We start from the raw sequence: 230,686 nt of genomic DNA on the forward strand, positions 1-230,686 counted from the left end.
TGCATATCCGCTCGATCGTCCACCGTCCAGGCCACAATGTCAACTCCCTGACTCCGGCTTTCTTGAATTAGTGCGGGGTTTTCCAGCAACACGCGATACAGACTGCTAATCAAATTATCCCGATGCGCCACAGCGTGAGCAAATTGAGTTTTGTACGCTTCTAGATTAGCAACAATGTGTCCGATCGCCAAATCGCCAGATAGCCGCCGCACTTGTTCCAGAAATCCATCGTTAAAGGAAGTAATAACGCATTTATGTTGGATCTCTGCGCTCTTCAAAGTATTGACAAAATCCGTGACATCTGCGTCAGACCACTCGCAGTGAGGTTTGACATCAAAGTAAAGAAATTTGTCAACCTTTTTGAGTATGGTTAATGCGGCTTTTAAAGTAGGAATTTTTTCTTGTGAAAATTCATCGCTAAACCATTTTCCCGCATTAAATGTCTGTAATTGAGACAGGGTTGTTTCCCTAACTTTGCCAGAAACTCCCGTGATTCTCTCCAGTGTTGCGTCGTGAAAAATCACTGGTACGTTGTCGGCGGATAGCTGGATGTCAAATTCGATCGAATGAGATCCACGGGCGATCGCCAGTTCAAAAGCTGCTAAAGTATTCTCGGGGGCAATCGCCGAAAATCCCCGATGTGCGATAATTTCTACATTCACTGTCTTGCACCCTCTAAAAAATCTGCCACAGTTTGATTAAAAGTTTCTGGTTGAGTCAAAAAAGACCAGTGATTCCCGGGTACTTTTGCAACAGTAAGATTTTTCAAGTATCTCTTGTATGGCTGCATTTGCCAATCCATGCGATTTACGCCTTTTTCCGGCTGTAAAAACAAAGTCGGGATCTCAATATTTTCAGTTAAACCGGCAACTTTCATCACTTCTGCAAATATCTGATTTCTCGCTGGAATCGCAAATTTACTGCCCCAAGTTCCGTCTGATTTTTGTTCTATTTGCTGTTGGAATACCATTTGCTGCACGTCACTCCAATCTGCGTATTCTCCCGATTGTTTTGCTGCTGCTTCTGCTTGGGCTAAAGTCGCAAACGGGCCCATACATTTGAGACAGTCTAATTTTCGGTAAACAATTGGCAGGGTGAGTTTCATCGCGGCGGGCAGTTTGGTGATGAAGATGGGGTCTACTAAAATCATACTGCAAAAGCGATCGGGATTTTGCCTTGCCCAAATCGCTGCTAGTTTGCCCGTCCAAGAATGTCCTAAAATGTGGGCGTCTGACCAGTTGAGATGTGCCATCAAAGCTTCTAAATCTGCGATCGCACTTTCAAAAGTATAGCCTGTTTTCGGTTTGCTACTTTCTCCGTGACCGCGCATATCTGGCGCTACAATATGATAGCGGTTCGACAAATAATCGCCCAAGCTACTCCAGACACACGCACTATCTGCTAAACCGTGCAGCAGCAGCAAACGCGGAACTTTTTTTTTACCTGGTTCTGGCTTCCATTCTAGGTATGAAAGTTCGATTTTTGGCAGGTGCAAAGTGTTACGACTTGGCATGATTAGGGGGTTTTATAGTTGGAGAAATTTGATTTAACTTTTTTATGAACAGGCAAGATGCCTGTTCCACAAAGAGTGAATTTTATGGTACGGTTTTCCTCAATAGGCTTTCCTGCCTGTTTCACAAACAATAAATATTCTTGTGGGGTGGGGTGGGCTTCTAGCCCGCCCTTATGACCTAACCTTGGCCCTTCAAGCTAAATAAAAGAAACTGAGTTTTCTGCGCTTCATCAAAATTGTCGTCACTGACCAAAACTACACTCTGGCTGCCGTCTGGCAAGCGCGGACCGAGGGTCATTCCCTCTAAATTATATAGCGGGATTCCGAGTTGGCTTAAGTCGAGCAGCAACTTTTTCTTAACAGGTTCGACCGCCAATCGCCCTTTGAAACTCTGGATTCTCGAAGTATCTGTAGCCGCCCCAACTGCTACTTGATAAATCCTAGCGCTGTATCCCGACAGCCCAAAAGAACGTTCTAAACTCAGAATCTGACCGCCACCGACAGTTACTAATTCTGTTAAACCGTTCAAAATAGTCATGGGAACTTGGTCTAGTGTGTAAAGATTTTCTGAGACTAATTGCGGCGTTTTATCGACGATGACATAATGTAAAAGACGGAGTTTGCTTGCCTGTTCGGGGTCTAAATCTTGCATTAACGGCGCTTCCGTAGCTGCGAACAAACGAAATGGATCTAGACCGCCGGGACTAAAGGTTTCTGGGTCGATGGTTAAAGATTCAAAACCTAAATTGTCCACCACTCCTTGCTGCTGTTTTTCATCGCTGGCATCGGGAATATAGCGCTTTGGTATCGGCAATTTTCCCCGCATTTGCCCTGTTTTGAGGTCGAATTCTCCGAGAAAAGGAGGGATGCCAACATGAGTAACGCCTTCGCTGGCGACAAATACTGAGTTGCGGGGAGAAAGGGCGATGCCTTCGGGATTGATGGAACCCCAAGAGAAGGTTTCACCCTCTGCTTTTTTGAGGGAGGTAACGCCTTCAACGGCAACTTTTTTCAGGCGAATATTTGCTGGATCGCTTGATGTGAGGTCGAGTCTGAGACTGTAAAATCTCGCTTCTCCGTTTTCGCTGGGGTCGTCGGAAAGAGCGTAAAAGCGATAAGCTTTGGAATTGACTGCGCTAATACCTTTGGGGTCGTAGGTAATTCCTGACAAACCGCCGACTGGTGCTCCTTCAAAATTCATTTTTGGCAATTGGTACTCGCCCAAAAATTCTAGGGACATTTCTGGAAAAGAGCGGTCTCTAGCAACTGCGGGAGGGGGGGCGCAAGCTGTGCAAACAGTTAAAAGTATTAGGGCTAGACTGAATAAGCGTAAAATGCAATCGCCCAGCGTCTTTAAATCGCCATAATTGCTCAGTGCGGTAATTTTTATTTTGTTGCTCTTGTTGAACAGTTTGCTTTTGTGCCATCTTTGTGACATAATTTATACCGTTTTGTAGATATGCAAAACTTGATGTTTCCAGAAGAGATGCCGAATCGCGGCAACCAAATTTTGAGAATGAGAAGTTCTGTGCCAATTGGGTGCTTGCTTTTCTTGTGGCTGTGTGCTGGTTCTATTGCTAGCGCCCAAACTAATCCACCAGGCCTCGATCAATTTTCCCCTAATCCTCTCGAAATTACCACACCCGATCCCCTAACTCCCGCCAGTGAATCTTTGAGCAGCACTCAGCGGGACGAACTGACAGCGGCTTTGGAGCAGTTAAACTTAGAAGCAGCGACTAAACTGCAAGCTGGAGACGGCGCGGGTGCTTTTGAAATTTGGTTCCGAGAATTGCGGCTGCGGAGGTATCTGGGGCCGGCGGCGGAAATTGCTGCTTTGAGTCGGGTGGGAAGTGTTGCTTGGAGTAACGGTAAAAACCTCGAACTACAGCTTATTACCAAACGGTTGCAAGCAATTCAAAAAGAAGTCAAATCCCAAGTACCACTTAATACTGAGTTGCTCCCGGCCTTCGCTGCGGCTTTTCAGCAGGTGCGCGCTAAAGGCGCGACTGTAGAAGTTTACCAAGAAATTCTCGAAAATGCGCGCCAAAACCAAGATATATTGGCTCAAGGTCAGATTTTGAAGGCGATCGGGCTAATTCACATCAATTGGTTGAGTTACGATAAAGCGGCTCCGGTGTATGAGGAATTGGCAACTTTAATTCAGGAAAACCGCGCTTTATTTGCTGCTAATTCTGCTGTGAATTCTGCTGTAGTTGCGGGAAACGGTGCGCCGCCGCAACCTGTAACTCCTCCAACTGAGGTAGATGCTCTGAGACAGTTGGCTTACGTTTACCAGCAGTCGAAACAACCCCTAAAGGCGATCGCAGCCCGGGAAAAACTAGCATCGGTGTATTTGAACCTGCAAAACCCGAGTGCTATACCACCGATTAAAATGGCGATCGCCAGCGATTATCAAACCATAGGTCAAATCAATTTAGCAGCTCAATACTATCAGGAAGCATACAATTTAGCCGTCCCCATTCAACAGTATGCCCAAGCTAGCGAAGCTTTGGATAAATTAGCATTGCTTTATCGAGCGCAAAAGCAGTGGGAGCAGACTTTGCGGATTTATCAAATGCAGTTGCTGTTAGAAGAGCGGGCTTACAATTTCTACGGAGTGATGAACACTTATGACAATATCGGTCAAGTTTATCAGGAGATGAAGGCTTACGATAAAGCTTTGGAATCCTATCAAAAAGGGTTGGACGTGGCTAAAAGATTGGGACACAGACAAGAGTATTTTGCTAAGAAAATTCAAAAAGTTAACAAGCAATTGCAAAGGACTTCGTAGTGGTAAACAGACAATAATGCCAATTTGCGAGGCGAGTAATTTAAATGTAGTAAGGTGCGCTAGGCGCACCCTACAAAACTACTTTTGAGTGGTAAGTTTCTCGCGATAGAGAATAATATACTACATCAGTTTCGTAAAAATGAGCATTTTTTTCATATTTCATGCCAACTTTCTGTATCACCCGCTGGGAGGCGATATTTTCTGGGCGGGCGATCGCAACTATTCTATCAAGCTGTAATATTTCAAATCCATAGTTGAGACTAGCAAAAGATGCTTCTGTCGCCAATCCTTGATTCCAATAAACTTTGTCGAGTGCATAGCCTAGCTCAACTTCCGATGTCCTGTCCAGAAAACCAAGTCCGCAGCGACCAATCATTTTACGGTCTATTTTATGTACTACAGCCCACATTCCGAAGTTGTTTTCTTCCCAACGTTTGAGCATGGTATAAATGGCGATTTCTGTTGCTTCTCTAGTTTTAACTCCTGTGATGTATTTCATTATTTCCGGATCGCTGTAGATGCGGTACAGATCATCTAAGTCGTCGGGCGTAAATTGTCTCAGGTACAATCGGGGTGTCTCTATTTCTTGCATGATGAATAGAATTTATACCACTAGATTATGATACCAGTTTTGATAAGTATTGCTACAAAAATAGTGGTTGGATTTCCTTCCTCTACTCAACTACTTTTGAATGGTAGATTTTTCGCGATATTGAATAATATACTCGATCGGAATGGTCGAGGTTATGTTGGTATCTCATCCCCACTTTTTCCATTATCCGCCGCGAGGATCTGTTTTCGGTATCTGCAACAGATCCAATTTTTTCTAGTTTCAATACTTCAAATCCATACTTGAGGCTAGCCGCTGCAACTTCCGATGCTAAACCTTTGCCCCAATACGCTTTGGCTAACACGTAACCAACTTCTACTTCAGGTGTTTCGCCTAAGAAGCGAAGCCCCCCGTCGCCGATCAATTGGTTATTTTCTTTATTGACAACAGCCCACAAACCGAAAGCGTGTTTTTCTCAATGTGCGATTATCTTAAATAAATCTGCTGCTGTTTCTTCTCTATTTCTGACGCCTTCGCTCAGATACTTCATCACTTCTGAATCGCTGTAGATGCGGTACAGCTCATCTAAGTCGTCTGGCGTAAATTGTCTCAGATACAATCGGGCTGTCTCTATCTCTTGCATGATAAATATAACTTCTATCAGTAGATTATAATACCAGTTTTGTCTGCCTACAAACATTTTGGTTGGGTTTCGTTCCTCAGCCCAACCTGCTGTTACAATAAAACACTCTTTGTGAAACAGGCAAGATGCCTGTTACTGATATTAGTGCCAAATATTCATTCTATTTGTTACAATTATTAACTAGATATATTGTACAGTTTTTGCCATCAATGACTATTTCCTCACCAGTAGCAGACACCAAAAACCAACCCCGTCGCGAAACAGACTGGCGGTTATTCATGAGGTTGGCATCTTACGCAACCCGCAGCAAACGCTTGTTGATTATTTCGATCGCACTATTAGTACCGCTAGCAGTCTCAGGAGCAATTCAACCCATTCTCATCGGACAGGCAATTTCGGTAATTCGCTCGGAACCTACCTACGAATTCTTGCGGGGATTGTCGCTATCTGCTGCATTGAATATTTTGGCTATTTTGCTGATGCTAACTATAACACTTAGATTAGCACTGCAATCACTTCAAGGCTATTTAGTCACGAAAGTAGGGCAAATAATTACTACAGATATTAGAAATGATTTGTTCGCCCACGTCACATCGCTAGCAGTGAGATTTTTCGATCGCACTCCTGTCGGTAAATTGATGACTCGCCTCACCAGCGATGTAGAAGCTTTGGGAGAGGTTTTCTCTTCAGGGGCGATCGGGATTGTCAGCGATTTATTTTCAATTTTAGTAATTGCCATTTTCATGTTTACCATGCAGTGGCAACTAGCTTTAATGTTGGTGCTGATGATGATACCAATTACCGCAGTTATAATTTATTTCCAGTACCAATATCGCATAGCAAATTACAATACGCGAGAAGAACTGTCCGATCTCAACGCACAACTGCAAGAAAACCTGACTGGTATTGGCGTAGTGCAGCTATTCCGCCGCGAAAGATTCAACTCAGAATTGTTTCGCGTCACAAATAAACGCTACATTAAAGCAGTTGACAAAACTATATTTTACGACTCAGCCGTATCTGCTACATTGGAATGGATTGCGTTAGTGGCGATTGGAGCCGTTTTGTGGATGGGTGGTCAAAGGGTTTTAGCCGGTAATCTTAACTTCGGTACTCTGTCTGCATTCATTTTATTTGCTCAGCGTCTCTTCGATCCGCTGCGGCAATTTGCAGAGAAATTCACTGCAATTCAAGCAGGATTTACCGCCGTCGAACGGATTAGCGATATTCTCAACGAACCGATCGAAATTAAAGATCCAACCAGCGGGAAGAAGGAAGAAGGAAGAGGGAAGAAGGAAGAAGGAAGAGGGAAGAGGGAAGAAGGAAGAAGGGCAGGTTATTCACCGTTGTTGATAACTGGACATCCAGAGGCAACTGCTTACAACTTGTCTCAGTTCGATCGAGAATTGGCAGATAATCATCAAAATGGAGCAAGTTCAGAATATCGTTTATTGCCTAACAATCCCAAATCCCCCCCCGCCAGCCCCACGTTGCTAAGGGGGGGAGAAAATGCCAAATCGCAGAATTCTGAATCGGGAGAAATCCAATTTGACAACGTTTGGTTTGCTTACAAAAAAGACGAATATGTCCTGCAAAACCTCAATTTCACCATCAAATCCGGCGAAAAAGTAGCATTAGTCGGCCCCACCGGTGCGGGCAAAAGTTCGATTATTCGTCTCCTGTGCCGCCTTTACGAACCTAGCCGAGGACGGATTCTGGTTAATCATGTCGATATTCGGGATTTGCCTCAAGCAGAGTTACGCAGGCATATAGGCGTGATTATCCAAGATGGCTTTCTATTTGCTGGTGACGTGAAGAGCAATATCAGCCTGGGAGAAAGTTACTCGATTGAGGAAATTCAAGCAGCAGCAGAAAAGACAAATGTTGCCCGTTTAATCGAACAGTTGCCTCAAGGCTATGATACGCAATTGCGGGAACGGGGGACGAATCTTTCGGGGGGACAAAAGCAATTATTAGCGTTTGCTCGCGCCGCTATTCGCAATCCCAGTATATTAGTTCTAGACGAGGCAACTGCTAGTTTGGATGTGGGGACGGAAGCTTTAATTCAAGAAGCTCTAGAGCGTTTGATGGCGGACAGAACGGCGATAATTATTGCCCACAGGCTCTCGACTATCCGAAATGTCGATCGCATTTTAGTGCTCAAACGCGGCCAATTAGTAGAGTCTGGCAGCCACGAAGAGTTGTTGCAGCAAGAAGGGTTGTATGCCAGTTTGTACAAGTTGCAAATGCTGGGAAGTTAATATCTGAAGGAAGAAAGAAAAGGGAAGAAGGAAGAAGGAAAATTCTCGGAATCCCCAGATACCCGGCTTCTGGAAGAAGTCGGGTATTTAAAAGAATCAACAATCAAAAATTGGCTCACTTGCCCGAAATCATTTTCCCCAGGGTTTCCGGCAAGTGAATTATATGTTGGAAAAGCTGATTTGGGCCGATGCCAAACAATAACTGCATCGTCAGCACAATTGCTGCTAAACCAATCGCTGTCCCGATGCTGGCTTTCAACACTTTAAAAGCCCAATTAAACACTAGCCAAGATACAAGTAACGAAGCAATTAAGATAATTAGTTCTATTGGCATATAACATTTTTAACTCTATTTTAACTCTACATAAATTACGTATCAATACCCTAGAAACCGGGTTTTTTATCTGTGTTAAAGGTGTCAAATACAGTATTTCGGTAAAAACCCGGTTTCTACGTCAAGGACTACTCTACTTATTACTTTAAGCAATACTGCCGCGCTTCCGTGTTTCCTTATAAGAAATTCCGACATTTTTTAAGCCGGCTTTAATCATTTGCTGCTCTAACAAAGCAAAAAAGCGACTTCGATCGCCCCCCGTGACTACCGCTTGATTATGAGCTTCTGCTAGCGTCACCGGATACCCGCCACCTTTGTGTACTTGAGCCAGCATCATTCCTAATGCTAAATCTAGCTGTGCTGTATCTTGGGCTACCCATTCCGGCACTTCTATTCTAGCAATTTCTGTGCCAACGTGAACGTAACAGAAATAGACGGAATTAACACCGTACAAATCTAAAATTCGAGCTTGGGATTTCCACAAAGGGCTTCTTTGTCCCGGTGACAGGATTGTTGCCCACAATATGGCATCCCGCAAAGGTTCAAATTCTTGACAAGGTGCTTTTTCGGCGAAAGAAATTGTCGCGGCAAATCCGACGTTCGGGCAATTTGTCATGCAGTCTGGTACTTCGTGAGTGCAAGCTTCAAACCGCAAAAAAGATAAGCTTTCGCTGCTGCGAGAAGCGCTTAAGTATCCTAACAGCGGAATTCCTGCTAAACGCAACTTGTCCCAAGCTTCTAAAATTGGCAGCAAAATTTGATCGCGCGCTTCGCTGGGTAACTGTTCCAAAAACCAATAAATCAGGGAACCGTCTACCATTGCTAAAGCTGGTGCAGGCAATTTATTGTCGTTAACTTTTGCCCAATTGCAGCCCATTTCTGCTAAGGCAATTGCTTCGGAAACTGCTCGCCGATATCCCATCCATTCTTCGGTTCTAATTCCCCACTGTCGCGAACCGTACAAGTCTTCGGGTTTGTAGAAAACCTCGGGTACGCTGTCTAAAACTGGGTGGCGGCTTTGTCCGTAGTGCAGCATGACTGTGCCGACGTTTAGCAGGTAGCAGTAGGCTATTTCGTGATGGTTGGGGGAAATTTGCGAGCCGTCTGTGGCAAAGACTGTGTGAGCGGCGGGGGGTGCGGTGATGTACCTGCGATCGTCTAAGGGCTCGATCGGCGTGGCAGCATTGAATAAAGTGCGATCGCGCCAATTCTCTTGCAATTCCACCAATTTTTCCTGTTCCGCTGCAGCCTTTACCAGCAAATTCTGAGCTACTTCCAAACGCTGGCGAGCGGCCTGAGCTTCCACATTCAAATGTTGGCTCATTCCCTGCATTGCCTTGGCTGCTTTAGTTAAATCGAGCATGGGTTTTAAGTCTCAATATTAGAAAGCTTTCAAGCTGAGAAATTATCAAAAGGCTTTTCAATTTTTTGGTTTCGCAGCTTGGTTTTTTGTCAGACACGCGGTTTGATAAACTAAAACACTTCGTGCGCTACCGCAGAAATAGTAAAATAACCTGCTTTTTGAGGTCAAGATTACCTGCAATAGTCTCTAAAAAAACCTTTTTTTGTCGATAGCCTTGCTTTTTTTAGGGATTTCTTTTATATTTATCTTATAATCGGATGGTGAAAAAAATATTATTTTTTTTACCATCCGATTATATTAAAATACCATGTCTACGCCGCAAAAGTCAACAAAAAAGATGTAAAACTTTGTTTTTTTTGACTCTGAAAAGTGAAAAAACATCACAAGTCTAAACAAATCTAATATCAACCTTCGAGCGGCAGCCAATCGGCAAAATCTCCGGCAAACTGCGACAGAGAAAGCAATTGAACTGGTGGATTTTGAGCCACAGATTCCCGTTCTGGCAAAGTATTGTAACCCCAATCAGCCAAAAATAACCTCACCTGAGATAAATCCGGCTGCTGCTTCACCGACAGCAAAGTTTTTAACCGATCTTCCACAAACCAAATAGCCGAATCTTTGCCAGACGCGGCCATAAATTCCCGCAAAATTTGGTGTTTAGGCTTGTTGTATTCCTTACCAAAAATTAACTCGGACGGCATTGGTACGCCTGCTAACTGCAAAAGTTCCCGCACAAAACGGCCTTCCTTTGTAGTGACGATCGCCACTTTCACCGAACTCTTCTGCAAAGAGTGCAGGCGATCGGCAACCCCTGGATAAAAGCGGTGCAAAGACAGCCACCCAGCTAAATCCTCAGCAATCCAATTATCGCGCAATCCGTCTAACATAGCACCGACCGACTGCGCTTTTAAATTATTTTCGGTCAACAAATACGGTACTATATTGGGCCACTCTAGCAAAATTTGCTCTGGGGAAATTCCTGTCAGTAGTGCGCGGATCAGCAGCGGCATTTCCCAACCGGTTTCGATGGCGGGCCGCACTCGGTAAAAACTCAAAGCTAAATCTGGATCTGGCACTGTTTCGACTGGTTTCCAGATTTGACAGTAGGTACGCCAAGCGGTTTGGAAATATTCAATTAGTCCGTCACAAATCACACCGTCAAAATCAAGAGCTAGAATTGTCGGAAAATTATTAGCCATCAGTGAATCGATTTTAGATTTTAGATTTTGGATTTTGAATTTTGGATTGAAGAAAGCGACCTCACCGAGCAATCCTGGGACTGGTTATTGGATACTATTTTTTGGTTGTGCCAGGATAAAGACGGGGGCTTGTATCCTGGCTGCTTTCGGTCACTGGATTGAAGAATTGAAGAATTGACTATGCAAACACTCAGCCATGATTGGTGAACAGTCGTTATTAAAAAGACTGAACTAGCGGTTGAGCGGCAATCGATTCTAGTCCTTGGGACTGCAACAATTGCGTCCACTCGGTCGTCAGCCGCGAATCATCGGGTGCGAGGCGCCGCATTTCGGCTAGAGTAGCAATAGTCTCGTACCAAATCCCATTTTTAGCATAAGCAATCACCTTAGCCATAGGGTCGGGATTTGCCAAATCGCTCTTGAGAGTTGCCTGCGGTTCAATTCGCTGCATCCATCCTTTAACAATATAATCTCCAGAACGCTCCAGAGGATCGCAAGCTAGTGCAAACGACCACACATATCGCTTACCAACCTCAATATTTTTTGTCTGGTCTTTCTCAGAAAGGCTAACTCCAACAATTCCGGCTTTATCATTTTTTAAAGTAGTTTCGTAAACTACTTCGGATTCATCTTCGTTTAGCAAAATAAACTCTACTTGAGCCGCCGGTTGAGAAACATATACAAAAAATGTTGGCGACTCGGTTAGGGTTAAGCCAATATTGCTTTCAGGTATTAAGGGAGTAATGGATAAACCATCCCGTAACTTACAGCCTCGATGCGTCCCCCCTTGCCGGTTGTCGGGGGCTGTTACATCGGGAGGTTTGAAATTAACATTCTGACTCAGCAGAATGGGTGCAGGCACAGCCTGCATCGGTGTAAGCAAACTCGGGAGAGTAACGGCGATCGCCAATACAGTCATCGCCAGTGCAGTAAAATGTATAAAACGTTTCATTTTTCCACCAACTTGTATAAATATTTATAGACCGCATCTCTAATGTTAACCCGGAGTTTTAGCCCCGGGCGCGATCGAGTAAATCGGTCAATTTTCACATCGCCATGGGAAGAGCGACCAAACTTCAAGAAATATCGAGATTTAAAGAGGCGCAACCAGTGGTTGAGCTGCAACTGATTCCAGTCCTTGGGACTGCAACAATTGCGTCCACTTGGCTGTCAGCCTCGCATCCCCTGGTGTCTGGCGCCGCATTTGGGCTAAAGTAGCGAGAGTTTCGTACCAAATCCCATTTTTAGCGTAAACGTTGAGCCTAGTCATCGGGTCGGGATTTGCCAAATCACTCTTGAGAGTTGCCTCGGGTTCAATTCGCTGCACGAACCCTTTAACAACTGAATCGGCAGAACGGTCTTCGGGGTCGCAAACCATCGAAAACGACCACACGTATCGCTTGCCAACTTCCAGGGATTTGTTGTTGCCTGCGGTAGCAGGAATACTAACTCCAACAATCCCGGATTTGTCAACTTTAAAAGTTTTTTCGTAGACCACTTTCTCCTCGTTGTCGCTGAGTAAAGTAAACTCTATTTCCGCCGAAGTTTGAGGAACATAGACAAAAATTGTGGGAGAATCTGTTAGAGTTAAACCGATATTAGTTGGAGGCACTAAAGGAGTAATAGATAAACCCGCTGGACAAAGCTTGCTGCCGCGATGTGTCCCTCCTTGTCGGTTGGCGGGGGCTGTTACGTTGGGAGGCTTGAAATTAACATTTTGACTCAGCAGAAGTGGCTGGGATTGTGCGCGCATCGGTGCAAGTGAACTGGGCACAGTAGCTGCGAGCGCAGATACAGCGACCGCAAGTGTAGCCCGATGTAGAAAACGTTTCATTTTGTTGTACCTTTCACTATAATTGCAAACACAGGCATTCGCTGAGGGCGACAAATATTTTTGAGCTGCTAGTCGAGGGCGCAGATACACAATTTAAACCTTGACATATCATCAATAACATTAATTAATTCGATCGGCAACTGGATTGCGTCCGAAAAATCAGGTTGCTTAGGTTGCGAGTATCAATGGATAGAGTTGCTCGCGGCGAAGTGTAAAAATTTGTTACAAAGCGGTCGGAGTTTCCGGGTCTTCTAAGATGGAGGAAATCTCCAGCAGGTGGCAAAGGTGAAACAACTGCGGTTCCAGAAACAAGTCAAATTTATATGCTGGGATAATGAGTAAAATATCTAAAAAAATTCGATCGGCAGCGGCTCAATTGAGTCAAATGTATAAACCATCACTAGCATTGGCTAAGTCTGTATTAATTGCCAGCGCGGCAGTAACATTATCCTTGATAGGGGCCAAACAGCTAGGACTACTCGAACCCATAGAATTAAGCGCTTACGACCAAATGGTGAGGTGGCGTCCCGACGAAAAGCCAGACTCGCGCTTGCTAGTTGTGGGGATTACCGAAGCAGACATTCAGAAACTGAAACAGTGGCCGATATCCGATCGCAAAATAGCTGAAATCTTACAAAAACTAGAAAAAATGCAGCCGGCAGTCATCGGTTTAGATGTACTGCGAGACGTACCTTTAGGAGATGGGCGCGAGGAATTAACTAAAATTTTACAAAAAAGCGATCGCATTATCGGGGTATGTTTAGTCACCGACGGAAGCCCGGACAATCCCGGTTCTCCGCCTGCGCCGGGACTGCCACAAAACCGGGTGGGATTTGCAGATTTCGGAGTCGATCCGGGTGGCATACTCCGCAGGGCTTTATTATTTATGAAACCGCCGACAATGGAGGGCAACTCCTCGGCCCAAAAACATCTTTGTAATGACGACTCTCAAGTTTTATATTCCTTCAACCTCCAGCTAGCACTCCACTACCTGCAAGGGCAAAAAATCTCTCCTAAACTTGCACCAGATCAATCTTTATGGCTGGGAAAAACCCAATTAAAACAACTAGCAAGCAATGACGGAGGATACACAAATGCCGATGTCAGGGGATATCAAATATTAATTAACTATCGTTCCAAGCGGCAAGTCGCCAACCAAGTCAGAATTACGGATGTTTTAGAAGGGAAAGTTGACCCGAATTTAGTTAAAGATAAAATAGTGCTCATCGGTTACACCACAGAAACCGTTAAAGATTTCTTTTATACTCCTTACAGTGGGCGAAAGCAAAGCAACCAATTCATGCCTGGTATCGTGGCACACGCACAAGTAGTCAGCCAAATTTTGAGTGCAGTTTTAGACAACAGACCGATGTTATGGTTTTGGGCGGAATGGGCAGAAATCTTGTGGATTTCGGCATGGTCAATTGTGGGAGGAACCGTGGCCTCGCGGATGGCTCACCCAGTGCAGTTGGCGCTGACATTCGCAGCCATGCTGTGCGGGTGCTGCGCGATCAGCTTTGGGATTTTTCTGTTGGGAGGGTGGGTGCCTGTGGCAGCGCCAGCCTTAGCATTAATCTTAACTGGCGGTAGCATTGTATCAGCAGAGAGATTTAATAAAGCCGGATATGGGAAAGCAATTAGCGATCGAGTAAAACAAGTATTCAAAATCGAAATAGACCAAGCCAAAAAGGAACAGCAAGTCGCAGAGATCACAGAATCTGATTTCTTTAAAGAATTGCAGCAAAAGAAAGATAAACTGAGAATTAGCAAACAAGAAACCTCTCAAAAAGTACCTTCCGAACCCCAAGAAATAACTGCAACTACCCCAGAGCTTCCCAAGGCCGAAAGTCAGACAGACGACTACTTAGCTCAGTTGCAGGAAAAAGCCAAACAGCAGAAGCAGCGCGCCCCCGTGACTGAATCGGAAAGCAGCTCACCAACGGGTGCGATCGAGGCGGGCGGCGGTGCTAGTTCAGCCGAAACTAAACCTGATGACGAGTTCAGCGATTTGCAAACCAAAGCCAAACAGATGCGGCAGCGCAGGGGCGCCCAAAAGAGGATAAAAGATGAAAAAATTGATAGTTTAACAGATAAGGAGGATTTGGGGGGCAAGGAAGAATGACAGACAACTCGACTGCATCATCGAGAATTGCATCATAATGGGTTCTCGCCGTTTCTTACCCTAATACGCAGATCATGTCCAAAATCATCTCTGTCCACTCTTACCGGGGCGGAACTGGCAAATCGAACACGACAGCAAACCTGGCATCTATTATCGCTCGCGACGGAAATCGGGTCGCCATTGTGGACACAGACATTCAATCACCGGGGATTCACGTGCTGTTCGGTTTCAGCGAGAGCAACATGGATCACTGCCTGAACGATTACCTGTGGGGCCGGTGTCCGATCGCGGATACGGCCTACAATGTGAGTTCGCTGCTGCCCAAATTAGCCAGTAACGGCAACCTCTACCTGATTCCTTCGAGCATTAAAGCAGGGGAGATAGCGCGAGTTTTGCGGGAAGGCTACGATGTGGGACTGCTTACCGACGGCTTTCAAGAACTGATCGAGGTTTTGAACTTAGACTACCTATTTATAGACACGCACCCGGGGCTCAACGAAGAAACCCTCCTCAGCATCACCATTTCCGACATCCTCCTGCTGATTCTGCGTCCGGATCAGCAAGATTTTCAGGGAACGGCTGTCACAGTAGATGTGGCCCGCAAATTAGAAGTTCCCAAGATTTTGATGACGATCAATAAAGCCCCAGAATCCCTGGATTTCGAGGATTTGAAGCAGCAAGTAGAGAGTATTTACAACATCCCAGTGGCAGGGGTACTGCCCCACAGCGACCAGATGATGCTGCTCGCCAGCAAGGGAGTGTTTGTGCTGCACTTCCCTAACGACCCTCTAACTAAGGTTGTGGAAAGGATTGCGAAACAGATTGTGGGATAATTTGTGCAGCGAATGCCGATCGCCCGCCCAGAAGTTTCACTTTCGCTCTGAATTCTTGCGGAGCGATGTCCTCCTGCGTATCCGGCTGCTAGCGGCGGAGGAACTTTTAAAGCCGACAATATTTGGTTAAAGAGTCAGGAGAATGGCGACAAAATGAGATACAAATAGATTATGAGAATTTGTTAAAAAACTTTAGGAGGAGAACTCATGGATTTTGACTTCCGCATACTAATAGTATTGATGCCCGTATTGTTGGCGGGCGGCTGGGCTGCCTACAACATCGGCAGTATAGCTCTCAAACAAGTGCAGAAATTTTTGAACAAGCAAGCTTAAACTCAGCCTCTTTTCAGGTAATTCCTCAGCCGACTGTTTTTTGAGATACAAAAACAGCCGGCTGATTTGTGCATTGGCTCTGCTTAAGTAATGGCTGATTTTTGGTGGGCAATTTACGACTGCAGAGAGATGGGGCGAAAAGAAAAGAGAAGTTAGATTTAAAAATTAAGCAGAAACCGGGTGCGCTCAAGCCAAATACTTTGTTCCAGCAAACGATCCTGGGTAAAAAAACCTAGCTGTGAAAGCAGGGCGATCGCGTAACTCCAGATTGTGATGTTTTGAACTCTAGTCATAACTCCTGAGTAGAGTCCCATAAAAATATTTGGTAAGCACGTTATCGCAGAAAATATGAGACAATCACAAAAGTATTTGCCCTGACAATCGCCCTAAAAACTGCGAAGTTTAACGGGTAGGGAAGATAGGTCAAATTGTCAATGTTAAATTCCTATATCTTTAGATAGATTATGCTTTTTCCCCGATCGAGCGGCATACTACTCCACCCCACATCCTTTCCCAGTCGATTTGGCATTGGGGACATGGGAATAGAAGCATATCGCTTTATTGACTTTTTAGTTGAGAGCGACCAGCAATACTGGCAGCTATTGCCGCTGGGCCCCACAGGATACGGCAATTCTCCTTATTCGTGCTATTCAGCAATGGCGGGAAATCCCCTGCTAATTAACCCAGAACTGCTGCGGGACGATCAATTGCTCGCAGATGAAGACTTCGCTAATTTGCCAGAATTTCCGCTGGATTATGTAGACTTCGAGCGAGCGATCGCCCTGAAAGTGCCTTTGCTTAAAAAAGCTTGCGAAAACTTCAAAACCAAAGCATCCCCGATCCAGCAAAAAGAATTCTCAGGTTTTTGCGAAAGCAAAGAGAATTGGCTGGAAGATTACGCCTTATTTATGGCACTAAAAGATCACTTTGGCGGTGTTAGCTGGAACAATTGGGAACCAGAAATTGCCCGTCGAGAACCAAAGTCCCTAGAGAAGTGGCGCCAGCAGCTAAATGCTGAGATTTATTACTACAAATACGTCCAGTTTGAGTTTTTTCGCCAATGGACGGAGTTGAAACGCTATGCTAATATGCGGGACATTAAAATTATTGGGGATATTCCGATTTATGTAGCTCACGACAGCGCGGATGTATGGTCTCATCCAGAAATATTTTGCTTGGATGAAGCCACCGGAGAACCAGCTTTAATGGCGGGAGTTCCCCCGGATTACTTCAGCAGTACAGGTCAATTGTGGGGCAACCCCGTCTACAATTGGGAGAAGTTGCAAGCAAATAATTTTGAGTGGTGGGTGGAGCGTTTTGAAGCGATTTTCTCTTATGTAGACGTGACTCGGATCGACCACTTTCGAGGATTTGAGGCTTACTGGGCGGTGAAGCGGGGACAAGAAACTGCTATGTACGGAGAGTGGATTAAAGCGCCGGGAACAGCTTTGTTGGATGTAATTAATGAGAAGTTTGGCAACTTGCCGATTATCGCTGAGGATTTAGGGGTAATTACTCCTGAAGTGGAAGCTTTGCGCGATCGGTTCGAGTTTCCGGGAATGAAGATTTTGCAGTTTGCTTTCGGCGCTGGACCCGACGATCCTTTTTGGCCTTTTAATTACGATCCCAACTGCGTAGTCTACACCGGCACTCACGACAACGACACTACTGTCGGATGGTTCAATCAACTCCAAGACTACCAAAGAGATGAGGTCTATCGTTATTTGGGCTGCATCGATCCCCAGGGAATTCACTGGTCTTTAATCCGCATGGGTTGGATGTCGGTAGCTAATATCGCAATTGTGCCGTATCAAGACTTGTTGGGTTTGGATACAGACGCGCGGATGAATTTTCCTGGGAAAGCAGAGGGAAATTGGGGCTGGCGGTATCGGCCTGAAGCTTTGAATTGGGAAGTGCGCGATCGGCTCAAAACCATGACTTACATCTCCGGGCGCGCTCCTAATAAACAGTGATAGTGGAGAAGGGGTACTTGGTAAGGGGTAAGGGGTAATAGCTAAGAAGTCCATCAAGACGGACATTCTAATTAAAAGCTGTGGACTGCCAGCTATTACCTATTCCCCATTACCCATTAACAATTACCAATTAACACTTACCCTTCATTGTTGGGCGGTGCTGAAGGCTTGAGTTCGTTTGCTTTAAAAACAACTTCTTTGGCGACTCCAGGATCTCCGAGTGGTTCGGCTTGTCCGTTATTAAGAGCAACCATTACCCCGCCGGCGTTACCTGCTACCACTACCAATTGCTTTTGAGCCCCCCAGGTGCGAACAGTCCCTGAAGGCAAAGTTCCTTCAAACTCTGTTTTACCATCGACTTCAACCTGCATCCACGATTCGTCTTTAAAAGTGACGCTTACCATCACTGGTTTATTGCCAGATTTATTTAAATTTTGACCGGTTCTTACTGCTTCGACAGCCTCGTAACTATCCGGTTTCTGATTTTGTGAGGATCTCGATGCCTCAGCAGCTAAACGGGCTTGTTCTTGCTGCCCAAGCGCTAGTTCTTCGGCTCCCGCACCGTTTTTTGCGGTAACAGAACCGCTGATCAACTGAGATAAAACATTGACCGAACAGATAATTAGAAATGTGTAAAAGAGGTAGAGGTGCATCGGCCGCAACTGAGGCCCATCTTGCCAGGATAGCTTCTTTCTCGATCGGGGGGGCGGTTCGATCGGAAAAAATTCGGCAAACTGAGTTCCGTCCAAACCCATTGCTTCAGCGTAGCGCCTGATCAAACCCTGAGTGTAGACGGGTTCGGGAAGTTGGTCTAGTTGACCGTCCTCAATTGCTTGTAGCAGATTCCGCCGAATCATTGTTACCACGGCTACTTTGTCCAAACAAATCGAGTGCTGTTCGCGGTACTGACGGAGTTGAGTTCCAATTTCCGCTAGCTTCTTCTTCTGAGCTGTTTCTGGCTCTTGGGAGTGCAGTTTCTGCTTAGTGGTTTTGAAGAATAAAAACAATAAATTCTTTGTCATATGCTGTGCTCCTGGGAATTTACTGGCACGCTTATTGATGTTAGGTTGACTAGATTCCATAAATAAATAATTTCCGCATCTTCTAGGGGTCGGCAGCAGCCTGGTGGCAATATTGGCGAACCGGGCCGCTGCAATTGAATCGGGCCAATGGCTGTGCGGTGCAGGCGCACCACGGGATATCCCAACAGCTCGGCTGTTCGCCGAATCTGTCGGTTTCTGCCTTCTGAGAGAATGACTTCTAACAGAGTTTCGTCAAGCGCGCGATCGATAACTTTAACTTTCGCGGGCAAAGTTTCTCTGCCGGACAAGATGATGCCCTGACGCCACGTTTGTAGTATGCGTTCCGGGGGATCGCCCCGTACCCAAACCTGATAAGTTTTGGCGATCGAGTGACGCGGATGGGTCAAACAAAATGTCAGCTTACCATCATTGGTAAGCAAGAGGGCGCCGGTGGAATCTGCATCTAAGCGTCCTACGGGGTGGATGCCTTGACCGGAGCGCAGTTGGGGTGGCAGCAAGTCGAGAACTTTCGATCGGGCCCTTGGATCGCTGCACGTAGAAACTACGCCTGCCGGTTTGTTGAGCAACAGATAGACTTTTGCGGGTCGATCCGTTGGTTTCACCGGGACTCCATCGACTTGGATGAGATCGCGATCGGGATTCGCTTTTTCTCCTAAGCGAACAATATTGCCATTAACTCGGACTCGTCCAGCTACAATCATCTGTTCTGCAAGACGGCGAGAGGCAATGCCCCACTGGGCGAGGATTTTTTGCAGCCTTTCATCAGACATGACGGGAGTGTGGAAATCCCCAACGAGCCAACGGTGGGGAGGAAACACGACACGGTTAATTGATTAACCGTACTAGCAATGCTCAATTCCTGTTTGGGAATAAATTATAATGCTGACCAATTATTACAGGACGCCCGGCAAGAGTGCAGATTGTCCTTGTGCCCGGTGCAGATTGTCCTGATGGCATTACCCTGAATGCTGTGCAAAAACTACGAGGAAAAGACTCGCGGCAGGCACAGGTTTGCACCGTTGGTTTGCGGCTGGTTTGAAAGGTTTGGGTCTGACCCGACCATAAACCAACACTACCATAAATCCCGTACTCCTGGTTAAATTTATACGCTCGATCGCGAATTTTTCAGCGGGATCGCACAACTCGTGAATTACGCCAATATCCCAAGGGGGGAAAGGTGAGAATTTTTCTGCTTCTGGCGTTGCTGATCCCAGATTTCTGCTTGGTTTTGGAGTTAATCGGACTTGTGTTCATGAACCCGGTTTCTAAGGAAAATCAGAGGTTGACAGCGGTCTATCTGTGCAGAAACCGGGTTTTTGAGGCCGGATGTGCAAGTTCTAGTTAAATTTCTGTGCTTGAATATTAAGGTTTATATTCTGAAATTGTTTATGACTCTCGATCGAAACTCTCTTCAATTTGACAATAGAGATGGGGCTGGTGGCTCTGGTGGGACTGTTAATCTCGGCGAGGAGCCGGGGAGACCTTCGCCGAGTCAAGGCAGCCGGATCGCGAGCGCCGTGCTGTCTCCGGCGGTGCAGTTGTGGCTGCGATCGCAAGTTCAGCAGGTGGACGAGTTGAAGGTGAAAATTGAGGGGAGCGATCGACAAATCTTCAGCGGTGCGATCCCCAAAGTAACGGCTGCAGCTCGCGGTGCTGTGTATAAAGGACTACACCTAACTGAAGTTGCCATAGAGGGCTGTGGCATTCGCATCAACCTCGGTCAAGCTCTCAAAGGCCAACCGCTGCGCCTCCTAGAATCCGTTCCCGTGACAGGCGTTTTGAGGCTTCGTCAAGCGGATTTGAATGCGTCCCTGAAAGCCCCTTTGCTTGCTGATGCTTTGAGCGAATTTTTGCTGCCCCTGCTGCCACTGACAGATAGGGAACAGTCGCTGAAGTTGCAAAATTCGCAGATTGCTATTGAGGCGGGTTTGTTGACGCTTTCGGCGGCAATTTTGCGCGCTGGCGGTAGGCAAATTTCTTTTGTACTGCGGACTGGTTTGCGGATAGCCAGCGGTCGCGAATTAATGTTTGAAGCACCAGAAATCGAAATGGATGGAGAATTAAAGAGCAGTGATTTCAATGGTTTTAAAATTGATTTTGGGCCGGAAGTTGAGATAGAAGAGTTGATTTTGAGTCCGGGGGAGATTGTTTGTCGGGGAGGAATTAGAGTTTTGCCTTAGTTAATTAACAGTTAACAGTTAACAGTTGACTTTAACCTGGTTCTTCGGTAGAGCCTGGGAATACATACCCCACGCCCAATGCCCAATTCCCCATGCCCAATTCCCCATGCCCAATTCCCAATTACCGATTAATTAAAAAAGAGTCGATCGCCGGCAACAGTAAAGTGACAAAATAGTAGACTAACGGTGCGGTAAAAACATAACTGTCGGTGCGATCGAGAATGCCACCGTGACCGGGGATCAACTGTCCCGAATCCTTAACACCGGCGTCTCGCTTCATCATCGACTCAGTTAAATCTCCCAACAGACTAGCAACGCCAATCAACAGACCAAAAGCAGGCCCAGTATACGGCCACCCCGGCCAGTTTAAATACCAAGACCCAGCGACTGCCACGGCGATGCTGCCGCAAACTCCAAATACGGCACCTTCAACGGTCTTTTTGGGGCTAATGTGGGACAGGCTAGTGCGGCCGAAGAATTTGCCGACAAAATAAGCCCCAATGTCAGCGGCCCAGATGCAGAGGAAAGCCAGCAGCAGCGAAGTCAATCCTAAAGATATGCTGCTGGAATTTGTCCAAGACGGTGGCGAGTAAATGTTAATCGGCAAATTGCTTGCTACTGCTTGCCCCAGTTCAGTTGTAGCAAGATTGGCTGGGTCGAGTCCGACTCGCAGCCGTATCCAATAGCTGGGCAAATAACCGCCGTAGAACAATCCTAAAATTGAGGAGGCAATATCGGCGATCGTCGATAATTTAGGTTGGAATAACAGGTAGAAACAGATTAAGGTTCCCGCTAAGGGGAACATGGCATCTACGAGTTCCGGTGCTAGGGCGGCAGTAATTAAGAGGCCTTGACTGACGGCTAAGGTAGTTTTGGCAGCGGGTGCAATGCCTTTAGCCCTGGCTAATTGAAAATATTCCAATTGACCTAGGTAGACGATGACTCCAAAGCCGACGGTGAAGTACCATCCCCCCATAATAATCATTCCCAAAGCAAGGGCGATCGCAACTATTCCACTCAGGATACGAGACCAAGGCATAAAATGAATTTCTCTTGCAGACGGCGGGGGGTGATTCGATTTTGGATGTTAAATATTGGATGTTGGATGTTGGATTTTTCTAGAGCCCGAGTTGATCCCTTGCACAGCTAACCCCCATCCCCCATCGGTCATCCAAAATCTCAAGTCAGGCGGTCAATCCAGCTATGGTCGCCCTTATTCTAAGTATGAAGGTTAAGTGAACTTAAAAAAGATTAAGAATTACATAATTAATCCGTGTGTCCGTGTCAAAATTCGTGTCGTGCCTTCTTCTTGCTTCTAATCGAGCTTTTCGCCGCTGAGAATAAATATGGGATTGACGGCGGCAAAGGTTTGACTGAGGCCGCGAGTCTCCAAGCGGTTAACGGCGGACTGGACTACTTCGATGTTGCGGACTTGTAACTCGGCAAACCCTTCGGAAAGGGCGTAAAGATTCTCTAAATTCGATGCTGTGGCGACAACTCTACCGTGGGGTGGCAAGTACCGCCAGACTTCTTGGAGAATGGCTTTAATGGGGCGACCTCCTTCGATGCAGACTCGGTGGGGGGGTTGGGGCAGGTTTGCAAGGCATTCCGGCGCACTGCCTTCTATGACTTCTACGTTGTTGAGCTCGAATCGATCGCAATTTCTGCGAATCAAGCTTGCTACTTCTTCGTCCCTTTCGACGGCAATAATCCGACCTTTGGGACACAGCAAACCTGTTTCTACGGCGATCGTACCAGTACCTGCACCGATGTCCCACACCACTGAATCTGCTTGCAGCCGTAGGTGGGAGATTAACAGCAGTCGGACTTCTCGCTTACTCATGGGAATTCCCGGTAAACGTTCAAATAAGTCATCCGGGATGCCTGGAGTGACGTAGGGCCAAAGCATAGTTATATTTTTGATTTTTGATTTTTGATTGAAGCAAGACGGCAGTTGGAACTCGCGGAAGAAGTAGAAATTCTCCCCATTTCCCCCAAGTCTTAATATTTACTGTCGCACAACCTTGAGAGTTTGGAGGCCGGGATCGCTGCAACCTGTGATTTTTCCGCCGGCGGCCAGGATTTGTTGCAGGTAGTCAACGGCTGCTGGGGTAATGATTTCACCGGGCATCAGGACTGGTATTCCTGGGGGATAGGGACAGATGAGTTCGGCGCTGAGTCGATCGACTGCTTTGTCTGCGGGTACTGTTTCCGCTGGGAAAAAGAAAGCCTCACGGGGGGAAAGGGGGAATAATTCCTCGTAATCAGTTTTGAGTTTTGAATGGGGCGACAGAGGGGGATGGGGAAATGGGGGGATGGGGAGAATCTCGTATTGTTTCTTCCTTCTTCCTTCTTCCTTCTTCCTTCTTCCTTCTAAAAGAGTACAAGCTTTAACTAAATTGTCAATATCTGATTCTGTATTTCCCAAGCTGATAATAAATGTTAGATGTTGCGGCATTGGTAATTCTGCCGTGACGCCGAGTTGAGAGTGCAGAATATCATCGGCGGTAAATCCTGTGATTCCTAAACCTGATACTTTTACGGTTAGCCGGGTTCGATCTAATGCTGCAAAACCCGGTGTATTTAACGGTTCTAAAACTGATAAGCCGGGAATTTGACTGATGCGCGATCGCGCTTTTTCTGCTATCTGTAAAGTTTGCGCCATTAATTCTTTGCCGTGGAGTGCGATTTGTTGGCGGGCGGCGTCTAGGGATGCTAATAATAAGTAGCTGGGACTGGTAGATTGTACTAGCTGCAATGCTCTATTTAATTTTTGGATATCTATGCGATCGCCCTTGATGTGCAGCATCGATGCTTGTGTCATTGCACCGAGGGTTTTGTGGATTGATTGTACTGTTAAATCGGCACCGGCTGATAGTGCTGGTTCTGGCAAGTTTGGATGAAAGTTAAAGTGCGCGCCGTGGGCTTCGTCTACTAATAACGGTATGTTGTATTGATGGGTAATTTGGGCGATCGCCCGCAAATCCCCGCAGACGCCGTGATAGGTTGGGTAAACTATCATTACTGCTTTGGCGTCGGGATGTTGTTCTAATGCGGAGGCTGTGGCTTCTGGGGTGATGCTGTTGGCAATATCCCAATCCGGATTGTACTCGGGACTGACAAAAATTGGAATTGCACCGGATAAAATCAAACCTGAAATCGCCGATGAGTGGATATTTCGAGGCAAGATAATTTTATCGCCGGGGCCGCAAGTTGCTAAGATGGCGGCGATAATTCCGCAAGTCGAACCGTTAGCCAAAAACCGAGTTGATTGGGCTCCAAATGCTGCGGCGGCTAAGTCTTGAGCTTCGGCAATTGCACCTTCTGGATTAAAGAGATTATCTAATTCCGGCAATTCCGGCAAATCCGATCGAAATACTGTCGCACCGAATAAGTCAATTAGGGGTTGAGAGATTCCTTGTCCGCGTTTATGTCCGGGGGCATAAAATGGGGCGTGTGGCTGATTTGTGCGATCGCGCAAAGCATCTAATAGGGGAGTTTTTGTTTGAGAGTTTGCTGGTGACACGATTAATCTTGATTGCTGTATTTGATATCTAAGTAGAGCGGTAGGAAAAAACCATAATATCTTGTAGGGACTGGTTGAGCCAGTACCTATATTCTCAGGCAGTTTCTTGCTGTACTCACGCGCCCTCCCCATATAATGTTTATTTGTAACCACTTACTTTTATGCCAAAGGCATAATTTTAGGCCCACTTAATAGTTAATAATAGGTATTTAGATAGATGTCTTAGTCACAATTTTAGTTTATTATTATAAATAAAACAATACCACAACTCAGTTATTTTTTTTATAAAAACTAGCTAGGAGTGGCGACCAAATGTTTTTGAAATATCTCTATTAGCGAGCAAAACACTAACATGATTTTTCCCAACCCTAGTCCGTTTCCAGGGCCGCAGATTCCCAGTACCGAACCGGGGCTGCCGACTATACCCGCATCGCCACCGGTGCCTGGCCCGGTACCCGAACCGATTCCCGGGATAGTACCCGAACCGGTACCTGCGCCAATTCCGCAGCCAATTCCCGAACCGGTGCCGGAAACTGTACCCTCTCCGATTCCTCAGACAGTGCCGGAGCCTATTCCTCAGACAATCCCTGAACCTGTTTAAATTATGTTTTAGTCGATCGCGAAATTTAAGATGGTTTGTGAGGTCGATCCCAAAAACCGGTTTCTCCCAAGTCCCCAATCATTTTGTTGAATATCAGACTTGAAAAAACTCGGTTTTTGCCTAAATTATCGATTAATTGAAGTTGAGCGCAGTCTCTTTACAAAGGTCAACAGAAGGCAAGTCAGTGGATTTGCCGTCCGAGTATTCGGCCCTGACATCAAAAACACAGCCCGCATCCGAGCCGCCGTAGTCAGCTTGATTCCACTCAAAATCTGCCTTTTCCCGATCGGCAATGGGGACCTCTAGCTCGTTTTCTCCCCAAGTATCCTTATCGGGAGGAGACATATAGAACCCATTTGAGATCTTTCTAACTTACAGCTAGTCGTATGAGCATCAAGCGGACAAAACAAAGCTGGAGCTTGGCATTTGCCCGTTCAAGTGTCCGGTCAAAGTTTTTGACTAAGCTTTTGCATCGCTCTACCCAAGCATTAGATCTCTCAATCACCCACCTAGCCTTAACTGGCACAAATCCTGATTTGCTTTTGGCTTCCTTTTCTGCTTTCGACGGTTTAGGTGAGAGTTGAAATTGGATCTTGGTCATGATTTCAGGGTAAATCAATTCCAATGCTTGGGTCAGCTTGTCAGGATGATAACCATTATCTAGCAAGATGGTAATTTTTGGAAGTTCCAGCGGTTTAGATTTGAAGTAATCAATATTTTGGGAGAGCATCTCAATCAATCCCTGGTCATCAGATACATTGGCAGGAGTGCAGTGAGTGAAGAAAGGAAAGCCTAATATATCTACCGCTAGATGTCTTTTAATCCCATTTGTCGCTTTGTAAAAACAAAAACCTTTAGATTCAAAACTAGCATTACAAGTGTTCTTCACTGCTTGCGAATCGATCATGATCAAGGTCGTCCACTGTGGTTTTTTTTGACTTGTTCGCGCATTCTTCCGTGTAACTCCGTCATGATATTTTTCCAGATGCCATCTTCACACCACTGCTTATAATGCCAGAATACTGTAGAATAGGGTGGCAGGTTTCTAGGTAAATCCCCCCAATTGCAACCATTTTTGAGTTGATAAAATATCCCGTTCAGAATTTGTCGCTTTGTCCACACTGGTGGTCTGGTTTTCTTTTTTTGTGGTAACAACGGCTCGATAATTTCCCACTCTCGATCTGTCACATCGCTTGAATACCCCATTTTAGCCCTGACTTAGTTTCATTCCATTACTTCTGGCTATCATACTCGATCACCCTAAAGATCTCAAATGGGTTCTATAGACGGCTGTCATCGTCTTGCCACTGTTGTTAACCACCGAAATTTTGACAATCTGAGCGAAAACGCTAGCTGCTGTCAGCGCTAACAGGGGCAGCGACAGCCCCACAGCGATCGTTACTTTGGTTAACCACTTGTTAATCATTTAGCCATCTACCTCAAGTTCGATATTTATTCAAGCTTAGCTTTAGAAGTTAGAAGGGACAAGTCAGATACAGCATATTCCAGGTCGATCCAGTAGGGACACCGAACCGTGCCCAATGCGTGTCCACTTAAGCTGTCATCCGCCCACCCAGTCCTCCCGCCCACCCGGTAGTCCGCGAGGGAATAAATTCCCTGTCTAATAGCGAAAGTGCTGTTGCATAGGACGAATGAGTTTAAAAATTTTTCTTTTCAGTCCTCATAGCGAGGACTTTCGGTTTAAGGCAGGGGTTTAAACCCTGCTTTCCCTGCGGGTTTGACGTTAAGTTGACACGCTTTGGGCGAAAGCCTTTGTCCCTACAGGGATTAATCTGTATATTGCTGATACTTATGATATTTTGAAACAGTGATATGTTTCTAAATAGCTATGCTTACTGCCGGAATTGTCGGACTGCCTAATGTTGGCAAATCTACTTTGTTTAATGCTCTGGTTGCTAATGCCAAGGCGACTGCTGCTAATTTTCCTTTCTGTACGATCGAGCCAAATACGGGTATCGTGGCAGTGCCAGACGAACGGTTGAAGGTGCTGAGCAATATTTCCAATTCGGTGCAAACTGTGCCGACGCGGATGGAGTTTGTGGATATTGCGGGTTTGGTGAAGGGGGCGAGTCAGGGTGAAGGACTGGGAAATCAATTTTTGTCTCACATCCGGGCCGTAGATGCGATCGTCCACGTTGTCCGCTGTTTTGAGAATGATGATATCATTCACGTTGCGGGTTCTGTCGATCCGATCCGAGATATTGACATTATCAATCTCGAATTAATTCTAGCAGATTTAGCTCAAATTGAACGCAGGCTCGATCGCACTCGCAAGCTCGCCCGCAACAACAAGGAAGCTCAGGCCGAAGTGGATGTGCTCGAAAAATTAGTCGTGGTTTTGAATGCGGGGAAACCAGCGCGGCAGTACAGTTTCACAGATGAAGAAGCTGAATTAGTTAAAGGTTTGGAATTACTGACCAACAAACCAATTATCTATGCTGCTAACGTATCTGATGACGATTTAGCCACAGGAAATAGCTATGTGGAACAAGTGCGGGAAGTAGCAGCTAAAGAAAATGCTAAGGTTGTCATAGTTTCGGCGCAAGTTGAGTCAGAATTGGTGGAGTTATCCGAGGAAGAACGAACGGATTTCCTAGAATCTCTGGGGGTAAAAGAAGGGGGCTTGAAATCTCTGATTCGAGCTACTTACGAATTATTGGGCTTGCGGACTTATTTTACTAGCGGGCCAAAGGAAACTCGCGCTTGGACAATTATCGCGGGAATGTTAGCACCGCAAGCTGCGGGGGTTATTCACTCGGATTTTGAACGGGGTTTCATCCGGGCCGAAACAGTAGCCTATGAAGATTTGGTTGCTACGGGCGCGATGAATGCGGCTAAGGAAAAAGGCTTAGTTCGCAGTGAAGGAAAAGAGTATGTTGTACAAGAGGGGGATGTGCTGTTGTTCCGATTTAATGTTTAGCTTTTTTAAGGAGATTGGCACATGGATATCATTTCGCTGGTAATTGCTTGGCTGGTTACTTCTGTGAGCTTTTTTATCATTTCCAAGTTGCCCATCGGGGTAGATATTGACACTTTTGGAAAAGCGATGATTTCGGCGGCGGTTTTTGGATTGCTGAATGCTTTGGTGCGGCCGCTTTTTGTGGTTTTGGGTTTTCCATTTGTGTTGGTAACTTTTGGCTTGTTTATGATTGTGATCAATGCTGCTATCTTTGGATTGGCGGCTTGGCTAGTGGATGGATTCCGCTTGCGGTGGGGAATTTGGAGTGCTTTGCTGGGGGCTATCGCCCTCGGTTTTATTAACTCTCTTCTCTATCAGGTGTTGAGTACGCTGCCTAGTGTAAGGTAGAGAAAGGTAACGCGCTGGGCGGAAGGAAGGGGCGGGTTTATTCATCCTGTTAGGTATCGCAAATATTTCAGGTGAAACCCGCCCCTACGGCAAATATTTTAGGTTTAATTCCCCCATATCAGGTATTTGTTTTTTGGTATTGGTTGAGTTATTAGCCTTCGCAGTAGTCGATAAATTGCTCTGGAACTAGGCGCAATTCCCCCGATCGAAAGCGCTCGATCGGCATCCAAAGTGCGGTAAATACCGACTCTCCGTCTGCAAAGGCTAGACTCTCCAATTGATAAAATTTGGGATCGACAAATTCGCACTGATAGAGTTGTATTAGTTCGTGTCCGGCTTGGTCATTAAAAATAAAAAAATTTTCCCAACAAGCCAAATATTTGATATTTGTTAACTCGGCTTGAATTTCTTCTTGAAACTCTCTTTGCAAAGCGTCGATGCTGTGTTCTCCGAATTCTATGCCACCGCCCAGAGCTCGGTAAAATGTGTCTTGTTTGACCGGATCTTCGCATTCTGACACGAAGATGCGATCGCCCGATCGAATTAGTCCTAAAACAATTACGCGAATTGTACCTTTTTGCATAAATTAGTTATCAGTCATCAGTCATGACGCATCAACACCAAAACAAAAGAAACCGGGTTCCGACTTCGCGCAACCAGGAGGTTTTTTGCCGTTGATGCGGGCTGTAACGAAGTATGATGCAAAAAACCCGGTTCATTACTACCCGTGCGTAAGTTCTATATTACTCAGCAATCATCACTCATTATCGGTGTATCCGTGTCATCCGTGTGGGGCCAACGTTTAATTATCATCGGTGGCAAAACCCTCTCTCCTGCTTCTATTTTCAATGGGCCAGTCTGTATTTTCCCCGCCAATAATGAGTTTTTCAATGGTTACGAATTCTTTGCTTAGTTGCTGGAAAACATTAATCAAAACATCGAGGCCAATTGCATCGCTAGTGCCCAAATCAAACCAGCAGCGAGCCCAAGAACCTTGATACTCCATTTCTCCCATATTGTGCATCAAAGCCATCATGCTTTGGTCTGCTAGATTAACATCGTAATTCATATCACTGATGTCTAATCCTTCATCTTGAACTTGCAAATTTTCCGCATTAAATCCTCCGAGTTTTCCCAAGAAAAACCAAGAGTCAAACACTTCTTCAACATACTGTTTTTCACCGTTTGAAGGCACGTTGCTGAACTTCAGCCAAATCCAGAGGTCAAAGGGGTTAAACTCGCGAAACTCTACTTGCATCAATTTTATCAAAGAAAGGGAATGGAATTGCAGGAATGGGATTGCGGGAGAGAGGAAAAGTGGGAGATAGGGAGAGGGAGAATTTTTCTCCTAACTCCTGACTTCTGACTTCCCCTCTGACTGTTTTTAAAGTGGTGGTAAGGCTGCCGGCCCCCAGACTCCATCTGCATCTCTAATTTTATCGCGCAGGGGGTCGCAGGCGCGAGATTTGCTGTCGAGACGGTTACGGGTTCTGCACTGCTGAAAGAAGATTTCGGCTACTAAACTGCGGGGCAGTTGGTCTGGTTTTGCTAAGGCGGCGTCGAAGTTTTTTCTGGCTTCCTCAAGTAAGGTTTTGTTGCCGTCTTTCCCCTGGGATTGGGAAAACAAGATTTGTCCTTTTAGATAGAGAACTTCGGGATTGTTGGGCGTTTCTGCTAAGGATTTGTTGGCAAATTCTAAAGCGCGATCGTACTTTTTCAAGTCTCGATAGCCGACGGCCACGCCACGATAAGCTAAGTAGCGGGGAGAGGCTTTTTGTTCGAGTCTTTGAATTGCTTCGTTGGGGTTGGAAAAGGGTAGGTTTTTGGCTAGCATTAAGTCCATGTAGCCTTTGATCAGGTTGAGTTCGGGGTCATTGGGAGCTATTTTGTCGGCGGCCTCTAGGTATTGAAATACTACTCGCAATTTACTCACAGCTTGGGGCGCGCCTTTTGCTGTTCCTTCTTTGGCTATAATGTTCGCCCCTTCTAGAAAGTGGCCTGCTGCTGTGTAAATGTTGCCGCGCAATGGATTAGTTTTCGTCAAATTTTCGCCGAGTTCGCGGGTTTTTTGGGCGTAGGAATTCATCGAGTTGAAGTCTTTTTCGATGTATGATAGCGAGGCTGCCATCGCATAGACTAGCGGTTCGTTTGGTTCGGCTGATAGGGCTTGTTGAACTTGAGTTTTTGCTTGTTTGTAGTTTCCTTGCTGAAACATTGTTTTGAAAGCGGTTTCGGTATTGGGTCCGATCGCCTGCGGGTTGCTGGTGCGAAAGGGATCGCCCGCTAATGCCGAGTTAATGCAGATGCTGAGGGCGATCGCGAGTGCAGGAGCGATCGCCCGCACTGTCTGTTTAGAACTTAACATTTGCTTGCCAAGCGATGCTAAAGGGGTTTTCGTCATTGTCAATTCTCTGAGTGGAATATACTGTAAACTAGAAACAAGAGAGTTAAATTCTCAAACTCTCGGGCCGCGACCCAAAAAAGAGTGAAATTTGCTTGATTTTTTGTGGTTGTTGAGGTATATTTTAATAATGGAAGTGTGACTTGGATAATATTTTAAACAACAAATTTCCATTATATTAAAATATACCAGGAAAAAACAGAAAAATCAAACACCAATCCTGAAAAAAAAGGAAATTTTTGTAAAGATTTATGTAAAATAATTGTGTGCGATCGGCCAAAGCTAGAAACAAATCGCTGAGGCTGGATAATTAATCCGTGTATCCTTGTCAAAATTCCTGTAGTGCCTTCCTTCTCCCCAATTACCAATTGCGTTAATGCTTTATCTAAAAAACTTAGTATATCATCCTACCGCCTGTCCGAATCCTATTCTGAAAAATATTAACTTAGAACTGCCCTCGCAGCAAATGGGGCTGATTGTGGGCCGCAGCGGTTCAGGCAAAAGTACGCTATTAGAAATATTAGCAGGCTTAGCAGAAAAAACTAGCGGCGACATCCGCTGGCGCGAACAGGAATTAACACCGGAACACTTGCAACAGTTAGGAGGTTTAGTGTTCCAGTTTCCAGAAAGGCATTTTTGCGGAGGCACAATTTTAGAAGAATTGCGGTTGGGACATCCTGAATTGGGACAAGAACAAATTAACTCAGCAATGGCAGAAGTGGGACTCGGACATTTGCCGCTGCGCGCTTCCCCCCACGCTTTGAGCGGCGGACAACAGCGCAGGGTTGCCCTGGCGGTGCAGTTAATTCGGCAGCCGCATTTGCTACTTTTGGACGAACCGACGGCGGGTTTGGATTGGTCGATGCGACGGCAGTTGGTAAGCTTGTTGAGTAAGTTGAAAAGTCACTGGACTTTGTTGATTGTTACTCACGATGCTAGCGATTTGTTGAGTGTAGCCGATAAATTTTGGACTTTAGACCACGGGGATTTGCTGGAGGTCGATCGGGCTAAATTAGAAGCTAAGGAAACGAGTTGCGTTTGATTATTCTGGCGTTTCCAATGGTTTGCCGGCGAATAGAATTCGCGTCTATACAAACGAAGTCCGCCTACGCGGAGAGCAAGAAAAAAGTGAGAATCGAACTAGATGATAAATGAGATTAAAATGTCTGCGTTGCCCCAGATGAACGAGTTGTGGCAAAAAACGCTGAATTGGCAGCCGGATGAGTCCCAGCAACAACTATTTCAGCGACTTTATGAGTTAATTGTCGAGGGAAATCGCTCCTTGAATTTAACTCGAATTACTGAGCCGATGGAGTTTTGGGAAAAACATTTGTGGGATTCTCTGCGGGGAATTGCAAGACTGCTGCTAGCTAATCACAATTCGGCGGAAAATCCAGAATTGGCCGCCGAGTCGGTGCAGAAAGTTATTGATATTGGGACAGGAGGGGGTTTTCCGGGTCTGCCGATCGCGATCGCCCTGCCGCAACTATCAGTTACTTTGCTCGATTCTACTCGCAAGAAAATTGATTTCTTGGAAACAGTTTTGCCGTCTTTAGGCATAGAAAATGCGGCGACTTTGTTGGGCAGAGCCGATGAAATTGCCCGAGCGCCACAGCACAAACAAGCTTACGATTTAGCAGTTCTCCGCGCAGTGGGAGCCGCTCCTCTCTGCGCTAAATGCGCGCTGCCTCTGCTGAAAAATGGCGGTTTGGCTGTACTTTACCGTGGAAATTGGACGGTGGAGGAAGAAACGGAGTTGCAAAGGGCGATCGAGCATTTGGGCGGTAAAATTGAGTCAGTCGAAGCATTCACAACGCCGACGAGTCAGGGGGCGCGGCACTGCGTTTACTTGCGGAAAGTTGTACAGCAGTTCGATCGTCCCGTGCGCTAGCTATAGCCGTTTTCCCATACTAACTATGCTTGCCAATAAGATTGCACTTGTCACAGGTAGCTCGAAAGGAATTGGTGCTGGCATCGCCCTTGAATTAGCCAAATCTGGTGCCGATGTTTGTGTCAACTATTGCGATTCTCCAACCTCTGCACTCGAAGTAGTCAACCAGATTCACTCTGTCGGGCGTCGCGCTATCGCGATTCAAGCAGATGTCTCACAGCGTGACCAAGTGGAAAGGATGGTGGATACGTGCGAACAAGAACTGGGTCACATCGATATTCTAGTGACAAATGCGATCGCTAGCGTCCGAAACACTTTGCTAGAAACTAAATTTGAGGATTTACAGCGGACACTAGAAATAGGGGTGTACGGTGTGTTTCACATCTGTCAAATAGTCGCCCGCCGTATGGTGGAAAGAAAGGCACTCGGCTCGATTATTCATATCTCATCCCCACACGCTCATTTTCCGTATAAGGGTGCGATTGACTACAACACCACCAAAGCAGCCTGTCATCACCTCGTTCTTTCTATGGCGAATGAACTGATGTGGCACAAAATTCGGGTCAACATCCTAGAGCCTGGGTGGACTGACACTCCGGGCGAGCGACGCTGGTACAGCAACGAATTGCTTGAGTCGTTCAGCAACCAAATGCCTCTGGGCCGGATGGGATTCCCGGAAGACTTAGGCAAAGCAGCAGTTTTCCTGGCATCTGATGCGGCTGGCTACATCGCGGGCAGCGTGTTAAAGGTAGATGGTGGATTGTACATTGAGGGCAGCCCGAGTTTGACAGCAGAACCTCAAGATAAGTAGGTAGGCGGCATTAAACGAACCATCTAACAGTATGTAAACAGGGCTAAGTCAGCCACGCTTAAAGCTAGAGATATTTTACAATCGTTTACTCCATTGCGTTTTACAGCGCCTACCTACTTAAAACCGAGTTTGTTGTTGGGCTGTTTGCGATCGATCGCAACAACAAACTTTGTGGAACTAGGCGCTCGCCTTTTCGTAGCGCTTGTTAATTGCCGCCCAATTAACAACATTCCACCAAGCTTTTAAGTAGTCTGCGCGCAAATTTTGGTATTTGAGATAATAAGCGTGTTCCCAAACATCGTTACCCATTATTGGATAGTTGCCATCCATCAAAGGTGTGTCTTGATTTGCCGTAGTTGTAATCTCAAGTTTGCCAGCTTTATTGCGGACTAGCCAAACCCAACCGCTGCCAAAACGCTTGGTGCCGGCATCGTTAAATTTTGCTTTAAAATCGTCAACACTGCCGAAAGTTTGCTTAATTGCTGTTGCAATTGCCCCTGTGGGTTCGCCGCCGCCGTTGGGACCCATGATTTCCCAAAACATAGTGTGATTTAGGTGTCCGCCGCCATTGTTACGCACGGTTGTGCGAATATCTTCCGGCACTTTGCTCAAATCTCGCAGCATATTTTCAGCACTCATATTTTTGAGCTGCGGGTATTTGCTGACAGCATCGTTGAGGTTTTTAACGTAAGCGGCGTGGTGTTTGTCGTGGTGAAATTGCATTGTCCGCGCATCGATGTGCGGTTCTAAAGCATTGTATTCGTAAGGCAAAGGTGGCAGTGTAAAAGGCCCGGGGGTTTGGGCTATTTTTTGGCTTTCTGCAATGGGACTTGCTTGTGATACATTATTTCCTGACGCTTGGCAAGCACCTGCGGTAATAGCTCCGACGGTGGCAGTCACTAAATACAAGAAATCTCGGCGTTTAAGAGTCATAAAAAGTACCTAAGTGAATTATTAACTGTTTTATCTCAGATTAAATCAAAATGAGAGCGAGTGGAGAAAAAAAGTTGTATCGCCCGAATGGATGAGACGGATGGGCGATGGTTGTGAGAGTTTCTCAAGTATAGGCTAATTGTGTGCGCGTAACTAACTCACGTGCTCCGGTTCACTAATCCGGTTTCTGTCTCGAAACCGGGTTTTTTTTTGATTATTCTTGGGACAAGCGCTGGATGGCTTCGCCTCCAAAAAGCCGATCGGCTGCTTGAAGAATACCGGGAATTTTAGCAGCGTGGGGACTGTGGGCTAGACAGCGGCGCAAGTCTAATTCATCGAGGCGATCGGCTTTTTGGCCGGGGAACCAGTGGCCCGCATTACCTAAAAGGTTGTAGCGCATCTTGCAATAGTCGATCGTATCGTAAGCCTGCGCCAAATTCCACAGCCACAAAATCACATAAATATTAATACCTCCGGGAGTATTTTCTATAGTTGGTAAACCGACGTGCCAAGTTTTAAACCAATCTTCTCCTAATTTATTAATTGCTGCATCTTCCAACCTGGCTAATATCGGTGGCAAAATTTCATCAGCTTTATCTAACAATTCTACAGCTTTCAGATGCTCGTTAAAATCTTCAGGTTTGGCTGCGCCTAAACTTAAAGTGTGTACTTGCGGATGCGACAAACAAAACAAATCATTAAACACCATCGGACTCAGCGGATAGCACAAGTCTACCAATTTTTGCGATGGGCTGTAAAGTTGACCGCCTTTGTCGGAAGGACTGATAATAAAAACGCCCATATCGTGACGTTTAGCAGCTTCAATTGCCGGCCAATTACTTTGATTAATGTAGTACCAGTGCAAGTTAAGATAATCAAATTGATTAGTTTCAATTGTTTTGACAATCACATCCGTCGGGCCGTGGGTTGAGAAACCAATAAACCGAACTTTGCCTTCTGCTTGCAACTTTTTCGCCACATCCATGCAGCCGCCTGGACGCATAGACTCCTCTAGCAATTCCCACGTATTAATGCCGTGTAGTGACAGTAAATCGACGTATTCTAGTTGCAAATAAGCTAAGGATTTCTCAAATTCTTCGCGAAACTCTTGGGAGTTCGGTTTGGGACTAACTTTCGTTTGCACTATCAACTTTTCGCGGGGAAAATTCGGCAAAATTCGCCCCAGTTGCATCTCAGAAGTGCCGTAACCGCGAGCAGTTTCTATGTGATTGATGCCGCATTCAACCGAGTAGCGAATCGTCGCTTCTAGATTTTGTTGATTGTCTGGGGGAATTTCATTGGCTGGCACGTCTTGCCATTTGTACTGATATCTCATGCCACCGCAGGAAAAGACGGGCATGGATAATTCTGTGCGACCGAATCTGCGATATTGCATCATCATAATTAAAGGCAAAGCTATAGCATAAGGAAGAAGGAAGTTCGGCAACGGATTCTGTAACGGATGTAACGGATGTCAGGAAAAAGGAAGAAGGAAGAAGGAAGAAGGAAGAAGGAAGATGTAACAATCGCAAGGGTTTCACTGATTAAGAAATTCTTAATAGTCTTGGCGGTTGCTATAGGTAAGAAACCTTGTTTTGGGTATTTTTGCGGGTTGTAACTCCCATATTGCCGCATTCTTTGGAACAGGCAAGATGCCTGTTTTACAAATAGTTTTTGCAGCATTCTCCTGAACAGGCAAGATGCCTGTTCCACAAAGAGTTTTTGAGCACCAGTGGCCAGTTTGGACTATTTAGAAATCTCCCGTACTACTGGTTTTCCATCTTTGATTTCCCCGACTAAAACCAAATCTGTACAGTCTACAAACAAACCATTTTCTAACACACCTGGAATGTTGTTCAAGCTTTTTTCCATTTCGCCGGGGTTGGCAATGTCATCAAATTTGACATCAATTACCATATTACCTTGATCGGTAATTACTGGCCCTGCTTTTTTCACACCCATGCGGAGTTCGGGTTGGCCGCCCAATTTTTCAATGGCGCGCATCACTGGTGTTAATGCCATCGGTATAACTTCGATGGGTACGCGAAAAGTCGAACCCAATTTATCTACGATTTTGGAACTGTCAACTACTACAATAAACTGAGTTGCGAGGTAATCGACTACTTTTTCGCGGGTGTGGGCTGCGCCACCACCTTTAATTAAGTTGAGGTGGGGATCTACTTCATCAGCGCCGTCAATAGCCACATCAATTCTGTCAATTTCATCTAGTGTTGTCAGCGGTACTCCGTACTGTTTGGCTAACACTTCTGATTGAAAAGATGTCGGCACTCCCTTGATATCTTTGAGTTCACCTGATTTTATGCGATCGCCCAATGCTTGAATAGTATAAGCTGTAGTTGACCCGGTGCCGAGTCCGACAATCATACCAGATTGTACGCGATCGGCAGCAGCAAAGCCGACTTGCTGTTTCATCAATTTTACGGGATCTTGTTCTGTGGTCATTTTCGGTACTCCTCAATAGTTTTAAAATTATACCATTTAATGAAAATCGGATTTCTTGATACTTATACTTGGGATTACAACATTGAAACTCCTTACCGCGAACCTTTGGGCGGCACTCAGTCGGCTATTTGTTACTTAGCCGAGGCGTTGGCTGCACAGGGAAACGAGGTATTTTTGCTCAACAATACTTCCGAGCCGGGGATGTCGCGCGGCGTTGATTGCAGGCGGCGGGTGGGGGACAAATCTAATTTAGAATTGCTGCGAGCGCTCGATTTTTTAGTTATAGTCAATATACTCGGCAAAGCGCTGGAAGTTAAGCCGCTTTTGGGGGAACAAACTCAATTAATTTTGTGGATTCATAACGAACCGGGCTTTGTATTCCTCGAAAATTTTAAAAATGAGCGAGAAATCAATGCTTGCGATGCCTTTGTATTTGTCAGCGACTGGCAGCGCGAGCAATTTCATCGGCGCTTTGGGATTGACTCCAATCGCAGTTGTGTTTTAAGAAATGCGATCGCACCTTGTTTTGCTAACATTTTCGCCGATAATATTTCTATCCTCTCTCATAAATCTCGACCGCCCATTCTAGCTTACACCAGCACTCCATTTCGCGGACTCGATATTTTGTTAAAAGTCTTTCCCGAAATTCGTCTAGCTGTCCCGGGAACCCGATTAAAAGTATTTTCAAGCATGAAAGTACACCAAATAGACGACAATGATAACAAGCTTTTTTTCGGTCAACTTTACCGCGAGTGTCAGGAAACAGAAGGCGTCGAGTACATCGGTTCCGTACCGCAACCCGAACTCGTCCGGCAACTGCGTTCAGTCGCGGTTTTAGCTTACCCGAATACCTATTTAGAAACCTCATCTATTGCCGTGATGGAGGCAATGGCCAGCGGTTGCCGGATTGTGACGAGTGAATTGGCAGCTTTGCCGGAAACAACTGCTGGATTTGCCCGTCTAGTTTCAATGTCAGGGGTGGAAAATTTTGCATCGATAACTAATTGGAAGCGGGCGGGTAAGCCAGATTGGGAGGGATATACAAGGCGGTTTTTAGAGGCGATAGTCGGAGTTTTAAATGAGGGCACGGGTGCGGGCGAGGCAACTGCTGAAAATCATCTGAGGCAGCAGGTAGAATATATAAATCGAGGGTGTACTTGGTCTGTGCGGGCCCGAGAGTGGGTAGAATGGTTGAATATTATTAGTGTAAAAACTGTAAGAGTGGCAGAGCAAATGATAACGGAGTCGTTGGTGGATTCAGAAGCAGCTCAAGCATATTTTGTAAAGGGAAATCGGCTGAAAGATGCAGGTGATCTCGGTGGCGCTATCGAGAATTATCAGAAAGCTTTAGAGTTGAATCCAGGAGATGCGGAAGTTCATAAAAAGTTGGCGGAAGTTTATGTTTTGCAAGGAGAATTTGAAAAGGCGATCGCCTCTTGCAATCTCGCGATTAAATTCAAACCGGATTTTGCTGCAGCTTACTTGACAATGGGCAATGCCCAGCACGCTCAAGGCCAACTGGAAATGGCAATTCAAGCTTACTTGCAAGCTTTAGAAATTCAGCCAAAATTTGCCGAAGCTAGCGCGAATCTCGGCAGTATGTATTACAAATTAGGGCAATTGGAACAGGCGGCAAATTATTATCAAAAAGCTCTCGCCATTAATCCTCAATTAAGCTCAGTTAATTTGATGCTGGGCAGCGTTTTGCAGCAGCAAGAAAAGTTAGATGCAGCCATTGCTTGCTATCAAAAAGTGCTGCAACAGCAACCGGGAGATGCCAGCGCTGCTGAGAAACTATCGAGTTTGCTCGCACAAAAACAGCGGGAAACTACCGACAGCAACTTTATCGAATTAGAAACAGAATCAGGCGAAGCGCAACCAGTATCTGTGAACAAAGATGAAGGCTACGGCTTGCAGCCTTCTAGCATCAATTTGCCGCCAGCGCCCACCACTGAAACTTTAAATACACCCTTTACAAACCCCGCCGAACTTTCCGAACAAGTTACGTCGCTCAATGTTCCAGATAGCGGACAAGTTGCCAATTTTAAAGAAGTAGAACCCTACAAAAAACTCGCCGAAAACTTTTTAGTTCAAGGTAAAATTAAAGACGCGATCGCAGCGTGTCAGCAAGCGATAAAAATTCGACCGGATTTCATCCACGCTTACGTCACTTTAGGCAATGCTTTGCAAGCAGAAGGCAAAAATGAAGCTGCGATTCGATCGTATTCTCAAGCCCTAGAATTGCGGCCAAACTTTGCGGAAGTGCGCGCCAATATCGGCAGTATGTATTTCAAAATGGGGCGTTTGGAAGAAGCGATCGCCCATTACCAGCAAGCGATTGCCCTCAATCCAGATTTAGCGGGCGCTCACTGGAATTTAGGGAAAGTATATCAGAAACACGGCAACATCCAAGCAGCGATCGCCTGTTTTAAAAGAACATCCGAACTCAACCCGCAGCTAGTCGGTGCAGACTTCCACTTTAACTTAGGTAATCGACTTTTCAGCCAAGGAAAGCGCGACGAAGCCATCGAATGCTACGAAAAAGCGATCGCCATTAAACCGGATTGGGCTGAAGCTTACGGTAACATCGGTAGCGTGCGATCGCAACAAGGCAATCTCGACGCCGCCATCGCTTACTATCAGAAAGCTGTAGCTTTAAAGCCGCAATTAGAAGTTTTGCACTTCAATATAGCCAATTCTTTTTTACAGCAAAACAAGTACGACGAAGCAATTACTAATTACCGAAATACTCTGAAAATCAAGCCGGATTGGCCGGAAGTTCACGCTAACCTCGGCAGTTGTTTTTCCATGCTGGGGCGGCTGGAAGAAGCTTTAGCCAGCTATCAGCAAGCCCTGGCATTAAAACCGGATTGGGCAGAGGTTTACTGCCGCATGGGACACATTCAGAAACAAGATAAGCCGTTGGAGGCGATCGCCAATTTTGAAAAAGCGATTCAATGCAACCCCAAATATAGCGAAGCCTACCAACAATTGTGCGACTTGCTAAGCCATTCCACCAACCTCGCCGGAGCCCGCAGCGTAGCCGACAAATATTGTGAAAACTGTGGCGAAAATGCCCTAGTCATGTCAGCTACAGCCTATGTCTTTTCGTACCTGCAATCAGGTGTCAGCAAACAGGCAATTCAGAAACTCGAAGAAATCGAAAGCCTCTGCTACGAAAAGATCGAAACTTTTAGCGTAATCGAACTAAAACTGCTCTACGAAATCTTCTTGTTTGCAGTTTCTCACCTGCGAGACAACCGCGAAAAAAATGCCAGTTTCTACAGACTCATTGCCAAAGAATACTACCAAAAAGCCGTTCCGCAGCGCCAGCAAGTTAACAGAAACAACCTAGCCAATTACCAAACAAAAGAACAGCGTCCTTTAAAAATCGGCTTTCTTTCCAAACACTTCCGCCGCCACTCGGTAGGCTGGTGTAGCGAAGCTTTAATTCGCGAATTAAGCCACATCACCCCTCACGTCCACCTTTACGTCACCGGGAAACTCAACCGAGATGAAGTTACGCAGCGGTTTGAAGATATGGCGGGCAAGTTTTACTGGCCTAAAAAATATCCAAACGGCTTTGCTGATGGCGGTGAAATCTTCGCCGAAGTAGCGCAAGACAACTTGGATGTTTTGATAGACTTAGACTCGATGACAGTCCCAACAAATGTCGAAGTGCTGTATCAATATCCTGCGGGGATTTGCGTATCTTGGCTGGGATTCGACGCCCCCTACATTTCAGATAATCACTACTTTCTCTGCGACGAACACACTCATCCCCCTGGTGTGGAAAAAAATTACTTAGAACAGTTAGTAAGATTGCCTGTTTGTTCGGTAGCAATTGGCGCACTGCAAAGCATTCCTGTGAATCGAGAGGCGATTAGAAATGCTCTCGGAATTGGTTTAGAGCAAATGACTTATCTGTGCGTTGCCCCCGGGAGAAAAACCAATCCCGAAATGGTACGAGCTCAAGTTACAATTCTTAAGGAAGTACCAGAGAGTGTGTTAATCCGCAAAGGTCAAGGCGACCCCGATGTTATTCACAGCACTTACCGCCAAGAATGCGAAATTCAGGGAGTAGATTTTGGTCGGATTAAGTTTATAGGGCAAACCAGAAGTGAAGAAGAACACCGGGCTATTTATTATGTAGCCGACGTGCTTTTAGATTCCTATCCTTACAACGGCGGGACTCACAATTTAGAGGCTTTGTGGGCGAATTTGCCAGTGGTAACTCGTTCCGGCGACCAATATCTTTCGCGCATGGGTTACGCTTTTCTCAAAAGTGCAAATCTTGATGTTGGTGCGGCGTGGACTTGGGAGGAATATACGCAGTGGGGAGTTAAGTTTGGCCGCGATGCTGGTTTCAGAAATGCGGTGAAAGAGCATTTAGTAAAATCTAAACAGCCAGAACATCTCGCACCTTTGTGGAATCCTAAAAAGTTGGCTGAGGATATGTATGAGGTGTTTCAAAAACTGTTAGCTAAATAGGTGGGGAATTGGGCATTGGGCATTGGGAATTGGGAATTGGGAATTGGGCATTGGCATAGCAATCCCTCATCATTTTTGAACTCCTTTCTTACTCTCTTCTCTTCCTCTGTGCCCTCTGCGCCCTCTGCGGTGCAATAAAAAAAGAGATATCAGGTAGAGAAAAGCGATTTCTGGATATTTTTACCCAACGCCCAGTAAAGTTTTGTAACAATATCCATGAAAATGCGTCAAAATTCCGCGCCCAGTCTGATAGATAAATAGCTGATTCATAGTACGGCGATCGCACTAACTTTATGCCAGTTAGGGCGATCGCTTTTTTTGTGGTGCCCGTTTGAAAAAAGAATGCAACTGTAGACAAGCTCCAAACGACCAGCTTCATCAGTCATTCCCAATTCTAAAATCTAAAATCTAAAATTTAAAATAACATGACTACTGACTAATCACTAATCGCCACTCGATCGCGCCCGCCAGACTTAGCTCCATAAAGCGCCTTATCAGCAGCTTCAATCAGCATTTTCGGCGAGTTTTGACCTTCAGAAATCGTCGCCACCCCCATGCTGAGAGTCACGCAATCGCTGACAACAGACTTAATGTGGGGAATTGCTAAGGCTTTGACGCGGCTGCGGATTCCCTCAGCCACAGCCTGTGCAGCCACGATATCCGTATTTGGCAAAATTACCGCAAATTCCTCGCCGCCGTACCTAGCAGCCAAATAGAGGCGTTCTGGGGGTGCGTTTGTGCAAGCATCTCCGATCGCCCGCGCCACTTGCTGCAAACAAGCATCCCCGGCTTGATGGCCGTAATTGTCGTTGTAAAGTTTAAAACAGTCAATGTCGCACATAATCAAAGATAGCGGTTCCAAAGAGCTCGACTGCTCCCATTCTCGGTTGATCACCTCGTCAAAACGGCGGCGGTTAGCTAGTTGAGTCAGACTGTCCAAATTCGCCAACCCGTCAAGTCGCTGGTTGGCAGCAGCTAGCTGCTGGTAAAGTAAAGATTGTTCGATCGCGATCGCCACTTGAGTACCCAACTGACTCAGCAAATCCACGTCAAACTGCTGCCACTGGCGGGGTGCCGAACAGTGGTGGGCAATCAGCAAACCCCACAACTTCGGCACTTGACAAGAACCGTTACCTTCCCTAGGTTCTATTCCCTGCTGGACAATCGGCACCACCAAATTTGCCTTCACCTGACAAGCCTCCAAAAAATTAAGGTGACACTCGCTCAAATTAGAAGTATGAACATCCTCTATGGCGCGAATGCGGCCCTTTAAATACTGTCCGATGTAAGTAGTGGCAAAACAGCAATCGTCAATTCCCATCCCTTTGAGTGGAATCCATCCTTCTGCAACCGACTCCACCACCACATCTCCGTTCCAGTCGGGTCGAAAGCGGAAAATCAGCACGCGATCGGTTGCCAAAAACTCCCGCACTTCCGCTACTGTAGTGTTAAGAATATCTTGGAGATCGAGAGAAGAACGGATGCGTGATTGAATCTGTGCGATCAGGCGTTCCCTTTCTATTTGTTGCCGCAGCGCGACTTGGGCTTGCTTACTTTTAGTAATGTCCCGACCTTCCGGCAGCAGCAATACTATTTTGCCCGTTTCATCCGCGACCGGTTTTAGAGAAAAATCAACAGTTGCCGTCCGATTTATACCTTGAACTTCCACTTCATAGCGGACAAATTCACCTTTTGCCGATCGAGAAATCGCCTCTTGCAACTGTTGCTGAACTTCCTCCGAATCTCCCCACCAAGGCAATAGCCAAAACGGTTTATTAGCCACATCCCGTAGCTTAATTCCCGCAAAATCGAGAGAAGTTTGGTTAGCTTCCAGCAGAGTGCCGTCCGGTTTCAACAAACTCACAAATTGGAAAGAAGAATCAAAAATTGCCCGAAAGCGCCTTTGAGAATCTCCCAACATAGCCGTCACCTTTTCGCGAGAGGTAATATCGCGGAAGCGCCACACCCTGCCAATAATATTTTGTCCCACTCGAATCGGCTGCGTGTAGCGCTCAAAAGTGCGCCCGTCTTTAAATTCTAGAATATCGCAACCTTCCGACTCCGCATCGCTATAAAATTCTTTAACTCTCTGCAAAAAAGCTTTCGGATCTTTAACTTGCTTAGTGAGAAATGCCAGTCGCACCGTTCTATCCATTGAGTTTCTAACTTCTTCATAAATTCCCCACATTTGAACTAACTTTTCGTTATAACTAATCATTTCTCCGGCGGTAGTAACGGCGAGAATGCCGTCGGCCGTTGCTTCTAAGGTAGCGTGCAGCAGAGAGCGCGATCGCTCTAATTCTGCTGCGGTCAATTTGCGTTCCGTGAGGTCTCGGACTGCTTTCACCTGTACTAAACGACCTTCCCACAATACGAATTTGCTGCGAACGTCAGCAGGAAAAGCAGTTCCATCTCGCTTGAGAAAAATAGTTTCACAGACTGTATTGCTGGCTGCAGAAATCATTTGTGGCGCCTGTTTGTATGATTTCGGCGACAGTAGTTCCAGCAAGCTCATTCCCGCCATTTCCGCAGGTTCGTAACCGAAAAGTTCGGCAAAATTATTGCTGACACTCAAAATTGTGTCGCGGTCAGCCACGGCAACTGCTTCAAAATAAGCTTCGCATTCGAGCAACCGCGCTGCTGAGTGGCTGCTGCCATTTTCCCCCGAGGAGGAGCTGTTGTTAATTAACTGTTGCAGTTGCGTATTTGCCGAGTACAAAGCGGTCATGGCTTGCCTGTACATAGCAGTACGTTTCTCGACTTTTTCTGCGAGGCGATCGCGATATTCTCGAAGTTCTTTTTCGACTCTAATTAAATCAGTAATATCTACTGCAAAGACGATTACACCCGCGACTTTACCTGTTTCATCCCGGTAAGGTATTTTATCTGTCCGCACCCAGCATTTTTGACCGGAGGCTGTGGGTAGCAATTCGACTTGGCCCTGTTTGGGAACACCAGAATGGATTACTTCCAAATCTTCTAAATAATATTGCTCTGCTTCGTCTGGATAGATTTCATAAAAAGATTTACCTTCTAATTGAGCTGCGGGCACACCTCTCGATGCAGCGGCGGCTTGATTAATTCGCAGCAGACGACTTTCGGTATCTTTGAGCCAAATCATCGCCGGCACGGAATCAAAAATAATTTGCTGTTCTTGTTGCTGCAGGCGTAGTTCTGCTTCTGCTTGTTTTCTTTTAATTATTTCTTGTTGCAGTTTTTGGTTAGCTTTTTTGAGTTCAGCGGTGCGTCTTTCTACTCTTTCCTCTAGTTGATCGTAGTATTTTGTCAGCAAATTTTGCTGCTGTTCGTGCCGCAGTGCTTCTAACTTTAACTTTTCGCTAGCTGACAAACTTGAGGATACAAAATCTGCTAATATTTGGGTAAATTCGTGTTCTTCTTCCGTCCAATCACCGTCGGAACCCTGGCGTTCGGCGCTGACTATTCCCGCCATTTGACCTGCTAGCACAATCGGTACGTTTAACAGGGAAGTCGTGCCCTGATCGAGCAAATAAAGACCGACAAGTTCTCGCGTTCTGGGGTCATTTTCTGCTGCCACAGTAGCGATCACACTTGCCGATTTTAAAGCTTGAAAATATGCCGGACAGTCGGATGCTGTGATGATTATTTGTACGGAATGGAGTTTAGTATTTTGTTCGTAAAGGTCGATGCAGTGAAGCTGCGTTTTGTCTTCGCCATACAGCCAAATACTAGCTCGCTCGCAGTTGACAATACTGACAGCGGTTTCTGTTACTTCGCGGATGAAGTCTTCTATATTGTTGCGTTCTTTAAGTTGACTTTTGGCTAATTTTGCGATCGCTAAAGTTGGACTGCGCCAATTTGCTCTCTGGTTGGGCGACGTGGGTGACTGCGAAGCAGCCTTAATTTCTTCGCAAACTAACAGTACAGCCGGCCGTTGAAAATTGGCAATTGAGCGACCATTGGTATTTTCCTCTATTTTCCAATCTACCGCCGGCATTGGGCGCGCGGTTGCTTTTACCCTAATAATCCTGCCGTCTTTGCAAGTCAAGCAGCCTTCCCAACAGGCAATTTTTGGAGTTGGTGTACCGTTTTCCGGCTGGGCCAATCCGGCAAATTCTGCCTGCATTTTGCCTTGCTCTTGGCAGTAAAATATGTTAAAAATTGAATGACAAATTAATTCCTGGGATTTGTACGCAAGGCGAGACGCGCCGAATTGATTGAGCGAAAAAACTCTTCCCAAAGCGTCTAGGACGAAGTAAATGCCCGGAAAATTCTCGTAGAGAGTCCCATACCAATCTTGTTCGACTTGTTGGCTGCACGAAAGTTTTGCTGCCGCGAACTCGCCGTCGGTGTCGATCAACTGAGAATAGTTGGTTTCTGGGTTGCTTGAATGACTTTTTTTAGCAAACACTTTTAGCTTAACTCGACTGTAATTAATTTTACTTTCTGGAATTTAACTTTTTTGTGAAACTAAATTAAACCTGTTGTTTGAAAAAAGTTACAAGTTGTAATAAAAATACCACTTGTCTAGCCTGCTGGTTTTTGTTTCCCAATGCAACCACTGTGTTTGTTTCTAGTTGGTACACGGTCTGCCGACGATATTTCCCGCTAGTTGCAAGGCCAGCAGGTTTAGCTGCAATTACCCAGGCTGTACTTTTAGCATCCTAGACAATAAAAAAAACCGACAATCAATAGTTTTAAGTATATATGATAACACTCAAATACCTAGTATTGGGACTGACCTACTTCGGATTCGGTTTGGGATATTTGCCGGGGCGGCGGATGAACCGGGCGGCGGTTGCAATTATCGGGTCAGCTTTGGCGGTGGCTTTGGGGATACTCGACCTGAAAACTGCTTGGGAGGCGATCGACCCCAATACGATGTTTTGTGTTGGGAATGACGATCGTGAATACAGTTAATTTGACAGCTTAATAAATATTTGCAATAATTAAGTTAAGTAAATCTTATAATGCCCAATCGCTCACGGGCTTTAGTCCTAGAGTTTATACTTAATCTTGTCCAGCAAACGCTAAGGAGGTAAGGAAGAGTGAGTACCCAACCCGCTGCGAAACCCAGACTTAATTCTGCGTTCAAACAACTGATGTCTCTACACTGGGCTATGTCAGCTTGCTATTTAGTGGTGTTTATTACTGGTACTTCTATGGCTCGATTGCCAGGAGAATTGTTTATTCGAGGCCCCCTTTACGATTTTCACAAATCCGTAGGAGTGCTGACAATGGCTTTACTGACTTGGCGGATTTTAACTCTGCTGCGGGTATGGTGGAAAAAATATACGAAACGCCTGCCAAAGTTTACAAAGGAATGGTACAAAAATTTTGCTCTGCACGCAACTTTGTACGTTTTTATGTGGCTAGTTCCGGTTGCTGGTTTCTTGCTTTCTAACTCTTACAAAAGTAACAATGTGAAATTTTTCGGAATTGTTTTGCCGGATATGTTTCCGCAGAATTCCGCAATGGTTGATCTGGGAAGGAGTTTGCATTTTTGGCTGGCGTACACATTTTTAGCGTTCGCGATTTTGCATATTATAGATCAGAAGAAAGTTGTGAGGGCTAATTGGCGCCGGTTGACAAATTTTGTTCGCACTAAGTTCGCAAAGTCTCAAAAGGTTGGATAAATTTGCGATGAGGTACTATATCTCAATTGGTATTGATAAATTTACTGCAAAACTCGCTATTTTACAGGGTGATATTCTGAAACTTCTCCCATCGTCTGACTTCTGGGGCAACTTTATGGGTTGTTCTAATAAATCGACAGGCTGACTAATCGCCAAACCCAAATCGCTCTTTAATTCCAACTTCGCCTCTTCACCGTGACACTCGTAACACCGCAAAATCCACACATTAGAATCGTCTTCCGATTGTTTGAAAGCCATCAGCACTAAATTTTCGGCGGACAAATCCAAAAACTTGCCAACTGCGGGCAGAGTCTTGTGGCCATTTTCCTCTAACTTGGGTAACACCTTTACTAGCAGTGGTAAATTCAACTCGTACCCCTGTCGAACAGTACCTGCATCCTGCCAATTTCCGCTGTGGGGATAGACGGCACAAGTAAATTCGGAAACTCCTACATCTGCTTGTTCATCCGGCCAAGTCGAACCCCGAAGCAAAGTTAGCCGAATTTGATTTGGTTGAAGGTCGCAACCGTATTTGCAATCATTGAGCAAACTGACTCCAAAACCGTCATTGCTGATATCAGTCCAGCGCAAAATCGGCACTTCCCATTTTGCTTTTTCGGCGGGTGTTTGTGGCTTAGTTGTGCGAGCGATCGCACCACCGGGAATTTCGCAAGTTGCAAAATCTGCTTCTACATTTAACCCAAAAGCTGCTTTTACTAAAACGTGCTTTTCTTGCCAATCTGCCACTGTCTTGATTTTCAGCAGCGGCGAACCTATTTCTACTATATAATCTTGGCAAAACTCCGATTTGCCAATTTGTCGGACTACGCGCAAACTCTGCCGTATTTCTCCCTGTGCTATCCAGGAAATATCTTTGAGTGTCGGGGCGGGTAGTTGATGTTTTTCATAGTTTGGGTCTATGTTCCAAGCATCCCAATATTGACCACTGTCTTGAAATGCTTGCAGTTGATTCCCGCCTGCTGCATTCAAGACTTCTCGGTTATTTACTTTATCCCAAATGCTGGATAAATCCCCGGTTTTTCCGTCTACTGTTGCCCGAATAAATTCATTTTCTAATACCATTTCTGGGGCTACAAAAGGCGTTTCTTGACTAACTGTGTTTTTTTGTGCTATACCGTCTGTAAGTTTTGATAACTCTGTCTTTTTTTCAGTTTCTGGACTCGCGGACGCATTATCCACAGTTTGAGCGTCTTCGCGACACAGCCAAAACACCTGGTAGCCAACGGCGGGGAGATTATTTGCCCAAAATAACAGTGTAGATTGCGATTCGAGTCGATCGCCCCTGACAATCTGCGAAGCCAATCGCCGTCGGGAAAAATCGTAAATTTGCCAAGCTGAGTCAGCGGAATCGGGAAGCGGTACGGCGACAACCTCAGAGCGCGGCCAATTGAGGGTATTGAAAATCAAAATCGGTTGAGCGTCGGGCTGCGGGGGATTCGGCAGAGAAATTTGAGCCGAGATTGCATCCAAAGATTTTACCAGGATTTCGCGACAAGTGCGATCGACCTCGGCAAAGGCTATATTAGCATCCGCGTAAACTTGGGCGATCGCAGAACCGGGCAAAATATCGTGAAACTGGTTAAACAAAATTTGTTTCCAAGCTGATTCTAATTCTGATTTCGGATAAACCGCACCAGTACAAATCGTTGCCAGCGAAGACAGCAACTCCGCTTGGTAGAGCAATTCTTCGCAGCGGCGGTTTTGGCGTTTTTGGTCGGCGCGAGTCGTGTAGCAACCCCGGTGGAATTCTAAATAAAGTTCGTCTTTCCAAACGGGGAGAGTGCGAGGAATAGTTTTGAGTTGTGAGATGGGAGGATTTGCATCCGAAATCGCCGACAAGTTTGAAAATTCTAGCGCCCCCAAATTCCCGACAGTTTCGGCAACGAGCAAATTCTCCTGATTGTCCGATTCTGGAACATCACTTTCGGGCCTAGTTGCCGAAATTGCCGACAAGTTTGAAAATTCTAGCGCCCCCAAATTCCCGACGCTTTCGGCAACTTGTAAATTCTCCTGATTTTCCGATTCTGAAACATCACTTCCATCGGAACTTTCCGCAACTTCAGGTAAAAACTGACTCTCAATCCAAGACAAATAATCAACCGCTTTCGCAAACTCCAACCTTGGGAAAAAAGGCGACATTTTCCAGCGTTTCGCCACCTCCAACATATCACGAGTCGGGCCACCGCCGTGGTCGCCAACCCCAGGCAACCAAAGAGCATCTTGCAAACCAGTCTTAACTTGCCAGTCAAAAGCATGACTTGCCATTTTCACAGATTCTATGGCTTCACCAATTGGAGCAGACATCATGCTAAATATTTTAGTACCGTCCAACCCTTCCCACCAAAACACACCGTGGGGAAATTCCGTTGTATCATTCCAACGCAACTTTTGCGTCACAAAATAATCAACTCCACCTTGCCGCAAAATCTGAGGTAATTGCCACCCAAAACCGAAAGTATCCGGTAGCCAAGCTACCCGCATCAATTGCCCAAATTTTTCTTTTGCGTAACGCTGTCCGTAAAAAACTTGTCGCACCATTGATTCAGCGGAAATCAAGTTTAAATCCGGTTCTACCCACATCCCGCCGACAACTTCCCAGCAACCCGCCGCCACCTGTTTTTTAATCGCAGCAAATAAGTCCGGCCGATGTTCTTCCATCCAAGCATAAAGCGCCGGAGTTGAATGGCAGAAAATTAAATCGGGAAATTCTGATTGCAGTTTCAATACCGACTCAAAAGTTCGTTCTGCCGCTTCCCAAGTTTCCGGGACAGGCCACAGCCAAGCTAAGTCTAAATGAGCGTGACCCACCAAATAGATTTTACCTGTATATATAGATGTCAGCTCGCCGCTTTCTCCTATATATATAGATGTAGTGTTGCCGTTTTCTCCAACCTCAAAAACCTCCTCTCTTCTTCTTTCCTCTGTGTCCCGAGCTTCCTGTGCGGTTTCATCCTTGAAACCAGGTTGAAAAGTCCGCAGATATTCCAGTAAATGTTGCCGCAAAACAGACAGCGAGCGATCGAACTTTTCGCGATCGCACACCGCCGACCAATCAATCAAACCCATCGCCAAATCAATCTCAGATTTCAGCGTTTCCCCCTTGACAAACATGGGGCGATTTGCTATTGTTTCGGTGGAGAGGTATTGGGAATTTAAATTTTCTAAATTTTGAGTTAGCGAATTTTGCAAAATATCTAATTCGGCAGCCACAAAACCCGGATCAAAACAAGAAGAGTCAGCAGCTTCGTACAAACAAATCGATCGCACTAAAGCACCGTTATCGTGACCCGGACTTACCAACCGCAAAATAACTAAAAATTCATCTCCGGGATTTGCCGACGAACTCAACAAAACTCGATCGGCAAAATCAAATAAATCTCCCTGTCCGACTAACTCGCCGTTCACAAAAATTTGAGCATCTTCTGCCCACCAAGTCAAGCCCAGTAGCAACCGCAAACCAACGACAGGATAGCCGTGCAAATTGTCAGGAATTACAAATTGCTGGCCCAAATACAAAACTTGCTTCCCAGACGGCCAAGCAATATGTCCTTTGCTGTTAAGTTCAGCAACAGGGCTGTTACAAATATTTACCGAAGAGACAGCCGAGTCAGAATCGCAGTACCTCCAACCAGACTGAACCTCCACTTGACTGAGGCGGCGCAACTTTTCGACAGTGGCAGAAATATTGTTGCTAGCAGGTGACACAGAAGCGCTCATATTTCGCTAAAATAGGAATTGTGTATTAATCAAAGATCGGATTGAACCGCGAAGACGCAAAGGACGCGAAGAAATAAAGGTTTCAGAGGGTTTGAAGCTGCGATTAAGATCTCGCTTTGATTTTACAGCAATATTTCGCAATGCCGACGCGAATCAAAAATCTGAATTCAATAATAAAACTTATGTCTAACGGTTACTACGGCCCCTACCAAAGCCGACTATTAAATTTTATATCCAAACAGTCCCGCCAAGTCGCTGACAATTGCGATCGAACTTGGCGTCACATTAAAGAAGCAACTCTCACCGCCACCCAAATTCTGCTTTATCCAGCTTATTTGCTGGTGCAAAGTTCCCGCCTGCTAGGCCGACAGTTGCGGGAATCCAGCCAAAAAGTAGATTTACCTGAACTACAAGAATTTGTTGGGGACGAAAATCCCGATGGGCAACAAAATTGGTATCAGGGGGAAATTTCCGAGGAAAGTTCGATCGCCGAAATTTTGCACCTCGCCGAAAATTTACTAAACTCGTCGCAAACCGCGAAAACTTTAGCCACCTTCCCGCTGTTAATTAATCAGGGAAATACTGCTAACAATTTACATCCGGCAATCAATTTTAGCGGACAAATTACAAAGCATCAAACCACTTCCGTCTTAGAACTCCCGCTTGCTAAAACTGGATTAAAACCGCAACCGAAAGTTGAGGGAATTGCCAGTTTTATCCCAGCCCGCACTTTAGTATTAGTGGGAAGAGAAAATCAGATTTTAGATATTTTGACACCCCAACAGCAGGAACTGCTGGAAGGTCGCATAACTTGGGAAGTAGCAAACTGCGGGCCCGAACGGCGGGAAATTACCCAAAAAGAATTAAAATTTAATCTCGGTTTGGAGTCGGCTGCCAAAAAAGCGCAGTTGCCACCGGTGCGTCGTTTTTGGGAATTGATGGCATGGCTTCAGACGAGTCCGGTTGCTCTGAAAAGAAATCAGTTTGGAGAATCAATCCTCGCAGTTAAAAAATCGATCGACCGCAATTCAATCTTAGTTCAAAAAGCCCGCGCCCAGATCGAAGCAAAAACCGCACAGCAGTCAATTGCGGCATCGAATTTGATCGACCACAATACCCCAAAATTAGAAACTAATTTTAACAGCAAGTTCGATCGACCCCCTACTCCTCTCTCCTTTGTTACATTACTCGATCGCGCCGCCGTCAACCTGGAAGAATTTACCCTACCGCCATCGGTAAAAACAATCGCCGCACCCCCAGAAAACTCAGGAGTAAAAATTGACACATCCGGCACCGAAACCAATTTAGATTTTTCCGCCCGCGACATCCTCGAAAAATATGCTCGAAACATCGAACAAGTCATTTGGTCGTCAGTAGACCACCTTTTGGGCAAAGAAACGGCTGCCAGTAATAATACGGAGAAATCAGTCGCAATTCAGTATTATTTGAAACAGCGACAAGAACAAGAAAACCCACAAAATAGCCCAGAGGTCGATCGACCGTGGCTGAACTGGCAAGACTTATTCGGGGAAGCAGCACCGCAGCATTTAATCGACGAAAGTTCCGAACCCCAGGCAGCAGCTCAAAGCAGCGCCAAAGTCAAGGAGAAAATAGCAGAATTAGGAGAATTGGCAGAAGGTCGATCGACCGCAGTCTCAATATCCCCTTACCCGGAAGCACTTCACAGCCTGCTGGGGCAGCTAAAACAAAGCTTGCTGACAAAAAGCTCAAAAAGTCAACCCCAAACAGCATCTGATTTATCTGATTTAGCAGTTACTCAAAAAAATAGCTCTGCACTCGCAGCAGAATCAACCCCAGGGCGCGCGCCGGAAACCCAAGTGCCAAAAAACACAAACCCGAACACCGCACAAAACAACCAATCCCCAGCAGCAATCACCGCGCAAACTAGCAGATACACCGCCGCAACCCCCCCCACAGCCGAACCCAAAAATCCCAGCGCAGGCGTCTTACCGGAGGGCGAATACTTAGAAACAAAAGCAGAATCGATGGGATACATTAAGCACCCGCTAGAACAAGTGCTCGAATGGCTCGATCGAGTTATGCTGCGGCTAGAAAACATCGCCGAGCAACTCTGGAATTGGGCAAAAATCAACTTGCCAAAAATCCTCAAAAGCAAAGATAAAATTGACTAATCTTTAGCTTATGATAAAAAAGTTGCTGCAACAGCAGCAAATCAGCTCAGTATTATGCCATCTTTGGAGACTCCCACAGTGCTAACCCTCAAAATCGTAGTTAATGTAGTTGTTTTATTTTTTGTTTCCCTGTTCATATTTGGATTTTTGTCCAATGACCCAGCCCGGAACCCCAACCGCAGAGACATGGAATAAACAAGTTATCCCGCCCGGTGGCTGGGGAGTACGCCACCGCAGCCCCCCAGCCAGCCTGCAAACTCGCAAAAATTAGTCAAAAAAAACTTGACCTCGCACCAGCAGCGAGGTTATCTTGTGGCGGAAGCAAGTTCTGAAAGCAGCCATATTCCGGCGCGCCAAAGCCACTGCAAATTTTAGATGTCAGATTAATGTCTAAACAGTTGCCTTTTAGATGCAAAAATTTTCAATAATTTGCACCCTATAAAATCTAAAATCTAAAATCTAAAATCGGATGACTTACCTGTTGTAACTATGCCCTATCCGGTACCGCCGCCAGAACCCCCTGGCATCATCTACATCGCAAAGCCAAAAAAAGTCGCCCTCACTGTCGCGGCCGGCGATGGAGACACCCGCAGCAACCCCGCAGAAATACCGGAACCAAGCCCAGATATTGTTGAGCCAGAACCCACACCAGCCCCAGCAGAACCAGCAGCCACACTCCTCGGCACTACCCCAGCCACCGACCAGCCTCCAGAAATCGCCGACCCCCTAGCTGCCGTGGAAAGCGGCGAGGCAGTGGTGGGATTTCAGCGTCGGCCTCCTGTGGGAGAACCCGAAACTGCGGAAACTCCGAAAGATTCCTCGTTTACTGCTTACCAATTGGGTTCGGTAGAAAATGCCGTTGCCATTCGCAATCGAAAACGAACCGCAGAGGCGCAGAAACAACAGGAGAGGAATGTTGTCGGAAAGCCGGAAAGTTGGTATCAGGCCCAAGGTCGGCAGTTAGAAGATAACTCTCCCGTACCTGCGGAGATTCCCGTTCCCGAACCCGCGCCGGAACCAGCACCCAGCGGGCAACAGCAGTTCGACATTCCCACACCAGGAACTGCCCCCGCACCCAGAACACCCGCTGCGCCGACACCGAAGCCTAAACCAGCCACCCCGCCGGGAGTCCGCACCGCCCCTTCTCAGCGTACGGTTCCTTTTCCGGTGACTCCGGCCGATACTATTGAAGTTAAGGCGGACAGCCAAGAATTCGACGACAAGCAGCAAATTGTCACGGCGGTTGGTAATGTCGTTGTGCGGTTCCGGCAAACTGTGATTGATGCCGATCGAGCGATCGTCAACTTAGTAACCCGCCAAGTGGTAGCATCCGGCAATGTCGCCTATACCCGCGGCCAACAAGTAGTGCGCGGCCAGCGGATGGAGTTCAATCTCGGCCTCAACGCCGGCGCAGTCGAACAAGCAAGCGGCGAAATATTCCTGCCCGCCGCAGGTAGCGAATTGACCCCCACACTGCCGACAGATATCAGTGCCGGGACGATTCTTGAACAGCCGCTGAGCGATCGAATTACCAGCCAGCAGCCCCTGCGCGGAGTCAAATCCCCCGGCGCTGCTACAGTGACTATCGGCGGCGGCGGACAGCTAGCAGCCCCCCAAGTGACCGGTGCCGTCAACCGCGTCCGCTTTGAAGCAGAACGCATCGAACTGCTGCCAGACGGCGCGAGGGTAGCAACCAACATTCGGCTTACTAACGACCCGTTTTCCCCGCCGGAATTTGAATACAGGGCCCGGAGGGCGACGATTAGAAGGATTTCGCCCACGGCAGAGGAATTAGTCACCACTAAACCTCGCTTGGTGTTCGACAACCGGGTGAAAATACCCGTGTATCCCCGCCGGCAAGTGTTTGACAGCCGGCAGCAGAGCGGCCCGTGTTTGACTTTTGGTTACGACGCGGGCGATCGCGGCGGTTTGTTCGCCGAGTGCGGTTTTGAGGTGTTGCAAAACGGGCCGGTGCGGCTAACTCTGACGCCCCAAATTTACCTGCAGCGGATTGTGGCAAAGCACGGCGGTAATCCGTTTTTTCCCGATAGCTACGGGCTCAGAGCGAGGTTGGGCGCTAGTCTGGGCCCGCGCACCAGGCTCGACGGCTCGGCAATATTTCTGAGTTTTGAAAATTTCCCGAATTTGCCCGAAGAAAGCTTTCGGGGCAATTTGCGCCTGCGGCAGTTGATCGGAACTCACACTCTGGCAGCAGAATACAGTTATCGCGATCGGCTGTTTAACGGTTCTCTGGGCTATCAAACTGTGCAGAGCAGTCTCGGGGCAGTCCTCACTTCCCCAGTTATCCAACTCGGAGGCACTGGCATCAATCTCAGCTACCAAGCTGGGTATCAATTTATCAATGCTGACACCGATCGAGCAGACTTGCTCGAACCAGTGCGGGAAAACAACCGCGTCGATCTGGGTCGTTCCCAAGTTAGCTTCGCCTTGAGCCGCGGCTTCAACCTGTGGGAGGGCGAACCGCTGCCCCGCACTCCCACCCAAGGTTTGAGGTATACGCGGACGCCGGTGGTTCCTTTCTTGCAACTGGCCTTGGGGCTGCGGGGAGTTGGCACTTATTACAGCAGCGGCGATCGACAAAATTCGCTCGCTGGCAGCGTCGGCATTCAAGGGCAGTTCGGTCATTTCTCCCGCCCTTTCCTCGATTACACTGGGTTTAACGTGACTTATACCCAGGTGGGGCGCGACGGTATCTCGCCGTTTTTATTCGATCGCTTAGTAGATTTGAGAGTCCTGTCTTTTGGACTTGTCCAGCAAGTTTACGGAGGCTTTCGAGTTGGATTTCAAAGTGCTATTAATTTAGAAAGCGGGGAAACAATCAGTACGAATTACACTTTAGAATACAGTCGCCGCAGCTACGCAATCATTTTGCGTTTTAATCCTGAGCGTCAAGTTGGCAGCCTGACTTTTAGAATTAGCGACTTCAACTGGAATGGGACTCCCCAACCTTTTTCGGGGGACGCGCGAACTGTAGAAGGAGGCGTGCGTTTATCCGATTAATTCAATTGGAAATTGAAAATTGGGAATTGGAAATTGGGAATTCCAAATTGGATAATGGATAATGGATAATGGGTAATCGGTAGTTGGTAATTGGTAATTCTTCCTTCTATCCCTTACATCCATTAAATCCCGTACACTGCTTCGTTGCCGAACTTCTTCCCTCTTCCCTCTTCCCTCTTCCCTCTTCCTTCTTCCTTCTTCCTTCAACATCCCAATTCCCAAGTTCCCATGACAGAAGTGACGGCAATATCTGCACAAGCAGCGGCTCTGCTGGTTCACTACGGTTTTGACCTAGGTGGCAAAAAAGCCGAGAAATTGGCGGGTGAATGGCTGACCAAGTATCCCGGCTATTGGCTGCGTTTAGCAGTGGTTGAAGCGCTTTATCAAGGGCGCTACAAGGCTGTTTCTGTGGGACAGCTATTGAGTATGTGGCATCGGATAGGTCAACCTCTCTATCATTTCAATCGCGAGTTTGAACGCTTGGTCTGCAATAATTTTCCTCAAAACTTAAACTGGGAAAGTGCTGCTCAACTACCACCGGAAGATATAGTTTTATCGAACCCGGAATCGGAAGTAACTGTCGCAGAGTTAGATTTGCGTGGGCCGTCAGAGGCGCAACTTGATGTGGCGCTTCATGCAGAAGTCCCAAACACAGAGGCAGAGGAAACAGGAAAATTACCTGCAGGCGACGATCGCACAAAAGAAAATACAGAATTTGTAGTATATGAAGATGTGGCTGTTACCGCCCTCGCCGATCGAGCCGAAGCTGAGCACAAATTAGCGGACAAACCTGTTGCCAAATCATTTCCAGTTGTCAAACACACTGATTTTCATACCAAGTTAAAAGCGATTGCCCGAGAAGGCAGAAGAAAGAAGGGAGAAAGCAGAAATAGGGTGTAATACCCTTTTCGATTGTCGATTAAAGAATTAGGAATGACTGATGAAGATCGTGATTTGGATCTGCCTACAGTTGCCTTTTTTTTGTGAATTGGTGTAATGGTTGGGAATTACATAGTTGTTTGTGAGAGTTAAGTTTTCGGACTTCCTCCCATCCGAATTTCCGAACAAAAAGAAGCTTGTTCAGTACCGTTAGCTTGCTTAACAACGCTAGTCCGCAACCGCAGGTTCGGCATGAGATACCACAGCCTTTCTTCGGCATGGAGGGTGTCTGATTCTGTAATCAATGTCAGCACGTCGTCGCCCATCACGTAGCGGCTGTTACCCTTGTCTTGCAACACTTTGCCTTCGCTGGGATTGTCGGGATTTGGTACGATCGCTAATATTGTAGAACCGATTTGTTTAGCTTGGTCGCGATCGGGAATACCGTCCCAACTAATCCGAACGCTGGTTAGCCCAGTTGAAGCCGGGTTAATCGAGTGTTGTTGGCAAAGTTTGACGACATCTGCATCGCTAGCTGTCAGTATTTCTATTTTGAGGTCGGATTTACCTGCCTGCAATTCCCCAGAATTGAGATTGTGTACGGTACGCTGAGAAAACCATTTACCTGCACTTAACTCGAAAAACTCGATAACATCCATGAAATTTGTCTCTAAAGTCAATACTGCTTTATTTGCGATCGTGACTTGCGCGCTATGGAGTCAGAAACCCGGTTTCTTCCTACGTACCTAGCGGTCAAACCCATGATTTTGTCTAGAAACCCGGTTTAAGAGTGCAAGTCCTTTTCTATATTTTAGAGGAAGGGGGCGCACCTGCAAAGCTTTCTGAGAGCTTTGGGTGAAACAGATTGTAGATGCCGTTGAGGTACCAAACCCAACCAGGGGGACATCGGCCTCGCGGATGCGACCGACTTGAGAGAAAATTAGAGCATCCGCCATCATATTTTGTTATAAAAAGTCTTTTTTGCACTTTAAATAGGATTGCGATACCTGAAATTTTTTAGCTTTGAGAGTGTTGATCGATCGACCATCATCACCCAAATACCAGCTATGTTAAGAAAAACGACGATATATGTGAGCTTTTGTCGATTGCTCGGTAAATGGGGCGTTGCTGAGTTGAATTATATTGGCGGCGATTTATTGTGCTCGCAGTGCTTGAAAATTCTCAAAGCAGACTTCGACTAAAAAACAAGCAATTCATCCAACCATCACCAAACCGAGGACAGCAAGCCCGTAGCACATAGCATTCAAATATGTCATGCTAAGTCAAGAGAAAAGATTCTCGATCGGCTTTTCGGTAGGGTGCAGCTAGCGATCGCATACATTTAAAAAACACATCCGTAAATTTATGACCGAGTTTACACAAGGGCTGGATAAAATGCAGCCCGCAGAACAGACGCACTACCTGGGAATCCTGCCAAGCCAGCTAGCAGCGACTTCAGACTACGAAAAATTATACAGCTTACTAACAGATTACAATTTTATTAAAGCCAAGCTGTCAGCATCGGGAGTACAGGCGCTAATAGAAGATTACGATTTAGCAACAAGTCCCAATATTATTACCTCAGACCAAAAAGCCGACCAACTCAAATTAATCCAAGAAGCAATTCGGCTCTCTGCCCACATTCTAGCCACAGATAAAAGCCAACTAGCCACCCAACTCATGGCCCGCTTGATGCGCTTTGAAAGTCCAGAAATTCAAGCACTGCTAGCACAGGCCAAACACCAAACAACCCCCTGGCTGCGACCGCTAACGCCCAGCTTTACTCCTCCCGGCGGGAGATTATTGCGTACCCTCACCGGACATACAGACTGGGTACAAGCTGTAGCAATCACCCCCGACGGCAAGCGGGCAATTTCTGCGTCCTCCGACCACACTCTCAAAATTTGGCACTTAGAAACCGGAGAAGAACTTTCCACCCTCAAAGGTCATCTTACCTACGTCAATGCTGTAGCTGTCACCCCCGACGGCACTAAAGTAATTTCCGGTTCTTGGGACAATACGATTAAAATTTGGGATTTAGAGACTGGACAAGAAATATTTACTTTTGCCGGCGATACTTTTGCCGTAGAAGCAGTAGCAGTAAGTCCCGACGGCAAGCGAGTAATTTCAGGTTCTTGGGATGGCAGTATTAAAGTTTGGGATTTGACAAGCAGGGACGTAATTTTTAACTTCAAAGGTCACAGCAGTTTTGTCCAGTCCGTAGCAGTAACTCCTGATAGCAAACGGTTGATTTCCGGGTCGGGAGATAATAGCATGAAAGTCTGGAACCTAGAAACCGGAAAAGAACTTTTTACTCTCACGGGTCATGAAGACTGGGTAAAAAGTGTAGCAGTTACTCCCGACGGCGAACTCATAATTTCCGGCAGTTACGACGGAACTGTTCAAGTCTGGAGTTTGTCAGAAAGAAAGCAACTTTTCACTTTAGGAAAACACGGCAGTTTCGTTCAAGCTGTGGCAGTCAGTCCCGACGGCAAACGGGTAATTTCGGCTTCCGGCGACAAAACGCTGAAAGTTTGGAATCTGGAAACAAAAGAAGAACTTTTCACTTTTACCAATCACATCGCCCCAGTGAATGCTGTGGCTGTTACCCCCGACGGCCAGCGGATAGTTTCTGGTTCCTCTGACAAAACTCTCAAAGTTTGGCACTTAGAAGTAGGCAAAGAAAATTTATCATTTGCAGGTCACGATGACTGGGTAAATGCTGTAGCAGTGACGGCGGACGGTACCAAAGCGATTTCCGGTGCTGGAGACAACCGCATTAAAGTCTGGAATCTCAAAAACGGACAGGAAATTTTTACTATTCCCGGTCATAAAGATTGGGTAAAAGCGATCGCAATAACACCGGATAGCAAGCGAGTAGTTTCGGGTTCCGGCGACAAAACTGTGAAAGTTTGGGATCTAGAAACCGGAAAAGAAATCTTTACTTTCACTGGTCATACAGACTGGGTAAATTCTGTGGCAGTGACTGCGGACGGAACGATGGCGATTTCCGGTTCGGGAGACAAAACGATTAAAGTTTGGAATCTAGAAACAGGAGAGGAACTTTTTACTTTTTCAGGTCATGAGGACGGGATAAAAGCTGTGGCAGTTACTCCCGACAGCAAGCGGATTATTTCGGCTTCCGGCGACAAAACTCTGAAAATTTGGAGTTTGGGAAAAGAAAAGAATATTTTGGCATATTTATGGAATTTAGCCGTCAAAAATCTACTTTTCACTCTCAAAGGTCATGAGAGTTTTGTGAATGCTGTGGCAGTTACGGCGGATGGCAAATGGGCGATTTCGGGGGGGCGGGAACAAAATTTGAAAGTTTGGGATTTGTCGAGTAGAAAAGAAGTTTTTACTTTGGCAGGTCATGCTGATGCGGTAACATCTGTGGCGACTATGGGAACAAAGGCAATTTCTGTTTCGGACGATAATACTCTCAAAGTTTGGGATTTGTTAAGTCGAGAAGTAATTGCTAGTTTCAGGGGAGATAGTGCTTTGAAAGCTTGCGCTATTGCACCTGATGGGGTGACAATCGTAGCGGCGGAAGCTTCGGGACAGGTGCATTTTTTGAGGTTAGAAGAGGGGAAATAGTCATTAGTGATCAGTCATTGTGGCGATCGCATTTTTGCTTTCTCAAAAGCCCGATCGCCCGTTAGCGAAGGCCTCGAAGAGGATCGCTCTTTTCCCCCATCTAGTTTACAATTGTTGCGGGTCAATTCCCATGGCTCGCAGCCTTTCTGCCAGTAAAGCAGCCCGCTGTTCGGCGTGTTCGGCCCGCAGTCGTTCTTGTTCTGCCCGCTGTTCGGCTTGTTCCAAGCTGCGAGAAACCTCCTCATAACTTGTAAACGGTTCGCCGTCAGGGCGATAGATTTGCAACTCTTCACCCGACAAATCAAAGCGAATTCCGAGTCGGGGACTGACCCAATTTTCGATCGCATCAATTACGTCCAAACGCCCCTGTGAACGCATCCAACCGCTGAAATCGTTGCGTTCCGCGTCGTACAGGTAATATTCCTCTACCCCGTGGCGATCGTAAAATACCTGTTTTTTATTCATTTCTGTTAGCCTGTTACCGGGAGAAAGAATTTCAAACACTACTTGCGGCGCGATATTTTCTTCTTCCCACTGCTTGTAAGAACCCCTATCTCCTTTCGGTCTGCCGAAGACTACCATCACATCCGGGCCGACGCGAATCTTGTTATCTCCTTCGACGGGATACCACAGCAAATCGCCCGCGACAAATACATTCGGGTCATCGGCAAAAAGCCACGCTAAATTTTGTTGGATGATGAGTATCCAGCGAAATTGTTTGGTATGGTCAGACATTGGTTGGCCGTCGCTGTCGGGGTAAATTACATCAGGTTTTTGAGGAGACTTGAGTTGAGTTACCATAACTGTTGTCCGGGGTTAGGGACTGTTTAATTTAATTTTAGCTTGGGGGAAGAATGAGAAGTGCGATCAACCTTTCTCAATACAATAACCTATTCCTCTTTCTCTTTTGTCTCTCTCTCTTCTCTTCCTCTGCGCCCTCTGCGGTTCATTGAAAAAAAATCTCACTCAGCATCGAAAATAGGGCGGACACCACCCGCCCGAGAAAACTACTTCCTCAGCAACTTCACCCCGCGAATCGAATAATCCAAAAGCTCAATTGGGTGCATTAAAGTAACTTCCTTTCCCTGCAACTCCAAATGCTTCTTAATTTGCAAAGAACAACCCGGATTAGAAGAAGCAATCAACTCCGCCCCAGTATTCAGCAAATTCTCCACCTTTTGCACTCCTAATTCATCAGCAATCTCCGGCTGAAGCATATTGTAAACCCCCGCACTCCCGCAGCACAAAGCCGCATCCACAGGTTCTTTTAACTTCACCCCCGGAATTTGTTGCAGCAACTGACGCGGCTGCAAACTAATCTTTTGCCCGTGCAACAAATGACAAGCATCCTGATAAACAATTGTCAAATCTCCTTCAATTAGAGGATTAAGTTTTGCCGTAATTCCCGCACTTGCCAAAAACTCTTGCACGTCCTTAACATTAGCAGCAAATTTCTCAGCTTTCTCCCGATAATCAGGGTCATCTCCTAAAATATGACCGTATTCTTTCAAAGTGTGGCCGCACCCAGCAGCGTTGATAATCACACAATCAACGCCAGTATTTTCAAAGCTATCAATCATTTGTCTCGCCAAAGCTTTCGCCTGTTCCGCTTGGCCTTGGTGTTCCGGCAAAGCAGCACAGCATCCCTGACTTTTAGGAACCACCACCTCGCAGCCGTTAGCCGTCAGAACTCGCACCGTAGCTTCATTAACTGGCGAAAATAACAGCCGCTGCACACAGCCTAAAATCACGCCGACTCGATAGCGTTTCTCCCCTTGTGCCGGAATTACCTCGGGCAAATTATCCCGGAAAGAATCGACAGTAACTTTCGGCAAAATTGATTCCATCGCCGCCAAGCGGGGAAATACTTTTTTCAGCAAACCTGTTTTGCGGACAAGTTTTGGCAGTCCTAATTTTTGATAAATAAACAGCGGTAGCAGCAAAGGCCGCAATCTGTGAGGATAAGGGAAGAGATTAAAAATCAGAGTGCGAATTACATTGTCGGAAAAAGTCCGTGGCTGATTTCTGGCAACTTGGTGGCGAGTTGCGGAAATTAATTTGTCGTATTGAACTCCAGAAGGGCAAGTTGTAACGCAGGCCAAACAGCCCAAACAAGTATCGAAATGCTGTGAAGTTGCTTCGTTTAAAGGTGCCTCGCCTTCGTTAATTGCATCCATTAAATAAATGCGGCCTCTGGGGGAATCCATTTCTTTGCCGAGTACGCGATAACTCGGACAAGTTGACAAGCAAAATCCGCAGTGTACGCAAGTATCGATTAATTTCGGGTCGGGCGGATTGTTGGGGTCGAAACCTGGGACTTCGAGGGTTTGTAAGTGGGGGTTTTGTGCTAAAAAATTGCTTTCTTTGGCTGGTTTTAAATCGTCGCTGGGAACTGGAGATTTTTCTGAAGTTTGCATATATGGCAGAAGGAAGAGGGAAGAAGGAAGAAGGAAGAAGGAAGAAGGAAGAAGAAAAAAGGATTTAGTTATCTAGGAGAGAAGTCAGAAGCAATCGACCGCTTATATTTCAGCAATTAAGAAAAGAACTTCCTAACAGTCAGGCGCAGTTGCTATGCTTAGCAAGCCTAAATCCATCAAGCAAACAAAAACTTCTCTTCTTTTCTCTTTCTTCGCGGTCTTTGCGCCTTCGCGCTTCATTAAAAAACAAATCTGGTTCACAAATGAAATAGACCGGGATTAAAGAAAGACCGAACTCCTGACTACAAACTTTAAACTAAATACCGCTTATAAAACGATGGGGGCTCAAAAGATTTTCCGGGTCAAACTGCTGTTTAATCCGGCGCATTAAATCGATCGCACTTCCAGTATAGCCCCAAACATCTAACTGTTGCTTGATGTCGGTCGGCGCTGCTAAAACAGTCAGAAAACCGCCTTTCGCTTCGCACCCCCTGCGTACCTGCAACAGCGTTTGGGCCGTCGCATTATCAAACCGCAAAACCCCCAAACCGCTGCCTGCATGAATCCAAGCGTCCTGTACCGGCAGCTCGTTAATTGCCGTTACAGCTTCCGAGGGTCTGATTCCTATTTTGCAAATAATTGCCGACTTTGTGCCAGAATCCCACATTGTTTCTGGCAATCTTTGCCATAACTGATGCTCATCATTTTCGCAACAGCTAGTGCCTTGCAAACCCAACTTTTCGCCAACTTCCAGCAAGCGGGCTGATTGTTGTTTAACACTTTCTGCTATACTTTGAAATCTGACGATTAATCCCGTGCCCTTTCCTAAGCCTAATTGTGCTACTAAATCAGGTGACACCAAATCAACGGCTGTCGGAGTCAAAGCAGAGGATAATAAGATTTGAGCCGTTTGGGACAAAGCATTAATTTCCCCTGTCAGCACTACGGTTCCCGATGATTCAGGCAGGGGATAAACTCGGAAAGTTACTTGAGAAATGACGCCCAAGGTACCGTAAGCACCAGTAAACAGTTTCATCAAGTCGTAGCCGGCGACATTTTTAACAACTCGACCTCCGGCTACCGCAATTTTACCGTCCGATCGCACAAAGCTCATTCCCAACAGCAAATCGCGAACCCCGCGATACCGATGCCGTAAGGAACCCGCATCAGCAGTAGCGACAATGCCGCCCAAGGTTGCCTGTTGCGGATATGCTGGGTCGATCGGCAAAAATTGACCTGCTGCTGCTAAAATTTGCTGCAAATCAGCAAACTTCATCCCCGCTTCTGCAGTCACGGTTAAATCGCCCACAGCGTGCTGTACAAGTCGATTGAGGCGCGAAGTGCTGACAGCCACAAGCCCCGCTGCATTAGGAGATACCCCTAAATCCCCCTTCAAAAGACCCACTTTCAGTGAATTCTCCCTAGGGGAGTCAAATTTAACTAAACCGCCCCAATCAAGTTTGCTGCCACTGCCACAAGGCAAGACTGCACAGCGAGTTTGGTGTGCCCAAGCAATGACAGCCGCCAGTTCTTCCTGAGTATTCGGGTAAACGGTACAATCTATTTTCGTGTCGGGGGCAACTGCTTTTTCTACCCGTTCTTGCCAACATGGCTCTGTATCTTGCCAGCGACAGATGCCAGCGGTCCCGACAATACTTTCTAATTCTTGTGTGCTAACGTAATTTTCGGTAGAAAAAGATTTCATGAAGGTTATCAGACGCCCGGTAAAAAAAATTATCAAAACACTGCCTAAAACCATTAAATATTAATACGGGGCCGATATTCAAAACATGAAAAAACAAATGTCTCAAAACCGACTTTCTGTGGGAATTACCGGTCTCAACGAAGTGATTTGTGGCGGTCTGATACCTCAACGCTCTTATCTGGTACGCGGCGGCCCGGGTACTGGCAAGACTACACTCGGCTTTCACTTTTTGGCCGCAGGTGTGGCTTTGGGAGAAAAACCACTGTTCATTACTTTAGGAGAACCGGAAGCGCAACTGCGCGCCAATGCTCAATGGCTAGGTTTTGACATCGAAGCGATGCCGTTCCTCGATTTGAGCCCCTCCTCAGAATTTTTTACTGAAGTTCAGACTTATGACATTTTCTCCCCCTCCGAGGTAGAACGAGAACCGACTACCCAAAAGATTATCGAACAGGTACGGGCGGTCAAACCCGATCGGGTGTTTTTGGACGCCATAACTCAATTTCGCTACTTAGCTGCGGATGAGTTCCAATTCCGCAAGCAAGTTCTATCTTTTCTGCGCTTTTTAGTCGAAGGGGGGGCGACGGTAGTCTTCACCTCCGAAGGCACTTCAAGTGCTCCCGACGACGATTTGCAATTCATCAGCGACGGAGTAATTTATTTAGAACTGCGCCCTGAAGGACGCACCCTGTCTGTCACCAAGCTGCGAGGCTCTAACTTCCGCAGCGGCCGCCATTCGCTCCGCCTGAGTCAGACTGGTATGGAGGTATTTCCGCGATTGCTGCCGGACAATTATCAGCAGGAGTTTGTCGCCGAACCCATTTCTTCGGGCATTCCAGAAATGGACGAACTGCTGCACGGTGGATTGGAACGGGGTACTGTGTCGGTGATTAACGGGCCTAGCGGCGTTGGTAAAACGACGGTGGGCATTCAGTTTATGAAGGAAGCTGCAGGAAGGGGGGAGCGATCGGTAGTTTACATTTTTGAGGAGTCAACTTCTACTCTGCTGCGCCGCTGCGAATCAGTTAACATCCCCGTTGGGGCGATGATTGGGCAAGGAAGTCTTTCGGTGATACCCGTGGAACCTTTGCTGTACTCGCCGGATCAGTTTGCCTGTATGGTACGCCAGGAGGTGGAGCAGGAAAAGACGCGGATTGTGATGATTGACAGTATTTCTGGCTATCAGCTTTCGATGCAGGGGCAAGATTTGGTGCACAATTTGCACGCTTTGTGTAAGTATCTGAAGAATATGGGAGTCACCGTTATCTTAATTAATGAGGTAGAAGCCATTAGCGGAGATTTTCGGCTGACCGAGATCGGGATTAGCTATTTGGCGGATAATCTTCTGTTTATACGCTATCTGGAACGTCACTTGCACGATCGAACAGAAATCCGCAAGGCGATCGGAGTAATTAAAAAACGAGTCAGCAATTTCGAGAGAAGTCTGCGAGAACTCGATATTACTCGCTACGGCATCAAAGTGAGCAAACCGATACGGGGGCTGCGCGGCATTTTGAGTGCGGCGCCGGTGTGGAGTGAGGAGGGAGCGGATGAAGATTGAATCGGTGTTTGTCGTGTTGTTTTTGGGCAATTGCAGCTAATTTTGCAGTCGTGAATCTACTAATTAGTAGGGGCGCACCTCACCACTAGCTTTAGTGCGCGCACCGCGCACCTCACCACTCGTCTAAGTTCTGGAAAACTTAAATATATTGGTAAATTTGTGTATTTTTCGACTTTTAGAGCAGTTTTCGCTTCTATCAAATACAGTATGGCCACAGGGCGCGGGGCCGTGTCCCGTGTCAGATAATCTGTACTTCACTCAACTGAAAACCAATGTAATCCCTCGCCGAAAAGTAAGCTAATACCAGAGCAAAAAAGAATCCAACTTTAGACCACCTCCCAACCCATATATAATCAGTCACTCCCCATTCTAAAATCTAAAATCTAAAATCTAAAATGGTTATAACCCCTATTCACAGGAAGCTGATAAATGACTGGCACTTCAATAATTTTAGCCGTAGACCGCAATCAGCGCAACTTGGAACTATTAGCACAATTTCTCAATAAAGAAGGATACCAGATGATCGCGGCTTATAACTTTGAAGATGTTGCACAAGCTATCAGTCAGCCTGCTAGGATCGGGATGGCTTTAGTAGATATTTCTGGTTTCGATCGCCGGATTTGGGAGTGCTGCGAACACCTGCGAAATCACCAAATCCCTTTTCTGATACTCTCGCCCAAACAAAGCGCGGCTATTCAGCACGAAAGCCTCTGCCACGGTGCTCGGAATATGTTGGTAAAACCTTTGATCGTTAGAGATTTGCTGGGAATTGTTCACAGCTTGCTAGGAGAACCTGCGTGAGTCAAATTTTATTGCTTGTCGAACAGAAAGAAAATCGTCGCTTGTTATTAGAATGGCTAGCAGTTTACTATGAGGTATTGCTGCCAAACTCAACCGAAAATAGTGAGGATTTTTTACCATTTAATCAATCTTTTGACCTGGCGATAATTGACGGTCTTGCCCTGAAACGCCACTGGCAATGGGTGGCCGCCCAAAAAGAGGCCGAACACCCGGTATGCTTGCCTTTTCTTTTGATTACCTCCCGATCGGATGTAGGGATGGCAACGCAATTTATTTGGCAAAGCATTGACGATTTGATTATCGCTCCGATCGAGAAGATCGAATTGCAAGCGCGGGTGGAGATTTTGCTGCGATCGCGCCAGTTGTCTTTAACTCTCAAATTGTCTCACGACCAACTCGATCGCACTCTGCAAACAGCCCAGGAACTCAACGAGATGAAAACATCTTTGCTGTACATGATTGCCCACGACGTTCGCAATCCTTTGAATTTCATCATCGGCACTACACAACTTCTTAGCAAGTACAAGTTGACATTAACAGATGAGAAACAACAAGAACTTCTAGACAAAACTCAAGCCGCCGCAAAAGGCATAGATTTGTTATTAGATGATGTGCTGCTGCTGGGGCGTGTTGAGTCAGGCAAAACCGGGTTTTCCTTGCTACCGATAGACTTAGCAAAGTTTTGTAATGAGTTGGTAGGGGAATTTCAGAACAGCCTGAAGTTGAAACCTGAAAATGACCGGGTGACGCTGATTTTTGTAAATCACAATCCATCCGCGATGGCGTGTTTGGAGGTAAGCTTGATGCGGCGCATTCTGGGAAATTTGCTGTCAAATGCTATTAAGTATTCTCCCCCAAATACCGAAGTAATCTTTGAATTAAAACTTACTGAAACCGACGCAATTTTTTCTGTACAGGATGCAGGAATTGGCATACCTGCCGCCGACCAAGAACGGCTGTTTAATTCATTTTACCGGGCTAAAAATGTCGGTCGAATTCCCGGTACTGGACTGGGGCTGAGCATTGTTAAAAAATGCGTGGACTTGCACGGTGGCGAAATTACTTTGATCAGTGAAGAAGGCGTCGGCAGTACATTTACCGTAACGCTGCCGATCGCAAAACCTGCAAAAAAGCAAATCTCGCCTGCAAGGTCTTAAACTAGATGCAGGCATTATCTTGGGATATTCATCGATGAATTTGACGCCCGGGTGAGGCTATACGTGGTAGTGTGACCATGAGATTTCTCCTCAAAAAACTGAAGAAAACTCTCGCTCTTTTACAACGCCAGAATGTGAAGAACCCTTAACAGCCGCTCGTCAACTGCTGAAATTGAGCATCGCCGTTCCAGAAGCGATTGACGAGCGGGAGAATTGGCGATCTTTTCTCAAAGCTCGATCGGCCTCGTAAAAAATGTTGAACGCACCAAAAAATAATTAGATATAATACAAAACTTATCCCGATTTGCCAGACTTTATATTTCTGAAAAAAAGCGACCCAACAACCGTCACATCTTAGAGGATATGATGAGCATTTTAACACTTTGAGAAGGGTTTATAGACTCTTTTATGAATTATTTTGGGACTGTTTTTAATGATCGAGTAGTTATTACAGATGTGGTGCCGGCGTCTTATACTCTCCCCGAAGTGACAAAAAATGGCTCATGAGAGCAAACGCGACATCCCTTTGTCGGCACACTACATATAGTGTGCCGACGTAATTCCTAACTTTGATCTAAAAGAGGGCAAAATTTAACTTCAGTACAACGGGACGGAAATTGATTTTGCAGAAGAATTGGTGCAGTTATGCGTAGCCAAAAACGACATCGTACTGGGGTTGGACTCGCCTTTTATGCGAAAATTTACAGACTCTGCATTTGTCTGAGCTAAGTTAGCCTTTTGTGCCGTACAATCAATCAACTGTTGAAGACCGATCGCCTGAGCTTTCAGGCGCAGAGCCCAACTGTTCAACTATTAATGGTTGAAACCTGATATCTCCAGGTTCAATAGCCACTCTTCTCCACCAAGCGGGCAACAAGAGCAGCCAAAACTTACCCAAAGACACAGAACGCTGCTCGCGAACAACAACCAAGGGCAGGAGAGCCGCCAGTCGTAAGACGGCTGAGAGGGCAAACACTCCTGGCAAGCCACCGAGATTGGTCAAAGTGGCGATAAAGCCACCAAGGGTGATTCCCATTGCCCCAGTGACACCAGGAACCGCCGCCGCGATCGCAAAGTAAAGGGACTGATTGCGTAGTGGTGTCACCGACATCATCAGATTACCACTGCACAGGTCGATCGCCGCCCACGTTGCACCGCCGATGATGTGCAACAGCGGGAACCAGACCCATATAAAAATTGGAGCCGTTCCAGCTTCTAGCCAGAGCACAGGGGTCAGAGCCACCAAGATTCCCACTACTATCATGATCGGGCGGTTCCCAACCCGGTCAGCCAGTTTGCCCCAAAAAACCAGCATCAGTAAGTTAGCACCCGCTCCTAAGCTGTTGTAGAGCGTTACCACACTGACATCTATACTTAGGTTATCCAGCAGATAGAGGTTAAAGAAGGGAGCGCTGACGTTAACGGCAAAGCTCCATAGGCCAGAGTAAAGCAAAAACTTTAAAAAATTGGCTTCCTTGAGAAAGCTAAAAATTGCCCCTATGGATGATTTTTCGCCTATATCTGAATGCGTGACGTGTACAAGCTTTGGGTTCACATCGGTCATAAAGAACTGACAACCTAGACTGATGATGCCAAGCACAATTCCTAAAACCAAGATGGCACTGTAACCTTGGAGCCTTCCACCGGGCCAGCTCGATACCACTAGAGCCAGCAACGGCACACCAATGAGATTCGTCAAGCTGACAGCACTATTGCGAAAGCCAAAATACCGCCCGCGCAACCGCTGAGGTACTAAAACCGCCAACCAGCTCAAGAAGGAAGCACGACCTAAAGATTCTAAGACTTGAGTTACCCAGATGATTGCCAATGTCAACTGCACTACCTGATGTCCAGCGAGCTGAAATGAGCCTCCCAACCACATTGCTGGCACGAGAATCAGCCACAGCACTCGCGACAGTCCGAAAATCCAGAGGGAATACCAGTGGCGGCTCTGCAGTCGGTCTCCTATATAAGCTCCGAACGGTTGGAGCAGATTTACCAGTTGAGGAATGGAGGCGAGCATACCAATTTCGACTGGGCCAGCCCCCAAATCCAGCAAGAAATTACTGAGCAACGCGCCGCCGATGATGCTGTAAAAAAGCGTAGCGAAGACACTCTCCAAAGTTAGTGCTCTGAGGCTTGACCGAGTTTCCGGTTTGGAAAGTTTTAGAGGCGGAGTGGTCAGAAGTACCGTCTCTGGTAAGGCTATATCCTCTTGGATTTCCTGAAGAGGGAGAGGATTCGTTCTATAATCTTCTTCTTGTGTTTCGAGCATACTGAATAGCCAATAGATGAGCTGCTACGCAGGTTAATTGTATAATATAAGATTAAGTATTTTAAGGAACCCAGCCAGAGATGCCAGCTAAAAATTACCTCTCTAAAAAGCCAAAAGAAAGATTACTTAAATAAATTAGGGAAAATAAGAATGCCCAAATTAGAGAAAAATTATTAATTGCATTATTAATAGTTAATCAATAAATAGCTAAGTTTTTATAAATTTTATATGCGACAGTAGGTTACTGGATTTTTCATGGTGAACCCGATAAAATAGAGAGTTTTTCAGATGGAAGAAGTCAAGGGAAATTTCGGAAACCCACCTCTTGGTATGAATAAAGGTTGCTAAAAATGGGAACAAACTCAAAGTTCTAAAGGAGCAAGAGCGTTCAATAATTCTTCTAGGATAAATCGCAGCACAGATTGAGTTGCTAATATTAAACCCAAGCGGGATTGGGCGAGTTTGGGCTGTTCTATTTTAACTTTACCCCAAATTCGGCACTGGCTGTAAAAAATCTGAAATGCTTCGCTCAAACTATTGGCTAATTTGAAATAATTGACAGGTTTTTCGCGGTTCTTTACCTCAAAAGTAGGATATAAATTGTCTAGCACTGTTAACAGTTGCGATATTAAACTGCGTTCTGCTGGATGCACTAACCGCAATCGATCGCCCTCGTCAATCCAAGGGATAGGATTTGGACTCGCTAGGGACCAAATTTGCGGCGCTGTAGTCACATCGGGCTGGGCGATCGAAATTATGCGATCGCGGTGGGCCATTCGCAGCAGGGAACAGCAGCGCGCGTGGCTGTACTGAATGGGAAACAGTCGATCGGCTGACACAACAGGAGATAATATTCGAGATTCTGGAAGTGGGAGGTTCGTTTGAGCTAAACGCTGCAACCAGACGGCTAAACCTGCATCAGTCAACTCCATCTCGATAATTCCCGCCGGCGCTACTTTAACGGCGAAATCAGGGTAGCACAGCGGTTCGAGTGTTTCGGCCAACTGTGCCGCGATTGTCTGCGGTGTCTGCTGCCAAGTTTTAGTCAATTTCAGAGCGATCGCAGACACGTACAGCACCCGCGCGCTATCTTTACTCCGATTTAACGGAATTTCTCCGAGTGTTCCCTGCTGGGCGATCGCGCTTTGGAACTTGGAAAGCAAGAAACACTTCAGTGTAACTTCCGGGTACTGCGAGATATTTGCTGTATCCATATCGGCTGATCCTACGGTAACAGCGACGATCAACTGTTACCACTTGCACTGTTCTTGTACGTTAAACTGCTGATGTCCGAGATAGTCGCTCGGCTCCCCGGGGCGGGGCTACATCGAATTAATGTGCTTTCTAGCGATTTGTTTGCTAGCTATACAATAATTTACGACAAATTTTTTGCTGAACTCTACCATTTTGATGTATTTTTTGCTACATTGAATTTTTCGGTAAAACACAGAAAAGTCAGCATAGTTAAGAAGCGTGCAAGCTTGATCGGGGGTTGGTTGTCTCACTTTGTATCGCACTGCTGGCAGAAGCTGTTTTTCTCACTATTAAATATATCCCAGAGCCTCACTTATGCAATCAACTTCCACACCTCTAGAGACTATCGATCGACCTTTTATCACTTGGCAGCGAATTATCGACTGGGCGCAGGAACACTACCGCTGCCGGACTTTTAGCAAAGATGAGCGGATTCCCGCAAGACCCGGACTGCTCTATTTAGTGCAGAAAGGTTCTGTGCGGCTCGTAGGCAACGCTCAAGTTAGCGCAGCAGCGGCGAAGTCAAAATCCGCTGATAAAACTACAGAAGAAGCTTTTTTGGGCTTCGTCGGCGCCGGTCAGCCATTTGAACTGGTTGCTCAGTCTCCGTTTACTCTCCAAGCTTACGCTCATGCCGATCAAACTCACGTAGTGTGGATGTACTGGCACGACTTGGATAATTGGCCTCACTTTCGTAGGGAAATTTTGGATGCGTTTCGCTACCAGCACCAGCGGAAACTTCTCTGGCTTAGCACTTTGGGACAGCGCCGGACGATCGACCGACTGTTGGGATTTCTCACTTTGTTGATCGAGGAGTTCGGCGAACCTTACGTAGGTGACGGCGAACCGGATGTGGTTCGGGGCTACCGGCTGCCTTGGGCCTTGACTCACGCTCAAATTGGCAGCGCGATCGGCTCAACGCGGGTGACGGTGACGCGCCTGATGGGTAAGTTGCGATCGAAAGGTTTGATTAATACTGAGGATGATAATTTAATCTGTTTGCCGGCTAAGTCTAACCCCCAAAAGACAAAAAACCAACAGCAGGACGTAGAAGATTCCTTGGAAGATTCCCTGGAAGATTCCCTGGAAGATTCCCTGGAAGATGAAGATTCCCTGGAAGATGAAGATTCTCTCGAAGAATCTGCATAAAATCCTGCGGGAAATTGCTAACAAACAGCGCGTCACTATTAGTTTTGGGCAGTCGCGCTCGATCGCTCGACAGTGTACGATGAATTGTGTAAACTTTTCCCGTTCTCGAAAGGTGCGACTGACAATGACCGATGACAAGCAAAAATCTTCAATCCCGAACAATCAGCAACGGGTGGTATTCTGCGACTTTGACGGCACGATAACCGTTGAAGAAACTTTTGTGGCAATGCTCAAGCATTTCGCACCGGAATTGTCGTCTCAACTAATGCCTGAAATATACGCTAGAAGGCTGAGTTTGCGCTCGGGAGTGCGGCAGTTATTAGAGTCTATTCCTTCGGAATGTTACGGGGAAATTGTGGAATTTTCTAGGGGAAGGCTGATGCGGCCGGGATTGTTGGAATTGCTGGATTTTTTGGACGAGAAAAAGGTAGATTTTGCGATCGTTTCCGGCGGTCTTCGGATTATGGTAGAGACGGTAATGGGCGATTTGGTAAACCGGGCGAGCGTTATTTACGCTGTGGATGTGGACGCTAGCGGCCCTCGGTTGCAAGTCAATTCTGAGTTGGAAGGAGATGAGGAATTGGTGTCTAAGGTGCGGGTGATGGCGCAGCACCCCGCCGAGGAACAGGTGGCGATTGGAGATTCGCTGACGGATTTTAATATGGCTTTGCACGCTTCGTCGGTGTTTGCGCGCGATCGGCTTGCCGAGTATCTAGACGAACAGCAAAAGCCTTATACTAAATGGGATAATTTTTTTGATATCTTGGAAAGTTTGTCCCAGAAATGGAATTGAAACTCTAGTAGGAATTGCGACCAAAAAATCGCACTATGCGGTATGGGTATTTAGTAAAATGCTGATGGCTCACCCTACGTTGAGAGCTATATGTATTGGTAAACTTTGCAGGGATTACCCTACCTTTAGATAGACCAGCGCAATTCCTATTAATGTAAAAAGTAGATAAAAAACTGAGGAATTATAAAGAATGAGTGGCGATTTGAGATCGGATTTAATTGCAGCAGCAAAACATTTTTACGATCGCGGTTGGATGGTTGGGACTGCTGGCAATCTTTCAGCCCGCTTGCCAGATGGCAGTTTTTGGATTACTGCTAGCGGCCGCGCCAAAGGGCAGTTAACTGAACAAGATTTTATCAGAATGAACTCAGACGGCGCAATTGTCGAGCAACCTGTTGCCGACAGCCGCCCTTCGGCCGAAACCAGCATTCATTTAGCCGTTTACAATTGTTTTCCAAACGCTAAAGCTTGCTATCACGTTCACTCTATCGAGGCAAATTTAGTTTCTCGGCTAACAGTAGGGGATGCCGTGCCTTTACCCGCGATCGAAATGCTGAAAGGTTTGGGGGTGTGGGAGGAAAAGCCCCAGGTGGCGATACCCCTATTTGCAAATTATTTGGAAGTGCCTAAAATAGCCAAGGAAATTCGCGAATTCTTTGCCGTTTCAGCGGCGTCTGTACCCGCTTTATTAATTCGCGATCACGGCATCACAGTCTGGGCAGACTCGCCAGCGGCCGCCTACAATTACGTAGAAATTGTAGAATACATTTTTCGCTATACGATCGCAGCTCGCCAATTAAATTTAGATTTGAGATGGGAGAGCTGAGATTGAGCGGTGCATGAATTCGGAGGCTTGGGAATTTGAGATTAGGAAACGAGCAAACATCTAGAATAGGCAACAATAATGGCTAAATATACCAGAATTTTATCCATAGATGGAGGGGGAATTAGAGGGATTATTCCGGCGCAAGTTGTAGTTAGCATTGAGTCAATGCTGCAACAAAAAAGTGGCAACCCGGAGGCGAGAATAGCTGACTATTTTGATTTAATCGCGGGTACAAGTGCGGGAGGAATTTTAACTTGCATCTATTTGTATCCTGACGCCAAAAATCCCACCAGACCTCGGTGGTCGGCCGAAGATGCTGTTAATTTTTCGATTGAGAGCGGCCGCGACGTTTTTAAGAGTTCATTGTGGCAAAAACTCAGATCTATAGACGGTTGGATAGATGAGAAATATCCCGGCGAGCGCTTAGAACAATTCTTATTGGAAAACTTTGGAGATTGCCAACTCAGCCAACTGCTGAAACCTTGTTTAATCTCCAGTTACGACATCGAAAGGAGAAAAGCTCACTTTTTTGATCAAATAGATGCTAAACAATATCCAGCCGAAGACTATTTGATTAGAGATATCGCCAGAGCCACATCTGCAGCTCCCACTTTCTTTGAACCTACCAAAATCCGCTCTTTGACCAACGAACCCTACGCTTTAATTGACGGGGGAGTTTTCGCAAACAATCCCGCACTTTGTGCCTATGCAGAAGTTAGAAATAAATTCAGAATTCCCGACGATCGCCATGATAAAGGCCCGACAGCAAAAGATATGGTAATTTTATCGCTGGGGACAGGAGAAGCTCAGAAAAAATTTCCCTACGAAGAAGCGAAAAATTGGGGTCAAGTTGAGTGGGTTCAGCCTTTGATTAATATCATGATGACGGGAGTTGCTGAAACTGTAAATTATCAACTAATCCAAATTTATGATGCGGTTGAAAGACCCAATCAATATTTGAGAATTACTCCAGATTTGAGCCACGAAGAAGAGCCGCTGCCGATTGATGATGCCTCGGAAGAGAAGATATCCGCACTGGTGAAAATTGGCAAGGCTCAAGCCGAAAAGTATAAGGAAAAGTTGGATAAGTTTATCGACTTATTACTTGCGGAGTAGTCCTAGGGTTTTAGATTTTAGATTTTAGATTGGGAAATGAGTGAGGATTACCACAGAATCAATCACTGCCAATCTAAAGTCTAAAAAGGTAGAGTACACCAACCGCAGGGCAAGCCGACTGAAAATATATGTTGACAAATCGTGCAATAATTGCTGTAGGATTGCCGAAAATCTCTATGTGGCAGTGCTTCGCCCTGTTTGCAATTAATTGCGAGCCCTCAGTCATTGGTTAAAAAATACCAAGAAAAGCGCGATCGACATTTAGATGAAACCTTCAATAACAGGTGGTTTCAAAGGTTTTTTGTGACGTTGTTCCTGGGCGACAAAGTGCTGCTACGCATACTAATCGGCAAAATTGACCGCCGCAAAATCATGGAACATTTAGTAACAGTAGGCCTGGATTCTTTCCGATCCCTGCAGCTAATAGCCTTGTTTGGCGGCATGATTTTTACATTTCAATCAGCCAGAGAATTGGTGCGCTTTGGGGCGGTTGGGGTGATGGGAGGTGCTTTTGCGGTGGCATTTTGCGACGACGCTGGGCGGAGGCAAAGGAGTAGGCAAAGCTGCCACGGCGGCGGTGGTAACTTCTTGGGTGTTGATTTATGTGGCGGGTTTATGTTTATCGCTGTTGATGTTTCACGAGTTGGGAATTTCTAGAAGTTGATAATCTTGGCGATTATAGCCGGAGTCAGGAGTCAAGATGCTTAAATATTAAGGGTTTGAACAATCATCAACGCCCTACGCCGCCAAGGCGACTGCTATAAAATCAACATGAAGATTTTTTAAACCGCAGATGAAGGCAAATAAACGCTGATGCAATTTGATCAGCGTTTATTTGCCTTCATTCGCTGAGCTCTGCGGTTTAAGACTCTCAACTTTAGATGGTAGATTGGAGAAAGGAGGGCGATACACTCGAATTGCCTGAATAGGCACTTTCCCATCTGTTTCGGGGACGATTTCGAGGATGTGTTTGGAGTTGCTCAAATTCTGAGCCAATGTTGTAGAATACTCGCGGCTTGCATCTGCAATTTGTGGAGGAACGTATGAATCAACAAACATTGGTCGCACCTGCCAGGAAATCTCAAAGCCTTTAGGCGTCGGTTTTTTAGAGTATTCATAAGAATTTTTCAGCCACCAGTTTCTCGGTTCAATCACGACGCGGCCAGAGTTTGAGACAAACATTTCGTCGTTTGTACCGCTGCCGTCGTAACCTGTTTTAGAACCTACAACGTCAAATTTAAACTTGCTGGCGTCGCTGTTAATCTCAGTAATTACGGCTTTCCAATCTTCGACGATTAGCGGTTTTTGGCTGGATACTTGGAGAATAGCGGGCCAAGGAACGCCAAGGCTAGCGCTAGGTCTGGTGATGCTGTAAAGTTCAGGAAATTCTGAGGGTTTTTTGCCGTCGATCGCAATTCTAGCAGACACTGCCTTGCCGTTGAAGGTTTTATCGGCGATCGCATCTATTCTATTTCCTTCAAATTCTAAAACCAACTTGCCATCTTGCCACTTAACATCCCTGCCAACTGTATAGGTTTTCACTAAATCCTGCGGCGGTTGAAAAGAATTTGGCTTGTATCGCAGGTGCGGTTTTATAAGAGCAGCTAGGAGAAAATTTCCCCAATCATTGAGGTGAATTTCATCGTTCAATAGCTGTTTGGGCTGCAAGCGATGATCTTTCAAATACCGCATCCAAGGTTCACGAATTTCGGCGATTTCGCAGCCGTATTTATCGGCTAACTCCGGCAGCCATTTAGTAGAATGAGTGTTGTGCCATTCGTATCGGCTGACTGAATTTGGATCGTCGCTGTTGCCTGTCGGCATCCAGTCGATGTGGTCTGAATGCAAGAGTATTTCGCTAGCAGTGCGGCTGCGGACATTGGCAATTATGGCTTCGTAATCTTCACCGCCTCCGTAGACGTGAAAAATTAGCAAGTCTGGATAAAAAGGATACAAATCGTGTTCGCTGGGACGAATTAAAATCGGGGCGGCAAATCCTCCGATTGCCCGATTTTCCACAATCAAATCTGCATTGGGAAATCGCTGTCTCAAATCCTTCACTACATCTTTCCACCAATCTTGTTCTGTGATGGATTGACCGTAGAATAGGATACGCACTTGGCGGCGGTCTGTTGGAGTGCTAGCTGCAAGTAGCCCCATCGTCCTTTGAATCCTCGCTCCAAAAGTAGCATTATTTTCAATAGGAGCGGGTGGGGGGAATGGCGTATCAGCCGCTATTTTTTTGATGAGCGGAACTAACAGAAAGCTCAGACACAAAAAAAGCAGCCACAAGTAGCGATAAATCTTGAATTTTCTGCTATTTCCTTGGTGTTTTGCCATTGTTTTATTTTTCCCTGTCCGTTTCACTTCGCTCAAGGCGACTGTGGGATGAATGCTACGCCTCTAATCAGTAGCTGTAGCGTGCTTATGGGCGCACCTCACGAGTAGCTGTAGTGTAGGCTGTATGGAAATATATTACCAAATTGAGCGCGACAAAAAGTGATATAATGCCAGCTAATTAATTGCAGAAGATCGATCGCACGTCAAATGGATTACAAAACAGCCCGCAGTTTTCTGATCGACCAAGGAACCGCCCTGGAAACCAAGAAAAATCCCGACGCCTTCCTGATGCGTCTCAAACAAGGTCAGCCCCCCGTGCCCGGACAGGTGACATCGATTTTATTAGCTTTAAAAATATTGTTTGAAGGGCTGCAAGAATCTCCAATGCTCGATCGACAATTGATCTCGGCACTGCATTTACTGTCCGTAGAAGGTTTGCAGCAATTTGAAGCTGGACTCGGCAGAGGAGTTTCTTGGCCACCGCTGCTGAAGGAAGACTTAAATCGAATTGCGATCGCAGTCAAGAATATCTTTTCCGGCGTCTGGCAATAATTAGCTCGGCAACCACCGCTCCCGATACCCACCGCCAGCATACTCAACTATTTATCCATTTTTTGTAAAATTTTCTGTTAATTTTGCTACCTTTACCCTCGAAGTGTGGCATCTTAATATAACAATCGGTTCTAACAAGCAATTGGAGAAACTACTCATGAACGCAGAAGAAAAAGCTAGACAACTAATTGCACGAGAAAGGCAGCATAGCGAACACTTGCAAGACTCTATGCTCAACCGTTCTTCCCACGAGCTAGAAACACCTAGCGAAGGAATTGCTGAAGAAAAAGCCAGAGAATTAATGGCTCAAGAAAGGCAGCACAACGAACACCTGCACGACTCTATGTTAAGCCGTTCCTCCCAAGAGGTAGAGGCATCGAACGCACCCGACGACACTCACAAATAAATTTTGTTAACACAAGACTTACGCACACACACCAAGAAACCGGGTTTTTATACCATTTTTCATACCCTAACAAAGGGCTGTAAAAATGTTCTTGTGTAAACAGCCAGGTTTCTGCGTCCCGGAAGAGTTCAGTAGAGCAAAACTCAACTCAAATCGAGGAGAATTTTAGGTGCAATCAAAACAGCCCCTGCTCGGTTTGCAGGCGCTATCACAAATCTCCATGCGCCATATATAGCAATAGAAAATGCCAAGTTCTACTGCTCGCCCAAGCTTTCGAGGGATGCCAAAAGAGCTGGCAGTCCGGCCAAGGTAGCAGACACCAAAGCCTCATCTTTGTAAACTCGCGATCGGAGAATACTGGTACTTTTAGAGGCAGAGGTGAAAGAGTCTCGGCGTTGGGAATTTCCGGTTTCAACCCGCTCTAAATTTTTTGTTTCTCGGGTCACGCAAAACATAGCAGTATCCTCGCAGTATCGTCAATTAATCCCTAATATGCGCCCGTAAAATTTTTAAGGCTTTGCTGGATATTTTTATTATTACTCAGATAGGTAACAGAGATGAAATCATGAAATAATTATTCAGGATAGGCAGGGATAAACTTAAACCGTATAACAACTTTTATTAATTTCTTACACGGCGCTTTTGTTTAAGCCGATCGCCCACAGCGACTCAGCCACCAGGCAGCAAAATCACCGATTTTACAAGAGGAACGCGGATCAATGATGCTAACTCTTAGTCCACCAACAGTTATAAGTCAAATCAAGCCGACTGTCGAAATCTTGCGCGACGGAGACTACCGCTACCGAGACTCCTTTGCGATAGATCGACCTTTCAGAGAAGTCCAATTTCGCAAACAAGACAGATACATCACCGGCAGCGATTCAGACAAACGCACTGGCAAAAGTTACTGCTTCCGGGGCATCCCCCAGCACAACAACATTATTAACATCACGGTAGCGATCGAAATTTCCCCAAAAACAGCCCAGAAAACCGAGTGGAAATTAGCACCGGGAAACCCCATTAATTTCGACAAGCTTTATCCGCTGCAAGCTGGATCGGGATTAGAATTGTACAAATGTTTGACAGCATTTTTACCCAAATTGAAGGATTAGTTACTCGTTACTTCTTAGGGGTTATTTTTTAATCGCTTTGGCTTGTTAATAACCAATAACAGTCGTTAACAGTTAACCGTCAACCATCAACAGCCAACATTTAACTCCCTAAGAACCAGCATTTTCCAATTCTTCCCGCAGCATTTCCCGGTAGACTTTCGGCAAACGAGAACTCATAGAATTGTTCTCAATTCCATATCCCAAACTCGTCCAAGTTCCTGAAAGCATCCGCAATACCTCAGTTAATCTTTCCTGCCGCAACATCTCAGGAATATCAGCTTTCCAAAACTTGCGATCGCTCAACCAAGCATAAACCACAGCATCCTGATCTTCTGGTTCAAAACTGTAATCTTCCCAGAATAAAAAATTAGCACGACGCGCCTGATAGCGCTTAGCCTTCTCCTTCCAAGTCGTAGTCAGAAATTGATACCTGCCCGCAGCGGTAGTACACTTGCCTCGATTCGGGCCATTAACAATCTTCACGCACCAGTCAGGATGGCGGCTCAAATCTAATATATATTTGCCACCGTAAACAACGTGATAAGGGCGAGAAACATTCGACTCGCTAGCAGAAATAGTACGCATCAGCGCCCGAATGTAAGGATCGCCCGTTTTCATAGCCAGCGGCGGAAATTTTCCCACCCCGCTTACCGACTCCGACAACTGCTGATTTCCCCGCAAACTGTCAACCAAAAAAACACCGCCGCCAATCACAGCGCCGATTAAAAGTATAAATCCCAGGATTTGAATCTCTGATCGCCTCAGCAAACCTCTTTTTCGACGGCCCAATTTCTCAGATTCCAGCAAAGTCATTTCCATTTCCGAAATTTCGGCTAATTTGCGAGCCACCCGCATCCGGCGCACCCGAAAATCGTATTGATATAGGGGGGCCGCTAACAGCGTTAAACTCGATAAAACCCCCGCCAATTTGAGCAGCCAGAAATCTAATTCACCCGCTATGGCAACATTTGTTAGAGTAGATATTCCTGCTAGTAACTGAGCCGGAGCGATCGATCGCGCGGGCCAATAAAAAATCGCAAGTTGCACCAACAGCGACAGATTAAAGGCAAAAAAAATCACTACAACAGCATTCAAGCCTTCTCGCAAGTGCGATCGAATACCTGTGTGCCTGCGCTTGAACTTGCGCGCAACGCGCCAGCGCCCCGGCAGCATAATTAGTAAGGGATTTAAGATTTTGACGGCGAACAAGTGAAACACAAAAAACAAAGGCAACTGAATCAGCCAAGCCGCCAGCAGTAGAGTCAGAAAGCCGATATCGTCGCTGACAAAAGGAATGCCCCTGCGAAGGACAAAACTAAAACTCTGAGCGAGAGCAAATGCCCTTAACCACGAAATCGGATAGGGGAACCAAGCTGGCCACTTGAGAGTTTTCATGCTGGGAGAACGAAATTTTAAGGGCGAATCGTAAAACTATTAAGATTTTGCCAGATTTGGCGATCGGAAAATTCTTGTAGGGTGCGTCAGCCCAAATCTTTGACCCAAATCACATCTTGCACCATTCTCGATAAGCCTTTTTTGGGCGGGCAGGATGCCCACCCCACAAGAAAATGCACTTTTTGTGGAACAGGCATCTTGCCTGTTCTTGACAATGGTGCAACATCTCAGATCCAAATCAAAGTGTTTTTGGTCTAACGCACCGAACCCAAGCGAGGCTAATTCAATCAAATCACACTGGCAAACAACTCCTCAAAACTCTTTTGCGGAGCCTCTGACTTCGCCACAATTTCCACAACCTTGTTGCGAGAAGTCGGCTGAAACAGCGCCTCCACGCACACTTGGGCTACCTTGGTGCGGGGAATGCTGCTCTCAAACATTTTGTCGGCACCAGTCATGACGATCGCATCTGAATTATCCTCATTTTTGAGACCGCCCGGACGGACGATCGTATAAGTTAAGCCGCTTTTTTGCAAATATTCCTCGGCTTGCTTCTTCCAAACCAGAATCAGCCAGAACAAATTCAGCGGGTGAAAAAACTGAGAGACGCACAGAGAAGTCACAAGCACAAAATGCTCAATGCCCTTAGCCTTAGCTGCATCCACCAAATTTTTAGTACCTTCCAAATCCACCTTGTAAGGCGCTGTCGGGTCAAAACCAGGGGCCGCCCCTGTCGCGCACAGCAATACCGTACTATCGCCGATGGCATCGCCCAGGGAAGTTGCATTTAATACATCCCCAGTCACTAACTCAGCCTCCGGTGGTAAAATTTGTCTAGCTGTGTCTAGATTTCGGACTAAGGCGCGCACGGGAATACCTCGCTTGACCAATTCTGCGACGATGCGGCGGCCAGTCTGACCTGTGGCTCCTGCTACAAATGCTTTCATAAGTCGAGTTATGCTGAATTAGGGTAAGTTTTGTTACTATCAATTTCTCAATTGTAGGGAGGAAACTCCCTTAACACATCCCCAACCCGATCGATTGGCGTGTATAACAGGAGAGCATACAATGAGGCAGGATTCCGCTGAATATCAAACTGTTGAAGCTTCTGACGAAAATTACTACCCAGATGCGAGTTTCCGAGAGCCCGAAAGTGGAAGCGCGGATGCAGGAGAGGAAGTTGAGCCGATTTGGTTTCACACGCATTTTGAAGACAGCATGGAGATGTACGCCGATGCGGAGACGGTGGCCAACCATTTGAACAACCACAAGACTTGGTTTTGCCAGTGCGCTTCGCCGATGAAGGCCCAGCCGCTCGGAGAAAACGGCTATGATTTATTAATCGGGCGTTTTGGGGCTTTCGGCTACCGTGTTGAAGCGAGAATTGGTTTAGAGTTGCTGCCGCCTGACGCTGAAGGCTGCTATTTGATTAAGACTATTCCGGTTCCGGATTATACCTCGCCTGGGTATGAAGTGGATTTTCGATCGGCAATGAAGCTAGTGGAGATACCCTCTCAGGAGTTTGCCGCCGATTGGCCGAGCTCGGAACGTGCTAAGCTGCCGCCTGCGATTACCATTACTACCTGGAAGCTGGATTTGGCTGTGGGGGTTTGCTTTCCCAAGTTTATTCGATCGATGTCTCAACCTTTAATAGAAAAAACCGGCGATGCGCTTTTGGAAAAAATCATCAAACAAGTTAACCGGCGCTTGACTTATAAAACTCAGGTTGTTTTTCACGAAAGTTTGGGCATTCCTTTTCCGAAAAATCCTAAGAAACATTAACCATACTTACGCTCTAACCTGTACTGCATTTAAATTGTATGTTAAGTGCGGGCTTTCCAGCCCACCCCACAAGAGTAAAGATTTATTTTACTCTGCAATTTAAATGCGGATTAGCTTAACTCACATTTGTAGGGTGTGCACTGCACACCTTACTCATAAGTGCGATCGTAATAACTCATACCATTGTAGATTTTAGACTTCGGCGTGAGCGCTCAGTCGCACAATTTTAGATTAAATTATTGGGAATAACTGATTGTGTATGGGTTGGGAACACGACCCTACAGTTGCTTTTTTGAAACTGATATCACTGTCTCCGGGTGCTTATGGCGCGCCTTATGCCTATGTTTTTGAATCCAACACTTGCTTGAGGAGTTAATCCAAATAACCAAGTTATTGCTAATAAAATTTAAGGGTAAGCTCATGATTGCATTTGACATATAGCAATCCTTGCAGGAGTCGTAAATTTTTTACCCCACCCCAACCCTCCCCGAACCCGCTCGCTGGGAAGTAAGAAATTCACAAATGATGCGAGGATTGCTATATGCTGATTTCTTATCGCCGGAATTAGTTTTGATTATGGGTCAATTTAGCACAGGGTTGGACACAAGAGTTTCAAGTTAGATGCCATCAAGTTCGACAGCATTGTTATTAAAAAATTCTGCTTCTGTCATAAGAATTTCCCTCCTTATTACCTGATGATTAAGCAATGTAGCCAACGCAGATCAAAGGTGGCTCCGATCGCCCACGGAAACCAGCAAGTGTCTCAGATCACAAGGCCGATCGATCGCCCTCACTGCCAAAAAACCTAAAATTATGTCAAATTAAGTAAAGGGTGATCGAAGAAGTCTTGCCATATCCGTAGAAAGTTATGACAACAAAACTAAGAGCTACAGAAAAAAAAATGGAGATAGACTCGCAGCAATGGAGGGCCGACCAAGAACTAATTCTCAATCAAGTAGACAATGCGATTGCTCTGTTCGACTCGTCTGACTGCTTAGTTTTGTTTAACAACAAATTGGCCCGAATCTGGGAACTGTCCCCAGAATGGCTGGCAACAAAGCCGAAGTGCCACTTGCTGTTTGCGGAAATTGTCGATCGGGGTTACTTGTCTGTTCAACAGTGGCAAGAGTTTCAGCAAGCCCTCGAAAAATCTCAGCGTGAAAGTTTATCATTTTATTTCGAGCAATCCAATGCGGTTTGTTTGGAGGTGTGCGCCACGATTACCAACAGCGGCGGACGGCTGTTTACTTTTAGAGATGTGACGGTATACCAAAACTCCCAAGCTAGCTTGAACGCAGAAGTCAGGCGGCTGAGCTTTCTTTTAGGTTTAACCGAACGCCTGCAAAAATCTGACAGTTTGCAAGAAATAGGTCAGTTTGCCCTCACCTATCTAGTAGAGGCAATGAATGCTGCTTTCGGAGATGTCAAGGTGATTAGCGGCAAGGGAAACGATCGCCAAGCGACGGGGATTTGCAACCAAATTTCTACTCAATTTCTGGCTAGTTACGGGGAACCCGTAGTTGCAGGAATGCAAGAATTGCTCGACAAAGGCATTCCCTACGGCATCGGTTTGCTGTGGGAAGTGGTCAAAACTGGTAAACCTTTGCTTGTCGAGGATTATGCCCAGCATCCCAATGCCGTGCCGGAATTTCGGCATGTGGCAATCGGACAACTGGGCATCTTTCCGATCGCAGCTACCAACGGCACGATCATCGGAGTGCTGACGCTGGAGTCCCGCAACATCAAAAAACTGCAAGCCGCCGTCCACCAAGAAGTGCTGGAGGCTGCTTGCCGGACTCTGGGGGCAGCGATTGAGCGGGCTCAGACACAAGAGAACCTGCGCCAAGTTAATGAAGAATTAGAGTATTCTTCTCAGTTGAAATCTGAGTTTTTAGCCTCAATGTCTCACGAATTGCGGACGCCTCTCAACAGCATTCTCGGCTTTTCTGACTTGCTGCTGCGCCAAACAGCCGGACTGTTGAGCGATCGACAAATCAACTATGTAGAACTGATCGAAAAAAGCGGCCAGCACTTGTTGCAGCTAATCAACGATATTCTCGACCTGTCTAAAATTGAAGCGGGGAAAGTAGAACTCAATTTACAGCCGGTTCGCGTTCACGAACTCGCGACAGACTGTCTCAAAATGATGCAGCCACGGGCAGACAAAAAGCGAATCGGTTTGTCTTTAGAACTCGACTACCGCATTACTAAAGTTTTGCTCGACGAACGGCGAGTGCGACAAATTGTAATTAATTTACTTTCCAATGCCATCAAATTTACCCCTGAACAGGGACAAGTTAAACTCACCGGGCGTCTCGTCTACGGCAGTGAAATAAACAGCGACTACCGGCCGGATTGTTCTCCTGTAAATGCCAGCACTCCTTATTTTTGTTTTGAAGTGAAAGACTCCGGCATCGGCATTCCTCAAGACCGCTGGCACTTGCTATTTCGACCTTTTCAACAGGTGGATTCTTCCCTGACTAGGCGGCACGAAGGTACAGGTTTGGGTTTGGCTTTGACTAAGCGTCTGGCAGAATTACATGGGGGGACTGTTTCTTTTCAATCGGTTTGCGATCGGGGAAGTCTTTTCCGCGTTTGGCTGCCTTTGACGGAGATGCGTCAACAGTTGGGAAACTTTGCTTCTTGTGCTTTGGACTCGAAATTAATCCCTGCTTGTGCGATTGCTTTACCAATTGGCAGCAAGCGGATTTTGGTTGTCGAAGACCAGCCTTTTAACCAAATGTTAATTTCTGAAGTGATGGAATTGGAGGGGTACGGGGTAGAGATACTCGCGGATGGGAAGGCGATGGTCGATCGTATTCTCGCCACCTCTGCTGCCCCGGAGTTGCTGCCGGATTTGATTTTGATGGACATTCAGTTGCCGGATGTTGACGGCTTTGAGTTGATGCGCCGAGTTAAAGCCAATCCTGTCTGGGAGTCGGTACCGATGATTGCGGTGACGGCGATGGCGATGCCCGGTGACCGCGATCGATGTTTGGAAGCTGGCGCTTCTGCTTATTTGAGCAAGCCGCTGGATTTGAATTTGACGATCGCTACTGTCCGTTCTTATCTGGGCTAACAATAATTATTTGTAATTCCAGCGCAGCCATTTATTATAATTGATAACAAGAAAGGTTAAACTCAATAGTAGATAAATATCTATAGGACTGGCGCACACTTGCCTCAGAAACCCGGTTCATACGAAAAATATCGAGTTTAGTAACGAGAAAGACACGAATTAACCAGTTTTCGAGCTTCCACACGCGCCAGTCCCGAGCTAAATTCAATAAATTCAATATATATATTCGATGTCAAACAAGTCGCCCTGCATCATGTTGGTTGATGACGAGCCAGCTAATCTGACTTTACTGGAAGAGTTATTGCACGTGAAAGGATACGCCACAGTATCGGCACAATCTGGCCATGAAGCCCTCTCTCTGGCCCGCGCATCTCGACCGGATTTAATTTTACTAGATATTATGATGCCGGAGATGAACGGTTTTGATGTCTGCGAGATCCTGCGGAAGGATACGGCATTGCAAACTGTACCCGTGATTTTTTTGACCGCCCTCGACGACGATTCCTCTCGCCTCAGAGGGTTAGAAATGATGGCAGACGATTATTTGACAAAGCCTTTTAACAGCCGTTTGTTGCTGGCGAAAGTTGAAAATATTTTGCAGTTGAGTCAAATGCGATCGCAAGCTGTATCTTCCCAATTAAACCAGCAAGTCAAAGAGCAAAGCAAGCGTCAAATCGCCGCAGCTTGGGAGGCAAACGAATATCTTTCAGAAAAATTTCAGCTATTTGTGCCGGAGCAACTTCTCGAACGAATTGCACCGCAAGGAATAGAATCTATTCAGTTGGGCAATGTCACAGAAGAAGAGCTGACTATTTTATTTTGCGACATTCGCGGCTTTACTACGATCGCCGAATCTCAACAAGCTTGCGAGACTTTTGAATGGTTGAACGCTTTTTTTACTCAAATGAACGATTGCATAACGTCTCATGGGGGGTTTATTGACAAATACCTAGGCGATGCAATTATGGCGGTATTTGACAAGCCGAATTCTCACGCTATGGATGCGATCGAAGCCGCAGTAGCAATGCAAGAAACTTTGCAAGATTTTAATGCCAGCCGCCATAAATACAATTTAGAATATCCCGTCAATATTGGTACGGGAATTAACACAGGTATCGGCATGATCGGTACTTTGGGTTCCGATCGCCGCATGGACTCTACAGTCATCGGCGATGTCGTAAATACAGCTTCTCGGTTAGAAAATTTAACTAAAATATACGGTTGCCAAATTATTGTTAGCGAAAATGCGATCGTTCATGCAAGAGAATTTCTAAATGGCATAAGTCTGAGTTCACACTCAAAAGAAAGTCTATTATTAAAGTGCGACTTGGAAGTGGAAACACAGGAGAGTATTATTTCTACTTCTGGGGCGACTGCGGCAGGCAGCTATTCGCCAAGCAACAATTATTACTATCGCTGGATCGATCGAGTAACCCCGCGCGGCAAGCAGCAAGCTATAGAAATCTACGAAATCTGGGCCGCCTCCTGTCCCGACTCAGAAGCAAAGCAGCTTACCCAGGGTTTATTTGACAAAGGAATTCAAGGATGGCAATCCGAAAAAATTGTCGCCGCCTTGGGATATTTTCAGCAACTAATCGAACAAAATCCTGCGGATACCGTTGTCCGTTTTTATATAAATCGCTGCCAGGAAAAACTAGGTTTTATACCGGGAAATAGCACTTCCTAAAGATTTAACTTTTAGGGCGAGCTACAAGCCCACCCTACAATAGTTTAGACTTATTGCAAAAGTCCCCAGCTATCCTGCGTTGCGTCTGTGGTTTCCCTATTAATGAAAGATTTATCCAATAAGTCTACTCTAATTGGAGTTAGCATCAAACAGTCGTCAAAACTTGCTCTCTCAACTTCCCGATCAACTCATTCACACCTCCAGTATTCAAACGGTAACTCAGAGGATGACCGATTAAATAAGCTGAACTTTCAAATAAAACATCAATTTCCACCAAACCATTTTCTCGCAAAGTTTTGCCAGTAGAAACCAAATCCACAATTGCCTCCGACATACCCGTAATCGGTCCCAACTCCACAGAACCGTAAAGCGGCACAATTTCCACCGGCAAATTCAAATTGTGAAAATATTCCCTTGCACAGTGTACGAACTTAGAAGCAACTCTACCGTGAGGAGGCAAATCCACAGTTCGTCGATAAGAACTAGATTCCTTCACCGCCACCGACAGCCGACATTTGCCAAATTTTAAATCAATTAAATTGGCAACTTTCGGCTTTTTTTCCCGCAAAACATCATAGCCAGCAATCCCCAAATCCGCTTGACCGTATTCCACATAAACCGGCACGTCGTGCGTCCTTACTAGCAAAGCTTTGGCAGTACCGGTCGGGTCATATATTTGAAGTTGTCGGTTAGAGGAATCGAGAAAAGCACTGAAGTCTAATCCAACCGATTTAAAGAGGCGAATGCTATCTCCTAACAATCCGCCTTTGGGAAGTGCAACAGTAATCATGTCAATTTTTAGAGGGTAAATTGCTCAATTTTGGAAGGGGCGATCTCGGCACAAGCATAAACAGCTTTTACCAAACTCAGAATAACACATAGAGTTCCTAGCGGAAAATAAATTTTGGGTATTGCTCGATCCTTTGTTTGAGGATATATTATATTTAGTAACTTTTTAGAGAGTCACATTTTTAAATGGCGGTCAGTATGGAAAAAAATCAAGAGTTTGAGAGTCAAGAATTTGACGGAGAATGTCACAGTGTAGACCCGGATTTCCTGAAAATTACAGTAGATGAAATCCTCTCAGGCGGCGGTCTAGAGGCCGAGGAAATGGATTATACAGTAGCCGTACCTACCGCTAACCACGCCAGCATCCCCAGGGTAACAGGCTTCTCATCTTATGTGAAATCAAGCGTGTTCGATCGCGCCCCCCGATCGCAGTTTGCAGAAAAACGCGGAACGCTGGGAGGCTGTTAATCTAAAATCCTTGCAGAGGCTGGTGCAGAAAACGGGCCGATCGCGCGTTAGCGAAGCCCTCGAAGAGGCTCGTCATTCAGTCTCCCGCCTTGGTGTATTCAACTCTAAAACTTAAAATTTAACTGGCGATTGCAAATAGCTGAAAGCTCAACTATGACCGAATTGACACTTGTTATTGGTAATAAAAATTATTCGTCTTGGTCGCTGCGGGCTTGGCTGGCGATGAAACAAGCTGGACTGGAATTTGCCGAGGTGAGAATCCCTTTAGACTGGCCTACAACGCATGAAGAAATTCGGCGCTATTCTCCCTCGGGAAAAGTGCCAGTTTTAATCGACGGCGATCTGAAAGTGTGGGAATCATTAGCAATTTGCGAATACGTCGCCGATCGCTTTGCAAATGATTTGTGGCCGGCGGATGTAGCGGAACGGGCGATCGCCCGTTCCATCTGCGCTGAAATGCACGCGGGGTTCCAAAATTTGCGCGACAATATGCCGATGGACTGCCGCAACCGCTATCCGGGAGAAGGGATGACTGCCGGTGTAGAAGCAGAGATCGATCGCATCTTTGCCATTTGGCGCGAATGCCGCCAAAAATTCGGAACAGGCGGCAATATGCTATTCGGAAAATTCACAGTTGTTGACGCTATGTTTGCCCCCGTTGTTATGCGTTTTGTCACCTACGGAGTCAAATTAGATTCATCAGCCAAAGCTTATGCGGAGGCTATTTTAGCCTTGCCTGCAATCCAGGAATGGGTAGCAGCAGCTTGCAGCGAAACGGAAAGTATTCCGCACATTAAAATCTAGGGACAATTAGTTTACTTAACCTAAAATCTCAAATCTCAAATTTGAAATCAGGATGCGGATTCTTTTAGTTGATGATGAAGTTGAGTTAACTGACCCTTTGAGTCGAGTCTTAACCCGCGAAGGTTATACAGTTGATGTGGCATTTGACGGAGCAAGTGGCAGCAATTTAGCCATGCAGGGCAATTACGATTTACTAATTTTGGATTGGATGCTGCCGAGACAAACCGGACTGGCAATTTGCCAAAAGTTGCGATCGCAAGGACGGAGTACGCCAGTCCTCTTTCTCACCGCCAAAGATACCGTAGACGATCGCGTACAAGGACTCGACGCTGGTGCAGACGACTATTTAGTCAAACCTTTTGAACTGCGAGAACTGCTAGCCAGAGTCCGCGCATTACTGCGGCGGCCTCCTACTATTGATGCCGAGGTTGCTGTCGGGCGGCTACAAGTTGCAGATTTACAGCTAGACTACGACAATCAATTAGCTTATCGGAGCGATCGCACAATTGACTTATCAGAAAAAGAATGCCAGTTATTAGAATACTTAATGCGCCATACCGGTCAATTGCTAACACACGAACAAATCCACCAGTATTTGTGGAGTGAAGCGGAAAAACCCAGCAGCAATGTATTAGCCGCTCAAATTCGCCTGCTGCGCCGCAAAATAGAAGCCCCGGGCGAATCGGTGCTAATTCACACAGTCTACGGCAGAGGCTACCGCTTTGGAGAAGCCAGCTAATAATATAAATTGTACCCAATTCCTTTTTTTTACCCACTCGCGAAGCCGAAGCTCCTTCTGCCTTCTGCCTTCTGCTATATTATTTGTTATCGGCAAAGTATGCACCCTAAACCAGCCTTTACGTATCTTGACAAACCAAAGTAATTACTGTCACCTCCGGGGGACAAAATAGCCTTCCCGGCGAATAAGTTCCCAAACCGCGATTCACGTACAGCAAATTACTCCCCACCTGATGCAAACCGCTAGCCCATTCCCAGTGAGTAACTACTCGATCGTAAGCCGACAGCAAAGGAATGAACTTTCGGATTCGTTTAGGAATCAAATAGCCAATTTTTCTGACCCAAGCGTACAAAGGCCCGATACCGGGAATAACGATTTGACCGCCGTGAGTGTGCCCAGATAACTGCAAATCAATCCGCCAATTTTGCAGTTTTTCAGCAGTATCGGGATTGTGAGACAAGACAATCCGAGGAATCGCGGGATTTATTGATGCCATTACAGGTTTAGGCGCAAAATCGCCAGACCAAAAATCTGCCAACCCAACTAAAGCCAATTCTGAGCCCAAAGGATAGATTGCTTCGTTGTACAAAACCCGAATCCCGACGCTATTTAAAGCATTAGTAACCTCTGTTTTTGCCCTCGGCCAATAGTGGTCGTGATTGCCCAAAACCGCGTAAATTCCCGTCCGACTTTGCAAATTTTTCAATCGCTGCACTAAGGTGTAAATAGGTGCGGGGTCGTAGGTAATAAAGTCACCAGTTAAAAAAATCAGGTCGGGTTCGGCTTCATTTGCTGCCGCAATCGCCTCTTCTAGCAACCATTCCGACAGCCGCACCCCGTCATAGTGAAAGTCAGTAAGCTGTACAATTTTAGTACCTGATAGATTTGCTGGAAGATTAGCGATTGGTATTGTTAAATACTCTATTCGCAGTTTCCCAGTTAATAACCTGTGCATAAATCTAAAGTTTATTGATAACAGAGCGCCACCTTTAGCTTAGCAAATAAACAAGTAAGACTGCAAAACTAGATACAGCACTTTGCTTAACAGTTAGGTACAATAGTAGAGGTGGTAAGAAAGAAAAAAATGAAACCCTACTCCCTAGATATGCGTCAAAAGATTGTTGACACTTACGAGGCAGGTAACACCTCTATTCGGCAAGTAGCAGAAAGATTTCAAGTCAGTAAAAGTACCGTACAAGCCCTACTAAAGCGAAAAAAAGAGACAGGAAGATTACTCCCTAGTCAGGCAAAGGGCGGTAAACCGAGTTTACTGTTTGGTCACGAACAACAGATTGAAGAGATGGTAGCCCAGTATCCAGATTACACACTAGCGGAATACTGTGAGTATTGGCACGAAAAAACAGGAGTATGGTTGAGCGAGAGTGCGATGTGCCGATTCCTAAAAAAGCAGCAACTCACTTTGAAAAAAAAACACTACGCAGCAGTCAAGCCCATAAAGAAATTAATCAAAATCAGCGAATAGAATATTGGAAAAAAATCCGAGATGTCGCACCAAAAGATCTGATATTTTTGGACGAAATGGGCGTATTGCTAGGGATAATGAGATCCAGAGCTAGAAGTAAAAAGGGAGAAAGAAGCTACGATATCAAGCCATTTTATAGAGGAAGTAGGGTGACAGTAATTGGTGCAATAACCAACAAGAAGGTCATCGCCATGAAAACAATGAAACAATCAATGAATGGAGAAGAGTTCAAGAAATTTGTGCAAGAACAATTGGTTCCCAAATTATGGAAAGGAGCGGTATTAGTTATGGATAATTTGAAGGCACACAAGGTAGAAGGTGTGGAAAAAATGATCGAAGCAGTGGGAGCAAGAGTAGTGTATTTGTCACCGTACTCACCTGAGTTTAACCCCATCGAACATTTATGGTGGGAATTAAAGGCATGGCTCAGGAGATTTGTACCTCGAAGTGTACAGATTGTGGAAAAACTATTGGAATTGGGTGTGAAATTATGTTCAAGTAAGCAAATCGAAAATTATTTTGCTCACTGCTGTTACTGTACCTCTTAGTCACGCAAAGTGCTGTATTCTTCGCTTTTCCTTCTGTCATCTGACTAATGACTACTAATTGCTGACTAATGACTACAGTCGGGGACGCAAAAACCGGGATTACTCAAGAAAATTGAAACAGAAATTCTCAATCTTCATTTAGGCTTTATTTCAAAATTGTTTGGGTCTTACGCGCCCAACTACTACAGCATTTTTCTAAAATTATGACTTGCGTAACAAGCTGTTTAAAACGCGCTCGCTCTTCTTCAGAGTGGCATTCCCCGCCCCCCATTTATATTCTTTTGCCAATTTTCAAAGCTGAGACTTGTGCCGCATCCCCATAGAATCCGGCTACCACGGGGGGATTGCCCCTACCAAACACTATCTCATGACTAATGATTTATTACTAAGTAGGTGGAAATAAACATGGCGTGGGGGAGGCAGAGTTTTGCATTAATAATAAACTGGCCGCTAGTAGAGATCATTGCCTTACCGCCCCTACGATATTTTATTTTTTGTGGGATCTGCCTAATTTTTAACTAATGACTTCTGACGAAAGCCGCTTCTTCTCAATATATTGCTGGTGGTAATCCTCTGCCATATAAAATTCACCAGCAGGTTTGATTTCGGTGGCAATATCTTTGTCGTATTTACCGGAGATTTGCAATTTTTGTTTGGAGAGGCGAGCGGCTTTTTCTTGTTCGGAATTATGATAAAAAATCACAGACCTGTACTGTTCGCCTCGGTCGGGGCCTTGGCGATTGATTTGGGTAGGATCGTGACAGTTCCAGAATACATCTAGCAGTGCTTCGTAACTGACCTGCGATCGATCGTACTCTACCAGCACTGATTCAGCGTGACCGGTGACTCTGGCGCAAACATCCAGGTAGCACGGGTTCGGCCAGTGACCTCCTGTATAGCCCGCAGCAGTCGAGACGACACCCGCAACGGCGCGAAACTTGTGTTCAACTCCCCAAAAACAACCGGCGGCAAATGTGGCTTTTTCCATCGTGTTACTCATCGTATTGCGCTCAAACTCGGCACTAAATTATGCTTGACATATTCCCATTAGTGTGCATTCCCAAACTAATCGCGGCTGTACGTAGTTTAGCAAATATTGTCGTGCTTTTTCCAAGGGTTCTAAGGGCGATCGACTAATTCCCCCTGCCAAAAATTGCTGCCAGTAACAGTGTTGTAAATAATCGATTAACCACAACTGAGATTCAGTATCTAAAGTTTTATCAATTTCCTTGGCCAATTCCAAAGCAGACCGCAGGTTTTGAGGCAACTGCTTCACTTTTTGCAGCAAATCCTCGGGTATTGATTGCAGTTGCTGCCAAATAGAAATTGCCTCCCCAGGACTTCCCTGAGCCATCCCCATTACCTCGGGATGATCTAAAATCTCCGCGAATCCCGCTTGCTGCAAAACTTGTGCCATTGCTTCGGGATTCAGCCGAGAAAACTGAATTTTTTGACAGCGGGAAATTAAAGTCGGCAGCAAAGCTTCCACAGTCGGAGCAATTAAAACGAGCGCTGCTTTTCCCGGTTCTTCCAATGTCTTCAACAAGCCGTTAGCGGCTCCCTCACCCATTGTTTCTGCTTGTTCCAAAACTACGACTGAACGCGCCGCTTCTAACGGCGGTCGGCTGAGAAAATCACCGATTTCTCGAACTTGTTCTAAACGAATTTGTGGTGGTGCTTTCCGTTTTAAACCGGCTTCCTCTGCTTCCTTTGGTGTAAGCCGTTTGCCTTGGTTCATGTAAGTTGGTTCTACCCAAAGTAAGTCTGGATGATTGCGCTGCTGCACGCGATTTTGCACGGAGGCTATTAATCGGGTTTCGGCAAGATTGGCTGAGAATAAAAGCTCGATGAAACACTGAGCAGCTAAACTTTTGCCGATGCCGTTAGAGCCGACAAATAAATAACCAGGAGCAATTCGGTTTCGCTCGACTGCTTGTGTTAGCAATTCTACTGCTCGCTCTTGTCCGATTAATGATGTGAAATAATTCATATTTGCGGAAGAAGGAAGAAGGAAGAAGGAAGAGGGAAGAAGGAAAGAGGAATAAGGAAGGAGGAAGAAAATCTCGGGTTTCAGCAAGTCAGAACATCATAACCGTCGGCGCGGCTACTATAATACCAAAAGGTTATTATGGTTTAAGGGACTGCTAAATAATTATTTTGAGTTAAGAATGTTAAATTGTAAGTTCTTGGAGCCGGACAGGGCATTGCCGTGTCTCTACACATTATCTAGCGCTATTTTTCAGAAGAGGTATTATTTAAATATCCCCAAGCTTCTAACCTGCTAGTTACAATAGCTTGAATTTCCTGAGCGACTTCATATTCAGGGCGATCGGCATTTATCCGGACAATTCGAGATTTATTTTCCTGGGCTAACTCCGCAAAACCTTGCTGTACAAGGCGGTGAAACTTCAAATCTGCTTGCTCGATCCGATCGCACTCTCCCCGAGATCTTACCCTCGCCAAACCCGCCTCCACATTAATATCCAGCCACAAAGTCAGATCGCTTTCCAAGCCGCCGGTGGCAATTGCATTCAACTGCTTAATTAAATTTAAGTTAAGACCGCGGCCGTAGCCCTGATAAGCAATCGTAGAGTCAGTAAAGCGATCGCATAAAACAATCGTTCCCTTCGATAACTCGGGTTTGAGAAAAGTTTCGACGTGTTGAGCGCGATCGGCAGCGTACATGAGTAATTCTGCTCGGTCGGATACAGATTCGCCCCCATCTTGTTTCAGCAGCAAATGTCGCAGTCCCCTTCCTAGCTCAGTACCCCCCGGTTCGCGAGTAGCCACCAAGCGGACTGTCAGAAAGCAACTTGCTTGCAGGAACTGTATCAAGCGCTGCATTTGCGTAGTTTTACCGGCACCTTCAACCCCCTCAAACACGATAAGTTTGCCCTTCATTGCCCTAACTTTCCACCTGAATAAAATAAATCCATATTGTTCTGTTCATCTGTTCGAGGTTCGGTATGATAATAAAGTCTAAATGCCTCACGGCTGGAGTTTTTTATGGCTCGCTATACTGGTTTTTTTATCGTTGCCGTTCCCATCGACCGTCTCCGTCAGTCCCTGATTGAAATTTTAGAGTCATGCAATCTTGATATTATCTACAATACAGGAGATTCCGTCATGGCTCGCGAGCTCCCAGGTCAAGTTTCGATTGCCAAACTTGTCACCGCAGAAGTCCTAATTGAGAAAAACATGACCAGCGACTCAGAGGTTCGCATGAACTTCGTGATTAAAAACGAAGAGCTGCCCCTGCAAACCAACAACCACTGCCGTCAAATGTTCGAGCTAGTGAGTCGTTCAATTATGAACAACAATAACTGGCGACTTTTGGAAAGTATGGCACTGTAGCCCTCAGTCAGTCAATTTGAGGTGTGAGATTTTCGATTGACTCTACAGATTAATCAGAGGGTTCTAACTAAGGTGGAAACTTCTTGGCTCTCGACTCCTGGTGTGAGGGGTTTGTCTCCCTCTTGGGAGGAGGTCATTAGTCATTAGTTTCTAGCTAATGACCGATGACCTCCGAGTTTTATCTGCAATCCCTAAATTTAAGCTCGAAATCCGCGTCGCAGCAGCAAAGAATTTGTAACAACGCTAACAGAACTAAACGCCATAAATGCTCCCGCCGCCGCAGGACTGAGTAGAATTCCGGTGGCAGGCAGCAAGATACCCGCTGCAACCGGAATTCCCAGAGTATTGTAACCAAATGCCCAAAATAAGTTTTGGCGAATCTTATTAAAAGTAGCGCGCCCCAGCTCGATCGACTCAACAACATCCATCAAAGCATTTCGCATCAGCACAATTTGAGCAGTCTCAACTGCTACATCAGTGCCGCAGTGCAAACCGATACCGACATCAGCTTGAGCCAAAGCCGGCGCGTCATTGATACCATCCCCCACCACAGCCACTTTACAGCCTTGGGCTTGCAAAGTCGCGATCGCCCGAGCCTTCCCATCCGGCCGCACTTCGGCCAAAACATCAGCCGCCGTCAAATCTAGCTGCTGCGCCGTCGCCGCCGCCGCAGACGCCGTATCCCCCGTCAGCATCATCACCCGCAATCCCATGCCCCGCAAACGTTCCACCGCCGCCTTAGCATCCAGCCTCAGAGTATCTTTTAGCCCAATTACCCCCAGCAAAACGCCCCCAGAAGCCACGTAAACCGCCGTTTTGCCTTGCAAAGACCCCGACAATTCCGTCGCCACAGCGACCCCCTGCTTCTTCATCCACTCAGCATTCCCCGCGAACACCCGTCTGCCCTCCACCAAAGCAGAAACCCCGAATCCCGGTTCCGTGGAGAAATCCTCAGCAGCTAACAGCGGCAAACCTTGTTGTTGAGCTTCCAGCAAAATCGCTGCGGCGATGGGATGACAAGCGCCCCTTTCCACCGCCGCCGCAATTTGCAGCAGTTTTGAGTCAACCGCAGTGCCAGAAACTCCATCAATTGTGGAACAAACCTCTTGTTTGCCTCCAGAAACCCCATCAATTGTGGAACAGGCATCTTGCCTGTTGCCAGAAACCCCATCAATTGTGGAACAGGCATCTTGCCTGTTGCCAACATTAATATCTGAGTTCAAATCCAACTCCGAATTCTGGAAAATCGGCAAATAATCTGTGAGTGTGAGATTTCCGGTTGTCAGAGTGCCCGTCTTGTCAAAAACCACCGTATCTAATTGATGCACCCGTTCTAAAACATCACCACCGCGAATTAAAAGCCCGCGCTCCGCCCCGATGCCAGAACCGACTAAAATTGCTGTTGGGGTAGCCAGTCCCAAAGCGCAAGGACAAGCAATGACTAAAACTGCGATCGCCAATTTCAAACTTAATAGCAAAGGCGATTGATAATGAATAATTGGCAATTGATTTCCCATATTCATTGCCCCGTGTCCCATATCCATTGCCCCTTGTCCTAAAAGCACAGAAGGCCAAATATGAGTCCCGGCAAAATACCAAAATAGGAAAGTTAAAAGCGATATCGCCATTACCCCATACACAAAATATCCCGCGACAGTATCAGCTAAATTTTGAATCGGCGCTTTGCGAGTTTGGGCGGCCTGTACCAAAGCCACCATTTGAGCTACAGTTGTTTCCTTACCGGTGCGAGTTGCCCGCATCACAACTGCCCCGGATTTATTGATAGTTCCGGCCGCAACTGTATCTCCTGGTTGCTTCAAAACCGGCATTGATTCGCCAGTCAGCATCGACTCATCTATCGTTGTTTTGCCTTCGCAGACTTCACCGTCTACTGGTATTTTTTCCCCAGGCAAAACTTGCAGCCATTCTCCCACTCGGACGCGATCGGCAGGAATTTCAATGTATTGTGGATCGTAGACCGCAGATGTCGAGCTTAAAGCCAATTCTTCCGATCGCAAATCTAAACTCGGGAGTTTAAAATCAACTAAGCGGGCTTTCGCCGGCTGCAATGCGATTAAAGCTTGCAAAGCTGATGCAGCGCGCCGTCTGGCTTGCTGTTCGAGAGTTTTGCCCAACAAAATAAAGCCCAGCAGCATCACCGGTTCGTCAAAAAAGCACTCCCATCCCATCCGTGGAAACAGCAGCGCCGCGTTGCTAGCGGTGTAAGCTGTGACAGCGCCTAAAGCTACCAAAGTATTCATGTTGGGTGCATTTCGCCACAAACTGCGGCACCCGTCAACGATAATCGGGCGGCCCGGTAGCAGCAAAGCTAGGGTGGCGAGTCCCCAGTGAAACCAAATATTGCTGAGAATAGGGGCTTTTGTGCCGAGTACGTGACCTAAACCGGATAAAATAATTAGGATTAGGGCGATCGTCAATTGCTTGATTTGCTGTCGAATTTCTTGCCGCCGCCGTTCAATTGTTGCCGCTTCTGCTTCCCGCTGATTTTCACCTAAACGAGACTGAGAGGGAAATCCATTATCAGTCAACTTTTTCGCTAAAGCTTCTGCATCGACAGTCCCCGGTTGACACTCAACCGTCGCCACTTCTACGGCTAAGTTAACGCAAGCTGAAATTACGCCTGAATATTGCATGAGTTGGCGTTCCACAGCTTTCGCGCAGCCGGCACATTTCATCCCGCCGACATCGAAAGTAACAAGTTCTGGCGGTGATTCGTTAACTGGTAGGATTTCTGGTTGAATTTCGGGGATTGTTTTGGGTAGAAATTGCATGGTTTTTTTTGGTATTGATTAGAATATTCCGCCACTTCTGAAAGGGTTTAATACACTGTTTAGACAAATGTCTATATTTTGATCATAGATAAATATTGTGGCATCTTCCAAAAGTGTTAGTTTTTTTTAATTCTTATTAGTTGCAGGCGGTTAAATCCGCAGCCCGGGAGGGGTTTTAACTACTGTCGGACTGCGAGTTTAATGCTAAGACCCACTTGGGACACGGCATTGCCGTTTCCCTACTTGATATAATGAGCCAATTGCCTAGTTAGTATCCAGCTTTTATTTGACGAATTTAGCTATGACAGAAACACCAAAATTTTATATTGTCAAACGTCCTGTAGGTAATTGCGAGATTGTGCCGTTGGCGGAGCCCTCGCAGAGGATCGCGCAACTTGAAGAACAAAACCCCAGTATTATTGAAAAGTGGGGCCCTTACGATTCTGCCGAAGATGCCATTGCCCGCCGCATCGGATTAATTCGCGCCGGCAAATGCCAGCCGCAATGACGAATTACTATTACTTTCCTCCGCATCGCGAAAGCTAACGTGATATCAAATCTGTTAGCAGCGGAATTATTCATATCTCTCTTCTCGACCTCTGCGTGAATCACCCTCAATTCCTTGTCATCTGCAGTGAAGAAATTCTCTTTTTTTAACCGCAGATACAGGCAGATAAACACAGATTAACGCAGATTAATTATATCAATGCCGGTTGCACCGTCCGTGATGGTGGACTGTTAACTGGATTTTACGCCCGACGATGCTACCGGCATTGATATGACTCGCAATGACGAATTGCCAAAAATAGCGAAGCATTCGAGTTGAAAATCTGGGCTTTTAGCCGTAAATCTTCCCCCGAATGCTTTTTTTTTAACTGAAACCCTACACAGGTTTTCTACTTAGATTTAGAAGGTGCTGCACTCGGTTTTGCTTGCGCCGCATTCGGTTTAGGTGGCGCTGCATTCGGTTTCGACTGCGCCTTATCATTCCCGGTTTTACCAGTAACTTGCTGTGTCAAAACTTCCATAGCTTTGGCGTACTGCGGATCGGCCGTTGTAGCGATTTTATCGCGATCGCGCCTCAATTCCTGTTTTTGAGCGTCGGTGAGTTCTACCTTGAAATCTGGTTCAATTCCGGCCTTGTTGATATCAGTGCCCTTGGGAGTAAAATACTTGGCAATTGTCACTGCCAAACCGGCACCATTTCCCACGCCGCGTACTGACTGAACTAAACCTTTACCAAACGTCTTTGTTCCCACCAAAACCGCGCGCTTGTTGTCTTGCAAAGCACCGGATAGAATCTCGCTAGCACTTGCTGAACCGCCATCTACCAGTACAACTAACGGTTTGTCTGTGAGATCTGCCTTATTTGCAGTTTGTTTATCGGCCTCACCGACTCGATCGACCGTCGAGACGATCGTACCTTCTTTGAGCCACATCCGAGCAATTTCAATACTTCCGTACAGCAACCCGCCGGGATTGGAACGCAAGTCTAAAATATAGCCCGTTACCTTTTTCTGTTCCAAATCCTTAATTGCCGTTCGCATTTCCGATGCAGCATTCGCACTGAACTGATTTAAGCGAATATAGCCGACTTCTCCGATCGGACTTTTCTGCACCGACTTCCGCACGGGATGAATTTCAATTTTAGCGCGCTTCAGCTTAAATTCTAATTCCTTCTTTTCCCGCAAAATCGTCAGCGTCACCTCAGTATTGGCCTGACCGCGAATCAAACTTACCGCTTGATTCGTATCCATGCCTTCTGTGCTCTTGCCGTCAATCTTAGTAATGATATCTTTTGCTAGAATCCCAGCAGTAAAAGCAGGGGTATCTTCGATCGGCGAAATCACCACCAACTTCTTAGTTTCCTCATCTTGAGTCAACTGAATCCCAACTCCTGTCAGTTCCCCAGAAGTTTCAACCTGCATATTCTGGAACTCTTTAGGGTCCATAAACCGCGTATAAGGATCGTCCAGCTTCTTCAGCATTTCCCGAATTGCTTTGTAAGCTTCCTCGTCGCTGGTATAAGTCCGATTCAAATAATCATTCCGCACCGCTTTCCAGTCAACCTGGTTAAAAGTGCCATCTACATAACTTTTGTCAATAATCTGCCAAACTTCATCAACTAACTCTTTAGGGCTTCCCCTAAAAGAAGCCAGAGATTTAGAACTGCAACCAGTGTTCGCAAGAGTTACGGCAGTGAGTACCACCGCTGCTGCACTTAGAACAAGCCCTCGTTTTGTTATAACCATTTGTGTGACGCGCGGGAGGAAAAGAGTTCAGAATAATTACGCTCAATCTAACACAGGCAAGGCCGGCTCGCGTTTGGCGTACATATATTATTCCACTTTGCCGAGTTCTATTCAGGGCGGGCTAGAAGCAACTGCCCACAAGAAACTTGATGTTTTTTTGTGGAACAGGCATCTTGCCTGTTCCTGACGGGCTAGGCGCAACGGCCCACAAGAAACTTGATGTTTTGTGGAACAGGCATCTTGCCTGTTCTTCAGGGGCTAAGGATCAACCCAGCGATCGTCCGATTTAATCAAGTCAATCAATTCTGCCACGCCTCGGTCTTCGGGGACTTTCTTAATTTCTTCCCGGCCCCGGTACAGCGAAATATAACCCGGTTGCTTCCCGACGTAGCCGTAATCAGCATCAGCCATTTCTCCCGGCCCATTGACAATACAGCCCATTACTGCTATATCCAAACCCGTGAGATGCTTCGTCGCCTCTCTCACTTGGTGTAACACTTCCTCTAAATTAAACAAAGTGCGACCGCAGGAAGGACAAGCGACATACTCAACCATCGTTTTCCGCAGTCCCAAGGCTTGCAGAATGCTGTAGCAGACGGGAATCTCCTTTTCTGGGGCCTCTGTCAGCGAGACGCGGATGGTGTCGCCGATGCCGTCAGTCAGCAGCGGTGCGAGGCCTGCGGTGGATTTGATGCGGCCGTATTCGCCGTCTCCTGCTTCCGTGACGCCCAAATGCAGCGGGTAATCCATGCCGAGTTCGTCCATCCGGTGCACCATCAAGCGGTAAGCAGCAACCATCACGGGTGCGCGCGAGGCTTTCAGGGAAAGTACAATATTTCGGAAGTCGAGGGATTCGCAAATTTTGATGAATTCCAGGGCCGATTCTACCATGCCTTCGGGCGTGTCGCCGTAGGTAAAAAGCATCCGTTCGGCGAGGGAACCGTGATTGACGCCGATTCGCAAAGCCTTGCCTTGGTCGCGCAGGGAAATCACCAGAGGTTCCAGGGTTTCGCGGATTTTTTCGCCAATTTCGGCGAATTCGCTGTCGGTGTATTCGCTTCTGTCGGCTTTCGGCTTCTCGAACACGTAAAGTCCGGGATTGATTCTCACTTTGTCTACGTGTTTGGCGACTTCCAGGGCAATTTTCATGCCGTTGTGGTGGACATCGGCGACGAGGGGTACGGGTTGGTAGGTGGCGTGCAGTTTTTGCTTGATTTCGGCTAATGCTTTGGCGTGGGCCATGCTGGGCACGGTGACGCGGACGATTTCGCACCCAATCTCGTGCAAGCGCCGAATTCCGGCGACTGAACCGTCGATGTCGAGGGTGTCTTCGTTAATCATCGACTGAACTACGACGGGGTTGCCGCCCCCGATCGTCACGCTACCGACTTTGACCGGTCGGGTTTTGCGGCGTTTGATGGTGGTGTCGAAAATCGGTTGGCTAGATGCGCTTTTAGTTGGATTTGGTAGAGTTTGCATAAGTGATTGCTAGTGTTCTGTTACCAAGCTCTATAAAATTCTGTTTCCTATTTTTCAGGTTGCCATAGAAAGGGTCTGTTTGGACAAAGAGGTTTTGGGATTTAGGAATTGGTATAAAAATGCTCGCCTACCTCCCACTCACATGATGTCGGTTGGGTTCGTCGTGTTACGCAGGCATCACCGGGAACGCGAAGATAGGTTAATGAAGATTTTGGCTGCAATTTCTCGTTAGAATATAAGTTAGAATATGACAAAATTATATAAATACTTTGGAGTTTTCAGCAGTTATGCCAGATGAAACGATTAGGATTGTGAGCAGCGATATTCCGGGCGAGTCGCCTCAAATTGAGCCGGATGTTCCCCTCAAATCTGAGCGGGGAGTAGACTACACTAAGTTGCGCGATTTACTGGCAACTCGAAAATGGCAAGAGGCGAATCGGGAAACGACAATAAAAATGCGGGAAGCAGCGGGGGGTGAATATCTCGATCGATTGCCCTGTGAAGACTTACGAACTATTGACCAACTTTGGGTAAAATACAGTAACGGACTTTTCGGCTTTTCGGTGCAGAAACGCATCTATGAAAGTCGGTGGAGGCATCACTTGGATAAGGAGCGAGAACTTTTCGAGGAGTTCGGCTGTATAATTGGTTGGGTTTGGTGGCATCCTAGTTGGGTCGTCACCTCAGAGATCGAGGATGGAACACCTCCGGAACACATCCTGGGGGGACACCTCCCAACATACTACATAGAGGAGTACAGTTTCAAAGATATAAGGCAGCGCCTCGAGACTTGTAGAGTTTAACATCTAAGCGTTTCAGGTTTTCATAAAGATTTATTACAAAGGCAAAAACCATGAAACCACGCCAGTTCTACGTTTCCGATACCTGGCACTGCTGACCGGACTCGGCTAAAATGCTACCAGCAACTTGTGGGTTGTAACAATTAGCGAAGATAAATTTTTCTGCCACCGCCAAAATTTCTGGGTCTTCCGCCTCCCACTCTCCCCAAGGCAAACTCATCTGTCCCGGTGAAGCCTTTTTCGACTTTCCCTTAACTTTCAACCCCACTAACAAACGACTTCCCCAATGATTTTTTGACTCAGGTTTCGGTTTTGGGCGATACTTCTTGCAAAATTTGCGGTAGGCTGCGGCACATTCATCTAAAGTTTTACCCAAAGCCAAAAACGCCGGATGCCATTGAGTAATCCCATCCTCACTAAGCCTGTCGTGAATGCCATAATTGCTGAAATCATAAAAAAATCCTTGCTGCATTCCGGCCGCTTTCGGATTAGCATGAATGTAGCGCAAAGTATTTAAAGCTCTACGCTTGTCAGTATTAGCAAAACCTGTACTGTGATAGCGTTTTTCCCAGAAATGTCCTGTACGGTTGAGCATCCGGTTAAAACACATAGCAGTGTACCAATTTAACCAGTGCATAATTTTAGGTAAATCTTCCGGTAGTGTTGGTTCTAGGAGATAATGAACGTGATTGCTCATAATGCAGAGAGCATAGAGTTTAAAACTGTACTTGTTTTGAGCTTTCTTGATAGCATAGAGGAAAACTTGGCGGCATTCGGAGCGAGTTAAGCGAAACTCGCGGTTATTGCAGCGATTAGTAACGTGGTAGGAGTATTGGGGCTGGAGTTGACGAGGTTGGCGAGGCATTGTCTGAACAGACTACTTTATGCAAATATGTTGAAGTTTAACTTAGAAACACAATTTGTAGTTTGCATTAACAATCAAGATTATCAAGCATCCTTGGAAGTGCGAAAAATCTACCAAATAATACCGGATAATCACGCTGGGGAACATCAATTTATCCGAGTTATTGATGAATCCGGCGAAGATTATTTGTATCCAGTCGCATATTTCGTGCCCATCGCATTGCCGAAAGCCGTAGAAGCCGTATTTGCCTAGGATAAATTAACAATGATATCTGTAGAAAAATGCCCAATTTGCGGCAGTGAAATAGTTAGAAAAGAAGTGGATAAACTTTTACGAGGTGGCAACCATACTGCTATATTAAAAGTATCCGCTGAAGTTTGCCTAAGCTGTGGAGAACGGTTGTACTCTGTGGAAACAGTTAGGAAATTTGCCAAAATTAGACAGCAGCTACAGCGAGAAGAGACTATAGAATTTCAAGCGATGGGGCAATCTTTTCGAGTTGGATAAGTTAGACGGGGATAATTTGTTTAAAAAGATCGATCGCGCTTTCCAATCATCCATCAAAAATCAAGGTGCGTTAGCGAAGCCCTCGAAGAGGATCGCACTTCACTCCAGAAATCTCTCTCGCGGATGATGCGATCGCCCCTCCTCCCCAGCAAAACTAAAAACTGTACTGGCAAATCCCTTCACAGACCCAGGCTCAGCAGTTAAATAATCTGAGGTTTTCCATTGGACGATCGCACAAACTCACCCTCCACCGCTGTTAACAACCGCCGACCTCTAATTATCGCAGGAATTCTCCTCGGTATCGGTCAATCCGGCTTTTTTGACGGCATTGTCCTGCACCAACTCCTCCAGTGGCACCATATGTTTAGCAGCGTTAAAACCGATGCTACTGTTGCCGGTTTAGAATTAAATACCCTCGGAGATGGATTGTTTCACGCTGCGGATTGGTTGGTAACAGTGGCGGGAATCTTCTGTTTGTGGGGTGCTGTGAAGCGCAAAGATGTTCCTTTGTCAACTCAAACTTTTTTCGGTTCCATATTAATTGGTGCTGGATTGTTTGACTTTGTTGAAGGCATTATTGACCATCAAATTTTGGGAATCCACCACGTCAAACCCGGTATCAACGAGTTAGCTTGGGATTTAGGATTTCTCGCTCTTGGAGTTAGTTTAGCGCTGTTAGGTTGGATTCTGGTACAGAGGGAAGTTCCTGCAGATACTAAAGTTTAAATGAATGCAGAGATTGGGAATTTTACCAAATCCGCGTTACAAATCCCCCACTCTCTTTTTAACTCATCAGTTCATCCCGCAACAGACTCCAACCACGCGATCAAATCCTCCTTACTCCTAAAATCCAACAAAGCTTCTGGCAAATCATCTAACTGTTCCGCAGATAATCCCTGGATGCGAGTTTGAACTTCCAGTGTAACATCACCCACCCGCCGCACGATCGGACGCATAATTAATCCTATTTCCCCGTCAATTTTACCCCTTTCGATTCCCTGTTCGATTCCTTGGCGGCGGCGTTGAGTACCTGCCTTTCAATAATCACGGTTTTGTTGCCGATAATCTTGGCTTTGACATCCAGGTAAGTGTCTTTCAATCCTGTAACGCTTCCTGCTGAATAAGGGTCAAGGATTTCTCTTTCTTAGAGGGTTGGTTCTCCGTTATACAGCATTGCACTTAGGAAGCTGATTAAAATTTCTGGATGTTCGGGAGATCAGAATATTTTTTTGAATGCAAAGTCTGTTTTGGGACTGATGAAACGCATATTGTAGAAGGAAGAAGGAAAATGCAATATGTGAGGGAGTTTTAGGTTGGTAGTTGCGCTTTACCACGCTTAGCGCAACTACGAAGTTTTTCAATTATCAGCCTGTGGCTTCAGTAGTAGTTGCAGGTGACATAACTAGCTTTCCAGCTATATCCATTGTTGCTAGCTTCAGCACTTCATTAAAAGCTAAACCCCGAATTTTGAGTTCCCACCGAATGCCTTTTGCTTTCATTCGCTTGGCTTTCCGCATATCGACATCAGCAGCTTTTTGATTCAAGAGCAAATATTTCATTGCTGCTGTAGCTTCTACTTTTGTGGGAAATGCAATATAGGTGATAAATCCGCCGTCCCAGTGATTGGCATTGCGGACACTGCTGATAGTCGCCACTCTCGGACTAAAGCGGTTCCAGTAAAAGTCGCTGTAGCCGATCGACTGTGTATTGACTTGGAGTTTGTTTGCCATCTGACTTAACTCCTATAACCTTGTGTGCGGGGTTTGCAGCACCAATTTGCTGCTGTTACTATTATAGCAAATTAATTGGTAATGGGGAATGGAAAGTGCGATTATGATGTTCGGTTATACCCATTTAAAAAAGTTTTGCTACAGTTCTTAATCTTATGCCAATTATTAAAAGTCGCCTCGCACCGCGCCGGACACGGCAATGCCGTTTCCCTACATAATTGGTATTATGTCGCTCGGGATATACGGTGGCATGGCAGAATATGCTATTGCTTCACTCCGCTGCCGGTGCCTTCGCGATAATTAATGGCTGATGACTGCTGACTGTTGGCTTTGGGCTGAAGCCTAAAACCTCAATTCATATTCAGCAGTGACGCGATTGTCTCCTTGAAAATTACTCGAACTTCTGAGTAAAATTTTATCGCTCAATCGATAACGCACAGTAAATTCTGTCGGTTGATTGGCTGACAAAACTCGAATGATTGATGCAGAAATATTGCGCGTGATGTCAAACCCAACTTCTAAACCTAAACCGAGAGAACCCGCACCAGAACTGGAACTAGCAGTTTGTGCTTCGTTGCCTCTAATCCGAGTGGGAAATAAGCGAAATTCGCTCAATCCTGTGGCGTTAGTAATCGCAGATTGAAGGTTGTTCAATAAACCCGCACCCGCTAAATTTGCGATCGCCAGCGTACTGTCTCCCTGTCCCAAAGTCTGCACGAAACTGCCGCCCAACAGCGCTACAATCTCTGTTTCCGATCGACTCGGAGAACTCCTCAACTCCAGACTTTCCGCCAATTGAGAAGCTCTTCCCTGCACTAACGCTTGAATTCGGACACTCCGCACATTGCCGAAACTTGTCGGTTCGTCTGCTATTTCAGAGGCTACAGATGTGCCGGGAGTGCGGAACCGCGTTACTTCCTGCACCGAAGTTGCTAATCTCACATCCAGCGTCGGATCGAGTCCTTGTCCTGGTACAAAGGTAGCTGTCTGCGCGTATCCTCGATCGAGTCTAAACTCTGTCGTAAACAAATTCACCGACCCGGAAGTCAACCGAATCGTACCCACAGGGCGAAGGTCATCTAAAGTTCCATTCACCGTCAAGCCCCCAGTGGCCTGAAAACTCAATATCGGCGCACTCGTTACCCGGATTCCCCGGCCCAAATTCAGCCGCAAATCGTTCAGTCCAACTTCAAAGGGAGGGGAAGTCGGAGTCGCACGAGAAGGAGAAACCTCAGTCGTCGGGGAAGCAGAAACCTCAGTCGCAGGGGAAGGGGAAGATGTCGAAGGAGAATCAGAAGCAGAAGAGGAAGAAGCTAACTCAGTTGTGCCGCCGCCGGGACTCCGGAGAAATACTTCGCCGTTGTACAGTTCAATATTACCTGTCAACTGCGGGCGCCTAGCCGTGCCCCTTGCTTGCACTTGACCGACTACGCCGCCGCGGTACAATCCTCTGAGGTTCAGTGCTAACTTGTCGAGATTCACAGCCAAAGGATTAGCCGCATCGACATCGCCCTCAGCAAAAGGCACAGACAGCGGAATCACGCCCTGGGCCACGACTTGTCCCTGACTCAACTGTCCCCGAATTCCTTCTACCCGAATACGATCGCCCTCAAAGCGCATCGTCCCAGTCAGCCCTGTCAGCGGTTCTGGGAAGGCGTTCGCCCGGACGGTTGCATTTTCAAAATTCGCAATTCCTTGCGCTACAGGATCTTGCAGCGTTCCTCCCACGCGAATTTGCACCTGGCCCTGACCGCTGACCCACGCAACTTGCGGAGTCAATACATTAATAATTGCTAAACCTTCATTTTGCAAATTCGCCCTCAAATCGATTTGATCGCTGTCGGCCTTCACCGCTGCAAACGGCAACTCAAAAGGCAAACTTCCCTGCACTTCAATCGGTTCGGTTTGAGTTACCAAAGCGCTGCCGCCAAAATTCAGGCGGGCATTGCTGTAACTGAAACTGCCGTCGGCTTGTTTAATCGGTTCTCCGTTTAGCGTACCGTCAACCAAACTCAATTCTCCGGTGGCTTGCGGGTTTTCCAAACTGCCGGCCAAATTCGCCCGCAAATTCAAATTTCCTGTGACATCCACAAAAGGCAATTCCACCAGTTCTGCTAACTCTTCCACCGGCACATTTTCTACCCGCAACTGCCCGGATTGAGCTTTTTGCCCGAGTTGTCCCGAAAAGCCGATCGCACTTTTGCCCGATCGAATTTCCAGAGGCAAAACAGTTAAAATCCCCTCCTGAAAACTGCCTTCAAGGCTGAACTTTTCGGCGACATATTCTCCCCACTGCCAGTTATCGCCTTTCACGTTAAATTGAGCTTGCACACCTGTTTGCAAAGAACCGGCGACAGCAATTTCCGCGCCAAAAGTGCCTTGCAATTGGGATAAGGGAGGCAATTTTTCTGATGCTTCCACGGCCTGCTGCTGCTGCAAAATTGTTTCAATTTCTGCCAAACGGCGCAACTGTTCAATTAGCGGGGCTTCTGGTTCTCCTACTGCTACAGTTTGCACGTCGGCGGCGCTAGCGTAAACCGGAGGTTTTAAGCCTCTAGCCAAGTCGCCTAAATTGAAATATTGCAAAGCGGCTAAAACCTGCTGTAAATTGCCTTGCTGGACGTTAACTTTGCCGGCAAATTGCGGGTTTGCGCCTGTTTGAACATTGCCAGAAATTAAGTATTGACCGCTGCCTTGGCGGAAAAGTCCGTTTGTGAGAGTGGCGCTGCCGTTAGCGTAGCTGAATTCGGCTTGGAAACTGTCACCTTTAATGTAGCCGATCGCCGGTTGGGCGATCGCAATTTGTCCGCTTGCTTGCAAAGTCGCCGGATTTAACGGCATTTTCCAACCGGGCACATTCACTTGTCCCGAAACCGTACCGGTTATCGGCCCCAAACCAGCCTCTTTCCCCGGTGCGAGATTCAAAGCAGCGAGGGGAAAATCGCTTAAATTAACTCGCAAAGTTTCTCCCTCAGTTTGGCCGCTAGCCACAGATTCCCCGCGTTGAATTAAGAAAGATGTCGGCAGAAAAGATGGATTTAAAGCTACTTGAATTTTGTCTTGGCGGCCGGCCAAACGCAAATCTACACTTTTGCCAGCATCGGCATTCACACTCCCCGCCAGTACCGGGTCAAAAGCGACTTGATTTACTGCTAAATCCCGCACTTCCACGTCGCCAACTAAGCTGAGTTCGGCGAGGGTTCCGGTGAGGCTGCCGATAAAATCTACATTGCCGCGCAGGGGCGGGTTTTGCTGTGAGGAATTTTTGTCCGCAATTGTAGACAAAAATCCTAGTTGTTCTGCTGGTAAGGCTTCCAGGTTAAAGTTGGCGACTTTGACATCCAAATCTAAGTTGGAAATTGAGGGCCCTCCTTGACCTTCGAGTTCGACGTTAACAAAGCCGTTTGCTGTCAAACCGGGAGTTGTGGCGTTCTCAATTTCCACCCGTTTGCCGTCCCAATTAAATACTGCCTCAAAAGGTTGTTTCAAAAACGGCACTTCCGAGATGCGGAAACTGCCGCCGGCGCGAACATTTTGTAGGGCCGGTGCCCCCGTGCCCGCCCCAATCGACCCGGATAAATTGATATTGCCGTTAAACAGTCCTCCAAGCTGGGGGAGATTTTGGGTACTGGAGACTACACCTCCGGTTTGCAAGCTTTGTCGCTGCGACTCAAAGGCTTGCTGGAAGCGACTTAGAGCAATTTGCTCGCCCTCGATTGACGCGCGCCAATTCCCGGATTCTGCGCGCCCTTTAGCATTGACTATTCCTCCGCCGTTGGCGAGTCGAATTTGTCCGTCGCCGTTGGCGGTGATGCCGTTGGCGGTTAAATTATCTACTGTTCCCAAAATGCGGACTTGGCCGTCGAGGGTTCCGTTAATTTCTGGCGGTAAATCCGCTGTCAGCAAACCTGTTTGTTTGAGGGTTTGTTCTAAATTACTGACGGCAATTCCGTCCGTTTCCAGCAATGCTTGCAAGTTGCCGTTTTCTAATTTGGCCGTAGTATCGATCGCCCCGAGTCGATCGACCACAATCACTCCTTCTCCGCTACCACTAATTCCCTTGGCTGTCAAGTTATCCAAACTTCCCGCTGCTTGGAATTCGCCGTTAACTCGGCCGTCAAATCCTTTAGGCAAAGTCGCCGTCATGGTCAACAGTTGGGTATTGCGGATTGTTTGTTCTAAGCGACTGAGAATAACTCGATCGGCATCGGCGAAAGCTTGCCAGCGTCTGCCTTCTAATTTACTTCTAAAAGCAAGAGTACCGTCCCCTATATTGAGTTTGCCGCTGCTGCTGACGCCTATGTCGGCGGCGGTTGAATTATCCAGACTGCCCCTGGCTTGAATTTGATTGGATATTTGTCCGTCAAGCGATTGGAGATTTTGGATTTTGGATTTTAAATTGTTGATATTGGCGACTGTTTGGGGATTGTCAGCAGCGAAAGCTAAGCCAACATCTAACAGCGGGAATCCTAAATCTCTTAAGCGGCTGATGGAAGTGCGATCTGTTTCTGCCGTTCCCTGCCAGTTTCCCGCTGCCAATTCTCCTTTTAAATTAACATTGCTGCCGGCAAGATTGAGTCTGCCGCTGCCACTGGCATTGATGCTGCTAGCCGTCAAATTGTCAAGACTTCCCGATGCTGTAAATTGACTCGATAGCAGTCCGTCAAGCGATTGGAGATTTTGGATTTTGGATTTTAGATTGTTGATATTGGCGACTGTTTGGGGATTGTCAGCAGCGAAAGCTAAGCCAACATCTAACAGCGGCAATCCTAAATCTCCTAAGCGCCTGATGGAAGTGCGATCGGTTTCTGCCGTTCCCTGCCACTTTCCCGCTACCAATTCTCCTTGTAAATTAACATTGCTGTCGGCAAGATTGAGTCTGCCGCTGCCGCTGGCATTGATGCTGCTAGCCGTCAAATTGTCAAGACTTCCCGATGCTGTAAATTGACTCGATAGGAGTCCGTCAATCGATTTGAGATTTTGGATTTTGGATTTGAGATTGTTGAGATTGGCTGATTGCTGATTTTCGGGATTGAATGCTGAAGCCGCATCTAAAATCGGCAGTGTCAAATCTACCAAGCGGCTGATGGAAGTGCGATCTGTTTCTGCTGTTGCTTGCCAGTTTCCCGCTACCAATTCTCCTTGTAAATTGACATTGCTGTCGGCAAAATAGAGCCTACCGTTGCTACTCAAATTGATTCCGCCAGCAGTCAAATCGTCAACATTTCCCGCAGCTTGAAATTTACCTGCTAGCTGTCCGTTTAAGGTTTTAAGATTTTGGATTTTAGCTTCTAGATTCTCCCGATTGGCTGGCGTTTCCCGTGCTAAGAACGGCAAGCCAATATCAATCAATTGATTGACAGCCACTTTTTCAGTGTTGCCAAAAACTTGCCAGTTGCCCGATTCTAGTTCGCCATTAACATCAACAATACTGTCAGCAATATTCAGCGTTCCTTGGCCCGCCGCAGCGATCGCATTTAAACTCAAATCGTCCAGAGTTCCTGCTGCTTCGACGGTTCCGCTGACCAAACCTGCTAGTTCAGGAGGGAAATTCAGCGCCGGTACGACTTGCTGCAAACGGTTAAGGGCCACGCGATCGCCCTCGATGATAGCTTGCCACTGACGGTCTTTTAGCGCAGCATCTACGTTAACAGAAGCGTCGCCAATTTTCACAACTGTATTTTGCAAATCTGCCGAATTCCTTGCGGCTCGAATGGAGCCCGCTGCGGGGAAAGTTCCTTGCGGTGCTTGCCATTGAACTCTAGCTTGAATGTTGTCTAACGGGCCGAAAATTTGAGCTTTTGCGGAGACATTGCCAATTGTAACAGTAGCAGGAATTGGGAGAGCGTAAAGTTGGGCAATCGCGTCTCCGGGTACATTTTCAGCTTGCAAGTCAAACACCAAACCCGATGGCGAATTCTTATTTTTTAAAGCAATATCAACTTCACCTTTGCCGCCAATTTTACCCCCCGCCGTCGGCACTACCAACATATCGCTCAAAGTCAAAGCTAAAGAGGAAAAAGGGGGAATAGAAGATTTAGAATTGGGAGTAGGGGTTTGAGCCATTCTCCCGCGTTCCAATTTGAAATTAGTGCTAATATTGTTTAATTGCAGTTGATCGACCGTAGTGGGTTTTGTCGAGGCGATCGCACCTGTGATCACCGGCAGATCAACGGTTCCAGTCAGCTTGACATCCGCCTTCACCTCCCCCGCCACAGCAACCGGCAATACTACTTTCTGCCCTAACTCTGTCTCCACCGCACGGACAACACTTGCAAAAGCCACTGGTTGCACGCTAGTTGTCAGATTGAAGCTAGCGTTCTCCAAATTAAAATTAGTTCCAGTTGCAACTGTTCCTGCTATTCTAAGCGGAATTAGACCGTAATTAGCCGCCAGACTATCGACAATCACATTAGTTCCCTGAAACCGCAACTGACCGCTGCTATTTTGTATGATTTGTTTCAGGGGAGCAATACTCGCTTGCACTCCTCCAAAACTAGCCGTTCCAGTAATTCCCGACACTTTATTCTCTCGCACTTGCACGGTCAAATTGCCATTAGCCAGACCTTTTTGTAAAGAAATGCCGGAAAGTCTTAGCAAGCGAGCCAGGTCGGGCAAAGGCAAATTTTGACCTTGCAACTGCAGGTTAGTTTGCGCTGCAGGCAACATAGAATCAGCTTTAAGTATAAAATTATCGCTATTCGTAAACTGACCGTTTACTTCGTAGAGAACGCGCTGATTTTGGTCGCGAAATAGAACACTACCATTTTTCAAATTTACAGAAATCGGAGCCGAAGTTTTCTGTCCTACTGTGGGACTCGGTACCAAAACGGCGACGGAATTTTCAGCTCGAAATGCTTCAACTTCAGTTTTAAATAAACCCGGAGATTTCTGCTCCGCAGTTGGAAGATTAACCCAGCGGCCTTTAGCATCCTGTTCGATATAAGCGCTGGCTTTAACTAAAGTAATATCTAATTTGAGATTGCGGGTGAACAGCAGTTGCAAAACCGAAAACTTTACTTTAACTGCTTCTGTAGAAACGTAATCCGGATCGGTAGGAGTTGCAGGTAAAGTCGATGGGCCAAACCGCAAACTTGTCAGAGAAAATCCCTCCAAACGTCCGAGTTGCACAGGCCGCTTCAGCAACTGACTGACTTCAGTTTCCACCAAAGGAGCTAACTTTTCCCGCACCCACTGGTATCCTAGCGCCGCCCCAACCAAGGCGAGAATGCCCAATCCCGTACCGCTAAGCAGCACCAGACGCCACCAGCGGCGGTGGGGGCGGGGTGCGAGTTGATTTGTGTCCTTGTCCGAGTTAGTCATGGGTGTTTCTCAAAGCTTGTGAGAATTCAGGAATTGAGGAAATGAGCAGGTTTTAGACTGGTATAATTTCTATCATTCGCCAGGGTGCCTTCTGCCTTTGGTAGACTCAGAAGTGAGGGCCGAAGTGCCGATCGCGCGTTAGCGAAGCCCTCGCAGAGGATTGAATTTCAAGATTCACGCCCCCCACTGCGGGGCAGAGTCCAATAACCTTTACCAAACTTAATAAAAACACGCACCACGACCTAACACCAAGTATTCTAACTCCCCAAAATCCTCTCGATCCCCGCGCATGCAAGATCGGGAGTCAATTCTAAAATCTAAAATCTAAAATCTAAAATTAAAAATCGACTGCTCGGTGGCCCGATCGCTCCTAAGATAAAAAAACGGTGGTTAAGAAGGTCTTTAAAACTTATGCGAGTGTTCGTCTTACTCTTCAATGCCCGCACCGAGAATGAGGGAATTCATACCATTCAACTCGGCGATCGCAATAAAGTTCTGATGTTTGAGTCAGAAGACGACGCCACCCGCTTTGGCGTGATGTTGGAAGCTCAGGATTTTCCCGAACCCGCTGTCGAGGCGATCGACGATGAGGAAATTAAGGAGTTCTGCGATAGTGTTGATTATGATTGGGAACTGGTGCCGGCCGGGGCACTGGCGATCCCGCCAGAAGACAATGTAACACAGACTCAGTGGCAGCCCGAGCTAGAGCCGGAGTCGGAGCCGGATTCTGACGTTTCCCAAAACGAACTGGATTCTATTCGCCGCCGACTCGAAGGACTTTTGTAATAAGAAGGAAGTTCGGCAACGGATTCGCTTTCTTCGGATGTAACGGATGGATCTTGAGGTTCGAGGGAAAAAGGAAGAAAGAAGAGGGAAGAAGCATAAATTTGATATCTTCCAGCGTGCTCAATCAAGGGCTCCATTTGTAGATACAGGGTTGCAGGCTCAACCTGTTACTCTGTATGTCTCCGGACTTCGCTTGAAGGCCGACAACTGACAATTAACAACTGACAAAAAATGAAGAATTTGGAAGAACGGGGGCATCTGCTGACGGAACAGGTGAATGCCAACAGCGAGAATTTAGACCAACTTAGTTCGATCGAATTAGTGGACTTGTTCAACCGGGAAGACGCCCAAACCTTAAGCGCGATCGCCCGCGCCCGCGAAGAGTTAGCCCGAGCGATCGACATTGCAGCCGAGTCTCTGCGTCAAGGAGGTCGCCTGTTTTACGTCGGTGCGGGTACTTCCGGGCGCTTGGGGGTGCTGGATGCGGCCGAGTGTCCCCCCACCTTCTGCACGCCGCCAGAACTCGTACAGGGCATAATTGCCGGGGGTGCGGGGGCTTTGGTGCGGAGTTCGGAGGATTTGGAGGATCGGGCTGAGGATGGGGCTGAGGCGATCGCCCACCGTCACATTACCAACTTAGATGTGGTTGTCGGGATTACGGCTGGAGGTACGACGCCGTTTGTCGCGGGCGCTTTGCAGGCGGCACGCCAGCGGGGGGCGAAAACTGTGTTTATGGCCTGCGTACCCGTCGAACAAGTGAATTTTGAGGCTGATGTTGATATTCGGTTGTTGGTTGGCCCGGAGGTAGTGGCGGGTTCGACGCGCTTGAAAGCCGGTACAGTAACCAAAATGGCTTTAAATATCATTTCGACTGGGGTAATGGTGAAGCTGGGGAAGGTTTACGGCAATCGGATGGTTGACGTGGCGGTTACTAATAAGAAATTGCGCGATCGGGCTGTGCGGATGTTGCAGGATTTGACTGATTTGAACCGGGATGAGGCGGGTTTTTTGCTCGAAAAAAGTGGCAAGTCGGTTAAATTAGCTTTGATGATGCACTGGACTAATTTGGAGAAGGAAGAGTGCGATCGAATTTTGGGAGAATTTCAAGGAAATTTGCGATCGGCTGTGGCATCAATTAGTCCTTAGTCAGTCATTAGTCATTAGACCTCTCCACAAAAAATCTCAAACCCTGGCACTGTCTGGGCCACAACTTAATTTCTGGAGAGGTCTATTAGTCATTAGTCATTTATTATGAGTCATTTGAAATATAGATTCAAAAAATTGTGAAATCTCTTCAGTAGATCTGATGTGATAAACACTTTTGGTATTTTGAGCGCGATCGACATACTCGCGATATCTGGGAGCCAAATACTTGTGACACAACCAAAGAACACGGTAACTATGAATTGAACTCTTCAAGATAGGACTCTTTTCCGGCAAGCCTTCTGGCGGTATAAACTTACCTGTAGTCAGCCGTTTAGTCACCCATCAAAAATGCACGTATAGGGGCAGAGCGACAAAAACCCGACTATCCGCCTCGTTGAGTCGAAGCCAGACGGTTTCCATACAACCAAACCCGTCAATAATCCATCGGTCAGTAGCCAAAATTTTCTCATGGGTATGCTTATATTCTTCATAGGGAACCTCAGCGCCCCCAGATTGATATTTAATCTTATCCAAGACGTGAAGTGGCAAACCAGTGATGTCTGATAATCTCTTGCTGAGAGTTGATTTACCCCCTCCAGCGTTGCCCAACATGGCTACTTTTTTCATACTTACTCTTCTTAGTAATGATGCAAATTGTAGCAATACTATGAAGAATTGATATAACAGCCCATATCTCAAAACATCCAGGCTGATTCTCCTATCAAAATTAAACCTAAAGCGGTCTTGTTTTTAGATTCCCGGCTTCTTGGAGAAGTCGGGAATCTCGATCGGCTGTTTTTTAAGCGTTAACAAAAACAGAAGATGTAAGTTGACTTTGACTTACACCCTGCACGATTCCCAAATAATTACTGCCAGCCTTAATCGCTGTAGAAGCGACGCTTGCACCTCCATCCAACTGCAAACTCACAGATTCAAAAGTCAAGTTGGCAAATCCGATACCGTCAGTCAAACCAATTTTATCCCCAGCCCCAAAATCGACGATTACATCTGCACTTATTAAAGTAGTCGCCGCAGACAAACCTCCTGCTAAGATAAACGTATCATCTCCAGCACCGCCCGTCAGAAGATCTTGCCCGCGATCGCCCGCCAACAACTCGTCGCCGTTACCGCCAATCAAGACATCATCTTCTTTGCCGCCGCGAATAGTATTGTTACCGTCAGATCCGATTAGTTGATCGTTATCGTTGTTGCCGCTGATAAAATCATTGCCAACACCGCCCTCAATTGAATCCGACTCTTTGCCGCCCGATAAGCTGTCATTGCCGCCTGCGCCATTAATTGTATCGGCACCTTGCATTCCATTAATGCTATCAACACCTTCTCCCCCGGTAATATTGTCTTTGCCGGAAAGGGCAAAAATTGGCAATCCCGCAGCATTTGTCGGTATTTGACTATCGGCACTATCTGATAGGAAATAATTGCCGTCGCTGGCTGTATTTTTGGCTGCTGTCGTCGGGCTGCCGTCCCCTATAGCATTGGGTATGGGCGAAGTAATCGATACCGATGTGTTGGGAGTGGGTGTGGGAGTTGGTGTGGGTGTCGGTGTCGGTGCGGGATTAACACTACCGTCAAGAGAAGTCGCAAAAACTTGCGTCCAATAGTGATTCCAATTTTCTGTGCCCGTATCGTCGGCTAAGAAATAGTAACCAATCCCAATCTCTTTGAGATTCGGGTTAAGAATGTTAGCGCGGTGCCCGCTGCTGTTCATCCATGATGATACAACTTGTTCGGGTGTAGAAGAGCCCGCAGCGATGTTTTCTGCTGCCGCTGAGAATTGATAGCCCGTTGCACTAATCCGACTTCCTAATGACGAACCATCTTTTCCGGTATGCGAAAAGAAGTCTTGCAGGGCCATGTTTTGGCTGTGATTTTCCGCCGCAGTTAGTAACTGAGTATTGAAGGTTAGCGGGGACAAACTCAATTTGCTGCGTTCGATGTTGGTAAGTTCTAAAACTCTATTAATAAAGTTTTGATTGGTTGGGCTTGGTGCGATTTGAGAGCTCGATCGCTCTCCTGTTAAAATGTCCAACGACTGAGAACCGGAATTTTGTAGTTGTTCAAGCATGGGGATGATCAACAGTTTTAAGACTTGGTTTTGCTGGTAGATTGCTTACCGTCTTAACGATAGTTTCCCCGATCGCTAGCTGGCTGGGCACAATTCAATAATTGTGTTAATCTCTGCCACTGCTCCATTTATTCTAATTATAGCTGTTGTCAAAGTGTGGATGTCAAGATCCCGGCTCTGGTTGGGAAAGGGAAGAGTACGCTCGAATTTAAGGAGAGTTTCAATGGAATTTGCGATCGCCCGTCGTATCAATACAATTTTAGATTTTAGATTTTAGATTTTTCCTGATTAGTAAGGTTTGCGCTACGCAACCAGCCCGCTGGCTGGCTGGCTAGAAACCCGGTTTCTACAAGTTTTGCAGACAGGAACAAGAAATATAGGAAGAAACCGGGTTTCTGAATTATGTGTGCGATCGCGAACAGAGTTGTTACTAGAATCCGCACAAAAAATTCTAAATGAATTCAAAATTTACAACCGCGCAGGGTTGTTCGCGATCGCCAAAGCAATCTCAAGATTTCAAACTATTTTCTTGTCCGGCTTTAGCCTCCTGAGCAACTTGTTCAACCTCATCTTTGGCGAGAATTTCCAAAGCCGCCTCTGCTTCTTTACCGCCCAACCGCCCGAGAGCTTGGGCGACTCTGTAACGGATTTGCCAATCTGCATTGGAAGCGTAGGGAAGCAGCAGCGGCAGCGCCCGTTTATCTCCCAATTCACCTAAGGCGCTGATCGCAATGGTTTGGATCAATTCGTTTTCAGAAGTCAGGGCATTTTCTAACATGGGAAAGGCTTTCGGATCTCCCATTTCTCCCAAAGCAGCAACGATGCTCATTTGCACCAGCCATTCAGAGGTGCTGCTATAAACTTTCTGCAAATCTTCTAAAGCATCTGTTAATTTCAATGCGCCCAAAGCATCGGCTGCTGCTGCTTGCACATCCGGTTCGGGGTCGTTGTTCAGGCTGTGGAGCAGTACCTCTAAAGCGTTCGGCAGATTCTGCGTGCCGAGGGTTGATATCTGGCTGACTGCTGCGTAGCGAACGCGGACATTTTTGTCGCCGATCGCCATTTGAATCAGTTTATAGGCAATCGCCGGTTCTAGTTGCCGCAGTTGGTTGACTGCTCGCAGTCTTTCGCCAAAATCCTCGGAATTCAGCAATTGTTCGACAGACTCAGGGGTAATGCTCATTCGATTTTAAATTTGATAATTGGTAATTGGGATGAAGGAAGAAGGAAGAGGCAAGAGGGAAGAAGGAAGAGGGAAGAAGAAGCAAGAACGAAAAAAATTCTCTGCGTCTCTTCGTGACTTCCGTGTCGTGAATCTAGATAATAATTGCCAAAAGTCAGCGAGATGGAAAGAGCGATCGACTCATTTTCTCAAACAGTCTTGGAACTGCAACAGTTAATTAAGATTCGGCAGCCATCGATCGGATAATATCTCCCCTAGTGAGGATGCCGATTACTTTGCCCGCAGAATCGACCACTGGCAATCGGTGGATGCTGCGATCGTGCATCAGTTTGGCAGCTTCTTGGACAGATTTGTCGGGCCCGATGGTAATTGGTTCTTTACTCATCGCTTCTCCTACTGTTTGTCCTAAAGCCTTGTGCAGATCTCGCTCGTAACGAGATGGATTTTCCAAATAAATCACGCTGTCGAGCACCATGATGTAAGCGGGCGGAGTTACGCCGGTTTCCCGCCACATCAAGTCGGTTTCGGAGATGACTCCTACCAACAAGTCATTCTCATCTACGACGGGAAGACCGCTAATGCGTCGATTGGCTAAAATTTTAATCGCTTCGTTCAAGGGCATTTCGGGTCGCGCCAAGATGGGCTCGCGGCTCATCACATCGGCTACTGTTTTTGGCATGATTAGCGGTTGATTGAGTTGTTGCTCTAAATCGATCATATCGGGAAAGCGCGGCACAGACTGAAGAAAGGCAGATCTGCGGAAGGGATTCGTTAGAAGGTAGAAAGAAGGAAAAATTTTGAAGGGCAGAATTTTGCTTTGTTTGTCGATCACACTGTAAAACTTTGCCGTTTGCCTCCCTCCGGCGAGCGATCTGCCTGACAAAATTGTTAAGATATCTTAAATAGTCGATATAGCAACCGCGCCCGACGATTAAGAGGTTCTTAATTGCTCAAACCCTTGCTTTTATTGCTTCTCCGTTCTTCCTTCTGCTATAAATCCTTACTAATGCCAGAATCTCCAGCCCGAGAACCAGACTCCCAAGCAGAAGCGCGCTGTGTATTGGTTTGCCAGTATCAATCTTGCCTAAAAAATGGTTCAGCAGCAGTGCTAGCTGCTTTTGAAGCCCAACAAGTTGCAGGGGTGAAAGTGGAGGCCTGTAGTTGTCAGGGACAATGCACTACTGGCCCGACTGTACGAGTTACCCCGGACGAAATTTGGTATTGTCGAGTTAAACCGAGTGATGTACCGTTAATTGTGGAAGAGCACCTCAAAGAGGGAAAACCTCTAGAGGCGCTGTTCAATCCGAGAATTCATGCGCGTTATTATTATTAATATTGACTTGATTCGGTGAAACTTCCAAGCTCGGGCGCATCTAATTTTAATAGTTATTGTTAAGGAACTGGCACTTTGAAAATCCAAGGAATTGCGCTTAGTTTGTTAGTGCTTGTGCTGGGGCGTCCGTCGGCGGTTACTGCTCAAACCCAGGCGGTTGCTGGGGATATTTGTCCTGCGGATTTGGGTGCCCAAGTAGATGCGATCGCCAATCGTCCCGAATTTAGCCGATCGCGCTGGGGCATTTTGATTCAACCTCTATCTTCTACTACTACTCTCTACAGCCGCGACAGCCAAAAATATTTTATTCCGGCATCAAATGTCAAGCTGCTAACCACAGCCGCTGCTTTGCAGAAACTCGGTGCAGATTTTCGGATTAAGACTTCGGTTTACAGCGACGAAAATGGGAGTTTGTACGTTGCCGGCAGGGGAGATCCGAGCATTGCTGAGCCTCAGTTGAAATCTTTGGCGCAGCAGTTGAAACAGCGAGGAATCAGTCAAGTAAACGAGTTGATTGGCGATGACAGCTATTTTCAAGGCAGTGCAGTTAATCCGAATTGGGAATGGGAAGACGCGCAAGCAGGCTATGGAGCGCCGATTAACAGTTTAATTTTCAATCAAAACGCGATCGACCTTCTATTGTCCCCCCAGGCTCTTGGGCAACCTCTGAAAGTTACTTTTGCCGAACCAAAACTGGCAAATCAGTGGCAACTCCAGAACAATTCAGTAACTGTCGCCCAAAACGAACCCGAGTTTATTGAAGTTGGCAGGGAGTTCGATCGACCTATAATTCGAGTGAGCGGACAGTTGAAAGTTGGTGGCGAACCTGAATCAGCTTATGTGGCAGTTGTCAACCCCGCTAATAATTTTTTGCAGCAGTTTCAGCAAGTTCTGGCGGCTGAGGGAATTCCTGTTAAACAGGCTTTAGTTGCCTCGGCTTCTCGCAATTTAAATCAAGAATTAGCGACCGTTGAATCGCCGCCGCTGGCTGAATTGGTGAGAGAAACTAATCGCGAAAGCAACAATCTTTATGCAGAAGTTATATTGAGATTGCTGGGAAAAGTTACAGACAAGATGCCCCAGCAGCAAGAAGATACAGGTGAAATGGGTTTGAAAGAGTTAAAAACCGCTTTAACTAAATTAGGAGTAAATCCAAACAGCTACATATTAGCCGACGGTTCGGGACTTTCCCGCCACAATTTAATTAGCCCTGAAGCCTTGGTGCAAACTTTGAGATTGATGGCTAATTCACCTGCTGCATCTATTTACCGCCAGTCACTGCCGATCGCTGGCGAGAACGGCACTTTGAAAAATCGCTTCAATAATACACCAAACCGCGTAATTTTGCAAGCAAAAACAGGAACTTTGAGCGGGGTTTCGGCGCTGTCGGGATATATCGAAGTTCCGAATTACGAGCCGCTGGTGTTTAGCATTATCGTCAATCAATCTGACCTATCTGCTGCAAAAATGCGATCGGCAACTGACGAAATTGTGCTATTATTGAATCGCCTGCGCCGCTGTTAAAACAACAGATTTAAGGTGAGAAAGTTAAGCTCAGTAGTTACACCTAAAAAACCGGGTACCCAAAAACCCTACAAGTTTTAAGTTTCATTAGATTGCACCGACGGGGATCAAAAAGCAGCTACAATAAAAGTAGAAAAATTAACACCATTGGGACGTTTTAGCCTGCTACCAGTCGGCGGGTTCTGTACTTCCCGAAAATAAGTCTAGCTTTCCAACTATGAATTCTTTCGATTCCGAACAGCAACACATCTTTGTCGAAACCAATAACATCCGCCTGCACTGCGTTTCTCAAGGAGAAGGCGAGCTTGTTCTTCTCTTGCATGGGTTTCCAGAGTTTTGGTACTCTTGGCGTCATCAAATTCCTGCTTTAGCGCGTCATTTCAAGGTGGTAGTGCCGGATTTGCGGGGCTACAACGATTCCGACAAGCCGGAAAGTGGCTATGATTTAGATACGCTGAGCGCGGATATTCGCGGTTTGATTGCGAGCCTCGGTTATACAAAAGCTCACGTTGTAGGTCATGATTGGGGAGGGGTGATTGCGTGGCACTTAGCTCAAAAATTCCCCGAACAACTCAACCGCTTGGCAATTTTAAACGCTCCGCACCCGCAGCGATTCGTGCAGGAAATGGCGAGCAATTTAGATCAAATCCGCCGCAGTTGGTACGTTTTGGCGTTTCAGGTGCCCGGCATTCCCGAATGGTTGATCCGGCAAAACTTGAAAGATTTTGTACACAATGTTTTCCAAGGACAAGCTGTTCGCAAAGGAGCTTTTAGCGCTGAGGAAACTAAGATTTATCAGACTGCTTTAGAAAAGCCGGGAGTATTAGCCGCCGCTATCAATTATTACCGCCAGATGTTTCACCCGCAGAGGCTTTGGAATTTGGGGCAGAAATTAGAACCTGTGACAGTACCTACTTTGGTGCTTTGGGGAGAAGAAGATGCGTTTTTGAGCCACAAACTTGTAGAAGGTTTAGACAGATTAATTACGGCTCCGTTTAAGTTAAAATTAGTTCCTAACTGCGGCCACTGGATTCAGCAGGAAGCGCCACAAACGGTGAATCGAGAATTGCTCAGTTTTCTGAGAAATTCTTCTCCTTCTTTGGCTGTGGCCTAGAAAGTTTTAAACATTGCAAATTAAAACCCGGTTTTACAGCTAAACCGGGTTTTCATCTGTCTAGGGATAGGTTTTTTTTAGGGGGCGTCGTGCCTACAGTTTCTGGATTAACAGAGAATTAAAGCTAGCTGACGCACGCTACTTATTTATCAGTCCCAGAGCAAATTTTCTTGGATCAGCAGTGCAATCATCGCAGTTCTGGAACAAACACCGAGTTTGATAAAAATCCGCCTCACGTAAGTAGCAACCGTCCAGTGACTGATATTTAAATTTTTGGCAATACATTTGTTTGGCAGGCCTTGGGCTACTAATTGCGCGATCGCTCTTTCGCGTGGACTCAGGCTAATTTCCGGTTTGTAACTTATGCTTTGCATACTTTTGTAATTAGGTAACGAGTTAAAATCTAATCAATTAAGGGTACAATTCCGAGTTTTTCTCGAACTTCAGATAAAGGAGTTTCCCAATCAGATGTAACGTCCCAATTAATTAGCCGAGTGGCTAATTTTCCGTGTTTTAAGCCTTTGATAATTTGTCCTATCGCGCATTTTCCGCTGATCAGTCCAACTAACACTAAAATCGCACAAGAAGGACGAAATACTTGAGCGCGAGTAAACGCTTGAAGTATAAATTCATCTTCTGTTGAAGCCGAAAGACCTGTCAGCACGTGCCAAACGTCGTGGTTTCGCTGAATCCAGTCTCCCGATGCGATCGGCTCAAAGCCTTGTTCGTCTAGAAATCGCGCCACTTCGTACCCTAATGTTCCTGCTGGCAGTTGGCGCAATTTTGCCAAGTCTATTTCAAAATGTCGATCGCTCTCAATTTGAGGGTTAATTGTTTGAGCAATCTTTAATATAACTTCTAATTGACCGTCAGCCATGATTTATTCTTCCTCGAACAATGATTGAACTCTCTGGCAAACTTAATTTGTGTTTTTTAAGTTCATTTCTGCGATGAATCAAGACGACTTTTTTTACGGACTCAGCTTAGAAATCGTACTTTCTGTCACAGCAATGGGGTTTCAGGAGCTTTTACATTTCTTTACAAGCATTCTTAGAGTTGAAATCTGCTACCTGTAAAAATCGCCCTAGTTTTTCTAATCGCAACTTGACCCACCGGGAAGTACCCGTAAAATCCACAGTATTTAGCGGTGATTGGAACCCCTTTACTTACGTATATAAATTTATTCTGCTGCTAATTATTGGAACCTGCAATGAGTCAGAAGTGGAAGCTTGCAGGCATCGTGATGCAGGTGCATACAAGTGAAGAGAGTTGAAGGGAGCTGAAGCAAGGTGAAGTTATGCAGAGTTGATTTTTCGGAATTACGCAGTAGTCCCAATCCCCTGTGGTTGCCGAATTTGTAGTGGCAATCAGGCGGGATTGCCCGTATGTCGTTAGAATGTCGCTCAAATGAGTGACACTCATTTGAGCGACTGGTCAAGTATTTTCACCAACAGCTATAAATAAAGTAGAGATTCATACAAGGTGTTGCTGTGAAAAAACTTTACATTTTGTTGTCCACAGGAGTTATGTCATTAATTTGGTGCGCTGCTGCTAGCGCTACGAATTATGTTAATCCTAACGGTAAAACTACTTTAAACCTGTCAGAAAAAGGGAACAATCCCAGAGGTTTTTACTTGACCAAAGTAGGCAATCGGCAATTTTTGGGCAACATTCAAATTACCCGTTCCGAAGGAGCAGCAGGCTCTTACTATTACAATGGGACTTTCAAAGACAGTGCGATCGGCCCTGGCAGAAAAATTATTTGTTCTGGGGATATTACCATTGTTAGGCGTCAAGTTGGAAGGAGCAGCCAATTGGGAGCCGAAGTTACTTGGAAGGTGAAAGGAGGAGAAAATTGTCCTTCTATTGGCCAGACATTTAAAGTAAATTTAGTCGAATCTTTACCGCGTCCTAATGCAAGTGGCGACTATACTTCTAGCAATTCTAATACTTGGTTGACTGAAACTGCTGGTTCTGGAACTTGGCCTGCTTGGCGAGTCACGTCGCGAGATGGACAACTCAACTGCCGCAAAACGCCAAACGGAGCAATTCAACAAGTTTACCGCGCGGATAGAGATACAATTGCTGCTGAACTCAGGGGAGTAAATGCGATTACGATGGCTAACGGTCAACCCTGGTTGCAGACAAGACAAGGCTGTTATGTGCGCGCTAATTCTCAATACGTTCAGCCAGTTTCTATGCCTGAATAAGTGATCGTAAGTAGCGAGCATCTCAATGAAAGCAGCCAAGCTAGAAATTGGAGTTGGGAGCCAGGAGCAAAGAGGCAGAAGGAAGAAGGAAGAAGGAAGAAGGAAGAAGGAAGAAGGAAGGAGCCAGAAGAAGTGTTTTTACAACTATCAGAGGCCCCCAGTAAGTAATTCCCAAACCTCAAATCTCAAATCTCAAATCTCAAATGGTATAACCTGCATATTTTTGAGGATAAAAGCACAAAAGTAGGTTGGGTTTGTGTATACTAAACCCAACCTACTTTTGCTAATCACTAATGACAAATCACTAATGATAAATAACTAGAAAAGTTATACTTCTTCCAACTCTTCTACATCCTGAACGTCATCAACATCCTCATCCTCATCATCAACATCAAGATCAACAGGAGCGACAGAATTAGCAGAAACCACAGCCCCCGTATCAAGTTGTTCCCGGACTAACTTCTCGATCTCATTTTTAAATTCGGTATTTTCCTCCATGTGTCGAATCACGTTGTCGCGTCCTTGAGCAATGTTATCGCCCTTGTAGCTATACCAAGAACCTTTCTTAGTAATTACTCCCATTTCGTCGGCCAAGTCAGTCAGACAGCCTAAAGTAGAAATGCCTTTGCCAAATACAATGTCAAATTCGGCAATGCGGAAAGGCGGAGCAACTTTGTTTTTAGCAACTTTAACTTTCGTGCGGTTGCCGTATTCTTCTGTACCTTTTTTCAAGCTTTGAATGCGGCGAATATCGAGTCGCACGCTGGCGTAGAACTTGAGTGCGTTACCGCCGGTTGTGGTTTCGGGGTTGCCGTAAGTTACGCCGATTTTCTGCCGCAATTGGTTGAGGAAAATGACGGTACAGCCGGATTTGCCGATGTTGCCGGTGATTTTCCGCAAAGCTTGGCTCATCAAGCGCGCTTGCAAACCCATGTGGGAGTCGCCCATGTCGCCTTCGATTTCGGCGCGGGGGACGAGGGCGGCTACGGAGTCAATTACTACGATATCGACGGCGACGGAACGCACGAGTTGATCGACAATTTCTAGGGCCATTTCGCCGGTATCCGGCTGGGAAACTAAGAGATTTTCAATATCGACGCCTAAAGCTGAGGCGTAGGTTGGATCGAGGGCGTGTTCGGCATCGACGAAGGCTGCGATACCGCCGGATTTTTGGACTTCGGCGATCGCGTGGAGGGCTAGAGTGGTTTTACCGGAACTTTCCGGGCCGTAAATTTCAATAACTCGACCTTTTGGCAAACCGCCGCCCAAAGCAATGTCCAGTGTCAGGGCTCCGGTGGGAATGGTTTCTACCCTCATGCGAGTGGAGTCTCCCAATCGGACGATCGCCCCTTTGCCAAAGCTGCGCTCGATTTGGGAGAGTACGGAAGTTAGAGCTTTTTGCTTTTCTGAGTTTTCAGTGGAAGTTTTTATAGACGTTTCTTTTTTTGCCATTTGCGGTAAGCGGGTAGGCCCCTTGCGGAGCTTGTTGATTAACTGTACAACACGTATGTTAGCAGTTATTTTTAGGGTCTGGAGGTTCTGCGGGGATTTGGTTTAAGATTCTTGATTTTGGGGGTGCTTCAGCCTGAGCCAGCTTTTTGAAGGCTCTGATATATAAAGTATTCCGCATCCGGCAGAGGGTAGAATTATTGTCTGTTGAGGGATGTAGTAGGTATCGATCGCTCTGGGAGTGAGGTTTAAGATGCCCTACAGTTCCAAATTCCGTGAAGCGTAGCTATCCCGGATGGAATCGCCACAATTAGGACAAGCATGGGATCTACAACACATCAAGACACATCTGTTAATACCCCAAATTCCCGCTGGCTGATGAGCTTATTGGCGATCGGCATTTTACTTGGTATCGGATTTCGGTTTTTTGAGATCGATCGCAAACTGTACTGGCACGACGAAGCTTACACATCAATCCGCGCCGCTGGTTTCACCCGCCAAGAAATTGACGACGAACTATTCCAAAACCGGATTGTTCCCGCACAAGAATTGCCAAAATATCAGCGGATTAAACCGGGAAGTACAGAAGCAGATACAATTCGTTCTTTAGCACTAGAAGACCCGCAGCATCCGCCTTTATACTTTCTCATGGCCCGTTGGTGGATGCAGCAATTTGGCAGTTCTCTAGCAGCATCTCGCAGTTTGCCAGCACTATTGAGTTTGCTGTCGTTGCCTTTGATGTACGCTTTAGCTCAGGAACTTTTCGCCTCGAATTTGACGGCGTTATTAGCAACAGCACTTTTGGCTTTATCACCCTTTGATATATTGTTTGCTCAGACAGCAAGGCAGTACAGTTTGCTAACAGCCACAGTTATTGGCAGCAGTTGGCTGCTGCTGAGAGCAGTGCGGTTGCGGGGTTGGCAAAATTGGGCGTGTTATTCGCTGGCGATCGCCTTTGGTTTCTACACTCACCCTTTCTTCTGTTTAACACTCATTGGACACGGAGTTTTTATAATTTCTTACTGGTTGTTTGTCAAAAAAACAAAATTGCCAGGTCACGTAACTAATTCGCAATTTTTCTTAGCGGTAACAGCGGCCTTAATATTGTATATTCCCTGGATTTACGTGCTGGCGACAAACCTGGAACGAGCATCAGCTACGACAGATTGGACGCGAGTATCTCCGGGTTGGCTGTATCTTGTCAAATTGTGGACACTCAGCTTTACAGCCTTATTTTTTGACTTCGACTTCGGGTTTGATAATATTTGGACTTATCTGCTGAGATTGCCATTTGGGCTGTTAATTGCGGCAGCCCTTTACACAATCTGCCGCAGGGTTAGCACTTCTACTTGGCTGTTTATTGTAACATCAACTTTTGTACCTTTTTTAATACTGGCATTACCGGATATAATCCTAGGTGGCAAACGTTCCGCTGTCAGCCGCTATCTGATTTCCTGCTTTCCGGGAGTGCAGCTAGCAGTTGCTTACTTGCTCGCGAGTAACGTGAAAACTCAGCAGCGGTTGTGGCAAGTCATTTTAGCGTTGGTATTTACAGCAAGTGTAGCCTCCTGTACAGTTAGCGCTTTTTCTGATACTTGGTGGAGCAAAGACTTGAGCTATTTTAATGCTGAAGTTGCGAAAATTATTAACAAAGAGGTGATAGCTAATCGATCCATTAAAGATACAATTGTAATTAGCGATCGCGGCAACGATTTTACGAACATGGGAGATTTGCTTTCTCTGAGTTATTTGCTCGACAAAGACGTGAGGCTGATGCTGATGAGCCAGTCGCCAGATATGGAGATGCTGAACAAATATTCGGCTCCCCTGGTGTTCCGCCCTTCGGAAAAATTGCGCTCGGCACTAAAGCAAAATCAACGCCGCTTAGAGCCAATTTTGCAGTATGCCAGACTTTTTAGAGCGCGGCGAGCTTCTTAGAGCAGATTGACAGAAATGGAAGATCGTCCCCGGTAGGGTACGTCAGAAAAAACTGTGTGAGTTGTCTCAACTATGGGGGCTGACACACCCGACATAATCAGCAATAATTATTTGAATACTTAGGATAAAACGCAATGCAAGAGTTAAATAATTCATCTTCCGAATCGGCGCAGAAGTTTCGCAATCTTCAGACAGAATTGCGCGAACGTTGGCGAGCGATAGAAGAATTCGACAGCGGAGATTGTGACATTATTATCATTCCTTCTGTCAGCTTAGATCAGCAAGAAATGCGGAAAATTGAGGGTGCTTACCACTACGAAGAGCGACATTTATTTTCATTAATTCGCCTGCGAAACCCCCGCACGCGCTTAATTTACATTACCTCGGAGCCCTTGCACCCGATGATTGTGGATTATTACCTGCAATTGCTGCCGGGAATTCCATTTTCTCACGCGCGCGATCGGCTTTTGCTGTTCAGTGCTTACGATGCTTCTGCCAAATCCCTCACCCAGAAAATTTTAGATCGCCCCCGCTTGATGGAGCGCATTCGTCAAGCAGTACGGCCGACAAAATCTTATATGGTTTGTTATAACTCGACGCCCTTAGAACGCGAGTTATCTGTTAAATTGGGAATTCCTTTGTGGGCCAGCGATCCCGACCTCTTATACTGGGGAACAAAAAGCGGCAGCAGGCAAATTTTCCAAGAATGTGGCGTGCCTTATCCTGACGGTTCCGAGTTGGTTTGGAATGCGGAAGATTTAGCAGAAGCTGCCGCTCAATTGTGGGAACGGCAGCCGGATTTGCAGCGGATGGTAATTAAGTTAAATGAAGGTTTTTCGGGGGAAGGAAATGCAATTCTAGATCTGCGTTCCCTGGCAAGTAAAGCGCCTCAAGAAAGAGCGAAGGCAATTGGGGAGGGCTTCCATAATTTGCGCTTTCAATCCACAGGCGAAACCTGGGAAAATTTTAGCAGCCGCATTCCCGAATTAGGGGCAATTGCCGAAGCATTTATCGAAGGAGAAGAAAAGTTCTCGCCCAGTGTTCAAGGCAGAATTATTCCCAGCGGCGAAGTAGAAATCCTCTCCACTCACGACCAGATTTTAGGAGGCCCAGACGGCCAAATTTTCTTGGGTTGCCGATTTCCTGCGGACGAATCTTATCGGCTGGCGTTGCAAGAATTGGGATGGAAAGTGGGGAAAAACTTAGCTAAAAAAGGGGCTTTAGAGAGATTTGGAGTAGATTTTCTCGCTGTAAAGCAATCCGATGGGAAATGGGATCTTCAAGCAATAGAAATTAACTTACGAAAAGGAGGCACAACTCATCCGTTTATGGCTTTGAAGCTGTTAACAAACGGTCGGTACGATCGTACTACCGGATTATTTTACAGCCAGCAGGGCCGTCCGAAATATTATGTCGCTTCGGACAATTTGAAAAAAGAGCGATATCGGGGATTATTACCGAACGATTTGATGGATATTATTGCTGACAATCAACTGCACTTTGACAGCGGTACAGAGACGGGCAGTGTGTTTCATTTAATGGGTTGTTTGTCGGAGTTTGGCAAATTGGGATTGACGAGTATCGGCAATTCGCAGCAAGAAGCTGAGGAGATGTATAACAAAGTGGTGAAAGTTCTAGATCGCGAAACGTGAGGCGATTTTAGATTTTAGATTTTAGAATTGATCCCGTGAGTCAGCTTAGATCCCCGGCTTCTTGAATAAGTCGGGGATCTAATATCCCTCGCGTTTTGTATAGCAACCGGCAAGACGATTAGGATGTTCTTAATCACCCAAACCATTGCTATTATTGAATGGGCATTCTTGCTTCTTCCTTCCGTTATAGCTAATTTTTAGCGGGATAAAGAGGTGTGGGGTCGATCGAACCAGTGCGGTTGAGTGGCCAAAAACGCACAATTGCCCTACCGATGATATTTTGCTTGGGTACAAAGCCCCAGTAATGACTGTCACAGCTTGCGTTGCGGTTGTCGCCGAGCACCAAGTAAGAATTTGGAGCTACAACTACAGGCCCGTAGGGATACTGCGGAATTTCTTCAATATATTTTTCCTGTAGCGGCTGCTTGTTAATAAAAACTTTTCCCTCTCTGACTTCCACACTGTCCCCCGGCAGTCCGATCACTCGCTTGATATAGGCATCTTTGATCGGTGGCGGCTGTCCCGTGCACAAACTAGCTGGATCTGGAGGCATAAACACTATAATATCTCCTCGCTGGGGATCTTGGAATCGATAGCTCACCTTATCTATAATTAATCGATCGTTAATTTGTAGGGTTGGGAGCATCGACCCGGTGGGAATGTAGCGAGCTTCGGCAACCAGGGTGCGGATGCCAAAGGCCAAGAATGCTGCTAAGCCGATCGTCTTAATTCCTTCGATCCAAGGATTTTCGGTGTCTTGCGGAGGTTTTTCGTCGGCTGACTTGTCTAGACGAGTCATAGGGTATTGTAGTGACTGAGCTGGATACGAATTATAAACTTAATAATGCTTCCATGCTAGCACGCTGTTTACTCAATTAATGATATCTTATGACTCCCAAATCAAGTTTGTTAATCCGTCGCGCTCGCATTCTTTTGCCCAATGGTGAGTTTTTGGTAGGAGATGTGCAAATCTGCGATCGCCAAATTGTCAAAGTTGCTGCTGAAATTGTCGAATCGGGCGATCGAGAAATAGATGCCAAAGGCTTAACTCTGTTACCCGGAGTAATTGATCCCCAGGTACACTTCCGGGAACCGGGTTTAGAACACAAGGAAGACTTATTTACCGCTAGCTGTGCTTGCGCTAAAGGCGGCGTGACATCGTTTCTGGAAATGCCGAATACGCGACCTCTGACCACAACCCAAGCTGCCTTAGATGATAAACTAAGCCGCGCTGCCGAGAAGTGTTTGGTGAACTACGGCTTTTTTATTGGTGCAACGCCCGAGAATTTGCCGGATTTGTTGAATGCGAATCCGACTCCGGGAATTAAGGTGTTTATGGGTTCGATGCACGGGCAGCTTTTGGTCGATGGAGAAGCAACTTTAGAGGCGATTTTTGCCAAGGGCGATCGACTAATTGCCGTGCACGCAGAAGACCAAGCTAGAATCAACCAGAGGCGTCAGGAATTTGCCGGGATTTCCGATGTTACCGTGCACTCCCAAATTCAAGACAATCAAGCAGCTTTATTGGCAACTCAGCTAGCATTAAAACTTTCTAATAAGTATCAGCGGCGTCTGCATATTCTGCACCTTTCAACTGGGGATGAAGCTGAGTTGTTGCGTCAGGAAAAACCGAGTTGGGTGACAGCAGAAGTGACGCCCCAGCATTTGTTGTTAAATACCAGCGCCTATCAAAAAATTGGCAGTTTAGCTCAGATGAATCCGCCTTTGCGCGAACCCCGCGATAACGAAATACTTTGGCAAGCTTTACTCGACGGCGTAATTGATTTTATCGCCACTGACCACGCGCCGCACACATTAGCAGAAAAAGCTCAAGAATATCCAAATACGCCATCAGGAATGCCCGGAGTCGAAACTTCTTTGCCTTTGATGCTGACGCAAGCAGTAGAAGGAAGATGTACAGTGGCACAAGTTGCTAATTGGATGTCGGCAGCCGTTGCTAAGGCTTATAAGATTCCCAACAAAGGGGCTATTTCTCCGGGTTTTGATGCCGATTTGGTATTAGTAGATTTGGAAAATTATCGACCCGTCGTGCGAGAAGAAATGGTGACTAAGTGCGGCTGGAGTCCTTTTGAAGGTTGGAGTTTGACTGGGTGGCCAGTTGTGACTGTTGTTGGAGGAAAAGTTGTTTTTGAGAATGGTAAATTGGATACAAATGTGAGGGGAGAAGCCTTGAGATTTGACGCTGAGCAAGCATGAATTTAACTCAAGTGTTATAATTGGGTATTCCTGCATCGCAAAGGCGATTTTACCCATGCTCATCGAAGAACTAGAAACACAACTCCTGGCCTTAACTCCGACTGAGAAAGCTGAAGTCATCAGACTTTTAGCCCAAAGTTTAAACAATAGCTGGCCAGGAATTACCAAAACTCCCGACGTGTGTGGCGGCGATGCTTGCATTGCCAAAACTCGCATCCCAGTTTGGCTGCTTGAAAGTTTTCGCCGTGAAGGTTCAAGCGATGCTGAACTTCTACAATTTTATCCCCATCTCAGCGCGGCCGATCTAGTCAATGTTTGGACTTATGCTGATGCACATCTGGAGGAAATCGAAGAAGCAATCTGCAAGAATGAGGAAGCCTGAGTCATGCTGAATTTGTATGCAGACGAACAATTTCCTTTGCCCGTTGTGCAATTGCTGCGCGCTTTTGGTCACAATATCCTGACTGTTCAGGAAGCAGGAAAAGCAGGACTTGGGATTCCAGATCCAGAGGTGCTAGCATTTGCTATAAGCAAAGATAGAGCTGTTTTGACATTAAATCGGTTTGATTTTATCGGACTGCACAACCGACAGCCAGACCACTCTGGTATTATTGTTTGTACCAAAAATCGGAATGTAGAAATGTTGGCAATACGCATCAATGATGCTATTGCTGGTGAAGAAAGTTTGAGAGGCAAATTAATTCGTGTCAACCGTCCGCAGTAAGTACGCGCGAGCGAAGCTATCTTCCCGCAGAGGTTCCCGAAGGGTAGGGAATCGCACTCGCTCAATTTTCCCATTGCCAATCCAATAAATCGCCATTACCAATTACTTCAGCTTGCCGCCCGTTATCTAGATAACTTAAAGAAATTTGCAAATAATTTTCTGGTTTGTACTGCAATCTTTCCGCCCATTCGATCGCCACAATTCCCAAATCCATTTCTAACCCGTCCCAATAACTTTCTAAGTGCAAAGCCTCCACTTCTTCGGGTTCTAGTCGATACAAATCTAGATGATACAGCGGAATTCGACCTCCAAAATACTCGTTAATCAGTGTGAAAGTAGGACTCTCAATCGAGTCCGAGATTCCTAAACCTTCAGCGATACCTTGAACCAATGTAGTTTTGCCTGCACCTAAATCTCCTTGTAATAAGATTACAGTGCCGGGAGGGAGCGATCGGCCTAACGCAACACCAAACTTGCGCGTAGCCTCAGAATCTGAAAGCAAAGTTTTCATTTCAATAATTAGTCATTAGTCATTTATGATTGGTTATTTGTTATTTGTTACTCGCTGGTGGCTGCCAATAACCAATAACTAATAACTAATAACATTAGTAAACAGTAAACAGTAAACATTCAACATTGAACATTCAGCAGTCAGCAGCTTAAATGTTCTGCGCGCGGCCGTACCAACGCAGCAACATCCCCGCCAACCTTTGCGAATTGTGGCGAATTAAACCCGTATTTTCATCTTCATCCATGACATTGGCGATGACAACTCGTCGCCCCAATTGCGTCACGGCTTCTCGATCGAGTACCACCGGATAAGAATCCTCCTGAGAATAGCGGATCAAAGCCTTTGCAGAAGGGACTTTTCCTTGAACGACTACAGCATCGAACAGCGCCCTGCCACAAGCGCGGTCGATCGCCCGAATGTGGTCTGCAACACTGTATCCGTCAGTTTCCCCCGGCTGAGTCATAATATTGCACACATAAATGCGCGGAACTTCGCTGTTGGCGATCGCATCAGCAATTTCCGGCACCAACAAATTCGGAATGACACTCGTATAAAGACTCCCCGGCCCAATAATAATAAAATCCGCTTCCCGAAGACCTTCCACAGCCCTAGGTAATGCCGGAGGATTAGCAGGATTACAGCCTATTTTGAGGATTTGCCCGTTAGCTTTTGTAATGCTGGACTCCCCCTCAATCCTGCGGCCGTCAGCGAGTTCTGCCCACAAAGAAACATCGCTCAGAGTAGCCGGCAGCACCTCTCCCCTCACTGCTAAAACTTTAGAACTCGCCGCGATCGCCTGTTCCAAATCTCCAGCAATATCGCTCATCGCCGTCAAAAACAAATTCCCAAAACTGTGACCCACCAAACCGTCACCAGCCCGGAAACGATATTGAAATAACTCAGTCAATAACTTTTCCTCATCTGCCAAAGCCGCCAAACAATTACGAATGTCTCCCGGCGGCAATACCCCAATTTCCCGCCGCAGCCGCCCGGAAGACCCGCCATCATCCGCCACCGTGACAATAGCAGTGATTTTAGCGCTGTAATCCTTCAATCCCCTGAGCAAATTAGAAAGGCCCGTACCGCCCCCAAGTGCGACAATTTTCGGGCCGCGGTGCAAGCGACGGTGGTGGAGGAGTCGATCGACCAGTTCCTCGTTGCCTTCGGGCATCAGCACTTGGGTAATAGAGTTCAAACTGCGAGTTTGTCCCCACAGAATTAATAAAATCCCGCCAGCAATGATGATCGGGCCCGACACGTAATTAGGAACAACTTCCGCAATCCACGCCAAAAAATTTCTCAACAATTGCAATAAGAAGAAAATGGGAGTCATCCCAGTCCAAATCGCTAAACCCAAAGTGGCAAGTACCACGCCGCTAGCACTAATCAGCAGCCACCGTTTCACTAACAGTCCGGGGGCTAACCACTTAAACCACTGGTGAACTCGCCCGTTCCGCAAAGAAGGGGGGTAAGGATTTCTGGATTGGGCAAAAACCTGCTTGGCTTTAGCCAAGACGCGGAGGGCTTTAGGAAGTGAACTAATTGACATGGTTAATTAGTCTTAAGGGTATTGGAACAGCTCGAGCTGACAAATTTACAATACAAGAGAGTTTTGGTTCTGGCAGTCAATTTAAGTGATTAGTGATTAGTCATGAGTGATGAGTCATTAGGTAGACTGATGACTGAGGACTGACAACTTATTGATAACATCTTATGCCTGAGCCACTAATCGAACTCAAGGGGGTAAGTAAGTCCTTCGGCCAGAACCCGATCCTCGATCAAGTCGATCTGAGGATTTATCGGGGAGAGGCCCTGGCAATTATTGGCCCTTCCGGGACGGGGAAATCTACGATTCTGCGGATAATTGCGGGTTTGTTGGCCCCGGATGCCGGTGAGGTTTTTGTTCAGGGACAGCGCAGGGTCGGATGGGTGGACGACGTGGCAGATCCGATCGGAATTGGGATGGTTTTTCAGCAAGCGGCTTTGTTTGATTCGCTGACGGTGGAGGAGAATGTCGGTTTTTTACTTTACCAGCATTCTAAGCTGCCGCGCCGCCGCATTCGGGAATTGGTGGAGGAAAAGTTGGAGATGGTGGGTTTGCCGCGAATTGGCGAACGCTATCCGGCGCAGTTGTCTGGGGGAATGAGGAAGCGGGTAAGTTTTGCCCGCGCTATCATGGCGAATCCTGATAATGACAGGGATAATCCAGAGGTTTTGCTGTACGACGAACCGACGGCGGGTTTAGATCCGATCGCTTCGACGGTAATTGAAGATTTAATCCGTGAGTTGCAGGCGGCTAACGGTGTTTGCAGCACTTATGCGATCGTCACTCACCAAGACAGTACCATCCGCCGCACTGCCGATCGCATCGTGTTTCTCTATCGAGGCAAAGTGCAGTGGGAGGGAACTGTCAATGACATTGCATCGACCGATAATTTACTGATCAGACAATTTTTTAGCGGCAGTGTTACTGGGCCAATTCCAGCGCTTGGATAGTCAATTGTTATTAGTGAACTTTCATTACTCAGCAGTCATTAGTCATTAAGGTCGAGGGTAATATGGCAACAAAAAGTTTTCAGGAATGGCGAGTTTATAAATTATCAGAACGACTAGCAGATGAATTTTGGCAAACTGTTAAGACTTGGGAACGATTTGCCAAAGATACGATCGGCAAACAAATTGTCCGTTCAGCCGATAGCATCGGTGCTAACATAGCAGAAGGAGTGGGACGAGGCAGTTATCAAGACAACAGACGCTTTGTCAAGATAGCTAGAGGTTCTTTATATGAAAGTCAACACTGGTTGAGACGAGCTTACACTCGAAACCTTTTAAACGTTCAACAAGTAAATACATTCACAGCAATCATTAATGACTTAGCCCACTCAATTAAACTCATACCTACAATCTATCGGGTCATCCCCTAAAAATGATGCTCAATGACTAATAAGCCATAACTAATAACCCATAACTAATGACCAATGACTAAGGAGGTAATATGCGATCGCGAACTGTAAGAGAAGGTTCTGTCGGGCTCTTAATTTTAGTAGGAATCGGTTTATTTGGCGGCTTAGTGCTGTGGCTGCGGGGCGTGCAGCTAGGGAACCGCAGCTACAAATTCGCCGTAGAATTTGGCAGCGCCCAAGGAATGCAAATAGGCACGCCCATCAGGTATCGTGGGGTTGCAGTCGGTAAAATTACCGCCCTCCAACCGGGTTCCAACGGCGTACACGTGACGCTGGAGATTGCCCCCGGTACTTTAGTGATTCCCCGGGATGTTACGATCGAAGCGAATAAATCCGGTTTAATTGGCGAATCGTCGATCGACATTACGCCCAACTCGATTTTGCCAGAATCATTACTTACCGCCAATCCCCTTAGTGCCGACTGTCCCCCTGAGATCGTCTGCAACAATTCGCGCTTAAAAGGTCAAGCTGGAGTCACTATCGACGAACTTATTCGATCCACAGTCCGCCTAGCTAATTTCTACACTGACCCCGCGCTGTTTAACAATATTAAATCTCTTGCCGAGAATACAGCCAACACCGCTAAAGGTGCAGCTAAACTCACCCAAGATTTATCGAGTTTAACTAAAACTGCCCAAGCGGAAATAAAAACTTTAAATCAATCTGTAAGGGGAGACATTGGGAGCTTAAATCAATCTGTAAAAACCGAAATAGGAAGTTTAAATCAATCCTTAAAGGGGGAAGCCCGCAGTTTAAATCAATCCTTAAAGGGAGAAGCAAGCACCTTAAATCAATCGCTCAAGACGGAAATATCAGCAGTCGCCGCTGATGTTTCTAAAGTAGCAGCTACGGCGGACACTTCCACAAAAGCCGTATCTGCCGCTGCGATAAATTCTGCTAATTCAGTAACTCAAGCCGCTAATCAAGTTACATTAACAGCCAACCAACTCAATTCTTTAGTAACAACCAACCGCGCCAGTTTAGTCTCAACTCTGAATAATATGAATCAAAGCAGTCAGGAACTGCAGGTAGCAGTCAGCAGTTTGAGTCCCACAATTAATCGAATCAACCAAGGACAATTACTGAACAATTTAGAAGTTTTATCAGCGAATGCTGCCCAAGCTTCTGGTAGTTTGCGAGATTTATCCAGCCAGGTAAACAATCCCACGACTTTGCTATTATTGCAGCAAACTCTAGATTCTGCACGAGCTACATTTCAGAACGTCCAGAAAATTACTTCCGATGTGGATGATTTGACAGGAGATCCGGCTTTCCGCCATAACATTCGCAGGTTGTTCAACGGATTGGGAGGCTTATTGGGCTCGACAGAACAACTACGACACCAAGTTAAAGTAACTCAAACATTAGCTCCCCTTTCTGAGAAAGTAAATGCGAGTACACCTGCCAGAAATCAATCAATAGAGCCTGGATTTCTCAGCTTGAACAAACAGCAAAAACTGCCTGTTATACCTTCTAAAACTGCCAGATCACCAGAACCAGTGGCTCCCGAAAATACCCCTTAAAACAGGGTATCATGGAATAACTGCCATTACAAGATTCGCGACTTCCTCTAGTTAGTAAGGTGGACAATACGCACTCCGATTACAGCTAGTTAATCAGGTGCGGCTTTCGCGCCCGGCATTAAAGTTATTGTCCAAATCCTATTAACAAAAAAGTCTTTCTCTCGCAACAAGGAAAACCAATGACGCAAACATTATCGAAACCGGACGCAACCAAAAATCCGTATACTGTAACTTGGGAAAAATTGCCAGATGACGTTAAATTACCAGACGATCCTCTGGAAAACATCGACCAACTACTTTTAGCCGCCGCCCTGCGAGAAGCCTTGGATCTGGCAGAATTTATCCTAGCTTCAATGCTAATAGCTTCCAATTTTGGACTATGTGCCAAAGTCAATGACAAAACAGTAGTAAAAGCACCAGATTGGGTGTTGGTTCCCTCGGTATTGCCAGCAGAACCCGGAGAAGTTCGCCGCAGTTATACGCCCCATGCTGAGGGAGAAGTATCCGCAGTAGTGATGGAATTTTTATCGGATACTGACAGTAGTGAATATTCAAATAAACCGAGATATCCTTAAGGAAAATGGCGGTTTTACGAGCGAATTTTGCAAGTACCGATTTATGTGATTTTTGAACCGAAATCGGGAGTGTTGGAAGGGTACAGACTCTCGACATCGGGAGAATACTAACTGCAAGAACCGGATGCTAATCAGCGATTCTGGATAAAATCAATGGGTTTATTTCTGGGGCTTTGGGAAGGTGAAAAATCTCAGAGAACGGGTTATTGGTTGCGCTGGTGGGATGAGAATGGGCATTTGCTGCTGTGGGGTGCCGAACGGGTGGAACAGGAACGCCAGCGCGCCGAAGAAGAACGCCAGCGCGCCGATCGACTAATGGCATACTTGAGAAGTCAGGGTATCGATCCTGATGGCATTTGAAGGTGTGGGAGGTCGCTCAATTTTAGATTTTCGATTTTAGATTTTCGATTGAATAATTGGGAATCAAGGAGCCAGAGCGATCGATTTTAGAGTTGAGATTTTCGATTGGGAATTAAGGAGCGCCATGACTGCAACAACCTTAAAAGAGAAATTAGATCAGCCGTTGCTATTTCCAGGGTTAACTTGGGAACAATTCAAAACCTTAGAACCCATGCTCGATATTCCAGGGGTTCGGCTGTTATTTTTAGATGGGATACTGGAGATTCAGAAAAGGCCTGGAAGAAAACACGAAACAGCCAAGGGACGTATCGGTGCGTTGGTAGAAACTTACATGATGGCGGCAGGAATCGATTTCACCCCTACGGAGTCTCGGACATTAGAAAATGAATCGCGACTGGTGAAGTGTGAAGCAGACAAGTCTTACGAATTGGGTACTGACAGAGAACGTCCATATTTAGCGATCGAAGTAGTAGCCACTGGCGGTGGAATTGATAAGCTAGAGGCTTACAAACGGCTGCAAATCCCTGAAGTCGGGTTTTGGGATAACAGCCGACTGTCTCTGTATGCTCTCAGACAGCAAGGATACGAAGAGATTGCGAGTTCCCAATTGCTCCCAGAACTCCATATTGGTTTACTCGTCAGGTGTGTTAATATGCCGAGTCATGTTGAGGCAATTAAGGAATTCAAAAGGGCGATCGATCTCAATACTACCAACAGGAATATAGCTATCAATTAATTACTAAAAGTCGCTGTGAAGTGCTGCAACGGCGTTTAGAAATAGATGGAAAACTCATCGGTTTTGATCGGAAAGATAATGGATAAAAATTACTGCTTCCTGATGAATTACCCTCAGCACTAGAAGCGGAACGCCAGCGTGCTGCTGAACTCGAATCTTTGCTAGCGCGTTACCGAGATCAGTTTGGTCAGTTGCCTGAGAGTAACGGCTAAAAAGTCAGGGTGCGATCGCCCTTCACCGATCTCAATCGCCCGCGTGTTATTATTACCTAAATGTCCTTGACAAATCTCTGGTGTTGTGTGCGGGGCTAGAATTGGTCTCAAATTTTAAATGGCGAAGGGCGATCGTTTTGCGATCGAACTTGGGCAATCTAGAGATAGGTGCTTTGCGAGTACCGGGAAAACAGCGAGGCCAAGAGTTAGCAATGGAAAGTATACAGAAAAAATCTAGCCCTCGTCCCGTTAATAAGGGCGATCGAACTAAGCAGATTTTTGCGTTAGTATCAATGGTTTCGTTTGGTGGTTCTGCTATTTTTGGTATTTTCAGTCTGTTCAGCAGCGGTTTGAGCAGCCAGCACCAGCAAAAGCAGACGCCTGTGGCTGTTTCCCAGGAATCTCTGCTGGCGGCGCAGGAACGGGGATATAAAACGGTTTTGCAGCGGGAACCTCAGAATCAGACGGCTCTGGAGGGGTTGGCAAATGTGCGGTTGCAGATGAATAATGGGAAAGGGGCGATCGAGCCTTTGGAGAACTTGGTGAAGTTGTATCCTGACAGAGCTGATTATAAGGAGCTTTTGGGGCAGGCGCGACAGACAATAGAAGGAAAAAAATAGAGCTAATAGTTACAATAAGTTATAAATTTACTATATTATATGCCACTTAAATGCAAAGTTTGCGAATCCGATTCCCATCATTTTGCCCAGGGTAAAGTTATGGGAAAATATGATGTAGATTATTTTCAATGTTCAAACTGCGGATTTGTTCAAACTGAGGAACCATACTGGTTAGAGGAAGCTTATTCTCAGCCAATAGCGAGCAGTGATGTTGGCTTAGCGTTCAGAAATTTGTCATTTTCACAAATAACCCAAAATTTATTATTTAACTTCTTTAATCATCAAGCAAGATTTCTCGACTACGGCGGTGGCTATGGTCTATTTGTCAGGCTGATGAGAGATGCGGGATTTGACTTTTACTGGCTAGACAAGTTTTGTCAAAATATATTTGCTCAAGGATTTGAGAGTGATGCAACCGCAAATAACCCATTTGAATTAGTCACGGCATTTGAAGTATTTGAGCATCTGGTTCACCCCATAGATGAGCTGGAAAATTTGTTAAAAAAATCCCGAAATATTTTATTGAGCACAGAATTGCTGCCCGAAAGCAATCCTAAACCCGATGAGTGGTGGTACTACGTGCTTCACGAAGGTCAGCACGTTTCTCTTTACACAGCTAAAGCTCTTTCCATAATTGCTACTAAATTTAATCTGAATTTCTACTCGAATGGTTCGTCTCTGCATTTACTGACAGAAAAAGAATTGCCGGACGATTTATTTCAACAATTGGCAAAAGGAGGATTAGCAGCGGTTAATAAAGCGTCGCTTTTACAGCATGACTTCTTAAAAGCTGTTAGCAAAATTACTAATATTCAACAGGCAGGAAAGATACAACTTGCTGAAATAGAAGAGGAAGGCGACTCGCGAAGCGGGTTAACAATCCTGATTGACGGTGTATTCTTTCAAATGTACAAAACAGGAATTTCCCGTGTTTGGAGGTCGCTACTAGAAGAATGGGCTGAAAATGGTTTTGCCAAGCACATAATAGTATTGGATCGGGTGGGAACCTCGCCAAAAATTGCGGGAATTAGGTATTGCACCGTGCCTGCTTATGACTACAGTAAAACTGATGCTGACCGGGAAATGTTACAGCAAGTATGTGATGAAATAGGTGCCGACTTATTTATATCAACTTACTACACAACACCCCTATCTACTCCCTCTGTATTCATGGCCTATGACATGATTCCCGAAGTGGTGGGAGCAAATTTGAATCAAGAACCTATGTGGAAGGAGAAACATTATGCTATCCACCATGCTTCTGCTTATATTACTATTTCGGAAAATACAGCTAGTGACTTAACAAAGTTTTTTCCAGAAACTGCCTCTAAGTCTGTAACTGTAGCTCAGTGTGGAGTTCAAAGTCTTTTTTCACCGGCTAGTCAAGAAGATATTAATGGTTTTAAAAATAAATATGGTATCTCCAAACCCTACTTTATTTCAGTAGGTGGAGGCGCTGATTATAAAAATAGTATCTTGTTCTTCAAAGCTTTTGCTCAAATTGCCAGCAAAGAGGGCTTTGAGATTGTCTGTACGGGGAGTGGAGTTCTATTAGAAGGAGAGTTGAGAAATTATACTTTAGGTACTGTAGTTCACAAGCTGCAACTGGATGATCAGGAGTTGAGATTAGCTTATGCTGGTGCTGTTGCACTGGTTTATCCCTCGAAATATGAAGGATTTGGCTTGCCTATACTGGAGGCGATAGCCTGCGGTTGTCCAGTCATTACTTGTCCTAATTCTTCTCTTCCAGAAGTTGCAGGCGAAGCCGCATTATATGTGAAGGATGATGATGTTGATGGATTGGCTAATGCACTTTGCGAGGTACAAAAACCGAAGGTTCGCAACTCATTAATTGCGGCTGGGTTGGAACAAGCTAAAAAGTTCTCTTGGTCAAAAATGGCGAAAACGATTAGTTCAGCACTGATTGACGCAACTCTAGTGCGTTTAAACTTGAAAGATATTAATCTAATTGTTTTTCCAGATTGGTCGCAGCCAGAAGAGTCTCTTGGTTTAGAATTGGAACGAGTGGTGAGATCGATCGCAACTCACCCAGACAAAAGGAAGATGACTCTCCTGGTAGACCACAGTAACATTTCTGACGAAGATGCTAATCTCGCTTTCTCAAGCGTTGCGATCAGTCTTTTAATGCAAGAAGATTTAGATGTTTCCGGCGGGCCAGAAATTTCATTGATTGGACAGTTGAGCGAAATTCAGTGGTCAGCTTTGATACCTCGACTTTACGGTCGAATTTTATTGGAGGATGAGAATAAAAAAGCTATCGCTCACGCAAAAGCCGAGAATATTCCCTCATTAGAACTAGACCGTTTTATGAAGGAGAGTTACTCATGAATGTAGTGAATTTGTGCAGCAACTGGCTGCACAAACTACTCACGGGAATCAGCACCATCAAGGATTTTTGTCAAGATATATCTGCCACATTTGCTCGTATGCTTTCTCCATCTCTCGCGTAAATTGCTTGCCATTCCACAGAGGCGCAGTTTGTCGTGACTGCCGCAGTTGCCAGGATATTTGCTGCCGCAGAGCTGCGTCTTTCCCTAAACGAATACCCCATTCTACATACTCTTCATCAGTCCAAGCAATCCCTTCCAAAATACCAGCATTCATCATCATTCCGTAACTGTTGCGACTAGAAAACTGTTGCCCTACTCGTGTCACCAAAGGAATGCACATCCACAGAGTTTCCATTGTTGTTGTAGCTCCGTTATAGGGGTAAGTATCTAGCACCACGTCAGCAATACCTAAATTAGCCCGGTGTACTGCCTCTGAAGGAGCGTGAGGCAAAAATCGCAAGCGATCCGCACTTAGCCCCTCTGATTCCGCAATCTGAATAAAAAAGTTTTTTAGAGATTCTTGCTCAGCAAACCATTTAGTTACAAAGTAGCTATTGGGGACTGCCTTAATAATTTGCATTTGCAGCCGAGCTGTGTTGGGATTGTACTTGTATCCCATCTGACTACAATAGTATATGACTGCATCGCTAGGAATATCTAGCAGATCGCGTCGAACCGTTGGCACTCCCACTTCAAAACCATCTACTGCTAGATAAGTGGCAGGCAATCGCCATATTTTTTCCGCATAGTAATCCTGTGCTGATTCCGGTAAAACGTAATTATCTGCAATATAGTAATCAACATTTGGTACGCCAGAAGCATCCCACCCCAGCCAACTAACTTGTACAGGGGCAGGCTTAATTGCCATTACCTCACAGTTAGTATTCATCGTAATGCTATCAAGATCGATCAATATATCAATTTCATCTTCGTAAATTTTTTCAGCAGCTTCAATACCTGAAATACCTAGTTTATAAGCTTTGTCAGCTTTACCAATATACCATTGCTGAATGGGATCATTTGTCAGTTTGGCTCCAATTAGATAAGCACATATTTCAAAGCGATCGCGGTCGTGATGTTCAAACAACCAGCGTGCCAGCCATCCTACAGAATGACTACGTAAGCAATAAGATAAATAACCAACTTTATAACGTCTTTTTTCATTACCTCCCTGAAGCAGAGGCAAGGAGCGATGGCGACACTTCTCTACTATTGGCTTAGCATAATTTTCAACATTTGCTTGAAAAAGATTACCAATTTGGATGCGAATTATCCCAGCTTCTTGAGGTTGATCTTCAAAGTAAGGAAAGAAAAATAACGAACTCATCAAGCGAAGCGCAGCAGCCGAATCCAGATTAGTCGGATGTTCCTCAATAATAGCCCTCATCATTAATTTGTGTGTCTCAAACGCTGACCAAGAATCTTCCCAATTACCACCAGCCAGCATCAGTCCGCGCAGCAGCAAGTGATTGGCAAAAATTTTATCTACCAACTGTTCCATCACTGAGTAGCAAATCTTAGCAGTTTCTATCCCTTGATAAAAATTTCCTATATCTTGGTAAAAACTAGCTAGGGCACGCAAAACTTCTTGGTGTTTAGCTTCTAACCGCAAGGCGAGTTCCACATAACGGGTCGCTAAGTGAAATTGCTTTCCTGAATATGAGATGTCATAAGCAAAGTAAAGTAAATTTTCAATGACAGGTAGAGGTTCTTTAACATGGTTCAAACAAGCTTCTGTAAATTCAAATGATGAAGGGTGGAATGGAGCAACGTCTAAAACGGTCTTCCAGACTTGCAGCAAGAGGTCGTAGTCTAATGCTATTGGAGCCTCGGACTTCAGAAGCTCGACGATCGTGCCCAAAGCGTCTGATTCTTCGCCTCTGTAAGTTTTCCGCAGGATGGAAAGTCCCACCGAATGCAACAGGTTATTAATATCCCCTGGATTGATTTCTCGGATGTGCTGCCGAATCGCCCAAGCTACTTCATAATTTACCAAATCCAGCCGTTGTCGTTCAGCCTCCGCTTCCAGCACTTGTAACAGTTCTGCTGTCCAGAGTTCAATTTCTTCAGATTCACCCTCAGCCATTGCCAGCAGCCAAGTTGTTTGAGCTTCTGCTTCTTGTTCTTGCAACAGCAACATCAATCCTAAGTGCCAGTAGTAAGATTTAACGCTTGGTTGCTCTGTAATTGCCTGTTCGTAGAGGATTGCTGCCTGAGCGTAATTTTCTTTAAGCAGGAGTTGCTCGGCTGTTTGCTGCCAATCGGGCGCCAGTGCTAATAAATTGTCAGAAATCATAAGCTCAGCCAATAAAATCAGTTTCCTATCTACAGTAAAGCGGGCAGCATAGATAACGCTAACCCGCTTTTTCGTTTTTTTTCACAAGCATGGCTTGTGTAACAAGCTGTTACTTAGTAACGATCGTCATACCGCCGGGACAAACACTATTGCTACCAGAAAGAGCAATAGTTGCAGGTGCTCCAACACCCGTCGTTTCACAAAGGATTGTCTGTGTGCCTGAAGCCCCTGTAGCATCGGGCGCTGTCACTGCTACAGCTCCTCCATATCCCTTCAGTGTATTGAGACTCTTAGGAGTTGCTGCCGAAGTTGATCCGCCGTTTGTGCCCGTACCAGCATCGCTAAGGGTGTATGTATAGTTGGTGGTGTCAGTTTTGAGACCAAGACCCAACACACCGACATCTGTTGTAAACTTGGTGTTTTCTGCAAAGTAAGCCTGCGTACCCTTGTTCATTGAACTGATATACTGCTTGGCTTCTGTCTGCTTGGCTTTGTTTGCTTGGCTGAGGAAGGAAGGCAAAGCAATAGCCGAAAGAATACCGATAATGATGATAACAACCAGCAGTTCAATCAGTGTGAAACCTTGATCCTGTCTTCTTTTGTTGATGTGTTGCAGGAACTTGGCTTTAAATTCAGTCTTCATAAGTCTTTTCTCCGTGAGGGGTGGGATGCTTGATTTCTAACTCTTATATGTAACTTACCCAGTTATCCGCACTTTAATATCACCCCCAACTATTTTTTTTCTCAACTTCTGGCTCTAAGGCTCCAAAAGCACATACAGAAAGACTTCCAGCCTAATCAACAGTTCCTTGACTTCCTCAAAGGCAGTCTCATCACTAACAGACTTTAGGTTAACACCGATCTGCGAGCGGATTTGGAGCCACTGTTCTACTAGGGACACCATAGACTGTGGCCCATCCCAAAGAGGTAGCAAGCAAGCAGCCATTGTAGTGTCGATCGCCACCGGCGCTAGAGTTGGCACAATAATATAACGGCTAATCTCAAACGCCGTCTGGCTGTCAATGCAATTCATCAAATCTTCCCTAATCTGGGAAGTCCTCAGTTGAGGGTGCAGGTGTACCCGTCCTTCTCGCCATTGAGCCTCCGTCCATTCCGCAACGGGCACAACATCCTGAGTTTGATCGGGATTGCCGCACCAGAAATCAAACAAACGGTGCAGGGGATGTAACAAGTCAAATAAATGCAGTCGCTCTTCCAGAGAAGCTTCTGGCAGACTCATCGCCAAAAACGGAGGCAAATCATCTGGCTCTTTGAACAAATCCATCAACTCCCACCGGCGCCAAGCCACCATGTTGATAAACTCTAGATCGGTTGCTCTCAAAAGTGCAAACAGTTCAGGAATGGTACAACCTTTATCACCCACCAATAAATAGTTAGCCATAATCCATCCCTGATCCTGCGCGCGATCGGAATTCCAGGTAAATGCCTTAAGCCCTACTTCATCTTGTAATGCTTCCATTGTTTCCCGGACTATTTCTATCTCCACTTCTCCCGGGCTTCCATCCATTAATCCCATTGTTTTGAAAGCAGCTTGAGCGCGAAATACTCCGGCTCTACCATTTGAACTGTGAAGGTTGGTGCGGATGATGCCATCGGGAGCGAGAACTGACTTCATTGCTTGCAATCCAGCAATAGCATCGGGCAAGAGATACAGAACTTCGTCAGCATTGATATAGTCAAACTCTAACCCTAAACTTGGCAAATCTTCTATCTTCAAAGCATAAAACTCTGCATTAGCAACCCCATGATACTGTAAACGTTGCTCAGCTAGTTTCACAGATTCTTCTGATAAATCAATGCCTACTATTTTCGCTCCCGGATTGGCTATAGCTAACACCAAGGATTTATAACCGGTGCCGCATCCCGCATCCAGGATCACTTTACCTTCTGTATTAATAACTCTTCTATTTCTGAAGTAGTAAGCAGTTACAAGATTATGAATGTAGAGCAATTCACTGTTGTCTTTTGGAGATTGTTCCAGCGGGATTCTGGGAAAAGGAGTATTGTCAAATTGCTGGCGAATATTTTCTATTAACTCTAAATTTTCGTGATCCATTTTCAATTACACTCAACGCTGGCAAATTATCCTAGTATCTCAGAAAATAGCCGATCGCCCGCCCAGCGGCAACACATACTTGCAATAATAATCTCAAAACCGATCGCCCAACCCACTACCACGGCCATGAACACCAACATCAGCCCCATCCTCAAAGTATTCACCCTTTCCGCCGCCCTTTCCCTGGCCATCAAGTACGCAGGGCCTAGCTTATCCATACCCTCTACGGACTTCAACGCCCTAATCGCCGTCTTTACCCCCAGTATCATCCTAGCTGCTATCCTCGGCTGGCGATCGCGCCAACAGCAGCAGTAGAGACGCACTCAAAAAGTGCGATCGCTACTTGGTCTAAAGACTATGTTTTTGCCAAAATATTAATTCCCCGTACAGCTATCAAAACTACACTTGAGGGAGTGACCATGATTCAAATCATACCTGAATTAGTAACATTCGATGAATTCATTGACTGGTATCCTGAAAATTCAGGACACCACTACGAACTACACAATGGAGAAATTGTTGAGATGCCAAAAGCAACAGGGAAACATTCTAAACTGACAGGTTTTCTCCTAGCCGATCTCAACTTTGAAATCCGAAGGCTACAACTGCCCTACTTCATCCCCAAAGAATGCGTCATCAAACCCATGCGCGAGGAATCGGGATATGAACCAGATATTATTGTACTTAACGAACAAACCATTGGCAACGAGCCGCGATGGGAGAAATCATCTATTATCACAATGGGTTCATCAGTCCCTCTAATCGTCGAGGTAACTAGCACTAATTGGGGGGATGATTATGCCCTAAAGCTTGAAGCATATGAGTCAATGGGTATTCAAGAATATTGGATTGTAGATTATCTAGGATTGGGTGGCAGACGGTTCATCGGCAACCCCAAGCAACCAACCTTTTCGGTTTACCAACTAATTGACGGCGAATACCAAGTCAAACTGTTCCGAGGGGGCGAGTGTATTGACTCCCCAACTTTCCCAGAATTGAAGCTGACAGCGCAGCAGGTGTTTGCAAAAGGGAATTGAGGTGGCTGCTTATGCTAATGTCCGAGTAGGGGTATCCGATTAAAGATGCGATCGCGCGCATCTGCTGTATCTTGTATAGAGGCGATTTATCGCGTCTGGGGAGCAGAGCAATTAGCAAGCAGCCATTCCCAATACCCTATTCCTTAATATAAAATCTAAAATCTAATGAAGCTAGGACAGTGGATGGGCTTATTAGCCCTCATCGCATCTTGTTACATCCTGTGGCAAATCAGGCAGGCCCTACTGCTGCTATTTGCCGCCGTCGTCTTAGCCACCGCCTTAAACAGACTAGCACGCTACTTGCAAAAATTCGGACTCAAAAGATCGATCGCCGTACTCTTATCAGTTAGCTTCCTAGTCCTGATCTTCGTAGGATTATTCCTCATCATTGTACCACCCTTTGCCGAACAGTTTCAACAACTTACCCAAAGAGGCCCTCAAGGAATAGCAAAATTAAATGAGTGGATCGATCAGATTGAAAATCGCTTTTCTGGACAAATTGGTCAGCGACTACCCAATCTTGATATTAACGACATTATCCAACAACTGCAACCCCTATTCAATCAACTCGTCGGCGGTGCAGGAGCCTTTGTCGGCAACACCTTAGGCGTTATTCTCAGCTTTTTGCTAGTCATAGTTTTGACATTGATGACATTAGCCGACCCTTTATCTTACCGACAAGGATTTATCCAACTATTTCCCTCTTTTTATCGGCGGCGAATCGAGGGAATCTTAGATGAATGCGAAATAGCCCTCGGTCGATGGGTCATCGGTGCTTTAATTAGCATGAGCGTCATCACTTTTCTCAGCCTAATTGGTTTATCAGTATTGCAGGTTCCCCTAGCCCTAGCTCACGCTGTTTTAGCAGGATTGCTGAACTTAATACCCAATATCGGGCCCGGCTTGAGCGTCATTCCTCCAGTGACGATCGCACTTTTAGACTCTCCCTTAAAATCCGGTTTTGTGTTCATCCTCTACTTTCTAATTCAACAATTTGAAAGCAACCTCCTCACCCCTTACGTTATGGCGCAGCAAGTTGCGCTATTGCCGGCTGTTACCTTAATAGCTCAAGTATTCTTCGCCACCTTCTTTGGGTTTTTAGGACTATTGCTTGCCCTTCCTCTCACCGTTGTCGCTCAAGTTTGGGTTAGAGAAGTTTTAATTAAAGACATTCTCAACCAGTGGCAGACCAATCCCAGACACCTAGCAGCGATCGACACCGCTATTCACGAGGAGTACGAATCTATAGGAGTAACACATAGCAAGCCAGAAAGCCTGCCAGAACAAAAATTAGAAATCCCAAATAATACCGAAAGCCACACTCCTGAAAATCAATAATTGAAATCGATCGATGATGACTGTTGCACCCCTTGGCAATCCACGTTTAAAAACAACTCAAAGAAGGGTTTTACTAAATATCAGTTGACCAACTTATCAGACCTTATTGGTAGAATCTAGAGATCGCAGAGCCTCTAAATTTGCTTACAGTCGAGGATTGTTAGAAATCATGATACCGTCCGAGTTGCACGAAAACATAAATTGCGTGCTGAAACGCATCGTTACCGCTTTAACTTAAGAGTTAGACGTGAGAGTTAAAGGATTTAGTTCGACGAGTTAAAATCGCTCCGATTTACAACAAGGTGCAGAACAAGATTCATGTTTCTCTGTCCAAAATGTTGAGAGTAGTCTCGGTAAAAAAATTGGAATTTCAAACGAGGGGCCGCCCGCTTTAGTCATTAAAGTCGATCTTACCAGTGTATCCTCGAATCGATGATCAATTTATCAGCAGCTAGCAATTATTGAAATTGGGCGAATATAGGGGAGGAACTGTCGAAATTTACCAACTTCAAAAACCCAGATATATTTTTGGCGAATACAGTCTCGCATTTCCCATTATGCCTGCAACCTTGCTGAATCATCTAGTACAAATGTCAGAAACTCAGGACGATAATGCTATTGTCCGGTATTGGCGGCAGTCGGTGAGCCAGCAATTGCAAACACAGAGTTTGTAGCTAATTTATAGCGAAGACCAATAAGGAGGTCGATCGCCAAAACTGCATTCGCTCGATCGGCATTCCATCACACTAAAATCTAAATCTAAAATCTAAAATAGTCTTATGAGATCGATCGACGAAATCAACGATAAAATCAGCCAAGGCAAAGCCACCGTCTGGACAATCGAAGAACTCAAAACTAGAGTTGAAGAAACCAGCATTACCCAAGCAGCCAAAGAAGTCGATGTGATTACCGCAGGCACCTTCGAGCCGATGGAATCCTCCGGTGCAATCATCAACCTCGGCCATACCGACCCGCCGATAAAAATCCGCCAGTGCTGGCTAGACGGCGTTTTAGCCTACTCGGGCTTCGGGGCAGTAGACCTGTACCTGGGAGCCACCCAAGTAGCCGAAGACGGCGAAGAATCCCGCGAACGGGGCGGCGGACACGTCATCGAAGACTTAATAGCCGGGAAACCCGTGCAGTTGCGAGCCTTGGGGCAGGTAACAGACTGCTACCCCCGCGCCTCCTTTGAAACCACCATTACCCGCGATACAATCAACCAGTTTTATTTATTCAATCCCCGCAACGCATATCAAAACTTTATTGTTGGGGTCAATGGAGGCGATCGCCCGCTGTTCACCTACCTCGGCCCCCTGCAACCAAACCTCGGCAACGCCGTCTACTCGAACCTTGGAGCCATGTCTCCCCTGCTCAACGACCCCGACCTCCAAATCATTGGCATCGGCACCCGCATCTTCCTAGGAGGCGCTCAGGGCTACATCACCTGGGAAGGAACCCAGCACTTCCCCCTGCAAAAACGCCAGCCCAACCGCACCCCCATCGGCCCGGCCGCTACCCTCGCACTCATCGGCGACGCCAAACAGATGAACTCGAAATGGGTGCGCGGCTGCTACTTCAAAAACTACGGCCCATCACTGATGCTGGGAGTCGGCATCCCCTTTCCCGTCTTAAACGAAACAGTCGTCGCCAACTGTGCAGTATCAGACAAAAAAATAGTAGCGCCGGTGGTAGATTTCTCTATCCCCCGGCGCGTTCGTCCCACCTTCGGTTTAGTCAGCTATGCTCAATTAAAGACTGGTCGCATCCTGATAGAGGGCAAACCTGTGCGGGCCGCCCCCCTTGCGAGTATGTTTCTCTCCCGGCAAGTAGCATTGGAATTGAAGCAGCAAATTGAAGCGGGTCAATTTACCCTCACGGCCCCAGTTGCTCCCCTACCCACTGACAGAGTATTTCTCCCGCAAGATTTGTGGGGCGCACAAGTCCGGCTCGAATAAAGGATTTTAGATTGGCGATTTAGCGGTTGTAAATTAGTCTTGGACACACTAATCTAAAATCTAAAATCTAAAATTGGTTCATTCCTCGATCGGCTTAGGCTTCTTAACCGGCTTAGGAAGAGGTTCCTTCGGGACACGCGGTGCTGCTGCGGCTGCGGACTTGATGGTAGGACGCCCTACAGGAGCACCGTCACCGCTGGGCCTAGGAGTAAACGGACGCTTCCCTCCTCCTTTGAAGCCACCGGGCGGCTTACTGCCAGGGGGGAATTTCCGCTTTTTAATCGGCAGGGCACCAATATTATTAGCCTCCTCAATCATCAGACTGTCAGCTTTCAATTTGACGTGGAAATCCCAAAAAAACCCGATCGCTTTTGTTGCTAAATCTCCCTTGAGTTTCAGTTTAAAAAACTTCATCTTGTCGTCATTCTTGCGGGGAGCTTGCTTGATTTTGACGATGACATACTTTTCTTCGTCTTGGGATTGATAAATCACCTCACCTCTAATCGAAAAATACCCATCTTCAACATCAGGTTCCGAGGGCGGCAAAGATGCGGTCGATGCTTCGTCGCTAGTCTCAATCTCCGCTGCTTCCGGATTTTCCTCATCAGAGGACGGTTCGGGGGGTTTCTTAAGCGTTTCCGGCTCCCAAACTCCCATAATCTGGGCGTGCAAGTTGCCGTCTTCTTGCCTGGTGCGGGGATAGACCACCCACAGGTGTTCTTGTTCCAGATCCAGGTGATTTTTGACTAAACTCATGACTCTACCCAGCAAAACTGCGTCGATGGCAGTTCCGTCGGCAGCTATGAGCATACCCCGGGTGAATTGCTCTTCTGATTGCGTGTAGCGGCCCCGCACCAAACCAACAGCTCGGTACTGTCTGGGTTCGCTGGGGGGGGGAATGGGATGTTGGCGCATGACGGAGGGTATGTCCTCATCGGCCGGACTTTCGTTAGCGGGTGGCTCGGCGTTTGCGGGCGGTGCGACTGCTAGGGCTGGAGTATCGCTGACAGGTGTCGAAGACGCTGCAGGCGCCGGGGGTGCAGGAGCATTGCTGGGCTGGTCTTGTGGGTTTGTTTTGTCCTTGTCGAGGGCAGAACTGTGGCGTGGTCGTTGCAGCCTATCCTTGGACGCTGGGGCGTCTGTTGGCGTTGCCGATTGATTTTGGTCAATAGGTGCAGCCAACGCCGAAGGCACCGAACTTTCGTCTGGTGTCTCAGGAATGGAATCTGTATCTTTAGGCGGATTGACGGCCACTTCGCTGGGCTGAGCCTTGCGAGTTGAAGTAGATTTGGACGATTTGGAAGACCGGTTGGGAGAGGGGTTCATAAAAACTCCTTGCAGCGGAGACACATCCCTTAAGGGAAATTAGGAATAAACTGAAGAAACTGCTTTAAAAACTACTAGCACCTGACTTGGGGCTTGCGCCCGGAGGTCTGGTTTTGACCCGTCAACGCCAACTTTCAACGCTATGAGTGCCGATCGGTTCGCTGGCTGCTAAAATCCTTGCGATCAAGGACTTGGGCAGTTGCTGACCGATCGATCCTGCGATCGCGCTGATCTGGAGTTGCTGGCTAATAGCATTTAGGATATTCAGCTTGCCTATTTTACTTAATCCAATTACCTAACGGCCTGATCCGCCATATTTTCGGTAATTTTTAGCTTGACCAGACTAAATTGGACAGACACCGCAGTCCTTGGGGCTGCGGGTCTGAGTGCCCAAAATTGTTTAGCTAGCATGGAGTTGTGGGTCTGTTACCATATTAGCTGCAAGTAAAAGGCTGCTTTGTCCGTTCGGACTTTGAAGTTAAGAACTTTTATGGTTGCATGGATCTAGTTAAATGGCCCACGCCCCCGGGCGAGGCGTTAATTCTTAGAAAATAGTAGATTTTAAGTTGGGATAGTTGAATTATGGAAAAAGCAAATAAGCGTCGTGGGTTGATTACTGTGGTGGTGGTGCTGTCGCTCATCGCTTTTTTGGGATTTTCTCTGGTTCCCATTTTGGACAGTATTCTCAAGGCCAGCCAAGCCCAAAGTACGTCAACTCCAACACCTACTCAGACGGCGCAGTCAGGGGAGAAGCAATCAGAGTTGCTGCAAGCTCAGGCTAGGGGATACGAATTGGTTTTGCAGCGGGAACCTGACAACGTAACGGCTTTGCGGGGATTGTTGCAGGTGCGGCTGGAGTTGATCGGCCAAGGAGTGGGGGACATTAAGGATGCGATCGCTCCTTTGGAAAAGTTGGCTTCGCTGAATCCTGAGACTACTGAATACGGAATTTTGCTGGCTCAGGCTAAGGAACGCACGGGCGATCGCGAAGGGGCTGCTCAAGCTTACAGGTCAATTTTAGCGTCTAAGCCTGGGGAAATTAAGGCTTTGCAGGGGTTGGTGAATTTGCTGCTGGTGCAGCAGCGGCCCGAAGCTGCGATCGGACTGTTGCAAGATACGCTGAAGGCTGCTCCGGCTGCCAACCTGGCGAAACCGGAAAGTGTTGATGTAACTTCAGTGCAGTTGATTTTGGGACAGGTTTATGCTGTGCAGAAGCGCTACGAGGAGGCGATCGCCATTTACGACGAATCTGCTAAGGCTAATCCCAAAGATTTTCGCCCGACTTTAGGAAAGGCGATCGTGCTGAAGGAACAGGGCAAAACAGATGAGGCAAAAACGCTGTTTGATCGAGCTACTGAGTTAGCTCCTCCTAACTATAAAGACCAAATTAATCAGTTAGCTACTGGCACTCCTTCGCCTTCTCCTGCGGCTGCTACTCCCGAACCGGCTGCTTCTCCTAGTCCTGAAGGCGCGCTACCGACACCTTAAGGAAAGTTTTTAGTGAAAGAGTTCGAGTGGTCAGTGAAAAATTATTAAGTGAAATACTTAATAATTTAAACTCAAAACTACTCCCTTTCTTCTTAATTAGGCAGGGCTTAGGAAAAGAAACCCGGTTTCTACGATAAATCTGGGTTGAACAACGACAGATACAGGTCGAAACCGGGTTTCTAAGACCTCGCGCCCAGCGTCCTGTTACCGACTACCAATTACTAATTACCAATTAGGTAAGACCTCGGAGGGAATTATGACCCAAAGCGTTGACCGCGTTGTTCTACCTCCTGCTTTTCCAGACCACACTCAATTACCAGAGTCAGACGGTACTTTTGTGAAAAATTTTCAGGAGCATCCGCAGAGTTTAATTTTAACTGATTCGATCGGGCAAATTTTGCAGGAGCGGCATCCTGACGGACAATATGCGATCGGTCAAGACTGCGGCATTTACTGGCGAGAAACCGAGCCGCCGGAAAAAGGTGCAGAAGCTCCTGATTGGTTTTATGTTCCCAATGTACCTCCTAATTTAGACGGTCAAATTCGCCGTTCCTACGTGCTGTGGCGAGAACACATAGCACCGTTAATTGCTTTGGAATTTGCGAGCGGGAACGGTGATGAAGAGCGCGATCGCACTCCTTTATCTCGCACTGAGGAAGGGGTAATAACCAAACCGGGCAAGTTTTGGGTGTACGAACAGGTGATGCGAATTCCCTATTACGGCATCTATGAAATTAACAGCGGTCGATTAGAAGTTTATCGGTTGATGGAGGGGTATTATCAACTGTTAGAACTCAATCAACGCGCTCATTTTCCCATTGCATCTTTAGGCATAGAATTGGGACTTTGGCAAGGCAGTTATCAAAATCAAACTATGCTTTGGCTGCGCTGGTGGGACGAGGAAGGTAATTTGCTGTTAATTGGCGATGAAAGGGCCCAATTGGAGAGATTGCGAGGGGAGCAACAGCGGGAAAGAGCCGAGAGTGCAGAACAGGCAGGACAAGCTGAATTTCAGGCAAGAAGGGATGCAATTCCCCGGTTGTTGGGAATGGGTTTGAGTGCCGAACAAGTGGCGCAGGCGTTAAGTTTATCTGTGGAGGAAGTGATGGAGAATGCTGGAGAGTGACATAGCGGGAGAGAATGGGGGAAAAGGGCGATCGGTCTTGAATTGGTGAAGATGCGATCGCTCCTGCCAACTGCATTAAACTAAACCAAATACAAAAAAGTTATCTATGAACTTTCTGAAGATGAATTATCCAAGATATCTAGTAAACTAAGCTGTACATTTGGGCTGTGAGACGATTTTTTATTTTCCATTTCTTTACCAAAGTATCTGTCTCGCAGTTCTGTATGCCGTGCTAGGAAACGTTCTAATTCTAGCCGAGACCACCAATCTATCTCAATACCTCTGTTACGAGCAACACCTTCTAGCTTGTCATAAAGTGTACTATCAATAACACCGCTGGTCATCACACAGAATCCACCCGCTCCATATTGATCTACTGGATCGGCAACTTGAACCTTGCTTCCCGCCAGCGAACTACCATCTCTAATCAGCTTACACTGTACAATCCATTTTACAGGCGGTTGACCCGCGCGCCCTGTTGTGTGAAATACTATATCTCTACCACCATCGCGGGAGCGAGATTTTCCCATTTTTAAGATTTTACTGGGCTGATGGCGGTAATTAACAACATCATAACAAAGCTCCTCAAACTGATTGTCATCAAGTTTATCCCACGGACAGGCGATATCTGTAGTTCGTCCAATGAGTGTCCTTAGACTCTCAGATAGCTTGGAAATTGATTCAAGATATTTTTCTCCATCTTCTGGCTTAATTTTATTTAGTGTTTTGGGAAATAATACATACTGGGCTATCCGATCTTGTACTATCAAGACATCGCCTTCTATAGATAGTAAAATTTTTTGAATTTGGGTGCGATTTTGTGCTGTATTAAAATCCCACCGTATCGTTGTTATATCTATACCTAGCTTCATAATTTTTTCGCACATATTATCTCTAATTTTGTCGCACTCCGGACTTTCAAACCACATATATTCTGCACATTTCTGAGCTTGATATACGTCTGACTCTGGAAAAATTATCAGATTTTTATTTTGAAAAGCTATGGGTGGGCAATTCAATAATGACAAATACTCTGCTGCTTCTAGATCGGGAACTTCATTGTTGAAACCACCATATCGCTTCAGCAATTCTTTTATATCTACACCTAGCGGAACAATCCAAGATTTTTGAGAAAGATAAAAGTCGTAACCTATCTCATTACTAAGAACTGAGCGCCAAAAATAATGAATTTCTTCAGGATATTTACTATGTAGTTCTATAAAATAATCTCGATACAAAGAATAATGATAGGAATCTTCTTGTCCTGCTACACAATTTCCCCGATACAGATCGCCAAGTTCAGGAAATCTCAGTATACGGTTTTCTAAATTACCACGAAACTCCTCGTACTCATTGTATAAATCCACGGGATAGTCATCGTCTAAATCTAAATCACTGGGAGGAAAAAGCCATATGAGCTGTTGTGCTAATCCCGCTATATTGTTTGGTTGAAATACAAAATAAATTGGCTGAGTGTAGTCGTAATTTAGTTCACAATGAATGTTTTTACAAAAAGATGCTATATTTTCTCCTATGAATAAAGCCTTGTAATAAACTTCTGCTTGATCTAAGAATGATTGGCAATAGCCCATACCTGGAATTTCTAAAACAATATTTCCTTTAGCGTTTTCAAGAATCTGACATAAATCATCACAAGAGTATTGGCTAATTTCGGAGGCGTTCAGTTTTATGCTAGCTTCTTTGCTCATATATTCAGCGCCATAACTACGCAATTAGATTCGTGGATTTTTAAATAGCAAGTTATCTCACTTATTGAAGAGTAAGATAACTACCATAGCACATTAGCTTAATACTTCCTCTCCTGTGGCTCAAACATCGTAATCGCCACCGGCATATATGCCAAATCAATCCCTGCAGGCGAATAATAGGCCATTGTATGCTTCAAGAAATTGCTGTCATCGCGCTCAGTAAAATCTTCCCGCGAATGAGCTCCCCGACTTTCCTGCCGGTTCAAAGCAGAAGTTAAAATCATTTTTCCGACAATTATCAAACTCCGCAACTCTAAAGCTTCCACAATTTCCGTATTCCACAACTTGCCTTTATCGTCTAAGTAAACCTCCTCATATTGTCGCTCTAACTCCTCCAATTTCTTTAAACCTTCCTGCATCAATTCGGCGCTACGAAATACACCACAATACTCAGTCATAGTATCTTGATACTGCTGTCGCACTTGATTGATTCGGTATTTTCCCGGACGTTCTAAAAGTGCCTGAACTTGCTCTTTTGCTTCCGTAATATAACGCTGTTCGTCTACGGCAGGTAACTTGCGATTTTGTACAAACTGTGCTATGGTTGCGCCAGTAACTTTGCCGTAAACTACGCATTCTAAAAGCGAATTGCTGCCCAAACGGTTGGCGCCATGAACTGACACGCAAGCTGCTTCGCCGGCTGCAAAGAAACCGTCTACCAAACCCTCAGGACTGCTGCGAACTTGCCCGCTAACATTAGTAGGAATTCCCCCCATTGAATAGTGAACTGTAGGGCGCACGGGCATCGGCTGATTTACGGCATCAATTCCTAACAAACGGTGGGCTTCTTCCCAAGCAAAAGGAATTTTGCTCATGATTTTTTCGCGTCCCATGTGCCGCAAATCGAGGTAGATAAAGGGGCCGCCTGCACTACCATCAACATTAATTCCTCGACCGGCGCGAATTTCTATGGAAATTGACCGCGAGGTGATATCCCTAGGCGCTAATTCCATCCGCGACGGGGCATAATTCGCCATAAATCGATCGCCCTCTGAATTAATCAAATAAGCGCCTTCGCCCCGCACAGCCTCGGAAATCAACACTCCCACAGGATACAAACCCGTCGGGTGAAACTGCACAAACTCCATATCTTCCAGCGGCAATCCAGCTAAAGCCGTCATCGCCAAACCGTCTCCCGTCGAGGCGTAATCGTTCGACGTGGTATTGTAAACTCGACCGTAACCGCCCGTAGCAAACATCACCGCTTTAGCACGGACAACCTCAATTTGACCGTCTAGCAGGCGGTACATAACGACCCCCTTGGCTTGGCCTTCTTCCAAAATCAGGCGGGTGACATACCACTCCTGATAGATGTGAACTCCGCAGCGGCGCAGATTATTGACTAATTCGTGGAGGATGGCGTGACCAGTTTTGTCCGCGGCGTAGCAGGTGCGGCGGTGGGAATGTCCACCGAAAGCGCGCTGGGCAATTCTGCCGTCTGGGAGGCGGGAAAAGAGGACTCCCATGTGTTCTAAATCTATGACTACACCGGGGGCTTCGCGGGTGAGGATTTCTACCGCGTCTTGGTCGGCTAAATAGTCTGAACCTTTTACTGTGTCGAAGGCATGGGCTTTCCAACTATCTTCAGGATCGACATTTTGTAGGCTGGAGGCCATGCCGCCCTGGGCTGCGACGGAGTGCGATCGAATCGGGTGAGTTTTGGCGACGACAGCTACCTTTAAACTGGGGTCAGTCCGAGCAATTTCTACTGCGGCGCGGCAACCTGCTAAACCGCCGCCTACAATGATTACGTCGTGTTCTAGCATTTTTTTGAATTATTTTGAGTGTTCTGCTCAACTTATCGTGACGCAAAAAAAAACTTCCTACCAAAAGAGCAGGAAGTTTTTTAACTTTTGATTTTCCATTCAAATCAAAAGTTAAAATCTCAAATTGGACTAGCCGGCGCTTTCGGCAGGATTCTGAAGCGACTGATTTCCCGTTGCAGAAGGTTGAGGTTCCGTACCGGGTTCTACAGCAAGCACTTCAATGTTATTTAGCAGAGTTGTAACGAAAGCAAACAGCAAGAAGGGCAGAGACAGCACTAAAATCAAGCCGACGGTAGCCAAGGCGAAGATTTGGCGGGCGCTACTCCACAAGGCGAGTGCCGACGCTAGACTTAGGAAGATGACTATCAGCCAAACAATGATTTGACCGTAAATGTCGCCAAAGGTGAGGGTACATTTAAGGCGATAGTTTTGGATGTTATTCATTTGATGCCTCGCGAGATTGCTATTACGACTTGTCCAAAAATACTTTGACAGTGCGTCAATGCCCACTGTAAATTTCTAAGTTTAGCTGTCGCAACTTGGTTTTGGGGTCGTTGTAAACATTCTTTAATAACTTGCCACAACACTTGGTATATTTTTGCTTCAGACTGGGAAATTCTGCCGAAACAGTTGGCTGACGCACTCCGAGGCCTAGAAACCGGGTTTTTTAGGGTTTTGGCGGGCCCACTAGAAGTAAACGGGCGAAAAAACCAAGGTGATTGCCACCGGTGCGTCCAGGATTACCAAACCAAGGCATAAGGGGAAAGTCTACTTTTTGAGAGAGCCCCGACTTGGTAAAGTAATGTTAAGCTGCATGGCAATGGAATCAACCTTTATAGTGTCCCACCTGTCTTTTGGCCCATGTTTTCTGAGAGCAAATTGCTGATTTCGCGCTGTTTCCTGGCTGGTTTGGGAACGCAGATGTTTATGTACCGCGAAGACCGGATTCCCCAGGAGAGTCCGGTACTGGTGGTCAGCAATCACCGCAGTTTCTTAGATCCTGTGCTGCTGACGGCGGCTTTGGGTCGATCAATCCGCTTTGCTTGTCATCATTACATGGGTCAAGTTCCGGTGATGAGAGAAATTGTCACGACTTTCGGCGCTTTCCCCTTGGAGGCACCGGAGCACCGACAGCAGCATTTTTTCTCTCAAGCGACAGCGCTGCTGCAAAGCGGGGAGATGGTGGGGGTGTTTCCAGAGGGTGCAGAACCGATGGTCAAGGTGACTGGGCCCAATACTGTGGGGAAGTTTCAGCGGGGATTTGCTCATTTGGCTTTACGGGCGCCGGTGCGGGATTTGGCGGTTTTGCCGGTGGCGATTAGTTCTTTTGAGGAACACTCGGTACGATCAGGTGTACCGCTCAAGTTGTTGAGTTTGTTTGATCCTTCGGAACCGCTGTTCGATCGCTCTGGGTGGCATCCTGTGATAATTTATCAGCGAGTTAATGTTTTAATCGGCCAGCCTTACTGGATTACTGTAGAGAGACAGCAGCAATATCAAGGCAAAAAAGCCAAAGCAGTTGTGGCTGAACTCACAGACCACTGTCAGGGGGAAATTGCAGAATTACTCCAACGAGGTTGTTTGTAAGTTTGTTGACTGTTGACTATTGACTATTGGCTGGTGTCAGATTTCCAATCTAAAATCTAAAATCTAAAATCTAAAATCGATTGACTTGAATCATGGCAAATGCTAACAATAAGGTTCGTTTCCTAACCCCCAAACCCCCGAAACCCGATCGCCCTTTATTTGTATTTTTGCCCGGTATGGACGGGGGCGGTTTGCTGCTGCGATCCCAAATTCCTAAATTAGCCAATCATTTTGACATTCGTTGCTTAACTTTACCTGCGGACGATACGCCTAGTTGGGATGTACTGGTTGGGGAAACAATTGCCTTAATTGAAGCCGAAAAGCAAGCCGGAAAGCCGAAGCGGCCGGTTTATCTGTGCGGCGAGTCATTTGGGGGGTGTTTAGCGATGAAAGTTATGTTAGAAGCTCCCCAATTGTGCGATCGATTAATCTTAGTCAATCCAGCTTCTTCGTTTCGACAGCAGCCTTGGGTGCAGTGGGGCTCGTACCTGACTCAGTGGCTGCCGGCCAATCTTTATCCGCTCTCGGTAATCGGTTTATTGCCGATATTAGCATCCTTAGGAAAGATTGGGCGCGACGATCGCCGCGCTTTGCTAGAAGCGATGCAAGCGGTACCGCAAAACACGTCTGTGTGGAGATTGGCGTTAGTGCGATCGTTTAATGTTGACGAAAATCAGTTGCGTGGCATCAAGCAGCCGACGCTAGTAATTGCTAGCGGTGCCGATCGGCTGCTGCCTTCCCTAGTAGAAGCGAAGCTTTTAGTCAAGGTAATTCCCAATGCTGAAATGGTGCTGCTGGCTAACAGCGGTCATGCTTGTTTGTTAGAAACAGATGTTAACCTTTACGGGATAATGCAAGCTCGCAATTTTTTGACAAAATCCGAAGAAAATCTGTCCTTAGTCAATAGTCATTAGTCATTAGTCATTAGCTATGACTTCTCTCTTATGAGTCAGTCAGGGCCAAATTAGAGATTGGGCGAGGGGTAAAGTTTATATTACAATTAACCCGCCCTGACACTCATTAGTAAGTGTCCGAAAACCAGCCACTAAGGACTAATAACTAATGACTACTGACTAATTAAGATTTAGCCATTTTTGAGCGTTAAGCCGCTGGACGACACCAAACACCATGAGGTCTAGTGTTACCTTGCGCTCATCTATCAAAAAAGGCTCTAAAGTGCTAGTTTTGGTATTATTGTCAGCGCAGGAAAACGCCCTTTGACTTTGAATATTTTCTTGAGGAAAATATAGGTTAAATTGGCGCTGACCTTCTTGGAATTTCCCAATTACCTGCCAGCAATCCCCGGCGGAACTCATGCCCGCAACTGGGAGTTTTTGCTTTGCCAAACTCACCTCTAAATCCTTAACGCCCTGCTTACTCAAAGCAGTTTGCAAAGCGGGCAAATAATCTTGTTGAATAAATTCCGCAAAGGGCTTGTCTTCAACAGCAGGTGTTTTTTCCTTTTTAGCTTTAGCTGGGGGCTTGTCGCCTTCGGCCTTGGCTGCGGGCTTTTTAGCAGCCGCCTGGGGCTTGTCAGTGCTGGGTAAGTCGGTTGTCTCGGGTTCGTCGGAACTCGGGGCGTTCTCGATCGCAGCACTGGGAGTTTCCGATTCGCCAGCGGTAGGATTTTTCGGTTCTTTCTTGGCTGCGGGTTTTTTAGCAGTCGGCTGAGGCTTGTCAGTGCTGGGAAAGTCGCTTGTCTCGGGTTCGTCGGAACTCGGGGCATTCTCGATCGAAGCAGTAGGAGTTTCGGATTCTCCAGCGGTAGGATTTTGCGGTTCTTCTGGCATTAACGCTTCCTTTTAAAAGTGATGGTAAAAGGAGTTGTGAGTGCAGGTGCGGGCGATCAACTTTTGCGATCGCCGAAACTTTTTATCGAAAACCAACCTGAGAAAATTGCGATTCAAAAAAATTTGAACTTAACACACTCAGGACGATCGCCGACCAATATCACAACTCCTTTGGTTATTCTAAATCTCAGCGACAGCTCGTTCAATCAAACGGCGGGCGAGAGTTTGAACACCAGTGTGTTCGTAGTAGTTGGTAGTCATGTCGAGGAATGCGCCCACGTAGTCCACCTTGTCTGCTGAAATATCTACAAAATTCTGCAAGTGGCCGAGTACGTTTTGCGGAGTCAAACCTCGATCGCCCACAAAAGAGCTCATCCAGCCAGAAACCGAGTTAAAGCTTTCGCCAATAAAGCCGAGTTGGCCGGCGGGAGAGCCCCCTGGAATCATGCCACCGATAGCATTAAATGACGGATTGGATTGCAAATCACTAGGAGAGAGCTTTTGAATCCAAGACTGGGCGGCGAGGATAAAGTCTGGCCCCAAAGGAATCAAACCGTCAAAACAAACCAAAGCAGCCATCCGCATCAGGGATTCGCCGCCGTAGTCGCCCAAGGATGCAGCAAAATCGCCGATGCTGTCGCCGGGAATGCCGTTGATTTGGCAAAAAGCGAGCAACTCAGTGACTAACTTCAGAGAAAGGTCGATCGTTTGAGCTTTTTCTGCCTTGGGAGTGATATTGCCCAGCATGGACAAAAACGGCACATTTTGGGCGACTTTGTTAGCGAGGGCGGCAGTGCCCAAAGCCTTGTCGGCGTTGTCAATAGTTTGGTAGAGCCAGAGAGCGCGCTGGTAGCCCTCAGATTTATCGTTGTAGAGGTAGATGGCGCGCTCGCCAATTTGCTGAATCAGTTCTTCGTCAGTTTCGCCTGTAACGGTGCGAATGGTATTTTCAAAGCCAACTAAATTGTTCCACTCGCCGGGAACCACAAAGTCAAGCGCTCGCAGGGCTTTGACAGTCATGTTGTCTTGAGGCAGTTGATCGACTAATTCAAAGACTGTTTTGCTCACAAAAAACTCCTTATACTGGAACGAAAATCAAAGGTATTACTTTTGGCAGATTGCAAAACTTCACAGTCTCATTGTGGCAGACTTAGTGATGATAGCGCCAGACTTGAGTCGGGCGCGGAGTTTGACAAAAGAGATTGCTACTTGAGGCGGGCGAGGCCACCCAGGTTAAATTTTGACAGCCAAGCTTCCCTATCGCTAGCGGTAAAAGAGGTAGTGCGGGATTGAACTTTCACCTGATAGCGATTTGCCACTAAAACAGCGGTACCATTAGCACCCTGATTAACGGCGGGATAGCCACTGATTTGCTTGGTACTTTGCTTAAATTTTGCACCTGCGTTGGGGTTGCCGGCGATGTCGTTAATCGAGAGAACCGCGACATTTTTACCGCCTTTGTTCAGCTTAGCTTCAGCAAAACCGGATTTTTCTTGAGCAAAAACGCGATCGAATCCACCGCCAGAAGAGGGGAAATATTTATTTAACTTACCGCCGGCAACTGCCTTCTTGGGCAGGTTTTGATTACTAGCACTTGATTTGTCAGCAGTTGTCTGCTTGGCTTTAGCAGGTTTTTGGGTGCTTTCCTGCTGGGCTTTGTCCCAGCGTGATTCGGTTTGGGTTTGACCGCAGGCGGTCACTAACAGCAATACCGAGATCAGGAATGGAGCTAAGATGCGGCGTGCGGGGGAAAATTGCATCGCTGTCTCCTCATTAGTAGGTTTCCATAACAATTGTGGCTTAGAATTTGGCAATTTGTGTGCTCTGATCGGATGATTTGTCTTCTTTGCAAAAAAATCCTCTGCCTGCCGACAGAGGATTTTTTTGCAATTACGAGTTTTGAAGGAAGAAAACTGAAAGATTGCTCCACAGATAAATTCTGGGGATGGGGGTAAAGAAACTAAGTTTTCGGATAGCCAGCAATCTCAAAACAATTTTTGCTGATTTTCTCTAGATTTATCTAGAAATTTCAGAGCAATTGTTCGTCAATTGTCTTACTTCGGCTTTCCAACTTAGGTCTTACTTTAGGGGTAAGGATCAGGCGTCGCTTTCAATGTAGATAAACAACAAACCCATTACCACAACCGGCATCAGCCAGGTGATTAGCGGAATCATGATCCAAGGCAAGAAAGAAGCAGCGTAGGAACCTGTCATATCAAATTCTCCAAACTAAAGTTAGTGTGTTCCAACAGGGATATTTGGGAGTCGAGTCTAATTATTGACTAAACCCCGGAAAATGGCATCGAGGCCATTAAAGTTTTCGAGTAAGAAGTAGGCAAGAAAGACGCCGCCCATCCCGCCAATGAAGAAACCAGCGGTATACTGGCTCCACCCTTCAGAATTTCTGAGGGCATCGGGGGTCATGGGATTAGCGCTAGGGTAGCTGGTGTTGTCTTGTTTGAAAGAGACTAAACCGTAAAGAGACAGACCTATTGTGCCAAGCAGAACTAAGACGAGGGCTGTATATAATCCGCCGAGATTAGCTGCTTCTCCATAATCCCGCAGGGGTCCGAAGACGATTTGGGGGCCGATGAGGAAATAACCGTGTGCCAAACCGATTTCTAGACCTCGAACTAGGGGCGAGAGTCCTTTGCGGTAGATGGGCAAGTTCCCAAGGTATGCTTTTGTGAAATCAGAAGCACTGATGGGGGTGGCTAGATGACCCGTGAAGGGGTCGCCGTTAAAGGGTTTAATAAGCTCTGCATCTCTGGGATCGGGCATATTCTGTTTGTCCTCGCAGTTTAATAAAGTTGAGGCGTTCAAGTCATATTTTACGCAGGGAGGTGTTTCCTATTTGCATAATTGGCAGCAAGCTTTAGAAAAGTTCACTATTCTTTAGTTTTTGGAAGAATTTTTCTTTTGCCTCTTATACCAGAAAGCGAGTCGATCGGGCGACACTCCTAGGAAATAAGCGATGATTACTATTTGATTAATGGCGGTGGTTTTGATGACCCCAAGCTGCTGCCAGCGACGGGCGGAGGTCTGCACTGGCTGGGGTACTATTTCAATGCGGCCTTGTTTTTTCAATCGGCGCACGAATTCAAAGTCTTCCATGAGGGGCAAGTCGGGAAAACCGCCGATTTTCTCAAAGGTAACTGCGTGGAGGAAAATAGCTTGGTCGCCGTAGGGCATTTCCAAAAAGTTCGATCGCCAGTTTACCCCTGTTTCTACCAGCCGGAGGCTGAGCCTGCAGGCGTCAATCTTGAGTTCAAAGGCACCTGCTACAGCAGACGGGTTAGCTAGTACCTGACGCGCGCTATCGTCGTACCCGCGAGGCAAAAGAGTGTCTCCGTGGAGAAACAGCAGTATATCTCCAGTAGCTGCCGCAGCACCTGCATTCATTTGGGTGGCGCGGCCTGGGGCGGTGGAGATAACTCGCACGCCCAAAGATTTTGCTATATCTGCTGTACCGTCGCTGCTGCCGCCGTCGGCGACAATTATTTCGACATTTTTGGCCTCAAGGGCGGTGGAGATGACTCGGGCAATTGTAGGTGCTTCGTTTAAGACTGGAAGGATAATGGAAATTGTGAGATTGGGATTTTCTGGCGACATACAGAATTAAGCAGCCCGTGAGAGAGGGCGGGTTTTGTACAAAGCTTATCTGTTATTTAGCCAATTTTTTACGCCGGGTTCGCCCCTACATTGGGCCTTAAGATGGGAGGGCGAGTTTTGTACAAAACAGAGCTGTTAGTTGCTAATTTTTTACGCCGGGCCCGCGCCTACATTGGGCTTTCCTCTGCCAGGGCGGGTTTCGTACAAAGCAGAGCTGTTAGTTGCTCATTTATTTGCTAATTTTTGGCTTTTTATCGCGCCTGGGACTATTGTCCCAAGCGCTGCCTAACCACTACTGATATTCAGCATTTGGTTAGACAAATACACTTACTATATTATGATCTTCTGGTTTAATAATCAAGTATTTTTCTCAAATTATATATGACAATTCCTAATAAGTGAGAAACCTTAAATAGACTTTAGTTCTTTCAATATATTAATATCTAAACCGAGGAGGTCTTCTGGTAGATCGATATCTGCAAGAGTGGGAAGATAAGCAATATTGAGGTCTAGCTTTTGCGCGATCGCCCGCGTACAAGCAAATACTTCACTGGTTCCCCAGTGAATGCCAGCGAACAATTCCGGTATCGATCGCCGCAACCCTATCAGATAATAACCTCCGTCTTGGGCGGGGCCCAAAACTAAATCATGTTGGCTCAGTTTCTCAAAAGCTTGTGCCATGATTTCTGCCTTCAAATCAGGACAATCTGTACCGATTATTGCAGTTTTTTCCGCCCCTGAATTAAAAGATTTTTCAAACGCTGCTGTCATTCTTGCGCCCAAATCGCCGTCTATTTGATTTTGACAAATAATATCAGTTCCCAACCAGTCTTGCATCAGTTGTTCGCTGCCGCCGGCTCGGTGAATTTCTACCGATAATCGGCGGGATTTTTCGAGAGAGAGAGCGCAGGCGATCGTCCGTTGGGCCATCAAGCGGTGAAGGTTGGCAGCGCCTGTTTTCCCCAGCACCGGAATAAGTCGAGTTTTGGTTGTTCCCGGTTCGGGATAGCGGGTGAAAACAATCAGTTTTTCGGACATCATTTATAGTTATTCATGAGTTTTAAAGGCACAAGCCCCAGAGACGCATAGGAAGAGAAGAGAAGGAGTGGACAACTGATTCACAGATTGCCGATCGATGTTGGTGGGTTAGGCAATGATTTAATTTAATCGCCGCGCCCAACCCACCACACAATAAATTTACTTAAAAATAGCCAGCGGTTAGCTCATTTCTAGCATTCGCTGGATCGGCTGCAAGGCTGCTAGTTGAATATCTAGGGGCATGGTAATTTCGGGGGTTTGATTTTTTAGGGAGAGATACAATTTTTCCAAGGTATTTAATCTCATGTGCGGGCATTCGTTGCAAGCACAGTTATTATTGGTTGAAGGAGCGGGGATGAAGCGTTTGTGCGGAGCTTGCTTTTGCATTTGGTGAATGATTCCCGGTTCAGTCGCGACAATAAAAGCTTGGCTGGAAGAGGCTTGAGAATATTTGAGCAAAGCGGTGGTGGAGCCGATGTAATTAGCGTGGCGCAGCACAGGAGGTTCGCATTCTGGGTGGGCAATTATTTCGGCTTCGGGATTTTCGATTTTGAGTTGAACTATCTTTTTTTCTGAGAAGTTTTCGTGGACGATGCAGGCTCCTTGCCAAATCTCCATGTTTCTACCGGTTTGCTCCATGACGTAGCGGCCGAGATTGCGATCTGGCCCAAAAATTATCGGCTGATTTTTCGGAATTTGGTTGACAATTTTAACAGCGTTAGAACTGGTGCAAATTATATCGCTCATTGCCTTAATTGCGGCGGTACAATTAATGTAGGAAATTACTAAATGTCCTGGTCGATCGGCTTTGAAAGCTGCAAAGGCTTCGGGAGGGCAACTGTCGGCGAGGGAACACCCAGCATTTAAGTCTGGCAACAATACTAATTTGTCGGGATTGAGAATTTTTGCGGTTTCCGCCATGAAATGAACTCCGGCAAAAACTATGACATCGGCGCTGGTGTTGGCGGCTTTGCGGGCAAGTTCTAGGGAGTCGCCAATGAAGTCTGCGATGTCTTGAATCTCGGAGTCTTGGTAATAGTGAGCGAGAATGACGGCGTTCAACTCTTGTTTGAGGGCGTTAATGGCTGCAAACAAGTCGTTGGGCAGTCGGGTTTGAGTGAAGTTCGGAGCAGGTGCGGTGGTAAACACAGTTAGAATATTCCGGGGAAGGTGGCGAAGACAGCTAAAGTGTATTTTGAATTATAGTTGAATTCACCAAAAAGTGCTGGCTGTTCAGTGGAGCCCATCTAATATCTCAAATCTAAAATCCAAAATATGCTGCGGGAGAGTGCAAAAATTGGTCGCTGTTTCTTATGCTGAGTAAGAAGGGGCTAGGGATCGATCGCACATAACAAATGAAATGAATAAAGCTAAATCTATCAAAATTGCGGTGGTGGGGGACGTTCACGATAGCTGGGAACCTGAAGACGGCGAGGCCCTGAAGCATCTGGGCGTTGATTTGGTGCTGTTTGTGGGGGATTTTGGCAATGAGTCGGTGGAGGTGGTGCGGGCGATCGCCCAATTGGACATTCCGAAAGCAGCGGTGTTTGGGAACCACGACGCTTGGTACACCGCGACAGAGTGGGGCCGCAGTCAGTGTCCTTACGATCGCGCTCAAGAAAATTGGGTACAACAGCAGTTAGATTTAATGGGAGAAGCTCACGTCGGTTACCGGAAGCGTGATTTTCCAGAATTGGGCGTAACAGTCGTGGGAAGCCGCCCGTTTACTTGGGGGGGATCGGAGTGGAAGTACGCGGATTTTTACTCGGAGTGGTTTGGGGTAGAAAGTTTTGAGGAGTCGGCGCGGCGCATAGCAGGGGCTGCGGCTCTGGCGGACTGCGAAAATGTGATTTTTTTGGGTCACACGGGCCCGACGGGGTTGGGAGAGGCTCCTGAAGACCCCTGCGGGCGAGATTGGAAGCCGCTGGGAGGGGATTGGGGCGACCCAGATTTTGCCGAGGCGATCGATCGAACTCGTACCACAGGAAAGCACATACCGCTGGTAACTTTTGGTCATATGCACCACAAACTGCGGCACACGAAGCACGAGTTGCGGAAGTCGGTGGAGGTGAGTGCGGAGGGTACAGTTTATTTGAATGCCGCCAGCGTACCGCGAATTGTGGAGAAAGACGGCTCGAAACTGCGGAATTTCTCGATCGTCCTGCTGGAAAATGGAGCAGTGTCGGAAGTGTCTCTGGTTTGGCTGGGGGCAGATTTCGCGGTGGCCTTAGAACAAATTCTTTATCGGGGCGCTGAATCTGCGGCTATTTGTAGTTAGAGACAATTGCTGGTATGATAAAATGAATGCGCCCGGAGAGGTGGCAGAGTGGTCGAATGCGCCTGACTTGAAATCAGGTGAACCGCAAGGTTCCGTGGGTTCAAATCCCACCCTCTCCGTTTTTGAGAACTAGCAAAAAGAACTGGCAAAAAAAACACCCCCGCAGGGGTGCTGTTGCTTACCAGGTAATTTTTCTAGCCAACTGAGTTAACTAAAGCCTTCTTCATCCGCCGGGTCGCCGTAGGGGTCTTCGCTCGCGGGGATCACATTGCCGAACATTCCAGCATCCGCTACGTAGTCTGCCGGGTCGCCGTAGGGGTCTTCGCTGGCGGGAGTCACGTTGCCGAACTGTGCGTAGTCGGTACCGGCGTCGTCTGCGGGGTCGCCGTAGGGGTCTTGGCTGGCCGGGGTCAGGTTGCCGTACTCTCCGTACTCAGCCGGGTCGCCGTAGGGGTCTTCGCTTGCCGGAGTCACGTTGCCGTACTCTCCGTACTCAGCCGGGTCGCCGTAGGGGTCTTGGCTGGCTGGAGTCACGTTGCCGTACTGTCCGGGATTTGAGGCATCTTCGTAATAGCCGTCAGGATCGACTTGCTCGCCGTCTGGTCCGACGATCGCATCTTTTAACTTCCGCAAAAATCCGTCTACCATGATAAAGTTCCTCTTTTTTATGTGTGGAAAAACGAGTGTTTTAGATTGAGAATCCCAGATTTAATTGAAAGTCACGGAACCTGCAATCTAAAATCTCAAATGCTTAGACTACTGTGCGGGAACAGGACTTGTAGCTTCCGGCAAGGTAGTAAGGTCTCGACCGGTATTTTGGTTGTTGTACCCCTGGAATTCGCGGTAACGCGCTGCCTCGGACTCCGGAACTTTAATTCCTTCAGACGGGGGCGTTACCCAGACCGCGCGATTCTGGGCATCGCGGTAGTAAACGCGACCGTTTTTGGAAAGGTAATGTTTTCCCTGCGGCCCCTTTTCTTGTTTATTTTTGTGCTGATTGTAGATGTAGTAAAGGGCGGCTGCTCCTGCTAAAGTAATCCCTACTTTTTGAGCATTGTTCAGTCCTTTTTTCGCTTGTGGGGAAGGAGTAGGGCGGCGATTAGTTTGCACTCCTCCAGCGCGAGTGTTGTCAACAGGAGGCGGGCTAGCGGAATTTGGCTCGCTAGAACCGCAAGCACTCACAAATGGAAAGGTCAGCAGCGTTGTCAGCAGCAGAGCCATGAAGCGCGATCTTTTGGGTTCGGGTTTGATTGTGTTCATTGCCGCTCCGAATTGTCGGGATTACAGGTAGGGTGTGTTCTGGCGAGGTTGAGGAACCTGAGCTGCTGCCAACAGTTTTTAGAGTAAATTAATTTCTCAAAGCAATTTTGACAAAAGTAGTTGCTGAGAACTTAACAGCGCAGGTACGGTATTGCCTTTGTATTTAATCATCCTCAAGTCTCTCGAAAATTGGCTCATTCCAGGGATATAAATAAAGTTTCTTTTATTTCAGTCTGGAGGTATATGCAAATGCGCGCCTTCGGGTAAGAATAAATTCCGTTTGTGGACTGCTCACAGCAAAGTGAAGCAGACGGACGGGACGAGTCCGAAACTCAAAGCAGCACTGGCGAGGGAAAAAAGGCGGGATTTATAAGTCCGGCGGTGTTTAATTGCGCCAGACTGCTTGTGGGAGATGCCGACAATTTTGTTGTGGAAATTCTGGAGAGGTCGATCGCAGTATTGTAGAAATCTATTACCCGCGAGAGAAAGCTGCCGAAGCTTTTCAGATATTTATGAAATTAAAGAATTTATTTACTGCTAGATTGTCCATCGCAGTTGTATTTACTGCGGCTAAATATCTAACTTTTTCAAATCAACCAAACCAAGTCAAGGAATTGCTGCAAACCAAACAGTGTCCCGAGTGCAATTTCAGCAAGGTCCACCTAACAGGATTAGACTTGCAAGGAGTCAACTTGCAGGGAGCCAACCTAGAAGGTGCTAACTTATCAGGAGCAAAATTGACCAATGCCAACCTCAAAAATGCCAACTTAAATAGAGCCACCCTGACGGGAGCTGATTAGGGCTGTGTCGGCATCACCTTCAACCTTGAGGCTAATGAAAAAGAAGCAAATATGGATTTTAATGTCACCGCTGTTCCACAGCAGAATGACCCAGAAAATGCAGTAGTTGGTTTCAATATGAAAGCAACGGATCGAGGAGGGACAATGGGTTTTAACCTCATGGGATGCGCTGACTTCTTGAATGCTAGCTTGCAAGAAGCTAAAATGCCTGATGGCAAAATTCATCCTTAGTAAGGCCAGCGAATACTGTTTAAATCAAAAGAAAACCGCCGCCTGACAAACAGCCAGCGGTTTTTTAAGAAATGAACTGCCCGCCTAAAATTAGTGAGCAGAACCGTTGCCGTGATACTTGTCAGTATCGTAGAATCCGTTTTTTGTACCGAAGAACAGACAGCAAACTGTGAAAACTGCTGTCAAGACTGCTAAAACTAACTTAACGTCCATAATTTACCTGCTGTTGTTGAGTGAGTGCAAATACTCAGATTGTAGAATCTTTTTGGCTGGCGCGGCCATCTACCAGCGTAGCGCCAGATTTGCTGGGCTGTACTCTGGTGCGGCAGTTTCCGGACGGCGAGACGATTCGGGGAATTATTGTCGAAACCGAAGCTTACGGCCCAGGAGACCCCGCTTGTCATGCTTACCGACAGCGAACTCCTCGCAATGAGGTGATGTTCGGGCCTGCGGGTATGAGCTACGTTTACTTAATCTACGGGATGTATCACTGTTTTAACGTGGTGACGGATGCAGAGGGAGTTGCTAGTGCTGTGCTGGTTCGAGCTTTGCAGGTAGATGCAGTTCCCCAACAATTCGCTGGAATTCCCGAGAAGAAGCGATCGCGCCTCGCCGCCGGGCCTGGGAAACTGTGTAAGGTGCTGGATATCGATCGAACTTTAAGCGGTTTTCCCTTGGGTGCAGGCCAACCGCTGCGGTTGGAACACCGGAGCGAGAACTTTCAGCAAGCTGTGGAGGAGGGTACAATAAATTTTGTCCAAACTACGCGGATCGGGATTTCTCAAGGAATTGATTTGCCTTGGCGGTGGTATGTAGGGAACTCTACTGCTGTGTCACAACTCTAGTAATGTCAAAGGTGTCAGTGTAAATTTTGTCGCTTATCTTAGTGAAATTATGGCTTACTCTTCTGAAAATCCGATCGTACAACTCAAAAAATGCCTAAGCCTGGTTCAGGATGTTAGCACTCACACCGAAGCCAACCGGGCTTTCGAGCAATTGTGTGGGATTATCGATGCTGAGAATCCAATGGCGGCGCAACTTTTGGAGATGCTGTGGGAAGAGGCAATTATGGCGAGGCGATCGGCTTTATTTTGGCAACAAATGAGCGATGTTGAGAAAGATATGGCTAATAGAATGATGGAAAATATGACGCAGATGCGGCAGAATTATTTGCGGTTGATGCAAGAAATGTAGGCAGTAATTGGTAAGTCTGTGTTTGTAGTGAGGACTTTAGTCCTCTCTTTATCAATAAAGTTTTCTAGATGTAGGGTGCCTCAGCGCTGATATTTGAGGAGGCTCAAACAGTTTGTTTCCGAGGCGCCCTACAATAAATTCTGCTACTTCATTAAAGCAGCGCCGCGGTTGTAAAGTTCCCGCGCATAATCAGTCCAAGTTCCCTGTCCCCAATAGCGGAAACAGCTTGTTTGTAGCAGCAAGTTGTAAAGCAAAGCTTGCTGGTATTCCAACTGCTTGGTAACTGAAGCATCTTGCTGCACCAGGGGGTCGTATTTTCTGTGAAATGCAGCGCTGAGTAGATTCATCGGTTCTAACACGTTTTCGTAGCCTTTTACCCAACTCAAATCGTTAGTCCAAGAAGCACCATCCATGTGAAAATTATGGTCGGTTTGCTTGAGTTGGGCGATCGCACTTTCCACTTTTTCCGGTGTCGCACTATCAGGATCGACTAGGTGCCACATTTTGTGCTGGTTAATCCCCTGACAAATCGGATAATCTTCAGGATTAACGCCCGCCGCTTCAATTATCTCCAAATATTCAGTGCCGTTTAAACCAACAACGCCGGATTTTCCCCCGCCTTGTTCGCGGTTTTCGTGCCAAGCTTTGACAAAGGCGCTGGGAAATTCATTCATCATCACGCCGCCATTTTCGCCGTCGGCAATCTGAGTGACTAAAGAAGGAATTGTAATATTGCCAATTTGCTGTTTATTGCGTCCTTTCGCTTCGTAATAAGGCTGCATTTGACCGACCAATTTCGTATCCGAACCTTGGGTTTTAATCAAAGCCGTGATGCTGATTGTTTCGCCGTGAGAGTTGCGGGCGACTAAACGGTTGGGAATATATTTTTGGTCTTGCGACAATCCCGAACCGTCGGGATTTTCTACTGAATGTTCCTGCACCATCAGCCAGCGATAGCCGCATTCTTTCAAAGCTTTGATGTATTCGTAAAGTGTATCTGGGTGATTTGGAAAGTGCATTTCCGGGGGCGAAAAACCTTTAACGCGCTTCAGGGCATCAATGCCAAAAATTGCCGCAAAATGATGTTGCCATGCTTGAATTTGGAGTTTAATGTCGGGAATGGGAGTTGAGGGAATGACGGCGTGACTCCACATTGTCCCCAGCCATTCTACGTGGGGTTGATATTGAGGATCGCAGGTAATCCGCTTGAGATTATCAAAGATATCGTCGCGTCCCATTTGGCGCAATCCCCACAATAAATTGCCCGAATAGTCGAGCATAATTCGCGGGTTGCAGCCTTCGGCAATCAGTTGTGGGATGAATTCCCCCATGCGAGAATAGCACCAAGCAAACACTCCGGCATTGTGGTTATCTCCTTGGTTGGGATGTTCAAACATATTCTGGAGATTGCTGATCAGTTCGCCGTTTGCACCTGCAGGAATTGTCGGTTGGTGCATATGGAGGGCGCAGGCGAATCCGGCTTGAATGTTTTCCAGGCGCAGATTTGTGGTAGGTAGAAAGACAGGCTCGTTGCTATTGGCTGCGGCACTGATTTCTGCTTCCGAGCCGCAAATATTGGGCAATCCTGAGTTGATTTCTTGTAAAATCGGTAAATTGGGAGATTGTGCGATCGCAGGCATAAATTTTTCTCAACAATTGTGGAGGGGCGTTGTCTGCTATTGCTAAGATAGCTAGATACTTTAACAGTAGCAGAGGAAGTCTGCAAAAGATAAATTTCACAAGATAAGTCCGGGAGCGTGGAAGCCCCAAATCACGGGTCAAATGTTTAACACATTTCAAGTAAATAGGCGAGGTATATTATGAAATACGAAATCAAGGTTTTGGAGCCAACGGATTTGTGGTACATCCAAAATAACATCAATCCTGAAACCAATAAATTTTACCATCCCACTAAAAATATTCCGTTGGTTCAGCAAGCGGAAATTAACTTGAACAATTCGGGAGTGATCATTCAAAAAGGTGCGCTGCATTGGTGTATGGGAAAATTGACTTCCGGTGTTTATAAAACGGATAACCGTTTGAAAGATATGTGGGTATCTTTGACAACGGAAATGGACTACAACGCTCCCGTATATCAAGGGACTGGTACGGTGAAACTGGAACCGAGACAAAAAGGCCATTTCCTGCATTATACGCCGATCCAGCTTTCGGATGCGGAGCAGTGGGAGTTTGATGACGGTATCTTTCAGTTTTGTTCGGACAATGTAGTTATCGGTGCTAAAAAACTGAAATTCCGACAAGTGGCTGCTTCTAATGACGGTAGGTGGAGAATTGCTGTTACAGCTTTGCGCGATCAAAAAGCTACTGTTGTAGCAGCTACAAATTCACCGGCTAAGGTTGTCGAACTCAGACAAGGTGAAACTTTGATAGCTGATTGTGATTTGGTTAAAGGATTTACCAAGGGGATTGAAGAAGATTATCGAAAATTAGGTCATTTTGGCAAAGGGGGTGGAGAGGGTTATGTTTGGTATTATCAGGGGAAAGGTAAATTATTAGTATGTGAAAATGATGCTATGGGTTTGGGTTGAGTTGTTTCATTTTTAAAGTAGAGGTTGCTGGAGCAGGGATCGCGGAATTTTATTGGGCAAATATACTAAAAAAATTACGCGAAACTATAGACGCTAGCATAAAAAATCTGGCAACATTATTTTCAGGGTGCAGTTGGAGCGAACTGAGATTTTACACCTCTACTTGGCGGATATTTTATGAATGTAACAAAACTGCTCCTACAGCAGGCGGCGCTTAATGTGCTTGTTGCTTTAACAATGGTTCAACCTGGATTGGCAGCGATGCTCGCTGATTCATCATCGGGGGAACCGAATTTGCTGCCACAGGTACTCGCATACGAGCCGCCCGCGCGCGGAGCTCCGGGCGATCGCAAAGACGCAGGCAGCCGCGATCCTCACAACTTTTTAGCTTTGATTCCCGCTACAAATATAGGGTTGACAGCGATCGCACATCCGACTTTTTGGCTATACTTGCCGGCTTCATTGCCCGATAACATTCCCTTTGAGTTTGTGCTGCGCGACGAACAGCAAGAAGTAGTTTTCCGAACAGTTTTTGAGCTAGAAAAAGCAGCGGGAATTGCGAGTTTTTCCTTGCCGCCCAATTCACCTCCTCTGGAAATTGGCAAGAAGTATCAGTGGTGCTTTTTCTGCGGGAATATCTCCCGCCAGGGGTGGGTTGAGCGGGTGGCAATGAAACCAGAAATTTTGGTTCAGCTAGAAACAGCAGCGCTGAGGCAGCGCGTTTTGCTGTTTGCTAAACACGGTTTGTGGTACGAAACTCTCACAGAATTAGTTGCACTGCGCGGCAAACTGTTGAGCCAATTACACGCAGCTACTTTAGAGGAGAGGCTGCTAATTTATGCTGAAAATGATTTGCGGTATGAAGCGCTAGCAGAGCTATCTGGATTTGAGAAAATATCTTCTCTGGCGACTTTGGATGCTGACTGGGAGGCTTTATGGGAGCATCCGTTTGTGCGCTTGCACGGGATAGTTTCACCACCGTAACACGCAAGATGCCTGTTCCACAAAGAGTAAGTTTTTTTGTGGCCCTTTTCTTAGCCCGCCCATCAGGAACAGGCAAGATGCCTGTTCCACAAAAATGAAGTCAACTAAGCCATGAAACACTCGATATTAAGCGTCTATACCACTTTCAATACAGCGCCGATCGCCCATTGGTCATTTGATGAAGCAGGCAACTTGACGAGCGATCGCCCGGATCTCCCTCCGGCACGCCTAATTGACAGTGTTTCCTGTGCTGTTGAGCCACTCCAAAACGGGCCGCAGCAAAGCCTCTTGCTGACTGGAGGTTGCGTTACTTTCCCAGTTAGTCCTTTACTGGATATAGGCAAAGAAGACTTTTCTATTTGTGCGTGGATTCGCACGGAAGATTACGGAATTGTCAAGATTATCGATAAGCGAATTGAAAATTCTGGCCCTATGCTGGGCTGGTCTTTCTTTATTTATCAAAGCAAAATTAACCTGCAAATAGCGGATGAAAAAGGTTGGCTAAACTGTGGTTTAAACCATATAGAAAAAATTCTTCCTTTCCCAGTTGTCAGCGACAATCAATGGCATCACGTTGCGGTTGCTGTCGATCGCGATCGAGTGGATGGAGGGCGCTGGTATGTCGATGGCAAGGAAGTAGGTTTGCGGTTCAACCCAACACACACACAGGCGTCTCTCAGCAATAGTGTTCCCCTGACTATTGGCAGACGCTCGGACGATTTGGGGGGCATTTTTCTGGGCAATATTGGGGATATTCGGCTCTACAAACAGGCGCTGTCGGCAGCAGATGTGCTGTTGATTTACCGAGCGATTCAGTCTCCTGTTAGTAATAAAATTGTTGTTCCAGATAAAATGAGGAAAATACCAGCAAGACGGCCCCGCGAGAAAGATTCCTTCCGGGCAGTGCTATATAGTTCCCTGGAAAGATACTCGCAGGCGATCGAATACTATAAGCAGTCGCTAAATATTCATAGAGACACCGGCAACTGCTACGGAGAAGCGAAATCTCTGAACTATCTAGGCAATTTTTACACGTTGCGGGGGGACTACTCGCAAGCAATTGACTATCACCAGCAATCGCTAAATATGCAGCGAGACACTGGCAACCGCAGCGCGGAAGCTGTTTCCCTAAACGCTTTGGGCAATATTTACGATGCCCTGGGGGAATACTTGCAAGCAATTGAGTGCCACCAGCAATGCCTAAATATTCAGCGGGAAACCGGCAACCCTCACGGAGAAGCTACTTCCTGGCACAATTTGGGGAGTGCATATCATGCCATCGGGGAATACCAGCAGGCGAGCGATTGCCAGCAGCAGTCCCTAGATATGGCGCGAAAACTCAATTCTTGGAATAGAGAAGCGAACTCGTTGAACGTTTTGGGCAATACATACGTTTCCCTGGGGCAATATCAACGGGCGATCGAATACTCTCAAGAGTCCCTGACTCTTGCACAGAAAGTCAACAACCGTTATGGGGAAGCGAATTCCTTGGTGACTCTGGGCAATGCTTACAGTAATTTGGGGAATTACTTGCGGGCGATCGAATTCTACAAACAGTCCTTAGATATTCAGCAGGAAATCGGCGATCGCTCTGGGCAAGTTACTTCCTGGCGAAATCTGGGCAATGCTTACCGCTGTTTGGGGCAATGCCAGCGGGCAATCGAATACACCCAGCAGAGTTTAACGATCGCGCGATCGATCGGCGAAATGGCGTCTGAAGGGGCAACTCTCAACAATTTAGGACTGGCTTTCTTTGACTTTGGCAAGTTTACAGAAGCTGAAACAGTCCTCCGCAATGCGATTCAAATTTGGGAATCGCTTCGAGGAAGATTGGGCAAAAACGATAACTTTAAAGTATCTATTTTTGAAACCCAAGCAGCAACTTACCGCCACCTGGAAAAAGCCCTGCTCGCCCAGTCAAAAACAGAACAGGCGCTGGAAATTTCCGAGCGGGGGCGGGCGCGGGCTTTTGTGGAGTTACTGACTGCTCGGTTATCTGCTAATTCAGATGCGATACCCGATATTAAGCCGCCTAACATTGAACAAATTAAACAAATTGCTAAAGCACAAAAGGCAACTTTTGTCGAATATTCGATTTCTTTTTTAGAAGAACTTTTTATTTGGGTAATTAAGCCGACGGGCGAAATTGCATTTCGCCAAGTTGACCTCAACTATCAACATACTCCGCTCAAAGACTTGGTTTCCGACTCTCGCGAGGCGATCGGCATCAGGAATCGCGACTTCAATCCAACCCTAAAAATTGACCCAGGCGATTTAGTTAAACTCCACGACGATGCCCCTAATTGGGAACCTTGGCAAGTCATATCTGTTGATGAAACTCACAGAATTCTCTCGCTCTGGCAATCTTCTTTTCCCGAAGGATTGACTATTCCCCGACCTGCAATTGATGTAACAGCAAAAGTGCAATCGAGTCGCACCAATCACCCGCGCTTGCAAAAACTCCATCAACTGTTAATCGAACCGATTGCTGATTTGTTGCCGACAGATCCACAAGCCAGGATTATCTTTATTCCTCAAGGCGAACTATTTTTCGTTCCCTTTCCTGCCCTGCAAGATGCTGCGGGTAAATTCTTAATTGAAAAACATACTATTCTGACTGCTCCTTCGATTCAAATTCTGGAATTAACCAGCCAAAAACGACAAGAGATTTCTGATGGGGCTGGGGACATTCTAGTAGTAGGAAATCCGACTATGCCCGAAGTTGCTCTAGTACCGGGAAAACCCCCGCAGCAGTTATCTGCTTTGCCGCATTCAGAAACCGAAGCTAACGCGATCGCCCAATTATTCCAAACTCAAGCCCTGACTGGCAAATCCGCTACCAAAGCTGCTGTACTTCAGCGGTTGCCAAACGCCCGCATCGTCCATTTTGCCACCCACGGATTGCTCGATAACATTCGCGGGCTAGGCAGCGCGATCGCCTTTGCACCCGATCGCACCGATAGCGGTTTGCTGACTGCGGAGGAAATTTTGAACCTGCACCTCAACGCGGATTTGGTAGTTTTGAGCGCGTGCAATACCGGCATGGGGCGGATTACCGGCGACGGCGTTATCGGTTTGTCCCGCGCTTTAATTTCGGCTGGTACGCCCAGTGTCATTGTGTCTTTGTGGGCGGTGCCGGATGCTCCTACAGCCGATTTGATGGTGAAATTTTATCAAAATCTCGATCGAACGGGCAACAAAGCTCAAGCCCTGCGAAACGCCATGCTGGAGACAATGCAGCAGCATCCAAATCCCAGAGATTGGGCGGCTTTCACGCTCATCGGCGAAACATGATTGGTTAAATTTTGTAAACAATTGCCAAAACTGCGAAAAAATTAGTCTTTTAGCTGAAAGCTCCACAGAAACTCGATCGTGCCAGGAGCGATAAGTCATGTGTCGATTTAATTTCTTCAAAAAAGTCACGCTTGCGATTGAAATCCGGGCAACCACGGGGGGATTGCCCCTACTGCACAAACTTTAGTCCACTCCTAGCGGACTAAACAATAAAGACTGTTTTCATACACTTTCTCGCTTTCCTAACTTTGCACCCTTAATATCGTTTCCGGTTGCATTGGAATAATAAAATCGAGTCAAAAGTTAACAGTCAACCATTCAGTTTTTCGACCCGCCCGTCAACAGTCAACAGTCAACAGTCAACAATCATTCCGGTGCAACCGGAATTGATATAACAATAAAGTCAAAAATTATGACAATATCTGCCGATCGAAAAGCCAAAATTCTGGTTGTAGATGACGACGACTCTATCCGCACTCTCATCTACCGCTTTCTAAATCAAACATATCAAGTACAATTTGCCGCAGACGGCCAAACTGCTCTCGAAATTTTTGAAGATTTTAACCCAGTCCTTGTCATTTTGGATTGGAATTTGCCCGATACTACTGGCTATAAACTTTGCCAAGAAATGCAGAAGCGCACTAATGTTTTAGTCGCGATTCTCAGCAGCCGCACCGCCCAAGAAGATCGAATTAAAATCATGAAAGCAGGTGCCGATGATTTTATGTGCAAACCCTTCTGTCTTGAAGAATTGGCAGTTAGAGTAGAAGTCTTGTTGAGGCGGGCGAGATCCGTCACTCCGCCCAACCTTGTATTCGGTCAATTAGCGATCGATTTACTGAGTAGGGAGGTGAGATTGAAGGAGCAAATTCTAACGCTGACAGCCTTAGAATTTGAAATATTGTGTTTTTTGGCAACTCATTCGGGTAAAGCTTGCAGCCGCCAACAGCTAATCGAAAAAGTTTGGGGGTGGAAATCCAATTATGGAGCAGAAGAGCGAGTGGTGGACGTGCATATCGGCCAAATTCGCAGGAAAATGGCTAAAGTTGATGCCGCTGTTCCGAATTTTATTCAAACTGTTCGGGGATACGGTTACACTTTCGCTCCGATCGCTCGCAGGGACAGGGTAGTTGGTAATTGAACAATCATCATAATTACGACTGGTTCCTAGATAGAGCGCGCGGACCAGTTAATTCGCTATTGTCCCACGCCCTACTCCTCTTTTTAAAGGGAGTAGGGGTTGAGTAGGGGGCAAGCTAAGGGGGCATCTACGGGGAAATAAAACACGCCCTATAGGAGATCGAGGGGCTAATCAAAAGACAGCATACCTACTCGATTTTCTAAAGTTTGAACCATTAACAAGAGAGTCAAAAATTATGACGATATCTACCGAGCAAAATTCCAAAATTCTGGTTGTAGAGAATGACGCCCCCGTCCGTAATTTCATCGACGGCTATCTGAATCAGACATATCAAGTACAATCTGCTGCAGACGGAAAAACAGCTTTAGAAATCTTTGAGGAATTTAACCCAGTCCTCGTAATCTTGGATGGCAATTTGCCCGATAAGATCGGCGTTAAACTTTGCGAAGAAATGCAGAAACGGAAGAATGTTTTTTTACTCGTGATTTTCAGCAGCGTTACAGGCGAAGAAGCTCGAATTAAAATCATCAAAGCAGGTGTTGATGATTTTATCGGCAAACCGTTCAGTTTTGAGGACTTGGCAGTTAGAATAGAAATCTTGTTGAGGGAGATGAAAACCGTCACTCCGCGCAATCTTGTCTTCGGTGAACTAGGGATCGATTTAATGAGTAGGGAGGTGAGATTGAAAGAGACAACTTTAGCTCTGACGGCCTTAGAATTTCAACTCTTGTATTTTTTGGCAACTTATCCAGGTAAAGCCTGGAGCCGCCAACAGCTAATCGAAAAAGTTTGGGGATGGAAATGCAATGACGCACGAGACGAGCAAGTGGTGGACGTGTATATCCGTCTGATTCGCAGGAAACTGGCTAAAGTCGATTCGGCTGTTCCGAATTTTATTCAAACTACTCACGGATACGGTTACACTTTCGCTCCGATCGATCGCAATAACAAGGTAGTTTCTAATTGAATAGCCTGGGGAGGGTGAAGCATTTGGGCATAAAATCAAAGGTGGGAAACATGAATTGTCGCCCAAATGCTCCACCTCTACATCTCTCGAATGGCTTGAGATTATTGCTTGGCGATGTCATCTAACGATTGCCAATTGATATTGTCATTTCGGCCGAAAAGTAAAAACGATCGCAATTACACCCGCTGCTACCATTGCCAAAGCTGAGGGTACCAAAGGCACCCACCAGCCCCCGATTAGCAAAAACCAGCAAACCCCGCACAAAATCCCCGCAGATCCGATCGCCCCCGACACCACGTGCAGCCTGCGTCGGCTGACAATCGCGATCGCGCTACCAACTGCTGCCCAACCCACAATCCACAGCATTTGGGCCCATTCAGGAGCAATTTGCAGCAGCGGGCGCCGATCCAAAACAGCGCTGATAATTTGACTCGACATTTGCGCTTGAATTAACACCCCCGGCATTTTCTGGGAAGGTGATTCTCCCGCACTGTAGGGCGTCAAAAAATAATCTGGATTGGAAATCGGCGCCGTCACGCCAATAAATATAATTCGGTCTTTTATCAAATTGGGATTGACTTTTTCTTCTAACAGTTCCGCCAGCATGACTCGGCGAACAAAATTTTTGGGTTGTCGGTAATTGAGCATCATTTGAAAACCGCGCTCGTCCAAGTTGTGATAAGCGCCTGTACTGCCGTGAATCGGTGCAAAAACTGCATTGCCCAGCCTTATCTTATCTCTGGGAAGAGATTCCGCTTTGATGCCTTTTGCTGCTAGGTAATGGAGGGCAGCCCTCGCGCTCAAAGAGTGCTCTGTAGTACAAGGATCGCTGCTGTGCGGCTGCATAAACAGCAAGTGGCGGCGGAGAATGCCGTCGGGATCTGCCACCACATCGCTGAACCCGAGGCGCTCTTTTGGCAGTGCGGGCGGCGGTTTGATGCCGCATTTGTTGGGTTTGCCGGTTTCTTTGACGCTGCACAAACCAATTAAATTTCGATCGCCCTGAAAGCGAGCGGCTAATGCTGCATAACCGGGTTGTAAAGGGCGATCGCGGAAGATATCCAGGGCGATCGTTTGCGCCCCATACTGTGCCAATTTTCCCACTGCTTTTGCGATCGTCGCATCCGGCAGCGGAAAGCCGTATTTGTTGATATCCCTTTCCGTCGCCTCCACCACCAGCAAACGCGAGTCTGAGCTTTCAGCAGGACGCAGCCGCATCAGTTGGTCAAAAGCTTGCAATTCCCATATCTGGAGCAAGCCCAGCGATCTCGCTCCCATGACAGAAACAGCAGCAGTTGCGATCGCCAACAGCCCGACCTGAAAGCGGCGCAGCCGAGATAAAGATGGCGGATTGCTGACAGTTTCCGGCTCGGCTTTGTGCAGCAACTCTTGCCAAGTTGGCGGCTTGGATGCCGGATTTTGACAAATAATCGGCAGCCAATCCGCACCGGGAATTTCTGACCCTAATTCTGCCAATCTTTGCCTCGCGAGGCGCACTGCCACATACAAAGGTTCCCCGCTGCAAAAAGCTTGGAGAAAATATTTTAAAAAATCTTGGGCAGCTCGATCGGACACGGGTTCCCGCATTACGATAGTTTGCGGGAGGCCCAAATCTTCAAGCTGTCGTCCTATTCCCAATCCATCGCAGGAATTCAAAATGGCCAACTGCAAGCCGCTGCTAACCGCTAGCTTGAAACCGTGTTTCAGTTCTTCTACTGTTAAACTCTCGGTTTGATTGATATAAAATTTACCCGAGCGGCCGTCGCTGCGGGTGGAACTGTGTCCGGCAAAAAATAAGATATCCCAGCTTTTTTCCCAAAGCTGATCGCCGATTTGGCAGCGGCTTGGTTCTACTAAAAAAGTAACTTCTGCTGAGGGCAATCCTGCAAGTATAATTCGATCTTGCTCAATATCAATTTTTTGACTGTTTCCCAAAATTGCTAAAATTTTTACGCAGCCTTTAGCGGGATTTCTGTTGGCGATAGCCGGTTTTTTATAAGTTGCGGGGCTCAAAGCAATTTCGGCTTTCGGGTAGCGCTCAAAAATATCCCAACAGTACCAAGGCAGCCGCCGCAAATCGATGTCGTCAGTTTTGATTAAAAATCGAATGGTGTCCGACGGCATTAATTGTTCGAGCAATGTTTCTTTGAGTTTGCGAAACGGTTCGGAGTTGAGCCAGCTATTGATTTGCTGGCTTAACTGTTCCCGCAACAAGCGGCATTTGGACAACTGTTCCGCACGAGAGTCCTTAATGCTAATTTCGATCGGCTTAATGCGGAAATCTCCCAAACTGCGGTAGGTTGACTGCCAGCGATCGTAGTGTTCCGCTATTTCGGGTTTCGGAGGCAGGAAGGCTTGGATTTCCACTGCGGGCCACTCTCCTTCCGCGCCGATTTCCAGAGAAACTCGCACCCCTTTTATCAAGTTATCATCTAGCTTCAAAACAACTAATTTCGGCATGGCTAACAACTGATAAGCCGAGGCGCATCTAAATTTTACAGTCACGGCGCGATGAAATTCTTGTGGGCTGGGCATCCTGCCCGCCCGAAAGTTCAATTTCCATGCTGAACAACTTATGGCAAGCGAGCCGCTTTAGGCGGCAAAATTCTCTGCAATACAGAGTTCTTTCAGTTTTACCACAACGCTGAAACATTCTCCGCGATCGGCGGCAAATTCTAGAGTCATGTAGCCGTTACCGCTGCCGGCGCAAGCTTCCATGACAGTTTTTCCCTCGCCGTCGATGACTTTCAGAGTCAGATTGAGCGGCAAGCTGTCTGCCCCGCCGGCGGGATGCACCTGTACTTTAATATTAGTTTCAGTATCGGTTTTTGGTTCGATCGCCACTAGCAAAGCTACCGATCGGGCTGGTTCTCTTACACCCCTCCATAAATTAGGTTTTTCTTGAAAACCATCGATGGTTGCGGATGCTTTTTCCGCGATATCTGCTGTCAGATTGATTATCTTGCCCCGCACGACTGCGCTGCTGTAACGAAAAGCTAAATGAGGTTCTTGTGGCACTAAAATATCTTCTACAGACTGCCAGCCAGCCTCAAAAATATTGTGCAACCACTGGCGCAGTTTTACAGTTTTTTGGCGGTGCTCCAGACAATCTAAATGTTGGAGAAGTTTGTCAAAACTTTGCAATTTATCAATAGCTAAATCGCCAGCGCTTGCAGTTTTCATAAATCCCAGCAAAGTAGCTTCTTGTCGCTTTATATCGATCTCAACTGCTACTAAACCAATGCGATCGTCCGGTATTTCCAACGGAATGTAACAAAACTTGCCAGACTTCAGAGGTCGGCATTCCAAATGGCCTAGTTGAGTTAATTTCAAGTCTGCTGCATCGGTGTACAGGCGCATGGCCGCGTTCCAACTGTCGCTGGCATTCAAGTCTGTGGGAATGTCCATCATTTCCATGTAATCTTTCACTGCACATACAGCTAAAGTGTTGAAATAAACTTGCTCTTTTTTTTCCGGGGATGTCACTCCGTCAAGATTTGAAAACTTCTGTGCCAGCCGCATCGCTGCTGCTGTAATGGGTAGGGGAATAGATTTTTCTCTGATATTTTCGATGCTGTTATTCATCACGGTTTTCCTTTTTGACAGATGTTTTTGAGGACAGGAGTTGTCCTGCCTTTATTCCAGATATCCTTGATTTTTGGCAAAATTTCGCAAGCGGGGCAGACATTCTCTTTTATAAAAATTGGGGGCGGTTGACGGCGGCAAGTTAAATTCAAGAGCAATGTTTTTCCAGGGAGTCTCCGGGGGAAGACGCCTCAGAATTAAGGTTTGGCAAGTGACATCGGGGCGTTCTTTGATGTGAACGCTTCTCAATTCCCCCTCCGGATCTGCCCGCACCCATTTTTTTGTCTCTTCTAGGATGGCTAGCGGACTGTCAGAATAAGTCGGCGGGTTTTCGATATTATTGATCAGGTTAATTTCTGCTGAGTCTTCTGAAATCAACGGTAAATCACGTCTAACTTTTTCCTGCGTTCGTTCGAGAGTAAAGTCTTTCAGTCGCATCTTGAGATATTTGTCCAACCAAGTAATGACGCTGCCCAGATTGCGATCGTAAGGTTTGTTTGCGGTGTTCGCTTCGCAAACATTGCGACAAAAATACACCCAAGTTTGCTGTAAAGCATCGTTGTAATGAGGCGTGTCTTCTTGCCAAAGTTTGCCGGATTTTACAATCAGCCTCACTATCTCGCTGAGTTTTTCTCGCCGCATCAAGCTTTTGGGCGGATGCGAACAGGCTTCAGCAACTAGATGTTGCAGTTGTTGGTTTAAATTGTTTTCCTTATCGTTGGTGTCGGGCATCGGCGAGGGCCTCCTTAAGAGTCTCTGGATGAATGCTGGACACGGCATTTGCTGGTTTAAATTCCAAGATAGAATCCCTAATTTGATTAGTCCTAGACGCATTTCAAGGTAATTGTCTCCTTGGCAAGTGAAACGAAGAATCTCAAACCCTTGTAACACCGCCCTTGAATGCGTAAGTCCTGTTGATGTTTGGCAACCGAACAGGTGCTCTGTGCCAATTAGTTATCAGCATCGTGCGAGAAAATTTCGCGCAAATTAGGCAAAAATTTTAAAAATATTTAGTTGACAAATGGCAGCAAATGGGGTATTAAATCGATTTTAGATTGAAGCCATGGATGCGTTTTCTGCCTCCTCTGCGGTTTAAATAATTCAGATCTGAGCGGAAACGATATCACCAATCGCCCGAATCTCCCCCAACATCCGCTCGCTGTGCGTATTTTCCTGTATTCCCAATGGCCTACTTGCTTATTTGCCGAGAACTCATATACTTTGTCAAGTTAAGAAAATATTTTTTTGATTCATCCAGGAGCGAGAAAAAAAAATGTACATAGTACAAATTGCCTCGGAGTGCGCCCCCGTCATCAAAGCAGGAGGTTTGGGCGACGTAGTTTACGGCTTGAGTCGGGAGTTAGAGAATTCCGGCCACTGCGTCGAGGTTATTCTACCCAAGTACGACTGCATGAGGTACGACCACATTTGGGGACTTCACGAGGCCTACCGGGATTTGGCTGTGCCCTGGTACGGCGGCGAAATCCTCTGTGATGTCTTGTGCGGCTGGGTGCACGGGCAGTTGTGTTTTTTCATCGAACCTCGCTCTCAAGATAACTTTTTTAATCGGGGCTGTTATTACGGGTGCAATGACGACAATATGCGGTTTGCATTTTTCAGCAAAGCCGCTTTGGAATTTTTGCTCAGAAGCAACAAGCGTCCCCGATGTGATTCACTGTCATGATTGGCAAACTGGTTTGGTTCCAGTCATGCTGTTTGAAATTTACAAATACAATTGGATGGAAAATCAGCGAGTCTGCTATACCATTCACAATTTCAAACATCAAGGCATGGGAGGTGGCGATATTTTGCAAGCCACGGGTTTGAATCGAGATGATTATTATTTTGAGTACGATCGCCTCCGAGATAACTTTAACCCTTTTGCTATCAACTTTATGAAAGGCGGCATTGTTTACTCGAACTTTGTCACCACGGTTTCGCCACACCACGCCTGGGAAGCTCATATGGGCGAGTTCGGCTACGGTTTGGGCCACACTTTGCATTTATATCAAGAGAAGTTTCGCGGCGTGCTCAACGGCATTGATTATGATGTGTGGAACCCCGAGAGCGATCGCTACATTCCACAGCACTACACTAAGGAGGATTTGGCAGGAAAAGCCAAAACTAAAAAAGCTTTGCGCGATCGGCTGTTACTGCGCGATACTGACAAGCCTATTATTACCTTTATCGGTCGTTTGGACGACCAAAAAGGCGTTCATCTCGTCCACCATGCAATTTATTACTCTCTGAGTAAGGGAGCACAATTCGTGCTTTTGGGTTCCGCGACGGAAGCGGGAATTAACGCGCATTTCCAGCATGAAAGACAGTTTTTAAATGATAATCCAGACTGCCATTTAGAGCTAGGTTTTAATGAGGAACTGTCGCACTTAATTTACGCCGGTGGGGATATGATTGTGGTTCCCAGTAATTACGAACCCTGCGGGCTGACTCAGATGATCGGGTTGAGGTACGGTACTGTTCCTGTGGTGCGGGGAGTGGGCGGTTTGGTGAATACTGTGTTCGATCGAGATTACGACACCCGCCACCTCCCGGAAGAACGCAACGGTTACGTGTTTTACCAAACAGACTACTCGGCTTTAGAGTCGGCGCTCGATCGGGCGATCGGATTGTGGTATGACTATCATGATGAATTTGAAAAACTCATGATTCAAGGCATGAATTGTGACAATTCGTGGAAATATCCAGCTAAAGACTATGTGGAAATTTACGACCTAATTCGACACAAATAATCCGTAGGATGCCAGTGTGCACCTTATTAACTCTAGGGTTCGCACTGCTAGCCCGCTTCTTGGTGGCTGTTGAGCCTGGTCGCGAAGTCTGACAGTTGATACATGGCGGTGACGCGAATCGCTTGGGAGATGGCTCTTGCTTTGTTTTTGGGAGCGCGAGGTTGTTTAAGGAATCTTTTTAAATTTACCCTGTGGGCCAAATCTAATAAAACCTCTGGAAGTTGTGGTCGCTCGCAATTAGTAAAAGCACTGTCTGCCCTTTGATGGCAGACAGTCAGAAACATATGGGGGATAGGGCTTGGGAGTTTTTGGAGATGTCTATTGCCAACAAAGGTTGTGATACCTATTCACCAAAAATCTTTGTCATAAATACAGTCCAGGACGCATCCAGACCTTCATAAGCAAATTTTTGGGCGTTGCATAATAGCGACATGATTTTGATTTTTTTTGTGGATGGGCCCATAAGCCCGAAGGCGTGTATTTTCACAGCAGGCGGGACACCCTACAATAATCATCCTCAAATTGAGCAACGCCAAGTTTTTTACCTAATCTGCGGGCTCCAATAAAGTCTTTTTGTAAAAAAAATTGCCGGTTGAGCGAAGTCGAGACCGGATTTCTGACCACGGGTGCGTCACCCCTAAAATAGTTACGCTCTCGATCATCAAATAAGAATTACTTGCATTAATATAGTAAAGCAATGACTATAGATGGCTGTAGATACACCATCGTGTCAATTACCAGATGAAAAAATCTATTATTATAGAACAATGAGCATTTCTCGGCGTATTTTTCTTGCCAGCGGTACAGCAATGGCTGTCGTCGCAGTGGGGGAACTCAGCAAAAAAGCCCCAGTCCTAGCCCAAACGGGCACCGTCAACCTTTATTCAGCACGTCACTACGACACTGATAATCAGTTGTACCAAAGCTTCACGAAAAAAACTGGCATCAAGGTTAACCTCGTTGAAGCGGAGGCTGACCAACTAATTGAACGGATCAAAAATGAAGGTGCAAATAGCCCCGCTGATGTTTACCTCACCGTTGATGGTGGGCGTTTGTGGCGGGCGAAACAAGCAGGTATCCTACAACCTGTGTCTTCACAAGTGCTGACATCGGCAATTCCAGCAAGTTTGCGAGATCCTCAAGGTTTCTGGTTTGGTCTATCGCGTCGGGCACGGGTGATTGTTTATAACAAAAGCAAGGTGAACCCTGCCCAGTTGTCAACCTATGAGGCGCTGACAGAACCTCGGTGGAAAGGCAAAGTTTTAGTGCGATCGTCCACTAATATCTATAATCAGTCTCTGGTTGGAGCTATGTTAGCGGTTCATGGAGAGCAAAAAACAGAAGCTTGGGCGCGAGGATTGGTGGCTAATTTTGCGCGTCCTCCAGAGGGGAATGATACAGCGCAAATCAAGGCGGTTGCTGATGGGGTAGGCGATATTGCCATTGTTAATACCTATTATGTAGCTCGCTTAATGAAATCGAAAGATCCAGCAGAACAGGCGGTGGCGGCGAAAGTAGGTGTATTTTTCCCCAACCAGCGCGATCGCGGTACCCACGTCAATATTAGTGGTGCCGGTGTAGTCAAAACCTCCCGTAACAAAGCAGCGGCGATCAAATTCTTGGAACACCTAGCCACTAAGGAATCTCAACAAATTTTTGCTAGGAGTAATTACGAATATCCTGTGATGTCAGGTGTGGCGATCGATCCTGCAGTTGCCAGTTTTGGTACATTCAAATCTGACCCTCTTAACCCTGATGTGTTTGGGAAAAATAACGCCGAAGCTTTAAAGATTTCCGATCGCGCCGGATGGAAATAGAAGCTTTTTGAACAAGAAGCTACTCTTTGTGATTCGGCGGTTGAAACCGCCGAATCCAACCAACTTTAATTTTTAATTGTACCATCCGGCATTATTGCCCCTTTCAGGTTTGCCCCTTTCAGGTTTGCCCCTGTCAAATCAGCACTATTTAAGTCAGTTTCACTTAAATCGGCGTTACTAAGATTGGCATTATTCAGTTTTGCGCCTCGCAAAAAAGCCCCCTTGAGATTTGCATTACTCAAATCAGCATTTGTGAGATCGGCCCCAAATAAACCTGCTTTTTCCAGAGAAGCAGCTTTTAAATTTGCACCTTTGAGATTGACGCTATCGAGTAAGGCTTCATTAAGTTTGACCTTTTCTAGCACAGCACCTTCCAACTTAGCACCATTGAGATTAGCGCTTGTTAAATCAAGGTTGCTTAACTTAGCGGCACTCAGATCGCATGCTGGACATTGCTTAGTTTTTTGTAATGTTTCGAGGGGACTGGCCTCCTGTTTTTGGCATCCAAACGTGACAAAAATAGTAAGTAGTAAGAAAGAGATTGTCCCAGTCGTGCGGGTAAACATTGCTAATTTTTTATTAATCATCTTGATTTGTAAAGGGATAATTTTAACCTTTAACTGTTAACCGTTAACTCTGTTGAAGACTTGCGCGATCGCGCAATTTTCCAACTTAATAAAATTACCGGTAACATTCCCACTAAAACAATTGCCAATGCTGGGCCAGAAGCTTCAGCCAATCGTTCATCTGAGGCAAGTTGATAAGTTCGCACCGCCAAAGTATCAAAGTTAAAAGGTCTAATAATTATAGTAGCCGGTAACTCTTTCATCACATCAACGAATACTAACATCATGGCAGTTAGTAAACCTCCGGTCATCATTGGTGTATGAACTGTAACCAAAGTTTGCATCGGACTATAACCCAAACTTCTCGCCGCATCATCTAAATTAGGCTTGATTTTGCTCAAACTTGACTCCACCGCATTTAAAGAAACAGCTAGGAAGCGAACTATATAGGCAAATACCAAAGCTGCGATCGTACCGCTTAACAACAAACCTGTTGAAATCCCCAAGTTTTCACGCATCCAACTATCCAATAGATTGTCAAATTTTCCAATGGGAACCATAATCCCCACTGCTATCACAGAACCAGGTACAGCATAGCCCATTGCCGCAACTCTCGTTCCTAACTGCACTCCTACATTAGGATATAACCGTAAACCATAAGCCATAATCAAGGCAATAATTACCGCTAAAATGGCTGTCAGGGTGGCCAAAATTAAACTATGACGGGCAAAGATCCAAAAGCGTTCATCTAAGGTTACTTGCCAATTCGCTAATGTCAATTTGAATAAAAGACCTGCTGGCAATAAAAAACCCAAAAATAGCGGAATCAAACAAGCCATTACCGCTAAAATTTCCCGGATTCCTTTAAGTTGATAAGTTTGCAGTTGGCGATAGCGACTGCTAGCTTGATAATATTTAGTCCGACTGCGCGACCAGCGTTCTACTAAAATTAAACCTAAAACAAATAATAATAGCAGGGCAGCTAATTGATTTGCTGCAATTCGTTCTCCCATGCCAAACCAAGTCCGATAAATACCTGTGGTAAAAGTATCAACTCCAAAATACTGAACAGTGCCATAATCGTTGAGAGTTTCCATCAAAGCCAGTGCTAAACCTGCAACAATTGCGGGTCTTGCCATTGGTAAGGCAACTGTAATAAAACTCTGCCAAGGACTACAGCCAAGTATTCTACTAGCTTCTAGGGTACAAGTGGATTGCTCCAAAAATGCAACTCTTGTTAATAGGTAGACGTAGGGATATAAAACTAAGATTAGCATTAATATTGCTCCAGGGAGCGATCGCACGTTAGGAAACCAATAGTCTCCATAACTCCAGCCAAAAATATAACGCAAAGCAGTTTGAACTGGGCCGGAAAATTCTAAAAAGTCTGTATAAGTATAAGCTAGCACATAAGCTGGGGCAGCTAAGGGTAACAGTAATGCCCATTCAAATACGCGACTGGCCCGAAAGCGACACATTGTTACTAGCCACGCACATCCTACGCCAATCACGACAACACCACAGCCGACACCGATCGTTAACAATAAAGAGTTGACGATATAACGGGTTAAAACTGTATCGGTTAAATGTTGCCATGTATCTTTAGCTTCAAAAAAGATACTGGATAAGACACTGAGAACTGGTATGGCGATCGGCAATGCTAAAGCGATAACAGCAAGTGTCCAGCCACTAGCCGATAGACCGCGTAAGGTCGAGAGCCATTGGATTGTCCTGATTCCTGTTTGCTGTAGTGATTGTTTGGAATTTTTCATCGCTAGTAAATTGTCTAGCTTGCTACTTTATCAGTATGTGTAAACATTTGTCAAGTCTTTATGACAATTAATATCACTAAACTGGTTTATTGTAGAATAGTAAGTTGTTGATTATTTATAGCAATAATGGCTCGACCTATAATTCTGCATTTGGATGGAGTAACAAAACAGTATTCTCAAGCAGCATCACCTGCGGTGGCATCTGTCACCCTGACATTACATCAAGGAGATATACTGGGGTTGTTGGGGCCATCGGGTTGTGGGAAAACAACGTTGCTGCGGTTAATTGCTGGTTTTGAACAGCTACAAGCAGGGACGATCGCTCTAGCAGGAAAAACTGTAGCCAGTGTTAATATGTCAGTTCCGCCGGAACAGCGAGACATTGGTATGGTGTTTCAAGACTATGCACTATTCCCCCATTTGACAGTCGCGAAAAATGTAGCTTTTGGCTTGACGCATCAAGGAAAAGAGTCAAAGCATAATATTCAGAAAGGTGTCACCGAAGCATTAGCGCTGGTGGGATTAGAAGGATTGGAAAACCGTTATCCCCATGAATTATCCGGGGGTCAGCAACAGCGAGTGGCGCTGGCCCGTGCTTTAGCCCCTAGACCTGCGGTTATTTTACTAGATGAACCGTTGAGTAATTTAGATGTACAAGTACGGTTAAGATTGCGCCAGGAAGTCCGCGAGATTCTCAAAGCAACGGGAACCTCTGGTGTATTTGTCACGCACGATCGCGAAGAAGCACTTTCGATTTCAGATTGGGTAGCGGTGATGCGTCAAGGCCAATTAGAACAGTTTGGCACTCCAGAGGAAGTTTACCGAGAACCAGCATCTCGATTTGTGGCTGAGTTTGTGACGCAAGCTAATTTTGTTTCTGCATCGCTGAAGCAGGATTTTTGGGAAACAGAAGTAGGTTGTTTTGCTATTAAAAAAGATTCAGTTGTAAAAGTTCCTTGTGATGTTTCTACTGAAGGAGAATTGATGATCCGGCAGGAAGATTTAAGTTTATTCTTAGATGAAGATTCGGCTGTTGTGGTTTGCGATCGCCAATTTTTAGGCAGAGAAAATCGTTATTGTTTAAAGACTCCTTCTGGAGAAAAAATATATGCACTCACAACCACAGGAAATGTTTTTCCCATTGGTTCTAAAGTTCGGTTATCTTGTGGTGATAATTCTCCCTTAGCTTTCTTTGTCGGTAAGCCTAGACCATAGCTAATGACTAATTGCTAATAGACCTCTCCGAAAAAGAATCTAAAACCGTTGCCCTATGTAGAAAAGGTTATTTGCAGCCACTCAACAGGAAGGTTACATTTTTTCCCGACAGGTGAAACCCGATCGCCTGCAACTCCTTCCGATCACTCGTCCTCTTCCACTATCCTAGAAAAATACAGCCACCACTAAAGATCAAATCTGATCCGGATCGATCGCCTGCGATCGCCAATATGCCGCCAACCCCCTCAGCAAACAATTCCCCTCGCTATCCCACCAGTCTAACCATTGCTGAGTCTGATTTTGATAAATGCCTTCCCACAGGCCCAATTGTACTCCTATAAGTTTGCTCGGGTAGTGAAGGAAACGATATTACAAAATAAAAGCCTTTCATCCCCGGACTAAAGTCACCGGGATGAAAGGCTTTTGCACGTTTTAACCTGCCTTCAATCTTGTTGGTTTTACAGATTTAAGCTACTTTTATTCAGATGAAAGTATGTTAAATTTCGGACTTCTGTCCTTGCGATTCCGGCAGTGCCACTTCTGAATCCGGCTGATTGAGAGAAATTTCTAGAGATTTTGCAATCTCGGCTGGCTCGGGAGTGCGCTTAGAAAATCCCCACACAAACATCAAGACGATACTGGAAACTAGCAGCCATTGCGGAGGCACTAAATCCGGATTAATTACTTTCACCAACAATCGCATTCCCACGAACCCAACTGTGATGTAACCAGCACTTTCTAGGTGAACGTATTCATCCAGCCAGCGGATGAACAACCCGGCCATGAATCGCAGGGCAATAATTCCAATAGTAGCGCCGCTTACGACGATAAAAGTGTTGTCAGAAACAGCGATCGCAGTAGTAACGCTATCCAAGGAAAACGCTAAATCCGTAAAAGCAATCATGGGAATTGCTTGCCACACAGAGGCAAATCTCGGCCCGTGATGTTCTCCTTCGGAGTCTGTATCTGAAGTAAAATGTTGGAAAACAAGCCACAGCAGGTAGAGAGCACCAAGCAGTTCAAACTGCCAGTATTGGATCACCCAAGTAGCCGTTAAAATTAGTAAGATACGCAGTACAAAAGCAATTATCAAACCCAAGTTGAGAGCTTTTTGCTGAGCCTTGGCATCTTCCAAACCTTTAGAAATAGACGCCAGGGCGATCGCGTTGTCAGCCGAAAGTACAGCCTCCAAAGCCACCAAAACCAACAATAATAAAAAGCCGTCAAGTCCAACATTGGGCGAAGCGTCGAGAAATTGATCTATCATTAACTATTTTGTGCACCTAAGATTGGCAAGGGTCGAGCGCAGCGCAAATTACCCGCTCTGTCTCAAATTAGTGTCACCTTCACTTAAATCTTAACCTAATGCGGTAATTCTGCACTACTGCGATCGTCGGAACGAAGAAAGTTGGGCAACGCATTCGCTTGCTTCGCTTGGTTCGGATGTAACGGAGATAAGGGATGGATGTGGAGGTAAGAGGGTACAAAGAAGAGGGAAAAAGCAGGATTTCTCCCACTCGGACACTCGGACACTCTCCCCATCTCCGACTCCCCCACTCCCCCACTCGGACACTCGGACACTCCTCCCGGGACGCACCAAATTTATTTCAAGTTGTAACAAATGATTCCCAAAAGCGCCAATTTGTCTGAAATTGGTGAAAGCTCGTGCCCGCGAAAAGGAGTTTTCCCAATATGTCTTTAACAGATACCCAAGTCTACGTAGCGCTCGTAATTGCTTTGATTCCCGGAATCATGGCTTTCCGGCTCGCAACTGAACTGTACAAGTAGTTTCCAGGCACCAGCCGCGAACCGCTCGATCGCCTGCCCAAGTAGTTAACTCTCTCGCATTACAGACAATTGCTGCCTCACTGGAGTAAATTGTCTGTGGTCCGCCAGACGAGCCTGCAAGGGCAGGCATTTTTATTGGGAAATTCCGTCATCAGGCGTCACAAGAGCACCCCCAGAATGCCCCCGCCACAGCGCAAGCTTGTTGCTAATAGAGGAATGGGGACGAAGGAGGAGTCCCACCCCGCTCGTCTATTTTGAGCTGAGTGAGAACAGGCCACGGGTGGGCGACGACTGAGTAATTAAGTCTTGGATTGGGACGATTAATGTCATATTTGACAACTCCCCATGCCTCGCATAGGAGGAAATTCATAAGACCATAATTAAGCCTTACAGGTGGTGACAAATCATCTCTACACGATCCAAAACCACTACCAGTAAGATTCGTATTGCAATTGCGCTTACTTTTATCTTGTTTTGCTTTCGGAGTCTATCACAAGGCCCCTATGGGTAAGCTGCGTGTCCACCATTGCTTGTGTACCCCGGCTTATGTCATGCCGATCCGAGATGCAATCAGAGGGGTTGCTGCCTAAACACTTCAATGCTACGCCTGGTTATTCTTACTGGCCGATTAGTTCTAGCATATTGACGGCGGTTGAAACCGCAACCGCGTTCCTCCCCATGTCCGTAGCTTGGGGCTTCCCACTCGTTCTTCGGCGATCAAATATATGGTATGAACCTCTTGGAAAAGTCATGCTAAAAGGTTGAGTTCGTAGTTATAGATGCCCGCAATCAGGTTGAAGTGTAAGCCAAATCAGCAGACGTGCGATCCCAATTCCTTGAGTACAAAGCTATAGGTGCTAGGCTTGAAGTTCGCTATCAATTCCCGCTACACGAGTCTAACCTGCCATAAATGTCTGCACATCCATCCGGCTAGGGGTGAATCCTATCTGAGCGGGAAAAGTTTTAAATGCCGACATTGTGGCTGGCCGGGCGATGCTGATTTGAATGGTGCGAAGATGATTAAATTATTCGGGTCGTCTGTAAACCAACCTTAAGGCAACAAGCTATTCTTTAGCTTGAGAGCTGTTGAAAGCCTGCGCTAACGGCTAACCGCGTTTAGCGGTGGGTAGTTTACTCACTTTCAAAAATTGGGGCTGTCAGCACCCTGACAAACCGGGGCGGGTGTGCGTTAAGCTCAGAATTTGCTCTTTAGAGTTCTAAAACCTCAGTTTCAGGTATTTGAAAAAAATTATGCAAGCGATTCAACCCACCGTTACTCCACTGCGTCCTGTAAAAAACTCCCCTCGAGTTACTCCTCGTCGCAGCAGCAGCCGCCAGCGTTCCTACCCTCACCAAACCCTCGCGGCTGAAACAGGAGTCAAATTCGCAGTCAACATTGTACTTTCAGTCTGTGCCACTTCTGCTTTGGTTCAGCTTTGGCCTCACTACCGGGCGGTGCAAGAAAAATTGCACGAAATCCAAGCTGAAGTCAATCTTACCCAAGGGCGAGTAAATCAGTCGCGATCGGACTTTAACCGCTACTTTGACCCCAGCCTTGCTAAAACTGTGATGCAAGAGCAAAGCAACCGAACTGACCCGCAGCAGCGTCCGGTAATTTTGCAGGAAGCCGAGGCACCCGAAGCCGAAGAATCAACCCCCCAACCTTAAGGGAACAGCAGTTTTGGGTTTTGATATCACGTCCGATAGCATCATTCTTGTATGTCATTGCTTCATACAGCGAACAATGACAGAGGAATCAGTCGGACGTGATATAACTTTTGAGTTAAAGAGTTTTTAGGATCATTCTTGTCTGTCCTTGGCAGCAAAACGCCGAGACAGATTCAGACCTCTGTATCGACAGACGCCCTGCAGCAAGCTCAAAACTTCAAACTCCGGCTTATACTGACTTTGCCAGCACGGTTGTTTCTTTCAGTAGTTGCAGTGCAGCTTGATATTGTAAGTCTGCTGCGGTGCCAATTTGATCGCGCGTAATAGGTTCCAAAGGCACTACACGATCGGGCGAAATCCCCAGCTTGTTAATATCTTTATGGTTCGGTGTCTCGTACTTAGCAACAGTCACAGCCAACCCGGAACCGTCAGACAAATCAAACAGCGACTGAATCAGTCCTTTGCCAAAAGTATTTTCTCCTACCAGTTGAGCTCTGCCGTTATCTTGCAGCGCACCCGCCAAAATTTCGCTAGCACTGGCAGTTCCCTTGTTCACCAAAACAATCAGCGGATCGTTTGTGAGGGCTTGTCCAGAGGCTTCAAAACTGCCGAGAATGCCTTGTCGGTTCACCGTGTAGACGATCGTCCCGGAATCGAGCCACAGGCGGGCAATTTCAATTCCAGCTTGCAACAGTCCCCCCGGGTTGTTCCGTAGGTCGAGAATGTAGGCGGCGGCTCCTTGTTTTTCCAAGCGGTCGATCGCGCGAGCGACTTCCTCAGTAGCGTTAGCACTGAATTGACTCAAGCGAATGTAGCCCAGCGGCAAATTCTCCGACCCCGACTGCAATTGGGCGTAAACCGGATTCAGAGCAATGCGATCGCGTACTAGCTCAACTTCCTCAGCAGCCTCCCTTCCCTCGCGCCCCAAGGTCAAGGTAACGGCCGTGCCGATGCGGCCGCGCATTCGAGTTGCTGCTTCGTCTAGGCTCAATTCTGAGGTGGGAGTGCCATTAATTTTCAGAATGCGATCGAGGGGTTGGATGCCAGCTTTATCCGCCGGTGAGCCGGCCAAAGGAGCGACGACTGTCAGGGTATTTGTCTGGGGGTCGATCGCAATTTGCAGCCCCACTCCCGTCAATTCTCCCGAAGTGTTAACCTGCAAGCTGCGGTACTGTTCGGGTTTCAGCAGTCGAGTGAAGGGGTCGTCTAGATTCGCCAGCATCCCCTGAATCGCCGTGTAAGTCTGCTGTCTGTCGTTGAGCGGTTGCTTGACAGCTTTTTCGCGAATCGACCACCAATTGTGATTGTTGAATTTGTCATCCACATAAGAGCGATTAACAATTCGCCAAGCTTCGCTCAAAAGCTGCTGTTCTGGAGTTAGGGCCGCCGCAGGCCCGACCCACCCGCCTAGAACGAGGGCGACCTGGAGGAAAAGTAAAATAGCAATCTGGAAAACTCGTCTGTGCATGATTGTTCTGTAAAATACCAGTAAGTATTACATTTTATGTATTTTACGTTTGTAAGCTGGGAAAGCTGTTGCAGATTTAACTCGCCTTTTGAACGATCGCGAGCCTCTCGCTGGCACTTGTAAATAAATATAAGCGATCGGTCGTCGATGATATTACGCGATCGTCTCAGGAAGAGGGCGCGATTCGCTTGCGCCGTGGGCTGGCGCGACCAGCGAGGGATTGCTTGAAAACCTTGTTCGATTCTCCACAGAGATACTAAAGACCGCCTGACAATTTTCATTAGTCGTGGACGCATCGGAGTTGAGAAACCGGGTTTGATGTATGAAATTACTTCGTTATCACGCGCAGATTCAGTAAAAAACCCGGTTTGTGAGTCTCGGAGTGAGTCTAGGACTATCTGTCTGGATGCAACAAGATTTACTGGCATCCGTACATCATCGATACGTTAACAATTAATGATTATATAATTGGTTAAGTTCTCAAAAGTTATATGAATTTTTGATAACGAAAGTGGGGAAAAAAAATATTTTTTGGATAGCTGCTAAACAAAAACATCAGTCATAGGATATCCTAATATCCTATTTTAATTTTAGCAGGTGTGTCATGTTAAACTCAGTAACTCCACTTTCCACAAAAGCAATCGCATTTATCGATGCTGCCGTCCCCGACCCTCAAATCTTAATCAACGGTGTTATCCCTGAAACGGAGGTAATTCAATTAGAGTCAAACCGCAACGGCCTGGAACAAATTGCCGAAGCTTTGGAGGGAGAGAAATTTTCAATAATTCACATCATTGCCCACGGGCAACCCGGTTGCGTGCAACTGGGGAACGTTGAATTGAGTTGGGAAAATTTGAGAAACCGCGCGGGTAATTGCGTAGCAGCAGTCCAAGCATGGGCGCGATCGCTGACACCAAATGCCGAAATTCTCCTCTACGGCTGTAATGTTGGCCAAGGAAATATAGGCAAAGCATTTGTAAACAGCCTGAGTCAACTAACAGGGGCAAGTGTTGCTGCTTCGGAGAATCTGACAGGTTGTGCAGAAGGCGGCGGCGACTGGGAATTGGCAGTGACAGCGGGGACAATCAAAGCTGGCATTGCATTTGGGCCAGAAGCGATCGCAGCTTACGGCCACGTTCTCAATACGTTGAAACAAACACCTACTGGCTTGACAACAGGAAATCTCCCTACAGCTATTGTTAGCCAGGACTTAAACGGAGATGGCCTTCTCGATTTAGCCGTAGCTAACAGAAGTTCTGACAGTGTTTCGATCTTGTTGGGAACAGGTCAAGGTAATTTTGGAACTGCTACTAACTTAACCTTGGGGAGTGGAGGATCTCCCAGCGGTATTGTTGCCGGCAATTTTAATGGGGATACGCTTCCCGATTTAGCTGTATCGGTAGCAATTGGCGGCGATATAGGAGGAGGGGTTTATGTCTTTTTAGGAACAGGGCAAGGCAACTTTAGCAATCCTAACAACTTTGGCCCTGGGATCACTAAAGAGGCGATCGCTGCGGGAGATTTTAATCAAGACGGCTTCGCTGACTTAGTTGTGGCAGAAGACAACCAAGTTTCTATTGCTTTAGGCAATGGTCAAGGAACTTTTGGTAATTTTAACACTGTGGGGACTGCAACCAACCCCTTAGCGATCGCGATCGGAGATTTTAACGCCGACAACAATCTCGATGTTGTTGCCACTAACAGGAATCCGGCTAACAGCGTTTCTATTTTTTTCGGTACGGGTCAAGGCACTTTTGGCAATCCAACCAACTTGAATGTCGGCACAAGTCCCAGCGCGATCGCAGTTGGAGATTTTAACGCTGACGGCAGATCCGATCTGGCTGTAACCAATGCAGGCAATCAGAACGTATCAATTTTATCAGGGACAGGTCAAGGCACTTTTAGCAATCCTGCTAACTTTAATGTTGGGTTAAGTCCTGAGGATATTGCCGTTGGTGATTTCAACGCTGACGGTCAACCCGATTTAGCTGTAGCGAACGTTAGTTCTAATGATGTTTCAATTTTAACTGGAACCGGTCAAGGAACGTTTAACGGGCCGTTTAATTATAATACTGGGGGAACCACTCCGAGCGCGATCGCGGTTGGAGATTTTAACTCTGATACCAGACCAGATATTGCTGTCGCCAATACCAACAGTAACAGAGTTTCAATTCTGTTGAATTTGCTATTGACAGCAAGTTTTGCTAATTCTGCGTACAGCAGCCTTGAAGGAGACGCAGATGCGACTGTTAATATTCCTGTGACACTCGAAGACGGTTTACGCTTTACTGACTTGATTGTACCGATCGCAACTGTCTTGCCGGTTCCTGCTGGCACCTCACGAGCTACTCAAGATTCTGACTATACTCTTTCCACTAATACTCTCACTTTTCCCGCAGGTAGTGGCAGTTCGACTCAAAATATAGCTGTCACTATCAAACCAGACAACCTTGCAGAAATAGATGAAGCAGTTGTCTTGAGTTTTGGTACAAAACCGGCAAATTCAATGCCGGTAGCCATAGGTACAATCTCTGAAACTACCCTAACAATTCCTGCGAACGATCCGATTATTTACACAGTTGGTGCTAGTGCTGGTACTGTTCCTGAAGGCAACTCCGGCACAAATCCGCTGATATTTACTGTTAGTCGCAGTGGCGGTACTGATTCAGCGGGGACTGTCGATTATGGAATTGGCGGATCTGCAACCAACGGCAGCGATTACAATAATCTCGGCGGTACTTCGGGCGCAACAAGTACAAATGGTACTATTAATTTTGCATCGGGAGAAACATCAAAAACTGTCACCCTTGATGTATTAGGTGATGGTAGCGTTGAACCAGACGAAACTATTACTGTCATTCTCTCAAATCCCGTGACATTGCCTAATGGTGGTTTTCCCAGCGGCAGCTCAACAATTGGTTCGGCTAGTGCGACAACTACTATTACTAATGACGACACTGCTGGAATTGCAGTCAATCCCGATAGCGGATTAATTACAACAGAAGCAGGAGGAACAGCAACATTTACTGTCCAACTCAACTCTGAACCAAGTGCTAACGTGAGTGTTGACTTAAGCAGTTCCAATGTTGCCGAGGGAACAGCTTCTACACCCTCGCTGACATTCACTCCCGCCAATTGGAGTGCGCCGCAAACTGTAACTATTACTGGTGTTGATGACAATATTGCCGACGGCAATCAAATTTACAATATTGTCACCGCTGCGGCTGTTAGTACAGACAGCAATTATAGCAATTTCAATCCTGCCGATGTCAGCGTTACGAATAGCGACAACGAAACTCCCGGCATTACGGTTAATCCCACAGCAGGATTAACTACAACAGAAGCGGGAGGTACGGCTAATTTCAGTGTTGTCCTCAACACTCAACCTACGGCACCTGTTACTGTCGCTTTAAGCAGTGCTAATCCGGCAGAAGGAACAGTTTCTACTAATACCTTAAGTTTCACTCCGAATAACTGGAATCAGGCGCAGACAGTAACGGTGACAGGTGTTAGCGACAATATCGCTGACGGCGATATTGCTTACACTATTGTCACTGAGGCTGCTGTTAGTACAGACAGCAATTACAACAATTTCAATCTCTCCGATGTCAGCGTTACTAACAGTGACAGCGATACAGTCGGCGTTACCGTTAATCCCGCCAGTACCACAGCAGCAGAAGGCGGTGCAACGGGAAGTTATACACTTCAGCTAAATTCGCAGCCAACCGCGCCCGTAACAGTCAGCTTGGACGGGGGAAATCAAATAAGTGCGATCGCCCCCATCACCTTCGACACCACTAATTGGAATATTGCCCAAACTGTAACTGTGACTGCGACGGATGACACAGTTGTAGAAGGTACTCACACAGGCACAATCAATCACGCCGTAACAAGTACCGACGCGAAATATAGCGGAATTGCGATCGGGCCTGTCACTGTCGCCATTACCGACAATGACACGCCCACACCAACACCAACACCTTCAATTACACCGACACCAACACCAACACCTTCAATTACACCGACACCAACACCCCCAATTACACCGACCCCAACACCAACGCCAACACCCCCAATTACACCGACCCCAACACCAACGCCAACACCCCCAATTACACCGACCCCAACACCAACGCCAACACCAACACCAACATCGCCAATAACACCGACACCAACACCAACACCAACATCGCCAATAACACCGACCCCAACACCAACACCGCCAATAACACCGACCCCAACACCAACATCGCCAATAACACCGACCCCAACACCAACATCGCCAATAACACCGACCCCAACACCAACATCGCCAATAACACCGACCCCAACACCAACATCGCCAATAACACCACCAATTACACCGACGCCAACGCCGACACCAACACCAACGCCGACACCAACACCACCAATTACACCAACACCAACACCGCCAATAACACCAATTACACCAACACCAACGCCTACAGTTTTTCCGCCGACACCAACACCAACACCGTCAATTACACCGACAGCAACGCGCGCCCCCGCCAAGTGGACTTTTATGGTTTACATGGCCGCTGATAACGACTTGGAACCATTCGGCATTGAAGACTTCTTGGAAATGTCATCCGTTGGCTCTAACAGCGATGTCAATATTGTCGTGCAATTCGATCGCACTCCGGGATTTGATTCTACTTACGACAACTGGACAGACACTCGCCAGGGGTTAATCCAGGCGGGAGACCTGCCAAATTCGGGGTGGGGAACTAGCATCGGCGAAGCGAATATGGGAGACCCCAATAACCTTAAAAACTTCGTGAATTGGGGTGTAGCTAACTATCCTGCAGACAAGTACGCGATCGTGGTTTGGGATCACGGCGACGGTTGGCGCAGTGCGACAGCAAGCAGGGGAGTTGCTCACGATTATCAGACAGGCGACTACCTGGAAAACCGCGAGGTGGAGGCTGCTTTAGCTGGGGTACCCGAAAACATGGATCTGATCGGCTACGATGCCTGTCTGATGGCGATGCTAGAAGTTGCCCACCAAGTTAAAGATGAGGGCTCAGTTTTTGTTGGTTCGGAGCAGCTAGAACCGGGAGATGGCTGGCCTTACGACCCGATTTTATCTCAGCTCAAAGCCAATCCTACTTGGACACCTGCTCAATTCGGCAGCGCGATCGCCACTACCTACGGTGCGTCTTATGGCGGTTCCCAGACGCAATCAGCTACCGACTTATCCAAGATCAACGATTTGTCAGCAGCCATGAGTGAATTCGCAAGCGCGATCGTGAGTAGTGCCACAGCAGGAGATATTGGTAAATTGCAGGTACACCGCAACAATTCCCCATACTTTCATTACTCGAATTACCGCGACTTAGGAAAGTTTCTTGCCAATGTTGCTGGCGACTCTACAATATCCGGTAGCATTCGCACAAAAGCTCAAACAGCTCTTGATGCTTATTCTGGGGCAATTATCCAAAATCATTCCAGTCCGTCGGAGGGTGGGACTGGGTTGTCAATTTATTTGCAATCTCGCGGTGAAGCTTTAAACCCCGATTACAACAGCACGATTATAGATTTTGCTGCCGACACTCAATGGGATGAGTTTCTTAACTGGTGGCAAAGTCCTATAGTCAACAACCCGCCAGTTGTAAATCGTTCTGTGTTTTCTCAAAGTGCAGCGCTGGGTTTTTCTCAAACTGGTAATGCTTTTAATTTAGCAGCAAATACCTATACAGACACCGATCCGGGCGACAGCATTAATTATTCGATCGCCCTGGCAAATTTTAGCGATTTAAGTTCATCTGCATTTACCTGGGAAACCGATCTCACTGGCGGTTTGTATCGCCAACCAATTGCAGGTTCAACTTTCCCGGAAAATCCTTTGCCTTCCTGGCTAACTTTTAATTCCGCAACTCGCACGATTAATTTAGGTCCAACTCGTCCAGCATCGTTCGATTATTGGCTGAAAGTAACGGGAACTGATGAATCTGGGGCGAGTGTTAGCGAGGTAATTCGGTTCAAGAGTAATGCCCTGGGCGGTTTTGTGATTGACGGTTATATCGCTGGTGGTACTGTCTTTTTCGATGCTAACAAGAACGGTGTATTAGATGCTGGCGAACCTTCTGCCACTACAGCAGATAGCGGCGAATTCGAGCTCGATCTCGACTCCAACATTTTTGACAAAAATCAAAATGGCGAACTCGATCCAGAAGAAGGCAATATTGTTGCTTTCGACGGCATTGATACAGCAACTGGTTTGCCTTTGGAAACGCCTGTCACTGCCCCGCCTTACGCTACTGTTGTCACCCTGTTAACCACTTTAGTAGCGGATTTAATTGACAAAGGAATTGACAGCGATCGCGCCGAATCTCTCGTCAAATCTTCACTTTCCATTCCCGCTAATGTTGATATAACTAGCTTAGATCCGATCGCAGCTACGGAAAACGCGATCGCGGGTGGAATAGAAACTTTGACTGCAATGGTCAAGGTACAAAACGTCATTACCCAAACTGCTGCTTTAATAGACGGTGCGTCGATTCTGGACAATACCGACACCGTAAAAGCAGTTATAAGTGCGATCGTTCAACAAATTCAATCGGGGACAACTCTCAATCTCAGCGATGCAAACCAGTTAGCAACCATTGTCGATCGCGCCGCCACAGCAGCGCAACAATTTGACTCGGATTTAAACACTCAGCAATTGTTGCAAATTGCCCCGGATGCAGCTAAGGTAATGGCCGAAGCAAATCAGCGCATTGACCAAGTTGTATCGAACACTGCAACAGCTTCAATTAACCGAGAAGTTGCCCGCGTGCAAAAAGTAGCCCTAGGCGCAACCTCTGAAGACTTAAAAGCAGTCGGTACAGGTACGAAATCGATCGCCCAAGTTATTGCCGAAAATACGGGTACTGCCTTAGATACCCAAATTCAACAAACGACATTGCCCGATACACCTGCTGTTGCGGTGATTGAAGGAGAAATAGATGCGATCGCAGCTAACTCCAATCTAATCGGCACTGACGGCGACGACAGCCTCTCCGGCGACAGTGCCAGCGATACAATGGCCGGCAAACGCGGCAATGATACTCTCAGCGGTTTGGGTGGCATTGACTGGATACACGGCAATCAAGCCAATGATTCCCTCGACGGTGGCGACGGCGATGACACTGTTTACGGCGGCAAAGAAATCGATAACTTGTTCGGCAATAATGGGGAAGATATCCTATTTGGAAATCGCGGTCAAGATAGCTTGAGTGGAGGTGAAGGCAATGACAGTCTTTACGGCGGTCAAGCTAGCGATATTCTGCTGGGCGGTAACGGCGAGGATTTTCTCACCGGTGAAAACGGCGATGACAGTTTGATAGGAGGAAATGGGAGCGATCACTTCTTAATTTCAGCAAATTCTGGCAGCGATATAATTTTCGATTTTGAAGCCGGCATCGACTTCCTCGCACTTGCAGACAATTTGACCTTTTCGCAACTTTCTATTATCCCTAGCAACAGTGCAACTTTAATCAGTTTGACAGCAAATGGCGAAATTTTAGCTGCTATCAATGGCGTGACAGCTAACCAAATTAGCCTCGCCTATTTCAGTTAAAACTGTAGGGACACAGGATTTGCTTGTGTCCCTACAGGAAATTCATTTTCTAGTAAAGACTTCAGTTTTTTGTTACAGATTTAGGTGAATCAATACTTGCATCCCTTATTACAAAAGGTCACTCAGGACTAAAGTCTTTACAAAATCTCAAACCCAAAATTCAAAATAGAGTGGACGGGAACAATCCAAAATCTAAAATCCAAAATCTAAAATTGAGCGACTGTACTTGTGAAATAGTTTTCAGGAGGACAAATTTATGGTAGTTATATGCGGTGACAATCTCGATAATTTGCTAACCGATGAAATTGGCGATGATTCCCTGTGCGGGCTGGGAGGGAATGATACTCTATCTGGTTTGGGTGGTAATGACACTTTAGATGGCGGAGAAGGAAATGATAGTCTTGCAGGTGGAGTCGGTAGCGATCGCCTTTTGGGCTAGTCTGGTAACGACAGTCTCAGCGGTGACGAAGGCAATGACAAACTTGAAGGAGGTGCCGGCAATGATTTTATTGAGGGTGGCGAAGGCGCGGATTTAATCAGAGGAGAAGACAATAATGATAGTATCTTGGGAGGGTCTGGTAATGACTGTCTTAACGGCGGCAAAGGCAATGATACGGCGCTCGGAGGAGATGGAGACGATCGCTTGTTTGGTGGCAGCAACAACGACTTTTTAATGGGCGGCAAAGGTAACGATCGCCTGTTTGGAGAAGGTGGCAATGACACTCTAACAGGTGACTTAGATAATGGCTACATCAACGCCAATGCAGGAGACGATTTGCTGGAGGGAAATCAAGGCAGCGACACCCTGATTGGCGGGCCAGGTAATGACATCATATCGGGTTACAGCTTTTCATCAACTGGAGAACAAATCGATCATTTAATTGGGCCAAGTGAAGCTGACATATTTGTTCTCGGTTCATTAAATGCCAGTCCTTACCTCTTCTATAGCGGTGAAGGTCGCCATGTCATTATTCAGGATTTTAACCGAGGCGAAGGCGACAAAATCCAAGTCGTTGGTTTCGTACAAGATCGTAACGGTTCTCGTTTTTTCTCTTACCGATTTGAATCTTATGAAGACGGTATGAGACAGGGAACTCGGATATTGGCCGGATCGGATTTAATCGCCGATGTTGAAAATATTACTGATGTGAATCTATCAGATTGCGCGATCGTTTCGACTGGGTTTACACCGCCATCGCGAGACTTTCCACCCTTCCCGTCTCTTCCTGAAATTCCCTTTCCGATACCGCCGCTGCCCTCTCCTTTCTCGCCAATGCTGCCACTTTTTGTGGAAAGTTTGCCTTCTTTTCAATTGTGATAGGAGTTTTTACGGATGGGGGCAATCACCGACTTTTTTTACGGAAATACGCAGGTTGCAGCCAGCAGATGCTGTTAGAAAGGACTGAAGTCCTTACTACAAAACAAGATTCGGTTGTACGATCCAACCGGTTCGGGTTACTCGACTGACATTGAGGGCGTTTGGGGCAGAAAGTGAAGTTTTATGATCGAGATGAAATTTGGCCTCTCCCGGCAAACCTGTTTCCGGCTCGGACTGCTTCCTGTAGCTCAGCCCTCCCCGCATACGAGCTTGGGCGGATGTTGAGATTCCTAAAAAAGCCTTTTAAGTGTCCAAAAAGCGATCGCGTGCGTGAAAATTGCACGGCAATTATGTTACATTTTTTATCACAGTCTGGAATTCGATCGGGCAACGCCAGCGAGTAGGGACAAGCCACCGCTTAGTTTCCCAGGGCTTGCAGGCGATCGCACAATAGAGTTCCTTTCGTCAGCTCCAAATTTAAAAAATAGCCTCAGGCATTTGCTAGTAAAAGCAAGCTGCTCGGCGCGGGGCGACAAAAAACCTTGTGGCTGCTGCCCTGAACCTCAACCACAGCAATATTCTTTTAGGAATTCTGGCTCCATGTTTTCTAAACAAATCACCGACTCAAAAACCTACCAGTGGTTTGAGGAACGCCTGGAAATTCAGGCGCTCGCCGATGACATCACTACAAAGTATGTACCCCCGCACGTCAATATTTTTTACTGCTTGGGCGGAATTACTTTAGTTTGCTTTCTGATCCAGTTTGCCACCGGCTTCGCCATGACTTTCTATTACCGTCCCACGGTAGCAGAAGCTTTTTCTTCAGTGCAATACCTGATGACTGAAGTCAACTTCGGCTGGCTGATCCGCTCCATCCACCGCTGGTCTGCCAGCATGATGGTACTGATGATGATTTTGCACACCTTCCGGGTTTACCTGACCGGCGGCTTCAAAAAGCCCCGTGAATTAACATGGGTGACAGGAGTAATCTTGGCAGTCATCACTGTTTCTTTCGGCGTGACCGGCTATTCGCTGCCTTGGGATCAAATTGGTTACTGGGCGGTTAAAATCGTTTCCGGCGTCCCCGAAGCTATCCCGTTTGTCGGTTCTTTGATGGTTGAACTGCTGCGCGGCGGTGTCAGCGTCGGTCAAGGCACTTTGACTCGTTACTACAGCTTGCACACATTTGTGTTGCCTTGGCTGATTGTAGTCTTCATGCTGGCTCACTTCTTGATGATTCGCAAGCAAGGTATCTCTGGCCCGTTGTAAGTTTTGAGTTGTGGGGGCGGTATTTTTTTTGCCCCCCGCTGAATTTTGAGTTGAAAATTCATAATTCATCACTCATGATATTTATTTACGGCTAACACTTCCTGCGATCGCGCCGCTGATTCAAACTAACGAATACAGCGGAATGGCAGCCCCGGGTAAAACTAAAAGGAGAACACTGTTACTATGTCTATTCTCAAAAAACCTGATTTGAGCGATCCCGCGCTCCGCGCTAAGCTCGCTAAGGGCATGGGTCATAACTATTATGGCGAACCAGCTTGGCCTAATGACTTGCTCTACGTTTTCCCTATAGTCATCATGGGAACGTTTGCTCTGTGCGTCGGTTTGGCCGTACTAGACCCGGCTTTGGTTGGGGAACCGGCTAATCCTTTTGCTACTCCGCTGGAAATTCTGCCGGAATGGTATTTGTGGCCTGTGTTCCAACTCCTGCGCGTTTTGCCTAACAAATTGTTGGGTATTGCTTGCATGGCTGGCGTTCCCGTTGGCTTGATTTTGATTCCGTTCATTGAGAGCGTTAACAAGTTCCAAAATCCGTTCCGCCGCCCTGTTGCTACTACTGTTTTCCTCTTGGGAACTGCGGTAACTCTGTGGTTGGGTATTGGTGCTATTTTCCCGATCGACAAATCTTTCACACTGGGTCTTTTCTAAGATTTAAGTTTGCTGGATTTTGACGCCTGCGGGTTTCCTGTAAAGTGCTTTTGTACTGGTGGGAAACTTTAGCGGGCGTCATCTGATTTTAGGTTTTAGATTTTAGGTTTTAGATTTTAGATTTTAGATTTTAGATTGAAGAATTAAGGATTGGGAATTTCAATTGGTTGAAGAATTGAAGAAGTGAAGAATTGGGGATTTGGGATTTGGGATTTGGGATTTTTAGCTCTATTATTTAATATTACTCAGTAATTAATTCTCTGATTTTATTCAATTAAATTCAGAAGGAGACAGAAGCCTAAAATATTATATCTAAATATATAAACCCAAACAAAACCATAGTATTTGGTCGGGGCGAGTTCCTGTAAATATCTACGGTTAGGTGCGGGTCTCAGAGATGGGGGCCAATACTTTACATGCAGAAAGTAGATCTACTTACCAGCAATCGTTAAAAATTCCACTCAATCTCCGGGAAAAGGCTAGACTTGGGCGCAGACATATTCAGTAAAACTATATCTATATTGCCACTGCGTTTACAAATAAAGATGGCTATAGTTATACTTACTGATTTTGGCATTTAAGTGGGATTCAATACCCGCTCAATTGCCGCTCAATACCCTCTTACTGCTAACTGCAAAGCGGGTTATGGCGAGGGATTCTCGGAGGAATTATGATGAACCTAAATTTAGATACTATTTTCTCATCGCTGATGAACCCGGCACTGAATGAGTTTCAGGCTTGGGCTTTGCAAAACCCGGAAGAAAGTCTCAGCAAAACGATGCTACCGCCGATCGCCCTGATTGAGGGTTTGATTGCCAACGAACCCACATATTTGCCACTAAAACGGCTGGCTTTCGGAGCCAATTTTTGCTGCGCCGGCCAAGTCGTGATGGGAGAGTTTGACACCCTGGAAAAAGCACTCACATCGCCCCAGGCGCGCGGATGGCGGCTTGGTACTTCTGTACTCGATCCCGATGGCGCGCCAAACCAAGATGTCGGCGGCAGAAACCTTTTTCTACTGTCTTTGTCCGATCGCGAAACTGACGGTAGCAGCAACCACGCAGCATTCCGAAGCTGTATGCAGAAATATCTCTTCAACAGTGCCACAACGGATCGCCAGGGAGACGAAATCAGCAGACGGTTGCTCGATCGGCTAGCCGCAGATTATGCCGAGATGTCGCACGGTGCGGGGGGAGCGTTTTTTAGCGATGTCAAGCGGGGTTGGATGGGATTTTTAGTCCGATATCTGCACTACGTCATCTTTGGGATTAATCCAGACGATTTAGAGTCGATCGAACTTCTCACCGAATTGCATTACACTCGCCAAAGCCCGCTGCACTACTTCGCCGTCATCGGCAACCTGCTGCAAAGCCTGAACCTGTTTGGACACGGGGATTTGTCCACTCTAATCGAGCGTGCAGCGACTATCTATGAAAATTCCCCCGCTTTAGCCGACTTCCAGGAGAGCTCGGAAAACAACGGCATGACTAAGCGGGAATTGGGGAAGCTGATGACATCGATTATGGGGATAGCGGGACTGCAAGGCCCCCTGCACCTAGGCAACACGGCAATGGGATACCGCCGTCTCCCCGCCTATAAAGGACAGCAGACGGCCGAAATTAACCCGACTGATTTTTGGGATCAGCTCGATTTGGACGATCGCCAGTCGATCGAGCTGTTCCTCCTGGAATGCGCCCGCCTCTGGGCCCCGGTCAGCGCCACGCACCGAGTCGCCACAGAGCCATTCACCGCAACGGTAGCGGGCAAAGAGCGCACTTTCCCTGCCGGAACCAAGGTACTGATACCGCTCAGCCTGGGGCTGCTAGACGGCAGTTTCTGGGGATCTACGGTATACGAATTCAACCCTAAGCGGGAGAATCTGTGCCCTTTTCATATGGGATTTCATTCGGTGGGCGATCGTAGCGCAGGACGGATTTGCCCGGGTAAAGACATCGCACTCAAGATGCTCGTGGATGTCGTGAGTACGGTAGGCAAAGTGCGACAAGCCTCTGAGCCTAACTTGCGGCGGTAATTAATCCAAAAGCTCGATCGCAGATATCGGGTAGGGACTTAGGCACTCGCGGTGTCTAAAGCTGTATTTCATCCGATTGAAAACAGCTATAAGACTGGGCGGTTGAAACCGATCCTATCCAAACTACCGATTGATCGACTAAGAAATCAAGGGGGTATCTAATAGAAACCAAAACTCAACTATTGTGAGGATAAATAATACCATGTTAATCGAACAAAAGCAACTAAAAGACATCGCGAATTGGATGAAAGTGGAACATCCAGCCGAGTTACCCGAAGTCCTGCAAGGTATCTTTTTTATGGACGGGAATGTTTTACCAGACGATTGTCTGACTATGTACAGTTCAGACTGGAATGCTGGCGAACGGACGTTATTGCTGCGCGTTTTTGACCCTGTAATCTGGACATTTCATTCATCAATGGCAGGACGGATGTTACTTTATTTAGTCAAATTTTCTCGGATCACTTACTTGTTCCGATTCTCGGATGCAACTTTGCAGCACGGGCACATTACGCCGATAGTGTTTGGATTCTCTGTGCCGCAGTGGCTTGTAGATTTTTTGATCGATCGAGATCCGAATACTCCGAATGGAGATATCTGGCATCGCACAAACTCGTTTTTCGGCAGACCTGCTGACAGCGGATATACACTCCGCAGGATTGTAGACAAAGATGGGAACTACACATCAGCTTTTCCAGATATGCTGTCTAAGGTTGAGAGTGATTGTTTAATTATTGCCAAAGAGTGAAAATATTTAGGAAAACTACAAAACCCGCTTAATTAGGCGGGTTTTGTCGCTCAAAGTGGGGGCGTTTGAACCGACGACCTATACCATGCCAAGTTTGATGTGATATCGTTTCCGGTTGCATCGGCATAATAAAATCGAGTCAACAGTTAACACTCAACCATTCAGTTTTTCGACCCCGAGTCATATCAACTGCGGTAGCATCGGAATTAATATTACCCACCGGTTGGACAGGGCGCCGTGCAACCGAAAACGATATTACTTCTGGCTCATCAGAGTTTATTTGCCATGATTATACAGCGTATTCCACGTTCATAAAGTAGTAGGGAAAAGGCAATGCCTTTTCCCTACGGGGATTCATGGATCAGGGGTTTACTTCACAAACAACCTGGAATCTGCAGTAAGATGTTTGGTTTCACCCTTTTTTTATTTGCCAACAGTCTCTTAATCCATCGTCCCTACAATATTCTCACCTAATTAATTAGCTCGATCGCACTAGAGGAGTGCAAAATCTGTGGCAGTAATCACGCTTGCAGGCACATTGTTGAGAGTTGCCAAAAGTTGCCCGGAACCAGTAACTCGGATGAGAGTTGAACTATTCTCGGCAACAATGCTTAGTTGGGAGAAATCCAGACCACCCATTAAGCCGATCGAATCGATACCGTATTGAAAGTCTAAAATAGTCTCGCTGCCGAGGTCTTGACCCAACATAAATCGATCGTTTCCGGTGCCTCCAATCAGAGTATCATTACCTTGATCTCCAAACAAGAAGTCGTCCCCAGCACTGCCAAGCAAACTATCCTCATCCTTACCGCCGTAAAGAGTATCGTTCCCGACCTCCCCATTGACAGTATCCTGACCTTCATTGCCAAACAGGAAATCGTTGCCCAAACCGCCGCATATTTGGTCTTGTCCGCCAGCAGAACCAATGGGAAGAGGGCTACCAATATCCCCGTACACTGTATCTTCCCCCTCGCCACCGCAGATAGTATCACTTCCTTCATCGCCAAACAGCAGGTTGCTGCCCAATTCGCCGAAAACTAAGTCATCGCCCTTGCCGCCACGCACTGTATCATCACCGTCACCGCTGGCGATCGTATCTTGATTTTTCTCCCCGCTGAGGAAGTCATCGCCCGCAAAACCGAACACCAAATCGTTGCCCGTCAAATCGGGGTCGAAGGGGTTAATAGTTCCCCCGTAGATAATATCGTTACCCTGGTCGCCAATTAAAGTATCGCTCTCCTGGTCGCCAAAAATAATGTCGTCATCTTTGCCGCCGTAAACAACATCTTCGTTCTTGCCCGCAAAGATTAAATCATCTCCAGCAACCCCGTTGAGGTAATCATTACCCTCATTGCCAAACAGCAAGTCGCTGTCTATATCTGGGCCAACCGGGAAAGCACTGTTAAGTCCCCCGTAAATATTATCATTGCCCCGCAACCCTGCCAACAAATCCTCGCCATTAAAGCCGTTGATTTCGTCACCGTTATTAGTGGCGAGAATAGTGTCGTTGCCATTAGTACCGTTGCGCGTATTAGTGACAGAACTCGGGGCACGAACACTACCAATGCTGGGTAAAACAATTTGTTCACAAATGCAGTCAGCATCTTGTCCTTCTTGCGGTGGTAGTGGCGTTGGTGTTGGTGTTGGTATTGGTGTTGGTTGCACTTGGGCGAAGGAATTCCCAAAGTTAATATTGCTAACATTAGTGCCGCTGACAGCAATAATATCAGCAGGATTGGCAGTAGTTTGCGTCCAACCAGGTTGATTTACTTCCCGAACTCGATAAGTTCCCGGTCTTAGATTAGGGAAACTGTAGCCGCCCAAACTATCAGTTGAAGTGTTAACTTCTCCAGCATCTAAAGAGTTATTGCTGTTAGCGTCAAGGAAGATTTGCCAGTTCGGCAAGAGCGGTTCTTGAGTGTCCAAAACCCCATTGTTATTGAGGTCATTAAACTTGCTGCCGCTAATGCTAATATTTTGGAAATTGCCGAAATTAATTCCACTACGACTTTCGCCACTGCCCAGATTAACGGCCGCCGGATTAGCAGTAGTTTGCGTCCAGCCAGTCTGCTGCACTTCCCGCACATTGTAGGTGCCGGGATTGAGGTTGTTGAAACTGTAATTACCCGAATTGTTAGTGGTAACAGTAGTTTCGCCCGAATCTAAAGAGTTGTTTCCGTTGGCATCGAGGAAAATTTGCCATCCCGAAAGACCAGTTTCCTCCGCATCCCGAGTACCGTTGCCGTTGCCGTCGTTGAATTTAAGACCGCTGATGCTGCTTTGTGGGACGGGAGTCGGAGGCTGAGGGGGAGTCGGAGGCAGAGGCGACGTTGGTGTTGGTGTTGGTGTTGGCGGGACTGCTTGGTTGCCGAAATTGGCAGTGGAAGTTTGACCTGGATCTAACGGAACCGTTCGCGGGTTAGGGGTGGTTGCCGTAAAACCTGTCGGCACCACTTCCCCAACGTTGTAAGTGCCTGTTTGCAGGTTGGGGAAGCTGTAGCTGCCATCGGTACCGGTAGTAACTTGGGTTTCTCCAGTGTCTGAAGTGCCGTTGTTGTTAGTGTCAAGGAAAATCGTGACGCCAGGGATGCCAATTTCTCCGGTATCTTGAGTGCCGTTACCGTTGGTGTCGTTGAATTTAAGGCCAGTTATGGTACCCGTCTGGAGGCTATTGCCGAAATTAACTGTAGCAGGAGTAGTTTGACCTGCTGCCAGCGTCACTGAAACCGGATTGGGAGTAGTTGGCTGGCTGAATGACGGTACAACTTCCCGAACGTTGTAAGTGGCTGCAGGCAAGTTGGGGAAATTGAAGCCGCCGTTAGCATCGGTAGTTGCCGAAGTTTCTGTGGCATCGAGAATGCCGTCGTTGTTAGTGTCGAGGAAAACAGTGACTCCGGCAACACCAAGTTCTCCGGCTGCTTGAGTGCCGTTGCCGTCAAGGTCGTTAAATTTTATACCAGTAATGCTGCTGAGTACAGCGGGTATGGTTTGGTTGCCGAAATTCACCGTAGCAGGAGTAGTTTGGCCTGCTGCCAGCGTGACTGTAACTGGATTGGGAGTAGTTGGCTGGCTGTTTGGCGGCACGACTTCCCGGACGTTGTAAGTACCGGAGGCCAAGTTGGGGAAAGTGAAGCTGCCGTTAGCATCGCTGGTTGCCGAAGTTTCTGTGGCACCGAGAATGCCGTCGTTGTTAGTGTCGAGGAAAACAGTGACTCCGGGCACACCAACTTCTCCGGCTGCTTGAGTGCCGTTGCCGTCAATGTCGTTAAATTTGATGCCGGCGATCGTACTCAGCGGTACTGGTATTGCTTGGTTGCCGAAATTAACTGTAGCAGGAGTAGTTTGAGCTGCTGCCAGCGTCACTGCAACCGGGTTAACCGTAGTTATTTGGCTTCCCGCCGGTACAACCTCCCGGACGTTGTAAGTGCCGGCAGGCAAGTTGCCGAAAGTGAAACTGCCGTCAGCCGCGGTAGTTGCGGAAGTTTCGCCGGCACTGAGAACGCCGTCACCGTTGGTGTCGAGGAAAACTGTAACTCCGGGAACGCCAAGTTCTCCGGCAGCTTGAGTGCCGTTGCCGTCAATGTCGTTAAATTTGATGCCGGTGATGGTACTCAGCGGTACGACAACGGGAACAGGCTGTGCGGAAAATTCCGAAGTGTTGCCGGCGGCCTCGGTTGCTGTCGCGGTGATTAATTGGCCTGCGGTGACTGCTGCTGGAAAAGTTTGATTGAAAGCAACGTTGCCTGCAGCGTCAGTGGTTACCGGGATAGAAGCAATTAAGGTTTGACCTTGGGTTCCGGGGGGATTGTTGGCAAAAAATTGGAGGGTGAACGGGGTACTGGGAGTGCTGTTGTAAGTACCCGCTACAGTGACGCTGCCAGCGCTGGCGGTAGCGGTAGTGAGTACGGGGGTGTTTTGGAGGTTGTTAGCTCCTGTGTCGGCGTCGCCTGCATCGTTGGCGGTGATGCCGTTGTTGCCGAGGTCGATGCCTAAGCCAAGGTTGGCGAAGATGGAGTTGTTTTGGATGCTATTGCCGGTACCGGAATTAACTGTGACCCCAGCTATAGCGTTATTGGCTATAGTATTCCCTAGGCCAGGTGCTGTGCCGCCGATCGCATTATTGGAAGAGTCAACCAATACCCCAGGAGCGTTATTCGCCACTGCGGTAGTGCCGTCGGTTCCGACGCCGATGAAGTTTCCCCGTAGAAAGTTACCTGTAGCCCCGGCATTAATGATGACACCGCTACTGCTATTGCCAGAAATGACGTTGCGCTCGCCTGCCGTCGAGTCCCCGCCAATTGTATTGTTGGTGGCATTCGCAGTTATGGCAACGCCAAAACCGCCGTTGGCGATGGCTGCGGTACCTGCGCTATTGGTGCCGATGAAATTACCTCGCACAGTGTTCCCTGTGGCACCGACACCCGAGATGCTTGTGCCACTGCCAACATTGCCAGAAATAATGTTGCGAACCGCTGCTGTATTGCCACCGATGGTATTGTTGAGCGCATTGTCTATGATGACGCCTGCACCGTTGCTCAAGGCTGTTCCAGCGGCATTGAGGCCGATGAAATTGGCTTGGACAGCGTTGCTGCTGCTATTGTCAACAATGCTGATGCCGCTGTTAGCATTACCGGAAATGACGTTGCCAGCGCCTGTTACACTACCGCCAATCGTATTATTGTTTGCGCCTCCCTGGACAGCTACGCCCACACTATTTGCCACTGCATTGGTACCGCTGACATCTGTACCGATGTAGTTGCCTAGGAGTTGGTTGTTGATAGCTGCCGTGCCAGCAATGACTGCCCCAGTACCGTTACCAGAAATAATATTGCGGGCAGCCACCGTGCTGCCCCCAACTATATTATTAGTTGCGTCTTGGATAACTACTCCGGCACCGATGTTGGCTACTGCCGCCGTGCCCGCTGCATTAGTGCCGATGAAGTTGCCCAGTACAAAGTTGCTCCCGCCAGCAATGATGACACCGAAAGTAGTATTGCCGGAAATGACATTGCGATCGGCCACCGGGTTAGGCCCGCCAATTATGTTACCGGTCGCACCGGACTGAATGACGAGACCAAATACGCCGTTGGGCCTGGGCAGAGTACCCGTGGCATCCAGACCGATGTAATTGCCAGATACTCTGTTCCCATTGCTTTCAACGGAGATGCCTGCGGTGGTGAAGCCATTGATTATTAATCCCCGCACGGTGCTGCCACCGCTACCAGCAGCAAGGATCAGACCGTTTCCAACGGTATTGTTGCCAGATAGCTGGATAAGTGGGATGCCTGCAAATCCAGTCTGCGAGGTACCGTTGATGATTACGGGAGCGGTAATAGGTGGCAAGATTGAGAGGGGTGCGATCGTCTGAACGCCTGCAGCGGGAATGGCAAAGTTAATATTGTGCGGCGGTGCGGCCGCTGCATTCGCATCCGTAATCGCTTGTCGCAGCGAACCCGGCCCAGCATCGTTGATATTAGTAACAGTAAAAGTAGCCAAGGTATGCGCGTAACTTGCCATTACCTCCGGCTCGATCGCCAATCCTGTTTTAATCGCTCCCGTAGCGTATTCAAGTACCCAGTTTCCGCCTTTTTCGGCACTGCCCGTAATATCTGAAGAAGCAGCAATATTAGCTTTTGTTAACTTGCTCAGCTTTTGTACAAAAGCCTCTCCTTTTTCACCTGCTGCTACGTTACATCCGTACAGCAGAATATCAAATCGATTTTTAATTGAGTTGACAGATGACGAAAACCACCGTTTCAAACAGTCGCGATATGTTTCTAAATTCTCGGAATTCAGGATAGTTGGCCCTAGCTGCAAACTTCCCGATTCCCCGTGAGAAATAATGTGAACGCTTTCTATACCTTTGCGACTCTGCAGTGCTTCGGCAATTTGTTCGATGCCGTCCCGCGTGCGATCGACTAAAATTACTTCTGTACCCGTTTTAACTCCGGCGGCCAGACTCGGCCAATCTTCAACTGCTGAATCTACGAATACTATTTGTTGGTTTTTCATAATTACTGTTCCCCCCTGCACCTAGTTAGGTTTTCAAAATGTTGTTTTCGTGCGATGATAGTCGCCACTTCAATTCACCACAAATACGGCTACCACAAAACCCGCCTTCAACTTAGTAAAAGAGTTGTACAGACAAAGCTTTACAATTATCTATTTTTGTGATTCTTGTAAATCTGTTGGAGCTGGAAACTTACTCGATCGCACTTTTTCATTCTCAACTTAAAAAAAGCAGACCCCAGGTACAGCTAGCTTGTTCCCGATTACGTAAATTTTTCAAAAAACGTAAGTATAATTTACACAACTTAATGTTCGGTTTTTTACTAAGTACACTTTTGTGAAAAAGAATCCAACTCTGTATAAGTTCCAAACCCAGAGAGTGGTAGGTATCCAGCAATTCTTCAATCTCAAATCTCCAGTCTCGAATCTCAAACCGCAGGAATGGGATTTTGGCAAATTCAGCGTGTCCCTCATAACATAGAGGAATAGTCGCCTTCATGGCATCATAGAAACTTGTCCCTCACATCATTGAAATCGATGACCCCTCAAAACTCCCCTGTTTCCCCCGTCACTTGGAAAGAAGACAGAGTTCTGCTAATTGACCAAAACCGACTCCCGAAAGAATACGGTGTAGTCGAAATTAGCCGCTGCGAAGATATGGCTGAGGCGATTAAAACTATGATAGTCCGAGGTGCTCCGGCGATCGGGGTAGCAGCAGCCTACGGGATGTATTTGGGGGCGCGAGAAATCGAAACCGGCGATCGTACTGAATTTCTCGCTAAATTAGAACAAGTTGGCGAGTTATTGCGTTCCACTCGTCCCACGGCGGTTAATTTGTTTTGGGCAATATCGCGAATGCTCAAAACTGCCGAGAGAACTAGCGGTTCTGTCGAACAAGTGCAAAAAACTTTGTTAGAAATGGCTAAAACCATTCAAGCAGAAGACTTGCAAACTTGTAAAGATATCGGGGACAAAGGTTTAGAAGTTCTGCCAGCCACACCCGAAAAACTAAACTTACTAACTCACTGCAATGCAGGTGCGTTGGCAACAGCAGGCTACGGTACTGCTTTAGGTGTATTTCGTTCTGCTTGGCGAGAAGGAAGACTCGGAAGAGTTTTTGCAGACGAAACTAGGCCGCGTCTCCAAGGTGCAAAACTGACCACTTGGGAATGCGTGCAAGAAGGAATTCCCGTCACATTAATAGCCGACAATATGGCCGCTCACTGCATGAAACTCGGCATGATTCACGCAGTAGTTGTCGGTGCCGACAGAATCGCTGCTAACGGCGACGCCGCCAATAAAATTGGCACTTACAGTTTAGCAATTGTTGCCAAAGCTCACAACGTCCCGTTTTTTGTCGCCGCTCCTCTGTCAACAATTGATTTTGAACTTTCCGACGGCAGCAAAATCCCCATTGAAGAACGCGATCCAGTTGAAATGTATCAAGTTGGAACTACGCGGATTTGTCCTGTGGGAGTCGAATTTTACAATCCCGCTTTTGACGTAACTCCGGCGGAATTAATCTCAGGAATTATTACAGAACACGGCACGGTTGCTCCTTGGGCGTTGAAACAGTTTCAAGCAAAACAATTAGTTTGATTGTATGTTGCTCAACCGCTCATTCCACCTGTTGCCTGTGACATTAAGCAGGATTCCTAGCAGCCGCAACTGGCAGCTCAAAGTTGCGATCGCAGCTCTAACTCTGCCAGTTGTTTTCAGTCCTGTCTCGGAAGCTCAAGTGTCACAAACGCTTAAAGCTAAGGAATCACAAGCGAAAAAATTTGTGGGTTCGATGAATAAAGCTCAGCAACTTTACTATGCTGAAAAAGCAGGCTTTACAAGTTCTGTTTCCAATCTATTGGTTTATCTCGGTCTCCAAGTTAAACCTAACTCAGCCAGTTACAGCTACTCGATCGGCATGGTGAAAAAAGGTGCTGTATTTAACTACGGAGTATCGAAGCAAGCTAATCTCAAAAGTTTTGTGGGGGGAGTCTTTTTGGTGGGAAATAAGACCCAAACAATCTTGTGTCTAAATGCTGCTCCTGGCAAGACTAAACCAGCTAATCCAACTAATACCAAAGGGGTTTTAGAATGCGCTGCTGGTACAGCAAAAATTGCTCAATAAATTATGTCTAATTTACTTTGTAATTTAGGGTATAATTTGGCAGATAATTGGATAGTAAGCGCCGATTTAGCTAAGCAATTGCTGGAACAAGGAGCTACTTTGCTTGATGCTCGCCAACCTATTTTAAAGTGGTTTGGCCGTCTCCCGCCAGCTATTCCCGTAACTTGGCAGGAATTCTCTCAATCGCACTTTCCCCACAAGGGAAAAATTATCGAAAATAACACACTTTTAACTCAAAAACTGCAAGCAATTGGCATCTGTCAAGACAAACCTGTCATAGTCGTTGCCGATTCGGTGAAAGGGTGGGGCGAAGACGGGCGAATTGTTTGGATGTTGCGGACTTTGGGACACGAAAAAGCCGTTTTTGTAGATGGAGGATATTGCGCTTTAATCAAAGCTGGAATTGATCGAGTAAAATCTGCAAACAATCCACCGAAAACCGGAGATTTTATCGTATCTCGCCGCTCGAATTGGGAAATTGAGCAGGATGAATTGAAAGCGATTTTAGGCAATGCTAATTTAGCAGTTATTGATGCTAGAACACCGCCAGAATATGCAGGTAAAACGCCTTACGGAGAAAAGCGAGGCGGCCACATTCCCGGTGCGATTCACCTCTACTACAAACAGTTAATGGACACACAGGGACAACTGCTGGCTCGCGGGGAAATTGTGGCTATTTTGCAGCAGAAAGGAGTTTCGCAATCCACTCAACTTGTGAGTTATTGCTCCGGGGGAATTCGCTCTGCATGGTTGACTTCAGTGTTGACAAATGCGGGATTTAATGCTAAGAATTATGCAGGTTCAATGTGGGAATGGTCGGCGTCGCCTGCAGATAGTTATCCTTTGTCAGTAATCCTTTCAGGGGCGGGCTAGAAGCCCACCCCACAAGAAAATTTAATGTTTGTGGAACAGGCCGGAAAGCCTGTTCTTGAGAATGGTATCTGAATTCAGATTCAACCTATTAACTACAAACGATCGAGGTTGAGATTATCAACCGACTTGTTCGATATACTGAGCGAGATCGTCGCGCAGGCGGCTGAGTTCGGCTTCGGTGGTCACGCGCACGCGATCGTCCCTAACCGTAATCAGCACTTTCGCAGCAAAAGGAGTTGGCCAGATATTCGGGTTGCAGAAAACTTCTAAAAATACATCTCCTGCATACCGATATTCCATAGGTTTTTGGGGAGAAGCTTTAGCGCCAGCGGTTTTGGCTGCTACAGCTTTCAAGCTTTCCATCAAAGCTGCGATCTCGCTTTGCAAATCCCGCGCGGCTTGCGGGGAAAAGCTAAAGGAGACAGAACCTTCGACTAAATTCAGTGTCAGCGGAGAAATAGGCATGGGCAATGAAATTTAACATACAATTGTTAATGACAAAAGATATAGTAACCCAAAAGAAGTACATTCCAGCTCAATTGGACTGCGAGAATGCTATTAATTAAAATTAATCTCAAGAAGAGCGGCTAAATTAATGAAGATAAATATAGTTGCAAGCTAGATTACGCAATAGTTTTAACCTGTTATGACTTGATAAGCTTTAAACTAGAAACCAGAAAACTTGACGGCCGATCGAGGAGATTTTATGGTTGCCGATAACCGTTCCGAAGTCCGCAAGGTTTTAATAATTACTTTATTGCTAAATTTGCTGGTGATGGCAATTAAAGCAGCGGTGGGATGGCTGACAGGTTCCCTCAGTTTGCTGGCAGATGCTTTGCACAGCGTCACAGACAGCGCTAATAATATTTTAGGATTGGTAACTAATCATTATGCCAATCCGCAGCCCGATCGCGATCATCCCTACGGACACCAGAAATTTGACGCTCTCGGAGCCCTGGGAATTGCTGCGTTTCTGGGAATTGCCTGTTTTGAAATTCTCAGCGGTGCTGTCGAAAGGCTGATTAACGGGGGTAAAATTGTCAAAATATCCCCAAATGAACTGTGGATTTTGCTGATTGTACTGGGGATTAATATTTTTGTCACCTTTTACGAGCGCAGAGTTGGGAAACGCCTTGGTAGCGCGATTTTAGTGGCTGACGCTCAGCACACGATGAGCGATGTTTGGGTGACAATTATGGTCATCGGCGGGTTGATTGGTGTTTGGCAAGGGCAGGTTTGGAATATACCTCAATTACAATCCCTGGATGTGTTTTTGTCTTTTCCTGTGGCTGTTTTGGTATTTAGCAGCGGTTGGAAGGTTTTAACAGAAAATCTGCCTTGGTTGGTGGATGAAATGGCGATCGCACCGGAAGTTATTCACGCGATCGCGATCGATGTACCGGGGGTTGTCAACTGTCACTCGATCGCCTCCCGTGGCGTTGTAGGGCGTCAAGTATTTATTGATATGCACATGATTGTCGATGCTGTCGATGTAGAAACAGCTCACGGGATTACAGAAGAAGTAGAAGCCCGTTTGGAAGAACGTTTCAGCCCTGTACGCATCTTAATTCACGTTGAGCCGCCGACTTACCATTCCGACCAAATTAGCTACGATTCTCAAGAGAAGGAAAAAGTTAAGCGTGAAGTTGGGTAACGGATGAGTGTAACGGATTTAAAGGATGTAACGGATAGACTGAAGCTGGAAGAGGATGGATGTGAAGGAGGAAATATTTAGGCTGTATTTCCAGCAAACAGCAGGTTGAGGGATGAAGGAGGAAGGCGGTTTTCGCGATCGCAATTTCTCTAATTTTTTAAATGCTATCAAGGGAATTAGAGCGATCGCACTTAATTTAGTGGCAGTTTTCCACAGGAAAAGGGGGGTTTTCCACAGAAATCGGCAAGTTTTCCACAATAACTTTGATAATTATCGAGCAAAAGACTATTGGTACAAGTTCTTAGTTTTTTGGATTTCTGCCGCCCTTTTCTGTCGTAAGTCCCAAGGTAGCAAAATTTCGACTTCTGAACCCAAAGCTCGCAACCACCTCAGCGGGTAGTAGTCTGTCTCTCGGTAAGTGACTTGGTAGTAAGCATCGTCGGTTGGGCGAGACTGGAGGATTTGTAAAAGAGCCGATCGGTGTTCTGGGTGGGGAGTATATTGTTTGATTAATGTGGCGGCGCGATCGGGATCTATGGCGGTACAGGTAGAGTGAATGCTGATTCCCTGCATATAACTTTGATGAAAAGTGCGATCGAACCGCAATACCATCAGCGCAGTTTCTTTATAAAAATCGCAGCCCCAAGCTTCTTTTAACATATCGTTAACTGTTTTAGGAGTTGGCAGGTTATTTTCCTGATATTTTTCCTTGAGTAATTGCGGAACACGAGAATCTTGCCAGTCTAAGGATTCTAGACGTTGTGAAATAATGCGATCGAGCCGATATTTGTACCAATTAATTTCACCTCTGGGGGTGCTGCCGTAGGCACACAAATATTTAGCTCGATCCATAAAGTAAATACAAACAGGATAAACAACGCACTCTTTAATCTGATTTTGATGAGCGCTGCGATAAGTTAATAGCAAAGGAGCGATATTTTGAGAATCCCACATTTCCTGCAATTCGCTCTGAAATTGATCGACAGCATCTTGCATGGGACTAGATTCGGGTACGAGATAATCAACGTACAAAAAGACGCGGTGATTATCTTCATCAACTACCTCTTCTGAAAATTGGTCGGCTAATAAAGGCAAACTTGGGTCGAGAAAACTAAACATCCCCAAAGTAGCTGCGAGATAAGCCTGTGTTTGGGGAGTCAAATTGCTGTCTGTATTGGGGTTTCCTGTTTGACTGGGAATTGGCGGTATTGTGTCAACTCGGCGGTAGTTTTTACTTCTACCCGTCACCCTGGTTAACCGTTGCAGCAAAAGCCGAGTTACCAATAAATCGAATTCATTTTGCAGCGATTTTCGCACCTGAGCGAATAACTTTTCTGCCAAGATCTTGTCTAAATCAGCATCGGCAATAGCTATTTGTTTTTGCAAAGAATGCCGCCACTGGTTTACAGATACATTCCCTTTTGTCAACCACTGTTGCGTTGTTTTTTTGCAAGCACAATTCGGGTCTGAATAGTTAAGAATGTCTTCCTGCTTTTCAATCGATTACGTGTTTCAACAGTGCGAATTGTTGCTGGATGCTGAAAGGGGCGATCGCAATTAATCCGCTTCCCCAATCAAGGTAAAAGCCGCCCAATCGCTCGGTTGAGGGTGCCGTCGCATCGTCACTAACATTGCCTGCCGCAGCGCTGCCGCTTTATCGGAATTCTGCTGCAATTGACGGTAAAATTCTGTCATCAAATCCGCTGTCGGTGCGTCGGGCACAAACCACAGCGATACTACAATACTGGAAACTCCCGCAGCAATAAACGATCGCGACAATCCCCGCACTCCATCTCCCGAAATCGTTCCCCTACCGGTATTGCAAGCGCTCAGTACCACCAACTCCGCGTTCAGCTTCAGGTTGAGAATCTCCCCAGAAGTCAGCAAACCGTCACCTGCACCCCCCCCTGAATCGGCGGTAGTTGAAGTCATAGCCCCCCCTTGATGTAGGGGCAATCCCCCTGTGGTTGCCCCGGCTGGGGGGGTGCGATCGGGTGCAAGCGCGATCGCCCCCGGTACTCCCAAATCCATATCTTGCAATTCGTTGAGCAATCCGTGAGTCGCTAGATGAATGATTCTCGCTTGCGGCATCTTCTGCACGATCGCCCTTTCTGTAGCATCCTTGCCGACAATAGCTTGCGTTTGGAGTATTCTCGCAATTGCGATCGCTTCCTGTTCGGCCCCGGGCAAAGGACTCAAAGGTGTCGGCGCCTCATCCGGGATCGATCGAATGCTGGGCATTGTCGGATTTCCGACTACCAATAACTGCGAACTCGGGTGCGATCGCAGCCGCTGCCGGTGCTGGCGAGTTAAATCCAATACTTGAATTGAAGGTGCAATTGAGAGAGTATGTTTTTCTATTATATAATTTCCCGCTGCATCTTGTAAAGCTGCAAATGGAATTAAAAACAGCACGCCTTGGGGGATGAAAATTACCCGGTCGCCCTCATTTTTTTGCAAAATATTGGCGAGCGGTTCTATCAATAATTTGTAAGTTTGATGCAGGCGGCGGTTGAGTCTTCGAGTTGAAACCGCTGCCGAATTATTTGCACTTTCTGCGGCGCGGGCATCCGGTGCAGAACCGCGAGTTCTGCCCGTAGCAGCAGCTACTAGCGTATTCCTCGCCACATCAGCCAGGGAAATATCTAAATTGCTGGTATCAATTTGGCGGAAAGCAATATCGCCGCTTGGGGCTATCGCCCAGACATAAAGTTTTTCATCAACAATTGAATATTCAATTAATGTCGCTTTTTGCTCCGCAGCTATCCGTCTGATTTGCGCTAAATTTGGCGGTTTTGGCACAGCTAATTGTTTGGAATTCTCAGTTTCCAGGCGAGAAGCCAACAGCTCGGCAAATGCTCGCGCCCTGGCTCTTTCCGCAATTTCTAAAGCGACTTCTATTTGGTTTTGAGCAATCAAAGCCTGCTGCAAAAAACCGTAAGTTTCAGCTTGTTTTTCAAACAGCGATACTTTATTTTCGTCAGTCAATCCCGGCCGCAGGGATTCCCAAACTTCCACTGCGGTCATTAATTTCTTGGTTGCCTCCTCAAAGCGGTCGCTTTTTAACAAAGTTGCGCCGATATTGCTGAGAGTATAGCCGGCACCTGGGCTGTTATTTACTTCCCGAAAAATGGTTAAAGCTTGTTGGTAGAATTGCAGCGCTGTTAGATCGGACTTTTGCTGGCGGTGAACAGTTCCCATGCGATCGAGGGTGACAGCTTCTCCGGGGCGATCGCCGATTTCCCGCCGAATTGCCAAAGCTTGTTCTAAAGATGCCAAAGCTTTTTGATATTCAGCGAGATTGCTGTAAGCAAAACCGATATTAGTTAAAATTCGACCTACTCCCATGCGATCGCCCGCTGCTTCCAAAATCTCCAGCGCTTGTTTGTAGTAAGATAAAGCTTCGGTATATGCACCTTGATTGCTGTAATTCAAGCCAATATTATTGAGAGTAGTTCCTTTACCTCTACCGTCCTTTACTTTATCAAAAATTGCCAAAGCTTGCTGGTAAAATTCCAGAGATTTTTTATACTGACCGAGATTGTCGTAAACGGCCGCCATGTTATTGAGAGTTATCGCTTCACCCAGCGCATCTTGGACTGCGCGGCGGAGTGCCAAAGCTTGCTGGTAAAATTCCAAAGCTTTTTGATACTGACCGAGATTGCGGTAAACTGCTGCTATGTTTGTCAGGGTTGTGCCTTGCTCTTTCCGAGCTTTGTGCTGTTGAAAAATTGTCAGGGCTTGCTGATAGTAATTGAGCGCTTTTTGCGACTCGCCTAGATTGTTGTAAACCAAACCAATTTGGTTGAGCGTTGCTGCTTCTGCTTGCGGAGCGCTCATTTCCCTAAGAGTTGCCAAAACCTGCTCGAATGTTTTCAAAGCTGCGCGGAGTTGACCTTTATTTAATTGCTCGGTAGCTGCTTGATAAAGCTGTTCTGCTTTCGATTTGTTGGTTTCGCGAACTGTTGGGGTTTGTGCCAGAGAGATTTGAGGACAGAAAAATATCTGCCCAGATGGAGACGCCCACAGCAGCAGCGTTGCAGTCGCTAAAAACAGGCATCGGGTATAAAATGTTTGGCAGTCGATCGCCACAAGCAGCTTCTATTCTTAGGATTATAATAATGAGTGTAGGTTATTTCTGTAAATTCACTTATAAATTATGAGCAAATTTTACAATTCTCAAGGATGGCGCGATCGGGTGGCGGTGCTAGCGGGAATTTTTGGCCTCAGCAGTCTCTTGATTTTACCCGTCTTAGCGCAATCTAACCGCGAATCCCAGAGCACTTTTCAGCCCTCTTCCGTACTTGACTCCCCCCAGCGATCGGGCGGCAACATTGCAGATACTCTCAAGAGAGAAAGCGAATTCCAAACTCTTGCTTCTGTGTTGGCTGCTGCTGGTTTGACGGATCTGCTCAGACAAGAAGGTCGTCCTTTAACAATTTTCGCTCCTACCAATCAAGCTTTTCGTAAAAATGCCGCTGTTTACAATCAGCTACTCCAGCCGCAAAACAAGGAGAAATTAGCGAGAGTTTTGAAATATCATTTAATTGCTGGCCGTGTCACTCCTGAAGATGTGAATAAAGGGGAAATTAAAACAGTTGAAGGCGGCACAGTGAAAATTCGCGTGGCACCTGATGGAGTGATTATGAATGATAATGTTAAAGGAGTTCAACCGTCTATTGAGGCTAAAAACGGGGTAATTGTGCGGGTAGATAATTTACTTTTACCCCCGGATTTATGAAACGGACTTTGGCGCGATCCGGCATTTCGGTAGTCCGACAGTCCGGCAGGGGTTTAAACCCCTGCCTCATAGCTTAAGTCGGTTGAAACCGACTGTTAATTACGATCGCACTTCCGATAAATTTTAGTTTTCTTTTAGAGGACTTTAGCTGTGAGACCGGGGTTGAAAAACCCTGTCGGACTATCGGAACGATCGACCAACCCTCAGAACGATAGAAAAAACTGCGTTAACAATTGCCAATAATCAACTATCAACTGTCAACTATCAACTGTTTGCTGCTATTTCCAATTTCCCACTAAAACATAAGGCGCCCAGAAATATGGATGCTGGTATTTGCTATCTTTTAAAAGCTTGACTTGAGCTCTGCGCAGCGCTTCAGCTTTGTTAACCTGCCCTTGAGATTTAGCTAATTCGCTGTAGAATTCGCTCATAAACACAGCCGTGCTTTCATCGCTAACTTGCCACAGCGTCGCTAGGGTGCTGCGAGCGCCCGCGCGCACCGCAACTCCGGCCAATCCCAAAGCGGCCCTGCTGTCTCCGGCTACGGTTTCGCAAGCGCTTAAAACAAGCAGTTCGATCGGTCTTTTTCGATCTGTTACCCGCAGCAATCCATCTAAATCTTTAACATTTATCTGTCCGTTCCAGTCGAGAATAAATGTTCTTTCAGCGTTGGAACTAAACTGTCCGTGGGTGGCGATGTGAACTACAGGAAAAGGCACTCGATTGATAGTAGCTTGCAGGTTAGCTTTGGTAAAATTCTCATTTTCGCGCTTGTCATTATTCGGCAGTGTTTCGGCAATATCGTTCAATTCTCTTTCGACACCGGGCAGCGGATTGAGATTGTTTGCTTGAAAGCTGGGGGCATTAGCGGCGCCGGCAATTAAGGCTCTTAACTGCGCTTGCGAGAGAGGTTGCGGGTTTAGCAGTTGCAAACCGGGCGTGAGAGCGATCGCATATTTTTCTACTAAATATTGACTGCCGTCGTGGAGCACTGCCATCGGGATATTTCGCAATTCGCCGTCGAGGACAAAAACTAATATTTTGGCTTGGCTTTCTTGCAGTCCTGTTTCGATCGGGCGGATCAACCAATTATAGACTTTTTGAGTTAAAGGCAAAAAGTTATTGCGGCTGGCTGTGGATTGAAGAGAAGCGTTTTTTTCGCCAGCTCGCAATTCTATTAAAGTATTTTCTAGTTCTTGTTGAGTGACAGCCTGACTGTTATTATCCGGGTTAGTGGGAGTGTACAAAAGCAATTTGCCACCGGGCAAGCGAACTATTACTTCTAGCTGCTGTTCGAGGATAATTGGATAGATAATTGCTGCGGTGCGATCGACTTCATCAATTTGTTGGGTTTTGACATCAATGCAGGCATCTTGAAAGAAGTTGTTGAGTTCCGCTATTTGCAGGGATTCTATGACATCTCGAGCTTGTTTGAGAGATTTTTGGCTGTCATCAATTTTGCCTTTACCAATGAGAGATTTGGCGACTTGCAAGTTCAGCGCTACTAATTGGCGGTAAACTGGTTCTACGCTGTCGCGGAAGGAAAATTGCACTTCGGGATTGAGCGCTACCAAGTCGCTGCGCAGCGATCGCAAATTTTCAAACGCATTGGTATAAGCTGCAACTGCTGCTTCAATATACTTTTCGGCTTTGTCGGTATTTCCCAAGCTTTTCTCAATATCTGCTTGCGCTTTGCCGATGCGTCCCAACTGCCAGAAATATTGATAGGTAACGTCGGCTGCTTTGGAGGATGAAACTAAGCTTAAAGCTTGATTTGTCAACTTTTCTGCCAGTTTCCACAGTTTCGAGCTTTCGTACTGAGTACCCAAACTGCCAACTGCATAAGCTTCTGCTTTTTTATCCCCCAATGTTCTAGCTTGTTCTGCTGCTTTTGTCAAGATTTTATTAATCTCGCTAGCTGTTGGCAATTGTAAAGGCAATCTTGCTGCGGTTGCCCCTCTTTTGCTCAGTTTGAGATAATTTTGAGCTAAGTTAATTTGAGCGTAAATTCCACCTCTGCTGGCGGGCAAGTTATTGATTTCTGCTTGAATGGAGGGCCACAAATCCCCAGCTTTTGTTAATTCGCCGTCTCCTATCCACGGCTGGCTTTCTAACAGCAAACTGAGCTGATTTAGTTGGGCTTGAAGTTGGGCTGTTGGAGATGGAGATAGCTGTGCGGCTTCGCGGTAAAAGTTTAAAGCCTCTTGAGTTTTTAAGATAAGTATTGTGGTATCTTGGTCTTGGGGAGGCAGCAATATTTGCCTTTCGACAAATGCTCTGGCTGTATTCCCCAAACCGAGCATTGCTGTACTTTCCTCTAAGGGCGATCGCAAATTCCGCGCAACCGTTAAACTCGATTCTAAAATATTTTGAGATAGCTGCAACTTGCCGATAACTCGCAGAATTTCGCCGAGGCCGTACATTGCATCAAATTTCAGCAGCGAATCGGGTCGGTTTGCGAGAATTTCTAACTTTTTGCTTGCGGTTTCTGGCGGTAATTCGGTTAAACTTTTACAGTCTTGGATATCCAGAGCGAAAGCATTTAGTAAAGTTTTGCAAGCTCTGGGGTAAAGACCCAAATCTTGCAGGGCTTGGGATTGATTTATCCGATTTTGAATTGCAGCGTCTTTGTTCCCGATTTGAGTATAAATTTCGGCGGCTTTTTGCCAAGTTTCGATCGCAGTTTCTGAGTCGCCGCTGGCTCTTTGCAGCCGCCCTTGAATGTCGAGGCTTTGGGCAAAAATTCGCTGTTTTTCCGAGCTATTGGCTAATTTTTGCAGGAGATTGATGCTTTGGCCGATCGCAGTTCTTGCCTGCTGCCACTCTCCGAGTTGCTGGTAGGTGAGCGACAGATTGCTGAGTGCCATTGCTTGATTTAAACTGTCGCTTTTGGCGGCAAATGCAGCGGCGGCTTGCTGCCAGATATTCGCAGCGCCCTCGAACTGTCTCTGTCGGTATAAAATTTTAGCTTGCTGTACTAACTGCGGGGTATCTTGTTGAGCTTGAATAATTGGGATTTGAGCTGTTGCCGAGAGGATTGGCGGCACTGCTGTGGAGATGATAAATAATACAGCAAGCGCGATCGACCAGTGCCTGCCGTACAGTCTTTTGATGGCTGCAAATAGAGAGATACCCGCCAAAATATCGAGTATTTTTTGAATTTT

At 46.4% G+C, this 230,686-nt stretch carries 187 protein-coding genes, 1 tRNA gene and 14 pseudogenes (2 of these 202 cut by a window edge); 108 read left to right on the forward strand and 94 right to left on the reverse strand.

The features are described 5' to 3' along the window. The 3 genes from D0A34_06030 to D0A34_06040 all read right to left on the reverse strand — a co-directional run. A protein-coding gene (locus D0A34_06030) for a glycerophosphodiester phosphodiesterase (protein ID UNU18490.1) crosses the window boundary here: on the reverse strand, window positions 1-662 show its 5' portion. Its footprint begins 52 nt before the window's first position; only the first 662 of its 714 coding nucleotides appear in the window; it begins with the start codon at window positions 660-662; the stop codon falls past the left edge of the window. After that, the gene (locus tag D0A34_06035; GenBank protein UNU18491.1) at window positions 659-1,516 is read right to left on the reverse strand and encodes an alpha/beta hydrolase; all 858 of its coding nucleotides are present in this window, start codon (window positions 1,514-1,516) and stop codon (window positions 659-661) included. The genes D0A34_06030 and D0A34_06035 overlap by 4 nt, the downstream gene beginning before the upstream one ends. 175 nt (window positions 1,517-1,691) lie before the next feature. Beyond that, a complete protein-coding gene (locus D0A34_06040; GenBank protein UNU18492.1) occupies window positions 1,692-2,951 on the reverse strand; it encodes an esterase-like activity of phytase family protein in 1,260 nt (419 codons plus the stop codon). Window positions 2,952-2,972: 21 nt separating this feature from the next. Between D0A34_06040 and D0A34_06045 the strand changes: the two genes are divergently transcribed. Then, the gene (locus D0A34_06045; GenBank protein ID UNU18493.1) at window positions 2,973-4,304 is read left to right on the forward strand and encodes a tetratricopeptide repeat protein; all 1,332 of its coding nucleotides are present in this window, start codon (window positions 2,973-2,975) and stop codon (window positions 4,302-4,304) included. Between the two features lie 70 nt (window positions 4,305-4,374). Here D0A34_06045 and D0A34_06050 read toward each other — a convergent pair whose 3' ends face one another. Both D0A34_06050 and D0A34_06055 read right to left on the reverse strand, forming a co-directional pair. Further along, window positions 4,375-4,896 carry an N-acetyltransferase gene (locus tag D0A34_06050; protein UNU18494.1) on the reverse strand — a complete coding sequence of 174 codons (522 nt, stop codon included), beginning with the start codon at window positions 4,894-4,896 and terminating at the stop codon, window positions 4,375-4,377. A gap of 82 nt (window positions 4,897-4,978) precedes the next feature. Next, window positions 4,979-5,497 (reverse strand): annotated as a pseudogene (locus D0A34_06055) (N-acetyltransferase). 209 nt (window positions 5,498-5,706) lie between these two features. Between D0A34_06055 and D0A34_06060 the strand changes: the two are divergent. After that, window positions 5,707-7,758 carry an ABC transporter ATP-binding protein gene (locus D0A34_06060; protein UNU18495.1) on the forward strand — a complete coding sequence of 684 codons (2,052 nt, stop codon included), beginning with the start codon at window positions 5,707-5,709 and terminating at the stop codon, window positions 7,756-7,758. A gap of 115 nt (window positions 7,759-7,873) precedes the next feature. Here D0A34_06060 and D0A34_06065 read toward each other — a convergent pair whose 3' ends face one another. From D0A34_06065 to D0A34_06085, 5 genes are all read right to left on the reverse strand, one after another. After that, entirely contained in the window at window positions 7,874-8,092 is a 219-nt protein-coding gene (locus tag D0A34_06065; GenBank protein ID UNU18496.1) for a hypothetical protein, read from the reverse strand. Between the two features lie 145 nt (window positions 8,093-8,237). Further along, window positions 8,238-9,455 (reverse strand): nuclease, encoded by a 1,218-nt coding sequence (locus D0A34_06070; protein UNU18497.1) that lies wholly within the window; start codon window positions 9,453-9,455, stop codon window positions 8,238-8,240. A gap of 404 nt (window positions 9,456-9,859) precedes the next feature. Next, complete coding sequence (locus D0A34_06075) at window positions 9,860-10,654, reverse strand: HAD family hydrolase (GenBank protein ID UNU22191.1); 795 nt, start codon at window positions 10,652-10,654, stop codon at window positions 9,860-9,862. Window positions 10,655-10,871: 217 nt separating this feature from the next. After that, entirely contained in the window at window positions 10,872-11,606 is a 735-nt protein-coding gene (locus tag D0A34_06080) for a DUF928 domain-containing protein (GenBank protein UNU18498.1), read from the reverse strand. Window positions 11,607-11,747: 141 nt separating this feature from the next. Beyond that, window positions 11,748-12,488, reverse strand: a complete 741-nt coding sequence (locus D0A34_06085) for a DUF928 domain-containing protein (GenBank protein UNU18499.1) — start codon at window positions 12,486-12,488, stop codon at window positions 11,748-11,750. A gap of 334 nt (window positions 12,489-12,822) precedes the next feature. On the opposite strand from D0A34_06085, the gene D0A34_06090 reads away from it, so the two are divergent. The 4 genes from D0A34_06090 (at window position 12,823) to malQ (ending at window position 17,749) form a co-directional block, all read left to right on the forward strand. Further along, entirely contained in the window at window positions 12,823-14,610 is a 1,788-nt protein-coding gene (locus tag D0A34_06090; protein ID UNU18500.1) for a CHASE2 domain-containing protein, read from the forward strand. Between the two features lie 74 nt (window positions 14,611-14,684). Beyond that, window positions 14,685-15,443 carry a MinD/ParA family protein gene (locus tag D0A34_06095; protein ID UNU18501.1) on the forward strand — a complete coding sequence of 253 codons (759 nt, stop codon included), beginning with the start codon at window positions 14,685-14,687 and terminating at the stop codon, window positions 15,441-15,443. 207 nt (window positions 15,444-15,650) lie between these two features. Beyond that, window positions 15,651-15,776 carry a photosystem II protein Y gene (locus D0A34_06100; protein UNU18502.1) on the forward strand — a complete coding sequence of 42 codons (126 nt, stop codon included), beginning with the start codon at window positions 15,651-15,653 and terminating at the stop codon, window positions 15,774-15,776. 464 nt (window positions 15,777-16,240) lie between these two features. After that, window positions 16,241-17,749, forward strand: coding sequence for a 4-alpha-glucanotransferase (gene malQ, locus D0A34_06105; GenBank protein UNU18503.1), 1,509 nt, complete (start codon window positions 16,241-16,243; stop codon window positions 17,747-17,749). A gap of 137 nt (window positions 17,750-17,886) precedes the next feature. On the opposite strand, the gene D0A34_06110 is transcribed toward malQ, so the two are convergent. Next, on the reverse strand, window positions 17,887-18,771 hold the full coding sequence (locus tag D0A34_06110; GenBank protein UNU18504.1) for a helix-turn-helix domain-containing protein: 885 nt from the start codon (window positions 18,769-18,771) through the stop codon (window positions 17,887-17,889). Then, window positions 18,768-19,562, reverse strand: a complete 795-nt coding sequence (locus D0A34_06115) for an rRNA pseudouridine synthase (protein UNU22192.1) — start codon at window positions 19,560-19,562, stop codon at window positions 18,768-18,770. The genes D0A34_06110 and D0A34_06115 overlap by 4 nt, the downstream gene beginning before the upstream one ends. Before the next feature lie 618 nt (window positions 19,563-20,180). On the opposite strand from D0A34_06115, the gene D0A34_06120 reads away from it, so the two are divergent. Then, window positions 20,181-20,972 carry a DUF2993 domain-containing protein gene (locus D0A34_06120; GenBank protein ID UNU18505.1) on the forward strand — a complete coding sequence of 264 codons (792 nt, stop codon included), beginning with the start codon at window positions 20,181-20,183 and terminating at the stop codon, window positions 20,970-20,972. 121 nt (window positions 20,973-21,093) lie between these two features. On the opposite strand, the gene D0A34_06125 is transcribed toward D0A34_06120, so the two are convergent. The 3 genes from D0A34_06125 to D0A34_06135 form a co-directional block, all read right to left on the reverse strand. Then, complete coding sequence (locus tag D0A34_06125; GenBank protein UNU18506.1) at window positions 21,094-22,011, reverse strand: phosphatidate cytidylyltransferase; 918 nt, start codon at window positions 22,009-22,011, stop codon at window positions 21,094-21,096. Window positions 22,012-22,287: 276 nt separating this feature from the next. Then, window positions 22,288-22,881 (reverse strand): precorrin-6Y C5,15-methyltransferase subunit CbiT, encoded by a 594-nt coding sequence (gene cbiT, locus D0A34_06130; GenBank protein ID UNU18507.1) that lies wholly within the window; start codon window positions 22,879-22,881, stop codon window positions 22,288-22,290. A gap of 99 nt (window positions 22,882-22,980) precedes the next feature. Beyond that, window positions 22,981-24,630, reverse strand: coding sequence for an aminotransferase class I/II-fold pyridoxal phosphate-dependent enzyme (locus tag D0A34_06135; GenBank protein ID UNU18508.1), 1,650 nt, complete (start codon window positions 24,628-24,630; stop codon window positions 22,981-22,983). A 220-nt stretch (window positions 24,631-24,850) separates the two neighbouring features. Here D0A34_06135 and D0A34_06140 point away from each other — a divergent pair, with 220 nt between their 5' ends. Continuing rightward, entirely contained in the window at window positions 24,851-25,099 is a 249-nt protein-coding gene (locus D0A34_06140; GenBank protein UNU18509.1) for a gamma-aminobutyric acid A receptor, epsilon-like protein, read from the forward strand. Between the two features lie 132 nt (window positions 25,100-25,231). On the opposite strand, the pseudogene D0A34_06145 reads toward D0A34_06140, so the two are convergent. The 3 genes and pseudogenes from D0A34_06145 to D0A34_06155 form a co-directional block, all read right to left on the reverse strand. Then, window positions 25,232-25,447, reverse strand: a pseudogene (locus D0A34_06145) (hypothetical protein). Between the two features lie 19 nt (window positions 25,448-25,466). Next, window positions 25,467-26,006: a DDE transposase gene (locus tag D0A34_06150; protein UNU18510.1), complete on the reverse strand. Its 540-nt coding sequence runs from the start codon at window positions 26,004-26,006 to the stop codon at window positions 25,467-25,469. A 2-nt stretch (window positions 26,007-26,008) separates the two neighbouring features. Continuing rightward, on the reverse strand, window positions 26,009-26,305 hold the full coding sequence (locus tag D0A34_06155; GenBank protein UNU18511.1) for a transposase: 297 nt from the start codon (window positions 26,303-26,305) through the stop codon (window positions 26,009-26,011). Between the two features lie 643 nt (window positions 26,306-26,948). Here D0A34_06155 and ychF point away from each other — a divergent pair. Together ychF and D0A34_06165 are read left to right on the forward strand one after the other, a co-directional pair. Then, window positions 26,949-28,040, forward strand: a complete 1,092-nt coding sequence (gene ychF / locus D0A34_06160; GenBank protein UNU18512.1) for a redox-regulated ATPase YchF — start codon at window positions 26,949-26,951, stop codon at window positions 28,038-28,040. A gap of 21 nt (window positions 28,041-28,061) precedes the next feature. After that, window positions 28,062-28,427, forward strand: a complete 366-nt coding sequence (locus tag D0A34_06165) for a phage holin family protein (protein UNU18513.1) — start codon at window positions 28,062-28,064, stop codon at window positions 28,425-28,427. A gap of 151 nt (window positions 28,428-28,578) precedes the next feature. Here the strand turns inward: D0A34_06165 and D0A34_06170 are convergent, their stop codons facing one another. The 3 genes from D0A34_06170 to D0A34_06180 all read right to left on the reverse strand — a co-directional run bounded on the left by D0A34_06170 (window position 28,579) and on the right by D0A34_06180 (window position 30,828). Next, complete coding sequence (locus D0A34_06170) at window positions 28,579-29,010, reverse strand: NUDIX domain-containing protein (protein UNU18514.1); 432 nt, start codon at window positions 29,008-29,010, stop codon at window positions 28,579-28,581. Between the two features lie 219 nt (window positions 29,011-29,229). Continuing rightward, window positions 29,230-29,685, reverse strand: coding sequence for a DUF3531 family protein (locus tag D0A34_06175; protein UNU18515.1), 456 nt, complete (start codon window positions 29,683-29,685; stop codon window positions 29,230-29,232). A 126-nt stretch (window positions 29,686-29,811) separates the two neighbouring features. Continuing rightward, window positions 29,812-30,828, reverse strand: a complete 1,017-nt coding sequence (locus D0A34_06180) for a hypothetical protein (protein UNU18516.1) — start codon at window positions 30,826-30,828, stop codon at window positions 29,812-29,814. A gap of 376 nt (window positions 30,829-31,204) precedes the next feature. On the opposite strand from D0A34_06180, the gene D0A34_06185 reads away from it, so the two are divergent. The 3 genes from D0A34_06185 (at window position 31,205) to D0A34_06195 (ending at window position 33,530) form a co-directional block, all read left to right on the forward strand. After that, window positions 31,205-31,870, forward strand: a complete 666-nt coding sequence (locus D0A34_06185) for an ATP-binding cassette domain-containing protein (GenBank protein UNU18517.1) — start codon at window positions 31,205-31,207, stop codon at window positions 31,868-31,870. A gap of 102 nt (window positions 31,871-31,972) precedes the next feature. After that, window positions 31,973-32,719 carry a 16S rRNA (guanine(527)-N(7))-methyltransferase RsmG gene (gene rsmG / locus D0A34_06190; GenBank protein UNU18518.1) on the forward strand — a complete coding sequence of 249 codons (747 nt, stop codon included), beginning with the start codon at window positions 31,973-31,975 and terminating at the stop codon, window positions 32,717-32,719. Window positions 32,720-32,744: 25 nt separating this feature from the next. Continuing rightward, window positions 32,745-33,530, forward strand: coding sequence for an SDR family oxidoreductase (locus tag D0A34_06195; GenBank protein UNU18519.1), 786 nt, complete (start codon window positions 32,745-32,747; stop codon window positions 33,528-33,530). A gap of 177 nt (window positions 33,531-33,707) precedes the next feature. Here D0A34_06195 and D0A34_06200 read toward each other — a convergent pair whose 3' ends face one another. The 3 genes from D0A34_06200 to rpiA form a co-directional block, all read right to left on the reverse strand. Further along, entirely contained in the window at window positions 33,708-34,463 is a 756-nt protein-coding gene (locus D0A34_06200) for a twin-arginine translocation signal domain-containing protein (protein UNU18520.1), read from the reverse strand. A gap of 214 nt (window positions 34,464-34,677) precedes the next feature. Continuing rightward, window positions 34,678-35,859 (reverse strand): aldo/keto reductase, encoded by a 1,182-nt coding sequence (locus D0A34_06205; protein ID UNU22193.1) that lies wholly within the window; start codon window positions 35,857-35,859, stop codon window positions 34,678-34,680. A 350-nt stretch (window positions 35,860-36,209) separates the two neighbouring features. Next, on the reverse strand, window positions 36,210-36,926 hold the full coding sequence (gene rpiA / locus D0A34_06210; GenBank protein UNU18521.1) for a ribose-5-phosphate isomerase RpiA: 717 nt from the start codon (window positions 36,924-36,926) through the stop codon (window positions 36,210-36,212). A 582-nt stretch (window positions 36,927-37,508) separates the two neighbouring features. Here rpiA and D0A34_06215 point away from each other — a divergent pair. Then, a complete protein-coding gene (locus D0A34_06215; GenBank protein UNU22194.1) occupies window positions 37,509-41,417 on the forward strand; it encodes a tetratricopeptide repeat protein in 3,909 nt (1,302 codons plus the stop codon). An 88-nt stretch (window positions 41,418-41,505) separates the two neighbouring features. Here the strand turns inward: D0A34_06215 and D0A34_06220 are convergent, their stop codons facing one another. Both D0A34_06220 and D0A34_06225 read right to left on the reverse strand, forming a co-directional pair. Then, on the reverse strand, window positions 41,506-41,796 hold the full coding sequence (locus D0A34_06220; protein UNU18522.1) for a hypothetical protein: 291 nt from the start codon (window positions 41,794-41,796) through the stop codon (window positions 41,506-41,508). A 57-nt stretch (window positions 41,797-41,853) separates the two neighbouring features. Then, complete coding sequence (locus D0A34_06225; GenBank protein UNU18523.1) at window positions 41,854-45,807, reverse strand: PAS domain S-box protein; 3,954 nt, start codon at window positions 45,805-45,807, stop codon at window positions 41,854-41,856. A gap of 296 nt (window positions 45,808-46,103) precedes the next feature. Between D0A34_06225 and D0A34_06230 the strand changes: the two are divergent. Both D0A34_06230 and D0A34_06235 read left to right on the forward strand, forming a co-directional pair. Continuing rightward, a pseudogene (locus D0A34_06230) lies at window positions 46,104-46,311 on the forward strand (anion transporter). A 187-nt stretch (window positions 46,312-46,498) separates the two neighbouring features. After that, on the forward strand, window positions 46,499-47,032 hold the full coding sequence (locus D0A34_06235; protein UNU18524.1) for a cytochrome b: 534 nt from the start codon (window positions 46,499-46,501) through the stop codon (window positions 47,030-47,032). A gap of 15 nt (window positions 47,033-47,047) precedes the next feature. Here the strand turns inward: D0A34_06235 and D0A34_06240 are convergent, their stop codons facing one another. After that, window positions 47,048-50,770: an alpha-mannosidase gene (locus tag D0A34_06240; protein ID UNU18525.1), complete on the reverse strand. Its 3,723-nt coding sequence runs from the start codon at window positions 50,768-50,770 to the stop codon at window positions 47,048-47,050. Window positions 50,771-50,952: 182 nt separating this feature from the next. On the opposite strand from D0A34_06240, the gene D0A34_06245 reads away from it, so the two are divergent. The 3 genes from D0A34_06245 to D0A34_06255 all read left to right on the forward strand — a co-directional run bounded on the left by D0A34_06245 (window position 50,953) and on the right by D0A34_06255 (window position 55,944). Further along, complete coding sequence (locus tag D0A34_06245) at window positions 50,953-52,923, forward strand: hypothetical protein (GenBank protein ID UNU18526.1); 1,971 nt, start codon at window positions 50,953-50,955, stop codon at window positions 52,921-52,923. Between the two features lie 54 nt (window positions 52,924-52,977). Continuing rightward, entirely contained in the window at window positions 52,978-53,118 is a 141-nt protein-coding gene (locus D0A34_06250; protein UNU18527.1) for a photosystem II reaction center protein I, read from the forward strand. A gap of 294 nt (window positions 53,119-53,412) precedes the next feature. Further along, a complete protein-coding gene (locus D0A34_06255; GenBank protein UNU18528.1) occupies window positions 53,413-55,944 on the forward strand; it encodes a DUF3769 domain-containing protein in 2,532 nt (843 codons plus the stop codon). Here D0A34_06255 and D0A34_06260 read toward each other — a convergent pair. Continuing rightward, the gene (locus D0A34_06260) at window positions 55,933-56,154 is read right to left on the reverse strand and encodes a hypothetical protein (GenBank protein UNU18529.1); all 222 of its coding nucleotides are present in this window, start codon (window positions 56,152-56,154) and stop codon (window positions 55,933-55,935) included. The genes D0A34_06255 and D0A34_06260 overlap by 12 nt on opposite strands. Window positions 56,155-56,172: 18 nt before the next feature. Here D0A34_06260 and D0A34_06265 point away from each other — a divergent pair, with 18 nt between their 5' ends. Beyond that, window positions 56,173-56,844 carry a hypothetical protein gene (locus D0A34_06265; GenBank protein ID UNU18530.1) on the forward strand — a complete coding sequence of 224 codons (672 nt, stop codon included), beginning with the start codon at window positions 56,173-56,175 and terminating at the stop codon, window positions 56,842-56,844. 128 nt (window positions 56,845-56,972) lie between these two features. Here the strand turns inward: D0A34_06265 and D0A34_06270 are convergent, their stop codons facing one another. Then, window positions 56,973-57,482 carry a phycobiliprotein lyase gene (locus D0A34_06270; protein ID UNU18531.1) on the reverse strand — a complete coding sequence of 170 codons (510 nt, stop codon included), beginning with the start codon at window positions 57,480-57,482 and terminating at the stop codon, window positions 56,973-56,975. A 706-nt stretch (window positions 57,483-58,188) separates the two neighbouring features. Between D0A34_06270 and D0A34_06275 the strand changes: the two genes are divergently transcribed. Then, window positions 58,189-60,420 (forward strand): WD40 repeat domain-containing protein, encoded by a 2,232-nt coding sequence (locus tag D0A34_06275; GenBank protein ID UNU18532.1) that lies wholly within the window; start codon window positions 58,189-58,191, stop codon window positions 60,418-60,420. Window positions 60,421-60,525: 105 nt separating this feature from the next. Here the strand turns inward: D0A34_06275 and D0A34_06280 are convergent, their stop codons facing one another. The 3 genes from D0A34_06280 to D0A34_06290 form a co-directional block, all read right to left on the reverse strand. Beyond that, the gene (locus D0A34_06280) at window positions 60,526-61,221 is read right to left on the reverse strand and encodes a Uma2 family endonuclease (protein ID UNU18533.1); all 696 of its coding nucleotides are present in this window, start codon (window positions 61,219-61,221) and stop codon (window positions 60,526-60,528) included. A gap of 206 nt (window positions 61,222-61,427) precedes the next feature. Beyond that, on the reverse strand, window positions 61,428-62,837 hold the full coding sequence (locus D0A34_06285; protein ID UNU18534.1) for a 4Fe-4S dicluster domain-containing protein: 1,410 nt from the start codon (window positions 62,835-62,837) through the stop codon (window positions 61,428-61,430). 316 nt (window positions 62,838-63,153) lie between these two features. Then, entirely contained in the window at window positions 63,154-64,542 is a 1,389-nt protein-coding gene (locus tag D0A34_06290; GenBank protein UNU18535.1) for an FAD-binding oxidoreductase, read from the reverse strand. Between the two features lie 85 nt (window positions 64,543-64,627). On the opposite strand from D0A34_06290, the gene D0A34_06295 reads away from it, so the two are divergent. From D0A34_06295 to D0A34_06310, 4 genes and pseudogenes are all read left to right on the forward strand, one after another. Further along, a complete protein-coding gene (locus tag D0A34_06295; protein UNU18536.1) occupies window positions 64,628-66,103 on the forward strand; it encodes a recombinase RecA in 1,476 nt (491 codons plus the stop codon). Window positions 66,104-66,532: 429 nt separating this feature from the next. Continuing rightward, window positions 66,533-66,904, forward strand: a complete 372-nt coding sequence (locus D0A34_06300; protein UNU18537.1) for a response regulator — start codon at window positions 66,533-66,535, stop codon at window positions 66,902-66,904. Continuing rightward, complete coding sequence (locus D0A34_06305; GenBank protein ID UNU18538.1) at window positions 66,901-68,061, forward strand: hybrid sensor histidine kinase/response regulator; 1,161 nt, start codon at window positions 66,901-66,903, stop codon at window positions 68,059-68,061. Before D0A34_06300 ends, D0A34_06305 begins: the two co-directional genes overlap by 4 nt. 559 nt (window positions 68,062-68,620) lie before the next feature. After that, window positions 68,621-68,785: pseudogene (locus D0A34_06310) on the forward strand (hypothetical protein). Between the two features lie 27 nt (window positions 68,786-68,812). On the opposite strand, the gene D0A34_06315 reads toward D0A34_06310, so the two are convergent. Both D0A34_06315 and D0A34_06320 read right to left on the reverse strand, forming a co-directional pair. After that, complete coding sequence (locus tag D0A34_06315) at window positions 68,813-70,336, reverse strand: MFS transporter (protein ID UNU18539.1); 1,524 nt, start codon at window positions 70,334-70,336, stop codon at window positions 68,813-68,815. A gap of 362 nt (window positions 70,337-70,698) precedes the next feature. Beyond that, entirely contained in the window at window positions 70,699-71,550 is an 852-nt protein-coding gene (locus tag D0A34_06320) for a hypothetical protein (protein UNU18540.1), read from the reverse strand. Between the two features lie 355 nt (window positions 71,551-71,905). Here D0A34_06320 and D0A34_06325 point away from each other — a divergent pair, with 355 nt between their 5' ends. The 5 genes and pseudogenes from D0A34_06325 to D0A34_06345 all read left to right on the forward strand — a co-directional run bounded on the left by D0A34_06325 (window position 71,906) and on the right by D0A34_06345 (window position 76,138). Continuing rightward, entirely contained in the window at window positions 71,906-72,739 is an 834-nt protein-coding gene (locus tag D0A34_06325) for a Crp/Fnr family transcriptional regulator (protein UNU18541.1), read from the forward strand. 124 nt (window positions 72,740-72,863) lie between these two features. Beyond that, window positions 72,864-73,532 carry a 2-hydroxy-3-keto-5-methylthiopentenyl-1-phosphate phosphatase gene (locus tag D0A34_06330; GenBank protein ID UNU22195.1) on the forward strand — a complete coding sequence of 223 codons (669 nt, stop codon included), beginning with the start codon at window positions 72,864-72,866 and terminating at the stop codon, window positions 73,530-73,532. 190 nt (window positions 73,533-73,722) lie between these two features. Beyond that, on the forward strand, window positions 73,723-74,358 hold the full coding sequence (mtnB, locus tag D0A34_06335) for a methylthioribulose 1-phosphate dehydratase (GenBank protein ID UNU18542.1): 636 nt from the start codon (window positions 73,723-73,725) through the stop codon (window positions 74,356-74,358). Window positions 74,359-74,436: 78 nt separating this feature from the next. After that, window positions 74,437-75,474 (forward strand): patatin, encoded by a 1,038-nt coding sequence (locus tag D0A34_06340; GenBank protein ID UNU18543.1) that lies wholly within the window; start codon window positions 74,437-74,439, stop codon window positions 75,472-75,474. 225 nt (window positions 75,475-75,699) lie between these two features. Then, window positions 75,700-76,138: pseudogene (locus tag D0A34_06345) on the forward strand (hypothetical protein). A 167-nt stretch (window positions 76,139-76,305) separates the two neighbouring features. Here D0A34_06345 and D0A34_06350 read toward each other — a convergent pair. Beyond that, complete coding sequence (locus tag D0A34_06350) at window positions 76,306-77,814, reverse strand: SGNH/GDSL hydrolase family protein (protein ID UNU18544.1); 1,509 nt, start codon at window positions 77,812-77,814, stop codon at window positions 76,306-76,308. Window positions 77,815-78,021: 207 nt separating this feature from the next. Between D0A34_06350 and D0A34_06355 the strand changes: the two genes are divergently transcribed. Further along, a complete protein-coding gene (locus D0A34_06355; protein UNU18545.1) occupies window positions 78,022-78,366 on the forward strand; it encodes a Dethiobiotin synthetase in 345 nt (114 codons plus the stop codon). Between the two features lie 157 nt (window positions 78,367-78,523). Next, window positions 78,524-78,772: a hypothetical protein gene (locus D0A34_06360; protein UNU18546.1), complete on the forward strand. Its 249-nt coding sequence runs from the start codon at window positions 78,524-78,526 to the stop codon at window positions 78,770-78,772. A gap of 254 nt (window positions 78,773-79,026) precedes the next feature. On the opposite strand, the gene D0A34_06365 is transcribed toward D0A34_06360, so the two are convergent. Continuing rightward, entirely contained in the window at window positions 79,027-79,227 is a 201-nt protein-coding gene (locus D0A34_06365) for a hypothetical protein (GenBank protein ID UNU18547.1), read from the reverse strand. Between the two features lie 264 nt (window positions 79,228-79,491). On the opposite strand from D0A34_06365, the gene D0A34_06370 reads away from it, so the two are divergent. Beyond that, window positions 79,492-79,884, forward strand: a complete 393-nt coding sequence (locus D0A34_06370; GenBank protein UNU18548.1) for a hypothetical protein — start codon at window positions 79,492-79,494, stop codon at window positions 79,882-79,884. A 108-nt stretch (window positions 79,885-79,992) separates the two neighbouring features. On the opposite strand, the gene D0A34_06375 is transcribed toward D0A34_06370, so the two are convergent. From D0A34_06375 to D0A34_06385, 3 genes are all read right to left on the reverse strand, one after another. Then, complete coding sequence (locus tag D0A34_06375) at window positions 79,993-80,697, reverse strand: glycoside hydrolase (GenBank protein ID UNU22196.1); 705 nt, start codon at window positions 80,695-80,697, stop codon at window positions 79,993-79,995. Window positions 80,698-81,318: 621 nt separating this feature from the next. Next, window positions 81,319-81,570: a hypothetical protein gene (locus D0A34_06380; protein UNU18549.1), complete on the reverse strand. Its 252-nt coding sequence runs from the start codon at window positions 81,568-81,570 to the stop codon at window positions 81,319-81,321. Next, on the reverse strand, window positions 81,567-82,226 hold the full coding sequence (locus D0A34_06385) for an NAD-dependent epimerase/dehydratase family protein (protein UNU18550.1): 660 nt from the start codon (window positions 82,224-82,226) through the stop codon (window positions 81,567-81,569). Before D0A34_06385 ends, D0A34_06380 begins: the two co-directional genes overlap by 4 nt. A gap of 121 nt (window positions 82,227-82,347) precedes the next feature. Here D0A34_06385 and D0A34_06390 point away from each other — a divergent pair, with 121 nt between their 5' ends. The 3 genes from D0A34_06390 (at window position 82,348) to D0A34_06400 (ending at window position 87,827) form a co-directional block, all read left to right on the forward strand. Beyond that, the gene (locus D0A34_06390) at window positions 82,348-83,061 is read left to right on the forward strand and encodes a DUF1997 domain-containing protein (protein UNU18551.1); all 714 of its coding nucleotides are present in this window, start codon (window positions 82,348-82,350) and stop codon (window positions 83,059-83,061) included. A gap of 907 nt (window positions 83,062-83,968) precedes the next feature. Continuing rightward, complete coding sequence (locus D0A34_06395) at window positions 83,969-86,140, forward strand: response regulator (protein UNU22197.1); 2,172 nt, start codon at window positions 83,969-83,971, stop codon at window positions 86,138-86,140. A 229-nt stretch (window positions 86,141-86,369) separates the two neighbouring features. Continuing rightward, window positions 86,370-87,827, forward strand: coding sequence for a response regulator (locus tag D0A34_06400; GenBank protein ID UNU18552.1), 1,458 nt, complete (start codon window positions 86,370-86,372; stop codon window positions 87,825-87,827). A 145-nt stretch (window positions 87,828-87,972) separates the two neighbouring features. Here the strand turns inward: D0A34_06400 and D0A34_06405 are convergent, their stop codons facing one another. Continuing rightward, entirely contained in the window at window positions 87,973-88,617 is a 645-nt protein-coding gene (locus D0A34_06405; GenBank protein ID UNU18553.1) for an ATP phosphoribosyltransferase, read from the reverse strand. Between the two features lie 197 nt (window positions 88,618-88,814). On the opposite strand from D0A34_06405, the gene D0A34_06410 reads away from it, so the two are divergent. The 3 genes from D0A34_06410 (at window position 88,815) to D0A34_06420 (ending at window position 90,627) form a co-directional block, all read left to right on the forward strand. Further along, entirely contained in the window at window positions 88,815-89,084 is a 270-nt protein-coding gene (locus tag D0A34_06410) for a hypothetical protein (GenBank protein UNU22198.1), read from the forward strand. 153 nt (window positions 89,085-89,237) lie between these two features. Then, window positions 89,238-89,888: a glutathione S-transferase family protein gene (locus D0A34_06415; GenBank protein ID UNU18554.1), complete on the forward strand. Its 651-nt coding sequence runs from the start codon at window positions 89,238-89,240 to the stop codon at window positions 89,886-89,888. Between the two features lie 52 nt (window positions 89,889-89,940). Continuing rightward, complete coding sequence (locus D0A34_06420; protein UNU18555.1) at window positions 89,941-90,627, forward strand: DNA-binding response regulator; 687 nt, start codon at window positions 89,941-89,943, stop codon at window positions 90,625-90,627. Between the two features lie 118 nt (window positions 90,628-90,745). On the opposite strand, the gene D0A34_06425 is transcribed toward D0A34_06420, so the two are convergent. Continuing rightward, window positions 90,746-91,582 carry a metallophosphoesterase gene (locus D0A34_06425; GenBank protein ID UNU18556.1) on the reverse strand — a complete coding sequence of 279 codons (837 nt, stop codon included), beginning with the start codon at window positions 91,580-91,582 and terminating at the stop codon, window positions 90,746-90,748. A gap of 129 nt (window positions 91,583-91,711) precedes the next feature. Here D0A34_06425 and D0A34_06430 point away from each other — a divergent pair, with 129 nt between their 5' ends. Both D0A34_06430 and D0A34_06435 read left to right on the forward strand, forming a co-directional pair. Next, window positions 91,712-92,110, forward strand: coding sequence for a transposase (locus D0A34_06430; protein UNU18557.1), 399 nt, complete (start codon window positions 91,712-91,714; stop codon window positions 92,108-92,110). Beyond that, window positions 91,996-92,658 carry an IS630 family transposase gene (locus tag D0A34_06435; protein ID UNU18558.1) on the forward strand — a complete coding sequence of 221 codons (663 nt, stop codon included), beginning with the start codon at window positions 91,996-91,998 and terminating at the stop codon, window positions 92,656-92,658. Before D0A34_06430 ends, D0A34_06435 begins: the two co-directional genes overlap by 115 nt. 514 nt (window positions 92,659-93,172) lie before the next feature. Here D0A34_06435 and msrA read toward each other — a convergent pair. The 3 genes from msrA to D0A34_06450 all read right to left on the reverse strand — a co-directional run bounded on the left by msrA (window position 93,173) and on the right by D0A34_06450 (window position 95,559). Beyond that, a complete protein-coding gene (gene msrA / locus D0A34_06440) occupies window positions 93,173-93,646 on the reverse strand; it encodes a peptide-methionine (S)-S-oxide reductase (GenBank protein ID UNU22199.1) in 474 nt (157 codons plus the stop codon). A gap of 39 nt (window positions 93,647-93,685) precedes the next feature. Further along, window positions 93,686-94,648 carry a DNA polymerase III subunit delta' gene (locus D0A34_06445; GenBank protein ID UNU18559.1) on the reverse strand — a complete coding sequence of 321 codons (963 nt, stop codon included), beginning with the start codon at window positions 94,646-94,648 and terminating at the stop codon, window positions 93,686-93,688. Window positions 94,649-94,890: 242 nt separating this feature from the next. Beyond that, window positions 94,891-95,559, reverse strand: a complete 669-nt coding sequence (locus D0A34_06450) for a dTMP kinase (protein UNU18560.1) — start codon at window positions 95,557-95,559, stop codon at window positions 94,891-94,893. Between the two features lie 105 nt (window positions 95,560-95,664). Here D0A34_06450 and D0A34_06455 point away from each other — a divergent pair, with 105 nt between their 5' ends. Beyond that, window positions 95,665-96,012 carry a hypothetical protein gene (locus D0A34_06455; GenBank protein UNU18561.1) on the forward strand — a complete coding sequence of 116 codons (348 nt, stop codon included), beginning with the start codon at window positions 95,665-95,667 and terminating at the stop codon, window positions 96,010-96,012. Window positions 96,013-96,209: 197 nt separating this feature from the next. Here D0A34_06455 and D0A34_06460 read toward each other — a convergent pair whose 3' ends face one another. Beyond that, window positions 96,210-98,804 (reverse strand): Cu(2+)-exporting ATPase, encoded by a 2,595-nt coding sequence (locus D0A34_06460; protein ID UNU18562.1) that lies wholly within the window; start codon window positions 98,802-98,804, stop codon window positions 96,210-96,212. Window positions 98,805-99,105: 301 nt separating this feature from the next. Here D0A34_06460 and D0A34_06465 point away from each other — a divergent pair, with 301 nt between their 5' ends. Continuing rightward, window positions 99,106-99,312 (forward strand): DDE transposase family protein, encoded by a 207-nt coding sequence (locus D0A34_06465; GenBank protein UNU18563.1) that lies wholly within the window; start codon window positions 99,106-99,108, stop codon window positions 99,310-99,312. A gap of 388 nt (window positions 99,313-99,700) precedes the next feature. Here the strand turns inward: D0A34_06465 and D0A34_06470 are convergent, their stop codons facing one another. Then, window positions 99,701-101,056 carry a S41 family peptidase gene (locus D0A34_06470; GenBank protein UNU18564.1) on the reverse strand — a complete coding sequence of 452 codons (1,356 nt, stop codon included), beginning with the start codon at window positions 101,054-101,056 and terminating at the stop codon, window positions 99,701-99,703. Window positions 101,057-101,314: 258 nt separating this feature from the next. After that, window positions 101,315-102,535 (reverse strand): 4-hydroxy-3-methylbut-2-en-1-yl diphosphate synthase, encoded by a 1,221-nt coding sequence (gene ispG / locus D0A34_06475; GenBank protein UNU18565.1) that lies wholly within the window; start codon window positions 102,533-102,535, stop codon window positions 101,315-101,317. 287 nt (window positions 102,536-102,822) lie between these two features. Here ispG and D0A34_06480 point away from each other — a divergent pair, with 287 nt between their 5' ends. Next, complete coding sequence (locus D0A34_06480; protein UNU18566.1) at window positions 102,823-103,338, forward strand: serine/threonine kinase; 516 nt, start codon at window positions 102,823-102,825, stop codon at window positions 103,336-103,338. Window positions 103,339-103,405: 67 nt separating this feature from the next. Here the strand turns inward: D0A34_06480 and D0A34_06485 are convergent, their stop codons facing one another. Next, the gene (locus D0A34_06485) at window positions 103,406-104,200 is read right to left on the reverse strand and encodes a transposase (protein UNU18567.1); all 795 of its coding nucleotides are present in this window, start codon (window positions 104,198-104,200) and stop codon (window positions 103,406-103,408) included. Window positions 104,201-104,227: 27 nt separating this feature from the next. Here D0A34_06485 and D0A34_06490 point away from each other — a divergent pair, with 27 nt between their 5' ends. The 3 genes from D0A34_06490 (at window position 104,228) to D0A34_06500 (ending at window position 105,433) form a co-directional block, all read left to right on the forward strand. Further along, window positions 104,228-104,452 carry a hypothetical protein gene (locus D0A34_06490; GenBank protein ID UNU18568.1) on the forward strand — a complete coding sequence of 75 codons (225 nt, stop codon included), beginning with the start codon at window positions 104,228-104,230 and terminating at the stop codon, window positions 104,450-104,452. Window positions 104,453-104,464: 12 nt separating this feature from the next. Beyond that, complete coding sequence (locus D0A34_06495) at window positions 104,465-104,707, forward strand: YgiT-type zinc finger domain-containing protein (protein ID UNU18569.1); 243 nt, start codon at window positions 104,465-104,467, stop codon at window positions 104,705-104,707. Window positions 104,708-104,929: 222 nt separating this feature from the next. Continuing rightward, entirely contained in the window at window positions 104,930-105,433 is a 504-nt protein-coding gene (locus D0A34_06500; GenBank protein ID UNU18570.1) for a DUF2243 domain-containing protein, read from the forward strand. Window positions 105,434-105,504: 71 nt separating this feature from the next. Here the strand turns inward: D0A34_06500 and D0A34_06505 are convergent. The 3 genes and pseudogenes from D0A34_06505 to D0A34_06515 form a co-directional block, all read right to left on the reverse strand. Beyond that, window positions 105,505-105,974, reverse strand: a pseudogene (locus D0A34_06505) (DUF4351 domain-containing protein). Window positions 105,975-106,071: 97 nt separating this feature from the next. Beyond that, entirely contained in the window at window positions 106,072-106,437 is a 366-nt protein-coding gene (locus tag D0A34_06510; protein UNU18571.1) for a hypothetical protein, read from the reverse strand. 342 nt (window positions 106,438-106,779) lie between these two features. Further along, window positions 106,780-113,760: a translocation/assembly module TamB gene (locus D0A34_06515; GenBank protein UNU18572.1), complete on the reverse strand. Its 6,981-nt coding sequence runs from the start codon at window positions 113,758-113,760 to the stop codon at window positions 106,780-106,782. Window positions 113,761-114,171: 411 nt separating this feature from the next. Between D0A34_06515 and D0A34_06520 the strand changes: the two genes are divergently transcribed. Together D0A34_06520 and murQ are read left to right on the forward strand one after the other, a co-directional pair. Continuing rightward, entirely contained in the window at window positions 114,172-114,546 is a 375-nt protein-coding gene (locus tag D0A34_06520) for a DUF3110 domain-containing protein (GenBank protein ID UNU18573.1), read from the forward strand. Window positions 114,547-114,777: 231 nt separating this feature from the next. Continuing rightward, window positions 114,778-115,692, forward strand: a complete 915-nt coding sequence (murQ, locus tag D0A34_06525) for an N-acetylmuramic acid 6-phosphate etherase (GenBank protein ID UNU18574.1) — start codon at window positions 114,778-114,780, stop codon at window positions 115,690-115,692. Between the two features lie 96 nt (window positions 115,693-115,788). On the opposite strand, the pseudogene D0A34_06530 reads toward murQ, so the two are convergent. The 3 genes and pseudogenes from D0A34_06530 to D0A34_06540 all read right to left on the reverse strand — a co-directional run bounded on the left by D0A34_06530 (window position 115,789) and on the right by D0A34_06540 (window position 118,961). Further along, a pseudogene (locus D0A34_06530) lies at window positions 115,789-116,319 on the reverse strand (adenylate kinase). A 172-nt stretch (window positions 116,320-116,491) separates the two neighbouring features. Continuing rightward, window positions 116,492-117,778 carry an SCP-like extracellular gene (locus tag D0A34_06535; protein UNU18575.1) on the reverse strand — a complete coding sequence of 429 codons (1,287 nt, stop codon included), beginning with the start codon at window positions 117,776-117,778 and terminating at the stop codon, window positions 116,492-116,494. Between the two features lie 508 nt (window positions 117,779-118,286). Continuing rightward, a complete protein-coding gene (locus D0A34_06540; protein ID UNU18576.1) occupies window positions 118,287-118,961 on the reverse strand; it encodes a HEAT repeat domain-containing protein in 675 nt (224 codons plus the stop codon). 31 nt (window positions 118,962-118,992) lie between these two features. Here D0A34_06540 and D0A34_06545 point away from each other — a divergent pair, with 31 nt between their 5' ends. Continuing rightward, on the forward strand, window positions 118,993-119,178 hold the full coding sequence (locus tag D0A34_06545) for a hypothetical protein (GenBank protein UNU18577.1): 186 nt from the start codon (window positions 118,993-118,995) through the stop codon (window positions 119,176-119,178). On the opposite strand, the gene D0A34_06550 is transcribed toward D0A34_06545, so the two are convergent. Beyond that, the gene (locus D0A34_06550) at window positions 119,179-119,679 is read right to left on the reverse strand and encodes a CBS domain-containing protein (GenBank protein ID UNU22200.1); all 501 of its coding nucleotides are present in this window, start codon (window positions 119,677-119,679) and stop codon (window positions 119,179-119,181) included. Window positions 119,680-119,967: 288 nt separating this feature from the next. Between D0A34_06550 and D0A34_06555 the strand changes: the two genes are divergently transcribed. The 3 genes from D0A34_06555 to D0A34_06565 all read left to right on the forward strand — a co-directional run bounded on the left by D0A34_06555 (window position 119,968) and on the right by D0A34_06565 (window position 122,932). Continuing rightward, window positions 119,968-120,294 carry a (2Fe-2S) ferredoxin domain-containing protein gene (locus D0A34_06555; GenBank protein UNU18578.1) on the forward strand — a complete coding sequence of 109 codons (327 nt, stop codon included), beginning with the start codon at window positions 119,968-119,970 and terminating at the stop codon, window positions 120,292-120,294. Between the two features lie 81 nt (window positions 120,295-120,375). Continuing rightward, a complete protein-coding gene (dacB, locus tag D0A34_06560; GenBank protein ID UNU22201.1) occupies window positions 120,376-121,818 on the forward strand; it encodes a D-alanyl-D-alanine carboxypeptidase/D-alanyl-D-alanine-endopeptidase in 1,443 nt (480 codons plus the stop codon). 217 nt (window positions 121,819-122,035) lie between these two features. Continuing rightward, window positions 122,036-122,932 carry an alpha/beta hydrolase gene (locus D0A34_06565; GenBank protein UNU18579.1) on the forward strand — a complete coding sequence of 299 codons (897 nt, stop codon included), beginning with the start codon at window positions 122,036-122,038 and terminating at the stop codon, window positions 122,930-122,932. 149 nt (window positions 122,933-123,081) lie between these two features. Here D0A34_06565 and D0A34_06570 read toward each other — a convergent pair whose 3' ends face one another. Next, a complete protein-coding gene (locus D0A34_06570; GenBank protein UNU18580.1) occupies window positions 123,082-123,306 on the reverse strand; it encodes a LuxR family transcriptional regulator in 225 nt (74 codons plus the stop codon). Between the two features lie 29 nt (window positions 123,307-123,335). Further along, entirely contained in the window at window positions 123,336-123,809 is a 474-nt protein-coding gene (locus D0A34_06575) for a hypothetical protein (GenBank protein ID UNU18581.1), read from the reverse strand. A gap of 613 nt (window positions 123,810-124,422) precedes the next feature. Between D0A34_06575 and D0A34_06580 the strand changes: the two genes are divergently transcribed. Then, entirely contained in the window at window positions 124,423-125,142 is a 720-nt protein-coding gene (locus D0A34_06580; GenBank protein UNU18582.1) for a hypothetical protein, read from the forward strand. Window positions 125,143-125,167: 25 nt separating this feature from the next. After that, a complete protein-coding gene (locus D0A34_06585; protein ID UNU18583.1) occupies window positions 125,168-125,389 on the forward strand; it encodes a hypothetical protein in 222 nt (73 codons plus the stop codon). A gap of 80 nt (window positions 125,390-125,469) precedes the next feature. Here the strand turns inward: D0A34_06585 and recA are convergent, their stop codons facing one another. Continuing rightward, window positions 125,470-126,573 (reverse strand): recombinase RecA, encoded by a 1,104-nt coding sequence (recA, locus tag D0A34_06590; GenBank protein ID UNU22202.1) that lies wholly within the window; start codon window positions 126,571-126,573, stop codon window positions 125,470-125,472. A 339-nt stretch (window positions 126,574-126,912) separates the two neighbouring features. On the opposite strand from recA, the gene D0A34_06595 reads away from it, so the two are divergent. Next, entirely contained in the window at window positions 126,913-128,529 is a 1,617-nt protein-coding gene (locus tag D0A34_06595; protein ID UNU18584.1) for a glycosyl transferase family 39, read from the forward strand. 134 nt (window positions 128,530-128,663) lie between these two features. After that, on the forward strand, window positions 128,664-130,181 hold the full coding sequence (locus D0A34_06600; GenBank protein ID UNU18585.1) for a carboxylate-amine ligase: 1,518 nt from the start codon (window positions 128,664-128,666) through the stop codon (window positions 130,179-130,181). Window positions 130,182-130,371: 190 nt separating this feature from the next. Here the strand turns inward: D0A34_06600 and lepB are convergent, their stop codons facing one another. Beyond that, complete coding sequence (gene lepB, locus D0A34_06605) at window positions 130,372-130,980, reverse strand: signal peptidase I (protein UNU18586.1); 609 nt, start codon at window positions 130,978-130,980, stop codon at window positions 130,372-130,374. A gap of 89 nt (window positions 130,981-131,069) precedes the next feature. Here lepB and D0A34_06610 point away from each other — a divergent pair, with 89 nt between their 5' ends. From D0A34_06610 to D0A34_06620, 3 genes are read left to right on the forward strand one after another with little or no spacing between them, the layout of a single operon-like run. After that, on the forward strand, window positions 131,070-132,398 hold the full coding sequence (locus D0A34_06610; GenBank protein ID UNU18587.1) for a dihydroorotase: 1,329 nt from the start codon (window positions 131,070-131,072) through the stop codon (window positions 132,396-132,398). 55 nt (window positions 132,399-132,453) lie between these two features. Next, entirely contained in the window at window positions 132,454-132,780 is a 327-nt protein-coding gene (locus D0A34_06615; protein ID UNU18588.1) for a DUF433 domain-containing protein, read from the forward strand. A 3-nt stretch (window positions 132,781-132,783) separates the two neighbouring features. Beyond that, on the forward strand, window positions 132,784-133,122 hold the full coding sequence (locus D0A34_06620) for a hypothetical protein (GenBank protein UNU18589.1): 339 nt from the start codon (window positions 132,784-132,786) through the stop codon (window positions 133,120-133,122). A 61-nt stretch (window positions 133,123-133,183) separates the two neighbouring features. Here D0A34_06620 and D0A34_06625 read toward each other — a convergent pair whose 3' ends face one another. Continuing rightward, the gene (locus D0A34_06625) at window positions 133,184-133,633 is read right to left on the reverse strand and encodes a bifunctional alanine racemase/tRNA (adenosine(37)-N6)-threonylcarbamoyltransferase complex ATPase subunit type 1 TsaE (protein UNU18590.1); all 450 of its coding nucleotides are present in this window, start codon (window positions 133,631-133,633) and stop codon (window positions 133,184-133,186) included. A gap of 148 nt (window positions 133,634-133,781) precedes the next feature. Next, entirely contained in the window at window positions 133,782-135,182 is a 1,401-nt protein-coding gene (locus D0A34_06630) for a YvcK family protein (GenBank protein ID UNU18591.1), read from the reverse strand. A gap of 164 nt (window positions 135,183-135,346) precedes the next feature. Here D0A34_06630 and D0A34_06635 point away from each other — a divergent pair, with 164 nt between their 5' ends. The 8 genes and pseudogenes from D0A34_06635 (at window position 135,347) to D0A34_06670 (ending at window position 142,971) form a co-directional block, all read left to right on the forward strand. Further along, window positions 135,347-136,129, forward strand: a complete 783-nt coding sequence (locus D0A34_06635; GenBank protein ID UNU18592.1) for an ABC transporter ATP-binding protein — start codon at window positions 135,347-135,349, stop codon at window positions 136,127-136,129. Between the two features lie 62 nt (window positions 136,130-136,191). Continuing rightward, a pseudogene (locus D0A34_06640) lies at window positions 136,192-136,573 on the forward strand (four helix bundle protein). A gap of 55 nt (window positions 136,574-136,628) precedes the next feature. Continuing rightward, the gene (locus D0A34_06645; GenBank protein UNU18593.1) at window positions 136,629-138,119 is read left to right on the forward strand and encodes an MCE family protein; all 1,491 of its coding nucleotides are present in this window, start codon (window positions 136,629-136,631) and stop codon (window positions 138,117-138,119) included. Window positions 138,120-138,298: 179 nt separating this feature from the next. Beyond that, window positions 138,299-139,054, forward strand: a pseudogene (locus D0A34_06650) (Uma2 family endonuclease). 124 nt (window positions 139,055-139,178) lie between these two features. After that, the gene (locus D0A34_06655; protein UNU18594.1) at window positions 139,179-139,790 is read left to right on the forward strand and encodes a Uma2 family endonuclease; all 612 of its coding nucleotides are present in this window, start codon (window positions 139,179-139,181) and stop codon (window positions 139,788-139,790) included. Further along, a pseudogene (locus tag D0A34_06660) lies at window positions 139,781-140,002 on the forward strand (Uma2 family endonuclease). Before D0A34_06655 ends, D0A34_06660 begins: the two are co-directional and overlap by 10 nt. Before the next feature lie 212 nt (window positions 140,003-140,214). After that, window positions 140,215-140,622 (forward strand): tetratricopeptide repeat protein, encoded by a 408-nt coding sequence (locus tag D0A34_06665; protein UNU22203.1) that lies wholly within the window; start codon window positions 140,215-140,217, stop codon window positions 140,620-140,622. A 39-nt stretch (window positions 140,623-140,661) separates the two neighbouring features. Continuing rightward, on the forward strand, window positions 140,662-142,971 hold the full coding sequence (locus tag D0A34_06670; GenBank protein UNU18595.1) for a glycosyltransferase: 2,310 nt from the start codon (window positions 140,662-140,664) through the stop codon (window positions 142,969-142,971). A 57-nt stretch (window positions 142,972-143,028) separates the two neighbouring features. Here D0A34_06670 and D0A34_06675 read toward each other — a convergent pair whose 3' ends face one another. From D0A34_06675 to D0A34_06685, 3 genes are all read right to left on the reverse strand, one after another. After that, complete coding sequence (locus D0A34_06675; protein ID UNU18596.1) at window positions 143,029-145,269, reverse strand: O-linked N-acetylglucosamine transferase, SPINDLY family protein; 2,241 nt, start codon at window positions 145,267-145,269, stop codon at window positions 143,029-143,031. Between the two features lie 109 nt (window positions 145,270-145,378). Beyond that, window positions 145,379-145,912: a prepilin-type N-terminal cleavage/methylation domain-containing protein gene (locus D0A34_06680; protein UNU18597.1), complete on the reverse strand. Its 534-nt coding sequence runs from the start codon at window positions 145,910-145,912 to the stop codon at window positions 145,379-145,381. Between the two features lie 114 nt (window positions 145,913-146,026). Then, window positions 146,027-147,346: a class I SAM-dependent methyltransferase gene (locus D0A34_06685; GenBank protein ID UNU18598.1), complete on the reverse strand. Its 1,320-nt coding sequence runs from the start codon at window positions 147,344-147,346 to the stop codon at window positions 146,027-146,029. 126 nt (window positions 147,347-147,472) lie between these two features. On the opposite strand from D0A34_06685, the gene D0A34_06690 reads away from it, so the two are divergent. The 5 genes from D0A34_06690 to D0A34_06710 all read left to right on the forward strand — a co-directional run bounded on the left by D0A34_06690 (window position 147,473) and on the right by D0A34_06710 (window position 151,676). Next, the gene (locus D0A34_06690) at window positions 147,473-147,661 is read left to right on the forward strand and encodes a hypothetical protein (protein ID UNU18599.1); all 189 of its coding nucleotides are present in this window, start codon (window positions 147,473-147,475) and stop codon (window positions 147,659-147,661) included. Window positions 147,662-147,765: 104 nt separating this feature from the next. After that, on the forward strand, window positions 147,766-148,383 hold the full coding sequence (locus D0A34_06695) for a Uma2 family endonuclease (protein ID UNU18600.1): 618 nt from the start codon (window positions 147,766-147,768) through the stop codon (window positions 148,381-148,383). 165 nt (window positions 148,384-148,548) lie between these two features. Continuing rightward, entirely contained in the window at window positions 148,549-149,721 is a 1,173-nt protein-coding gene (locus D0A34_06700; GenBank protein ID UNU18601.1) for an AI-2E family transporter, read from the forward strand. Window positions 149,722-150,182: 461 nt separating this feature from the next. Beyond that, the gene (locus D0A34_06705) at window positions 150,183-150,395 is read left to right on the forward strand and encodes a hypothetical protein (GenBank protein ID UNU18602.1); all 213 of its coding nucleotides are present in this window, start codon (window positions 150,183-150,185) and stop codon (window positions 150,393-150,395) included. A gap of 105 nt (window positions 150,396-150,500) precedes the next feature. Then, on the forward strand, window positions 150,501-151,676 hold the full coding sequence (locus D0A34_06710; GenBank protein ID UNU18603.1) for a hypothetical protein: 1,176 nt from the start codon (window positions 150,501-150,503) through the stop codon (window positions 151,674-151,676). 78 nt (window positions 151,677-151,754) lie between these two features. Here D0A34_06710 and D0A34_06715 read toward each other — a convergent pair whose 3' ends face one another. Continuing rightward, window positions 151,755-153,002, reverse strand: coding sequence for a hypothetical protein (locus D0A34_06715; GenBank protein UNU22204.1), 1,248 nt, complete (start codon window positions 153,000-153,002; stop codon window positions 151,755-151,757). 579 nt (window positions 153,003-153,581) lie between these two features. On the opposite strand from D0A34_06715, the gene D0A34_06720 reads away from it, so the two are divergent. Together D0A34_06720 and D0A34_06725 are read left to right on the forward strand one after the other, a co-directional pair. Next, window positions 153,582-154,490, forward strand: a complete 909-nt coding sequence (locus tag D0A34_06720; protein UNU18604.1) for a Tfp pilus assembly protein PilF — start codon at window positions 153,582-153,584, stop codon at window positions 154,488-154,490. 256 nt (window positions 154,491-154,746) lie between these two features. Next, window positions 154,747-155,616 (forward strand): Uma2 family endonuclease, encoded by an 870-nt coding sequence (locus D0A34_06725; protein UNU18605.1) that lies wholly within the window; start codon window positions 154,747-154,749, stop codon window positions 155,614-155,616. A 104-nt stretch (window positions 155,617-155,720) separates the two neighbouring features. Here the strand turns inward: D0A34_06725 and D0A34_06730 are convergent, their stop codons facing one another. The 3 genes from D0A34_06730 to D0A34_06740 all read right to left on the reverse strand — a co-directional run bounded on the left by D0A34_06730 (window position 155,721) and on the right by D0A34_06740 (window position 159,595). Next, the gene (locus D0A34_06730; protein UNU18606.1) at window positions 155,721-157,325 is read right to left on the reverse strand and encodes a hypothetical protein; all 1,605 of its coding nucleotides are present in this window, start codon (window positions 157,323-157,325) and stop codon (window positions 155,721-155,723) included. Window positions 157,326-157,423: 98 nt separating this feature from the next. After that, entirely contained in the window at window positions 157,424-159,151 is a 1,728-nt protein-coding gene (locus D0A34_06735) for a succinate dehydrogenase/fumarate reductase flavoprotein subunit (protein UNU18607.1), read from the reverse strand. Between the two features lie 129 nt (window positions 159,152-159,280). Further along, window positions 159,281-159,595 (reverse strand): hypothetical protein, encoded by a 315-nt coding sequence (locus D0A34_06740; GenBank protein UNU18608.1) that lies wholly within the window; start codon window positions 159,593-159,595, stop codon window positions 159,281-159,283. 417 nt (window positions 159,596-160,012) lie between these two features. On the opposite strand from D0A34_06740, the gene D0A34_06745 reads away from it, so the two are divergent. Beyond that, the gene (locus D0A34_06745) at window positions 160,013-160,738 is read left to right on the forward strand and encodes a 1-acyl-sn-glycerol-3-phosphate acyltransferase (protein UNU18609.1); all 726 of its coding nucleotides are present in this window, start codon (window positions 160,013-160,015) and stop codon (window positions 160,736-160,738) included. A 92-nt stretch (window positions 160,739-160,830) separates the two neighbouring features. Then, window positions 160,831-161,652, forward strand: coding sequence for an alpha/beta fold hydrolase (locus D0A34_06750; GenBank protein UNU18610.1), 822 nt, complete (start codon window positions 160,831-160,833; stop codon window positions 161,650-161,652). 159 nt (window positions 161,653-161,811) lie between these two features. On the opposite strand, the gene D0A34_06755 is transcribed toward D0A34_06750, so the two are convergent. The 8 genes from D0A34_06755 to nadA all read right to left on the reverse strand — a co-directional run bounded on the left by D0A34_06755 (window position 161,812) and on the right by nadA (window position 168,327). Next, window positions 161,812-162,528, reverse strand: coding sequence for a DUF2996 domain-containing protein (locus D0A34_06755; protein ID UNU18611.1), 717 nt, complete (start codon window positions 162,526-162,528; stop codon window positions 161,812-161,814). Window positions 162,529-162,708: 180 nt separating this feature from the next. Further along, entirely contained in the window at window positions 162,709-163,596 is an 888-nt protein-coding gene (locus D0A34_06760; GenBank protein ID UNU18612.1) for a hypothetical protein, read from the reverse strand. Window positions 163,597-163,733: 137 nt separating this feature from the next. Continuing rightward, window positions 163,734-164,288 carry a hypothetical protein gene (locus D0A34_06765; protein UNU18613.1) on the reverse strand — a complete coding sequence of 185 codons (555 nt, stop codon included), beginning with the start codon at window positions 164,286-164,288 and terminating at the stop codon, window positions 163,734-163,736. Between the two features lie 337 nt (window positions 164,289-164,625). After that, the gene (locus tag D0A34_06770) at window positions 164,626-164,742 is read right to left on the reverse strand and encodes a photosystem I reaction center subunit VIII (protein ID UNU18614.1); all 117 of its coding nucleotides are present in this window, start codon (window positions 164,740-164,742) and stop codon (window positions 164,626-164,628) included. A gap of 57 nt (window positions 164,743-164,799) precedes the next feature. Beyond that, entirely contained in the window at window positions 164,800-165,309 is a 510-nt protein-coding gene (locus tag D0A34_06775; protein UNU18615.1) for a photosystem I reaction center protein subunit XI, read from the reverse strand. 114 nt (window positions 165,310-165,423) lie between these two features. Beyond that, complete coding sequence (locus D0A34_06780) at window positions 165,424-166,140, reverse strand: glycosyltransferase (protein UNU18616.1); 717 nt, start codon at window positions 166,138-166,140, stop codon at window positions 165,424-165,426. A gap of 408 nt (window positions 166,141-166,548) precedes the next feature. Continuing rightward, window positions 166,549-167,178, reverse strand: a complete 630-nt coding sequence (locus D0A34_06785) for a glycosyltransferase (protein ID UNU18617.1) — start codon at window positions 167,176-167,178, stop codon at window positions 166,549-166,551. A 180-nt stretch (window positions 167,179-167,358) separates the two neighbouring features. Further along, window positions 167,359-168,327, reverse strand: coding sequence for a quinolinate synthase NadA (gene nadA, locus D0A34_06790; protein ID UNU18618.1), 969 nt, complete (start codon window positions 168,325-168,327; stop codon window positions 167,359-167,361). A gap of 211 nt (window positions 168,328-168,538) precedes the next feature. On the opposite strand from nadA, the gene D0A34_06795 reads away from it, so the two are divergent. After that, entirely contained in the window at window positions 168,539-169,456 is a 918-nt protein-coding gene (locus D0A34_06795; GenBank protein UNU18619.1) for a TIGR04168 family protein, read from the forward strand. 34 nt (window positions 169,457-169,490) lie between these two features. Next, window positions 169,491-169,575, forward strand: a tRNA-Ser gene (locus D0A34_06800). A gap of 88 nt (window positions 169,576-169,663) precedes the next feature. Here D0A34_06800 and D0A34_06805 read toward each other — a convergent pair. Together D0A34_06805 and D0A34_06810 are read right to left on the reverse strand one after the other, a co-directional pair. After that, window positions 169,664-170,104 (reverse strand): translation initiation factor, encoded by a 441-nt coding sequence (locus tag D0A34_06805; GenBank protein ID UNU18620.1) that lies wholly within the window; start codon window positions 170,102-170,104, stop codon window positions 169,664-169,666. 108 nt (window positions 170,105-170,212) lie between these two features. Then, window positions 170,213-170,716 (reverse strand): hypothetical protein, encoded by a 504-nt coding sequence (locus D0A34_06810; protein UNU18621.1) that lies wholly within the window; start codon window positions 170,714-170,716, stop codon window positions 170,213-170,215. Window positions 170,717-170,998: 282 nt separating this feature from the next. On the opposite strand from D0A34_06810, the gene D0A34_06815 reads away from it, so the two are divergent. The 5 genes from D0A34_06815 (at window position 170,999) to D0A34_06835 (ending at window position 172,941) form a co-directional block, all read left to right on the forward strand. Then, complete coding sequence (locus D0A34_06815) at window positions 170,999-171,181, forward strand: hypothetical protein (protein UNU18622.1); 183 nt, start codon at window positions 170,999-171,001, stop codon at window positions 171,179-171,181. 47 nt (window positions 171,182-171,228) lie between these two features. Continuing rightward, on the forward strand, window positions 171,229-171,516 hold the full coding sequence (locus tag D0A34_06820; protein UNU18623.1) for a hypothetical protein: 288 nt from the start codon (window positions 171,229-171,231) through the stop codon (window positions 171,514-171,516). A 51-nt stretch (window positions 171,517-171,567) separates the two neighbouring features. Then, window positions 171,568-171,747: a hypothetical protein gene (locus D0A34_06825; protein UNU18624.1), complete on the forward strand. Its 180-nt coding sequence runs from the start codon at window positions 171,568-171,570 to the stop codon at window positions 171,745-171,747. Window positions 171,748-171,980: 233 nt separating this feature from the next. Next, window positions 171,981-172,592 (forward strand): DNA-3-methyladenine glycosylase, encoded by a 612-nt coding sequence (locus D0A34_06830; protein UNU18625.1) that lies wholly within the window; start codon window positions 171,981-171,983, stop codon window positions 172,590-172,592. 49 nt (window positions 172,593-172,641) lie between these two features. Further along, window positions 172,642-172,941: a hypothetical protein gene (locus D0A34_06835; protein ID UNU18626.1), complete on the forward strand. Its 300-nt coding sequence runs from the start codon at window positions 172,642-172,644 to the stop codon at window positions 172,939-172,941. Between the two features lie 143 nt (window positions 172,942-173,084). Here the strand turns inward: D0A34_06835 and D0A34_06840 are convergent, their stop codons facing one another. Next, window positions 173,085-174,581: a glycosyl hydrolase family 57 gene (locus D0A34_06840; GenBank protein ID UNU18627.1), complete on the reverse strand. Its 1,497-nt coding sequence runs from the start codon at window positions 174,579-174,581 to the stop codon at window positions 173,085-173,087. 180 nt (window positions 174,582-174,761) lie between these two features. Between D0A34_06840 and D0A34_06845 the strand changes: the two genes are divergently transcribed. The 5 genes from D0A34_06845 to D0A34_06865 all read left to right on the forward strand — a co-directional run bounded on the left by D0A34_06845 (window position 174,762) and on the right by D0A34_06865 (window position 181,876). After that, window positions 174,762-175,490: a hypothetical protein gene (locus tag D0A34_06845; protein ID UNU18628.1), complete on the forward strand. Its 729-nt coding sequence runs from the start codon at window positions 174,762-174,764 to the stop codon at window positions 175,488-175,490. 177 nt (window positions 175,491-175,667) lie between these two features. Further along, on the forward strand, window positions 175,668-176,474 hold the full coding sequence (locus D0A34_06850; protein ID UNU18629.1) for a DUF928 domain-containing protein: 807 nt from the start codon (window positions 175,668-175,670) through the stop codon (window positions 176,472-176,474). A 111-nt stretch (window positions 176,475-176,585) separates the two neighbouring features. Beyond that, window positions 176,586-179,768 carry a CHAT domain-containing protein gene (locus D0A34_06855; protein ID UNU18630.1) on the forward strand — a complete coding sequence of 1,061 codons (3,183 nt, stop codon included), beginning with the start codon at window positions 176,586-176,588 and terminating at the stop codon, window positions 179,766-179,768. Window positions 179,769-180,180: 412 nt separating this feature from the next. Then, complete coding sequence (locus tag D0A34_06860; protein ID UNU18631.1) at window positions 180,181-180,909, forward strand: DNA-binding response regulator; 729 nt, start codon at window positions 180,181-180,183, stop codon at window positions 180,907-180,909. Between the two features lie 235 nt (window positions 180,910-181,144). After that, window positions 181,145-181,876: a DNA-binding response regulator gene (locus D0A34_06865; protein UNU18632.1), complete on the forward strand. Its 732-nt coding sequence runs from the start codon at window positions 181,145-181,147 to the stop codon at window positions 181,874-181,876. Between the two features lie 144 nt (window positions 181,877-182,020). Here the strand turns inward: D0A34_06865 and D0A34_06870 are convergent, their stop codons facing one another. Genes D0A34_06870 through D0A34_06880 form a run of 3 tightly spaced genes read right to left on the reverse strand, consistent with a single transcriptional unit; the run spans window position 182,021 to window position 186,193 of the window. Next, window positions 182,021-184,411, reverse strand: coding sequence for a CHASE2 domain-containing protein (locus tag D0A34_06870; GenBank protein ID UNU18633.1), 2,391 nt, complete (start codon window positions 184,409-184,411; stop codon window positions 182,021-182,023). 57 nt (window positions 184,412-184,468) lie between these two features. Next, a complete protein-coding gene (locus D0A34_06875) occupies window positions 184,469-185,461 on the reverse strand; it encodes a DUF1822 family protein (protein UNU18634.1) in 993 nt (330 codons plus the stop codon). A 51-nt stretch (window positions 185,462-185,512) separates the two neighbouring features. Beyond that, entirely contained in the window at window positions 185,513-186,193 is a 681-nt protein-coding gene (locus D0A34_06880) for a sigma-70 family RNA polymerase sigma factor (GenBank protein ID UNU18635.1), read from the reverse strand. Between the two features lie 541 nt (window positions 186,194-186,734). Here D0A34_06880 and glgA point away from each other — a divergent pair. Beyond that, window positions 186,735-188,211 (forward strand): annotated as a pseudogene (glgA, locus tag D0A34_06885) (glycogen synthase GlgA). A gap of 47 nt (window positions 188,212-188,258) precedes the next feature. On the opposite strand, the gene D0A34_06890 reads toward glgA, so the two are convergent. Continuing rightward, window positions 188,259-188,495 (reverse strand): hypothetical protein, encoded by a 237-nt coding sequence (locus D0A34_06890; GenBank protein ID UNU18636.1) that lies wholly within the window; start codon window positions 188,493-188,495, stop codon window positions 188,259-188,261. Between the two features lie 423 nt (window positions 188,496-188,918). Between D0A34_06890 and D0A34_06895 the strand changes: the two genes are divergently transcribed. Beyond that, window positions 188,919-190,028 (forward strand): iron ABC transporter substrate-binding protein, encoded by a 1,110-nt coding sequence (locus tag D0A34_06895; GenBank protein UNU18637.1) that lies wholly within the window; start codon window positions 188,919-188,921, stop codon window positions 190,026-190,028. Window positions 190,029-190,093: 65 nt separating this feature from the next. On the opposite strand, the gene D0A34_06900 is transcribed toward D0A34_06895, so the two are convergent. Together D0A34_06900 and D0A34_06905 are read right to left on the reverse strand one after the other, a co-directional pair. Next, the gene (locus D0A34_06900) at window positions 190,094-190,615 is read right to left on the reverse strand and encodes a pentapeptide repeat-containing protein (protein ID UNU18638.1); all 522 of its coding nucleotides are present in this window, start codon (window positions 190,613-190,615) and stop codon (window positions 190,094-190,096) included. Between the two features lie 29 nt (window positions 190,616-190,644). After that, window positions 190,645-192,366 (reverse strand): iron ABC transporter permease, encoded by a 1,722-nt coding sequence (locus tag D0A34_06905; protein UNU18639.1) that lies wholly within the window; start codon window positions 192,364-192,366, stop codon window positions 190,645-190,647. 126 nt (window positions 192,367-192,492) lie between these two features. On the opposite strand from D0A34_06905, the gene D0A34_06910 reads away from it, so the two are divergent. Then, window positions 192,493-193,581 (forward strand): ABC transporter ATP-binding protein, encoded by a 1,089-nt coding sequence (locus D0A34_06910; GenBank protein ID UNU18640.1) that lies wholly within the window; start codon window positions 192,493-192,495, stop codon window positions 193,579-193,581. A 192-nt stretch (window positions 193,582-193,773) separates the two neighbouring features. On the opposite strand, the pseudogene D0A34_06915 reads toward D0A34_06910, so the two are convergent. Continuing rightward, window positions 193,774-193,938 (reverse strand): annotated as a pseudogene (locus D0A34_06915) (Uma2 family endonuclease). A gap of 139 nt (window positions 193,939-194,077) precedes the next feature. Then, entirely contained in the window at window positions 194,078-194,848 is a 771-nt protein-coding gene (locus tag D0A34_06920) for a DUF475 domain-containing protein (GenBank protein UNU18641.1), read from the reverse strand. A gap of 425 nt (window positions 194,849-195,273) precedes the next feature. Here D0A34_06920 and D0A34_06925 point away from each other — a divergent pair, with 425 nt between their 5' ends. The 3 genes and pseudogenes from D0A34_06925 (at window position 195,274) to D0A34_06935 (ending at window position 197,037) form a co-directional block, all read left to right on the forward strand. Beyond that, window positions 195,274-195,369, forward strand: a complete 96-nt coding sequence (locus D0A34_06925; GenBank protein UNU18642.1) for a photosystem I reaction center subunit XII — start codon at window positions 195,274-195,276, stop codon at window positions 195,367-195,369. 887 nt (window positions 195,370-196,256) lie between these two features. Further along, a pseudogene (locus tag D0A34_06930) lies at window positions 196,257-196,421 on the forward strand (transposase). Between the two features lie 199 nt (window positions 196,422-196,620). Then, window positions 196,621-197,037, forward strand: coding sequence for a hypothetical protein (locus tag D0A34_06935; protein UNU18643.1), 417 nt, complete (start codon window positions 196,621-196,623; stop codon window positions 197,035-197,037). A gap of 229 nt (window positions 197,038-197,266) precedes the next feature. On the opposite strand, the gene D0A34_06940 is transcribed toward D0A34_06935, so the two are convergent. Then, on the reverse strand, window positions 197,267-198,505 hold the full coding sequence (locus tag D0A34_06940) for a PDZ domain-containing protein (GenBank protein ID UNU18644.1): 1,239 nt from the start codon (window positions 198,503-198,505) through the stop codon (window positions 197,267-197,269). A gap of 604 nt (window positions 198,506-199,109) precedes the next feature. Here D0A34_06940 and D0A34_06945 point away from each other — a divergent pair. The 8 genes and pseudogenes from D0A34_06945 to D0A34_06980 all read left to right on the forward strand — a co-directional run bounded on the left by D0A34_06945 (window position 199,110) and on the right by D0A34_06980 (window position 212,120). Further along, window positions 199,110-206,087 (forward strand): DUF4347 domain-containing protein, encoded by a 6,978-nt coding sequence (locus D0A34_06945; GenBank protein UNU18645.1) that lies wholly within the window; start codon window positions 199,110-199,112, stop codon window positions 206,085-206,087. A 256-nt stretch (window positions 206,088-206,343) separates the two neighbouring features. Then, window positions 206,344-206,526: a hypothetical protein gene (locus tag D0A34_06950; protein ID UNU18646.1), complete on the forward strand. Its 183-nt coding sequence runs from the start codon at window positions 206,344-206,346 to the stop codon at window positions 206,524-206,526. A gap of 3 nt (window positions 206,527-206,529) precedes the next feature. Further along, window positions 206,530-206,652, forward strand: a pseudogene (locus D0A34_06955) (hypothetical protein). Then, window positions 206,653-207,405 carry a calcium-binding protein gene (locus D0A34_06960; protein ID UNU18647.1) on the forward strand — a complete coding sequence of 251 codons (753 nt, stop codon included), beginning with the start codon at window positions 206,653-206,655 and terminating at the stop codon, window positions 207,403-207,405. 600 nt (window positions 207,406-208,005) lie between these two features. Continuing rightward, window positions 208,006-208,674, forward strand: coding sequence for a cytochrome b6 (locus D0A34_06965; GenBank protein ID UNU18648.1), 669 nt, complete (start codon window positions 208,006-208,008; stop codon window positions 208,672-208,674). A 183-nt stretch (window positions 208,675-208,857) separates the two neighbouring features. Beyond that, window positions 208,858-209,340, forward strand: a complete 483-nt coding sequence (locus D0A34_06970) for a cytochrome b6-f complex subunit IV (protein ID UNU18649.1) — start codon at window positions 208,858-208,860, stop codon at window positions 209,338-209,340. A gap of 673 nt (window positions 209,341-210,013) precedes the next feature. Then, a complete protein-coding gene (locus tag D0A34_06975) occupies window positions 210,014-211,372 on the forward strand; it encodes a cytochrome 450 (protein UNU18650.1) in 1,359 nt (452 codons plus the stop codon). 202 nt (window positions 211,373-211,574) lie between these two features. Beyond that, window positions 211,575-212,120, forward strand: a complete 546-nt coding sequence (locus tag D0A34_06980) for a hypothetical protein (GenBank protein UNU18651.1) — start codon at window positions 211,575-211,577, stop codon at window positions 212,118-212,120. A gap of 492 nt (window positions 212,121-212,612) precedes the next feature. On the opposite strand, the gene D0A34_06985 is transcribed toward D0A34_06980, so the two are convergent. Both D0A34_06985 and D0A34_06990 read right to left on the reverse strand, forming a co-directional pair. Then, a complete protein-coding gene (locus D0A34_06985) occupies window positions 212,613-218,132 on the reverse strand; it encodes a DUF4347 domain-containing protein (protein ID UNU18652.1) in 5,520 nt (1,839 codons plus the stop codon). A gap of 214 nt (window positions 218,133-218,346) precedes the next feature. Next, on the reverse strand, window positions 218,347-218,628 hold the full coding sequence (locus D0A34_06990) for a hypothetical protein (GenBank protein ID UNU18653.1): 282 nt from the start codon (window positions 218,626-218,628) through the stop codon (window positions 218,347-218,349). Window positions 218,629-218,666: 38 nt separating this feature from the next. On the opposite strand from D0A34_06990, the gene mtnA reads away from it, so the two are divergent. Genes mtnA through D0A34_07005 form a run of 3 tightly spaced genes read left to right on the forward strand, consistent with a single transcriptional unit; the run spans window position 218,667 to window position 221,127 of the window. After that, on the forward strand, window positions 218,667-219,728 hold the full coding sequence (mtnA, locus tag D0A34_06995; GenBank protein ID UNU18654.1) for an S-methyl-5-thioribose-1-phosphate isomerase: 1,062 nt from the start codon (window positions 218,667-218,669) through the stop codon (window positions 219,726-219,728). Window positions 219,729-219,732: 4 nt separating this feature from the next. Beyond that, the gene (locus D0A34_07000) at window positions 219,733-220,254 is read left to right on the forward strand and encodes a hypothetical protein (protein UNU18655.1); all 522 of its coding nucleotides are present in this window, start codon (window positions 219,733-219,735) and stop codon (window positions 220,252-220,254) included. A 3-nt stretch (window positions 220,255-220,257) separates the two neighbouring features. Further along, window positions 220,258-221,127, forward strand: a complete 870-nt coding sequence (locus D0A34_07005; GenBank protein UNU18656.1) for a sulfurtransferase — start codon at window positions 220,258-220,260, stop codon at window positions 221,125-221,127. A gap of 117 nt (window positions 221,128-221,244) precedes the next feature. Here the strand turns inward: D0A34_07005 and D0A34_07010 are convergent, their stop codons facing one another. Next, entirely contained in the window at window positions 221,245-221,592 is a 348-nt protein-coding gene (locus tag D0A34_07010; GenBank protein UNU18657.1) for a hypothetical protein, read from the reverse strand. A 241-nt stretch (window positions 221,593-221,833) separates the two neighbouring features. Here D0A34_07010 and D0A34_07015 point away from each other — a divergent pair, with 241 nt between their 5' ends. Continuing rightward, the gene (locus D0A34_07015; GenBank protein ID UNU18658.1) at window positions 221,834-222,781 is read left to right on the forward strand and encodes a cation transporter; all 948 of its coding nucleotides are present in this window, start codon (window positions 221,834-221,836) and stop codon (window positions 222,779-222,781) included. A gap of 285 nt (window positions 222,782-223,066) precedes the next feature. Here D0A34_07015 and D0A34_07020 read toward each other — a convergent pair whose 3' ends face one another. Both D0A34_07020 and D0A34_07025 read right to left on the reverse strand, forming a co-directional pair. Next, window positions 223,067-224,281: a TIGR03985 family CRISPR-associated protein gene (locus D0A34_07020; GenBank protein UNU18659.1), complete on the reverse strand. Its 1,215-nt coding sequence runs from the start codon at window positions 224,279-224,281 to the stop codon at window positions 223,067-223,069. 57 nt (window positions 224,282-224,338) lie between these two features. Beyond that, window positions 224,339-226,873 (reverse strand): CHAT domain-containing protein, encoded by a 2,535-nt coding sequence (locus D0A34_07025; GenBank protein UNU18660.1) that lies wholly within the window; start codon window positions 226,871-226,873, stop codon window positions 224,339-224,341. A gap of 67 nt (window positions 226,874-226,940) precedes the next feature. On the opposite strand from D0A34_07025, the gene D0A34_07030 reads away from it, so the two are divergent. Then, the gene (locus tag D0A34_07030; GenBank protein ID UNU18661.1) at window positions 226,941-227,522 is read left to right on the forward strand and encodes a fasciclin domain-containing protein; all 582 of its coding nucleotides are present in this window, start codon (window positions 226,941-226,943) and stop codon (window positions 227,520-227,522) included. A gap of 278 nt (window positions 227,523-227,800) precedes the next feature. On the opposite strand, the gene D0A34_07035 is transcribed toward D0A34_07030, so the two are convergent. Continuing rightward, window positions 227,801-230,686, reverse strand: partial view of a CHAT domain-containing protein gene (locus D0A34_07035; GenBank protein UNU18662.1) — the 3' portion only. It continues 21 nt past the right edge of the window; the window shows 2,886 of its 2,907 coding nt (coding positions 22-2,907); its start codon lies beyond the right edge, outside the window; it ends in the stop codon at window positions 227,801-227,803.

It is taken from the genome of Microcoleus vaginatus PCC 9802, assembly GCA_022701275.1.
GTDB classification, from domain to species: domain Bacteria; phylum Cyanobacteriota; class Cyanobacteriia; order Cyanobacteriales; family Microcoleaceae; genus Microcoleus; species Microcoleus vaginatus_A.

What these genes read in the sequence shown, in the direction of transcription:
- D0A34_06835 (UNU18626.1), top strand. Translation starts at nt 172,642, where the DNA reads ATGGCTTACTCTTCTGAAAATCCGATCGTACAACTCAAAAAATGCCTA.
- D0A34_06290 (UNU18535.1), bottom strand. Translation starts at nt 64,542, where the DNA reads ATGAAATCTTTTTCTACCGAAAATTACGTTAGCACACAAGAATTAGAA.
- D0A34_06270 (UNU18531.1), bottom strand. Translation starts at nt 57,482, where the DNA reads ATGGATGTTATCGAGTTTTTCGAGTTAAGTGCAGGTAAATGGTTTTCT.
- D0A34_06680 (UNU18597.1), bottom strand. Translation starts at nt 145,912, where the DNA reads ATGAAGACTGAATTTAAAGCCAAGTTCCTGCAACACATCAACAAAAGA.
- D0A34_06935 (UNU18643.1), top strand. Translation starts at nt 196,621, where the DNA reads ATGCAAGCGATTCAACCCACCGTTACTCCACTGCGTCCTGTAAAAAAC.
- lepB (UNU18586.1), bottom strand. Translation starts at nt 130,980, where the DNA reads ATGACTCGTCTAGACAAGTCAGCCGACGAAAAACCTCCGCAAGACACC.
- mtnA (UNU18654.1), top strand. Translation starts at nt 218,667, where the DNA reads ATGACCCCTCAAAACTCCCCTGTTTCCCCCGTCACTTGGAAAGAAGAC.
- D0A34_06450 (UNU18560.1), bottom strand. Translation starts at nt 95,559, where the DNA reads ATGAAGGGCAAACTTATCGTGTTTGAGGGGGTTGAAGGTGCCGGTAAA.
- D0A34_06510 (UNU18571.1), bottom strand. Translation starts at nt 106,437, where the DNA reads ATGGCAAACAAACTCCAAGTCAATACACAGTCGATCGGCTACAGCGAC.
- D0A34_06875 (UNU18634.1), bottom strand. Translation starts at nt 185,461, where the DNA reads ATGAATAACAGCATCGAAAATATCAGAGAAAAATCTATTCCCCTACCC.
- D0A34_07015 (UNU18658.1), top strand. Translation starts at nt 221,834, where the DNA reads ATGGTTGCCGATAACCGTTCCGAAGTCCGCAAGGTTTTAATAATTACT.
- D0A34_06585 (UNU18583.1), top strand. Translation starts at nt 125,168, where the DNA reads ATGAAAGCAGCCAAGCTAGAAATTGGAGTTGGGAGCCAGGAGCAAAGA.
- D0A34_06535 (UNU18575.1), bottom strand. Translation starts at nt 117,778, where the DNA reads ATGCTTGAACAACTACAAAATTCCGGTTCTCAGTCGTTGGACATTTTA.
- D0A34_06155 (UNU18511.1), bottom strand. Translation starts at nt 26,305, where the DNA reads ATGGGGTATTCAAGCGATGTGACAGATCGAGAGTGGGAAATTATCGAG.
- D0A34_06065 (UNU18496.1), bottom strand. Translation starts at nt 8,092, where the DNA reads ATGCCAATAGAACTAATTATCTTAATTGCTTCGTTACTTGTATCTTGG.
- D0A34_06540 (UNU18576.1), bottom strand. Translation starts at nt 118,961, where the DNA reads ATGAGCATTACCCCTGAGTCTGTCGAACAATTGCTGAATTCCGAGGAT.
- murQ (UNU18574.1), top strand. Translation starts at nt 114,778, where the DNA reads ATGAAGAATTTGGAAGAACGGGGGCATCTGCTGACGGAACAGGTGAAT.
- D0A34_06095 (UNU18501.1), top strand. Translation starts at nt 14,685, where the DNA reads ATGTCCAAAATCATCTCTGTCCACTCTTACCGGGGCGGAACTGGCAAA.
- D0A34_06175 (UNU18515.1), bottom strand. Translation starts at nt 29,685, where the DNA reads ATGCAAGTAGAGTTTCGCGAGTTTAACCCCTTTGACCTCTGGATTTGG.
- D0A34_06775 (UNU18615.1), bottom strand. Translation starts at nt 165,309, where the DNA reads ATGCCCGATCCCAGAGATGCAGAGCTTATTAAACCCTTTAACGGCGAC.
- D0A34_06465 (UNU18563.1), top strand. Translation starts at nt 99,106, where the DNA reads ATGACAGAAACACCAAAATTTTATATTGTCAAACGTCCTGTAGGTAAT.
- D0A34_06265 (UNU18530.1), top strand. Translation starts at nt 56,173, where the DNA reads ATGACAGAAGTGACGGCAATATCTGCACAAGCAGCGGCTCTGCTGGTT.
- D0A34_06255 (UNU18528.1), top strand. Translation starts at nt 53,413, where the DNA reads ATGCCCTATCCGGTACCGCCGCCAGAACCCCCTGGCATCATCTACATC.
- D0A34_06695 (UNU18600.1), top strand. Translation starts at nt 147,766, where the DNA reads ATGATTCAAATCATACCTGAATTAGTAACATTCGATGAATTCATTGAC.
- malQ (UNU18503.1), top strand. Translation starts at nt 16,241, where the DNA reads ATGCTTTTTCCCCGATCGAGCGGCATACTACTCCACCCCACATCCTTT.
- D0A34_06375 (UNU22196.1), bottom strand. Translation starts at nt 80,697, where the DNA reads ATGACTTTGCTGGAATCTGAGAAATTGGGCCGTCGAAAAAGAGGTTTG.
- D0A34_06950 (UNU18646.1), top strand. Translation starts at nt 206,344, where the DNA reads ATGGTAGTTATATGCGGTGACAATCTCGATAATTTGCTAACCGATGAA.
- D0A34_06495 (UNU18569.1), top strand. Translation starts at nt 104,465, where the DNA reads ATGATATCTGTAGAAAAATGCCCAATTTGCGGCAGTGAAATAGTTAGA.
- D0A34_06360 (UNU18546.1), top strand. Translation starts at nt 78,524, where the DNA reads ATGAACGCAGAAGAAAAAGCTAGACAACTAATTGCACGAGAAAGGCAG.
- ispG (UNU18565.1), bottom strand. Translation starts at nt 102,535, where the DNA reads ATGCAAACTCTACCAAATCCAACTAAAAGCGCATCTAGCCAACCGATT.
- D0A34_06415 (UNU18554.1), top strand. Translation starts at nt 89,238, where the DNA reads ATGACCGAATTGACACTTGTTATTGGTAATAAAAATTATTCGTCTTGG.
- D0A34_06330 (UNU22195.1), top strand. Translation starts at nt 72,864, where the DNA reads ATGACCGATGACAAGCAAAAATCTTCAATCCCGAACAATCAGCAACGG.
- D0A34_06770 (UNU18614.1), bottom strand. Translation starts at nt 164,742, where the DNA reads ATGACAGGTTCCTACGCTGCTTCTTTCTTGCCTTGGATCATGATTCCG.
- D0A34_06455 (UNU18561.1), top strand. Translation starts at nt 95,665, where the DNA reads ATGGCTCGCTATACTGGTTTTTTTATCGTTGCCGTTCCCATCGACCGT.
- D0A34_06910 (UNU18640.1), top strand. Translation starts at nt 192,493, where the DNA reads ATGGCTCGACCTATAATTCTGCATTTGGATGGAGTAACAAAACAGTAT.
- D0A34_06480 (UNU18566.1), top strand. Translation starts at nt 102,823, where the DNA reads ATGCCAGATGAAACGATTAGGATTGTGAGCAGCGATATTCCGGGCGAG.
- D0A34_06320 (UNU18540.1), bottom strand. Translation starts at nt 71,550, where the DNA reads ATGGATACAGCAAATATCTCGCAGTACCCGGAAGTTACACTGAAGTGT.
- D0A34_06880 (UNU18635.1), bottom strand. Translation starts at nt 186,193, where the DNA reads ATGCCCGACACCAACGATAAGGAAAACAATTTAAACCAACAACTGCAA.
- D0A34_06550 (UNU22200.1), bottom strand. Translation starts at nt 119,679, where the DNA reads ATGATCGATTTAGAGCAACAACTCAATCAACCGCTAATCATGCCAAAA.
- D0A34_07000 (UNU18655.1), top strand. Translation starts at nt 219,733, where the DNA reads ATGTTGCTCAACCGCTCATTCCACCTGTTGCCTGTGACATTAAGCAGG.
- D0A34_06435 (UNU18558.1), top strand. Translation starts at nt 91,996, where the DNA reads ATGGTTGAGCGAGAGTGCGATGTGCCGATTCCTAAAAAAGCAGCAACT.
- D0A34_06135 (UNU18508.1), bottom strand. Translation starts at nt 24,630, where the DNA reads ATGGGGAGGGCGCGTGAGTACAGCAAGAAACTGCCTGAGAATATAGGT.
- ychF (UNU18512.1), top strand. Translation starts at nt 26,949, where the DNA reads ATGCTTACTGCCGGAATTGTCGGACTGCCTAATGTTGGCAAATCTACT.
- D0A34_06630 (UNU18591.1), bottom strand. Translation starts at nt 135,182, where the DNA reads ATGTCAATTAGTTCACTTCCTAAAGCCCTCCGCGTCTTGGCTAAAGCC.
- D0A34_06485 (UNU18567.1), bottom strand. Translation starts at nt 104,200, where the DNA reads ATGCCTCGCCAACCTCGTCAACTCCAGCCCCAATACTCCTACCACGTT.
- D0A34_06325 (UNU18541.1), top strand. Translation starts at nt 71,906, where the DNA reads ATGCAATCAACTTCCACACCTCTAGAGACTATCGATCGACCTTTTATC.
- D0A34_06075 (UNU22191.1), bottom strand. Translation starts at nt 10,654, where the DNA reads ATGGCTAATAATTTTCCGACAATTCTAGCTCTTGATTTTGACGGTGTG.
- D0A34_06925 (UNU18642.1), top strand. Translation starts at nt 195,274, where the DNA reads ATGTCTTTAACAGATACCCAAGTCTACGTAGCGCTCGTAATTGCTTTG.
- D0A34_06080 (UNU18498.1), bottom strand. Translation starts at nt 11,606, where the DNA reads ATGAAACGTTTTATACATTTTACTGCACTGGCGATGACTGTATTGGCG.
- D0A34_06110 (UNU18504.1), bottom strand. Translation starts at nt 18,771, where the DNA reads ATGACAAAGAATTTATTGTTTTTATTCTTCAAAACCACTAAGCAGAAA.
- D0A34_06735 (UNU18607.1), bottom strand. Translation starts at nt 159,151, where the DNA reads ATGCTAGAACACGACGTAATCATTGTAGGCGGCGGTTTAGCAGGTTGC.
- D0A34_06785 (UNU18617.1), bottom strand. Translation starts at nt 167,178, where the DNA reads ATGTCCGAAAAACTGATTGTTTTCACCCGCTATCCCGAACCGGGAACA.
- D0A34_06670 (UNU18595.1), top strand. Translation starts at nt 140,662, where the DNA reads ATGCCACTTAAATGCAAAGTTTGCGAATCCGATTCCCATCATTTTGCC.
- D0A34_06285 (UNU18534.1), bottom strand. Translation starts at nt 62,837, where the DNA reads ATGCAAACTTCAGAAAAATCTCCAGTTCCCAGCGACGATTTAAAACCA.
- D0A34_06090 (UNU18500.1), top strand. Translation starts at nt 12,823, where the DNA reads ATGAGTAAAATATCTAAAAAAATTCGATCGGCAGCGGCTCAATTGAGT.
- D0A34_06420 (UNU18555.1), top strand. Translation starts at nt 89,941, where the DNA reads ATGCGGATTCTTTTAGTTGATGATGAAGTTGAGTTAACTGACCCTTTG.
- D0A34_06615 (UNU18588.1), top strand. Translation starts at nt 132,454, where the DNA reads ATGCTCATCGAAGAACTAGAAACACAACTCCTGGCCTTAACTCCGACT.
- D0A34_06060 (UNU18495.1), top strand. Translation starts at nt 5,707, where the DNA reads ATGACTATTTCCTCACCAGTAGCAGACACCAAAAACCAACCCCGTCGC.
- D0A34_06905 (UNU18639.1), bottom strand. Translation starts at nt 192,366, where the DNA reads ATGAAAAATTCCAAACAATCACTACAGCAAACAGGAATCAGGACAATC.
- D0A34_06390 (UNU18551.1), top strand. Translation starts at nt 82,348, where the DNA reads ATGAGGCAGGATTCCGCTGAATATCAAACTGTTGAAGCTTCTGACGAA.
- rsmG (UNU18518.1), top strand. Translation starts at nt 31,973, where the DNA reads ATGATAAATGAGATTAAAATGTCTGCGTTGCCCCAGATGAACGAGTTG.
- D0A34_06340 (UNU18543.1), top strand. Translation starts at nt 74,437, where the DNA reads ATGGCTAAATATACCAGAATTTTATCCATAGATGGAGGGGGAATTAGA.
- D0A34_06565 (UNU18579.1), top strand. Translation starts at nt 122,036, where the DNA reads ATGAATTCTTTCGATTCCGAACAGCAACACATCTTTGTCGAAACCAAT.
- D0A34_06515 (UNU18572.1), bottom strand. Translation starts at nt 113,760, where the DNA reads ATGACTAACTCGGACAAGGACACAAATCAACTCGCACCCCGCCCCCAC.
- D0A34_06690 (UNU18599.1), top strand. Translation starts at nt 147,473, where the DNA reads ATGAACACCAACATCAGCCCCATCCTCAAAGTATTCACCCTTTCCGCC.
- D0A34_06195 (UNU18519.1), top strand. Translation starts at nt 32,745, where the DNA reads ATGCTTGCCAATAAGATTGCACTTGTCACAGGTAGCTCGAAAGGAATT.
- D0A34_06700 (UNU18601.1), top strand. Translation starts at nt 148,549, where the DNA reads ATGAAGCTAGGACAGTGGATGGGCTTATTAGCCCTCATCGCATCTTGT.
- D0A34_06765 (UNU18613.1), bottom strand. Translation starts at nt 164,288, where the DNA reads ATGCAATTTTCCCCCGCACGCCGCATCTTAGCTCCATTCCTGATCTCG.
- D0A34_06245 (UNU18526.1), top strand. Translation starts at nt 50,953, where the DNA reads ATGTCTAACGGTTACTACGGCCCCTACCAAAGCCGACTATTAAATTTT.
- D0A34_06850 (UNU18629.1), top strand. Translation starts at nt 175,668, where the DNA reads ATGAATGTAACAAAACTGCTCCTACAGCAGGCGGCGCTTAATGTGCTT.
- D0A34_06140 (UNU18509.1), top strand. Translation starts at nt 24,851, where the DNA reads ATGATTTTTCCCAACCCTAGTCCGTTTCCAGGGCCGCAGATTCCCAGT.
- D0A34_06400 (UNU18552.1), top strand. Translation starts at nt 86,370, where the DNA reads ATGTCAAACAAGTCGCCCTGCATCATGTTGGTTGATGACGAGCCAGCT.
- D0A34_06240 (UNU18525.1), bottom strand. Translation starts at nt 50,770, where the DNA reads ATGAGCGCTTCTGTGTCACCTGCTAGCAACAATATTTCTGCCACTGTC.
- D0A34_06050 (UNU18494.1), bottom strand. Translation starts at nt 4,896, where the DNA reads ATGCAAGAAATAGAGACACCCCGATTGTACCTGAGACAATTTACGCCC.
- D0A34_07030 (UNU18661.1), top strand. Translation starts at nt 226,941, where the DNA reads ATGAGCAAATTTTACAATTCTCAAGGATGGCGCGATCGGGTGGCGGTG.
- D0A34_06825 (UNU18624.1), top strand. Translation starts at nt 171,568, where the DNA reads ATGGATTTTAATGTCACCGCTGTTCCACAGCAGAATGACCCAGAAAAT.
- D0A34_06820 (UNU18623.1), top strand. Translation starts at nt 171,229, where the DNA reads ATGAAATTAAAGAATTTATTTACTGCTAGATTGTCCATCGCAGTTGTA.
- D0A34_07010 (UNU18657.1), bottom strand. Translation starts at nt 221,592, where the DNA reads ATGCCTATTTCTCCGCTGACACTGAATTTAGTCGAAGGTTCTGTCTCC.
- D0A34_06685 (UNU18598.1), bottom strand. Translation starts at nt 147,346, where the DNA reads ATGGATCACGAAAATTTAGAGTTAATAGAAAATATTCGCCAGCAATTT.
- D0A34_06045 (UNU18493.1), top strand. Translation starts at nt 2,973, where the DNA reads ATGCAAAACTTGATGTTTCCAGAAGAGATGCCGAATCGCGGCAACCAA.
- D0A34_06985 (UNU18652.1), bottom strand. Translation starts at nt 218,132, where the DNA reads ATGAAAAACCAACAAATAGTATTCGTAGATTCAGCAGTTGAAGATTGG.
- mtnB (UNU18542.1), top strand. Translation starts at nt 73,723, where the DNA reads ATGAGTGGCGATTTGAGATCGGATTTAATTGCAGCAGCAAAACATTTT.
- D0A34_06355 (UNU18545.1), top strand. Translation starts at nt 78,022, where the DNA reads ATGGATTACAAAACAGCCCGCAGTTTTCTGATCGACCAAGGAACCGCC.
- D0A34_06370 (UNU18548.1), top strand. Translation starts at nt 79,492, where the DNA reads ATGATGCTAACTCTTAGTCCACCAACAGTTATAAGTCAAATCAAGCCG.
- D0A34_06645 (UNU18593.1), top strand. Translation starts at nt 136,629, where the DNA reads ATGCGATCGCGAACTGTAAGAGAAGGTTCTGTCGGGCTCTTAATTTTA.
- D0A34_06185 (UNU18517.1), top strand. Translation starts at nt 31,205, where the DNA reads ATGCTTTATCTAAAAAACTTAGTATATCATCCTACCGCCTGTCCGAAT.
- D0A34_06405 (UNU18553.1), bottom strand. Translation starts at nt 88,617, where the DNA reads ATGATTACTGTTGCACTTCCCAAAGGCGGATTGTTAGGAGATAGCATT.
- D0A34_06120 (UNU18505.1), top strand. Translation starts at nt 20,181, where the DNA reads ATGACTCTCGATCGAAACTCTCTTCAATTTGACAATAGAGATGGGGCT.
- D0A34_06470 (UNU18564.1), bottom strand. Translation starts at nt 101,056, where the DNA reads ATGGTTATAACAAAACGAGGGCTTGTTCTAAGTGCAGCAGCGGTGGTA.
- D0A34_06710 (UNU18603.1), top strand. Translation starts at nt 150,501, where the DNA reads ATGAGATCGATCGACGAAATCAACGATAAAATCAGCCAAGGCAAAGCC.
- D0A34_06980 (UNU18651.1), top strand. Translation starts at nt 211,575, where the DNA reads ATGTTAATCGAACAAAAGCAACTAAAAGACATCGCGAATTGGATGAAA.
- D0A34_06260 (UNU18529.1), bottom strand. Translation starts at nt 56,154, where the DNA reads ATGTTGAAGGAAGAAGGAAGAAGGAAGAGGGAAGAGGGAAGAGGGAAG.
- D0A34_06570 (UNU18580.1), bottom strand. Translation starts at nt 123,306, where the DNA reads ATGCAAAGCATAAGTTACAAACCGGAAATTAGCCTGAGTCCACGCGAA.
- D0A34_06620 (UNU18589.1), top strand. Translation starts at nt 132,784, where the DNA reads ATGCTGAATTTGTATGCAGACGAACAATTTCCTTTGCCCGTTGTGCAA.
- D0A34_06100 (UNU18502.1), top strand. Translation starts at nt 15,651, where the DNA reads ATGGATTTTGACTTCCGCATACTAATAGTATTGATGCCCGTATTGTTG.
- D0A34_06085 (UNU18499.1), bottom strand. Translation starts at nt 12,488, where the DNA reads ATGAAACGTTTTCTACATCGGGCTACACTTGCGGTCGCTGTATCTGCG.
- D0A34_06860 (UNU18631.1), top strand. Translation starts at nt 180,181, where the DNA reads ATGACAATATCTGCCGATCGAAAAGCCAAAATTCTGGTTGTAGATGAC.
- D0A34_06250 (UNU18527.1), top strand. Translation starts at nt 52,978, where the DNA reads ATGCCATCTTTGGAGACTCCCACAGTGCTAACCCTCAAAATCGTAGTT.
- D0A34_06295 (UNU18536.1), top strand. Translation starts at nt 64,628, where the DNA reads ATGAAAAAACAAATGTCTCAAAACCGACTTTCTGTGGGAATTACCGGT.
- D0A34_06665 (UNU22203.1), top strand. Translation starts at nt 140,215, where the DNA reads ATGGAAAGTATACAGAAAAAATCTAGCCCTCGTCCCGTTAATAAGGGC.
- D0A34_06410 (UNU22198.1), top strand. Translation starts at nt 88,815, where the DNA reads ATGGAAAAAAATCAAGAGTTTGAGAGTCAAGAATTTGACGGAGAATGT.
- D0A34_06840 (UNU18627.1), bottom strand. Translation starts at nt 174,581, where the DNA reads ATGCCTGCGATCGCACAATCTCCCAATTTACCGATTTTACAAGAAATC.
- D0A34_06750 (UNU18610.1), top strand. Translation starts at nt 160,831, where the DNA reads ATGGCAAATGCTAACAATAAGGTTCGTTTCCTAACCCCCAAACCCCCG.
- D0A34_06855 (UNU18630.1), top strand. Translation starts at nt 176,586, where the DNA reads ATGAAACACTCGATATTAAGCGTCTATACCACTTTCAATACAGCGCCG.
- D0A34_06920 (UNU18641.1), bottom strand. Translation starts at nt 194,848, where the DNA reads ATGATAGATCAATTTCTCGACGCTTCGCCCAATGTTGGACTTGACGGC.
- D0A34_06945 (UNU18645.1), top strand. Translation starts at nt 199,110, where the DNA reads ATGTTAAACTCAGTAACTCCACTTTCCACAAAAGCAATCGCATTTATC.
- D0A34_06315 (UNU18539.1), bottom strand. Translation starts at nt 70,336, where the DNA reads ATGCTCGAAACACAAGAAGAAGATTATAGAACGAATCCTCTCCCTCTT.
- D0A34_06555 (UNU18578.1), top strand. Translation starts at nt 119,968, where the DNA reads ATGCCAGAATCTCCAGCCCGAGAACCAGACTCCCAAGCAGAAGCGCGC.
- D0A34_06150 (UNU18510.1), bottom strand. Translation starts at nt 26,006, where the DNA reads ATGATCGATTCGCAAGCAGTGAAGAACACTTGTAATGCTAGTTTTGAA.
- D0A34_06635 (UNU18592.1), top strand. Translation starts at nt 135,347, where the DNA reads ATGCCTGAGCCACTAATCGAACTCAAGGGGGTAAGTAAGTCCTTCGGC.
- D0A34_06890 (UNU18636.1), bottom strand. Translation starts at nt 188,495, where the DNA reads ATGTTTCTGACTGTCTGCCATCAAAGGGCAGACAGTGCTTTTACTAAT.
- D0A34_06365 (UNU18547.1), bottom strand. Translation starts at nt 79,227, where the DNA reads ATGTTTTGCGTGACCCGAGAAACAAAAAATTTAGAGCGGGTTGAAACC.
- D0A34_06275 (UNU18532.1), top strand. Translation starts at nt 58,189, where the DNA reads ATGACCGAGTTTACACAAGGGCTGGATAAAATGCAGCCCGCAGAACAG.
- D0A34_06460 (UNU18562.1), bottom strand. Translation starts at nt 98,804, where the DNA reads ATGCAATTTCTACCCAAAACAATCCCCGAAATTCAACCAGAAATCCTA.
- D0A34_06600 (UNU18585.1), top strand. Translation starts at nt 128,664, where the DNA reads ATGCAAGAGTTAAATAATTCATCTTCCGAATCGGCGCAGAAGTTTCGC.
- D0A34_06965 (UNU18648.1), top strand. Translation starts at nt 208,006, where the DNA reads ATGTTTTCTAAACAAATCACCGACTCAAAAACCTACCAGTGGTTTGAG.
- D0A34_06595 (UNU18584.1), top strand. Translation starts at nt 126,913, where the DNA reads ATGGGATCTACAACACATCAAGACACATCTGTTAATACCCCAAATTCC.
- D0A34_06180 (UNU18516.1), bottom strand. Translation starts at nt 30,828, where the DNA reads ATGACGAAAACCCCTTTAGCATCGCTTGGCAAGCAAATGTTAAGTTCT.
- D0A34_06940 (UNU18644.1), bottom strand. Translation starts at nt 198,505, where the DNA reads ATGCACAGACGAGTTTTCCAGATTGCTATTTTACTTTTCCTCCAGGTC.
- D0A34_06730 (UNU18606.1), bottom strand. Translation starts at nt 157,325, where the DNA reads ATGAGCAAAGAAGCTAGCATAAAACTGAACGCCTCCGAAATTAGCCAA.
- D0A34_06235 (UNU18524.1), top strand. Translation starts at nt 46,499, where the DNA reads ATGTCTCTACACTGGGCTATGTCAGCTTGCTATTTAGTGGTGTTTATT.
- D0A34_06280 (UNU18533.1), bottom strand. Translation starts at nt 61,221, where the DNA reads ATGGTAACTCAACTCAAGTCTCCTCAAAAACCTGATGTAATTTACCCC.
- D0A34_06900 (UNU18638.1), bottom strand. Translation starts at nt 190,615, where the DNA reads ATGATTAATAAAAAATTAGCAATGTTTACCCGCACGACTGGGACAATC.
- D0A34_06745 (UNU18609.1), top strand. Translation starts at nt 160,013, where the DNA reads ATGTTTTCTGAGAGCAAATTGCTGATTTCGCGCTGTTTCCTGGCTGGT.
- cbiT (UNU18507.1), bottom strand. Translation starts at nt 22,881, where the DNA reads ATGCTTTGGCCCTACGTCACTCCAGGCATCCCGGATGACTTATTTGAA.
- D0A34_06715 (UNU22204.1), bottom strand. Translation starts at nt 153,002, where the DNA reads ATGAACCCCTCTCCCAACCGGTCTTCCAAATCGTCCAAATCTACTTCA.
- D0A34_06845 (UNU18628.1), top strand. Translation starts at nt 174,762, where the DNA reads ATGAAATACGAAATCAAGGTTTTGGAGCCAACGGATTTGTGGTACATC.
- D0A34_06870 (UNU18633.1), bottom strand. Translation starts at nt 184,411, where the DNA reads ATGCCCAGCCCACAAGAATTTCATCGCGCCGTGACTGTAAAATTTAGA.
- D0A34_06780 (UNU18616.1), bottom strand. Translation starts at nt 166,140, where the DNA reads ATGTCGCCAGAAAATCCCAATCTCACAATTTCCATTATCCTTCCAGTC.
- D0A34_06865 (UNU18632.1), top strand. Translation starts at nt 181,145, where the DNA reads ATGACGATATCTACCGAGCAAAATTCCAAAATTCTGGTTGTAGAGAAT.
- D0A34_06675 (UNU18596.1), bottom strand. Translation starts at nt 145,269, where the DNA reads ATGATTTCTGACAATTTATTAGCACTGGCGCCCGATTGGCAGCAAACA.
- D0A34_06610 (UNU18587.1), top strand. Translation starts at nt 131,070, where the DNA reads ATGACTCCCAAATCAAGTTTGTTAATCCGTCGCGCTCGCATTCTTTTG.
- D0A34_06425 (UNU18556.1), bottom strand. Translation starts at nt 91,582, where the DNA reads ATGCACAGGTTATTAACTGGGAAACTGCGAATAGAGTATTTAACAATA.
- msrA (UNU22199.1), bottom strand. Translation starts at nt 93,646, where the DNA reads ATGGAAAAAGCCACATTTGCCGCCGGTTGTTTTTGGGGAGTTGAACAC.
- D0A34_06655 (UNU18594.1), top strand. Translation starts at nt 139,179, where the DNA reads ATGACTGCAACAACCTTAAAAGAGAAATTAGATCAGCCGTTGCTATTT.
- D0A34_06625 (UNU18590.1), bottom strand. Translation starts at nt 133,633, where the DNA reads ATGAAAACTTTGCTTTCAGATTCTGAGGCTACGCGCAAGTTTGGTGTT.
- D0A34_06490 (UNU18568.1), top strand. Translation starts at nt 104,228, where the DNA reads ATGTTGAAGTTTAACTTAGAAACACAATTTGTAGTTTGCATTAACAAT.
- D0A34_06520 (UNU18573.1), top strand. Translation starts at nt 114,172, where the DNA reads ATGCGAGTGTTCGTCTTACTCTTCAATGCCCGCACCGAGAATGAGGGA.
- D0A34_06350 (UNU18544.1), bottom strand. Translation starts at nt 77,814, where the DNA reads ATGGCAAAACACCAAGGAAATAGCAGAAAATTCAAGATTTATCGCTAC.
- D0A34_06975 (UNU18650.1), top strand. Translation starts at nt 210,014, where the DNA reads ATGAACCTAAATTTAGATACTATTTTCTCATCGCTGATGAACCCGGCA.
- D0A34_07005 (UNU18656.1), top strand. Translation starts at nt 220,258, where the DNA reads ATGTCTAATTTACTTTGTAATTTAGGGTATAATTTGGCAGATAATTGG.
- rpiA (UNU18521.1), bottom strand. Translation starts at nt 36,926, where the DNA reads ATGACCACAGAACAAGATCCCGTAAAATTGATGAAACAGCAAGTCGGC.
- D0A34_06970 (UNU18649.1), top strand. Translation starts at nt 208,858, where the DNA reads ATGTCTATTCTCAAAAAACCTGATTTGAGCGATCCCGCGCTCCGCGCT.
- D0A34_06115 (UNU22192.1), bottom strand. Translation starts at nt 19,562, where the DNA reads ATGTCTGATGAAAGGCTGCAAAAAATCCTCGCCCAGTGGGGCATTGCC.
- D0A34_06070 (UNU18497.1), bottom strand. Translation starts at nt 9,455, where the DNA reads ATGCTCGATTTAACTAAAGCAGCCAAGGCAATGCAGGGAATGAGCCAA.
- D0A34_06385 (UNU18550.1), bottom strand. Translation starts at nt 82,226, where the DNA reads ATGAAAGCATTTGTAGCAGGAGCCACAGGTCAGACTGGCCGCCGCATC.
- D0A34_06040 (UNU18492.1), bottom strand. Translation starts at nt 2,951, where the DNA reads ATGTCACAAAGATGGCACAAAAGCAAACTGTTCAACAAGAGCAACAAA.
- D0A34_06220 (UNU18522.1), bottom strand. Translation starts at nt 41,796, where the DNA reads ATGAAGCTGGTCGTTTGGAGCTTGTCTACAGTTGCATTCTTTTTTCAA.
- D0A34_06575 (UNU18581.1), bottom strand. Translation starts at nt 123,809, where the DNA reads ATGGCTGACGGTCAATTAGAAGTTATATTAAAGATTGCTCAAACAATT.
- D0A34_06545 (UNU18577.1), top strand. Translation starts at nt 118,993, where the DNA reads ATGAAGGAAGAAGGAAGAGGCAAGAGGGAAGAAGGAAGAGGGAAGAAG.
- D0A34_06810 (UNU18621.1), bottom strand. Translation starts at nt 170,716, where the DNA reads ATGAACACAATCAAACCCGAACCCAAAAGATCGCGCTTCATGGCTCTG.
- D0A34_06895 (UNU18637.1), top strand. Translation starts at nt 188,919, where the DNA reads ATGGCTGTAGATACACCATCGTGTCAATTACCAGATGAAAAAATCTAT.
- D0A34_06200 (UNU18520.1), bottom strand. Translation starts at nt 34,463, where the DNA reads ATGACTCTTAAACGCCGAGATTTCTTGTATTTAGTGACTGCCACCGTC.
- D0A34_06740 (UNU18608.1), bottom strand. Translation starts at nt 159,595, where the DNA reads ATGAATAACATCCAAAACTATCGCCTTAAATGTACCCTCACCTTTGGC.
- D0A34_06755 (UNU18611.1), bottom strand. Translation starts at nt 162,528, where the DNA reads ATGCCAGAAGAACCGCAAAATCCTACCGCTGGAGAATCCGAAACTCCT.
- D0A34_06165 (UNU18513.1), top strand. Translation starts at nt 28,062, where the DNA reads ATGGATATCATTTCGCTGGTAATTGCTTGGCTGGTTACTTCTGTGAGC.
- D0A34_06805 (UNU18620.1), bottom strand. Translation starts at nt 170,104, where the DNA reads ATGGTAGACGGATTTTTGCGGAAGTTAAAAGATGCGATCGTCGGACCA.
- D0A34_06725 (UNU18605.1), top strand. Translation starts at nt 154,747, where the DNA reads ATGACCCAAAGCGTTGACCGCGTTGTTCTACCTCCTGCTTTTCCAGAC.
- D0A34_06125 (UNU18506.1), bottom strand. Translation starts at nt 22,011, where the DNA reads ATGCCTTGGTCTCGTATCCTGAGTGGAATAGTTGCGATCGCCCTTGCT.
- D0A34_06430 (UNU18557.1), top strand. Translation starts at nt 91,712, where the DNA reads ATGAAACCCTACTCCCTAGATATGCGTCAAAAGATTGTTGACACTTAC.
- D0A34_06795 (UNU18619.1), top strand. Translation starts at nt 168,539, where the DNA reads ATGAATAAAGCTAAATCTATCAAAATTGCGGTGGTGGGGGACGTTCAC.
- D0A34_06170 (UNU18514.1), bottom strand. Translation starts at nt 29,010, where the DNA reads ATGCAAAAAGGTACAATTCGCGTAATTGTTTTAGGACTAATTCGATCG.
- D0A34_06445 (UNU18559.1), bottom strand. Translation starts at nt 94,648, where the DNA reads ATGAATTATTTCACATCATTAATCGGACAAGAGCGAGCAGTAGAATTG.
- D0A34_06205 (UNU22193.1), bottom strand. Translation starts at nt 35,859, where the DNA reads ATGCAATATCGCAGATTCGGTCGCACAGAATTATCCATGCCCGTCTTT.
- D0A34_06990 (UNU18653.1), bottom strand. Translation starts at nt 218,628, where the DNA reads ATGAAGGCGACTATTCCTCTATGTTATGAGGGACACGCTGAATTTGCC.
- D0A34_06300 (UNU18537.1), top strand. Translation starts at nt 66,533, where the DNA reads ATGACTGGCACTTCAATAATTTTAGCCGTAGACCGCAATCAGCGCAAC.